General features: G+C 58.1%; 187 protein-coding genes and 6 pseudogenes (2 of these 193 cut by a window edge). 110 read left to right on the top strand and 83 right to left on the bottom strand.

Features of this window, described 5'->3' with window-relative positions; all coding sequences use genetic code 11:
• The 4 genes in view from J2Y56_RS01460 to J2Y56_RS01445 are tightly spaced (at most 11 nt apart) and all read left to right on the top strand, a layout consistent with a single transcriptional unit that may run on beyond the window.
• Nucleotides 1-158: the 3' portion of a chaperone NapD gene (locus tag J2Y56_RS01460; protein ID WP_310348146.1), read on the top strand. It extends 103 nt beyond the left edge of the window; the window shows 158 of its 261 coding nt (coding positions 104-261); its start codon lies off the left edge, out of view; the stop codon is at nt 156-158.
• Nucleotides 155-2,659: a nitrate reductase catalytic subunit NapA gene (napA, locus tag J2Y56_RS01455; protein ID WP_310348145.1), complete on the top strand. Its 2,505-nt coding sequence runs from the start codon at nt 155-157 to the stop codon at nt 2,657-2,659. Before J2Y56_RS01460 ends, napA begins: the two co-directional genes overlap by 4 nt.
• An 11-nt stretch (nt 2,660-2,670) precedes the next feature.
• Nucleotides 2,671-3,156, top strand: coding sequence for a nitrate reductase cytochrome c-type subunit (locus tag J2Y56_RS01450; protein WP_046027229.1), 486 nt, complete (start codon nt 2,671-2,673; stop codon nt 3,154-3,156).
• A 9-nt stretch (nt 3,157-3,165) separates the two neighbouring features.
• Complete coding sequence (locus J2Y56_RS01445) at nt 3,166-3,762, top strand: cytochrome c3 family protein (protein WP_310348138.1); 597 nt, start codon at nt 3,166-3,168, stop codon at nt 3,760-3,762.
• A 174-nt stretch (nt 3,763-3,936) separates the two neighbouring features.
• Here J2Y56_RS01445 and J2Y56_RS01440 read toward each other — a convergent pair.
• Both J2Y56_RS01440 and J2Y56_RS01435 read right to left on the bottom strand, forming a co-directional pair.
• A pseudogene (locus J2Y56_RS01440) lies at nt 3,937-4,424 on the bottom strand (iron-containing alcohol dehydrogenase); the annotation flags it as partial.
• A 221-nt stretch (nt 4,425-4,645) separates the two neighbouring features.
• Nucleotides 4,646-5,484, bottom strand: a pseudogene (locus tag J2Y56_RS01435) (DNA-binding protein).
• Between J2Y56_RS01435 and J2Y56_RS01430 the strand changes: the two are divergent.
• Both J2Y56_RS01430 and J2Y56_RS01425 read left to right on the top strand, forming a co-directional pair.
• Nucleotides 5,414-6,534, top strand: a pseudogene (locus J2Y56_RS01430) (site-specific integrase). The pseudogenes J2Y56_RS01435 and J2Y56_RS01430 sit on opposite strands and share 71 nt — an antisense overlap.
• A gap of 352 nt (nt 6,535-6,886) precedes the next feature.
• On the top strand, nt 6,887-7,924 hold the full coding sequence (locus J2Y56_RS01425) for a tyrosine-type recombinase/integrase (protein ID WP_310348135.1): 1,038 nt from the start codon (nt 6,887-6,889) through the stop codon (nt 7,922-7,924).
• On the opposite strand, the gene J2Y56_RS01420 is transcribed toward J2Y56_RS01425, so the two are convergent.
• Genes J2Y56_RS01420 through J2Y56_RS01410 form a run of 3 tightly spaced genes read right to left on the bottom strand, consistent with a single transcriptional unit; the run spans nt 7,916 to nt 11,776 of the window.
• A complete protein-coding gene (locus tag J2Y56_RS01420) occupies nt 7,916-9,046 on the bottom strand; it encodes a TniQ family protein (RefSeq protein ID WP_310348133.1) in 1,131 nt (376 codons plus the stop codon). The two genes, J2Y56_RS01425 and J2Y56_RS01420, sit on opposite strands and share 9 nt — an antisense overlap.
• Nucleotides 9,039-9,920 (bottom strand): TniB family NTP-binding protein, encoded by an 882-nt coding sequence (locus tag J2Y56_RS01415; protein ID WP_310348130.1) that lies wholly within the window; start codon nt 9,918-9,920, stop codon nt 9,039-9,041. The genes J2Y56_RS01420 and J2Y56_RS01415 overlap by 8 nt, the downstream gene beginning before the upstream one ends.
• A 14-nt stretch (nt 9,921-9,934) precedes the next feature.
• Entirely contained in the window at nt 9,935-11,776 is a 1,842-nt protein-coding gene (locus J2Y56_RS01410; protein ID WP_310348128.1) for a transposase family protein, read from the bottom strand.
• Nucleotides 11,777-13,315: 1,539 nt separating this feature from the next.
• Here J2Y56_RS01410 and J2Y56_RS01405 point away from each other — a divergent pair.
• The gene (locus tag J2Y56_RS01405) at nt 13,316-14,629 is read left to right on the top strand and encodes a tyrosine-type recombinase/integrase (protein WP_405046834.1); all 1,314 of its coding nucleotides are present in this window, start codon (nt 13,316-13,318) and stop codon (nt 14,627-14,629) included.
• 28 nt (nt 14,630-14,657) lie between these two features.
• Nucleotides 14,658-15,860 carry a hypothetical protein gene (locus J2Y56_RS01400; protein ID WP_310348121.1) on the top strand — a complete coding sequence of 401 codons (1,203 nt, stop codon included), beginning with the start codon at nt 14,658-14,660 and terminating at the stop codon, nt 15,858-15,860.
• A 157-nt stretch (nt 15,861-16,017) separates the two neighbouring features.
• Here J2Y56_RS01400 and J2Y56_RS01395 read toward each other — a convergent pair whose 3' ends face one another.
• The 19 genes from J2Y56_RS01395 to J2Y56_RS01305 form a co-directional block, all read right to left on the bottom strand.
• The gene (locus J2Y56_RS01395) at nt 16,018-26,376 is read right to left on the bottom strand and encodes a VCBS domain-containing protein (RefSeq protein ID WP_310348119.1); all 10,359 of its coding nucleotides are present in this window, start codon (nt 26,374-26,376) and stop codon (nt 16,018-16,020) included.
• Between the two features lie 24 nt (nt 26,377-26,400).
• Complete coding sequence (locus tag J2Y56_RS01390; RefSeq protein ID WP_007942971.1) at nt 26,401-27,747, bottom strand: HlyD family type I secretion periplasmic adaptor subunit; 1,347 nt, start codon at nt 27,745-27,747, stop codon at nt 26,401-26,403.
• Nucleotides 27,740-29,962, bottom strand: coding sequence for an ATP-binding cassette domain-containing protein (locus tag J2Y56_RS01385; protein ID WP_310348117.1), 2,223 nt, complete (start codon nt 29,960-29,962; stop codon nt 27,740-27,742). The genes J2Y56_RS01390 and J2Y56_RS01385 overlap by 8 nt, the downstream gene beginning before the upstream one ends.
• A complete protein-coding gene (locus J2Y56_RS01380; RefSeq protein ID WP_310348114.1) occupies nt 29,952-31,601 on the bottom strand; it encodes an ABC transporter transmembrane domain-containing protein in 1,650 nt (549 codons plus the stop codon). Before J2Y56_RS01380 ends, J2Y56_RS01385 begins: the two co-directional genes overlap by 11 nt.
• A gap of 234 nt (nt 31,602-31,835) precedes the next feature.
• Nucleotides 31,836-34,682, bottom strand: a complete 2,847-nt coding sequence (locus tag J2Y56_RS01375) for an ATP-binding protein (RefSeq protein ID WP_310348110.1) — start codon at nt 34,680-34,682, stop codon at nt 31,836-31,838.
• A 210-nt stretch (nt 34,683-34,892) separates the two neighbouring features.
• Nucleotides 34,893-36,458, bottom strand: coding sequence for a GGDEF domain-containing protein (locus tag J2Y56_RS01370; protein ID WP_310348108.1), 1,566 nt, complete (start codon nt 36,456-36,458; stop codon nt 34,893-34,895).
• A 310-nt stretch (nt 36,459-36,768) separates the two neighbouring features.
• A complete protein-coding gene (locus J2Y56_RS01365) occupies nt 36,769-38,424 on the bottom strand; it encodes an arylsulfatase (RefSeq protein ID WP_007949088.1) in 1,656 nt (551 codons plus the stop codon).
• 62 nt (nt 38,425-38,486) lie between these two features.
• Complete coding sequence (locus tag J2Y56_RS01360; protein ID WP_007949089.1) at nt 38,487-39,281, bottom strand: cyclase family protein; 795 nt, start codon at nt 39,279-39,281, stop codon at nt 38,487-38,489.
• On the bottom strand, nt 39,259-40,263 hold the full coding sequence (locus tag J2Y56_RS01355; RefSeq protein WP_007949090.1) for an NAD-dependent epimerase/dehydratase family protein: 1,005 nt from the start codon (nt 40,261-40,263) through the stop codon (nt 39,259-39,261). The genes J2Y56_RS01360 and J2Y56_RS01355 overlap by 23 nt, the downstream gene beginning before the upstream one ends.
• 10 nt (nt 40,264-40,273) lie before the next feature.
• A complete protein-coding gene (locus tag J2Y56_RS01350) occupies nt 40,274-41,257 on the bottom strand; it encodes a fumarylacetoacetate hydrolase family protein (protein ID WP_310348103.1) in 984 nt (327 codons plus the stop codon).
• On the bottom strand, nt 41,254-41,835 hold the full coding sequence (locus J2Y56_RS01345) for a cupin domain-containing protein (RefSeq protein ID WP_310348100.1): 582 nt from the start codon (nt 41,833-41,835) through the stop codon (nt 41,254-41,256). Before J2Y56_RS01345 ends, J2Y56_RS01350 begins: the two co-directional genes overlap by 4 nt.
• 13 nt (nt 41,836-41,848) lie before the next feature.
• Nucleotides 41,849-43,099, bottom strand: a complete 1,251-nt coding sequence (locus J2Y56_RS01340) for an MFS transporter (RefSeq protein ID WP_310348098.1) — start codon at nt 43,097-43,099, stop codon at nt 41,849-41,851.
• Entirely contained in the window at nt 43,089-45,563 is a 2,475-nt protein-coding gene (locus J2Y56_RS01335) for an MMPL family transporter (RefSeq protein WP_310348096.1), read from the bottom strand. The genes J2Y56_RS01340 and J2Y56_RS01335 overlap by 11 nt, the downstream gene beginning before the upstream one ends.
• A 4-nt stretch (nt 45,564-45,567) precedes the next feature.
• The gene (locus tag J2Y56_RS01330; protein WP_310348094.1) at nt 45,568-46,674 is read right to left on the bottom strand and encodes a YCF48-related protein; all 1,107 of its coding nucleotides are present in this window, start codon (nt 46,672-46,674) and stop codon (nt 45,568-45,570) included.
• A 63-nt stretch (nt 46,675-46,737) separates the two neighbouring features.
• Nucleotides 46,738-48,126 (bottom strand): DUF1329 domain-containing protein, encoded by a 1,389-nt coding sequence (locus tag J2Y56_RS01325; protein ID WP_007949096.1) that lies wholly within the window; start codon nt 48,124-48,126, stop codon nt 46,738-46,740.
• A 12-nt stretch (nt 48,127-48,138) separates the two neighbouring features.
• Nucleotides 48,139-49,836, bottom strand: a complete 1,698-nt coding sequence (locus J2Y56_RS01320; protein ID WP_310348092.1) for a DUF1302 domain-containing protein — start codon at nt 49,834-49,836, stop codon at nt 48,139-48,141.
• A gap of 49 nt (nt 49,837-49,885) precedes the next feature.
• Nucleotides 49,886-51,010: an FAD-dependent oxidoreductase gene (locus J2Y56_RS01315; protein WP_150779882.1), complete on the bottom strand. Its 1,125-nt coding sequence runs from the start codon at nt 51,008-51,010 to the stop codon at nt 49,886-49,888.
• 86 nt (nt 51,011-51,096) lie between these two features.
• Nucleotides 51,097-51,507: a Rieske (2Fe-2S) protein gene (locus tag J2Y56_RS01310; RefSeq protein ID WP_310348088.1), complete on the bottom strand. Its 411-nt coding sequence runs from the start codon at nt 51,505-51,507 to the stop codon at nt 51,097-51,099.
• A 15-nt stretch (nt 51,508-51,522) separates the two neighbouring features.
• The gene (locus tag J2Y56_RS01305; RefSeq protein ID WP_310348086.1) at nt 51,523-52,464 is read right to left on the bottom strand and encodes a VOC family protein; all 942 of its coding nucleotides are present in this window, start codon (nt 52,462-52,464) and stop codon (nt 51,523-51,525) included.
• A gap of 296 nt (nt 52,465-52,760) precedes the next feature.
• Here J2Y56_RS01305 and J2Y56_RS01300 point away from each other — a divergent pair, with 296 nt between their 5' ends.
• From J2Y56_RS01300 to J2Y56_RS01285, 4 genes are all read left to right on the top strand, one after another.
• Complete coding sequence (locus J2Y56_RS01300) at nt 52,761-53,723, top strand: LysR family transcriptional regulator (RefSeq protein WP_310348083.1); 963 nt, start codon at nt 52,761-52,763, stop codon at nt 53,721-53,723.
• 59 nt (nt 53,724-53,782) lie between these two features.
• Nucleotides 53,783-54,940 carry a prolyl oligopeptidase family serine peptidase gene (locus J2Y56_RS01295; protein WP_310348079.1) on the top strand — a complete coding sequence of 386 codons (1,158 nt, stop codon included), beginning with the start codon at nt 53,783-53,785 and terminating at the stop codon, nt 54,938-54,940.
• A gap of 298 nt (nt 54,941-55,238) precedes the next feature.
• Nucleotides 55,239-56,588: an amidohydrolase family protein gene (locus tag J2Y56_RS01290; protein WP_310348076.1), complete on the top strand. Its 1,350-nt coding sequence runs from the start codon at nt 55,239-55,241 to the stop codon at nt 56,586-56,588.
• An 11-nt stretch (nt 56,589-56,599) separates the two neighbouring features.
• Entirely contained in the window at nt 56,600-57,046 is a 447-nt protein-coding gene (locus J2Y56_RS01285) for a heme-binding protein (RefSeq protein WP_007949104.1), read from the top strand.
• On the opposite strand, the gene J2Y56_RS01280 is transcribed toward J2Y56_RS01285, so the two are convergent.
• The 4 genes and pseudogenes from J2Y56_RS01280 to J2Y56_RS01270 form a co-directional block, all read right to left on the bottom strand.
• Nucleotides 57,031-57,966 (bottom strand): LysR family transcriptional regulator, encoded by a 936-nt coding sequence (locus J2Y56_RS01280; RefSeq protein WP_310348073.1) that lies wholly within the window; start codon nt 57,964-57,966, stop codon nt 57,031-57,033. The genes J2Y56_RS01285 and J2Y56_RS01280 overlap by 16 nt on opposite strands.
• 50 nt (nt 57,967-58,016) lie before the next feature.
• Complete coding sequence (locus J2Y56_RS28385; RefSeq protein ID WP_405046833.1) at nt 58,017-58,808, bottom strand: methyl-accepting chemotaxis protein; 792 nt, start codon at nt 58,806-58,808, stop codon at nt 58,017-58,019.
• A gap of 78 nt (nt 58,809-58,886) precedes the next feature.
• Nucleotides 58,887-59,057, bottom strand: a pseudogene (locus J2Y56_RS28380) (HAMP domain-containing protein); the annotation flags it as partial.
• Between the two features lie 1,182 nt (nt 59,058-60,239).
• The gene (locus J2Y56_RS01270; RefSeq protein WP_150779877.1) at nt 60,240-60,710 is read right to left on the bottom strand and encodes a MarR family winged helix-turn-helix transcriptional regulator; all 471 of its coding nucleotides are present in this window, start codon (nt 60,708-60,710) and stop codon (nt 60,240-60,242) included.
• 293 nt (nt 60,711-61,003) lie between these two features.
• On the opposite strand from J2Y56_RS01270, the gene J2Y56_RS01265 reads away from it, so the two are divergent.
• The 11 genes from J2Y56_RS01265 to ppk2 all read left to right on the top strand — a co-directional run bounded on the left by J2Y56_RS01265 (nt 61,004) and on the right by ppk2 (nt 72,904).
• Nucleotides 61,004-61,957, top strand: a complete 954-nt coding sequence (locus J2Y56_RS01265; protein WP_310348068.1) for a PDR/VanB family oxidoreductase — start codon at nt 61,004-61,006, stop codon at nt 61,955-61,957.
• A 29-nt stretch (nt 61,958-61,986) separates the two neighbouring features.
• Complete coding sequence (locus J2Y56_RS01260) at nt 61,987-63,063, top strand: aromatic ring-hydroxylating dioxygenase subunit alpha (RefSeq protein WP_310348065.1); 1,077 nt, start codon at nt 61,987-61,989, stop codon at nt 63,061-63,063.
• A 70-nt stretch (nt 63,064-63,133) separates the two neighbouring features.
• Entirely contained in the window at nt 63,134-64,333 is a 1,200-nt protein-coding gene (fdhA, locus tag J2Y56_RS01255; RefSeq protein WP_310348063.1) for a formaldehyde dehydrogenase, glutathione-independent, read from the top strand.
• Between the two features lie 217 nt (nt 64,334-64,550).
• Nucleotides 64,551-65,885, top strand: coding sequence for an MFS transporter (locus J2Y56_RS01250; protein WP_310348061.1), 1,335 nt, complete (start codon nt 64,551-64,553; stop codon nt 65,883-65,885).
• Nucleotides 65,886-65,924: 39 nt separating this feature from the next.
• Nucleotides 65,925-67,202: an OprD family porin gene (locus tag J2Y56_RS01245; RefSeq protein ID WP_310348058.1), complete on the top strand. Its 1,278-nt coding sequence runs from the start codon at nt 65,925-65,927 to the stop codon at nt 67,200-67,202.
• Between the two features lie 245 nt (nt 67,203-67,447).
• Nucleotides 67,448-68,056 (top strand): trimeric intracellular cation channel family protein, encoded by a 609-nt coding sequence (locus tag J2Y56_RS01240; protein WP_007949113.1) that lies wholly within the window; start codon nt 67,448-67,450, stop codon nt 68,054-68,056.
• A gap of 94 nt (nt 68,057-68,150) precedes the next feature.
• Nucleotides 68,151-68,438, top strand: a complete 288-nt coding sequence (locus J2Y56_RS01235; RefSeq protein ID WP_007949114.1) for a hypothetical protein — start codon at nt 68,151-68,153, stop codon at nt 68,436-68,438.
• A 288-nt stretch (nt 68,439-68,726) separates the two neighbouring features.
• Nucleotides 68,727-69,098 carry a DUF3302 domain-containing protein gene (locus J2Y56_RS01230; protein ID WP_007949115.1) on the top strand — a complete coding sequence of 124 codons (372 nt, stop codon included), beginning with the start codon at nt 68,727-68,729 and terminating at the stop codon, nt 69,096-69,098.
• 3 nt (nt 69,099-69,101) lie between these two features.
• Nucleotides 69,102-70,061, top strand: coding sequence for a biotin/lipoyl-binding protein (locus J2Y56_RS01225; RefSeq protein WP_310348056.1), 960 nt, complete (start codon nt 69,102-69,104; stop codon nt 70,059-70,061).
• Between the two features lie 156 nt (nt 70,062-70,217).
• Entirely contained in the window at nt 70,218-71,972 is a 1,755-nt protein-coding gene (locus tag J2Y56_RS01220) for a SulP family inorganic anion transporter (protein WP_310348054.1), read from the top strand.
• 113 nt (nt 71,973-72,085) lie between these two features.
• A complete protein-coding gene (ppk2, locus tag J2Y56_RS01215) occupies nt 72,086-72,904 on the top strand; it encodes a polyphosphate kinase 2 (RefSeq protein WP_310348052.1) in 819 nt (272 codons plus the stop codon).
• 25 nt (nt 72,905-72,929) lie between these two features.
• Here ppk2 and J2Y56_RS01210 read toward each other — a convergent pair whose 3' ends face one another.
• A complete protein-coding gene (locus tag J2Y56_RS01210) occupies nt 72,930-73,271 on the bottom strand; it encodes a potassium channel family protein (protein WP_007949119.1) in 342 nt (113 codons plus the stop codon).
• A gap of 94 nt (nt 73,272-73,365) precedes the next feature.
• Between J2Y56_RS01210 and potE the strand changes: the two genes are divergently transcribed.
• Together potE and J2Y56_RS01200 are read left to right on the top strand one after the other, a co-directional pair.
• Complete coding sequence (gene potE, locus J2Y56_RS01205) at nt 73,366-74,706, top strand: putrescine-ornithine antiporter (protein ID WP_310334856.1); 1,341 nt, start codon at nt 73,366-73,368, stop codon at nt 74,704-74,706.
• A gap of 48 nt (nt 74,707-74,754) precedes the next feature.
• Entirely contained in the window at nt 74,755-75,660 is a 906-nt protein-coding gene (locus J2Y56_RS01200) for an amino acid ABC transporter substrate-binding protein (protein ID WP_310348047.1), read from the top strand.
• Nucleotides 75,661-75,710: 50 nt separating this feature from the next.
• Here the strand turns inward: J2Y56_RS01200 and J2Y56_RS01195 are convergent, their stop codons facing one another.
• From J2Y56_RS01195 to J2Y56_RS01180, 4 genes are all read right to left on the bottom strand, one after another.
• Nucleotides 75,711-75,986, bottom strand: coding sequence for a type II toxin-antitoxin system RelE/ParE family toxin (locus tag J2Y56_RS01195; RefSeq protein WP_310348043.1), 276 nt, complete (start codon nt 75,984-75,986; stop codon nt 75,711-75,713).
• Nucleotides 75,986-76,258: a CopG family ribbon-helix-helix protein gene (locus J2Y56_RS01190; RefSeq protein WP_150779863.1), complete on the bottom strand. Its 273-nt coding sequence runs from the start codon at nt 76,256-76,258 to the stop codon at nt 75,986-75,988. The genes J2Y56_RS01195 and J2Y56_RS01190 overlap by 1 nt, the downstream gene beginning before the upstream one ends.
• Before the next feature lie 284 nt (nt 76,259-76,542).
• The gene (locus J2Y56_RS01185; RefSeq protein ID WP_007949127.1) at nt 76,543-76,740 is read right to left on the bottom strand and encodes a YbdD/YjiX family protein; all 198 of its coding nucleotides are present in this window, start codon (nt 76,738-76,740) and stop codon (nt 76,543-76,545) included.
• Nucleotides 76,730-78,790: a carbon starvation CstA family protein gene (locus tag J2Y56_RS01180; RefSeq protein ID WP_310348040.1), complete on the bottom strand. Its 2,061-nt coding sequence runs from the start codon at nt 78,788-78,790 to the stop codon at nt 76,730-76,732. Before J2Y56_RS01180 ends, J2Y56_RS01185 begins: the two co-directional genes overlap by 11 nt.
• A 301-nt stretch (nt 78,791-79,091) precedes the next feature.
• On the opposite strand from J2Y56_RS01180, the gene J2Y56_RS01175 reads away from it, so the two are divergent.
• The 5 genes from J2Y56_RS01175 to J2Y56_RS01155 all read left to right on the top strand — a co-directional run bounded on the left by J2Y56_RS01175 (nt 79,092) and on the right by J2Y56_RS01155 (nt 84,898).
• A complete protein-coding gene (locus J2Y56_RS01175) occupies nt 79,092-80,459 on the top strand; it encodes a cache domain-containing protein (protein WP_310348037.1) in 1,368 nt (455 codons plus the stop codon).
• Between the two features lie 32 nt (nt 80,460-80,491).
• Nucleotides 80,492-81,124 carry a response regulator transcription factor gene (locus tag J2Y56_RS01170; RefSeq protein WP_007949130.1) on the top strand — a complete coding sequence of 211 codons (633 nt, stop codon included), beginning with the start codon at nt 80,492-80,494 and terminating at the stop codon, nt 81,122-81,124.
• Between the two features lie 78 nt (nt 81,125-81,202).
• On the top strand, nt 81,203-82,750 hold the full coding sequence (locus tag J2Y56_RS01165; RefSeq protein ID WP_310348034.1) for a TolC family protein: 1,548 nt from the start codon (nt 81,203-81,205) through the stop codon (nt 82,748-82,750).
• Nucleotides 82,751-82,752: 2 nt separating this feature from the next.
• Entirely contained in the window at nt 82,753-83,880 is a 1,128-nt protein-coding gene (locus J2Y56_RS01160) for an HlyD family secretion protein (RefSeq protein WP_310348031.1), read from the top strand.
• Nucleotides 83,870-84,898, top strand: a complete 1,029-nt coding sequence (locus J2Y56_RS01155; RefSeq protein ID WP_033049768.1) for a DUF2955 domain-containing protein — start codon at nt 83,870-83,872, stop codon at nt 84,896-84,898. Before J2Y56_RS01160 ends, J2Y56_RS01155 begins: the two co-directional genes overlap by 11 nt.
• Here the strand turns inward: J2Y56_RS01155 and J2Y56_RS01150 are convergent.
• A complete protein-coding gene (locus tag J2Y56_RS01150) occupies nt 84,883-85,338 on the bottom strand; it encodes a hypothetical protein (RefSeq protein WP_150779857.1) in 456 nt (151 codons plus the stop codon). The genes J2Y56_RS01155 and J2Y56_RS01150 overlap by 16 nt on opposite strands.
• Nucleotides 85,339-85,492: 154 nt before the next feature.
• Here J2Y56_RS01150 and J2Y56_RS01145 point away from each other — a divergent pair, with 154 nt between their 5' ends.
• Complete coding sequence (locus J2Y56_RS01145; RefSeq protein WP_310348028.1) at nt 85,493-87,877, top strand: DUF3772 domain-containing protein; 2,385 nt, start codon at nt 85,493-85,495, stop codon at nt 87,875-87,877.
• A gap of 16 nt (nt 87,878-87,893) precedes the next feature.
• Here the strand turns inward: J2Y56_RS01145 and J2Y56_RS01140 are convergent, their stop codons facing one another.
• Nucleotides 87,894-88,814: a helix-turn-helix domain-containing protein gene (locus J2Y56_RS01140; RefSeq protein WP_007949136.1), complete on the bottom strand. Its 921-nt coding sequence runs from the start codon at nt 88,812-88,814 to the stop codon at nt 87,894-87,896.
• A gap of 162 nt (nt 88,815-88,976) precedes the next feature.
• Between J2Y56_RS01140 and J2Y56_RS01135 the strand changes: the two genes are divergently transcribed.
• The 4 genes from J2Y56_RS01135 to J2Y56_RS01120 all read left to right on the top strand — a co-directional run bounded on the left by J2Y56_RS01135 (nt 88,977) and on the right by J2Y56_RS01120 (nt 94,773).
• Nucleotides 88,977-90,335, top strand: coding sequence for a glutamine synthetase family protein (locus J2Y56_RS01135; RefSeq protein ID WP_007949137.1), 1,359 nt, complete (start codon nt 88,977-88,979; stop codon nt 90,333-90,335).
• A 156-nt stretch (nt 90,336-90,491) separates the two neighbouring features.
• Nucleotides 90,492-91,580 (top strand): polyamine ABC transporter substrate-binding protein, encoded by a 1,089-nt coding sequence (locus tag J2Y56_RS01130; RefSeq protein ID WP_310348024.1) that lies wholly within the window; start codon nt 90,492-90,494, stop codon nt 91,578-91,580.
• The gene (locus J2Y56_RS01125) at nt 91,577-92,881 is read left to right on the top strand and encodes an FAD-binding oxidoreductase (protein WP_310348022.1); all 1,305 of its coding nucleotides are present in this window, start codon (nt 91,577-91,579) and stop codon (nt 92,879-92,881) included. The genes J2Y56_RS01130 and J2Y56_RS01125 overlap by 4 nt, the downstream gene beginning before the upstream one ends.
• Nucleotides 92,882-93,207: 326 nt before the next feature.
• Complete coding sequence (locus J2Y56_RS01120) at nt 93,208-94,773, top strand: PAS domain-containing methyl-accepting chemotaxis protein (RefSeq protein WP_310348019.1); 1,566 nt, start codon at nt 93,208-93,210, stop codon at nt 94,771-94,773.
• Nucleotides 94,774-94,787: 14 nt separating this feature from the next.
• Here J2Y56_RS01120 and J2Y56_RS01115 read toward each other — a convergent pair whose 3' ends face one another.
• The 3 genes from J2Y56_RS01115 to J2Y56_RS01105 all read right to left on the bottom strand — a co-directional run bounded on the left by J2Y56_RS01115 (nt 94,788) and on the right by J2Y56_RS01105 (nt 100,291).
• A complete protein-coding gene (locus J2Y56_RS01115; protein ID WP_310348016.1) occupies nt 94,788-97,718 on the bottom strand; it encodes an EAL domain-containing protein in 2,931 nt (976 codons plus the stop codon).
• Nucleotides 97,719-97,921: 203 nt separating this feature from the next.
• Complete coding sequence (locus tag J2Y56_RS01110; RefSeq protein ID WP_310348012.1) at nt 97,922-99,166, bottom strand: saccharopine dehydrogenase family protein; 1,245 nt, start codon at nt 99,164-99,166, stop codon at nt 97,922-97,924.
• Nucleotides 99,167-99,193: 27 nt separating this feature from the next.
• Entirely contained in the window at nt 99,194-100,291 is a 1,098-nt protein-coding gene (locus J2Y56_RS01105) for a carboxynorspermidine decarboxylase (protein WP_150779849.1), read from the bottom strand.
• A 308-nt stretch (nt 100,292-100,599) separates the two neighbouring features.
• Between J2Y56_RS01105 and J2Y56_RS01100 the strand changes: the two genes are divergently transcribed.
• The 3 genes from J2Y56_RS01100 to J2Y56_RS01090 all read left to right on the top strand — a co-directional run bounded on the left by J2Y56_RS01100 (nt 100,600) and on the right by J2Y56_RS01090 (nt 102,927).
• Nucleotides 100,600-100,869 carry a hypothetical protein gene (locus J2Y56_RS01100; RefSeq protein ID WP_310348009.1) on the top strand — a complete coding sequence of 90 codons (270 nt, stop codon included), beginning with the start codon at nt 100,600-100,602 and terminating at the stop codon, nt 100,867-100,869.
• Between the two features lie 185 nt (nt 100,870-101,054).
• A complete protein-coding gene (gene gltS / locus J2Y56_RS01095) occupies nt 101,055-102,269 on the top strand; it encodes a sodium/glutamate symporter (RefSeq protein ID WP_007949146.1) in 1,215 nt (404 codons plus the stop codon).
• 205 nt (nt 102,270-102,474) lie between these two features.
• Nucleotides 102,475-102,927: a response regulator gene (locus J2Y56_RS01090; protein WP_310348365.1), complete on the top strand. Its 453-nt coding sequence runs from the start codon at nt 102,475-102,477 to the stop codon at nt 102,925-102,927.
• Nucleotides 102,928-103,035: 108 nt separating this feature from the next.
• Here the strand turns inward: J2Y56_RS01090 and J2Y56_RS01085 are convergent, their stop codons facing one another.
• The 5 genes from J2Y56_RS01085 to J2Y56_RS01065 all read right to left on the bottom strand — a co-directional run bounded on the left by J2Y56_RS01085 (nt 103,036) and on the right by J2Y56_RS01065 (nt 111,155).
• Nucleotides 103,036-105,036 (bottom strand): U32 family peptidase, encoded by a 2,001-nt coding sequence (locus tag J2Y56_RS01085; protein WP_310348006.1) that lies wholly within the window; start codon nt 105,034-105,036, stop codon nt 103,036-103,038.
• Nucleotides 105,037-105,148: 112 nt separating this feature from the next.
• Nucleotides 105,149-105,772, bottom strand: a complete 624-nt coding sequence (locus J2Y56_RS01080) for an NIPSNAP family protein (RefSeq protein ID WP_310348003.1) — start codon at nt 105,770-105,772, stop codon at nt 105,149-105,151.
• A 172-nt stretch (nt 105,773-105,944) separates the two neighbouring features.
• Nucleotides 105,945-109,736, bottom strand: a complete 3,792-nt coding sequence (locus tag J2Y56_RS01075) for an autotransporter domain-containing protein (protein ID WP_310348000.1) — start codon at nt 109,734-109,736, stop codon at nt 105,945-105,947.
• Nucleotides 109,737-109,756: 20 nt separating this feature from the next.
• Nucleotides 109,757-109,990 (bottom strand): ESPR domain-containing protein, encoded by a 234-nt coding sequence (locus J2Y56_RS01070; protein WP_310347998.1) that lies wholly within the window; start codon nt 109,988-109,990, stop codon nt 109,757-109,759.
• A gap of 235 nt (nt 109,991-110,225) precedes the next feature.
• Entirely contained in the window at nt 110,226-111,155 is a 930-nt protein-coding gene (locus tag J2Y56_RS01065; RefSeq protein ID WP_310347996.1) for an alpha/beta hydrolase, read from the bottom strand.
• Between the two features lie 130 nt (nt 111,156-111,285).
• Here J2Y56_RS01065 and pcaQ point away from each other — a divergent pair, with 130 nt between their 5' ends.
• From pcaQ to pcaG, 3 genes are all read left to right on the top strand, one after another.
• Entirely contained in the window at nt 111,286-112,215 is a 930-nt protein-coding gene (gene pcaQ / locus J2Y56_RS01060; RefSeq protein ID WP_310347993.1) for a pca operon transcription factor PcaQ, read from the top strand.
• 125 nt (nt 112,216-112,340) lie between these two features.
• Complete coding sequence (gene pcaH / locus J2Y56_RS01055) at nt 112,341-113,060, top strand: protocatechuate 3,4-dioxygenase subunit beta (RefSeq protein WP_310347991.1); 720 nt, start codon at nt 112,341-112,343, stop codon at nt 113,058-113,060.
• Nucleotides 113,061-113,072: 12 nt separating this feature from the next.
• Nucleotides 113,073-113,675: a protocatechuate 3,4-dioxygenase subunit alpha gene (pcaG, locus tag J2Y56_RS01050; RefSeq protein ID WP_310347989.1), complete on the top strand. Its 603-nt coding sequence runs from the start codon at nt 113,073-113,075 to the stop codon at nt 113,673-113,675.
• A gap of 44 nt (nt 113,676-113,719) precedes the next feature.
• On the opposite strand, the gene J2Y56_RS01045 is transcribed toward pcaG, so the two are convergent.
• Nucleotides 113,720-115,111, bottom strand: a complete 1,392-nt coding sequence (locus J2Y56_RS01045) for an MFS transporter (RefSeq protein ID WP_310347987.1) — start codon at nt 115,109-115,111, stop codon at nt 113,720-113,722.
• A 221-nt stretch (nt 115,112-115,332) separates the two neighbouring features.
• A complete protein-coding gene (locus tag J2Y56_RS01040) occupies nt 115,333-116,217 on the bottom strand; it encodes a LysR family transcriptional regulator (RefSeq protein ID WP_007945978.1) in 885 nt (294 codons plus the stop codon).
• A 167-nt stretch (nt 116,218-116,384) separates the two neighbouring features.
• On the opposite strand from J2Y56_RS01040, the gene J2Y56_RS01035 reads away from it, so the two are divergent.
• The 3 genes from J2Y56_RS01035 to J2Y56_RS01025 all read left to right on the top strand — a co-directional run bounded on the left by J2Y56_RS01035 (nt 116,385) and on the right by J2Y56_RS01025 (nt 119,638).
• Nucleotides 116,385-117,740 (top strand): MFS transporter, encoded by a 1,356-nt coding sequence (locus tag J2Y56_RS01035; protein ID WP_007945977.1) that lies wholly within the window; start codon nt 116,385-116,387, stop codon nt 117,738-117,740.
• Nucleotides 117,741-117,755: 15 nt separating this feature from the next.
• Entirely contained in the window at nt 117,756-118,211 is a 456-nt protein-coding gene (locus J2Y56_RS01030; protein WP_310347984.1) for a type II 3-dehydroquinate dehydratase, read from the top strand.
• A 131-nt stretch (nt 118,212-118,342) separates the two neighbouring features.
• Nucleotides 118,343-119,638 carry an OprD family porin gene (locus J2Y56_RS01025; RefSeq protein WP_310347983.1) on the top strand — a complete coding sequence of 432 codons (1,296 nt, stop codon included), beginning with the start codon at nt 118,343-118,345 and terminating at the stop codon, nt 119,636-119,638.
• A 206-nt stretch (nt 119,639-119,844) separates the two neighbouring features.
• Here J2Y56_RS01025 and J2Y56_RS01020 read toward each other — a convergent pair whose 3' ends face one another.
• Nucleotides 119,845-120,108 (bottom strand): hypothetical protein, encoded by a 264-nt coding sequence (locus tag J2Y56_RS01020; protein ID WP_007945973.1) that lies wholly within the window; start codon nt 120,106-120,108, stop codon nt 119,845-119,847.
• 309 nt (nt 120,109-120,417) lie between these two features.
• A complete protein-coding gene (locus tag J2Y56_RS01015; protein WP_310347981.1) occupies nt 120,418-121,125 on the bottom strand; it encodes a hypothetical protein in 708 nt (235 codons plus the stop codon).
• Nucleotides 121,126-121,524: 399 nt separating this feature from the next.
• On the opposite strand from J2Y56_RS01015, the gene J2Y56_RS01010 reads away from it, so the two are divergent.
• Both J2Y56_RS01010 and J2Y56_RS01005 read left to right on the top strand, forming a co-directional pair.
• Nucleotides 121,525-122,940 carry a DUF2252 domain-containing protein gene (locus J2Y56_RS01010; protein ID WP_405046830.1) on the top strand — a complete coding sequence of 472 codons (1,416 nt, stop codon included), beginning with the start codon at nt 121,525-121,527 and terminating at the stop codon, nt 122,938-122,940.
• Nucleotides 122,940-123,645: pseudogene (locus tag J2Y56_RS01005) on the top strand (class I SAM-dependent methyltransferase). The gene J2Y56_RS01010 and the pseudogene J2Y56_RS01005 overlap by 1 nt, the downstream one beginning before the upstream one ends.
• 20 nt (nt 123,646-123,665) lie before the next feature.
• Here the strand turns inward: J2Y56_RS01005 and J2Y56_RS01000 are convergent.
• On the bottom strand, nt 123,666-125,213 hold the full coding sequence (locus tag J2Y56_RS01000) for a phospholipase D family protein (protein WP_310348360.1): 1,548 nt from the start codon (nt 125,211-125,213) through the stop codon (nt 123,666-123,668).
• A gap of 197 nt (nt 125,214-125,410) precedes the next feature.
• The gene (locus tag J2Y56_RS00995) at nt 125,411-126,028 is read right to left on the bottom strand and encodes a dihydrofolate reductase family protein (protein WP_310347979.1); all 618 of its coding nucleotides are present in this window, start codon (nt 126,026-126,028) and stop codon (nt 125,411-125,413) included.
• A gap of 216 nt (nt 126,029-126,244) precedes the next feature.
• Here J2Y56_RS00995 and J2Y56_RS00990 point away from each other — a divergent pair, with 216 nt between their 5' ends.
• The 7 genes from J2Y56_RS00990 to J2Y56_RS00960 all read left to right on the top strand — a co-directional run bounded on the left by J2Y56_RS00990 (nt 126,245) and on the right by J2Y56_RS00960 (nt 133,700).
• The gene (locus J2Y56_RS00990) at nt 126,245-126,841 is read left to right on the top strand and encodes a paraquat-inducible protein A (protein WP_007945965.1); all 597 of its coding nucleotides are present in this window, start codon (nt 126,245-126,247) and stop codon (nt 126,839-126,841) included.
• The gene (locus tag J2Y56_RS00985; RefSeq protein ID WP_310347976.1) at nt 126,838-127,494 is read left to right on the top strand and encodes a paraquat-inducible protein A; all 657 of its coding nucleotides are present in this window, start codon (nt 126,838-126,840) and stop codon (nt 127,492-127,494) included. Before J2Y56_RS00990 ends, J2Y56_RS00985 begins: the two co-directional genes overlap by 4 nt.
• Nucleotides 127,475-129,133: an MlaD family protein gene (locus J2Y56_RS00980; protein ID WP_310347974.1), complete on the top strand. Its 1,659-nt coding sequence runs from the start codon at nt 127,475-127,477 to the stop codon at nt 129,131-129,133. The genes J2Y56_RS00985 and J2Y56_RS00980 overlap by 20 nt, the downstream gene beginning before the upstream one ends.
• Before the next feature lie 32 nt (nt 129,134-129,165).
• Nucleotides 129,166-129,735, top strand: a complete 570-nt coding sequence (locus J2Y56_RS00975; RefSeq protein WP_310347972.1) for a PqiC family protein — start codon at nt 129,166-129,168, stop codon at nt 129,733-129,735.
• Nucleotides 129,736-130,011: 276 nt separating this feature from the next.
• Nucleotides 130,012-131,025 carry an iron ABC transporter substrate-binding protein gene (locus J2Y56_RS00970; RefSeq protein WP_310347971.1) on the top strand — a complete coding sequence of 338 codons (1,014 nt, stop codon included), beginning with the start codon at nt 130,012-130,014 and terminating at the stop codon, nt 131,023-131,025.
• A 3-nt stretch (nt 131,026-131,028) separates the two neighbouring features.
• Complete coding sequence (locus J2Y56_RS00965) at nt 131,029-132,627, top strand: iron ABC transporter permease (RefSeq protein ID WP_310348358.1); 1,599 nt, start codon at nt 131,029-131,031, stop codon at nt 132,625-132,627.
• Nucleotides 132,624-133,700, top strand: coding sequence for an ABC transporter ATP-binding protein (locus J2Y56_RS00960; RefSeq protein ID WP_007945959.1), 1,077 nt, complete (start codon nt 132,624-132,626; stop codon nt 133,698-133,700). Before J2Y56_RS00965 ends, J2Y56_RS00960 begins: the two co-directional genes overlap by 4 nt.
• Here J2Y56_RS00960 and xerC read toward each other — a convergent pair.
• Nucleotides 133,697-134,635 (bottom strand): tyrosine recombinase XerC, encoded by a 939-nt coding sequence (xerC, locus tag J2Y56_RS00955; RefSeq protein WP_405046829.1) that lies wholly within the window; start codon nt 134,633-134,635, stop codon nt 133,697-133,699. The two genes, J2Y56_RS00960 and xerC, sit on opposite strands and share 4 nt — an antisense overlap.
• A gap of 424 nt (nt 134,636-135,059) precedes the next feature.
• On the opposite strand from xerC, the pseudogene J2Y56_RS00950 reads away from it, so the two are divergent.
• The 11 genes and pseudogenes from J2Y56_RS00950 to J2Y56_RS00900 all read left to right on the top strand — a co-directional run.
• Nucleotides 135,060-135,301, top strand: a pseudogene (locus J2Y56_RS00950) (DegT/DnrJ/EryC1/StrS family aminotransferase); the annotation flags it as partial.
• Nucleotides 135,298-136,317: an undecaprenyl-phosphate 4-deoxy-4-formamido-L-arabinose transferase gene (arnC, locus tag J2Y56_RS00945; protein ID WP_310347969.1), complete on the top strand. Its 1,020-nt coding sequence runs from the start codon at nt 135,298-135,300 to the stop codon at nt 136,315-136,317. The pseudogene J2Y56_RS00950 and the gene arnC, both read left to right, overlap by 4 nt.
• Nucleotides 136,314-138,320, top strand: coding sequence for a bifunctional UDP-4-amino-4-deoxy-L-arabinose formyltransferase/UDP-glucuronic acid oxidase ArnA (gene arnA / locus J2Y56_RS00940; RefSeq protein WP_310347967.1), 2,007 nt, complete (start codon nt 136,314-136,316; stop codon nt 138,318-138,320). The genes arnC and arnA overlap by 4 nt, the downstream gene beginning before the upstream one ends.
• Nucleotides 138,320-139,204 carry a 4-deoxy-4-formamido-L-arabinose-phosphoundecaprenol deformylase gene (arnD, locus tag J2Y56_RS00935; protein ID WP_310348353.1) on the top strand — a complete coding sequence of 295 codons (885 nt, stop codon included), beginning with the start codon at nt 138,320-138,322 and terminating at the stop codon, nt 139,202-139,204. Before arnA ends, arnD begins: the two co-directional genes overlap by 1 nt.
• Complete coding sequence (gene arnT / locus J2Y56_RS00930; RefSeq protein ID WP_310347965.1) at nt 139,201-140,850, top strand: lipid IV(A) 4-amino-4-deoxy-L-arabinosyltransferase; 1,650 nt, start codon at nt 139,201-139,203, stop codon at nt 140,848-140,850. The genes arnD and arnT overlap by 4 nt, the downstream gene beginning before the upstream one ends.
• Entirely contained in the window at nt 140,847-141,191 is a 345-nt protein-coding gene (gene arnE, locus J2Y56_RS00925) for a 4-amino-4-deoxy-L-arabinose-phosphoundecaprenol flippase subunit ArnE (protein WP_310347964.1), read from the top strand. Before arnT ends, arnE begins: the two co-directional genes overlap by 4 nt.
• On the top strand, nt 141,188-141,589 hold the full coding sequence (gene arnF, locus J2Y56_RS00920) for a 4-amino-4-deoxy-L-arabinose-phosphoundecaprenol flippase subunit ArnF (RefSeq protein WP_310347963.1): 402 nt from the start codon (nt 141,188-141,190) through the stop codon (nt 141,587-141,589). The genes arnE and arnF overlap by 4 nt, the downstream gene beginning before the upstream one ends.
• A complete protein-coding gene (locus J2Y56_RS00915) occupies nt 141,586-142,965 on the top strand; it encodes a UDP-glucose/GDP-mannose dehydrogenase family protein (protein WP_310347961.1) in 1,380 nt (459 codons plus the stop codon). The genes arnF and J2Y56_RS00915 overlap by 4 nt, the downstream gene beginning before the upstream one ends.
• 233 nt (nt 142,966-143,198) lie before the next feature.
• Nucleotides 143,199-143,906: an HPP family protein gene (locus J2Y56_RS00910; protein WP_310347960.1), complete on the top strand. Its 708-nt coding sequence runs from the start codon at nt 143,199-143,201 to the stop codon at nt 143,904-143,906.
• 165 nt (nt 143,907-144,071) lie between these two features.
• Nucleotides 144,072-145,178, top strand: a complete 1,107-nt coding sequence (locus J2Y56_RS00905) for an enoyl-CoA hydratase/isomerase family protein (RefSeq protein ID WP_310347959.1) — start codon at nt 144,072-144,074, stop codon at nt 145,176-145,178.
• A gap of 3 nt (nt 145,179-145,181) precedes the next feature.
• Entirely contained in the window at nt 145,182-146,333 is a 1,152-nt protein-coding gene (locus J2Y56_RS00900) for an acyl-CoA dehydrogenase family protein (protein ID WP_310347957.1), read from the top strand.
• Nucleotides 146,334-146,442: 109 nt separating this feature from the next.
• Here J2Y56_RS00900 and J2Y56_RS00895 read toward each other — a convergent pair whose 3' ends face one another.
• From J2Y56_RS00895 to J2Y56_RS00865, 6 genes are all read right to left on the bottom strand, one after another.
• Nucleotides 146,443-147,216 (bottom strand): enoyl-CoA hydratase, encoded by a 774-nt coding sequence (locus J2Y56_RS00895; protein WP_007945944.1) that lies wholly within the window; start codon nt 147,214-147,216, stop codon nt 146,443-146,445.
• A 14-nt stretch (nt 147,217-147,230) separates the two neighbouring features.
• Nucleotides 147,231-148,358: an acyl-CoA dehydrogenase gene (locus J2Y56_RS00890; RefSeq protein ID WP_007945943.1), complete on the bottom strand. Its 1,128-nt coding sequence runs from the start codon at nt 148,356-148,358 to the stop codon at nt 147,231-147,233.
• 162 nt (nt 148,359-148,520) lie between these two features.
• Nucleotides 148,521-149,714 carry an acetyl-CoA C-acyltransferase gene (locus tag J2Y56_RS00880; RefSeq protein WP_310347955.1) on the bottom strand — a complete coding sequence of 398 codons (1,194 nt, stop codon included), beginning with the start codon at nt 149,712-149,714 and terminating at the stop codon, nt 148,521-148,523.
• Nucleotides 149,715-149,725: 11 nt separating this feature from the next.
• Nucleotides 149,726-150,487, bottom strand: a complete 762-nt coding sequence (locus tag J2Y56_RS00875; protein WP_310347954.1) for an SDR family NAD(P)-dependent oxidoreductase — start codon at nt 150,485-150,487, stop codon at nt 149,726-149,728.
• A gap of 16 nt (nt 150,488-150,503) precedes the next feature.
• Entirely contained in the window at nt 150,504-152,168 is a 1,665-nt protein-coding gene (locus tag J2Y56_RS00870; RefSeq protein WP_007945939.1) for an AMP-binding protein, read from the bottom strand.
• Nucleotides 152,169-152,444: 276 nt separating this feature from the next.
• Nucleotides 152,445-153,461, bottom strand: a complete 1,017-nt coding sequence (locus J2Y56_RS00865) for an AraC family transcriptional regulator (RefSeq protein ID WP_007945938.1) — start codon at nt 153,459-153,461, stop codon at nt 152,445-152,447.
• Between the two features lie 203 nt (nt 153,462-153,664).
• On the opposite strand from J2Y56_RS00865, the gene J2Y56_RS00860 reads away from it, so the two are divergent.
• Nucleotides 153,665-154,882 (top strand): MFS transporter, encoded by a 1,218-nt coding sequence (locus tag J2Y56_RS00860; protein ID WP_310347952.1) that lies wholly within the window; start codon nt 153,665-153,667, stop codon nt 154,880-154,882.
• Here J2Y56_RS00860 and pssA read toward each other — a convergent pair.
• Nucleotides 154,839-156,182 (bottom strand): CDP-diacylglycerol--serine O-phosphatidyltransferase, encoded by a 1,344-nt coding sequence (gene pssA / locus J2Y56_RS00855; RefSeq protein WP_310347950.1) that lies wholly within the window; start codon nt 156,180-156,182, stop codon nt 154,839-154,841. The genes J2Y56_RS00860 and pssA overlap by 44 nt on opposite strands.
• A 221-nt stretch (nt 156,183-156,403) precedes the next feature.
• Here pssA and J2Y56_RS00850 point away from each other — a divergent pair, with 221 nt between their 5' ends.
• Nucleotides 156,404-156,880, top strand: a complete 477-nt coding sequence (locus J2Y56_RS00850; RefSeq protein WP_007945935.1) for a nuclear transport factor 2 family protein — start codon at nt 156,404-156,406, stop codon at nt 156,878-156,880.
• Between the two features lie 250 nt (nt 156,881-157,130).
• Nucleotides 157,131-157,910 carry a TSUP family transporter gene (locus J2Y56_RS00845; RefSeq protein ID WP_150779812.1) on the top strand — a complete coding sequence of 260 codons (780 nt, stop codon included), beginning with the start codon at nt 157,131-157,133 and terminating at the stop codon, nt 157,908-157,910.
• On the opposite strand, the gene nudC is transcribed toward J2Y56_RS00845, so the two are convergent.
• Together nudC and J2Y56_RS00835 are read right to left on the bottom strand one after the other, a co-directional pair.
• Nucleotides 157,878-158,708, bottom strand: coding sequence for an NAD(+) diphosphatase (gene nudC / locus J2Y56_RS00840; protein ID WP_310347949.1), 831 nt, complete (start codon nt 158,706-158,708; stop codon nt 157,878-157,880). The two genes, J2Y56_RS00845 and nudC, sit on opposite strands and share 33 nt — an antisense overlap.
• 6 nt (nt 158,709-158,714) lie before the next feature.
• Complete coding sequence (locus J2Y56_RS00835) at nt 158,715-159,527, bottom strand: crotonase/enoyl-CoA hydratase family protein (RefSeq protein WP_310347948.1); 813 nt, start codon at nt 159,525-159,527, stop codon at nt 158,715-158,717.
• A 295-nt stretch (nt 159,528-159,822) separates the two neighbouring features.
• On the opposite strand from J2Y56_RS00835, the gene J2Y56_RS00830 reads away from it, so the two are divergent.
• From J2Y56_RS00830 to pncA, 4 genes are read left to right on the top strand one after another with little or no spacing between them, the layout of a single operon-like run.
• Nucleotides 159,823-160,365 (top strand): tetratricopeptide repeat protein, encoded by a 543-nt coding sequence (locus tag J2Y56_RS00830; RefSeq protein ID WP_310347947.1) that lies wholly within the window; start codon nt 159,823-159,825, stop codon nt 160,363-160,365.
• A gap of 54 nt (nt 160,366-160,419) precedes the next feature.
• The gene (locus J2Y56_RS00825; RefSeq protein ID WP_310348352.1) at nt 160,420-160,917 is read left to right on the top strand and encodes an RNA polymerase sigma factor; all 498 of its coding nucleotides are present in this window, start codon (nt 160,420-160,422) and stop codon (nt 160,915-160,917) included.
• Nucleotides 160,914-161,681 (top strand): transcriptional regulator, encoded by a 768-nt coding sequence (locus J2Y56_RS00820; RefSeq protein ID WP_310347946.1) that lies wholly within the window; start codon nt 160,914-160,916, stop codon nt 161,679-161,681. Before J2Y56_RS00825 ends, J2Y56_RS00820 begins: the two co-directional genes overlap by 4 nt.
• Nucleotides 161,682-161,731: 50 nt before the next feature.
• On the top strand, nt 161,732-162,361 hold the full coding sequence (gene pncA / locus J2Y56_RS00815) for a bifunctional nicotinamidase/pyrazinamidase (RefSeq protein WP_310347945.1): 630 nt from the start codon (nt 161,732-161,734) through the stop codon (nt 162,359-162,361).
• A gap of 126 nt (nt 162,362-162,487) precedes the next feature.
• On the opposite strand, the gene J2Y56_RS00810 is transcribed toward pncA, so the two are convergent.
• Both J2Y56_RS00810 and J2Y56_RS00805 read right to left on the bottom strand, forming a co-directional pair.
• A complete protein-coding gene (locus tag J2Y56_RS00810) occupies nt 162,488-163,789 on the bottom strand; it encodes an ATP-binding protein (protein WP_310347944.1) in 1,302 nt (433 codons plus the stop codon).
• Between the two features lie 4 nt (nt 163,790-163,793).
• A complete protein-coding gene (locus J2Y56_RS00805; protein ID WP_310347942.1) occupies nt 163,794-164,495 on the bottom strand; it encodes a response regulator transcription factor in 702 nt (233 codons plus the stop codon).
• A 292-nt stretch (nt 164,496-164,787) separates the two neighbouring features.
• Between J2Y56_RS00805 and J2Y56_RS00800 the strand changes: the two genes are divergently transcribed.
• The 4 genes from J2Y56_RS00800 to J2Y56_RS00785 all read left to right on the top strand — a co-directional run bounded on the left by J2Y56_RS00800 (nt 164,788) and on the right by J2Y56_RS00785 (nt 170,412).
• The gene (locus tag J2Y56_RS00800; RefSeq protein WP_310347941.1) at nt 164,788-165,945 is read left to right on the top strand and encodes an efflux RND transporter periplasmic adaptor subunit; all 1,158 of its coding nucleotides are present in this window, start codon (nt 164,788-164,790) and stop codon (nt 165,943-165,945) included.
• A 15-nt stretch (nt 165,946-165,960) separates the two neighbouring features.
• Nucleotides 165,961-169,059, top strand: coding sequence for an efflux RND transporter permease subunit (locus J2Y56_RS00795; RefSeq protein WP_310347939.1), 3,099 nt, complete (start codon nt 165,961-165,963; stop codon nt 169,057-169,059).
• Between the two features lie 94 nt (nt 169,060-169,153).
• Nucleotides 169,154-169,792, top strand: coding sequence for a DUF1345 domain-containing protein (locus J2Y56_RS00790; protein ID WP_310347938.1), 639 nt, complete (start codon nt 169,154-169,156; stop codon nt 169,790-169,792).
• A 152-nt stretch (nt 169,793-169,944) separates the two neighbouring features.
• Nucleotides 169,945-170,412: a hypothetical protein gene (locus J2Y56_RS00785; protein WP_310347936.1), complete on the top strand. Its 468-nt coding sequence runs from the start codon at nt 169,945-169,947 to the stop codon at nt 170,410-170,412.
• A gap of 64 nt (nt 170,413-170,476) precedes the next feature.
• On the opposite strand, the gene J2Y56_RS00780 is transcribed toward J2Y56_RS00785, so the two are convergent.
• The 3 genes from J2Y56_RS00780 to J2Y56_RS00770 all read right to left on the bottom strand — a co-directional run bounded on the left by J2Y56_RS00780 (nt 170,477) and on the right by J2Y56_RS00770 (nt 175,820).
• Nucleotides 170,477-172,684 (bottom strand): autotransporter outer membrane beta-barrel domain-containing protein, encoded by a 2,208-nt coding sequence (locus J2Y56_RS00780; protein WP_310347935.1) that lies wholly within the window; start codon nt 172,682-172,684, stop codon nt 170,477-170,479.
• Between the two features lie 197 nt (nt 172,685-172,881).
• On the bottom strand, nt 172,882-174,909 hold the full coding sequence (locus J2Y56_RS00775) for a hypothetical protein (protein WP_310347933.1): 2,028 nt from the start codon (nt 174,907-174,909) through the stop codon (nt 172,882-172,884).
• 77 nt (nt 174,910-174,986) lie between these two features.
• Complete coding sequence (locus J2Y56_RS00770; protein ID WP_310347931.1) at nt 174,987-175,820, bottom strand: hypothetical protein; 834 nt, start codon at nt 175,818-175,820, stop codon at nt 174,987-174,989.
• A gap of 241 nt (nt 175,821-176,061) precedes the next feature.
• On the opposite strand from J2Y56_RS00770, the gene J2Y56_RS00765 reads away from it, so the two are divergent.
• The 5 genes from J2Y56_RS00765 (at nt 176,062) to J2Y56_RS00745 (ending at nt 181,417) form a co-directional block, all read left to right on the top strand.
• Nucleotides 176,062-177,087 carry a LacI family DNA-binding transcriptional regulator gene (locus J2Y56_RS00765; RefSeq protein ID WP_310347927.1) on the top strand — a complete coding sequence of 342 codons (1,026 nt, stop codon included), beginning with the start codon at nt 176,062-176,064 and terminating at the stop codon, nt 177,085-177,087.
• A 166-nt stretch (nt 177,088-177,253) separates the two neighbouring features.
• Nucleotides 177,254-178,036, top strand: a complete 783-nt coding sequence (locus tag J2Y56_RS00760; protein WP_310347924.1) for an AP endonuclease — start codon at nt 177,254-177,256, stop codon at nt 178,034-178,036.
• Nucleotides 178,029-179,003 carry a sugar kinase gene (locus J2Y56_RS00755; protein ID WP_310347922.1) on the top strand — a complete coding sequence of 325 codons (975 nt, stop codon included), beginning with the start codon at nt 178,029-178,031 and terminating at the stop codon, nt 179,001-179,003. The genes J2Y56_RS00760 and J2Y56_RS00755 overlap by 8 nt, the downstream gene beginning before the upstream one ends.
• 116 nt (nt 179,004-179,119) lie before the next feature.
• On the top strand, nt 179,120-180,418 hold the full coding sequence (locus tag J2Y56_RS00750; protein WP_310347919.1) for an MFS transporter: 1,299 nt from the start codon (nt 179,120-179,122) through the stop codon (nt 180,416-180,418).
• 21 nt (nt 180,419-180,439) lie between these two features.
• Entirely contained in the window at nt 180,440-181,417 is a 978-nt protein-coding gene (locus tag J2Y56_RS00745; protein WP_310347916.1) for a D-glycerate dehydrogenase, read from the top strand.
• Nucleotides 181,418-181,544: 127 nt separating this feature from the next.
• Here the strand turns inward: J2Y56_RS00745 and J2Y56_RS00740 are convergent, their stop codons facing one another.
• From J2Y56_RS00740 to J2Y56_RS00725, 4 genes are all read right to left on the bottom strand, one after another.
• Complete coding sequence (locus J2Y56_RS00740) at nt 181,545-182,732, bottom strand: aminotransferase class I/II-fold pyridoxal phosphate-dependent enzyme (protein ID WP_310347912.1); 1,188 nt, start codon at nt 182,730-182,732, stop codon at nt 181,545-181,547.
• Nucleotides 182,733-182,775: 43 nt separating this feature from the next.
• A complete protein-coding gene (locus tag J2Y56_RS00735; RefSeq protein ID WP_310347910.1) occupies nt 182,776-184,401 on the bottom strand; it encodes a methyl-accepting chemotaxis protein in 1,626 nt (541 codons plus the stop codon).
• Nucleotides 184,402-184,716: 315 nt separating this feature from the next.
• The gene (locus tag J2Y56_RS00730) at nt 184,717-185,853 is read right to left on the bottom strand and encodes a glycerate kinase (protein WP_310347908.1); all 1,137 of its coding nucleotides are present in this window, start codon (nt 185,851-185,853) and stop codon (nt 184,717-184,719) included.
• A gap of 287 nt (nt 185,854-186,140) precedes the next feature.
• A complete protein-coding gene (locus J2Y56_RS00725; protein ID WP_310347906.1) occupies nt 186,141-187,253 on the bottom strand; it encodes a sugar diacid recognition domain-containing protein in 1,113 nt (370 codons plus the stop codon).
• Nucleotides 187,254-187,422: 169 nt separating this feature from the next.
• Here J2Y56_RS00725 and J2Y56_RS00720 point away from each other — a divergent pair, with 169 nt between their 5' ends.
• Nucleotides 187,423-188,733, top strand: a complete 1,311-nt coding sequence (locus tag J2Y56_RS00720; RefSeq protein WP_310347904.1) for an MFS transporter — start codon at nt 187,423-187,425, stop codon at nt 188,731-188,733.
• A 57-nt stretch (nt 188,734-188,790) separates the two neighbouring features.
• Here the strand turns inward: J2Y56_RS00720 and J2Y56_RS00715 are convergent, their stop codons facing one another.
• The gene (locus J2Y56_RS00715; RefSeq protein WP_310347902.1) at nt 188,791-189,150 is read right to left on the bottom strand and encodes a DUF6124 family protein; all 360 of its coding nucleotides are present in this window, start codon (nt 189,148-189,150) and stop codon (nt 188,791-188,793) included.
• Nucleotides 189,151-189,604: 454 nt separating this feature from the next.
• Here J2Y56_RS00715 and J2Y56_RS00710 point away from each other — a divergent pair, with 454 nt between their 5' ends.
• Both J2Y56_RS00710 and rarD read left to right on the top strand, forming a co-directional pair.
• Nucleotides 189,605-190,618, top strand: a complete 1,014-nt coding sequence (locus J2Y56_RS00710) for an aldo/keto reductase (protein ID WP_310347900.1) — start codon at nt 189,605-189,607, stop codon at nt 190,616-190,618.
• A 195-nt stretch (nt 190,619-190,813) separates the two neighbouring features.
• Nucleotides 190,814-191,695 carry an EamA family transporter RarD gene (rarD, locus tag J2Y56_RS00705; RefSeq protein ID WP_007946208.1) on the top strand — a complete coding sequence of 294 codons (882 nt, stop codon included), beginning with the start codon at nt 190,814-190,816 and terminating at the stop codon, nt 191,693-191,695.
• Between the two features lie 128 nt (nt 191,696-191,823).
• Here rarD and hppD read toward each other — a convergent pair whose 3' ends face one another.
• On the bottom strand, nt 191,824-192,900 hold the full coding sequence (hppD, locus tag J2Y56_RS00700; RefSeq protein ID WP_007946206.1) for a 4-hydroxyphenylpyruvate dioxygenase: 1,077 nt from the start codon (nt 192,898-192,900) through the stop codon (nt 191,824-191,826).
• 507 nt (nt 192,901-193,407) lie between these two features.
• Between hppD and J2Y56_RS00695 the strand changes: the two genes are divergently transcribed.
• Nucleotides 193,408-194,943 (top strand): EAL domain-containing protein, encoded by a 1,536-nt coding sequence (locus J2Y56_RS00695; RefSeq protein ID WP_310347898.1) that lies wholly within the window; start codon nt 193,408-193,410, stop codon nt 194,941-194,943.
• A gap of 233 nt (nt 194,944-195,176) precedes the next feature.
• A complete protein-coding gene (locus tag J2Y56_RS00690) occupies nt 195,177-195,542 on the top strand; it encodes a histone-like nucleoid-structuring protein, MvaT/MvaU family (protein ID WP_007946204.1) in 366 nt (121 codons plus the stop codon).
• Nucleotides 195,543-195,718: 176 nt separating this feature from the next.
• Here the strand turns inward: J2Y56_RS00690 and J2Y56_RS00685 are convergent, their stop codons facing one another.
• Nucleotides 195,719-196,252, bottom strand: coding sequence for a DUF4946 domain-containing protein (locus J2Y56_RS00685; RefSeq protein ID WP_310347896.1), 534 nt, complete (start codon nt 196,250-196,252; stop codon nt 195,719-195,721).
• Between the two features lie 145 nt (nt 196,253-196,397).
• On the opposite strand from J2Y56_RS00685, the gene gloA reads away from it, so the two are divergent.
• On the top strand, nt 196,398-196,919 hold the full coding sequence (gloA, locus tag J2Y56_RS00680) for a lactoylglutathione lyase (RefSeq protein ID WP_007946202.1): 522 nt from the start codon (nt 196,398-196,400) through the stop codon (nt 196,917-196,919).
• 100 nt (nt 196,920-197,019) lie between these two features.
• On the opposite strand, the gene ahpF is transcribed toward gloA, so the two are convergent.
• From ahpF to J2Y56_RS00665, 3 genes are all read right to left on the bottom strand, one after another.
• Nucleotides 197,020-198,585 carry an alkyl hydroperoxide reductase subunit F gene (gene ahpF, locus J2Y56_RS00675; protein ID WP_310347893.1) on the bottom strand — a complete coding sequence of 522 codons (1,566 nt, stop codon included), beginning with the start codon at nt 198,583-198,585 and terminating at the stop codon, nt 197,020-197,022.
• Nucleotides 198,586-198,722: 137 nt separating this feature from the next.
• Nucleotides 198,723-199,286, bottom strand: a complete 564-nt coding sequence (gene ahpC / locus J2Y56_RS00670) for an alkyl hydroperoxide reductase subunit C (protein WP_007946199.1) — start codon at nt 199,284-199,286, stop codon at nt 198,723-198,725.
• A 150-nt stretch (nt 199,287-199,436) separates the two neighbouring features.
• On the bottom strand, nt 199,437-200,375 hold the full coding sequence (locus J2Y56_RS00665) for a site-specific integrase (protein WP_310347890.1): 939 nt from the start codon (nt 200,373-200,375) through the stop codon (nt 199,437-199,439).
• A gap of 178 nt (nt 200,376-200,553) precedes the next feature.
• Here J2Y56_RS00665 and J2Y56_RS00660 point away from each other — a divergent pair, with 178 nt between their 5' ends.
• Nucleotides 200,554-201,564 carry a DNA-binding protein gene (locus J2Y56_RS00660; protein WP_007946196.1) on the top strand — a complete coding sequence of 337 codons (1,011 nt, stop codon included), beginning with the start codon at nt 200,554-200,556 and terminating at the stop codon, nt 201,562-201,564.
• On the opposite strand, the gene gorA is transcribed toward J2Y56_RS00660, so the two are convergent.
• Nucleotides 201,561-202,919 carry a glutathione-disulfide reductase gene (gorA, locus tag J2Y56_RS00655; protein WP_310347887.1) on the bottom strand — a complete coding sequence of 453 codons (1,359 nt, stop codon included), beginning with the start codon at nt 202,917-202,919 and terminating at the stop codon, nt 201,561-201,563. The two genes, J2Y56_RS00660 and gorA, sit on opposite strands and share 4 nt — an antisense overlap.
• 130 nt (nt 202,920-203,049) lie before the next feature.
• Entirely contained in the window at nt 203,050-203,889 is an 840-nt protein-coding gene (gene galU / locus J2Y56_RS00650) for a UTP--glucose-1-phosphate uridylyltransferase GalU (protein WP_007946194.1), read from the bottom strand.
• A 269-nt stretch (nt 203,890-204,158) separates the two neighbouring features.
• Here galU and J2Y56_RS00645 point away from each other — a divergent pair, with 269 nt between their 5' ends.
• Both J2Y56_RS00645 and J2Y56_RS00640 read left to right on the top strand, forming a co-directional pair.
• Nucleotides 204,159-204,350 (top strand): hypothetical protein, encoded by a 192-nt coding sequence (locus tag J2Y56_RS00645; protein WP_150779776.1) that lies wholly within the window; start codon nt 204,159-204,161, stop codon nt 204,348-204,350.
• Nucleotides 204,351-204,489: 139 nt separating this feature from the next.
• The gene (locus J2Y56_RS00640) at nt 204,490-204,771 is read left to right on the top strand and encodes a hypothetical protein (RefSeq protein WP_150781156.1); all 282 of its coding nucleotides are present in this window, start codon (nt 204,490-204,492) and stop codon (nt 204,769-204,771) included.
• Nucleotides 204,772-204,781: 10 nt separating this feature from the next.
• On the opposite strand, the gene J2Y56_RS00635 is transcribed toward J2Y56_RS00640, so the two are convergent.
• Nucleotides 204,782-205,012, bottom strand: coding sequence for a hypothetical protein (locus J2Y56_RS00635; RefSeq protein ID WP_007946191.1), 231 nt, complete (start codon nt 205,010-205,012; stop codon nt 204,782-204,784).
• A 72-nt stretch (nt 205,013-205,084) separates the two neighbouring features.
• Nucleotides 205,085-205,441, bottom strand: coding sequence for a hypothetical protein (locus tag J2Y56_RS00630; protein ID WP_310347882.1), 357 nt, complete (start codon nt 205,439-205,441; stop codon nt 205,085-205,087).
• A gap of 212 nt (nt 205,442-205,653) precedes the next feature.
• Here J2Y56_RS00630 and J2Y56_RS00625 point away from each other — a divergent pair, with 212 nt between their 5' ends.
• From J2Y56_RS00625 to ada, 5 genes are all read left to right on the top strand, one after another.
• On the top strand, nt 205,654-205,956 hold the full coding sequence (locus tag J2Y56_RS00625; protein ID WP_007946189.1) for a DUF1883 domain-containing protein: 303 nt from the start codon (nt 205,654-205,656) through the stop codon (nt 205,954-205,956).
• Nucleotides 205,957-205,991: 35 nt separating this feature from the next.
• Entirely contained in the window at nt 205,992-206,162 is a 171-nt protein-coding gene (locus J2Y56_RS00620) for a hypothetical protein (protein WP_310347880.1), read from the top strand.
• Between the two features lie 125 nt (nt 206,163-206,287).
• Complete coding sequence (locus J2Y56_RS00615) at nt 206,288-206,956, top strand: 2OG-Fe(II) oxygenase (RefSeq protein WP_310347878.1); 669 nt, start codon at nt 206,288-206,290, stop codon at nt 206,954-206,956.
• Nucleotides 206,957-206,959: 3 nt separating this feature from the next.
• Nucleotides 206,960-207,625, top strand: a complete 666-nt coding sequence (alkB, locus tag J2Y56_RS00610) for a DNA oxidative demethylase AlkB (protein ID WP_310347876.1) — start codon at nt 206,960-206,962, stop codon at nt 207,623-207,625.
• A gap of 87 nt (nt 207,626-207,712) precedes the next feature.
• The gene (gene ada / locus J2Y56_RS00605; RefSeq protein ID WP_310347873.1) at nt 207,713-208,777 is read left to right on the top strand and encodes a bifunctional DNA-binding transcriptional regulator/O6-methylguanine-DNA methyltransferase Ada; all 1,065 of its coding nucleotides are present in this window, start codon (nt 207,713-207,715) and stop codon (nt 208,775-208,777) included.
• Here the strand turns inward: ada and J2Y56_RS00600 are convergent, their stop codons facing one another.
• Complete coding sequence (locus tag J2Y56_RS00600; protein ID WP_310347870.1) at nt 208,778-209,761, bottom strand: MDR family oxidoreductase; 984 nt, start codon at nt 209,759-209,761, stop codon at nt 208,778-208,780.
• 186 nt (nt 209,762-209,947) lie between these two features.
• On the opposite strand from J2Y56_RS00600, the gene J2Y56_RS00595 reads away from it, so the two are divergent.
• The 8 genes from J2Y56_RS00595 to J2Y56_RS00560 all read left to right on the top strand — a co-directional run bounded on the left by J2Y56_RS00595 (nt 209,948) and on the right by J2Y56_RS00560 (nt 216,165).
• Complete coding sequence (locus J2Y56_RS00595) at nt 209,948-211,012, top strand: nitronate monooxygenase (protein ID WP_310347867.1); 1,065 nt, start codon at nt 209,948-209,950, stop codon at nt 211,010-211,012.
• 270 nt (nt 211,013-211,282) lie between these two features.
• Nucleotides 211,283-212,050 (top strand): molybdate ABC transporter substrate-binding protein, encoded by a 768-nt coding sequence (modA, locus tag J2Y56_RS00590; RefSeq protein ID WP_310347864.1) that lies wholly within the window; start codon nt 211,283-211,285, stop codon nt 212,048-212,050.
• Entirely contained in the window at nt 212,050-212,730 is a 681-nt protein-coding gene (modB, locus tag J2Y56_RS00585) for a molybdate ABC transporter permease subunit (protein WP_007946181.1), read from the top strand. Before modA ends, modB begins: the two co-directional genes overlap by 1 nt.
• 3 nt (nt 212,731-212,733) lie before the next feature.
• Nucleotides 212,734-213,813 carry a molybdenum ABC transporter ATP-binding protein gene (gene modC, locus J2Y56_RS00580; protein ID WP_310347859.1) on the top strand — a complete coding sequence of 360 codons (1,080 nt, stop codon included), beginning with the start codon at nt 212,734-212,736 and terminating at the stop codon, nt 213,811-213,813.
• A 75-nt stretch (nt 213,814-213,888) separates the two neighbouring features.
• Nucleotides 213,889-214,929 carry a DNA topoisomerase IB gene (locus tag J2Y56_RS00575; protein WP_007946179.1) on the top strand — a complete coding sequence of 347 codons (1,041 nt, stop codon included), beginning with the start codon at nt 213,889-213,891 and terminating at the stop codon, nt 214,927-214,929.
• A 72-nt stretch (nt 214,930-215,001) separates the two neighbouring features.
• A complete protein-coding gene (locus tag J2Y56_RS00570) occupies nt 215,002-215,223 on the top strand; it encodes a hypothetical protein (RefSeq protein WP_007946178.1) in 222 nt (73 codons plus the stop codon).
• 125 nt (nt 215,224-215,348) lie between these two features.
• Nucleotides 215,349-215,579 carry a hypothetical protein gene (locus J2Y56_RS00565; protein ID WP_007946177.1) on the top strand — a complete coding sequence of 77 codons (231 nt, stop codon included), beginning with the start codon at nt 215,349-215,351 and terminating at the stop codon, nt 215,577-215,579.
• Nucleotides 215,580-215,880: 301 nt separating this feature from the next.
• Nucleotides 215,881-216,165: a hypothetical protein gene (locus J2Y56_RS00560; RefSeq protein WP_310334727.1), complete on the top strand. Its 285-nt coding sequence runs from the start codon at nt 215,881-215,883 to the stop codon at nt 216,163-216,165.
• A 5-nt stretch (nt 216,166-216,170) separates the two neighbouring features.
• Here the strand turns inward: J2Y56_RS00560 and J2Y56_RS00555 are convergent, their stop codons facing one another.
• Nucleotides 216,171-216,902 (bottom strand): TetR/AcrR family transcriptional regulator, encoded by a 732-nt coding sequence (locus J2Y56_RS00555; RefSeq protein ID WP_310347855.1) that lies wholly within the window; start codon nt 216,900-216,902, stop codon nt 216,171-216,173.
• A gap of 154 nt (nt 216,903-217,056) precedes the next feature.
• Here J2Y56_RS00555 and J2Y56_RS00550 point away from each other — a divergent pair, with 154 nt between their 5' ends.
• The 7 genes from J2Y56_RS00550 to puuE all read left to right on the top strand — a co-directional run bounded on the left by J2Y56_RS00550 (nt 217,057) and on the right by puuE (nt 223,137).
• A complete protein-coding gene (locus J2Y56_RS00550) occupies nt 217,057-217,887 on the top strand; it encodes an NAD(P)H-binding protein (RefSeq protein ID WP_310348350.1) in 831 nt (276 codons plus the stop codon).
• Between the two features lie 230 nt (nt 217,888-218,117).
• Nucleotides 218,118-219,902: a DUF1538 domain-containing protein gene (locus J2Y56_RS00545; protein ID WP_007946173.1), complete on the top strand. Its 1,785-nt coding sequence runs from the start codon at nt 218,118-218,120 to the stop codon at nt 219,900-219,902.
• Nucleotides 219,899-220,261, top strand: a complete 363-nt coding sequence (locus J2Y56_RS00540) for a P-II family nitrogen regulator (RefSeq protein ID WP_007946171.1) — start codon at nt 219,899-219,901, stop codon at nt 220,259-220,261. The genes J2Y56_RS00545 and J2Y56_RS00540 overlap by 4 nt, the downstream gene beginning before the upstream one ends.
• Complete coding sequence (locus J2Y56_RS00535) at nt 220,258-220,650, top strand: hypothetical protein (RefSeq protein ID WP_310347853.1); 393 nt, start codon at nt 220,258-220,260, stop codon at nt 220,648-220,650. The genes J2Y56_RS00540 and J2Y56_RS00535 overlap by 4 nt, the downstream gene beginning before the upstream one ends.
• Before the next feature lie 203 nt (nt 220,651-220,853).
• A complete protein-coding gene (locus J2Y56_RS00530; protein ID WP_310347850.1) occupies nt 220,854-221,324 on the top strand; it encodes an SgcJ/EcaC family oxidoreductase in 471 nt (156 codons plus the stop codon).
• Between the two features lie 47 nt (nt 221,325-221,371).
• Entirely contained in the window at nt 221,372-222,244 is an 873-nt protein-coding gene (locus tag J2Y56_RS00525; RefSeq protein WP_310347847.1) for a GNAT family N-acetyltransferase, read from the top strand.
• Nucleotides 222,244-223,137, top strand: a complete 894-nt coding sequence (puuE, locus tag J2Y56_RS00520) for an allantoinase PuuE (RefSeq protein WP_310347845.1) — start codon at nt 222,244-222,246, stop codon at nt 223,135-223,137. Before J2Y56_RS00525 ends, puuE begins: the two co-directional genes overlap by 1 nt.
• A 145-nt stretch (nt 223,138-223,282) precedes the next feature.
• On the opposite strand, the gene J2Y56_RS00515 is transcribed toward puuE, so the two are convergent.
• From J2Y56_RS00515 to J2Y56_RS00505, 3 genes are all read right to left on the bottom strand, one after another.
• A complete protein-coding gene (locus tag J2Y56_RS00515) occupies nt 223,283-225,724 on the bottom strand; it encodes a calcium-binding protein (RefSeq protein ID WP_310347842.1) in 2,442 nt (813 codons plus the stop codon).
• Nucleotides 225,717-226,964, bottom strand: a complete 1,248-nt coding sequence (locus J2Y56_RS28375) for a peroxidase family protein (RefSeq protein ID WP_405046828.1) — start codon at nt 226,962-226,964, stop codon at nt 225,717-225,719. The genes J2Y56_RS00515 and J2Y56_RS28375 overlap by 8 nt, the downstream gene beginning before the upstream one ends.
• A 78-nt stretch (nt 226,965-227,042) precedes the next feature.
• A complete protein-coding gene (locus tag J2Y56_RS00505; RefSeq protein WP_405046827.1) occupies nt 227,043-229,229 on the bottom strand; it encodes a peroxidase family protein in 2,187 nt (728 codons plus the stop codon).
• Between the two features lie 73 nt (nt 229,230-229,302).
• Here J2Y56_RS00505 and J2Y56_RS00500 point away from each other — a divergent pair, with 73 nt between their 5' ends.
• Nucleotides 229,303-230,686: the 5' portion of an ATP-binding protein gene (locus J2Y56_RS00500; RefSeq protein ID WP_310347839.1), read on the top strand. The gene runs 116 nt beyond the window's last position; only the first 1,384 of its 1,500 coding nucleotides appear in the window; its start codon is at nt 229,303-229,305; its stop codon lies beyond the right edge, outside the window.

Raw genomic sequence — 230,686 nt, 5'->3', positions numbered from 1 at the left:
ATCAGGAAAGTGCTGCGGGAAAACTGGTGGTGGTACTTGAAGCCGTACACGAAAGCCAAATCCTTCAACGCATTGAACAGATCAACAACTTGCCGGGCGTACTCAACGCCGCGTTGATTTATCACGAACTCCTCGAGCCCGAAGGAGATATCGAATGAGCATGTCCCGCCGAGCATTCGTCAAGGCCCAGGCGGCCGCCATCGCTGCCGCTGCTGCCGGTCTGCCGATTGTGACCTCCTCCAGTAACCTGATTACCGAAGCAGACATGGTCACCTTGGACTGGAACAAGGCGCCCTGCCGTTTCTGTGGCACCGGTTGCAGCGTGATGGTCGCGACCCGGGATAACCGGGTGGTCGCCACCCATGGCGACGTCAAGGCCGAGGTCAACCGTGGCCTGAACTGCGTGAAGGGTTATTTTCTGTCAAAGATCATGTACGGCGTCGACCGCCTGACCCAACCGCTGCTGCGCATGAAGAACGGCCAATACGACAAGCAGGGCGAATTCCAGCCGATCAGTTGGGAGAAAGCCTTCGACATCATGGAATCAAAATTCAAGGAAGCCCTGAAGGCCAAAGGCCCCGAGTCGGTCGGCATGTTCGGTTCCGGGCAATGGACCGTGTGGGAAGGTTATGCCGCCAACAAGCTGATGAAGGGCGGCTTTCGCTGCAATAACATCGACCCCAACGCGCGGCATTGCATGGCCTCGGCGGTGATGGGTTTTATGCGCACCTTTGGCATGGATGAGCCGATGGGTTGCTACGACGACATCGAAGCCACCGACGCCTTCGTGCTTTGGGGCTCGAACATGGCCGAGATGCACCCGGTGCTCTGGAGCCGGGTCACCGATCGGCGCTTGAGCCAGCCTCACGTAAAAGTCGCCGTGCTGTCGACCTTCGAACACCGCAGTTTCGAACTGGCCGACATTCCCATGGTGTTCAAGCCGCAAACCGATCTGATGATCCTTAACTACATCGCCAACCACATCATTGAAAGCGGCGCGGTGAACCAGGACTTCATCAGTAAGCACACCCGGTTTGCCCTGGGCGCCGACGACATCGGCTACGGCCTGCGCCCGGATGACCCGCGGGAAATGAAGGCGAAAAATGTCGCAAAAGCCAACACCTGGACGGACATCTCGTTCGAACAATACGCAGCATTCGTCAAACCCTACACCTTGGAAAAAACCGCCAAAGAGACCGGTGTTCCGGCTCAGCGACTCAAGAACCTGGCCGAGTTGTATGCCGACCCCAAACGCAAAATCGTGTCGTTCTGGACCATGGGTTTCAACCAGCACACCCGTGGCGTCTGGGCCAACAACCTGATCTACAACATCCATCTGCTCACCGGCAAAATCAGCGAGCCGGGCAACAGCCCGTTCTCGTTGACCGGCCAGCCATCGGCCTGCGGAACGGCACGTGAGGTCGGGACGTTTTCCCACCGCTTGCCCGCCGACTTGGTCGTGACCAACCCCAAACACCGCGCCATCGCCGAAAAAATCTGGAATCTGCCCGCCGGCACCATTCAGGAGAAGCCTGGGTTTCACGCGGTTGAACAGAGCCGCATGCTCAAGGATGGCGTACTCAACGTCTACTGGACCCAGGCCAGCAATAATATGCACGCGGGGCCGAACATCATGCAGGAGGTTCTGCCGGGTTGGCGCAACCCGGAAAATTTCGTGATCGTTTCGGATGTCTACCCTACGGTTTCCGCTCAAGCCGCCGACCTGATCCTGCCCAGCGCCATGTGGGTGGAAAAGGAAGGTGCCTTCGGAAACGCCGAGCGGCGTACGCAATTCTGGCACCAGTTAGTGAGCGCGCCAGGGGATGCCAAGTCAGACCTGTGGCAGTTGTTGGAGTTTTCCAAGCGCTTCACCACCGATGAAACCTGGCCCGCGGAATTACTGGCCAAGTCTCCTGAGTACAGGGGCAAGACCCTGTTCGACGTGCTGTTCAAGAACGGCCAGGTTGATCAGTTCCCGATCGAACAACTGGAAGCCGGATACAAAAACGATGAAGCCAAAGCCTTTGGTTTCTATCTGCAAAAAGGTTTGTTTGAGGAATACGCCCAGTTCGGTCGCGGCCACGGTCACGATCTTGCCACGTTCGACCGCTACCACAGCGAACGGGGTCTGCGCTGGCCGGTGGTCGACGGCAAGGAAACCCGCTGGCGTTACCGCGAGGGGCTGGACCCGTACGTAGAGAAAGGCAGCGAAGTGCAGTTTTACGGCTACCCGGACAAGAAGGCGATCATCTTCGCCCTCCCCTACGAGCCGCCGGCCGAAGCACCGGACGCCGATTTCCCGTTCTGGCTGAGCACCGGACGCGTACTCGAACATTGGCACACCGGCACCATGACCCAGCGCGTCGAGGAACTGTACAAAGCGGTGCCGGACGCGCTGGTCTACATGCACCCCGAAGATGCCAAGGCTTTGAAGGCGCGGCGCGGCAGCGAGGTGAAGCTGATCAGTCGGCGCGGGGAAATCCGCGCGCGCATCGAAACCCGCGGGCGTAATAAACCGCCTCAAGGCTTGGTGTTCGTACCATTTTTCGATGCCAACAAGCTGATCAACAAAGTCACGCTGGATGCCACCGATCCGATCTCCAAGCAGACCGATTACAAAAAATGCGCGATACGAATCGAGTTGGTCAGCGTGGCCTGAGGAGAACTGTCATGCCTTTTCGAATCCTGCCGTTGCTCCTGCTCGCTGCGATGGGCGTGGTGATCGCTGCCGAAGTCGGTTACCCGCTCGATGCGCCAGGGCCGGACGGGCGCCGACCCGGCGGTACCTTGACCCAGAGCATGCCGGCCCCGCCCATCGCCGACGAAGAAAACAAGGACCTCAAGCGCGAACGCAACTACCCGGATCAGCCGCCGACCATCCCCCACACTATCCGCGGCTATCAGATCGACAAGAACGGCAACAAGTGCCTGTCCTGTCACAGCAGGGCCAATAGCGCGCGGACCCAGGCGACGATGATCAGCATCACCCACTACATGGACCGCGACGGCCAGGCACTGGCAGCGGTATCACCGCGTCGGTACTTCTGTAACCAATGCCATGTGCCGCAAGCAGACGTGCTGCCGTTGGTGGGAAACAGCTTCGAGACGATCGACAAAATACTGCAAGACGACGCCAACGCCGAACAGAAACCCTGAGGAGGCAACATGAAAGCACTGTTCGCCCTGCTCAAGGATTACTGGGGCATCCTGCGTCGTCCGAGCCTCTACTACAGCCTCGGTTTCCTGACGTTGGGGGGCTTTATTGCCGGGATCATTTTCTGGGGTGGCTTCAACACTGTGCTCGAGCTGAGCAATACCGAGAAGTTCTGCATTTCCTGCCATGAAATGCGTGACAACGTATTCGTCGAGTTGAAGGATACGATTCACTACACCAACCGCTCCGGTGTGCGCGCCAGTTGCCCGGACTGCCACGTCCCCCACGAATGGACACACAAGATCGCGCGCAAGATGCAAGCGTCGAAGGAAGTCTGGGGCAAGATCTTCGGCACCATCGATACCCGCGACAAGTTCCTCACCTTGCGCCGCGAACTGGCCGAACATGAGTGGGCCAGGCTCAAGGCCAACGACTCTCGCGAATGCCGCAACTGCCATAACTTTGAATTCATGGACTTCACTCGCCAAGGAAAGCGGGCCGCGACCATGCACTCGACGTCATTGGCCAGTGGTAAGGCCACCTGCATCGACTGCCATAAGGGCATCGCTCACAGGCTGCCGGATATGAGTGGAGTAAAAGGCTGGTAAATATTTTCTGGTGAGCAGCGTGGAACTTCCCTAAAGTCCTGCTCGCAACTGGATGGATAACGTTCGTATGCGAATCACCTCAATCGGTTGTGGGCTCAACCAGTCGATGCAATAGATTGACTAAATCGTTCAGCCACACAAATCTCAGCTTACCGAGAATGCAAAAAATCCCTACAGTTGGTGCGCCATGGCGTGGACATAGCCCAGCGAAGCAGTGTTGAAAGCCATGCCGGCAAGAAATTGCGCGCAGGCCATATTTTCCCGGGCTGGCATGTCGTCACCCAGGGCAACGGCAATGCGCGGGTTGGCCGAGCTCAATTCCACGACCTTGAGTGCACAGGCATCGGTGCTCGGCGTTGCCGCAGTCGACACATAGGCTTCGATAGCGAGGGTCAGCGCCTCCATGCCGGTGGCAGCGGTGAGTCCTTTGGACATGCCTGCCATCAGCGAAGGATCGTTGGCCGACAATAATGGGTGACGTTACGGTCGACGATGGCCATTTTCGCGTGCCGGACTTCGTCGGTAGTGATGCAGAAACGGGTCATTTCACTCGCTGTGCCAGCGGTGGTATTGATCGCGATCAACGGCATCTGTGGCTTGGCGGATTGATCCACGCCTTCGTAATCACTGATGTGCCCGCCGTTGGCGGCGCACAGGGCAATAATCGGTCGCACCCTTCACAAGAGCAACAAGGTCCGCTTTGGGTTGTCGATTAGAGTTCTTCGCGACTGGCAGTAATCAAAGCTGCCTATGACCAGGAGCGCTCTGCAAATTTGCGTCCGTGGACGTCTTGGAGCCTGGACGGGAGAAGCGCTGGACTGCCTTTGCTCTGTATAAGGTAGTTCTCATCACGCGATATTGATCGCAGTGGCACCATCATCTGTCAGGGATCGCTCTTCGGCTTGGTTTTTCTGGTGCTCGGCTTACGTTTGGCACCGGGAGCCTGACGCACCTGCGTCAGTTGCTGCTGCAGCGTTTAGGCACGGGCGTGCTGTGCTGCTGCCGATTGCCGAGATTAACTGAGTTCGGTCTGTATCGACTCCAGCCGCCGTTGTAACTGCTCCACGTGTCGCCCGACCTCCTTAAGGTGAGTCACCGAAGCCTTGCCCTCCTCCCGGGCGCGGTCTACCCCGCGGTGCGCGCGATCCTCACTCCACGCACGTAGCTCTCCTGCTCGGTCTTGAGCCGCAGCGCCTGCAGATCCTGCTGTAATGTCTGGTTGTGCTGCTGAACTTCACGGCGCTCTCGCAACAAGCTCTCGCGCAGCTGTTGCAGATCCTCGATCTGCAACTGGCGCGGGGACGGCAGCAGTTCCAAATCGTCCAGGCGCATCTCCACTGACTGGCGCCCAGCCAAGGCATCCGCCGCCTGCTGGAGAAATTGCGCCGAGTCCTGACGCGCCTAGTCCTCAACCGCCGCCACCCGTTCGTGTTCTGCGATCAGCACCTGACGTTGCTCCACTAGCGCCTGTTCGGCGACGCCCTGCGCCAGTTGAATCGCCTGTTGCCACACGGCGACAAAAGCCTGCGACACCTCGCTAGGAATTGCTGGCAGACGACTCTGCTAGCTCAGCCGTTCTGCGAGGCGCGCCCACCATTGATCGAGCAGCCCGCCGACCCGCGCCGGGCTGCCGCGGCCCAACTCCAGACGTATGCGCTCTACCGTCGGCCGTTCGCCACGCGCCAACACCGCGTCCCTCGACCCGCATGTCCTCGCGCTCAACGCCCAGGAAGCGGCGGCCGCATTTATCGCGGCCGGCACCGCGGCCAATACGGTGCCCAGCTACCGTAGCGCCCTGACCTATTGGTCGGCCTGGCTGCAACTGCGTTATGACCAGGCGCTCGGGGATGCCCGCTGCTGCCGGCGGTGGCGATTCAATTCGTCCTCGATCATCTGTCGCGGCCCCTGGAACAAGACGGCTGGGCTCACCTGTTGCCGCCCAGCATTGACGCGGCGCTGGTTGCCGCTCGGGTCAAGAGCAAACTGGGACCATTGGCCTACAACACGGTCAGTCACCGCCTGGCGGTGCTCGGCAAATGGCATCGACTCAATGAGTGGGACAGTCCATGCGAAGCGCCAGCGTTGAAGACCCTGCTGCGCGAGGCGCGCAAGGCTCAGTCGCGCCAGGGCGTGTCGGTGCGCAAGAAGACTGCGGTTGTGCTCGAGCCGTTGCAGGCGCTGCTCGCCACCTGTACGGATGGCGTGCGCGGAGTGCGCGATCGCGCCCTGCTCCTCCTGGCCTGGAGTGGCGGCGGTCGCCGACGTTCGGAGGTCGTGAGCCTGCAGGTTGGCGATGTACGCCAACTGGATACCGATACTTGGCTATACGCCCTAGGCGCCACCAAGACCGACACCGGCGGCGTACGTCGCGAGAAGCCATTGCGCGGCCCCGCAGCACAGGCGCTGACGGCCTGGCTCAAGGCTGCGCCGGCGCAGGACGGCCCGTTGTTTCGCCGGCTGTATAAAGGTGGCAAGGTCGGGACTGCAGGCTTGTCGGCAGATCAGGTGGCACGCATCGTTCAACGCCGTGCCAAGTTGGCGGGCCTCGAGGGCGATTGGGCCGCGCACAGTTTACGCTCTGGCTTTGTCACCGAGGCCGGGCGTCAAGGCGTGCCTCTGGGCGAGGTCATGGCCATGACCGAACACCGCAGCGTCGGTACGGTAATGGGGTACTTCCAGGCAGGTTCGTTGCTAAACAGTCATGCCACTAATTTGCTGAGCGATGAGCCGGCGAAAGATGTACAAACACCAACTGAGGAGGCAAAGAAGTGACTGGTATGACTATCCACTAAAATGCACCTCTTTCCCACCCACGCCAACCCATCACTGATGAGCTAAACATCGCTTATTCACCCGCATAATTATAAGCACCAGACGAATAATAACTAAAAACATTAAACAAGCTGAGCAACTATGCGCAATAGTTTAGTTGAAACCGTAATGCAGCATATAAACTGCCAAAGATAACCATTTACAAAGACGCAACGTAAATTTCTTGACATGGAATTGAATAGCACTAGAATTACTACATTATTTTGTGCATGCACACTGTAGAGCCCATACCAACAAAAAGCAAATAACATATCTAGCGCCATACAGAACCTTTTAAATAAAGGAGTTGTAAATGGACCACCCCCTAGATGATGACGAGAAATTTAGAATAGAAACCCAGGCCCGCCTTGAAAAAATCAAGGAGCTAAACTGGGAGTTTCAGGTCGGTAAAAAAATAAAAAATCTTCCGGTATTGCAGCATTCTAGGAATACCGAATTGGCATACCGTGCAGCCATCGATCACTATCGAAATATAGGATATTGTCATCTGCCCGCCATAATTGAACAGCTGGCGCACTATTTAACAATCTGTGCGGAAACGACATCCGCATCAACACTAAGAATAAGACTTAGTGCCATTTCTGCGTGGCATCGCAAGATGGGCTTAGACGACCCAACCCGTAACACGGAAATTAGAAACCTTATTAGAGACCTGGCAATAATTAGCGAAAAGAAAAAGAAAACTACATCGCCATTAAAATTTGAAGAATTGCAGATAATAATAGACCATCTTGAAAGCGTTATCTCCCAGCTAAAAAACGACACTGCTCGTTCGCCATCGCAAGACAGCAAGCTACTGCGTTGCTATCGTGATAAATCCCTGATACTTTTTGGGTTTTGGCGCGGATTTCTTAACCATCAACTATCTGGGCTTGTCGTTGAGCAACTAAATATCATACCTAATCAAGGCATGACCATCTTGGCCCATGACCCATCCTCGCAAAGTTTAAGAGATTTTTTTACGCCATTTTTGAAACATTACTGCCCAGTAAAAGCGCTGGAAGACTGGCTGAGCATTGGAGGGATTAGTCATGGTCCGATTTTTAGGGGAATCGATCGCTGGGGAACTATTGATTCTGCCAGCCTTAACTCACGTTCAATTACACCCATGGTGAGAAGTTGGATAGAGGAAGTGGGCTTAAACGTGGATTTTACGGGGCATAGTCTACGCCGTGGTTTCGCATCCTGGGCGGTGGAAATGGGTTGGGATATTAGATCAATATTGGAATATGTAGGTTGGGCTCAACTCAGTCAGCACCACGACGCCCTTGTCAAAAGCACACCAAACTTACAAGCTTTTTTAACATACGATATTGATGCATTAGAATAAATCTGAAACTCGCTTAGTAATTCGTTGAAAGCACAGTGGCGCCGTTGTAAATTTCAAGCATTGATCTCGACCTATAGTTGAATATGTGGCGACGCGGTCAATGTACCAGCTTTTCACGGGAATATCGGTCGGACCACAGATAACCGCATATAACCAACCCCTGGAGTCGGGAACAAGCGCACCCAATCTAGCGCCACTATCAGCAATTACTCCCCATAAAAAATCGGAATTAGGATAATCCAACAGATAAGAAGCGATGGCCATGGCGACTAAGCGAATAAGCGGATCCACTCCCTCGCTGACACGATCAATGAGAGAAGCCACGTCCTCACGTGACCCTTGATTATACTGGTATTCAGGGCGCCAAAAAAACACATTAAATAACTGATATGCATAAGCTGGAGGGTCAACGCCTTTGACGTGACGCCTCAATAACAGGCTTAGTAAATCTAAAATCATAGTGACTCGCTCCGGGGGATTTTCTAATCCATGGATAGAGTAATAGTTTGCTATCTCAGCCTGAACGGGCGACGCCATTTTACTCAATACAGTCAGTGCGAGTTGCATTTCAGCATACTTATTCGGACCACGACCGCTGAGCAACTCAAAATTGGAAAGCAGCTGCAGATTTCCAAAAAAATCATTGCCTGAATGCGATTTACTTTGACCATCAATTACCATTTTCATTGCTGCAATGGAGCGATCAACAACGTTAAGTACGCAGTATTGCCCGGTGAGCGGTCGCATGACGCAGTAATGTTTATCACAAAGGAGATACCACCAATGCAACCAATTGCGCCTCCAAACAGGGACTCGAGTAAAGGCTAGATCTTCAATCGCGCACTGTGTACAAAAATGAATACGGTTGCGATGAGTGGGTAACGTCCACCAACACTCTGCAGCGCTTTGCGAAATCAGGTCCGGCACTGGAATTGGCAAGTATCCCTGTAGGGTCACTATATCTTGCAACGAATAGAAATAATCCAGGTCGCTATAATGCTGTTTGCTTTGAATAAAATGCCGGAGGCCTACCGAGTTAGCATGACTGCTTGGTATTTTGGCGTAAAAAATCTGACGACAAATCCACGATGAAACGGATTCGTCAGCGTGAAATTCACTCACAATGCAGCCCATCTAGAATCGGAATGTTTTTTGCCAGTTTTAACATCTCTAGATCGACTTTTTCATGCCCCTCCTTTATCGCCCAAATTGCCGCGCGCCTCACACGCTTGACAATACTATCTAAAACCCCACCCGTTTCATTTATTAAATAGGTTGCAACAGGCAATGTATGCAATTCAGATTTAAACCTAAGTGGAAGCGTACCTTGAAATGAGTTAAGGAACGAGCGAAGCTCCGCTTTATCGACCCATTTTTTTAACTCGAAGTTATCGAACCTCCTTTGGATCTGTGGGTCTGACTGAACCACGTTTTTGCAATCGCCGGTACCGATACATATAAGAACCAATCCATATGGCCACGCGGAAAGCTGCTTTAACCATTTTAGGTTTTTTCTTATATCCGCAGGCCTGCAAAGTAACATGTCGTTTAACTCATCAATTACCAGCGCCCGAATTCTATTCATACGGATAGCCTGCAAGAGCACATCTTCGTTACTATCCAGTCGCAGATTGCCAATTGAAGTTAAAGCCGCAACTGTGGACTCCACAAACTTTCGATGATTGTCAGTTTCCTTGTCTTGAAGACTCAGTGAAACCACACATGACTTTGCCCCAGAAGCTATTCCATATGTTTTGTCTATTTTTTCAAATAACGCTGTTTTACCCATCCCGGGGCTTGAATGGACGAGAATACAAGGTGCTTGAATACCTATTGGTATCTGCAAAAACTGATCGATAACGGCCAATATGTATGCTGCCGCTGGGTAATTCACCCAAACATCTTCATAGATGGCTTGATATCGTTTAATAACGCTTTCTGAAACTAACGCTCGCCTGGCTTCAAGCACATGAGAAAATTCTTCTTGCATGTCCATCTAACCATCCTCACCTAAAAATCAACTTTGTACAACCCAGGTGGGTCATCGTCGTCTTCTAGATCATCTGAATCAAGCTTGAGATCCTCCGCTTGTAAATGGCGAGTCGTATCATCGAAAAAAATACTCTGGGACGAATTCTCCTTTATCTTCTTCAGTTTTTTTGTGGTTGAACGTGAGCGCTCTACTAGCTCTCTGTTTTTTTTGATTAATTCAAATATTTCATCAACACTTACTTTTCGGGCATAGCTACCTTCCCTAATATGACGCTCGCGTGCCAATTGCTGCTTCGCAAGCTTTAACTCTTCTAGTGATACATCTGGCCTTCGTATATCATAATACGGAACCTCTATATAACCTTCTCCGGTTGGATTTACCCATACCTGCTTTAGCGACAGTGGGTTATATTTAACTGTGCAGTGAACTTTCACGTGACCGTACAACGCCCCAGACCAATACTGAATTCTATTTAACTCTATTCCCTGCCGACTTATTACTCTGGAATGCTCCGGCAAAAAATCCAGAGTAAACTCGAAAGGATTGACTACCAATTCTGGATGGTTTAGTGATCCGCCCTGCATTGAGGCCTCCATCCACTTTTCATGGGGCGTCACCCCCAAAATCCTATGTACAGTATGATGGTAAATTTGTATCTCTCTTGCAAACCAAAGTCGAAACTCAGAAAATGTCAAGCAAGCATTTTTCTCACTGTCATAATCACCTTTTAATACTACATTGGAAAGTGTGGTACCCGGCAAATAATGAATGTGCCCCATTGCTAACGTTCCGTTTAAACGCTCAATGTGCCCCCCCCACCAAGGTTTGCCATAAGGTCGCCAATGGAGTTTTATCTGGTGCTTTTTCGCAGCAATGCGAAAGCCTCGTGCTTTGAACTCTTTTGCATTGTCCATAGATATGTTCTCTCCCTTACCATAATAGGGATAAGAAATGTCCGTATCACCAACTGCTTCCAGCCACCTGTTTTTTGGCAAGGTAGCGTGCGTTACTGCCATCGCAACGCTGTAAGAGCTGGGCGCGTGTATTGACAAATAAAACCCGATAACAACTCGACTGTAAACGTCTATAATTAGCGTCGCCCATGGTCGGCATAATGGTTTGCGATCTTTCTCATCAACTATAATGCAATCAATGACACAATGATCCATTTGCCATTTTTCAAGAATGGTTTTAGCCTCGTTATGATTAGGTCGGGCTTGATAGACATCATTCGCTTTTTTCTTGCCTTGTTGTAAACCCATCATTTCCGACCGATTCTTTTTTCCCACTCGGGCATTGACGGCTCGATATCCTGGAGGGCTGCAGTTTGCGGCACGACACATTTCATCAACTTTAGATTTTACCGCTGTCACTCTAGTTCCTGGGCCGATCCACGTTTCTTTTATTGCTACTTCTATTATTGAATCCACCTCAGGAGATAGGGCGCTTGACCCTGGTTTCCTTCCTCTTTTGGACCGTATTAAACTACTAGGGCCCTCGCTTTCATCATACTGCCCTAATAGCACATAACATCTGGGAGTGCTTATACCTAGCTTTTTACATAGCGCCGTAAAGTCGCTATTTTCTCTGTTGCTTGAAAAATAAGATTGAATTTCTTGGAATTTTCGCTCAGCTAACGCCCACTCCCTATCTGGAATGTCTTCCATTCCTCGCGAGTATCCACCTGGTTTTCGAGCCTCCTTTTCTTTTGGTAAAAGCGAAAGCTCTCCAATAGGAGCATCGATGTATTGTTGGGTTTCTTTATCGAGTAGATGGACACGTTCCAAAGAAAGTGAAGCTTCATAGGAATATGCGCGGCCCTGCCATAAAACAAGCTGACCTTTATGCATGCCTTTCATAGCGCAAGCCTCAAATCGTTGCTCTATAAAGCAATAATTGAAGCTTATTTTGCGTAAATTTCAATAAATCCGAAAAAAAACAATCACAGCGCAATCGGGTTGCACAAAAAACCCATAACAAACATTAGGTTAGGATTTATCGTTTTTTTTGAATTCCGACATTTGCAGCGTTCAATTCTTCAATTCCTTCCTGAGCCCTTATCCGCGTGTCAGCATTTCAACCAACACCGAATGCTCGGGAAAACGCGCACTGATGTGGCCCTCCCTTAAAGATGGCGCCTAAGATGGCGCCTAGCGTTTCCACCCCGAAAGCCTCGCAATCCGCGCCTTCGCGAGCAATCAACCCCCTCGGAGATCTCCATTTCAGTGTTTTTTAATTCTGGCGACATCGGCCATAACGCATAGTTTGGTCATTTTTTGTGGGATCAAGACGCCGCATGCCGAGCAAAAAGGCTTCCATGCGTCCTGGTAAGCGTCCATTTCGACCTGGTTCGTTCAGTGCAACAAAGAGCCAGGATGCGAGACCTCTTTTAAAAATGGCTGAACCCTTTAAAAGTGACCACGTCTGTAGCCCAATGAATGCGACGGTTTGCGATTTGCTGAGAGCTGAGACGCGCTCGAAACACGTGACATGCCGCATAGGCTCAATCGCTCGCCCTCAGATCGTTTCAGTCTCATCCGCCGGTGCACGATGATCTACAAAGGTCGAATATCAAGGAGAAAACTCCGGAGCCATGCCGAGGTGATGTGAACCTCGCCCTCGGTGTGAAGACTCAGCCTGGTTGCGGACTAACTCCGTCGGCGTGCGTAGCGTGGATAGATGTTGGAGCGCGTGACCAATATGTCAGCTCAGGAGAGATTCAAGTGTTCAGAACGGCGCTATATACGCGGAAGGAGACTATCTAAAGGTGGCTTAAATACTGAAGCTTCGAAGAAGCTTCAGTATAAATCACTAATGCTTTAGGATTTCAATAGTCTTTTTCATAGGCTGACAACTGGTCGCCCTCAAGCGCCATTACATATTCAAAACACTAACTTTTAAAAATGGCCGAAACTTTTAAAATGATCAAGTCCGCTAAATATGGCGAAGAACTGCGGAGCCTCTGTATTTTCGGAGTTGTACGGCTAAACACTTTTAAAAATGCCCGAATCTTTTAAAAGTGACCTCCTAGATTACGTCTTTCGTGAACACCAACCCAGCCATCTAAAGCAACAGTGGCGCCTCTCAAGATCTGGACGGTTAAAGTGCTGAGCCCACACGGCTTGGGGCGTGCAGCCGTGCGGTCGGAATTTCCTAATCCAGATTCGACCATAACTCTCAATATATAAATAAATGGGAGTGAGTTGCCTGGCCGTCAGTGAAACTTTCCAAGGGCGTACTTGCAAAGCCAGGCTTGCTATGTATAACCTACATGACATCGATCAAATGGTAAGGGCTAGGTGATGAGTGATTCATCCAAGCAGACGGACACACTCGCCTCGAACAAACGGAAGGATACGCCCCCTACTTCCGATAATTCCCAGAATCGGAAATCTGCAATGCAGGATCCCGTGGAGCATAACAAGATGTTGGGGCCGTATCCGCTGTTCAACACCTATAAGGAATTCGTCAATCACACTAGAGATGAACCCGACCCGTGCCTACCGCTGGTGATGAATTATCTGGCAAATTTTGATGCGCATCTGAAACCCGCGGACGGTTTCGATGCCGTCCGTGGTTTTCTGCGTTCATATTCCAATGTCGAGGCGACATTCATTTCATATCGCACCCATGCCGAGCGCCTGCTGCTTTGGGCATTGTTGATTAGAAAGAAGCCCCTGATGGAGCTGCGTCGCGCAGACGCCGAAGCCTTCTTGGAGTTCTGCATGACCCCACCCATAGGTTGGCTTGGCCCCGTGACACGTAGCAGATTTCTGATCGTGGCATCCGACAAATATTTAGAGCTGTGCCCAAATCCACGCTGGCACCCATTCACGGTCAAGTCAGCGAATCGCATAGGTAATGCAGCAGATCTTGACGGCCCCGTTGCTGGCGTTCCATACCAGCCATCACGAGGGAGCATTTCCCAAGTTTTCTCGGTTTGCAGCAGCTTGTACGAATACGGTCTCGATGAGGGCCTAACGTCAACGAATCCCTTCAGGGCGATCAAACAGAAATCGCGCTTCAAAACGTCGCGCTCAATGGAGCAAACCGGACGTGCGCTCACGCCTCTTCAATGGGACTTCGTACTCACCACCGCTGAAAAAATGGCAGCAATGGCTCCTGAACAACACGAACGCACCCTGTTCATTGCCGCCACGCTGTTTTCGATGTACCTACGCGTTTCAGATGTTTGTGGTCGGGTGAATTGGCAGCCCACAATGGGCTCATTCAAGACAGATCCCGAAGGCAACTGGTGGTTTCACCTCGTTGGTAAGGGTGACAAAGCCGCCAAGGTAGCTGTGAGACCCGAATACATTGATCGTTATCTAAAGCGCTACCGACGGTTCATGGGGCTTTCTGAACTGCCATTACCTAATGAGCAGACACCTCTTATTGCGACTCTGAATGGTCGTCCAGGTTTATCAACTCGAATGGTTCATTTGATCATCCAAAAGCTATTCGACCGGGCTGTTAATGAAATGGTTAACGAAGACCGCCAACCTGGCGAAATCGAATCTCTGCGGGTGGCCTCCACACACTGGCTAAGACATACAGCTGCGACACTTGATGCTCCTTGGCGAGACTCAAAGGACTTGCAGATGGATCTACGCCACAACAATTTGTCCACTACCCAGGACATCTACTACAGCAGTTATGAAAATAAGCGCTCGTACTCGCTTAAAAAACTTGGTTTGAAAAATCGCGAATAATTTTCAGAGACAACTGGTAGAAAAAATAATGGAATCAATGCCCCGCCCTTGCTTTGAAGCGCTGGAAGAGTTTTCACGGCTAGACCCAGACACCCTTGATGATGAGCTGCCTGTAATTCAGCGTTTTCTCAACAATTGTCCAGCCAGCAGTCTGCCGACGAAAAGCTACTTGCTGGTTAAGCAGTTTTTGATTAAGCATGCTGAATCCACGCGCTATTCAAACTACCGAAGGTATATCGAGCGACTTTTACTCTGGAGCATTTTGGAGGTAAAAAAACCCATAACCGATTTGAATGAAGGCGACATTCAGGAGTTTATGAGTTTCTGCACATCTCCTCCCGACTCCTGGGTGGCAGATAAGTCATGTCGGCGATTCACTCTCGGCGAAACGAAACAGGTAATAGGAATTAACCCCGCCTGGCGTCCGTTTAGCTTTGATCAGACGTCTGTTGGGGAAGACGGTACTCGCTTAACGTACATAGCTGGTAAAGGCGCGCTCGCTAAACAGTGGTCTGTGATTGCGACTTTTTTTCTGCATCTGCACTACAGTGAACTTATAGCAGTCAACCCTGCGCGAAGGCTACACGCTGCCGGCTTCTACGCTTCAAGTCTTCCTATTCACACAGGTGCGAATATTTTCACTGATGAAGAGTTTGCGGTCTTGATGTTGACGCTCAGCGACATGGCGGATGAGGAAATCAAAAATGAACGTACGCTACTCCTGATGGCGTCAATTTATTATCTTAGGATGCAGCCATCTGAGATCGACAGCTTAGGGGATAAACTAACGTTCAGTGCGCTGGGGCTCATGCGCGATGGAACTTACGATTTAGTAGAGGACAATTTCCCGGGCAATCGGGCATGGAAAATCCATCCTGAGTTTGTAGCTAAGTATGTGAATCGTTATCGTAAAAAACTTGGCCGAAAATCCCTTCCATTGGAGCGTGATCACACATTGTTGTTCGGGAAGATTCGTGGGAAAGGTTCGATAAGCTCAGCTCATGCGAGATTGTTATTCCGGACTGTATGTCAGGTTGTCATAGATAGGCTTACCGAAAGCGGATATGAAGTCTCACCTGACTCAGGGTTCCGTAAAGCGAGTTTGTTCTGGTTACGAGAAACAGGTATGCACCACAGCGCAAGGACGATGGGGATGGATGACGTAATCAGACTTGCGCGAAAATCAAACGCCGAAAATGCCTACCAACGTTTCTTTGCGTGGCGTGGTTAGAATTTAGCAGGCTGCCCTACTCTTTACCGGGGTTAATTCCAGTAAGTTTTTTTAGCTCAACTAAATGACTATTTAGTCGAGCTAAGTCCAGACGAACCTCAATCGTATTCGACTGATGTGTTCGAGGGAACGGCCACTCTCCCTCGAATTATCGCCCTCATCCGTAGTGTTGCGGATCGTGATCCGTTATCGGCATGCTCGGCGCATCCGCCAGCCCTGAATCGTGGTACCCGGAGTCAGCCGGCTCGGGCGTTGCGGCGCCCGGGTGTAACGGGCTATCCGGTGGCGGCTGGGAATCCGGTGATTGCATCGGATCTGGCTGGCTGAGGCGGGCTGGATCTACGCCGCCGAACTGCAGGTACCCCTCGACTGTTGGACTTTCGCTCTGCCCCTCGTACTCTGCTGCCAGATGATCAGTATTGGTCTGGGTAAATTGCAGGTACACATCCACGGGTGATGGCTGTGCTGTCACGGTGATGGTCACGTTGTGCGTGGTGCCATCGACACTACTGACCGTGAAGGAGTCAGCCAGTTGTTCTCCTTCGGTCAATTGCTGCACGGCGACCTGGTTATCGTCGGCGCTGTAATACCAGGCTCCATTGGCGTCGATGGCGAGCGAACCGTACGTGCCCACCAACGCGTCCGCACCGTTATGCGCTACGAACGACGCTTCGTTGTCATCAGGGTCGCTAATGGTGAGCTGACCGCTCGTTTCCAGCAGATGACTGCTCTCGGTGAAGCCTTCTTTCTGGACGTTGCCGGTATCGACGCCTGCAATCACTGCCTCCTGGTTGGTGCCGGTCAGGTTGATCAACAGGTCCTGCGTTGCTGTCGCACCCTGACTGTCAGTGACGGTGATCGGGATGGTCAGCACCTGGGTCGCGCCTTCTGCCAGATGCCTATAGGCTGCATCGGACGGATCGAAGCTGTAGCTGCCATCGGCGTTCAAGGTGAAACCTGCCACGCTCGAGGTACTGCTGTAGATCAGCGTGTCGCCCGTGTCGGCATCGGTGCCGAGCAACTGGCCAGTGACCTTGGCGCCCTCTTCCACCGAGTCCTGCGCGGTGATGGCGCAGAGTACCGGAACGTCATTGGTGCCGATCAGGGTGATGCTCAGTATCTGTGTGGCGCTGCCGCCGTGGTTGTCAGAAGCCGTCAGCCCGATACTCAGGGTCCGCGTCTCCCCCGCCATCAGGTTTTGGTAAGTCGCATGGCCCGGATCAAAACGGTAGGTGCCATCGGGGTCGATGCTGAATCCGTCGATCATGGTATCGCTGCTGTACGTCAGCAAATCGCCGGTGTCGACGTCAGTCGCCGTGGCATGGCCGGTGATGATTGCGCCGTCTTCAGTGGCAGTGATTGCAGTCAGCACGCTCATCACCGGCAGGTCGTTGCTGCCAGTAATCGTAATCACCAGATTCTGCGACGCTGTCGCCCCCTGGCTGTCGGTGACGGTCACCGGGATTGTCAGGACCTGCTGTGCCCCTTCGGCCAAGTGCTGATACGCAGCATCGGACGGATCGAAGCTGTAGCTGCCATCGGCGTTCAAGCTGAAGCCTGCCACGTTCGAAGTACTGCTGTAGATCAGCGTGTCGCCGGTGTCGGTATCAGTGCCGAACAACTGGCCAATGATTTTGGCGCCCTCTTCCACCGCATTCAGCACGGTGAGCGCACTCAATACCGGCACATCATTAGTGCCGTGCACCATAACGCTGATTTGATACGGCGTACCGTCGGCGCTGGTCAGACTGACATTGTCGGTCAGGGTCGCGCCTTGCCCCAAATGTTGAATGGCATCCTGGGCATTGTCCGCCGAGTAGCGCCAGGTGCCGTCACTGCGCAACTCCAGCGTGCCATAGGCGCCCTGCACGGTCTGCGCGGTGAGAATGCCTTCGCCGGTATCAACGTCGGCCAGGCGGATCTGCCCGGAAACCACCAGTTGGCCAGTGGTGACGCCCTGGTCCTCGGTGAGGTCGCCGGTGCGCTGTCCAGTGATGATGGCGGCATCGTTGGTACCGTGGACGTCGATGGTAATGACCTGTGTGACTTCGCCGCCATGTTGGTCTCTACCGTGGGCGATGAAGGTCTCGCTAACGACTTGACCATCCTTGAGCGCCTGCACTTGGGCCGAGTTGCCATTGAGCAGGTAGCTCCAGGTGCCATCGACGCTCATCTGAAAACGGCCATAGGCGCCAGCCGTGTTCATGCCTGTCCACTGCGTGGTGTCACCGGTATCGATGTCAGTGGTGGTCAATTGGCCTTGGGTGCCGGGCGTGGTGTCTTCCGTGGTGCTGCCGCGCACGTCGCCACCCACCACGGGCAAGTCGTTGCTGCCTCGGATGGTAATGACCACGTCCTTGCCCACCGACACGCCGCTGCCGTCGACAGCCGTGACATGGAAGGTTTCGGTGAGACTGTCACCCGCGTTGAGTGCCTTGACGACAGGGTCCACCCCATTGAGCGTGTAGACCCAGGCGCCATCGCTTGTGACCTCGAAATGACCATGGGCGCTGTCCACGCTCTGCGGGTTGACCGTCGCTACGTCGCCGGCATCCGGATCGCTCGCGAGCAGTTTGCCGCTGGTCTGGAGCGTGCTCTTGTCGGTAACGGAGCCTGTGGTCGCGCCGTTGATCACCGGCGCGTCGTTGATTCCGCCGACCACCAGGCGAATCTGTTCCAGGGCCATATGGCCATTGCTGTCTCTGACCTGCACGGTGAAGGTGTCAATGAGCTGCTGGCCCGCAGCCAGGCTTTTAAGAGCGGTGTTGGCAGCAGACTGGTCAAGCTGGTAGCGCCAGTTGCCATCCGGATCGATCGACAGCGTGCCCACTTGGCCGTGCGCGCTCGACACCAGACTGAAGCTGAAGGTCGCGCTAATGTCCGGATCTAGCACCGGGATCTTGCCAGTCAGCACTTCCTTGGCGCCGGGTTCGGCGATGCCTTCAGTGACACTGGGGACCATCGGGCCATCGGCCGTGCCATACACGGTCACGACAGCTTCACGTGAACTCGTCGCGTTGTGATTGTCGATGACATTGACCATGAAGCGCTCGACAACGGACTCGCCGACATTCAGGTACTGCGCCTTGGCATTGTCGAGGTGGTAGGTCCAGTCACCATTGTTGTCGATGCTGAAATCACCGACTTGGCCTTTGCCTTCCTGCACGCTCCAGGTCGCGCTGTCGCCGGTATTCAGGTTCTGCACGGCGAGGCTGCCACTGGCGGTGAGCTGCTTATCCTCGATCGTGGTGCCTTGGTCCACGCCGACGATGTGTGGCGTGTCATTGGTACCATAGATGGTCACGGTGAACTGAGTCTGTACAGTGTTGCCGCTGGTGTCGACGCCGCGGACGTTGAAATACTCCTGGACCGATTGTCCGAGATTGAGCGCCTGGACCTGCGCCGCATCGTTATGCAGGCTATAGATCCATTCGCCGTTGGCCCCCAGGGTAAGGACACCAAAGGTGCCGTTGACGGGCGTCACCTGCCAGGTGACCGGACTGCCGATGGGCGAAACCCCCGTCAGCAGGCCAGAGCGAATGAGCGAGACATCCTCGGTCACATTGACACTGACCGACGGCAGGGTCTGCGGCGGCGTTTCGCTGCCACCGCCGCCTGTGCCTTGTTCGGGCGGCGCGTTGGGGGCCTGTGTGCCGACCACGGTGACATTGACGAAGCACTCCACGCTTGCGCCATGGTTATCGGTCAGTTGCACACGAAAGCTATCCGTCGCCTGGTCTCCAGGCTGCAACGCCTTGGTGTCGGTGTCGTTGATGTCGAGCGTGTAGGTCCACTGGCCATGAGGGTCGAGCTGCAGCGTTCCGTACTTGCCTTGGCCGTCACTGAGGGTCCAGGTGTCGGTGTCGAGCTGGTCCGGATCTTGGCCGACCAGGCGTCCGGTCGCGGTTTTCGAGACGTACTCAAACACCACGCCGGTGGCGACACCGCTGATAAGCGGCGCATCGTTGGTGCCGTGCACCGTGATCGTGACCGGCCGGTAAGTGACGCCGCCGTTCTGGTCGATCGCCGTGATGGTGAAGGTTTCGGTGGCAGTCTGTCCTTCGGCGAGAGCCTGAACGTATGCCTGCGAGTCGAACAGCTGATAGGTCCACCGCCCATCGGTGTTCAAAGAGAACTGACCGTATGTACCAGCGTACTGACTCTGCTCGAAGCCCGGCTGGTCACCGCTGTCCACATCATCGACGCAGAGGCGCCCGGTGACGCTGCTCTTCTGGTCTTCAGAAACATCGCCACTGTCGACGCCACTGATAATCGGCGCATCGTTATGGCCGCGAACTGTGATGGTGACGTCCTTGAAGTCGGTCACCCCATGCGAGTCAGTGACTTGGACGCGGAACGTCTCGGTTGCGCTGGCGCCCTGCCCCAAGGCATCGACAGTGGCTGAGCCCGTGTCAAGCTGGTAGGTCCAGACGCCCTGCGCATCGAGGTTCAGCGTACCGAGCTGGCCATGGCGGTCGCCGACGACTGCCCAGCTCGCGGTGTCACCGCTGTCCACATCGCCGGGCAGTAACTGACCGCTGACACGGGTGGCGATGTCCTCTGTCACTTCGCCGCTGCTGGTACCGCCGATGTGCGGGCCGTCATTGGTGCCGTGCACCTGCACCTGGATCGTGGCGGAGCTGCGCTCGCCCGCCGCGTCAGTGATGTTGACGACGAAGCGATCGACGACCGTCGTCCCTTCGGCGAGTCGGTCCGCTTTAGCGTGATCGAGCGTGTATATCCAATGCCCGTTCTGATCGAGCGTCAGGGTGCCGTAGTTGCCCACGCTCTGTCCGCTGTAACCATCGATCGACCAGGCCAGGGTGTCATTAATGTCCGGATCGCCACTGGCAATGGTGCCTTGGGCAGTGGTCGCGCCGATCTGGTCTTCGGTCACGTCCCCGGTCAGCGCCGGTGAATTGGGGTCGATGGCCGGTCCGTCATTGGTGCCGGTGACCTGGAGGGTAACCTGCTGGTCGGCATACCCACCATGGTTGTCAGTGACACGCACGATGAAGCTGTCTTGTGGCGTGTCGCCGGCCTTGATCGACTGTGAACGCGCGGGGTCGAGGCGATACGTCCAATGGCCATTCTGGTCGATACTGAGCGCGCCATAGAGACCTTGCGGGGTGAGCACCTGCCACGTTCCGAGTTTGTCGCCGGTGTCGATGTCGCTGAACGACAGCGCACCGCTGGCAGTCAGGGTCCGGTCTTCGACCACGCTTCCCTGGTGTGCGCCGCCGATGACTGGATTGTCGTTGCTGCCGTTGACCTCGATCGAGATCACCTGATTGACCGGCGTGCCAGACCCATCGGTGCCCCGCACGGTAAAACTCTCGGTGTGATGCTCGCCCACTGCCAGGGCCTGGGTGGCGGCGCGTGAGTTGTCGAGGCTGTAGTTCCAGGTGCCGGTCGCAGTGTCGAACGACAAGGTGCCGTAAGTACCGGTACCGTTGACCAGCGACCAGTTGAAGCTGTCACCGGTGTCCAAGTCGGTATGGGTCAGGGTGCCGGAAACCACACTCTGCGGGTCATCCTCGGTGACCGCGCCGGTGCTGCTGCCACTAATCACCGGGAGGTCGTTGGTCCCGGTAATGACGATGTCCACGGTCTGCTGCGCGCTGGCACCGTGGTTATCGGTGACGATGGCGGTGAAACTCTCATGCACCTTCTGACCCGCCGCCAGGGCCTGGGTTACCGCGCGGCTAATGTCGAGCGTGTACGTCCAGGTACCGCTTGCCGCGTCGAGGGCCAGAGTGCCGTAGTTGCCTTCGGTCGACGTCAGGCTCCAGGACAGCCGCGCGTCGGTATCGACATCACTGGCCACCAGCTTGCCGGTGGCGGTGGGTACGGCGGCATCTTCAGTCACCGCTCCGATGATGACGGAGCTTGGGCCAATCTTCGGTGCGTCGTTGGTCCCCAGCAGGGTGACCGTAATCTGATGTGTCGTGCCATCAACGCTTTGCACCGTGAAGGTGTCCGTCACCGTCGCGCCTTCGCTCAGTTTCTGCACCGCCGTCTGGTTGTTGGCGGCGCTGTAGTGCCAGGCGCCACTGGCATCAATCGTCAGGCTGCCATATTTACCTGCGAGGGCGCTGGCGCCACTGCGCGGCGTGAACACCGCTTGGCCTTTATCTACATCGCTGATGGTCAGCTGGCCCCCGGTTTCCAGGTTGCCGGTGGCGGTCTGATCCTCGGTGACGCTGCCGTTATCCACCCCGGCAATCACCGCCCCCTGGTTGGTCCCGGTCAAGGTGATGGTCAGGATTTTTGTCGCCGTGCCGCCGTGGTTGTCCGTCACCGTCAACGGGATGTTCAGAATCTGCTTCGCACCGGCGTTCAGGCTTTGATACGCCGGGTTGCTCGGGTCGAAACGGTAGGTGCCGTCCGGGTCGATGCTGAAACCGTCGACCGTGGCGTTGCTGCTGTAAGTCAGCGTATCGCCGCTATCTATGTCAGTGGCAACGGCTTTGCCTGTGATCGCGACGCCGCCTTCGGTGGCCGTGCGTGGGGTCAGCACGCTCATTACCGGCAGATCATTGGTGCCGGTAATGGTAATGACCAGGTTCTGCGTGGCCGTGGCGCCCTTGCTATCGGTCACGATCACCGGGATCGTCAGGACCTGCTGTACCCCTTCGGCCAGGTGTTGGTAAGCCGCATCGCCGGGGTTAAAGCTGTAACTACCGTTGGCACTGAGGGTAAAACCGGCGGTGACCAAGGTTGTGCTGTAACTCAGCGTATCGCCCGTGTCGATATCGGTCGCCGTCAGTTGCCCGGTCAGAATGTCCCCATCTTCCACCGCGTTACGCGCGCTGATGGCGTTGAGCACCGGCACATCGTTGGTCCCGTTCAATGTGACCGTCACGGTATGCTGGGTGCCGTCGAGGCTGGTAATGGTGAATTGATCGGTCAGGGTGGCGCCCTGCCCCAGTTGCTGAACCGCCGCCTGATGGTTGTCGGCGCTGTAGTACCAGGCGCCGCTGGCGTCGATACTCAAGGTGCCATAGCTGCCGGTCAGTGCCTCGGTACCCGAGTGGTCGGTAAATACCGCCTGGTCGCTGTCCGGATCGCTGATCGTCAACTGGCCGGCCGTTTCCAACAGATGGGTGCTGGGGGACGTCGTGTCTTCCATGACACTGCCTGCATCCACCCCGGCGATCACGGCACCCTGGTTGGTGCCGGTCAGGGTGATGATCAGAATTTTCGTCGCCGTGCCGCCGTGGTTGTCGGTGACCGTCAGCGGGATATTCAGTGTCTGTGTTTGCCCGGCCAGCAGGCTTTGATACGCCGAGTTCGCCGGGTCGAACGACCAGGCACCCTCCTCGCTCAGGGTGAAGCCCGGTACCTGCGCCGAAGTGCTGAAGTTCAGGGTATCGCCGGTATCGACATCAGTGGCATTGAGCTGGCCGTGCTCCACGGCACCGCCTTCTATCACACTCAATTGCGGCACATTCAGCAGCAGCGGATTGTCGTTGGTACCCCGTATGCTGATGACGACATCCTGGCGAGCCGACGCGCCATGCTCGTCGGTGACCAGCACGCTGAAGCGTTCGCTGACCGGCTGTCCTTCCGCCAGACCTTGAGTGGCCGCACGGTTGTTGTCCAGGGTGTAGATCCACTGACCACTGGCTTCGTCGATGGACAATGTTCCGTAGACCCCAGACGCAGACACCAGACTCCAGCTGAGCTGGCTGGCGATGTCGACGTCACTGGCGATCAGTGCACCACCCACCGTGTTCGATGTGGCGTCCTCGGCGATCGCCCCGATGGTGATCGAATTCTGGCTGATCACCGGCACATCGTTGGTGCCACTCAGGGTGATGTCGATGCTGTGCTTTGTGCCGTCGACACTTGTGATGGTGAAGTGATCGGTCAGCGTGTCGCCCTGCCCCAACTGCTGCACCGCCGCCTGGTCGTTGTCCGCCGCGTAATGCCAGGCGCCCGAAGCATCAATCGTCAACAGGCCGTAGCTCCCGCTGATTACCCCGGCCCCACTATGCTCGACAAAAACGGACTGGTTCTGATCCGGATCGGTGATGCTCAGCTGCCCACCGGTTTCCAGCCAATGACCGTCACTGGTGACCTGGTCTTCTGTGACGGCACCGTTATCCACCCCGGCAATCACCGCCCCTTGGTTGGAGCCGGTCAGGGTGATGGTAAGGATTTGCGTCGCTGTGCCGCCGTGGTTGTCGGTCACCGTCAGCGGGATGCTCAAAGTCTGCGTCTCACCGGCGATCAGGCTTTGATAAGCCGGGTGGCTCGGGTCGAAATGGTAAGTGCCGTCCGGGTCGATGCTGAAACCGTCGACCGTGGCGGGAGTGCTATAGGTGAGCACGTCGCCATTGTCGATGTCGGTGGCAATCACCTGGCCGGTGATCGCAACCTCGCCTTCGAGGGCCGTGATTGCCGTCATGCTCATAACCGGCAAGTCGTTGGTACCGGTCAGAGTGATGTCAATCATCTGCTGGGTGCCGTCGACGCTGGTAATCGTGAAGTGTTCGGTCAGTGTCTCGCCTTGCCCCAGTCGCCGCACCGCAGCCTGTTTGCTGTCCGCCGCGTAATGCCAGGCACCGGTCGCGTTGATGGTCAGCACCCCGTATTGGCCGGTCAGTGCGTCGCTGTCGCTGTGCGGCGAGAATCGGCTTTCGCCGCGGTCCGGATCGCTGATGGTCAGTTGCCCGCTCGTTTCCAGAAGGTCCGTGCCGCTGCTAATGTTTTCATCGGTGACAGCACCACTGACCACGCCACTGATGACAGCGCCCTGGTTGGTCCCGGTCACGACAATGAGCAGATTTTGCGTGGCTGAACCACCGTGTTCGTCAGTGACTGTCAGCGGGATAACCAGCGTTTGCTGAACCCCGGCGGGTAACGATCGATAGGCGCTGTGGGCCGGGTCGAAGCGGTAGCTGCCATCCGGATTGAGGGTAAAACCGTCGACCTCGGCGGCGGTGCCGTATGTCAGCGTGTGGCCGTTATCCACGTCAGTAGCGTTAAGTTGGCCGGTCATCAGCGCGTCGCCTTCAGTGGCGGTGCGCGCAACGAGGGTGTTGAGCACTGGCAGATCATTGGTGCCGGTGAGATTGATCACCAGGTTCTGCGTGGCGGTGCCGCCATGGCCATCGCTGACCGTAACCGCGATGATCAGTTGCTGTGTCTCGCCTTCGGCCAGGTATTGGTAGGCGGTGTTGCCCGGATCGAACCGGTAGCTGCCGTCCGCTGCCAGGAGGAAGCCCGGCACATCGGCAGTGGTGCTGAAACTGAGCTGGTCGAGGGTGTCGACATCAGTCGCGGGGATTCTCCCCTGAATAATGCCGCCCTCTTGCGTCGCGTGAAGCGCGTCAACACGCCCGATGACCGGGTCATCATTGAGCCCGATGATGGTGATGGTCAGGCGCGCGGTGGATGCCGCACCGTACTCGTCGACCACACTGGCGAGGAAATACTCGGTGGCCACCTCACCCTCGGCGAGCGCCTGAGTCGTCCCGCGATCATTGTCGAGGTGATACTGCCACTGACCGGTGGCCGCATCGAGCGTCAACTCACCATATTGGCCGTGCACGGTGTCGACCTGCCAGTGCAGCTGGGCGTCCTGATCCGCGTCGCGGGCCTCAAGTCGGCCGCTGACGAGTGTCTGCCCGTCTTCCCGGTGGCTGCCGGTGAGTACCGAGGCCTCAGTGATTTCCGGGCGGTCGTTGGTGCCTTCCAGCTCGATGCGAATCAGCAGATCGACGGGCGCCTGATGGCCCGAACTGGCGCGCACCAGAAACTCCTCGATGACATGCTGACCTTCGTTCAGCCCCTGAAACGCAGGACTGGTGATGTTCGGGGTGTAACGCCAGGAGCCATCGGGTTCGACCTCTAACCTGCCATAGACACTTTCCGGCGCCAGCGCCTGCCATTGAACGGCCACGCCCCCTTCACCACCGCTTGCACTGAGATGGCCGCTGACTTGTTGTTCGGTGTCCTCGATCACGCTGCCGGCAAGATCGCCGGTCGCCAGCAATGGTGTCGAATCGTCGATTTCGATGTTGCTGTCGCTGTTGATGCTTTCGTCTTGAGCGTGCAACGCGTGCGGAGCGCTGGCGCCGCCACCAACAGGTGCCAGCTCGGCAGCCTGCAGCGCTTTTGCGTCCAGATCTCCAGCCACAAAAGCCGCTGCGCGGGCCGTATCGACGAAGTCCGGCCTCGATATATAGCCGGCCTCAGCAGCGAAGCCGCTCGGGCCAGATGCCGGCCCCGCAATGACGGGCACCAGGTCAGGTACGGGCAATGGCTGCTCGGCGATGGAATCCATCAGGGCACGAGCGGGCGATCGCTCGGAGGCGCCACCGGCATCAGGCTGTTCGCCAGGCAGTGTTTCCCCTTGCTTGTCCTCGGTCCAGCCCAGAGGGCTTTTTACGTCAGAGGTATCCTGCTTGCCCAGTGGCTGTTCATGCGCACGCAAGCGTCTGGCGGCTTCTTCCGGGCTCATTCCCGGGCGCACACCTGAAGTCGAACCGTCTTCATAATTGGCCATGATCTGTTCCCTGTGCTCCTGCGCCTAGCGTTCGTGGAATGCCATGTCGGCACCGAGAAAAACGGGCTTGGCAAGGTACTGGAACACCGTCTTGCGGCCAGTGACGATATCCGCCTCGCCGGTCATGCCGGGGATCAATTGGCGGTTCGCGTCGTTCCCGACATAGGCCTTGTCCAGCTGGATATCCACCTTGTAAAAGGTCGCGCCGGTCTGCTCCTGGCGAAACACCGATGGGGAGATGCGCTTGACCTTGCCCGACACTGAACCGAAGCGGCTGAAGTCGAAGGCATCGACCTTGACCAGCGTGGTTTGCCCGATACGCACGAACCCGATATCCCGTGGCGAGACCAGGACTTCCATCACCACGCCGCCTTCGCTGGGCACCAACTCCGCCACCGTGCCGCCGGGTGCAATCACCGCACCGGCGCGGGTATCAGGCAGTTGCTTGATAAAGCCGGCGACTGGCGCCACCACATCGGTACGCCCATGGCGGTCTTTCAGGGCAACCATCTCCGCATCCAGCTCATGAATCTTCTCGATCAGTTCGCTGCGCTTGGCCCCCGCTTTCTGGTCAATCTCGTCCAGCACCTGCTGTAGCGCCGCTTGGGCCACGGCGATGGACTTTTGCAGTTCGGTGATGCGCGAATGCAGCTGCGCAAGGTTGCGTTCGACCTCCGCCGCATGCTCTTGGGCCTCGGCCATGCGCACCGCAGAAATCGCTCCCCTGGCGAAGCCATCCTGGTAACGGGCCTGGACGCCAAGGGTCAGGTTCAATTGGTTGCGCATCGCCGGCAATTCGCCCTGGGCGCCGCTCAGTGCCGCCCTCTGCTGCTCTAAGACGGTACGCTTGGAATCGGCCAGTGAGGAGTTGAGCGCCAGCTCATTGAGGTAACGCTTGATCGCTTCCGCCACCAGAACCGGCTGATCGGCGAAGGGAGAAAAATTCGGCCGACGTCCCTCGATGACAGCCCCCCACAGTTCGAGATCGATCTGCAGGGCGGAGCGGCGCACGCTAACCTGATCGAGATCCTTCTGCACATCCGTCGTGGCAAACCGGGCGATGACTTGCCCCGCCTTGACAGGCTCGTTCGCCTCGACCAGCAGCTCAGTGAGGATGCCGCCCTCCTTCGACTGCACGAGCTGAATCCGCGACACCGGCTGAACCTCCCCACGCGCTTTGGCCAGCTCATCAACCTGTGCAAGCAGCGTCCAGAGCAGGAACAGCACCACCAGGGCAACAATCGCCAACAGCAGTCGGCGCAATTGCCGCGAACTTCGGCCATCGTTGAGCAGGTTGGCAATATTGGCACTGGCGCGATCGTCGGCCCCGGTGATGGTAATGATTTTTGGAAGTGGGTCGATCTTAAGCATGAACCGGTCCTTTTAAGCTGTCCTGCGCCGCAGGTATCTGGCTTTGAGGGGCGACTGGCCCGACATGAATCAATTTGCCCTGATCGAGAATCACGATCAGGTCCGCGGTTTCGATCAGGTCCGCACGGTGCGTAGCAATCACCACGGTGCTGATGCCGCGCAGGCTGTCGAGCAAGCGCTTGAACATGCCGTCCAGCACCGGATCGCCGTCGCGCAACGGGTCATCCAGCAACAGCAGGGGTGGATCGTCCAGCACGGCTTCGACCATGCCCACCACATGACGTATACGCAGGGCATCGGGGTCTTCGCGCCAGGGATCGAGCTGCAGGCTCAGCGCCGCCTCTTCGCTCGTGCAGCCGAGCAAACTCCACCAGGTTTCGCCCGCGACACGGGCAAAACAGGCATTGATTCGCTCGTCGCTGGCAGACGGATGGGACAACCGGAGGAAGTCACGCACCGGCAACGGCAGGTTCTGCAGGGTCTGCGCATGAAAACCGACCCAGACACGGTAATCCGCCGGGTCGAACTGACGGATATCCCGCCCGTCGAGCACCACGCGACCACTTTGTGGCATGCGCACGCCGGACAGACATTGCAATAGCGTGCTCTTACCAGCGCCATTGGGCCCGACCACCACCACACGCTGGCCCGGCTGCAGCTCGAAGCTGATGCCGTTGAGCGCAGGCTCCTGTTCGGCGGTATAGCGATAGTACAAATGGTACACGGCGATACGAGGCGACAGCGGTTCGACCGGTGAATACATCTGCGGGTGCTGTGCCTCGCCAGCGGACTGCATCAGTCGCTCCAGTTGCAGGCGTGATTCTTTGATCTGGCTGATGCGCAGGCTAAGGGAAAAGAATTGCTGGGCCGGGGTGGTGACGTGCCAGACCAGCATCATCGTGGCGATCAACCCGCCCGCCGTCATGCCCTGAGACAGGACCAGAGCGATGCCGGCGGCCATGGTGCCCAGCACCGTGAACATCCCCAAAGCCTGGCCGATGCTCTGCACCAGCGCCTGGGCCAGGGCCAGATCACGATTGGCCTTTGCGGCCTGGCTGGACATGTCGCGCATACGCCGCAACCAGTGGTGATTGCCACTAATGCCCTGTAGGGAGCGAAGCCGCTGGATACCGCTGGAATACTCCTCCAGCAGCCGGTTGCCAACGCGGCTTGCGTGAACGGACTTACGCTGTACATAAGGCTGTACCAACCAGGCCGCGAGCCAGAACAGCAGCAGTCCAATGATCGGCACGAAAACAATCCAGCCGCCAAGCAGCGCGATCACCACGATGAACACCAGCACGAACGGATAATCAACCAGCGCCACACCGCCCGCACCGCTGAGGTACTGACGCACGCCTTCCAGGGAGCGCATGCGGTTGAGGTTGTTGTTCAGGCCCAGCCGCGACGAATACTCCAAGGGCAGACCGAGGGTTTTGCGAAACGCCGCAGTGCCAATGCTTGTGCCGGCCCATGCCCCCATGCGCGCTAGCAGTGTCGCGCGCCCGAGGCGCAGCCCCCAACCGCAGATGATGGCGACGATCGCCCCCAACCCCAGCGTGGTCAGCGTGCCAGTGGCGCCACTGGGAATTACCGAGTTGTAGACCGTCATGGTGAACAGCGACACCGACAACGCCAGGAGATTGGTGACCAGACTGATCAGCCCGATCCCGAGCAATTCGCTTTGAGCCTTCGCCATCAGTCGCGCAAACCAGTCGGGCTGAGGGGCATCGATGGGCAAGAACCCCGCTTTGCGCTGGATCATCAGCAACTCGGTGTCATTCGACGGCTGCCAGCCCTCGACCGGGCTCACGCCGTCATGCCACCAGTCTTTATTGTCAAGACGACCGAGATAGAGCATGCACTGCTCACCGGTGATTGCCAGGGTGCCGACCGGCAGGTTTTCCATCAGGTTGTCACGTTTGCCACGGGGCAAGTAATCGGAACGGAACCCGATGTCCGCCAACAGCGTGCGCAGGTCTTCTACGGTAAAACCGGCGCCCTGGGCCGGAAGGCTGGGCACCAGATTGCGCGGCGCGCCGAACCAGTCCAGCGCCACCAAAAGTGCGGGCAGGCAGCGAGCAATCGCCGAGGCACCGAGACGCGCCTCGCCGAGCAGCGTGGCGATGCGCTGTATCCGTGCACGCTCACTCCAGAACACCTGCAGTTTGTTTGCCCTGTCTGACAGGATGGAGCTGATATTTTCAGCCTGCATGCGGGTGACTCCTGCCAATGTGGATGCTGCGGTCGCACGCACCAATCATGATCGGCTTGTTGCTGGCGACCAGCACCGTGGGGCGACCCGCCATGTTTTGCAGTAACGCGGCAAGGCGTTTTTGTCCGTCCAGATCCAGACCGCTGCCAGCATGATCCAGCAACAAAATCTTGGGCTCACGCACCAGCGCCCGAATCAGTGCGATGCGCTGGTAAACCCCTTCGTCGAACTGTTCGGCGCCCAAGGCTCCGATTTCCGTCAATGCGCCACTGCGCAGACGGCCGAGAAATGGCAACAGGCCTAGTGCCTCCGCATAATCGCGCGCCCGCTCGTTGTACCGCGGGTCGAACAGGGTCAGGTTGTTGAGAATCGAACCCGCCACCAACGCAGGATGACGTGGCACCAGGCTTACGCTGTGGCGCAGGCTGACGGCCGAATATTCGAGTACCGAATGACCATCCAGGCGCACCTCCAATCCCTGTTGGCGCCCGGTACCCGCCACCATGGCCAGCAGTTTTGACGCCAATGCCGCATCGGCGGCATCCAGGTGGACCAGCTCGCCGGAGGCGATGTTGATGGTTAAGTCGGGGTTGTTTTCCCTGAGCAGCTCAATACACCCTTGAGTGACGATGAGCGATGCCCCGGTCTCGTCGCGCTTCTGTGGATACAGCACCGCATCGCCGACCGGCAGTTCAAGCAGGTGCTGGACTTTCGCCTGCGCTTCCCGTGCCTGCGCCAGGCGCGCCAGATAGCCTAACCCGAGCATTGCCGGGCCGATGGAACGTCCAGCGAGCAACGTACAGGCGGTCAGTCCGCCAGTGCTCAGTTCGCCCTTCATCACGTCAATCGCGCCAAAAATCACGATCAGAACCGTGGACAACTGGCCCAACAGCGCAGCATTCTCACGTACCCAGGCGACGAGCATTTCCAGACGGGCCGACGCTTCCATGTAGCGTGCATTCATCACCGCGTAGTTGCGGCTGAGACCGGGCTCGGCGCCGCGGGATTTGACCTCGGACAGCCCGGCGAAGGACGCCCACAACAAGTTACGACGACGGCTATCGGCGGCTTCGACGTTGCCCAGGGTTCGCTCAGTGGCGGCCTTGACCAGCAGCGTCATGCCCAGGGCAACGGCAAACAATGTCAACGGAATGACTGCCAGCCAGCCACCGATGTAAGCGACCAGGCCGATATAAACGGCAATAAACGGCACCTCATACAGCGCCACCGCGGCATTGCCAGACCACTGATCCCGCACTTGCGCCACCGAACGTATACCGTCGATGACGTTGGCGGTGCCCATGCCTTCTACGACATTGATATCAGCCTTCAGCAGACGGTCGAAAATACGCGTGGTTGTTTCGCTTTCGTATTGCGCGGCGATGTGCGCAAACAGCGCAGTGCGGCCGTAACGCAGAATAACTTCAAGGATGATGGCGATACCGACACCGAGCACCAGGAACACCGCCGTGCCGTAGGACTGGCTTGGCAGGATGCGGTCGTAGATCTGCAGCAATGCCAACGGCAATGCCAGGGCCAGCAGATGAATAACCAAAGAGACGGCTGCAACGTCCAGTCGATGAAAGCGCGGGCGATCGTCGACTACCGGTACGGAGGGTTTCGCGGTTGAGCTGTTCAACGGGACTTACTCGAGACGGGGTCTTTCGGTAAAGCAGGCGGGAGCAATTTATTTTGCCGCGCGAGCACGACGGGGAAAGGCGCGCCCGTCGCTTCTGCCAAGTGGATGCAGTAACGCATGTCACCCACACAGCTGCTCTGAAATGAGCTGAACCGTATCAGTCGGACGCTGAAAAACGCTGAAAATTTCTGAACAATGCGCTTTTGACGTTACGAAGGGCGTGTTGGCGTGTATTTAACGGGTCATTGCGCCTGTTCCATTTGCCTGCAAGGCCTCGCTCAGACATTTCTGCGCCCGCTCAAAATCGTAACGTTTCACCGCGCTCTCCAATGGCTGGAAACTGTCTGCAAACGCACCGCGCAGGACGCCCGCCTGTGTCGCGAAATAAGGCACGGCCTGCGCATCGAAGTCACCCAGCAGGGCATCGAGATGTCGGCAAATCGTCTGCAACTCGACAACGTCGACCGCTATGGGCTCGGCCGCGACCACACAGGGCAACTTCTCGCGTAATTGCCCCAGCAGTGCTTCCAGGGGTTCGGTCAAGTCTTGCAGACAGACCTGCAGCTCAACGAGTGGCCTGTTTGCACGCAATGCCTGCTCCAATGCATCTGCCGCTTGCGCGATGGTGTCAGCACCGATGGTCGCTGACATCCCCTTGCAGCTATGGGCCAACAGCTCGGCCTTTTCCAGCTTTCCCATCGCCAGCGCTGCGCGCAACTGCGAGAGCAAAGGTCTCTGGCCGGCCAGGTAGCTGTGCAACAAATCCAGATACAGGGTGTGCTTGCCCAGCACCCGGCGTAGCCCGGCCGCCACGTCAACGTCCACGCCAGCGAAACTCAAGTCTCCACCGGGGGTGATATCGGCCGTTTGAATGCCTGCAGCTTCACGCGTTGCGCCGGTAGGCTTGATCCAACGCAGCAGCGTACGGAACAGTGTGTCCGGGTCGATAGGTTTGACGACAAAATCCACCATGCCTGCCTCCCTGCAGCGTTCGCGATCGGCCAGCATGGCGTTGGCGGTCATGGCAACGATGGGCAGATCACGCTTGCCTGGCAAGGCACGAATGGCTCGCGTCGCGCTCACGCCATCGAGTACCGGCATGTGCATGTCCATCAGCACCAAGTCGTAGTCGACCGTTTGCATCCGACTGATGGCAACGAGCCCATTTTCAGCAATATCAACCACTAATCCGGCATCACGCAGCAGTTCGCTCGCCAACTGCTGGTTCAGTGCGTTGTCTTCGACCAACAGTACACGCGCCCCGAAAATGGCCGCCATGATGCACGCCTCGGGAATCTCCGGCGCAAAGCTTTGATGGGCGCTGTTATCGTCATCCCTCGCCAGCATCCGGCTACTGTTCGGGGTGTGGCATTGCAGTTTTTGGGGCGCAACTGGCACGATCCCGACCCGAGCGGTAAACCAGAAGGTCGAGCCCTGGCCAACAACGCTTTCCACGCCGACCGCGCCGCCCATCAATTCGGCCAGCTTCTTGGCAATTGCCAGGCCAAGGCCGGTGCCGCCGTATTGGCGGGTCGTCGAAGTATCGGCTTGCTGAAAGCTTTGGAACAGGCGCCCCATTTGCTCTTCAGACAGACCGATGCCGGTGTCCTTGACCGCAAAATACAGCAGCGCATCGGACTCTCGGCACTCATGTAAACGAACAACGATTGAGATCTCGCCCTGTTCGGTGAACTTGATCGCGTTACCGGCAAAATTGACCAGGACTTGCCCCATGCGTAGCGGATCGCCCATCAGCGTGGTCGGGACGTCGCTGGCCACATCAAGGATCAATGCCAGGTTGCGCTGCGACGCCCGCGTACCGACCAGGTTCACCACGTTATCGAGCAGTTGCTCAAGGGTGAACTCGGTCTGTTCGATATTCAGCATGCCGGCTTCGATCTTGGAAAAGTCGAGCACGTCGTTGACGATGCCCAGCAAATGCTTGCCAGATTGCTGGATCTTGTCGATGTAGTCTCGTTGGCGCGGGTTCAAGTCGGTTTTCAACGCCAGATAGCTCATGCCGATGATCACGTTCATCGGTGTGCGAATCTCATGGCTCATGTTGGCCACGAAGTCGCTTTTGTGTTGGTCGGCGATCTGAAGTTGACGATTCTTTTCCTGGATTTGAATCAAAACACAACGTAATTGCTCACTGGTCTTGGTCGTTGTTTCGATCAGCGCCCTTAACTTGTCGGCCATCACCCGCACGCGGCCCAGGGCACTGTCCTGAGGCGCATCTGGAATCGATACCTCCAGATTACCGGTAGCAAGCTCGTTCAATACCCGATTGAGCTCGGCAGGAGCGCCTCCCAACAGTTCCAGGATCTGCCTGCGCCCACAGTAAATCAGCAAGCCGAACTCAGCGATCAGCATCAGCAAAATCGCCACGAACAAGTTCTGTGCGACATTGAGCTTGTGGTTCGCCAGGATCACTTCCTGCGCGGTGCGAACATCCACCAACTCAAAAAAATCGTCCACCGGCGCCATGACCCGTGCCTTGTAGACATGGTATTGCGGGCTATACAGCAGTGTCCGGGCCCGGACGAGATCGGGCTCGGCATTCACCGTGTAATTGCCTTGGTCATCAGCAAACCGGCCCTTGACCGCGTTCATTGCCTCGACTTCAAGCTTGGTCAGACCGTCGGAGTTGGCCTTCGCCTCTTTCAGCTTGTCAAACTCCGCCTCCGAAAACCCTACCTGCTTCATCAGCGTTTGCAACGCGACCGGTTCCCCATCGGGACGAGGTTGCGCATTGCCACCTGCAACAAAAGTCCAGTAAATACGGTGATAGTCTTGCGGGCGCGGCGCTTTGCCGTTGCGAATATCAATGATCTTCAGGTACTCGCGCTCATATTCCGGGTTCGCCGTCACCACGTAGGTACGAGCCAGGCGCGTCAAACTATCGGAACTGTGACGCAGTTCATCAGCGAGTAAATAAGATTGGTAGCGCTTCTCGCTGATTTCTTGCGCATCGTGCGCCGCTTGTTTGATGCCGATGTAGGAATACAGCAGACCCGCGAACGTTGCAGCTATCGCAATCAGCAAACAATGGATAATTTTCGGACGGTTGGCCGCTTTCATTTTTATGGTTTTCCGGACGCTACCACGCGGGCATGACCTTATAAGCAAGGCAGGGAATCGGCCTATGCTCATCGCCTCTGCCAAGAGACCGCAGTAATACACGCCAACGACAGGCCTGCTCTGAAATGCACCGAGCCACACCCCGCTGGGCGCTGAAAAACGCTGAAAACTTCTGAAGCGCGCCCTTGTAGAGCCATGAGACGACTTGCGTTACTCACCGAAGCTTCGAACTTCAGTCAACGCAACGCCCTTTCGCCCGAGTTGCTTGACGCCATACATGGCCTGATCCGCCGCTTTGAGCAACGTATCAAGGCTCTGGCCATGCAGGGGGCACAACGAAACGCCGATACTGCACGAGAGGGTGAGCTCTCCCGCAGTGGTTGCAACCGGTTGCGCAATGGCTTCCAGCATTCTCTCAGCCTTGATTTCAGCAGATTCTGTGTCGGTCAAATTCGCAATCAGAACCACGAACTCATCTCCGCCGTAGCGAGCGACGGTGTCACTCGAACGAGTGGCATGAAGCATGCGATTGGCGACTGCCCGAAGAACCTGGTCCCCGACCTCATGGCCGTGCTTGTCGTTGATCTCCTTGAAGTGATCCAGGTCGATCAACAGCACGGCAAACGACACCCCGTACGCTTCCCAATCCGAAAAGGCCTGTCCAAAGCGATCGGCAAAGAGGTAGCGGTTAGGTAATTGGGTGAGCACGTCATGGGTTGCCAGATAAGTCGAGCGTTGGTGTTCGACCTCTGCCCGTTCGATGGCCTTGAAATGACGAATCAATACCAATGGCATGAGCACGAGTGCAGCAGCCAGAACCGCGAGAATCACCAATGTCTCCGAAGTTAGAACGTCCCCTAAGCGCAACTGACGCTCAAACAATAATGTCATGGGTTGTGAAGCGCTGCTGATTTCGACCCGCTCAACCAGACGTGGAAAGAATAGGCGATCCAGGAAACCGGCTTCCTCGGTCTGCGTTGAAAACACATTGCTTTCAGATCCTGCGGTGGTTTTCAGGGCAGCGCTGATGTGAACCAGAGGATCCAGGTTCGCCTGCTGCACTGCATCCAGCAACGAGCCCGTCTTGAGCAATAGCAACGACACCATCGTGCTACCAAAAAAGTTCGGCCGGGCGTTTTCTTGCGCTTGTTCAGGGCGGCTGACTGACTGCATCAGAATGTAAGCGTTGCCACCTTCATACATTGAGAAAACAGGTGATACGACAGGCTTCAGATTATTTTGGGTTCGAGCCAGCGCATAGGAGAGATGGGGGACGGTTTCGAGCCTGACGCCATAGATCGAACTGGACTCCGCAAGTGCCGGATACATAAACAAGACAGGCCAGGTCTCGTTGAGATAGGCCTGATGTTGGGCAGGTTGCTGAGCGAGGCTGGGGAAATCCTTGAGTTCAAAGTCTGGCCGCCAGGTGCGGCGTAACAGGTCTTCAAAAGCCGCCTGCTCGGCGATGGGGACCGCCCTCGCCGCCTCCAGCATATAGATGTGGGGATAGGCGGATAAAACGGCTGCCGCGTAACGCGCCGCAGCTTGCGTATCACTCTGGTCGACGGCCTGAAGAAATGCCGAGAAACCCGCCAACACCGCTTCATTGGTATCCAGTTGATTGCGCACAATGCCGGAAATGTTCTGCACGTATTCCAAGAATCGCGTCTCTCTGCGCTGCGTCTCGGAATTGAGCAACAGCACAGCCGAAAAACCCACCAGGCCGACCGCCAAAACAACGAACCCCAATAAGGATCTGCGCCGCTTATTCATCATCCTGACTTCCAATGCGCGTAGCGCCATCCTTACCAGGAATGGCGCAACAGCCCTTAGGATCCTTGTTCCCCATTGCGTTTCGTCCCTGTCTGATACTTGTTTTACCAACGTGCGAGTTGATCACAGGCTTTTGCAGGCACAGAAGCCACACACAATGTCCTCTGTGCCGCGGCGATATCAACGCTTCCTGTGCACAACTGGATACAAAATGATTCTAGGGCATATTGCCACTATTCACGAAGAGATATTCTGCTTGCGGGCCCTTTCTACACAGAAGTACAGAACACTTCATCACCGACGAGCACCCAAGTTAATGCGCTGCAAACACCACACCGACCTGCTCGGCATACCGCAACCATGCGGCCTTCAGGCGCTGCACTGTCTCTGGTCGGGCGGCAGCCAGGTCTGTGCTTTCGCCGCGGTCCTGCGCCACATCAAACAACTGCCATTGTGGCGGCTGCGCGTCGCCGCCAAACCCTGTTTGCGGGCGGATGCCCAACAGTTTCAGGTTTCCCTCCCGGTAATAAGCATTGCCGAACAGTTCACCGGCGAGGTTGTCCTGACTGTGCGGGCTACCCTCACCGGCGAGCATCAGCCGCATTGATTTACCTGTAATGGGGTGTTTGCTTACGTCTGTTCGCGCCTCGCTCGGCAAAGCGATTCCCGCCAGATCAAGGAAGGTTGGCGCCAGGTCATCAACCCGCGCTATACCACGCTCTACACCCTGACGCCGCAGTGTCTTGGGCAGCTGGATGATCGCCGGAACGCTAATGCCACCTTCGGCCGTGGTGCCTTTGAACAAATGGAACGGTGCGGCGCTGACCTCTGCCCAGCGCAATCCGTAGTCGATTTGGGACCCTGGCTGACCGAGGTTGGCGTAGCTGTTATCGGTGCGCGCCCCGGCCGGATAGAACTGCGTGTGGTTCTCGCCTGCCGCGCCGTTGTCCGACATAAATACGATCAACGTGTTGTCGTATTGCCCGCTGCGGCGCAGGTAATCCACTACTCGGCCAATGTTATGGTCGAGGTTATCGACCATGGCCGCGTAGATTTCCATCTTCCGCGCCTCAATGCGTTGCTGTTCCGGACTCAGCTGCTGCCAGCCTGGCAGTTTTGGATTCACCGGGAGCGGGTTCGCCGGCTGGGCGTCGTTCGCCATAAGACCAAGACTTTTCATCCGTTCGATACGCGCCAAACGTACGCTGTCATACCCCTGATCAAACCGCCCTTTGTACTTATCCCGGTATTCCTTGGGTGCCTGCAAGGGCCAGTGCGGGGAGGTGTAAGCAGCGTAGGCAAAAAACGGCTTGCCGTCCTTTTGGCTGTTCTGCAGGTAGCTGATCAGCTTGTCGGTGTAGAAGTCGGTGGAGTAGAAATTCTCCGGCACTTCCACCGCTTTGCCATTTTCGCGATAGTGCACCTGCTCGATTTTTGTCGGGTCGATGTTCGAGGGTTTGAAGTGCGCAGCCCCGCCCTCCAGCAGTGTAAAAGACTGCTCAAACCCGCGTTGATCCGGCCCCTGGTCCGCCTCCAGCCCCAGGTGCCATTTACCGACCATAAGGGTGTTGTAACCGCCCTCCTTCAGCAACTCGGCAATGGAGTAAGAACGTTGATTCAGGTAACCCTCATACCCCGGCTTACCCCGTTGAAACGGTTGCAAGGCTTCAGCCATGGTGCCAAGCCCGGCGAGATGGTTGTCGGTGCCCGACATCAGCATGGAACGCGTGATCGAACAGGTGGGTGCCGCGTACATGCTGGTGAACTGCAAGCCTTGATGGGCGAGTTCATCCAGCGTCGGTGTGTTGATTTCACCGCCAAAACTTCCCAGGTCGGAATACCCCAGGTCGTCGGCCAGAATCAGCAAGATATTCGGTTGCTTCGCATCAGCACTGGCCGCCATGGCCAGGCTGCTACCGAGTGTCAGTGCGCCCAACAATAACGTCAGGGGCATGCGCAAAAGAGGCATGTTTTCTCTCTTATTGTGTTTGATCGAAGACCATGGATTTTGATACGCGCCCGGCGCGGTGCTTATTCTTCGAATATCGCCACCGCCCGAACAAACCCAGCCGACGCGTGCTTGATCTTGTAAGGGAAACACGACACCACGAACCCGCTGGCCGGCAGCGCTTCAAGGTTGGCGAGCTTTTCCATTTGCCCATAACCGATATCGCGCCCGGCTTTGTGCCCCTCCCAAATAATGGAAGCATCGCCGTCAGCGGCAAAACGCTCGCGGGTGTACTTGAACGGTGCGTCCCAACTCCAGGCGTCGGTGCCCACGACACGCACCCCGCGCTCCAGCAAATACAAGGTGGCTTCACGGCCAATTCCGACGCCGGCATCGAGGTAACCCGGTTGACCAAATATCGCGCCGGCACGAGTGTTGATCAGCACGATGTCCAGCGGCTGCAACTCATGGCCAATTCTCGCCAGCTCGGCTTCGATTTCATCGGCGGTGACCACGTGCCCGTCCGCCATGTGCCGAAAGTCCAGTTTCACGCCCGGTTGCAGACACCAATCCAGCGGCAACTCGTCGATGCCAAACGCCGGCTGACCGCCATCAGTGGTCGAGGCGTAGTGCCAGGGCGCATCCATGTGCGTTCCGCTGTGGGTGGTGATGTGCAGCCGCTCCGCAGCCCAGGATTCGTTGCCTGGCATCTGATCGAGTTGCAACCCCGGGAACATTGCCGCCATCTCCGGCCAGCCTTGCTGGTGATCCATGTAATCAATTTTCGGCAACAACGGAGGTGGGTCCGTGTAGGGGTTGTTGTCGAGGGTGACCGAGAGGTCCACAAGACGACGTTTAGACTTGATGGGCTGCGACATGAATCGTATCTCCGCTGAGCGACAAGTGACGTGGGGTGGCGGGGTTAAGGGCATTACGGATGAGCGTGGCAGCGTTGCCGTCATGGCTGAAACCGGCGGCACGCGCCTGCGGGGTTTTCAAGGGCGGCATGCGCCCGAACAACGCTTCCAGCTGGATGTCGGCGTCATAGCTGATCAGGCTGCGACGTTCCTGGCCATAACTCGCCGCCAATGCGTCCACCACTTGGGCAATGGACAGATGCAGCACCGGCAACTGCCATACACGTTGCGACTCCCCTTCGCTGCTATTGAGTTCGGCAGCGTGAATCAGGTTGTTCACACAGCAGCGCGCCGACATCCACCACGCTGTTGCTTGCGCAGAGACCGGACAACGATAGGTGTCGCCCTCGGCAAATGCCCACAACAAATCGCTCATGAATGCCGAGCGCAAGCCATTGGGTTCACGCGGGCGGGCAACGATGCCCGGCAGACGCAGCACGCGGCCGTCGACTTCCCCACGCCGGGCGAGGTCGATAATCGCACTCTCGACCATGGCTTTGTGCGTGCCATAAGACAGTTGCGGACGCAGCTCGGCTTGCTCGTTCATTTTTTCCGGTAAATGGCCGCCGTACACCGCCACGCTGCTGGCGTACACCAGCACCGGCGGCAACGCTTTATTGCGCAATTGGTTGAGCAGTTCGAGGCTGGCCAACAGGTTGACCTGATATCCCAGTTCGTACTGCTCTTCGGCGGCGCCACCGGGGATACTGACCAGATGGAACACCACATCAATGCCGTCGGCCAACACCCGGCGCATCAAGGCCACATCGGTAATGCTGCCGTAATGACGGCGCAAACGCGGGTCCTCCGGCATTCCTTGCAGGCCGGTATCCAGCACCAACAATGCGTCGATGACGCGACTGCGCAAGCTGCCCCGCGCCAGCAGGCAACGCACCAATTCACGCCCCACAAAACCATTGGCACCGGTAATCAATACTCGCATGTGCCGCTCCTCAGTCCCGAGCCTGAACCACACGTTGATCGATTGCACCGAACAGCGACTGGCCGTCGCCGCCCTGAACATCCATGTGCACGCGGTCACCAAAGCGCATGAAGCCGGTTTGCGCCGTACCCTGCTCGATCATTTCAATCGCTCGACGCTCGGCGATGCAGGCCGAACCCACACTGCGTTCGGCGTTGGAAACCGTGCCGGAGCCGATCAACGTGCCCGCGCCCAACTTGCGAGTCAGGGCGGCATGGGCGATCAACTGGCCAAAACTGAAGTTCATCTGCCCGCCGTGCGGATGACCAAACCATTGGCCATTCCAGTGCACCTCCAGGGATAAATGCACGCGTCCGTCACGCCAGGCATCACCCAGTTCGTCCGGCGTGATGGCCAGCGGGGCGAAGCTGGATGAGGGTTTGGCCTGCAAAAATCCAAAGCCTGTGTGCATTTCCCGTGGGGCCAGGGCGCGCAAACTGACGTCATTGATTTGCAGAATCAGCTTGATGTGTTGCAGCGCCTGTTCGGCGGCGCACCCCATGGGCACGTCATCCACCAGCACCACAAACTCGCCTTCAAAGTCGATGCCCTGGCTTTCGCTTGGCAGCGCGATATCGTCGCGGGCGCCAATGAAATCGTCACCGGCGCCCTGGTACATCAGCGGTGTGTGTTCGACGCCGTCGATAGGATCAAGGTTGAACGCTTTCTGCATCAGCGCACCGTGGCTGAGGAACGCCGAGCCGTCGCACCACTGATAAGCACGCGGCAATGGCGCCATGGCCTGAGCGGGGTCAAAGGCAAAGGCATCCACCGCTTCGCCCGCATTCAGTTTGCTGGCAAGGGCCTGCAAGCGCGGCTCCACGCCACTCCAGTTCTCAATCGCCTGTTGCAAGGTGGGCGCCACGGAACCGGCATCCACGGCCCACGCCAGATCTCGCGAAACGACTACGAGCCTGCCATCACGACTACCGTTCTTCAGGGTGGCGAGTTTCATACCGATGCTCCTTGTTCACGGTTCAACTCGTCAGCGAAGCGCCCGTCGAGAAGGATGAAGACCATGCGCGCCATCGCTTCGGTGCGGTTGCTCCAGGCGTGGTTGGTGCCGCGTTGCACCACCACGTCACCGCGTTTGAGGTGCACTTCTTCCTCATCCAGCACCAGCCACACTTCACCCTCGGTGACGATGCCGTAGTCGAGGGTTTCGGTGCGGTGCATCAATTTATGCCGGGCGCTGCCCTGCCCGGTACCGGCGTGGACCTGGCCTATTTCAGCGAACACCGCCGCGGCGTTTTCATCGCTGACCTGGTTCTGAACGCTGTCCGGAGGAATATCCACCACACGAATGACGCTGCCCTGTGGTCCGGGGCTGAGTTGTAGAGGTTTGCTGCTCGGATCACTGGCGTTGTCGAGTAACGCCGGGCTGGTGCTGCTGTTCCACAGTTCATGGAACACCGTGCCCGGCACGGCCAGCAGCGGGAACACGTTCGGCGTCGGTCCGTTGCTGGCGACGATGGCCTGACCCTGTTGATCGTGACCGGTGACCACTCGTTTGAATTCAGGAAGCGCTTGCATGGAGAATCCTCGTTCAGTTTCCGTCGCCGATGGACGTGCCACCGACAACAATGTTCGCGTCGTCCAACAGACCGCCGAGTCGGGGCACGGCCAGACACAACACCGCCACTAACAGTTGCACCCCACCCACAATGGCCAAGGCACCCGGCAGCGCGGTGGCGTCACCATGGGTCATGCCCAGAACCACCAGGGGGCTGATAAATTCGCCGGCGAAGATGGCGGCGGTAAAACACCCCGCCGCCCGCCCGCGTTGATGGAAATTGACTTGCGCCATGATCCAGGTGATCAGCGTCGGCAGCATCAAGCCGATGCCGAGGCCGTTGATCGTCACAGCGACCACGACTTGCACATGGCTGAAGGCGTCAGACATCAACAACCCGCCGATGCCCGCCAGCACATAGGCGATCAGCAGCATGTGCTGCCCGCGCATCCCGCTGAACAATCGAAAACTCAGTGCACCGACGAGCACGCCCAGTTGATTGGCGCCCATAGTCATACCGATTTGTTGCGGGGCATCCACCTGCAGCAGGTTGAGCAGGTAACCGACCTGCACCGGCACGATAAACAGGCTTAAACCTGCCAACAGCGCCAGTACGTACATGGGTGTAAGCGCGCGCCATGGAAATTTGCCGGTCGGCACCGCCTGGGTTGCTTGCTGCGGCTGTGGGCGTGCCTGCGGCTCCCACAATTGCCAGGCCATCAGCGGCAGGAAAATCAAACCCACCGCGTACAATGCGAACGGCGTACGCCAGTCGTTCTGCCCGAGGAAGCCACCGAGTGCGATAAACACCGCCGCCGACAACGAGGTGGCGACCATCTGCAAGGCGAACAAACGTTCACGTTTGGCGCCGCTGTAATAGTCGCCCATCAGCGTGGTGCAGCAGGTCATGATGCCAGCCTCGGCCAATCCGATACCCGCACGGCTGAGCACGATCGCCTGCAGCGAGTCGAGCCAAAGCGGCAGCACGCCGCAGAGGACGTACAGCAACATACTGGCCAGTAGCAACGGTTTGCGCCCCAGCCTGTCGGCGATCAGCCCGGCGAACGGCGCCAGCAGCGCAATCACCAATGCCGGCAGGGTCAGCACGATGGGGACCAGCACGGCGCTGCCGGCCACATCGGCAAAATGCGCCTGCATCCGAGGCAACACCGGGGCGAGCAATACGGCGCCCAGCACCGGCAAACAGCTTCCCAGCAGCAACAACAGCGATTGCGGCAACCCGGCTTGTCGAGTGGGGTTTTCTACGAAGGAATTAGCGACCATGGCAGCGATCCTTGATGCGCAGGTGGTGAACGTTCGCAACAACCGGCGTGTCACCCACCGCCACGTTGAGCACATTTGCCGCTACAACCGCATCGGCCGCAGCGCTGCGTGCGGGTAACAGGAAGTACGCCAATGCCGGCAGCAACACCAAGGCACCGACCATGTTCCAGATGAACATGAAGGCCAGCAGCACACCCATGTCGGCCTGGAACTTGATGGGTGAAAACGTCCAGGTCGCCACGCCGATAGCCAGGGTAATACCGGTCAGCATCACAACCTTGCCGGTGGATACCAGCGCGCGGTAATACGCTTCGGACAAACTCGCCCCTTGGCGCAAATGCCCCAGCAGAATACTCATCACGTACAACGCATAGTCGACACCGATACCGACACCCAAGGCGATGACCGGCAGCGTGGCGACTTTGACCCCCATGTTCAGCCAGACCATCAATGCTTCGCAGAGGATGGACGTCAGCATCAGAGGAATGACCGCACAGAGCGTCGCGCGCCAGGAGCGGAAAGTGATCAGGCACAGCACAATCACCGCGCCGTAGACCCAGATGAGCATCTCGCGGTTGGCTTGTTTGACCACGATATTGGTCGCCGCTTCGATACCGGCGTTACCGGCCGCCAGAAGGAACTGCACCTCATCGGTATTATTCTCGGCGGCAAATTTTTCCACGTGGTCGACCAGCCGGGTCAGGGTCTCGGCCTTGTGGTCGGTGAGGTAGGCATACAAGGTCAACAGGCTGCAGTCTTCGTTGTACAACCCGCGCGGCGCACTGGCGGTGATCATGTTGAGCATCGCCTGGTTGTTCTGTAGCTCGTACCACTTCGGGTTGCCTTCACTGAGGCCTACCAGCATGCGACGGTTCAGCAACGCCAGCGAGTTGGTCGAATCCACACCCGGCAAAGCGCGTAGTTGCCAGTCCAGGGCGTCGACCTTGGCGAGGATGTCGTAGCGCGCACAACTGCTGGCCGGCGTTTTCACCATGACCGCAAACAGGTCACTGCTGGCACCGTAGTGACGAGTCAGAAAAGCATCGTCCTGGTTGTAGCGCGAGTCCGCACGCAGTTCCGGCGCACCGGCATCGAGGTCGCCGATTTTCAGTTGCAGGCTCACCAGGAAACCGACAACCGCCAACGCGAGGCTGATGGCGATGCACAGGCTGGCCCAGCGACGATGGGTGAACAGGTCAAGAAAGCGCCAGAACCCATGACGCACCTGACCAGATTGCTCGGCCTGTTCGCTCTTCAGGCTTAGTTGAGCCGCACGCGGTGAAACACCGACATAGGAGAGCAACACCGGCAGCAGGATCAAGTTGGTGAAGATCAACACCGCGACGCCAATGCTGGCGATCACTGCGAGGTCCTGGATGACCTGGATCTTGATCAGCATCAGCACCGCAAAACCCACGGCATCACACAGCAGCGCCGTCAGCCCGGCGAGGAACAAACGCCGAAAGGTGAAGCGTGCAGCCACCACCCGGTGCATGCCACGACCGATGTCTTGCATGATGCCGTTCATCTTCTGTGCGCCGTGGCTCATGCCAATGGCAAATACCAGAAACGGCACGAGCACTGAATACGGGTCCAGTTGGTAGTCCAGCAAGGGCAGCAAACCGAGTTGCCACACCACCGCGACCAGCGAGCACAACACCACCAGCACGGTGCTGCGCAGGCAACGGGTGTACCAATAAAGGACGGCGGTGGTGATCAGGATCGCGACGGCAAAGAACAGCAGGATCTGTTTCAGGCCGGCTATCAGGTCGCCGACTTTTTTCGCGAAACCGGTGATGTGAATGTCGATTTTTGCGCTTTGATGGGTGCTGCGCAGCGTCTCCAGCTGTTCGGACAGGACCGCGTAATCAAGCGCCTTGCCATCAGAAGTGGTTGCCAGCAACGGTACGTAAATGATGCTGGAAGTCTGGTCGAACGCCACCAACTGACCGAGTTCATTGGAGCGTTGCACATTGCGGCGCAGCGCATCGAGGTTGGCGGCGGTGCCGCTGTAGTCATCGGGTATCACCGGACCGCCATCAAGGCCGTCTTCGGTCACTGCGACCCAGCGGGTGGCGGGTGTCCATAGTGACTTCATGTAAGCCCGGTCGACACCCGGCAGCAAGTAGAGTTGGTCACTCATGGCCTGTAGGGTTTTCAGGTACTCGGCGTCGTAGATGCTGCCTTGTCGGTTGGCCACCACAATACGCAGGGCATTGCCTAAACCGGTGAGCTGTTTCTGGTGCTCTAGGTAGTTGGCAATGTACGGCTGTTGTGTGGGGATCATTTTTTCAAAACTGGCATTGAGCTCAATGCGGGTGGCTTGATAACCCAGGACCAGGGTTGTCAGCACACACACCAGCAGCACCCACAGGCGGTGATTGAACAGCGTACGTTCCACCACCGAACCGGAGCGTGGATCGAAATTCGCCAGACTTTGCGTGGCGTTGTCGAAAGACTTCATAACCTCACTCCGGAGCGGTAGCGATTGACGGCGAAACGCGCGTCAACCCAGTGAAACCCGCCAGCGTCAGGCTGCCATCGGCGGCCTGAATAACACTGGAAACGGGCTTGCCGAGCGGTTTGCCATAGGGTTGGAGCAACGCATCGGGTTGGCTGTTGGTGCGAAACAAGGCGCCGGTTTGATTGACCAGCAGCAACTGGCCGTCATCCGTGCGGATCGCATCGCTGAACGACACCGGCATCGACACGGGCGCTGGCTGGAAGCTCTCGCCCAGGTCGCGGGAGGAAAACGCATTGCCTTTCAGACCGGCCACCAGCAAGGTGCCGTCATCGCGCAATTGCAGGGTGAAAAAACTGCCTGTGTAGGGGCTTTCCAGCTGAGTGAATGACTTGCCGGCATCGTCCGAGCGAGCGAGATAACCCTGCTCGCCGGCCAAAAACCAGTGTTCACCCTGTTGAGCGATAGCGGATAAGTGCGCGCCCATCGGGTTGTCGATTTGCCCCATGATCGATTGCCAGGTGGTGCCGCCATCGTCAGTGTGAAAGGCCAAACCGTACGCCCCGACAATCACGCCATGTTGGTCATCCACGAACTGCAGGGCAAGAAACGGCTTGTCAGCACCCTCGCTGACATAACGTTCAGCCGTTTGCACACGTGCAGCGGCTGCATCCTGATCGTTGGCAGAAGGCAGTTGCGCGCTGGAGGCCGCCAGCTCAAGTTGCGCCGCACGCAGGCCATCCAGTTGCACGACCCAGTGTTCCCCCCCGTCGCGGGAGGCCAGGACGACACCGCCATGTCCCACGGCCCAGCCCGTGTTGGCGTCGACGAACTGCACCGCCGTAAGGCTAACCGAAACCGGCACGGCGACTTGGCGCCAGCTTGCGCCGTTGTCATCGGAGAGCAGCACGATGCCCCGCTCCCCCACCGCCACCAGACGTGAACCCGCCCGGGCCAGATCCAGCAGCACCGCGGACGTCGCTTGTGGCACCAGCATCGCCGGGGTGTTCAGTACCTCGCCCACCGCTGCGGCCTGCACCAGGCTCAACGGCATCGCCAGAGGCAACGCCATAAGCCACATCAGCCGACCAACCACCTGACAGATTCTGTTCATTACCGACCTCGAATAACCGTTAAAAACCGGATCGCGCTTTGCAAACCGCGATCCCGGCCTGACTCAGCGAACCCCGGCACCCGCCATCGCTGCTGGCGAAAACTCGGAAGCCTTGTAGCGATCCACCATGCCGTACTGCTCTGGCAAACCGGTGTAGACGTTCTGGATAAACCAGGCGCCTGAGGTCAGGTCATAAAAGCCCGAGGACAATTGCGCTTGTGCTGGCAGGTCCGGCAGGACTGCCGGCAACGACCACAAGGTTTTGGCCAACAGACCGTTGGCGTCCCAGCGGTCGCCCAGCATGGCTTGCCAGGTGTCTTCATCGAGGTAGTAGCGGCCCTTCGGCAACTGGTGACGTTTACCGGGCGCCAAGTCCGCCTCTACGACCCAGACCCGGTGCAATTCCCAACGCACGTAATCCGGGTTCATGTGGTGTGCGAGGAACAGGTCTTCAGGTTTGCTGGCGGTTTGCACCTTGTTGGTGTTGTAGGGGATGTACATCTCCTGCTTGCCCACCAGTTTCCAGTTGAAGCGGTCCATGCGGCCCTGGAATACGCTCAGCTCGTCGAACGACATCACTCCGGCAGTGGCGGGTGTCGGTGTATCGCAACAGGCATTCGGCAGCTTGCGCACCCGGCGTTGACCGGTCAGATAGACGTGCGCCTGGGACAGGTCGCCGTTGATGTTGGTACGGCCGAGGATCTGCTCGCCCGCGCGCAATGGCGGCCCGACGTTGAGCAGACGGAACAGCCAGTAGTCACCGGCAAACGACTCCGGCGAACCGTCCTGGTAGTAATACGGCATCTCCTGGATGGCCTTGCCGTCGGTGGTCATCACCTGCTTGCCATCGGCGGTCATCAGGTAATGACGAAAATGCATCGCCAATGAAGTACCGCGCCAGTTCAGCACATGGTTCCACATGGCTTCAGCGCCATTGCTTGGCACCGGGAACGGGATGCCGCCAAACGCGCCTTGCGGTACGGGACCGGCACTGCTGTCGACCAGTTTGGCGCGGGTGGCGTTTTTCAGGGTGTTGTCATACACCCACTGCGGCGCGGCGGCAGTGCGCCGGGTCGGGTAGACATCGATGCGGTAGGTGTCGGGGAAACGCTTGAACATTTCCTTGGTGCCATCGCTGAGTTTGCCGGCGTATTGCGCGAGATTTTTCGAGGTGATGCTGAACACCGGTTTGTCCGCGGCGAACGGATCGGAACGTTTTCCGCCTTCTTTATAGGAGGGATCGACCTTGGTGTAACCACCGTCCCAAGCGGGAATTGAACCATCAGCGTTGCCAGCACGCTCGGCACCGAAAGGCGTCAGGCTTTTCGACAGTTTCGCCGCGTCTTCAGCCGTCGCCGCCAGTGTTACTTGGCTGCCAATGGCCAGGCTGCCGAGCAGCGCGAAGCAAAGGGCTTTGAGCTTGAAGGCTCCGGTCTTTTTATTGTGGGTCATGCGCAAGTCCTCTTAAAACGTGGTCTTGACGGAGAAAGACAAGTAGTCCCGGTCTTTCAGCGATTGCTTCATGTTGAATTGGGTGGTCCCGTTGAGGTTGGTGTCCTCGGCGCCGTAGTAATGCGTGTAGGTCAGGCCTGCGGTAACGCGGTCCAGGTAGGTGGCGGTAATGCCGATGTTCATATCGCCGCCGTTGTCCGGGCCGAACGCGCTGATCACAGCGGATTTGCCTAGCGGGAAGTAGCTGACGCCGACCGGAATGCTGATATCGATGCCGGAGAAAAACTGGCGGTAGGTCGGGGTGTAAACCACCTTGAAGCCGAGACCGTCATCGGTGGCATTGGGGTCCAGGGCGGCACGGTTTTGAGTGACGTTAAGCAACCGGTTCCAAGCCATCTCGCCGACGAGTCCCGACTCATTGGCAATGAAGTTCGGCCCGAACGAGGCCAGTACGTTGAGGTTGACGTGAGCAGTACGGCCGATGGCGTACAGCGGGTCGTTATCGTTATTGGCTGCAACGCCAGGCAGGACGGTCTGGCCGTTGGAAACCAGTGGCATGTTCCAGCGCATCGAGGCTTCACCGGCGAAGCTGTATTCCTCGACGGTGGTGGAAAAACTCGCGCCCAGGGCCTGGATGTCTTCCGGGTACACCCAGTAGTACTCCCCGATTTGGCCGGTACTGAAGTTCGGCGCCCCCGTAGAAGGTTTGAGATACAGCTTCGGGGTTTTGTCGTGGTACTGGATCGCGTAAAGGCCGTATTCGACCGTCTCAGCGCTGTATTTCAACTGCAGGCCGCCCTGCCCCGAACTTTTTGCTTCCTTGTCATTGCCATGGAAGAACGCCGCAGGGCTGCTGGGATTGCCACCGAGGAACGCTGGGAAAGGAGCCCCCACGATCAAGCGTTCGTTGCCTTCACCGATGGTGTCGCTGGTGGAGAAATAACTGCCGGCACCCGGCAGACGCGTCTGTTCCCATTCCAGTTGGTAGAAGGCGCCAAGCGAAACGGCATCGGTCAGTTGAAAGGTCCCCGACAGTTGATTGACCGGACGGGTGATTTCCTTGAACTGGGTGTTGGGGACGGACTGCGCCTTGACCACGTCCACCGGCCCCATGCCACCGGCAATGCCGTTGGCACCGAAAAACAGGCTCTCGCCCCAGATCAACCCGTGGCGGCCAACCCGCAATGACGTGGCGTGATCGCCCAACTCGCCGTTCCAGTACACGAACGCATCAAGCAATTCGCCGTCACCGCCGTGCAAGTGGCGGGTGTCATCGGTGAATTCGTCATAGGCCACTGAACGTGCGTTGGCGCGTGACGGATCTGTGTTGTCGTTGTCCTGCTGATAGGCGGTGTCGTACCAGGCAGCGCCACTGAGGCGGGCGCCGACGTTTTTGAAGGACATATCCAGTTCGGAAAGGATGTCCGTGCGGTTGGAGATCAGGCCCTTTTTGAAAGCCCGATCACCATCGTCCTGATTGAGTGATACCTGCCCTTCAGTCAATTTGCTGCTGGGATTCTGGGCGCGCCATGCGGCGCTGTACTTGACCGTGTTATCCCAACGCAGGCTGAAATCCGGATTGCCGGTATCCACTTGGAAGGCATGGGCAGCCTGGCTGCACAGCACCAACGCCGCGGCCAAACTGAAACCAAAGGGTGCAGACATGCTGACCGGGCGACGCGCAAGCGTCGCAGTCGTGGAACTAACCATCGCGTTAACCTCTTGTTTTTATAGTGGTAACTGCTGTGGATGCGTTGGGTCAGATAGGCTCGGCGGTGCGTGCGAGCATCTGCTTGACCAAACCAATGCGGTCGAAGTCCCGGTCGTGCTGCATCTCTTTGTCGCCAGCCAGCACCGAGCTTTCGCTGATGAATTTGCAGCGCTCGAAACGGCGTTCCATGAAGCACTTGAGCTGTTGCTCAATACTGCCTTCACGGGTCAGCTCTTCACTGAGCACGATGGCATCTTCAATCGCCATGCCGGCCCCCTGGCCAAGGTGCGGCGTGGTGGCATGGGCCGCATCACCGATCAACAGAACGCGACCGCGATACCAAGGCTCGTCGACGAAAACCACTTCCATCGGCTTGTAAACCACCTGACTGCTGTCGGTGATTTGTTCACGCAGTTCGCCGATCAGGCCGGTAAAGCCTTGCAAGCGCTGACGCATTTGCTCGGCCATGGACGCAGGGTCCATCCAGGGATTGGTGGGTTCATGGGAGGTGAGGAACATGTACATCAGGTCGCCGGCCAACGGCACCAGCCCGGCATTGCCCTCGGCGCTCTGGTAGTTGGCGAGGTGATCGATGTGCGGATCGCGCGGGAAGTTGTAGCGCCACACCGCCTGGCCAGTGAACCTTGGTGTGTAAGTGTCGCCAAACAACAGGTCGCGAACTTTGGAGAACAATCCATCGGCACCCACCACCAGGTCGTAACCACCGCTGCTGCCATCGGTGAACAACACCTCAACGCTGTCGCCCAGGTCTTTCAGGGATTCAACACTGAGTCCTAGGCGTACGTTGGCGCCCAGTTCGAGGGCGGTTTCGCTGAGCACTTTATGCAGTGCCAAACGGGAAATGCCAACGTTCGCCGGATACGCAGGCCCTGCCAGTCGCTGACCCGGGATGCGCGCCAGTTGCTGGCCGGCCGGGCCATAGATGGCGACGTCTTCAAAGGCATACGCCGCATCAAGATAACCATCGAGCACGCCCAGCTTGGCCATCTCACGGACCACGTTGCTCTGCTGGATGATGCCGACGCCGTAAACCGTCCACTCTGACTTGAGCTCGATCAAATCGACTTCAATGCCTTTGCGCCGCAGTGCGATGGCCGCACACAAGCCGCCAATACCACCGCCCACGATCAGAACTTTGTTCACTGCACTCATGGCTTACTCACTTTTATTCTTGTGAATCGATGCAGCGTCGGGCGCTACGTCGTTAGGTCCAGATTCCCGTCAAAGCAGGGATTTGACTAATCGCGAGTAGGGATGCGATGTATCGCCAAACGCGATACCTCAACCGACCCGGACAACGCGGTAGACCCAGGCATTTCGAGCACCAGCCAGCCCTCCTCCAAACGCCATGGCAACGCGTCCAGACGCTGGCCCAGACACGGGCCGTAGACACATTCACCGGTGCTCGGGAGAAACTGCGCACCGTGGGCGTAACAGACGATCAACTGGCCGTCAGCCGACAAAAACCGGTCCTTGCGGTACTCCAGGCGCACGTCCAGATGCGGGCAGCTGTTGCGATAAATCCGCACCTGCCCCTCGTGCACCAGGGCAAAAACACTGTCCTTGCCGCGCTGCAACGGATCGAAACCGCGCGCCTGCCCTTCTGCCAACTCGTCCATCCGGCACAGGAAAAAATCGCTGTGGGTCATGGTCAACGCCCGCACTCAGCCGTGCTTGGGTGGCGGGCCGCCCGGTGCCCATTTTTCTTTCGAATTGAACAGGAACAACTGCGAGTTATCCGCCGACAGTGGCGCACGGCGGGCCTCCCAGGCGTCATCGTGCTTGTCCATGTCGGCGTCGTATTCGATGTGGCAGCCCAGCGGACTGTTGAAGTACCAGAACCAGTTGGAACCAAAGAGATGGCGGCCAGGACCCCAGAAACTGGTCCAGCCTTTTTGCTCGAAGCGCGTGCCCGCCAACAGCACTTCGGTGCCGCTGCCCATGTGGAAGGTGAAGTGTTCGCAGCCCTTCATGTGCGGTGGGGTCTGGATCATGAACAGGCAATGATGATCATCGGAACCCGCCGGGCGCATGAACGGCCCGGCGCCGATAAAGGTGTCTGTTGTCCGGAAGCCCAGGCGTTCGGCATAGAACGCTTCAGCCTTGGCTGCATCGGGAACGAAATACACCACGTGCGACAAGGTTCGCGGCGTGGCATTCATTTCCAGGGTGATGCCCGGCTGGTTAAGCGGACGCTGTGGCGCATGGCCGGCGGCGTTGGTCAGGTCGTCCGGCGCGTTATAGGACTTGCGGACAGTGACCTGAAAGGCGATTGCAAACCCCATGTCGTCGACACTGTGCACCACGCCGTTGTCGTCACGGCTGACCTGGCGATCTCGCGCCAATTCATCCTCGATAGCATCGAGATCAGCCGCGTTGGCGACGCCATAAACGGTTTCGCGAATCGACGGTGCCGGACCAATGGCCGCCGGCAAATCTGGATCGTCCGCTCGGCGAATAATCACGGCGGTGCCGTCCAGTGCTTCAAAACGCCCGCCGTTGCTGTCGACATCGACAGGGGCAAGGCCGTAATCACGCAAGCAATCGGTACAGGCTTGGATGTCATCGACGCCAAAGATCAGGGCATCAAGGCCAAGGATGTTCATGGCTACCACTCCATTGAAATTAGTATCCGGACGCGCCTGCCTCAGGCTCGATAGCCCATCAGCGACGCGGGATGTCCGGTGGTGGTGTCGGCAAGGGCGCCGACTGCTGCGAAGAGTGCCGGGCGGTTTGGCAGCTGACTAATCGTGTGTCGGGATGTGACCTATTAGAAAACGCGATACCTGAAAATCTCGGGTAACGGGTTTTTGGGGAGAGGAAAAGAAACAGCGGGAGGCTTGACGCGGTGATGTATTCATCCGAATGTATCGCAAAAATAAATACAAAACGGACATGCCTGATGCGTTTTAACCACCTGGATCTGAACCTGTTGGTCGCACTCGATGTGCTGCTCGAAGAACAGAACATCACCCGCGCCGCCGAACGCCTGCACATGACGCAGTCCGCCACCAGCGGTGTGTTGGGACGCCTGCGGACCTACTTCGAAGACGAACTGCTGGTGCAGGTCGGCCGCAAAATGCAACCCACGCCCTATGCCACGGAGCTCGCCACGCCGATCCGCGAAGTGCTGCTGACGATCAAGTCGTCGATTACCGCCAAGCCCGTGTTCGACCCCGCCACCAGCAAACGTCACTTTCGCCTGGTGACCTCGGATTACCTGATCAGCGTGCTGTTTGCCCAGGTGATTCAGAAGATCCATCAGGAAGCGCCCAACATCACCTTCGAGATGCTCGGCCCTAGCGACAACTCCGGTGAGTTGCTGATTCGCGGTGAGGTTGACCTGATGATCGTGCCTGAGCGGTACATCATCGACGGCCACCCCCACAAGCTGCTGTTCGAAGAGGACCACGTCTGCGTGGTGTGGGACGGCAATACCCAGGTCGGCGACAGCCTGACCCTGGAGCAATACATGGATATGGGCCATGTTTCCGTCGGTTTTGGTCGCAGCCGGCACTTGAGCATCGAAGAGTGGTTCATGAACCAGTATGGGTTCAACCGCCGTCTCGAGGTCATCACCAACGATTTCAACACCCTGCCGCAACTGGTCGTCGGCACCCAGCGCATCGCCACCATGCACCAGCGTCTGGCGCGGTTATACGCCGAGCATCTGCCGTTGCGCATCCTCAATCCACCGGTGAAAATCCCTGTCATGCGCGAGGTCATGCTCTGGCACCGCAGCGTCGAGGGCGACCCGATGCACCGCTGGCTGCGCGAACGCATCAGCGAATTTATCCAGCACCTGGAGAATCCTCCTATCGCCCGTCGCGATACCTCCCATCCCGAGTCACGATTGGCGCATTAGTCGGCGCGTCCTTAACGTGCCTTGTGAACGTCAAGGCAATCACAAGGACAACAACAATTATGTTCCGTTACTTTCCAACCAATTATGTGTGGAATCTTTCTGTCGACCTGGCCATCGAGATGGGCGCCCGCATGGGCGAAATCGAAGAGATGTGCGCGCCGTTGCAGGAAGCCGCCCAGCAACCCGACGCGGCTGGCACCAAAGCGTTCCGAGAAACCTGGGCGAAGATGGCCGACAAACTCTGTGGCCTGGCTGAGGAAGACGAAGGTAATGGTCGGCTGCTGTCCGCAGGCGAAAAGTACAACCGCGCCGCCACTTATTACCTCACCTGCGAACGTTTGCAGGCCCACGGCGCACCGGGCCGGACTGAGCTGTACCAGCGCTTTTTACAGACCTTCAAACGCGGCATCGAGTTGTCGCGCGAGAACTGCGAGCGCGTTGAAATCCCCTACGAGGGCAAACATATTTCCGGCCTGCTGGTGCGTGCCGAGGGTGTGACCGGTCCGGCTCCGATCCTGGTGCAGGTCAATGGACTGGATTCGACCAAGGAAATGAAATACCGCGTCGGCCTGCCGGCCTGGTTGGCGAAACGCGGTATTTCATCCTTGATCATCGACCAGCCTGGCACAGGTGAAGCGCTGCGCCTGCATAACCTGATTGCGCGTTTCGACAGCGAGCATTGGGCCAGCCGCGTGGTCGACTGGCTGGAAACCCGAAGCGACGTGGATGCCAAGCGTATTGGCCTGGAAGGCGTCTCTCTCGGCGGCTATTACTGCCCGCGTGCGGTGGCGTTTGAACCACGGTTTGCCTGCGGCGTGGTGTGGGGCGCAAACCATGACTGGCGCGATGTACAAAAACGTCGCCTGGAAAAAGAAGGCAGCTTCCCTGTACCGCACTATTGGGCGCACGTGTGCTGGGTGTGGGGTGCGAAAGATATGGATGAATTCATGGCCATCGCCGAAAACGTGCATCTGGATGGCGTACTCGATCGCATCAAGGTGCCGTTCCTGGTGACCCATGGCGAGAAGGACTCGCAGATTCCGCTGAAATGGGCGCAGCGTACTTATGAGCAACTGATCAACAGCCCGAAACGCGAGCTGAAGATCTTCACCGAACGCGAAGGTGGCGTGCAGCATTCCAGCTTCGATAACAGCATCAACGCCGGTCACTACATCGCTGACTGGGTTGCCGAAACGCTGGGTGGCCACACCGCTTAACAGGTTTCGCGAAGCATAAAAAACGCCGGATAACCCTAGGGTTTCCGGCGTTTTTTTTGTTGACGGGCAAACGAATTCAGTTGGGTGCGCGTGTGCCATGGAACGAGCTGATCTGCCAGCCTTCGCAACTCGCGATACTCGCCCCTTGAGGTCACTCTTCGCCGCGAAAGCCCCGACGCCGCTGACGTAGCGCAGCTATTGATGCCATCAATACGCGCGCATTGATGCAAGTTGCTGGTGGTGACCATGGTCGCGCCCTAGCCTCGCTTTGCATAACAATCAGCAAAGTGAATACCCCATGAACGCCCTGCACCTGAGATGCCAAACCCTGTTTGACGGTACTGGCCTGGAAACCCGTCAACAACAAACCCTGGTCGTGGAAAACGGTCTGCTGTCGTATGTCGGCCCAACGGCCCTGGCGCCGCAACCACAACCGGGACACACCGTTGTGGACGCCGGCGATAACTTTGTCATGCCGGGCCTGGTGGATGTGCATACCCATCTGGCCTTCGGCAACGCGCAAAGCGAAGAAGACATCGATATCTGGACCAGTGACGAGTTCCGCGCGCTGCGGGGCATGTTCTTCGCCCAACATGTGCTGGCTGCCGGCGTGACCAGCATGGTTTGCCCGGGCGATAGCGGCCAGCTCAGCATCGCTGTGCGCAATGCAATCGCCGCCGGTTTGTTCGAGGGCCCGCGCATTGCCGCGAGCAGCCGGGTCATTACCAATCGGCAGAGCCTCAATGACTGGTTCCCAAGCCGCGTGGGTGCGCCGGAATATTTCACCGCGCGCCTGGTCACCAGCCGCAGCGAAGCATTGGCGGAAATCCGCAAACAGGCCAAGGATGGCGTCGACCTGATCAAGATCGCCATGGACGGCACCCACCGCCGCCCGAATGGCGAAATCATCGCCGCCTTCACCGCTGAAGAAACCTGGGAAATGGTTGAAGAGGCGCATCGCCTGGGCTGCAAAGTGGCGACTCACGCCTATGGCCGCGAAGCGGTGATGTACGCCGCCCGCGCAGGCGTGGATCTGGTGTTTCATGCCTTTTATATGGACGATGCGTGCATTGAAGCCTTGCTCGAAGCGGGCACCATCCTCGCGCCGACCATGACGTTCCCTCAAAACACCGTGGACTTCTGCCAACCCCACGATCCGGCCATCAGTACCGGCTACGCCGGCTACTGCGCACGCACCCTGGAAGTGGGTTCGGCCGTGCTCAAACGGGCCAAGGCTGCAGGCGTGCCTTTCGCGTGTGGCAGCGACAGCGGTTTTGCGGTGACGCCTTACGGCGAGTGGCACGCTCGTGAGTTGGAACTGTTGGTCACCCGTCTGGGCTTCACTCCGGCAGAAGCGTTGTATGCCGCCACGGCTGTCGGCGCACGCTGCATGCCGCGTGGCGAGACCCTCGGCTCCCTCGAAGTGGGCAAGCAAGCGGACTTCCTGTTGCTCGACGGTTCACCGTTGCACGACATCCGCATTCTGCAAGACCGCTCGCGCCTTAAAGCCGTGTACAAGGCCGGCCAGCCCGTGCGGATGGAGCGCAGCCCCTACAACCCAAAACAGGTGTCTGATTTCAACTCGCTGAAATGGACAGACCTTTACACCCGCGACCGTGTTGCCCAATTGGGCAAGTGGGCTCAATGAGGACCAGCACCATGCAGCAACTCGACCTATTGACCGCCACCCACATCGCCAGCAGCGCTATCCGCATCGCCCGAGAAACCGGGGTTAAACCCTTGGCCGTCGCCGTGCTGGATGCCGCCGGTCATCCGCTGGCCGTCTTGCGCGATGAACTCGCCAGTTTTCTTCGGCCACAAATCGCCACCGGCAAGGCCCGTGGCTGTCTGGGAATGGGTTTTGGTGGGCGCGAACTGGCGCGGCGCGCTCAAGCGATGCCGGCGTTTTTCGACGCCATAAACAGCCTGACTGGCGGCGAGGTTATTCCCGTCGCCGGCGGAGTGTTGATTCGCAATGTTGAGGGGCTGGTTCTCGGGGCCATTGGTATCAGCGGCGACACTTCGGACAATGACGAACGATGCGCTTTACAAGCTATCGACCAGGTTGGACTGGTGGCGGATAACGGCGATCAGCTGCCCTGCTGATCAAGCAACGCGGCCTGTTCCAGCAAGAGGCCGCGAAACCACAGCATGGCCGGGTCATGGTCTTGATACGGATGCCATTGCAACACCTGAACGGCCTCGGGAAAAGCCAGCGGTGTTGGGTGAATACGCAGTGGATAATGCTGAGCGAAACGCTGCGCCTGTCGACGAAATACGGTGGCGATTCGCGCGGTACCGACGATATATTCGGGCATCAACACGAAGCTTTCAAGGGCCACCGCCACTCGCCGTTGAACACCCAGCTCATGCAGGTGCACGGCATCCATCGCCAAATTCCGGCCATCGGCAAACTCGCGGACCACGTGCTCCGCGTCGCAATAGTTGGCCAGGCTCAAACCGTCGGCGAACGGCGATTGCCGAGCGCAGACAATGCAACAGAGCTGATCACTCATGAGCGGTAGGTGGGGATAAGCCGGATTCACCCTGCGCTGCGGCACAATCACGCAATCACTGCGACGATAATCGAGCGCTTCACTGACCACATCACCGTCACGCGGTACAGGCAAGTCCCGCAGGCTCAAGCGTACGCCGGGCGCGACACGGGCCAATTCAAGACTGACCGCTGGCATCAGCACGCTGGCCACGTAATCGGAAGCCACCAACTTGAAATGCCGAGTGCAATGGGCCGGTTCAAAATTGACCGGCGCATCAACAATCTCCCGCGTCAGTGCCAGCGCTTGACGTACTTTGGGCAACAACTCCAAACCCAATGCCGTGGGTTCCAGGCGTCGTCCTACCTGAACCAGCAACGGGTCATTGAAATGCTCACGCAAACGCCCGAGCGCCGAACTGGTTGCCGACTGGCCCAGGCACAAACGTTCGGCGGCCCTGCTGACGCTGCATTCGCTCAACAAGGCATCCAGGGCCACCAGCAGGTTCAGGTCAAGACGTCGATAACGCATGCAGTATCCATTTTAGTTTGGAAGAGTGAGCGATCATCACTGATGGATACTCAATCGACAGGGTCGCGTTGAAACGCTCCAACCGCTTCACCAAGGCTGACACTCAGGCGCTGCAAGTTGCCATTAGCCAATTCCAACCGAGCACACTCCTCGGCATTTTGCTCTACCACCGAGTCAACCTGACCAAGGGCTGCATCGACTCGGCAGACGATGTCGTGTTGAGTCGCTGCGGCGTGGGCAATGCTTTTCCCGGTGTGTTCAACACGCGAAATGGCCTCGGTAATTGCATCCAGAACCAGGCTCGCGCGCACTGTCAAATCAACGCCTTCGGCGGTCAGACGCTGACTGTCGCAAAGACTGGCGGCGGTCTCGCCAGTCACCTCTGCGAGACGTCGTATCATGCTGTCGATCTCGCCAGTCGACGCTCGCGTTCGACTGGCGAGCGCCCTCACTTCGTCCGCCACCACAGCAAATCCGCGTCCATGTTCTCCGGCGCGTGCGGCTTCGATGGCCGCATTCAAGGCCAGTAGATTCGTCTGTTCGGCGATGGCGCTGATCACGTCCAGCACACGGGTAATAGCCTGGCTCTCGGTTTGCAGCAATTGCATGGAACTCGCACTGCTGGTCATTTCCAGCGACAGCCGCTGCAGGCTTTGACTCGCCTGTCGTACCAGATCGTCCCCCTGATGGATCAGCTCGCAGGCTTCGCCCAAGGTTACCTGGCTGCCTCCGACTTGCTGGTTGACCTGCGCAGCGGCTTGGGTCATATGCTGCATTGCCTCAACCACCTCAGCGGTTTGTTCGCGCTGTGCACGCACACCCTGCCCTGTGCGCTGAACCATTGCACCCAACGTGGCGGCGGCAGAATCAAGCTGCTGCACATCGCTGCCGATCCGCCCCACAAGACTGCGCAGCGCCTGCAACATCAGATCGATAGCGCGGCTGAGCTGGCCCAATTCATCTTGCCGACCGAGCCGCGCGGGACGATCTTTCAGATCACCTGCGGCCACACGTTGCGCCAGATCCAGCATCAACTTCAGGGGGGAAACAATAGAGCGTCGGATCACAAAGCACGCACCGATACTAAGCATCACTGCCAGTAGCACCATTGCTGCAAGTTGCAGGTCCAGACGTTGGCGGAGTAATTCATAAGATTTCGCGGCCCTAAGGCGCTCGTCTTCCAACAGCGCCGTCACTTTCTCTGCCGAGATCGACATGCTCACCTGTTGCGCCATGGCCTGCTCACCGCTGACGGCATAAGCCAAAAATGCCTCACGATATTCGGTCAACGCTCCGCTGGCCTCATCCAGTGCACGACGACGATCCCCGTCGAGTTGCGAATTCAGGCTGCTTAACGCGGTACCCAGTTCATTTACTCGGTTGACCCAGTCGTCCCGGTAACGCTGCTGCGGATCCAGGGAAAAATACAGCTCGCTGTCGCGTAGATTGGCCAAGCGTTCGCGTAACGAAGCCGCCTCCTCCAACTGCTGCATTGACTGCGTGTCAGGCAGGTTATGCTGCTCAAGGTCCAGATTGATAGCGTCCAGTTGGTCGAGGAACACTTCGCTGAAACGCTGCCCCGTCGTTTCAGCCAGCACTTGCATACGCATCCTCGCCCGTAACGCCTGCTGGCGGGCCTCAGCATATGCTTGAAATGCCTTCAGGTAACGGTCGGATGAGTCCGCGAGTGTGCGCCCGAAGTCTTCGCCCAAACTTGCAAGCGGCGAACCGATTTGAAGCTGACGAAGAGAGTCCTCGACCTGCCTGGCCGTCTCCAGTGACGGCTGCAAACCGAAATCCTTCTCTGCAACTCGCGCTTGGGCGAGGTTAGCTTTCTGGCGATCCAGCACGCGTAACTGTGTGGCGCTCGATTGCGTTACCTGCACTGAATACCAAGCGGTGAATGCCATGCCCATCGTGCAGATCAGCACTAGACCGAAGCCGAGCGACAACTTTCCGCCAACGCTGAGGCGGCTGAGCACGGAACGAATAACCATCGAACGAGCCTTCTTTTATTGTTTTGTTGGCAATATCACCTGCAACCTCCGGCCGGGAATGTTGGCTCGAACCGTTGCTCGTCACCTGGCGGGATAGACCGAGCGACGGGCACAGGTTGCCGGGACGCAGCGATGCGGACTAATCGCTTGTTGGGATGTGACCTATCGGAAAACGCGATATCTGAAATGTATGCGAGTGGTCAGGGGTGATTCGGCATGAAGAGGCGTGGTGTCACGAAGCGACACCACTTAAAGGAAAGGCGTTCAAGCGTAGATTCAAGCGTCTACCGGATCGTAATCGTTCACGTTGGAGACCTGGGCATGCATGCGGCCCAACAACTCGATAAGGGTGTCCACTTCTTTGGCAGAGAGCCCGCTGAGCAGCCGCCGCTCGCGTTCCAGTGCAACCTTCAACACTCGACCATGCAGCGCTTTTCCGCTCTCAGTCAGGCTGACGGTGTAGCGCCGCGCATCCTTTGAATCAACCTGGCTGCAAATGTGCCCTGCAGCTTCCAGCGTCTGCAATGAACGGCTGACCGCGCTCTTGTCGAGACCGATCGTCTGACAAATTCGATTGGCGGTGATGTCATTTTCCACGGCGAGCATCGAGAGCATTCGCCACTCGACCACACCTATGCCGAAATGCTTGCGATAGCACTGCGATGCGCCCGCAGAGAGCTTATTGGACAGAAAATTCAACAGCGCAGGGACATAACGCGACAGGTTCAGCTGAGACTCTACGGACATTGAGCGAACACCTTGGATCGGCGGGTCTTAGAATATTGGTTGACACCGCAACTAAATAATCGGAGGATTTCTCTACCGAACGTCACGGGTGATTGCCTGCATGATAGGCCGTCGCCCTACCACATAAAAATAATTATCGGGTTTTGGTCATGAACTCATTCAATTTCATCCCCTTCGCCTTGCTCAAGCAAATGATCGTCCCCCACGTGCCAGCGACCGGCTGACCCGTCCCCGGCTAACGCTCTAACTCATGCTTTTTTTTCAGCAGCCACTTCAGTGTGGAGGGACAAGTCATGCTTCAAGTCAACGTCACCCGCAAAGCGGATGAAGCCGAAGGCATCTGCAGTTTCGAATTATGTGCTGTAGACGGCAGCGCTCTACCGCCGTTCGAGGCCGGTGCCCACATCGACATTCACATTGCCGAGGGTCTCACCCGGCAATACTCCTTGTGCAACGATCCCAACGAGCGCCATCGCTACCTTATCAGTGTGCTCAAGGACCCGAGTTCCCGTGGCGGCTCCAAGGCCATGCACGAGCAGGTACGGTCAGGACAAACACTCACCATCAGCACTCCGCGCAACCTGTTCCCGCTTGATCGCTCAGCCACCCGACACCTGCTGTTCGGCGGTGGGATCGGCATCACGCCCATGCTGGCCATGGCCTATGAGCTTTCACATCAAGGCGCTGACTTCGAGTTGCACTACTGCTTTCGATCCAGCGAACGCGCGGCGTTCGTTGCAATGCTTGCGCAAACCCCTTTCGCCGGTCGCATAAAGTTTCATGACGACAGTGGCGCTCAAATACAGAAGCTGGATGCGTCCGCCTTGCTGGCAGGACCGGACGCTGGCACCCATCTCTATGTGTGCGGGCCGGCCGGTTTCATGAACTACATCCTCGATTCAGCGCAGAACGCTGGCTGGCCGCAGGACCGCGTACATAAAGAGTTTTTCGCCGCAGTCCCGATCAATCAAAGCGCCAATGCGCCCTTCGAAGTCGAGCTGGCAAGCACTGGACAGATCTTTCAGATTCCTGCCGAACGCACCGTGTTCGAAGTACTCGATGAAGCCGGCATAGCGATCGAGTCATCCTGCGAGCAAGGCGTCTGCGGCACCTGCGTGACCCGTGTACTCAAGGGCATCCCGGAACACCGGGACAAGTTCCTGACAGTGGCTGAACAAGCCGCAAACGACTGCTTTACCCCCTGCTGCTCGCGCGCCAAATCATCACGTCTGGTGCTTGATCTCTGAACCCAAACAACAACTTCAAGGAGACCGCCATGAACACATCCACTCTGCAAACGCTTGCCGAAGAAATTCCGGCGCCGGCCTTACCTCACTTCCCCCTCAACCAGTGGTACGTCGCTGCCCTGGGATGGGAGTTGAAGGACAAACCCGTCGGCCGGACATTACTCAACAAGCCTGTCGTATTGTTTCGCAAAGCCAACGGCGAGGTCGCAGCCCTGGAAGACCGCTGCTGCCATAGAGCGCTGCCTCTGTCGAATGGCACGCTCGAAGAATCCGGTATTCGGTGTGGCTACCATGGCCTGCTTTTCGATGAGCGTGGGAAGTGCGTCGAAATCCCGGGCCAGGACAAGATCCCGAGCAAGGCTAAAGTGCCCGCGTATCACGTGCGTGAGCAGGACCAGATCGTCTGGATATGGTTTGGCAACGAGGCGCAACCGGAGCCGAACTGTGAGCCACCGACCTACCCGGTTCACAGCAGTGGCAAGTACCTGTTCGAAGGCAATGTGTATCACTACAACGCGCCTTATCAGTTAATCCACGACAACCTCATGGACTTGAGTCATCTGGGTTATGTCCACCTGCGCACCATCGGCGGCAATGCCAGCATCCATATGAATGCCCGGATGAATGTGGAAAGTGAAGGCAACGTGGTACTGGTCGTGCGCCATATGCCGGACTCGGTTCCACCACCCACCTACACGGCCGCCTACCCCTTCAAAGGCACCGTGGACCGTTGGCAGGAAATCGAATTTCACGTCAGTCACCTGCGTATCTGGACCGGTGCGGTGAATGCTGGCACCGATTCCCTCGATGACCCTGATCGTGGTGGTTTCCATATGCGCGGATTCCATGGTGTAACACCAGAAACCGCAACCACCAGTCACTATTTCTGGACCATTGCCACCAATCCCGAAAGCGACCCCGAAGCCATCAAGGCCAAGGTGGTTGAGCAAACGGTAATGACCTTCGATGAAGACAAGGTAATCATCGAAGCCCAGTACCAGAACATGTGCCGGTTCGGCACGCGTCCGATGATCGACATACACGTCGATGTCGGTGCCAATCGCGCTCGGCGAATCATCGAGCAACTTCGCCAATCCACCTTTTGAGCACCGGGCGCACGCGTACTCAACTCAGTGTGCACCTTCACATAACAACAACTTCTTTAAGGGAAAAAGCATGTCTGGCAATCGTGGTGTGGTGTATCTCGGCTCCGGAAAAGTAGAAGTACAAAAAATCGACTACCCGAAAATGCAGGACCCGCGCGGTCGCAAGATCGAGCATGGGGTCATTCTCAAGGTGATCTCCACCAACATCTGTGGTTCCGACCAGCATATGGTGCGCGGTCGTACCACCGCTCAGACCGGTCTGGTGCTGGGTCACGAAATCACCGGTGAAGTCATCGTGAAAGGCAGCGACGTCGAGAACCTGAAAATCGGCGACCTGGTCTCTGTACCGTTCAACGTCGCTTGCGGGCGCTGCCGTTCCTGCAAGGAAATGCACACCGGCGTCTGCCTCAGCGTTAACCCGGCCCGTCCGGGTGGTGCCTACGGTTATGTCGACATGGGCGACTGGACCGGCGGCCAGGCGGAATACGCGATGGTGCCGTACGCCGACTTCAACCTGCTGAAACTGCCAGACCGTGATCGCGCGATGGAAAAAATCCGCGACCTGACTTGCCTCTCCGACATCCTGCCCACTGGTTACCACGGCGCCGTAACGGCTGGCGTTGGACCGGGCAGCACCGTGTACATCGCCGGTGCAGGTCCGGTCGGCCTGGCTGCGGCTGCGTCCGCTCGCCTGTTGGGCGCTGCAGTGGTGATCATCGGTGACGTCAACACCGTGCGCCTGGCGCATGCCAAGGCGCAGGGTTTCGAAATCGCCGACCTGTCCCTGGACACTCCGCTGCACGAACAAATCGCTGCTCTATTGGGCGAGCCGGAAGTGGATTGCGCCGTCGACGCCGTAGGCTTCGAAGCACGCGGTCACGGGCATGCCGGCGTGCACCATGAAGCGCCAGCCACCGTGCTCAACTCACTGATGGGCGTGGTGCGGGTGGCGGGCAAAATCGGCATCCCGGGCCTGTATGTGACGGAAGACCCGGGTGCCGTGGACGCCGCTGCGAAAATGGGCAGCCTGAGCATCCGCTTCGGCCTGGGCTGGGCCAAGTCCCACAGTTTCCATACCGGCCAGACCCCGGTGATGAAGTACAACCGCCAATTGATGCAAGCCATCATGTGGGACCGCATCAACATCGCCGAAGTGGTGGGTGTACAGGTGATCAGTCTGGACCAGGCACCGCAGGGGTATGGCGAGTTCGATGCCGGCGTGCCGAAAAAATTCGTCATCGATCCACACAAAACTTTCAGCGCGCCTTGAACGCTTAATTTTCCGGCTGACTCAGGCGTTCCATCGACCTGAGCCCCCTGCCGCCCCGGAGTCAAGTCGCCGGCTCCCGGGCACCTTGCATGCTCCACAGACCAACAAAAACAAGAAGGTATCGACATGTACACCCTGTATCCCCTGCATAGCGAGGCGGCTTCGGCTGCCCGTCGTTCACACCCATTCCCTGCCTACAGCTTCGGAGCCTGATCCCATGAACCAATCGATTGGGCAACAGCTGGACGAAAAACCGATGGTCAGCTTCCAGTGGGGCGTGATTGCGCTCTGCTTTTTGATCAACATGCTGGATGGCTTCGATGTATTGGTGATGGCATTCACCGCCGCTTCCATTGCTACCGACTGGGGCCTGAGCGGCATTCACCTTGGCTACCTGCTCAGCGCAGGACTTGTCGGAATGGCGATCGGCTCGTTGTTTATCGCCCCGTGGGCCGACCGCTTCGGACGACGCCCACTCATCCTGCTCTGTGTCGGTATCGCCGGGCTCGGCATGTTGGCGTCATCCAGGGCGACGTCCCCCGAGATGCTGGGCGTGCTGCGTTTGATCACCGGACTCGGCATCGGTGGCATCCTGGCCAGCAGCTACGTTGTCGCTGGTGAGTATGCGAACAAGAAGTGGCGCGGTCTGGCCATCAGTTTGCAATCCACAGCCTACGCATTGGGGGCAACGATAGGGGGCATCATCGCGGCGCAGATCATCCCTTCCATGGGGTGGCGTTCGGTGTTCTTTTACGGTGGCGTAACAACGTTGCTGATCCTTCCGATCCTCGCTCTCTGGTTGCCCGAGTCCCTGGCATTCCTGCTGTCTCGCCAACCCCGGAACGCGCTGAAACGTATCAATGCTCTGCTGCAACGCGTCGCGGTCGCTTGCGTCGATCAGTTACCCGAGGCGCGGCAGGACGCCCGCAAACCTTTAAGAGAGACGTTCGCCGAGCTCTTCTCGCCAGCCTTGCTCCGTTCAACCTTGCTCATCTGGATGGCCTTCTTCCTGGTGATGTTCGGTTTCTACTTCGTCATGAGCTGGACGCCAAGGCTGCTGGTTTCAGCTGGCCTATCGAATCAACAAGGCATCACCGGTGGTGTAATGCTGAACATCGGCGGCATTCTCGGCACGTCGCTGATCGGCTTGCTGGCATCGCGCTTTCGTCTGTCCCGGGTGCTGATGGCTTACCTCCTGATCAACGCGGTGCTCCTGGCGGTTTTCGTGCAGTTCACTGCCGTCCCGAACCTGGCCTTCGCCTTGGTGCTGCTAATCGGAATCTTCGTCAACGGTTGCGTTGCCGGGCTCTATGCCCTGACCCCGACCATCTACAACGCGACCCAACGCGTCACCGGCCTGGGTTGGGGTATTGGCATCGGCCGCGCCGGGGCGATTCTGTCGCCATTGGTGGCTGGCCGGTTGATCGATGCCCAGTGGCAACCCGCTGACCTTTACCTGCTGTTTGCCTTGTCTTTCGTTTTCGCTGCCCTCGTCGTCTGGCTTTTGAAGCCGCAGCGACTGCTGCACCTGAGCACCACCTCCAACGCCTGATCCGGCGCCCCCTATAAGAACAAGATCTGGACACATCACATGCAAAACAGAATTGAATGCCCATGGCTCTATGGCCTGGGCATGGCGACAGCCTGCGCCTCTTCCACCGTCTACGCAGGGTTCGTTGACGACAGCAGCGTTACCCTGACTGCACGCAACTACTATCTGGATCGGGATTACAAAAATGACACGCCTTATTCGGCCGCTCGCGAATGGGCCCAGGGCTTTATCCTCAGGGCCAATTCCGGTTTCACCGAAGGAACCGTTGGCTTCGGCCTGGACCTCACGGGCATGCTGGGACTCAAGCTGGACTCAGCGCCTGATCGCACCGGTACCCAGCTCCTGCCCTTCAACCCACAGACCCGTGAAGCCGCCGACGAATATTCAGAGTTGGGGGTGGCGCTAAAAACGAAGATATCGAAGACCCGGCTATCCGTGGGCACACAGTTCCCTACTCTGCCGGTGATCACGGCGAGCCATGCACGTTTGCTTCCGCAATCCTTTCGCGGCGCCTATGCAATTTCCGATGACATCGACGACCTGACGCTGCACACGGGACGCATGGATCGAGTGAACCTGCGGGACTCCACTGACTATCAGGCAATATCGGTGGCGTCGCCCAATGGCCGGTTCAAAAAGGGAGCCAGCTCCGAGCGTTTTGACTTCATCGGTGGCGACTATCATTGGTCCGACGCATTGACGCTGCGCTATTTTCACGCCGAACTGATGGATATATACACTCAGGACTTTGCGGGAGGCATCCACCTGCTCCCCCTCGGCCCCGGCAGACTGAAAACAGATGTGCGGGTCTTCAACAGTCGGGAGAACGGCCGGGCAGAAGCCGGCAAAGTAGATAACCTGAACGCCGGCGCCATGTTCAGCTACCAGATTGCAGCCCACACCTTAGGCTTGGGTTACATGTACCAGACAGGCGACACGGCATTGCCTTACATTGCTGGCGGGGAGCCGGCAGTGCTCAGCGATGGCACTTTAAGTGCAGACTTCGTGAATCCGAAAGAGCGGACCTGGGTGGCGCGCTACGACTACAACTTCGCCGCTGTTGGCCTGCCGGGGCTAACCGGCATGGTCCGTTACTTGCGAGGAACCAACATCGACCTGCCGCAACTGGGGGGTAGTGACCTGACGGAGTCGTCAAAAGACCTGGAATTGGCCTACGTCATTCAGTCAGGCCCGGCAAAGGGACTCGGTCTGCGTTTGCGCAATGCGTTCTATCGCAATGAACAAAGCTCAGCCTCGACATTCCGAAGTGACAACGAAACCCGGATCAACATCGACTACACGCTCAAGGTCTGGTAACTGACAAGAGCAAACCCAACGCTGAGCGTAAGCCCATCAGCAAGCAAGCGAATGAGCTGCCGGGAGCCGCGACGGGAACGCCCGTCGCGTCGTCCGGCATGCAAAGAGGGCTTTTCAGCTGGCCTGTTTGCTCCAGCTACAATCACAACACGCTCCTCTATGCTGACACCTCGCGAAGCGGCGTTCGTCCGCACGCCTACACTGCCATGGTTAACCTGACGGGTTCCCTGAGAACGGAGTAAAGGATGCTTTATTTTCAGCAAATGTTGGGCACCGCCGTGTTTGCCATTACCGGCGTGCTGGCTATCCATAAGGCAGGGGTTGATGTGTTCGGAGCCGTAGTACTTGGCATCATCACCGCTATCGGTGGGGGGACCATTCGCGACCTGTTGCTCGATCAACCGATTTTCTGGATTGCCGACTTCAACTACATCTGGGTCGCCTTGATTGCTGGAGTACTGGCCTTTTTTCTCACCAAACGATTCCAGCAACGCTATCAGTTGCTGCTGTACCTCGATGGTTTTGCGGCCGCACTGTTTGGCATTGTCGCTACCGAGAAAGTGCTGGGGCTACAGCTTGCCGCACCGTTTGCCGTGATGATGGGGGTGCTGACCAGTATTGGCGGCGGTATCGCGCGCGATGTGCTGGCCGGGAGAGTTTCGTTGCTGATGTCACGTGAGATCTACGCCACGCCTATCCTGCTGGGGTGCACCCTCTATGTCCTGTTGCGCGATGTATTCCCGACAATACAGGTCGCCGGCTGGATTGCCTTGATATTCACTTCGGGTTTGAGGTTTCTCGCTATATACAAGGAACTGCAAATGCCAGCGATTCTCTCCACCCGGCAGGGATAAGGTTGGACACCCCCAAATCTGGGGGGCTGCTATAGTCAGACAGAGAACGAGGCAATCGTTGCTGATATAAAACTATCTACTCTGGAGCTTGGTTATGCGAATCATTGCGACCCTTGTGTGCACATTCCTGCTGTCCCTGGCTCTGCCATCGCTGTCCTTTGCCGCTTCAAACTGCGAAAACTCGGGGAGTAAAAATGCCGCGAAAAACTGTGTAAAAAACAACAACGATCAAAAAGGTAAAGGCAATTGCAATGGAAATGGCAATTGCGGCAACAACGCCAAGGACAAGGCCAAAGACTATGATGATGATCACGCGATCGATTGCAGGGATATCAATAGCATTACCCTGCGCCGTGAGTGTCTTGAAAGGCGCAGAGATTGAATGACCGACGCCGTGAGTACGGATCTTTCGGCGAACGATTCTGTTCGCCCTTTCCCTTCAGCCTCACCATAAAATCCGGGTTGGCGTAAAACGACCTAGAACACAGCGGCAATTCAGGCGATCCTCTCGCTCGCCCGCAGGCTCTGTCACAGGCTGGGCGACAGGGTAAGCCTGCGTTGGCGGACAATTGAATTGCCGGAGTTGTTATGCGTTGTATTGAACTGATTTTTCACAAAATCCGTGACTACACTGTGCCAAGTACATCGCTTGTGCCAGGAGGGGGCGGTCATGCTTGATTACTTCGCGTTAGGCCTATTGTTCTTTGTCGGTCTGGTCCTGTTCTACGGGATCATCGCGCTGCACGACATTCCTTATGAAATTGCCGTGCACCGCAATCACCCCCATCAGGATGCTATCCACGCAACCGGTTGGGTCAGTTTGTTCACCCTGCATGCGCTTTGGCCATTTCTGTGGATCTGGGCGATGGCGTACCGGGAAGACCGGGGTTGGGGATTTGGTGATGGTAAGTCTCCGCAGGTTCATGTCGCTCATCTGGAGCAGCAGGTTGCTGACCTGCAAATTCGAATAGAACGGCTGGAAGGGGCTACCGGCACTGCACGGGACAAACCAGCGTCAGACAATCGCAGTGAGGAAATCTAAGCCATGGATCTTCTGCTCATTTTGACCTATGCAGCCATCTGCGTTGCCATCTTCAAAATTTTCCGCATACCGCTGAACAAATGGACGGTTCCAACGGCGGTGCTCGGTGGGATCCTGATTGTCGGCGCATTGATCTTCACGATGAACTACAACCATCCATACTCTGAGGTTGCTCGTTCTTACTTCGTCTCCGTACCGGTGATTCCGGTGGTGACCGGTCTGGTGATCGAGGTGCCGGTCAAGGGTAACGAGCCGCTCGAAAAAGGTGATGTGCTGTTTCGTATCGACCCTGCCCCGTTCGAGTACCGGGTCAGGTCCATCAAGGCACAGTTAGTCTCGGCAAAAGCTGATCGTGCTCGAATCACTGAGCTGATCAAGCGCAACTTCGGCACCCAACGTGAACTGGACGTCGTCATTGCTCGATCCGACGACTTGCAGGCTCAACTGGATAATGCTCAGTATGAACTGGACAACTCCACTGTTCGGGCGCCTAGCAAAGGCTTCGTGACCCATGTTTCGTTGCGTCCGGGCATGATGGCCACTAAGTTCCCCTTGCGCCCTTCCATGGTGTTCATCCCGGAAGAGGGTCATTACTTTGCCGCATGGATGCGTCAAAACAGTCAGTTGCGCTTGACGGTCGGCGATGAAGCGGAAGTGGCTTTTGACGGCATTCCCGGCAGAGTGTTCGCGGGACGGGTCACAAGCGTGATCGGCGTTATCGCAGAGGGGCAAGTTCAGCCCTCCGGAACGTTGATTGGCTACACCGGCTCACCGCCGGCAGGCCGGGTACCGGTCATTATCGAAATCACCGACCCTGCCTATGCCGAATACAGCAAGCTGATGCCCGGTGGCGCCTATGGGCAGGCGGCGATTTACAGTCAACACTTTCACCATATCGCCATGATGCGCAAGATTCTGCTGCGCATGGCTGCCTGGATGAACTACATCTTTCCATTCCATTAAGAACTGGCTGACGCCCTCTTCCATAGGGGGCGTCACCCCTCCTCTGTCCGCCCCCGGACCGACTGGATTTTTTAGTTGCAGTGACTACACGCCACCGTTCAGGTGTCGCGTGGTCGGCTGAGTTGTGCATGAAAGGATTTGGAGTTGGAGCAGCACATGAGTCAACAACGTAGCGATCAGGATGATCGGCTTTCAGGATTACCTCCCCGGCGGGCTGCGAGAACCTTGCTACCGGAGTGGATGGGGCACTATCGACAGGCCTGGTTCAAAGGCGATGTCCTCGCGGGACTGACCGCCGCAGCCGTGGTGATTCCCAAGGCACTGGCGTATGCCACCATTGCAGGCCTGCCGGTGCAGGTCGGTCTCTATACCGTATTGGTACCGATGGCGATCTACGCCGTACTCGGCAGTTCGCGGCCGCTCAGCGTCAGCACCACCACAACCCTTGCCATCCTGGTCGCTTCCGCACTTGGGCAGATCAGCCCGTCCGGCGATACGGCGACCTTGATAGTGGCCTCCGCGACGCTGGCCTTTATGGTGGGCGCCATACTGGTCGCGGCAGGCGTGATGCGCCTGGGCTTTGTTGCCAATTTTATTTCAGAACCGGTACTGGTGGGTTTCAAAGCCGGCATCGGGATTGTCATCGTGCTCGACCAGCTCCCCAAGTTGCTGGGCATCCACATCGACAAAGGCGGCTTTTTGCACAACGTGCTCGCTACCTTCCAGGGGCTGGGGCACGCCTCATGGCCGACCGTGGCAGTCGGTGTGTTCATGGTGGTGATTCTGATCGGGATGAAGCACTTTGCTCCTCGATGGCCGGCGCCGCTGATTGCGGTCGCGCTCGGCATCGTCGGCATGAGTGTGCTCAATCCGGAGCAATGGGGTGTATCGGCCGTGGGGGTCGTTCCAATCGGGCTGCCATCGTTGACGCTGCCCAATTGGTCGATCGTGTCCGAACTCTGGCCGTCGGCCATGGGCATTGCACTCATGAGCTTTACCGAAACCATCGCGGCAGGACGTGCATTTGCCCGCAGTGATGAACCCGCGCTGCAGCCCAACCGTGAACTGGTGGCGACAGGCGTTGCCAACCTGGGCGGTGCGTTTCTTGGCGCCATGGCCGCCGGGGGTGGGACCACTCAAACGGCGGTCAACCGCCTGGCCGGTGCGCGATCACAATTGGCGGGGTTGATGACTGCCGGGTTGGCGCTGGGGACGTGCCTGCTGATCGCCCCGTTCATTGGTTTGATGCCCAATGCCACGCTCGCCGCCGTGGTGATGGTGTATTCGACAGGCCTGATCCAGCCCTCGGAGTTTCGAGACATTCTTTTGGTGCGCCGCACAGAGTTTATCTGGGCGCTTGTGGCCATGGTCGGGGTCATGTTTCTCGGCACGCTGCAGGGTATCGTCGTGGCGATCATTGTGTCGTTGCTGGCGCTGGCCTACCAGGTCTCGGACCCGCCCGTGCACAGACTGGGGCGCAAACCCGGCACCAACATCTATCGCCCGTCATCTACCGAGACTGACGACGATGAGCACTTTGAAGGGCTGTTACTGCTGCGGCCTGAAGGTCGCATCTTCTTCGCCAACGCCGAACATTTGGGGTCGAAAATACGGCCGATGATTGTGGAGGCAGCGCCCAGTGTCGTGATTCTCGATTTGCGCAGTGTTTTCGATCTGGAATACACCGCCTTGAAAATGCTCTCGGCGGCAGAACAGCGCTTGCGGGAAAAGGACATCTCGTTGTGGCTGGTGGGCATGAGCCCAAGCGTTGGCGCGATGGTTAGCCATGCGCCATTGGGCCCTGCACTGGGCAACACACGAATGTTCTTCAATCTGGAGCAAGCCGTTGCGCATTATCAGAAGCAGCACCCATCGACAGTGAATTTCGTACGCTGCCCGGCAGCCGGGTGAGGTTCGTCAGCGTGTCCTTGAGAAATTGAACTACCCTTTACTCGCAAGCCGTAGCGGTGATTACAAACCGGTACGCACCGCATTCAAAGCCACCCTGAGGTTGAAGTATTACGATGAAAAAACAAGATCGTGAAATAGCCGACTCCGCGGACAAGAAAGCCGAAGGGCTTAGCCGCAAAGAATACGAAGCCCAGTTGAAGACCCTGCATGTCGAGATGGTCAAATTGCAGCAGTGGGTTGTTGCCACAGGGGCCAAGGTCGTGGTTGTTTTCGAAGGCCGCGATGGCGCCGGCAAGGGTGGCACCATCAAGGCGCTGACCGAGCGTGTCAGCCCGCGGGTATTCCGTGTGGTGGCCTTGCCGGCACCGTCCGAGCGAGAAAAAAGCCAGATGTACCTGCAGCGCTACATGCCGCACTTTCCGGCAGCTGGCGAGGTCGTCATCTTCGACCGCAGCTGGTACAACCGCGCGGGCGTCGAGCGGGTCATGGGTTTTTGCGACGAGAAACAGGTGAACAGCTTTTTGACGCTGGCGCCGATGTTCGAACGTCTTATGGTCAACTCCGGCGTGCTGCTGTTCAAGTACTGGCTGGAAGTCAGCCCGGAAGAGCAGACCCGGCGTCTCAAGGAACGCATCACTGACGGACGCAAGATCTGGAAACTGTCGCCGATGGACATCAAATCCTACAACCGCTGGGACGACTACACGCGCGCCCGTGACGACATGTTCGAAGCCACCGACACTGAATGGGCACCGTGGAATGTCGCCCGTTCAGAAGACAAGAAATCCGTACGGCTGAATGTGCTGACTCACTTGCTGGAGAACATTCCCTACAAAAAAATCAAGCAGGACAAAGTCGTTCTGCCAAAACGCAAAATCGGCAGCTACAAGGCCGCCAACTATCCGTTCAAATACATCGCTGAACCCTACTGAGGGTTCAGCGCGATGCAAAAGCGGCCTATTCCTCGGTTTGGGCCGCTTTCGCGGTTTCTTCGATGGCCCGGATACTGATTGCCGCGAAGATGGCCGTCATCAGTACGCCGTTGAAACCGAGCGCCACTGAAAGGATACGCGCGAGGGTCGTTTTCGGTACCAGGTCACCGTAGCCGATGGTCAAGCCGGTGATGAACCCGAAGTAGATACCGTCAAACGGCCCCCACCCTTCCAGTTGGCCGATGATGATTCCGAACAACACAATCGTGAATAACAGGATGGAGAAAATCGGCCAGACAACAAGAAAGTAAAACCACACTGTTTTGTAAAACTCTCTACGGACGTGCTTTGCAAAGGAATGTTTCATGTCGTGAGTTTCCTGAGGTTTACGTTGGCTACAGTTGAATGCGTGGGTTTCGACCTCTGACAGCTTGGCACAAGTGTGGAAAAAGGAGATTTTGATGGCCGACTCAAGCAAAAAAATGAGCCTCATGGGGCTCACCACACTGGTGATGGTCAACATGATGGGGTCGGGCATCATCATGCTGCCGACGAGCATGGCTCAACTCGGGGCCATTTCATTGCTGTCATGGATCGTCACGGCTGTCGGTTCCATGGCGATTGCTTACTGCTTTTCCCAATGCGGCATTTACTGTCAGCGCTCGGGCGGGTTGTCCGCCTACACCGAAGAAGCGCATGGCAAATCAGGTTTCTTCCTCTGTTCGTATCTGTACTTTCTGTCGCTGGCCATCGCCAACGTCGCCGTTGCCATTTCCGCCGTAGGTTATATGACCTCGTTCCTGCCCTGGCTGGGCAGCGGCGCAATTCCCCTGTTCATCGGTACCGTAGGCCTGCTGTGGTTGACCACCGTGGCCAACTTCGGCGGTCCCGGCATCACCGGCAAGATCGGGGCGATTACTGTCTGGGGTGTGATTATCCCGGTGGCGGGACTGAGCATTATCGGCTGGTTCTGGTTCAAGTCGGATGTCCTGGTTGCCGCCTGGAACCCTAACAACCTCACCAATTCCGAAGCGATCAGCAAGGCAATTCCACTGACCCTGTGGGCTTTTCTGGGCATGGAGTCTGCAGCACAAGCTTCCGATGCGGTGGAGAACCCCAAGCGCACCGTACCGCTCGCCTGCCTGTTCGGCACCCTCGGCGCAGCCGTGGTCTACGTGCTGTCGACGACCGTCATTCAGGGCATTATCCCCAATGCCGAACTGGCCAACGCATCGGCTCCCTTCGCACTGGTCTACGCGCAAATGTTCAACCCCATGGTCGGCAATATCATCATGGCGCTGGCGGTGATGGCCTGTGTCGGCTCGCTGTTGGGCTGGCAATTCACGCTGGCGCAAACGGCGAAGATGACCGCTGACCAAGGAATGTTTCCGAAACTGTTCAGCAAGGTCAACACGCGCAATGCCCCGCTCATGGGCATGCTCGCCTGTGGTGTGTTGCAGACGCTGATGGCCTTGTCGACCATTTCACCCAATGCCAGCGAGCAGTTCGGCAAGCTGGTCAATCTTGCCGCCGTGACCAACCTGATTCCCTACGTGACGGCGCTGACCGGGCTGCTGGTCATGATGTACAAGGCCTCGGTTTCGCCAGCGGTCTACCTGCGCAATACCCCGGCGTTGCTGGTCGCGGTCGCCTATTCGTTGTACGCCCTGCATGCCTGCGGCAAGGACGCCGTGTTCGGCGGGGCCCTGGTCCTGGCCTTCGGGTACCCGCTCTATGGTCTGCTCGCCAAGCGCTTTGCCACGGTGTCTGCAACCGGTCAACCCAGGGGTGATATCCCTTAGGACTGGTTTTCAGGACAGCACTGACATCTGCACACGGGGAATCAGGACATGAACGGACAACGAACCAAAACCACCGCACGGCTGCTCGCCGGCCTGCTGCTGACCGTGCCGCTACTGGCCGGTGCCAGCACCCTTGAACGCGTGCGTTCGAGCAATACGTTGAACCTCGGCTACCTGCCGGAATTCGCCCCCTTCAGTTACAAGGAAGGTGACAAGGTTCAGGGGTATGCCATTGGGCTTTGCGAAAAAATCGCCGATAAGGTCAAGGCCGAACTGGGGTTGCCCGAGTTGCAGGTGCGCTACCAGCCTGTCACCACTGCTGATGAGATCAGTGCGGTCAGCTCGGGCAAGGTCGACATCCTTTGCACGCCGACACCACGGACACTTGAGCGACGCAAGTCAGTGAGCTACTCAGTGCCGATCTACACGGCCGGCCTCTCGGTGGTGGTGCACCAGGATGCCCCGGCACCGCTGCTGGAAGTACTAAACGGCAAAGTGGCCCATACCGGGCCGACCTGGCGTGCAACCATCAACCATGGGCTGACCAATCAGACGTATGTCACCACCAAGGGCGGCGTGACCGAGGCGTGGATTCGTCAGCAGATGCGCTTGCTCGGCGTGGTCGCTACCCTGATCACGGTCGACACCACCGCCGCCGGTCTGAAATTGGTCGCAGAAGGCAAAGCGGATGCCATGTTCAGCGAACGGATGATGCTCAGGAATCTCCTCGACAACCATTACCCCACCGGAAACCTGGTCCTGCTGGAGCGCATCTTTGAGTACGCCCCGACGGCCATGGCGGTGCCGCGTGACGATGAAGACTTCCGTCTGCTGGTTGATACCACGCTGAGTGAAATGTACCGATCCGGCGAGATTGAACAGGCGTACGACAAGTACCTGGAAGGCGCCAACGAAACGACCCGCAAGCTGTTCAAGGTCTATGCGCTACCTTAGCACCGGTGAATTTTGAGATGTCGTGGCACTGGAAAATGCGCGTAATCAAGTTACCTGTATTCGCGTGTATGCCAAAGGCGCAACAGGTAAATGGTTGAACTCTGAATTTCGTAACGCAGTTCGTAGTGGCCGATCAGGATTCGACGCACGTCGCGCGGTTCGAATTCTTCCAGGCGCTCACCAATGCGCGGATTAACCAACAAGGTGCTTGGGGCAGCGGTGAGTTGTTGAACAGTGTGTATGGCCGCAGCTTTGTTCACCGTGGCCAGAAATTCATACAAACGGGCAATGTCGAAAAGTGCCTTGCTAGTCCACTTCAATTCCATTAACGCGGTACCGGCAGCGGGAAATCTGTACTGAGACTTTCGGCCCAGGCCTGGACAGCCTGATGATCGATCACGTGGCCAGCGTCCACATCAGCCAAGGCTTCACGCGTCAGACGACTGCGCTCTTCTTCTTGATCGATCCAGGCAGACAGCGCTTGCTTGACGATCCAGTTCTTGGAACGTTCAAGGCGCTCGGCAATCTCGTCGACCCTTTCGGCTAGATCCACAGGGATATGAGCCGTCACAGATCGGGTTTTGACGGTAGTAGCCATGATCATCACTCCAATGCTGCGCAGAGCAGCAGTTTCTCATTTGAGTACATTCGGGCACCAAGTCCGAGGCGGTGTTCGCACACCTGACCTTTAGAATAGTCGAAGGCTAACCGCCCTTAAATCACAATACATCATTATGATCCAAATCAAATCATAACTAATCACTTTGGGCGGCAAGGCCATGATGTGCGGTCGGGCAATTCCTCATCTTGCGAAAAGGCCTGCCAAAAAAAACAGGAGCGCGGCAAGCCGGGCTCCTGTTTTTTTTGCCTGGGCCTAGTGCATCAACAGCACTTGGGCCCGGCCTTGCTGCCATATCGAGCTTCCTGGCGTTCCCGGAAGAACACCTCGTAACTCATCACCGGTTTGTCCGGGTGTTTATTCTGCATGTGCTCGACGTAGGTGTCGTAATCGGGCATTCCCACCATCAGGCGTGCGGCCTGACCGAGGTATTTACCGAGGCGACTCAGGTCATTGAACATGCGGAATGGCCTGGAATGGCGCTTCTTTATCCGTACGCTCTTTGGTGCCCCAGGCGGCGATACCGACCTTGAGGGCGAAGAACAGGATGCTGAAGACCACGAACAGGAACAGCGCCGTCAGTGTTGCGTTGGTGTAGGCGTTGTAGATCACGTGCTGCATCTGGTCGATGCTCTTGGCCGGGGCCAGCACCTGACCGTTGGCCAGCGCGTCGCTGTACTTCTTGGCCAGGGCCAGGAAACCAATGGCCGGGTTGGCGTCGAACAGCTTGATGTAGCCCGCAGTCACCGTGCAAATCAGCAACCAGACTGCTGGCAGCATGGTGACCCACACATAACGCTGACGCTTCATCTTGATCAGTACAACGGTCGCCAACATCAGCGCGATACCGGCCAGCATCTGGTTGGAGATACCGAACAGTGGCCACAAGGTGTTGATGCCACCCAATGGGTCGATCACGCCTTGGTACAGCAAGTAGCCCCACATCGCCACGCAACCGGCGGTGGCGATCAGGTTGGCGGTCCAGGAGTCAGTGCGCTTCAGCGCCGGCACGAAGGAGCCCAGCAAATCCTGGAGCATGAAGCGACCGGCACGGGTACCGGCGTCGACAGCGGTCAGGATGAACAGTGCTTCGAACAGGATCGCGAAGTGGTACCAGAACGCCATGGTGTTTTCACCCGGCAGCAGTTGGTGCAGGATCTGCGCGATACCGACCGCCAGGGTCGGCGCACCACCGGCACGGGCCAGGATGCTGGTTTCGCCAATGTCATGGGCCACCGCTTGAAGAGCTTCCGGTGTAATGGCAAAGCCCCAGCTGCTAACGGTTTGAGCGACGGAAACCGCATCCGCACCGACCAATGCCGCCGGACTGTTCATCGCAAAGTACACGCCCGGCTCGATCACCGACGCGGCAACCATCGCCATGATGGCCACGAACGACTCCATCAACATGCCGCCATAACCGATGTAACGGGCATGCCCTTCATTGGCCAACAGCTTCGGCGTGGTGCCGGAAGCGATCAGCGAGTGGAAACCCGAGACCGCGCCACAAGCGATGGTGATGAACAGGAACGGGAACAGTCCGCCCTTCCACACAGGGCCCGTGCCGTCGATGAATTGGGTCAGCGCCGGCATTTTCAGATCGGGCATGGTCACCAGAATACCGATGGCCAAGGCGACGATGGTGCCGATTTTCAGGAAGGTCGACAGGTAGTCACGCGGGGCCAGAATCAGCCATACCGGCAATACTGCAGCGACAAAACCGTAGCCAATCAACATCCAGGTGATCTGAATGCCGGTAAAGGTAAAGGCCTTGGCCCAGACCGGGTCAGCGGCAATCTGCCCACCCAGCCAGATCGAGCCCAGCAGCAACAGCACGCCGATCACGGAGATTTCACCGATACGGCCCGGGCGGATGTAGCGCATGTAAATGCCCATGAACATCGCAATCGGGATGGTCGCCATCACCGTGAAAATGCCCCATGGGCTTTCTGCCAGGGCTTTGACCACAATCAGCGCCAGCACCGCGAGGATGATGACCATGATCAGGAAGCAGCCAAACAGCGCGATGGTGCCGGGGATGCGGCCCATTTCTTCACGGACCATGTCGCCCAGGGAACGACCGTTACGGCGCGTGGACAGGAACAGGATCATGAAGTCCTGAACGGCACCCGCCAGCACGACGCCGGCGATCAGCCACAGCGTACCGGGCAGATAGCCCATCTGCGCTGCCAACACCGGCCCGACCAGAGGCCCGGCGCCGGCGATGGCCGCGAAGTGGTGACCGAACAGTACGTGTTTATTGGTCGGCACGAAGTCCAGGCCATCGTTGTTGATGACTGCGGGCGTGGCACGATTGGGGTCCAGCTGCATCACCTTGGTGGCGATGAACAGGCTGTAATAGCGGTAGGCAACGAGGTAGATGGCGACGGCTGCGACTACGATCCAGAGGGCGTTGATCGCTTCGCCGCGGCGCAGGGCCACGACACTTAGCGCAATCGCTCCCAGAACAGCCACGGCAAACCAGGCGAGGTGTTTAGCCAGACGGGGCATAGCGTGTCTCCTGCCGACAGCCAGTGACTGCGGCGGTAATTTTTATAATTGTGTCCGCAGAGCGGAGCTCGCCCAATATCCCCGCATGCCGTCTACAAATAAATCCGCGTTACTACGTACGTGGCATCTACGTAGTTCTACGTAGACGAAGTTGATTTCCTGTGGGAGCGAGCCTGCTCGCGAAGGCGGTGTGCCAGACGACATTGATATTGAATGACCGATGGCATTCGCGAGCAGGCTCGCTCCCACAGGTTTTGGCCTATGATGCCGGGCCTTTGCCTTCCCTCGGTCAGGAGCCAGGATGCAGCTCAAACACAAAATCGTCGCGCTCGGGATTCTGCCGCTGGTGTTGGCCATCGCGGTGATCTGCGCGCTGGTTATTTCGCTCAACCGACACCTGGGCGACCAACAGGCGCAGCTGATCGAAGACAGTATCCTGGCCAGCAAGCGTGCCGAACTTAAAAACTACGTTGAAATGGCGCAAAGCCTCATAGCGCCGCTGTACGACGACGGCCACGGCGACGCGCACGCCCAGCGGCAAGTCCTGGAAGAACTGCGCAAGCTCAGCTTCGGCATCAATGGCTACTTCTTCGTCTACGACCGTGAAGGCCGCAGCCTGATGCACGCGCGCCAGACCGAACTGGTGGGCAAGTACCTGTGGGACATGAAAGACGCGCACGGTTTACCGGTGATTCAGGCACTGCTCAAAAGTGCGCAATCAGGCGAAGGCTTTCAGCGCTACGCCTGGAATAAACCTTCTTCTGGCCAGGTGACCGACAAGCTCGCCTACGTGGTGATGCTGGACCATTGGGGCTGGATGCTCGGCACCGGTATTTACCTTGAGGACGTTGAACGCGCCACCCAACAGGCGCGTGACGAAGTGGCTCAGGGCATCCGCAAAACCATGCTGGCGATTGCCGTCGTGGCGCTCGTGGCGGTGCTGTTCGTGTTTGCCAGCGGCATGACCCTCAACGTCAGCGAGCATCGCCTGGCGGACAAAAAGTTGCAGCGTCTGACCCAGCGTATCGTCAGCCTGCAAGAGGAAGAACGTTCAAGGGTGTCCCGGGAGCTGCACGACGGCATCAGCCAGTTGCTGGTGTCGATCAAGTTTCGCTTCGAACTGGCCAGCCACCTGCTGGAGAATGAACAGGGGCATGACAAGGGGTTGAACACGTTAAAGGACGCCACCGAACGCCTGGGAGAAGCCATTGGTGAGGTCCGCAGCCTCTCGCACGACCTGCGTTCATCGTTGCTCGACACCTTGGGCCTGCCCGCAGCCATTGGCCAGCTCGCCGCCGAATTCGAGCAACGCAGCGGTCTCAAAGTGACCTACGACGACAATGAATTCGCCTGTCACCTGGTCGATGGCGCGGCCGTCGCGCTGTTCCGGATTGTGCAAGAAGGCCTGACCAATATCGAACGCCACGCTCAAGCGAAAAACGTTTCCATCACGCTGCACGGTGCTGAAGAATCGGTCCGCCTGAGCGTGGTCGATGACGGTATCGGTTTCAACGTCTCCCAGGTCGAACGTCGCCATGCGGGCATTGGCCTGCGTAATATCCGTGAACGTGTCGAGCATTTTGGCGGACGTTTCGAACTGATATCGGTGCCGGGCAGAAGTGAACTGGACGTGCAGCTGCCGATGAAAGCGCCCGCAACGAAACGCTGACCGCCCCCTTAAAACAAGAGTGGATACCCGCAATGAACCTGCCCTACCCGATCCGCGTCGCCTTGGTCGACGATCACTCTCTGGTCCGCGACGGGATCAAAGCGCTGCTGGCGGTCATGGCGCCCCTGGAAGTGGTGGGCGAAGCCGAAAGCGGTGCACAGGCGATCGAGATGGTCGGACGTTGCCAGCCGGACCTGTTGCTGGTCGACATCAGCTTGCGCGACATGAACGGCCTGGAGCTGACGCGCGTGCTTCGCAGCCAATACCCTTCGCTCAAGGTCCTGATGCTGAGCATGTACGACAATTACGAATACGTGAGCGAGTCCGTTCGTGCGGGCGCCAGTGGCTATGTGCTGAAAAATTCTCCATCGAGGGAAATCATTGCCGCCATCGAAGCCATTGCCAGCGGCGGTACCTTCTACAGTGCCGAAATTGCCCAGCGGCTCATCGCCGATAAAACCACCGACAACGAGCTGACACCGCGCGAGAGCCAGGTGTTGTACAAAATGGCGCAGGGCCTGAACAACAAGGAAATGGCCCGCGAGCTGGACATCAGTGTGCGGACGGTCGAAACCCATCGCTTGAGCATCCGTCGCAAACTCAATATCGACAAACCGGCCGCGCTGGTCAAATACGCGATCGATCACGGGATTATTTCGCGGTAAGAAAAAAAAACGTCGACCGCTCGACATTTCTCTCGGACGTCTATGCTCCAGTAATCTTTCTTGGCTGGACACAGCGCAATGCCCCAAGGTCTATCCCTTAAGTTGCAGCCAGGCCATCTCATTCTGCTAGGGGCGCTGGCCCTGAGCGGTTGTATTCGTCTGGGACCGGACTTCCAGCCGCCGGCTGAGGAGTGGATCAAAACATGGGACACCCCTTCCCTCGAACAAGCGAGCCAACGCGGGCCTAATCCGGATCTGCGACAGTGGTGGCAAATCTTCCGCGACCCGGTGCTCAACAAACTGATTGCCCAAGCGGATGCTTACAACTCCAGCCTTAAAATTGCCGGCTTGCGCGTCATGGAGTCCCGCGCCCAACTGGGTATTACGCAAGCCGGGCTGTACCCGCAATTGCAGCAAGTCAGCACGGACAATTTGTACATTGATCGTCACCAATATGGTGGCAACAATCCGCAGGACTCTAATTTGTGGCAACACAGTGCCGCGTTTGACATAGGCTGGGAGATTGATTTTTGGGGGCGCTTCAGTCGCGCCATCGAGTCGGCCGATGCGGCTTATTTTTCCGCCCAGGCCAACTATGAAGACGCTCTGGTATTGCTGCGTGCCCAGGTGGCGGACACCTATTATTTGTTGCGCACTACAGACTCCCGCTTGCGCGTCGCGCGTGAAAACGCCGCGCAGCAAAAGCGCAATTTCGAAATCACCGAAAAACTGTTCAACAGCGGCCAGGATGCCGAACTCGATCTGCAACAGGCCAAAACCCAATACCTGGGCACATTGGCCAGCATTCCCAATCTCCTGGACCAGTTGCAACGCACGCGTAACGCCTTGGCCGTGCTGATCGGGCAACCGCCGGGCAGCCTGCCACAGGTGATCGATAACAATAGTCTGGTCCCGCTGGTCGATCGCGCCGTGCTGCAAGATGTACCGGCCAACCTGCTGCTGCGTCGGCCCGACGTACGTGCCGCCGAACTCAACGTCGCCGCCCAAGGTGCGCTGGTCGGTGTGGCCGAAACCGATTTCTATCCATCGTTGACTCTGCTCGGCAGCATTGTCTGGTCGGCGGACTCTCTCAGTGGCACCTCCAACAGCCTGGACCTGATCGGTGGTCCCAGTCTGCGCTGGAATGTGTTCGATCACGGGCTGATCGCCAACAACGTGCGCGTCCAGGACGCGCGGTTGCAGCAATTGATCGAAGCCTATCGCGATAAAGTTCGTCAGGCTGCTCGCGAGGCCGATGACGCGGCCAACGGCCTGATCCAGTCGTTGGAAAGCGAACGCATCCTGCGCGACGCCGGAGGGGCTGCCGAACGTTCACTGGTGCTGGCCAGCGTGCAATTCCGGGAAGGTTACGCCGATTTCCAACGGGTGCTGGACGCCCAACGTGCGCTGCTCCAACAACAGGACAATTACCTGCTCGCACGCGGTAACGCGGTGAGCAATGTCATCGCCCTGTACAAGGCCTTGGGCGGTGGTTGGTATTCCTCGCTGCCATATGTGGACTCGGCCACCCGCCACGTAATGGAAGAACGCACAGACTGGGGCAACATGCTTGAAGATCCCGCCGCCGCAGTGCCCGCATACCCGCTGCCAGACCAAGGAAAATAACCATGAGTGAAGCCTCGCAGCCCTCCCCCGACGCCTCCGAACCGGTAGCGGCCGACCCGGTGAAAAAAGGCATCAAGTGGGTGTTGATATTGATCATCCTGAGCCTGGTCTGGTACTTGTTGGCCGACCGGTTCACCCCGTATACGCAACAAGCGCGAGTGGGCGCCTTTGTCATTCCGGTCGCGTCGGAAGTCGCGGGCAAGGTCATCCGGGTGAACGTACACAACAATCAGATCGTCAAGGCTGGCGAGGTGCTCTTCGCGGTGGATCCGGTGCCCTACCAGATTGCCGTCGACCGTGCCCGCGCCGACCTTGAGACTGCACGCCGGTCATTAGGAGCCAGCACCGCGGGGATTGCCTCGGCGCAAGCGGCATTGCGCGCCGCCCAGGCCAATGAAACCAAGGCGCGTCAGGAGAATTCGCGCCTCGAAGGGTTGTACCGTGAAGACCCCGGCACCATCTCCGTGCGCGTGCTCGAAATGTCACGCACCACCCGCGATGCGGCAGTCAGTCAAACCGCCGCCGCACGCGCCGAAGTAGAACGCGCCAAAGAAACGGAAGGCGGCGGCGAAGACGTCAACGCCAAGTTGCGCAGTGCCGCCACGACCCTGTCAAAAGCCGAACTGGACCTGGCCAACACGCAAACACGCGCGCGTTCGGCAGGGCTGGTCACCGACCTGCGCACCGATGTCGGGCAATTCGCCTCGGCGGGCGGCCCGGTCATGACCCTGATTACCATTCAGGACATCTGGATCACTGCTGACATGACCGAGAACAATCTCGGTCATGTCAAACCCGATACACCGGTGTCCATTGTGCTCGATTCGCTGCCCGGCGAAGTCTACTCCGGCCATGTACGCAGTGTCGGTTATGGCATCAGCGTCGGGCAGCCGGCCCCGCCCGGTACGTTGCCCGGCATTCAAAACAGTCGGGATTGGCTGCGACCTGCCCAACGGTTCCCGGTCATCATCGAGTTTTCCCAGGAGTCTTTGAGCGCACTGCTTGGCAGTGGTGCCATTCGTGCCGGTGGCCAGGCTGAAGTCATGGCCTTCCCCTCGGAAGGCAATCTGCTCAACCCGCTTGGCCGGTTATATTTAGGCCTGATGAGCTGGCTGTCCTATGCCTACTAAACGTTCCCCACGGGAGCAGCGTGCCTTACGCCTGGCCAGTGGCACGGCACTGTGCCTGGCCATCAGTTTCGGCCTGGCGTTGCCGATACCGTTTCTCGCGCCGGTGTTGTGCCTGATCCTTCTGGCCGCGGTCAATCGCCCGTTGCCTTTCAAGGCGGCGATTGTTCTCGCGCTGGTGGCGATGCTGACCACGGGTATCGGCCTGGTCTTGATCCCGATCCTGCGCTACTACCCGGTGACCGGCGTGCTGCTGGTCACCGTCAGCCTGTTCATGGTCTTCCGGTGGGGGCTCAGTGGCGGCAATAACCTGATCGTGACCTTGCTGGTGATGGGCCTGACCATGATTTCCTCGGCAGGCGTCGCCGAGTTCGAAGCGGCGGCAATGGTCATTGGGGCGCTAGTCAAGGGATTGTTGATGGCGGTGATGGTGGTTGGGATCAGCCATTGGCTTTTCCCCGAACCTGCCAATGCGCCGTCGCCGCCCGCTGCCAAACCGCCAGTGGGCGAAGAAGCCAGTCGGATTGCGTTGCGTGCGACCTTGATTGTCTTGCCGACGTTCCTGCTGGCAATGATCGACCCTGCGAGTTATCTGCCGATTATCCTGAAAGCGGTCGGCCTGGGGCAGCAATGCAATACGACTGACGCTCGCAATGCCGGTCGCGAACTGGTCGGTGCCACGTTGCTCGGCGGCTTGTTGGCCATCGTGTTCTGGTGCGTTCTGAGCCTGTTTGTGCACCTATGGATGTTCTACCTGTGGACGCTACTGTTCGGCCTGATCCTGGCGCGCAAGCTGTACGCCTTGAGCCCGAGCCGGTTTGGCCCGGGGTTGTGGCTCAACACCTTTATCACCTTGATCATCCTGCTGGGCCAGTCCGTGCAGGACAGCGCTTTGGGCAAAGACGTCTACACCGCCTTCGCCGTACGCATGGGGCTGTTCATCGCGGTCACACTGTACGCCTGCCTGATGGTCCGGCTACTTGACCGGCAACCCCGGGCACAGGCTCAGGGCGTCACCTGATACCCCTTCCCTTGCAGGCAACTGGTATAGGCCGTCGAGGTGGTGGCAGCACTGGTTTTCTCATCAGCCCGGCGCTCCTGACGCTGACGCGAACCACCGACGACGACACCGGCTGCCGCCGCGCCTTTAGCTTGATCCTGCCGATACTCCTGCTTCACGTCGTCGTTGGCGCCGTCGTAAAACTCGTCATGCTGGCGCCCGCGCGTTTCGGCTGCGACGGCGCCGGCCGCAGCACCGACCGCCGCTCCACGCATCCGTCCTCCCGAACTGGAAGTATCGGTCGAAGCCGCCTGACTGGCCGCCACGCTATGGCATTCGTTGATGTCCAACTGGGTTTGTTGTGAGGTCTGGCCTTTGGTGGGCACCACGGTTTCAGCCCAGCCTTGCGCAGATGACACCGACAACGCAACGCACAGGCTGATGGAAGACAACTTATGCATGAGGATCTCCTGCGCGACACCCCGTGAGCTGTTGCCCACCGATCCCGCGTGTGATTAAGCCTATTGCAGTGTAGATCATGAAACTTTTCGATCGTTTCATTCTGATGACCTAACCTCAAAGGCTGAGTGACCAAACACGGAGCCGCGCACGCCTATGCGTCATACATTGATGTCAGTGATTTTCGTCGCGCTCGCGTTATTGGTGCAAAGTGGCGCAGCCCTGTACGCTGCTGAACCGACGCCGTCTTCAATCATTGCCTCGGAAGCGCCGCCGGTGGTGGTGTCTTCGAGTGAACTGCAAGCCCTGCAAATGCGGCTGGACCTGATTAAACAACAGGTGTCAGTGGCCAATAACGTCACCCTGATGGTCGGCCTGCAGGATTCCGTTCAGGTGTTTATCAAGGACGTGGACACCCTGCAGTCATCGCTTCTGCCGGAACAAAAACAATTACAAGCTCAACTTGATGTATTGAGCGGCCCCGTTTCTCTCGGTGATGTCGCGGTAGAGAAATCGGACATTACCACCCAGAGGACGGATATTTCCGAGCAAAAGAAAACGATCGACGCCACCTTGAAGAACCTGGCGGCCCTGCGAGGCAGCGCCGTCGAACTGCTGACTCAAATTGCCGCCATTCGGCGCAGCCTGCTGGAAAGCGAAGTCACGCTTCGCAGTGGCAGCGTCCTGGCACGGGATTTTTGGGAGCCGTTGATCAATCCGCTGGCGGAAGATCGCCTGCGCCTCAACGATTTCATTGACCAGACCCAAAAAGCCCTCGCGGCCGCCTGGCAACCCGACAAACGTCTGGTTACGGGCCTGCTGATCGTGCTGGCCCTGGCCATCTGGATCTGGGGCCGTAGAGTCGCCGATCAGGGGCTCACCTGGATTTGCATACATCGCCTTCCTGTAGGGCGATTGCGTCGAAGCGCGCTGGCGCTGGCGTCGGTATTTGCAACCGTATTGACCACCGCCTTTGCGTTGCAATTGGTGTTTTATGCACTGACGCGACATCAGCCGTTATCGCCCATGATGCAGACCTTCGCCGAGGAATTCGAAAAACTCATTTATACCTGCGTCTTGATCACCGGGTTGAGTCGGGCAATGCTGGCGAACCAGCACCCCTCCTGGCGGCTACCGGATATCGACGACTCCGTCGCCGAGGCGATGAAGCCCTTCCCCAAAATACTGGCCGCCACCCTGCTGATATTGGTCACGGTGGCGCAAATCACCAATGTCACGGGCATGAGTGGCCCCGCCGTTCTGTTGGGACGAGGCTTGATCGCAATTGTGGTCACGGCGCTGCTCATCCTGTTGTTCCGCCGTGCCAGTCACGCTCAAAGAGAGGTCGTGGCCGCCGGCGATGCCTCTGAAGAGAGTAGTACCCTGGCCGGCCTGATTTACTCCGGCACGATTATCGCGCTGATTATCTCCATCTTTGCGCTGTTGATCGGCTACGTCTCCCTGGCAAGGTTCATCACTTACGAACTGGTCTGGGCGTTCATCATCCTGTCCGGCTTCTACATCCTGATTCAGTTGTTCAAAGACTGTTGCGAGTACCTGTTCTCACCCAGGAGCCCGAGCGGCAAGGCGATAAAACAATTGCTGGGGGTTGGCGATGTACGGCTTGAGCAAGCCGAGGTCATCTTGTCCGGGGCCGGTCGTGCGGCGTTATTACTGCTGGCCGTCATTTCACTGTTTGTCGGCGGCGTTGGCACCACGCTCGGGCAACTGGTCACCCAAGCGCTGTCCATTCTTGGTGGCGATGGCTTGCGAAAACTGAACATCATCCCGGGTCACTTGCTCAATGCAATCCTGGCCTTGGTGATTGGTGTCTACCTGATTCGGGCGCTGTGTCGCTGGCTCGATGACGAGTTCCTGCCGAAAACCAATATGGACCCTGGCATGTGTGCCTCGCTGAGCACACTGTTCGCCAACGTCGGTTACATCCTGGTGATTCTGCTCACGCTGTCATCGTTGGGCATCGAATGGACGAACCTGGCATGGATTGTCAGTGCCCTGTCGGTCGGTATCGGTTTTGGTTTGCAGGAAATCGTCAAGAACTTCGTCTCCGGCCTGATCCTGCTCACTGAGCGTCCGGTCAAGGTGGGCGACCTGATCAGCATCAGCGGCGTGGAAGGAGATATCCGGCGCATCAACGTCAGGGCCACGGAAATACAACTCAGCGACCGCTCGATTGTGATCGTGCCCAACTCCCAACTGATCTCGCAAAACCTGCGTAACGTGACCCTGGGCGGCAGTGCGCAAGGGGTCGCGACACTTGACCTCGTGTTCCCGCTGGACATCGACCCGGAGCAGGTAAAAGACTTGCTGTACGACTGCTACCAGCAGAACGAAAACATCCTCGATAAACCGGCGGCGTTTGTGCGATTCAGCAAACTCACCCCGGACGGCATCACCTTGAGCATCACCGGTTACGTCAGCAGCCCGAGAATTGTCGGCGTCACCAAAAGCGACCTGTTGTTCGAAATATTGAAACGTCTGGGTGCGGCTGGTATTGCACTGGCGAAACCGGGGAGCTAGGAATAAGTCCGTCGATTTATTCGTTGAGTAAGCGTTGGCTCGCGCGCTTGAGTGTTTCACTCGGCAACTCTTTGAACAACGCCCGATAGCTGCTGGAAAACCGCCCCAAATGCCAGAACGACCAGTTCATCGCTACTTCTGCAACGGTGGTCTCGCTGGGCGTACAGCGGAGCAATTCACGGCGGGCATTGTTCAGCCTTCGCAGACGCAGCCAATGGGTCGGCGTCATCCCGGTGAAGGCCTTGAAGGCATGCTGCAACTGGCGCAGCGACACCCCGGCGACCTGGGAAAGCTCCAGCAGGTTGAGGGTTTCATCCGGGGAATCGGCAGCCCACTCACCGATGCGCTTCATGATCGTGCGCGCTTCGGTGCGACGCTGTAAGCCGCCACGATCAAGGCAAACACTCGCGTTGTCGAGAATGTACAGACAGTCCTCCAGCAACTGCTGCGTCAAGGCTTCCTTGCTCGGTGGGTCGAGTGTTTCTCCCAGGCGGGTCAGCGTGCCGCTCAACCAGCGGCTGAACAATGCGTTCTGCCCCGAGTTCAGCGGCGACATGAACAACCCCTCCAGCTGCGCTACGTTCAAACCCTGACGCTGCACGAACTCCGGACCGAACACCACGGCGATTTCCTGGTAGTTCTCGGGGGTGATCCAGATGTTGCGGCTTTCGCCATTGAGCAGGTAAAGCGCGTTGTCGCTGCGATCAAAACAGAACGCCAGGGAACCTTGGGGCGCACTGAAATTCTGCTCGACCCGGGTGTTCATCTGCTCTTCGTAAATCTCCACGCCGTGCAAGTCCAGGTAGCGCACACGCCCGGCGAAATGCCCCGGAGACATCTGCTGATAGTGCTGTACCCAACCCGGCGTGGCGCGGATTTGCTCGGCGACATCTTCGGTGTTGAAAGCTTGAACCTGTATCGGACTGGACGCTGACATGGGGGACCTTACGCACTCGTTTGGTGCGTTTTGGTGCTGCTTAAAGTGGATAGATGGAACCGCAAGGCTCGCCCAAGATAGTCGTCAACGCGTCTCAGGGGAAGAGTGCGGTGGATGAAACCGCTCTCCCCCGACGTTAATAAAACCAATAACGAGGTCTTTATGAATGTCCCTTTCGATCAGCTGTTCACGTGGCTGAAAGATCACAAGATTACCGAAGTCGAGTGTGTGGTCAGCGACTTGACCGGCATTGCACGCGGCAAAATTGCACCCACCAACAAGTTCCTGCATGAGCGAGGCATGCGCCTGCCGGAAAGTGTGCTTTTGCAAACGGTAACCGGGGACTTTGTCGACGACGACATCTACTACGACCTGCTCGACCCGGCCGATATCGACATGGTCTGCAAGCCAGACGCCGACGCGGTTTACGTGATCCCATGGGCCATCGAGCCCACCGCTATCGTCATCCACGACACCTTCGACAAGTTCGGCAACCCGATTGAATTGTCGCCGCGTAACGTGCTGAAAAAAGTGCTGCAGTTGTACACCGACAAAGGCTGGAGGCCGATTGTCGCGCCGGAGATGGAGTTTTACCTGACCCAGCGTTGCGAAGACCCGGACTTGCCACTGAAAGCGCCGATGGGTCGTTCGGGCCGTGCGGAAAGCGGTCGTCAGTCGTTCTCCATCGACGCCGCCAACGAATTCGATCCCCTGTTCGAAGACGTCTATGACTGGTGCGAACTCCAGGGTCTGGACCTCGACACCTTGATCCATGAAGACGGCCCCGCGCAGATGGAAATCAACTTCCGTCACGGCAACGCGCTGGACCTGGCGGACCAGATCACCGTGTTTAAACGCACCCTGCGTGAGGCCGCGCTCAAGCACAACGTCGCGGCGACGTTCATGGCCAAACCGATTGGCGACGAGCCCGGCAGTGCCATGCACATCCACCAGAGCGTGGTCGACATCGCCACCGGCCAGCCGATTTTCGCCGACGCGGATGGCAACATGAGTGAGCTGTTCCTGCACCACATTGGCGGCCTGCAAAAATATATTCCCAAAGTACTGCCGATGTTCGCGCCCAACGTGAACTCGTTCCGCCGCTTCCTGCCGGACACCTCGGCACCGGTCAACGTCGAATGGGGTGAAGAAAACCGTACCGTCGGCCTGCGCGTGCCGACTTCATCGCCTGACGCCATGCGCGTGGAAAACCGTTTGCCGGGCGCCGACGCCAACCCGTACCTGGCGATTGCAGCCAGCTTGCTCTGCGGTTACCTGGGCATGGTCGAGCGCATCGAACCGAGTGCAGCGGTGCAAGGGCGCGCCTATGAACGTCGCAACCTGCGCTTGCCGATCACCATCGAAGACGCGCTGACGCAGATGGAAGAATGCGCCATCGTCGAGCGTTACCTGGGCAGCAAGTTTGTCCGCGGTTATGTCGCGGTCAAGCGTGCCGAGCACGAAAACTTCAAGCGGGTGATCAGCTCCTGGGAGCGGGAATTCCTGATGCTCAGCGTTTAAACACTTGCCACGGCAACGATCGTTCCCACGCTCCGCGTGGGAATGCAGCCCTGGACGCTCCGCGTCCCATTGGAACGCGGAGCGTCCCTTGAGGCATTCCCACGCAGAGCGTGGGAACGATCATGGGAAGAATCCAATAATTAGAAAGGTGTCGATATGCGTCTATTGAAATCCGTGGTCCCGCTCGCGCTGGCGATGATGTGCAGCGCCGGTGCTCAGGCTCAGCCACAGGTCAGCGTCTATAACTGGACCGATTACATCGGCGAAACCACCCTCGCCGACTTCCAGGCGAAAACCGGGATCAAGGTGATCTACGACGTCTTCGATTCCAACGAAACCCTGGAGGGCAAACTGCTTGCCGGGCGTACGGGCTACGACGTTGTGGTGCCCTCCAACCACTTCCTCGCACGTCAGGTGAAAGCCGGCGCGTTCCTGAAGCTGGACCGCGAGCAACTGCCAAACTTCAAGAACCTCGACCCGAAACTGCTGGCCTTGCTGGAAAAGAACGACCCTCAGAACGCGCATTCGGTGCCGTACCTGTGGGGCACCAACGGCATAGGCTATAACGTCGACAAGGTCAAGCAAGTGCTGGGCATCGATCGCATCGATTCCTGGGCCGTGCTGTTCGAACCGGAAAACATCAAGAAACTCAGCCAATGCGGCGTGTCGATGATGGACTCGGCGGATGAAGTGTTCCCGGCGATGCTCAATTACATGGGCATGGACCCGCGCAGCGAAAATCCCGAAGACTTCAAAAAGGCCGAAGCCAAGCTGTTGGCCATCCGCCCTTACATCACCTATTTCCACTCATCCAAGTACGTGTCGGACCTGGCCAACGGCGACATTTGCGTTGCGTTCGGCTACTCGGGCGACGTGTTCCAGGCCGCCAACCGCGCCAAGGAAGCCAAGAACGGCGTGAACATCGCCTACGCCATTCCCAAGGAAGGCAGCAACCTGTGGTTCGATTTGCTGGCCGTGCCTGCCGATGCCAGCAACCCCAAAGAAGCTCACGCGTTCATCAACTACCTGCTGGACCCGCAAGTGATCGCCAAGGTCAGCGCTACAGTCGGTTATGCCAACCCGAACCCGGCAGCGAAAGAATTCATGGACGCGGAGCTGGTGAACAATCCTGAGGTTTACCCACCCCAGGCCGTCCTCGACAAACTCTACATTTCGACCACCCCGCCCCAGGCGATCATGCGTTTGATGACCCGTTCCTGGAGCAAAGTGAAGTCCAACAAATGAATCAATACACCCACGAACACGCTCACTCCTACTATGCCGCGTCGGCTAACGGCCTGAAGTCGCGCCCCACGCTGACCTCGGACCTGGTGGCCGACGTCTGCGTGATCGGTGGCGGTTTCACCGGCATCAACACGGCCATCGAACTGGCGCAGCGCGGGCTCTCGGTGATCTTGCTGGAGGCCCGACGGATTGGCTGGGGCGCCAGCGGACGCAACGGCGGCCAGTTGATTCGCGGCATCGGTCATGACGTCAGCGGATTTGCAAAGCATGTCGGTGCCGAAGGTGTGCGCTATCTGGAACGTGCCGGTATCGAATCGGTGCACGTGGTGGGCAACCGGATCCGCGAACACGGCATCGACTGCGATCTGCGCTGGGGTTTCTGCGAGCTGGCGAATACTGCGGCGCAATTCGCCGGACTGAAGGCCGAACACGCGCAACTTGTGGAGTCGGGTTACGCCCACGAAACGCGTTTGTTCGAATCCGGGCAGATCCGCGAGCACGTGGTGAACTCCGGCGTGTATGCCGGTGGCTTGGTGGACATGGGCTCGGGGCATTTGCATCCTCTGAACCTGGTCCTCGGCGAAGCCAACGTTGCGCAATCACTGGGCGTACAGATTTTCGAGCAGAGCCCGGTGCTGGAGTTGATCCATGGCAGCACCGTGCAGGTACGCTGCGCCAGTGGCACGGTACGTGCCGGCAGCCTGGTGCTGGCCTGCAACGCGCATCTGGAGGAACTCGAACCCAAACTCAGCGGCAAGGTGCTCCCGGCGGGCAGTTACATCATCGCCACCGAGCCTTTGTCGGAGGACGCTGCCGCCCAACTGATCCCGCATGACGTCGCCCTGTGCGATCAGAAAGTCGGCCTGGATTACTACCGGCTCTCGGCGGACCGGCGCTTGCTGTTCGGTGGTGCCTGCCATTATTCCGGGCGCGATCCGGCCGATATCGCGGCGTACATGCGTCCGCAGATGCTCAAGGTATTCCCGCAATTGGCGAAGGTGCGTATCGACTACCAATGGGGCGGCATGATTGGCATCTCCGCCAATCGATTCCCCCAGGTCGGCCGTTTGAACCAGCACCCGAACGTGTTCTACGCCCAGGGCTACTCCGGCCATGGCCTGAACGTCACCCACTGGTGCGCCAAACTGTTGGGCGAGGCCATCCACGCCGGCCACAGTCAAGGCTTCGACGTCTTCAGCGCTGTGCCGCACATGACCTTCCCTGGTGGCCGCACCCTGCGTTCGCCACTGCTGGCGCTGGGTATGCTTTGGTATCGGATGCGGGAAATGCTGGGTAGATGACGCTTATCTGAATGCTTCTGCGAGGGGGCTCACCCCTCGCGCCTCCTGCCGGTTTCAGTTGGCGGGCCTCCCCCCTGTTAACGCCGCCCCTCACCGTTCAAGCCCAGTCAGTCCCCCCTCACCCTGAACTTTATTCATGCGCGGCAAGAACGTTGTCATTGAATGAAAAGAGTTTGTCGCCGAATGATTGGTTTCCCAGCGAAAAATGGGCGTAGAAGTCAGCAGCAGCTATTGCTGGATGATGCCGTTGCGCCATACCTGCGACTTAATAGCTCCGATTTACATGCCTCAAATCCTAATAATAATCCCAACAAGGATCGCGTTTTATGCGTGTGAACTTGCCCGTCACCGAGCATGAAAGAGTATTTCCCGCCGAACAACGATTGATATCCATCACCGATCTGGATAGCCGAATCACTTACTGCAATGACGCGTTTGTTGCCATCAGTGGTTTCACTGGCGACGAATTGGTCGGCCAGCCCCATAACTTGATTCGACACCCCGACATGCCACCTGGGGTATTCATTCATATGTGGCACACCATCAAGCAAGGCAAACCCTGGCTGGGTATTGTGAAAAACCGCGCGAAAAATGGTGATTTTTATTGGGTCAGTGCCTACGTCACACCTATCTATGAAAACGGACGCATGAGTGGTTACGAGTCGGTTCGCTCGGTGCCCACCCGTGATCAGATCCGTCGCGCAACCGCACTCTATGCAAGGATGCGGGCGGGCAAGCCGATCGTTGCCTTGAGCACGCGAATGTTCCGGCCACTGCAACACGCCTGGCCATTACTGATGGCGGGTGGGGTTTCACTGCTGGGTTATCAGTGGCTGCCAAAAACGGCGGCTGAGGGAGCGCTGGTGGCGAGCCTGTGTCTGGCCTGGTACTTGATCGAGTCCCGACATCGCGGGGCCATCGAGCGCACACTGGCCGAGCATCCGAAAGCATTTTCCGACCCGTTGGTAGCGCTCACCTTCAGCGACAACTACGGTCCCCAGGGGCGGCTGGACATGGCCATGCTCAGTGAGGAAGCTCGTTTGCAGACTGCCTTGAGCCGGCTTGTCGATGCCGGGGTCAATGTAAAGGCCAAGGCGGCACAGTCCTCCGAACTCTCTGGTTCACAAGCGCAGTCGCTTGATCGCCAGCGCAGTGAAACGGATCAATCTGCTGCGGCCATCTCCCAGATGGCGGCAACGAACCAGGAAGTGACTCAAAACGTCATCATTACTGCGCAGGCCGCCTATGAAGCGGACGAGTTGACCAAGGAAGGCAGTGAGCTGGCCCGGCAAAGTCTGCACGCCATGGAAGCCATGAATGGGGCCGTCAACGAAATCGGTCAGGCAGTCAACGCCCTGGCGAGCGAGACGCAATCGATCGGCAGTGTCGTGGATGTCATCACGTCGATTGCCGAACAGACCAACTTGCTGGCGCTCAACGCGGCCATCGAAGCGGCCCGGGCAGGTGAGCAAGGTCGGGGTTTTGCCGTCGTGGCCGACGAGGTGCGCTCCCTGGCACAACGCACCCGCACCTCCACCGAGCAGATCCACGGCATCATCGCTTCACTGAACAGCGGTGCCGATCGCGCAGTATCCACCGCCAATAAGGGGGAGCAGATTTCTCGCGACAGCATGCAGCGTGTCGAGGCGGTGCAGTCGGCTCTGGTCGGCATCAGTCAAGCAGTCAGCCGGATCACCGCCATGAGCCAGCAAATGGCATCGGCATCCGAGGAGCAAAGTCATGTGACTGAAGATATCAATCAACAGATCACGCGGATTGCTCAGTTGTGTGATCACAGTGCCGGACAGGCCAAGCAAGGCGCCGCGATCAGCCAGGATCTTGAAGAAATGGCTGAATACCTGCACAGCCTCGCCGAGCGTTTTAACCGGTAGCCATTAGCGCCCGTTCATGACCTGCACGGATGTGGGTCAGCAACCGGCGGGACGCCCATCAACGAACTCGCCAATAACGTCTCCAACCCCATCGGCTTGGCAAAGTAATAACCCTGGGCCTGCCCTGCGCCGATTTCGCGCAGCAAGTCCAGTGTTGCCTCATCCTCGACACCTTCTGCTACCACACTCAGGTCCAGCGATTCGGCCATCCGCACGATCGCCCGGACGATTGCGCGACTGCGAGCACTGGTGGTCAGTTCGAAAATGAACGACTTGTCGATCTTCAAGCCGCTGAAACGGTATTGATGCACATAACTGAGGGATGAAAACCCTGCACCGAAGTCATCGAGCACCACCGACATGCCGTTATCGGCCAATTGCTGCATGGTCCGTCGGGCAATGGCTGGCTCAGCCACCAGCGCACCTTCGGTCAACTCCAGGCAGATTCGCGATGGTGCAACCCCGTGCCGCTCCAACAGTGCAAGTACATCACTGGCGAAGTCCGGGCGCGTCATGCTGTAGCTTGAGCAATTGACGTGCACCGCAGGCCAATTGGCATGTTCGGGTCGTGCGAGGATCGCCGCAACGCTGGTAAGCATGTACAGGTCCAGTCGACCGATCAGGCGCAAGCCTTCGACATCCGGTAAAAACTCGCCCGGCGCGATCACCCGGCCGCCCGGTTGATGCCAACGGACCAGCGCTTCAAGGGCTAACAATTCGCCGCTGTCGACGCTGACAATCGGCTGGAAATACGGCAGCAGTTCGTCAGTCCGTTTGAGCGCATTGCGCAAAGCCCCTTCCCGCTCCATCTGGTCCGAGACTTCACGGCGCACTTCCTGGTTGAACACTGCGAAGCTGTCGCGCCCGGCACTCTTGACTCGGTACATCGCCGCATCGGCATCGCGCAACAAATCGGCTGGCTCGTGATGAAACTGACTGTCGGCGCTGACGATACCGATGCTGCAAGACGAAAAAACTTCGTGGCCACTGATGAAAAACGGCAAGTCAAATGCCACCAGGATCCGTTCAGCGATTTCGATCACCACGTCCAGCGGCGCCTCGGGAGCCAGCACCGAAAACTCATCGCCCCCCAGGCGCGCGAGCATGTCGGTTTCACGTAGACAGCCGCGTAAACGTTGAGCGGCCTGCATCAACAGCAAGTCACCAAAATGATGGCCGAGGCTGTCGTTGACCATCTTGAAACGGTCGAGGTCGATGAACATCACCGCCAGGTGCCCGCCTTCGCTGCCGAACCGCGACCAGGCCTGGCTGAGGCGCTGTTGCAGGTAGGTACGATTGGGGAGCCCGGTCAGCGCATCGTGGGAGTTTTCGTGTTGCAACTTGGCATTGGCGTGGTCGAGTTCACGGGTACGGTTCTGCACCCGCGCTTCCAGCTTGAGGTTGGCGACATGAATCGCTTCGGCGGCGGTGCGTCGCGACAACGCGGTGTCGATGTGACGCGACACGAACGTCAGCAGTTCCTGGTCACGCTGGGTATAGCTCACCTGCGAGGTATAGCTTTGCACCGCCAGCACGCCACGCACCACATCACCATCGAACAGTGGAATGCCCAGCCACGAGTAGGATCGGACAGACTGATTGGCCAGTTCGATTTCACCGTGCGCCGCCAATCGTTCCGCCTCCCCGACGTCAATCAGACAAGGCCGACGCTGACGGATAACGTATTCAGTCAGGCCCCGGCACCCACGCCGTGCCAGCGGGCAGATCGTCTGCCGCTCATCGACATAATACGGAAAGGTCACTTCACTGATTGCATCGTCAAACAGCGCAATGTAGAAATTCTTCGCGAACAGCAAATCATCGACGATGCCATGCAGGGTTCGAAACAACTCCGCCATGTCGCCAGGCTGGCTCGACAGTTCCGCAATCTGGAACAGCGCACTCTGCAGATGCTCCGCGCGTTCTCGTTCTGCCACTTCCTGGCGCAATGCGTCGTTGAGTGCCGAAAGCTCCAGGGTGCGGCGCATCACTGTCTGTTCCAGGTCTTCGCGATGCAGAATCCGGTCCAGCGCCATCGCCACGTGGCGCGCCACCACCAGAAAAAGTGCGCGGTCTTCCGCGCTGTAGGTACGGGAAACGTCGTAAACCTGCATGGCAAGCATGCCAAACACGTCATCCGAGGCGTTTTTCAACGGGGCGCCCATCCAGAATTCGGGACGATCTCCCACGCAGTAGAAACGGTGCTCGGCTTGAGCCGCGAGGATACCGGCGGAGTCGATGAGCAACGGTTGGCCAGAGGTCAACACCTGGCCGGTCAATGACAGGTGCGACGGGTCAAGGAACTCATAGTGCTGGGCCTCAACGGCATCAACGTCGATGATGTCAACGTAATACGGATAATCAATCTTGCCACTGTGCGGGTCATACAACGCGAGATAGAAGTTCTCGGCGTCGATCAGGCTGGCCAGCAGTTGGTGAACCCCCACCAGAAACACCGACCGGTCGCGGGTCGAACTGGCCAGGTAGGTAATTTCATACAGTACACGCTGAGTAATCTGCGCACGGGCAAGGGTATTGGTCTGTAGCTCATTGCCCAGGCGCCGGGCAAACTCGGCGAGCACCGGTTCCGCATCATCATTGACTGGCGCGAGTAGCCAACCCAGCTCACTTTCGCCTCTGCCGGTCGGCCAGCGGTGCAAGCCCCGGCTCAGGCAAAAGGCTTCAAACTCTTCATTGGCAACACTTGATGGCCACGACAGTGCCGGGTCACCCTGCCCGACCCAATGCATTTGTTCGCCGGCGCGGTAAACCACCCACGCAGTGGTATGGGCCCAGCTGCGCGCTGAGGCCAGCAAAGATTCGATGGTGTTTTCGTTGCCTGCGTAGGCCATGCCGAGAGTATCCGAGTTCCCTTTCAGTTGAGGTGCGACAACGTCGCAATCGTTCGATTGCCGCAGGGAGTCGGTCAATGGACGAACACCCATCAGCGCTCCCTTAGCCAAAGAAATGGCGATACTCACTGACTGATTGCTGGCAATATGCCGGAGAGCTTCCCGTTTATAGCGAATACGTTTTTTTATCAATAGTTTTATTCGTTTTACGAGACAGAACAAACAAAAACGCCGCTCAAAGAGCGGCGTTTTTGTGTTTAGAGCGGCAAACGGGATTCACCTGGATATTTGGCGTCTCAGGCGTTGCCGTTCCAGGGGCGGTCTCCGCTCTCGTCTTTGATGCGGGTTGGCAGGCCCATCACATCCAGCGCCTTGAGGAACGGCTCAGCCGGCAGCTCTTCGACGTTGGCCATGCGCTTAACGTCCCATACGCCGCGGGCAACCAGCAGAGCTGCCGCCACGGGAGGTACGCCAGCCGTATAGGAAATGCCCTGGCTGTCAGTTTCTGCGTAGGCGTCTTCATGATCGGCCACGTTGTAGATGAACACCTCGCGCGGCTGTCCATCCTTGGTGCCCTTGACCAGATCGCCGATGCAGGTCTTGCCAGTGTAGCCAGGTGCCAGTGAGCTCGGATCAGGGAGCACGGCCTTGACCACTTTGAGCGGCACGACTTCCAGGCCTTCGGCGGTCTTGACCGGTTGCTCGGAGAGCAGGCCGAGATTCCTGAGCACCGTGAACACATTGATGTAGTGCTCGCCGAAGCTCATCCAGAAACGCACGTTAGGCACGTCGAGGTTCTTCGACAGCGAGTGCACTTCATCGTGGCCGGTCAGGTACAGGTTCTGCGCCCCGACGACTGGCAGGTCATCAGTGCGTTTGACTTCGAACATGGTGTTGCTGGTCCACTGGCTGTTCTGCCAGCTCCACACCTGTCCGGTGAACTCGCGGAAATTGATCTCCGGGTCGAAATTGGTGGCGAAATATTTGCCATGGGAACCGGCGTTGACGTCGAGAATGTCGATCGAATCAATGCGGTCGAAATACTGTTGTTGCGCCAATGCTGCATAGGCGTTGACCACACCCGGGTCGAAACCCACGCCGAGGATGGCGGTGATGTTCTTCTCTTTGCACTCTTCGAGGTGGTTCCACTCGTAGTTGCCATACCAGGGCGGCGTCTCGCAGATTTTGCCCGGCTCTTCGTGGATGGCGGTGTCCAGATAGGCCACGCCGGTATCGATGCAGGCACGCAGCACCGACATGTTGAGGAAAGCGGAACCAACGTTGATGACGATCTGCGATTCGGTTTCGCGGATCAGCGCCTTGGTCGCTTCGACATCCAGAGCGTTCAGCGAGAACGCCTTTATTTCTGCGGGCTGTTTGAGGCTGCCCTTGGCCTTGACGCTGTCGATGATGGCCTGGCATTTGGAGATGTTGCGCGACGCGATAGCAATACGACCGAGTTCATCGTTGTGCTGCGCGCACTTGTGGGCCACCACCTTGGCGACACCTCCTGCGCCAATGATAAGTACGTTCTTCTTCAATTTATCTATCTCTCCTTCTCAGCCAGCTTACGAAAGGCTGGACATGTAGTCGTTGTAACCAAACTCACGAACCACCTCGACACTACCGTCGAGTTGTTTCACTACGATGGACGGCATTTTCAGGCCGTTGAACCAGTTCTTCTTGACCATGGTGTAACCCGCCGCGTCGATGAACGACAGGCGATCCCCGATGGCCAGCGGACGATCAAATTGGTATTCACCGAAAATATCACCGGCCAGGCAGGATTTACCGCACACCATGAAGGTGTGTTCGCCTTCGCTCGGCGCCAGCTTGGCATTCAGGCGATAGATCAGCAGATCGAGCATGTGGGCTTCGATGGAACTGTCCACGACCGCCAGGTGCTTGCCATTGTAAAGCGTGTCGAGCACGGTGACTTCCAGCGATGCGCTCTGAGTGATGGCCGCTTCGCCGGGTTCCAGATAGACCTGTACACCGTATTTTTGCGAGAAGGCCTTTAGACGAGCGCAGAATGCGTCCAGCGCGTAGTTGTCACCGGTGAAGTGGATGCCACCGCCGAGACTGACCCACTCGACCTTGTGCAGCAGATGACCGAATCGCTCTTCGATAGTGCACAGCATCTGGTCGAACAGGTCGAATTCACCGTTCTCGCAGTTGTTGTGGAACATGAAGCCAGAAATCTGCTCGATGACCTGTTCGATCTTCACCGGGTCCCACTCGCCCAGACGGCTGAATGGCCGTGCCGGGTCGGCCAGCAGGTAATCCGAGCTGCTCACCTGCGGGTTGACCCGCAGACCGCGCACCTTGCCTGCTGAAGCCTCGGTGTAGCGCTGCAGCTGGCTGATGGAGTTGAAGATGATCTTGTCGCAGTTCTCGAGCATCTCCTCGATCTCGTCGTCGGCCCAGGCCACGCTGTAGGCGTGAGTCTCGCCAGCGAATTTCTGCCGACCGAGCTTGAGCTCGTAAAGGGACGACGACGTAGTGCCGTCCATGTATTGCTGCATCAGGTCGAACACCGACCAGGTGGCGAAGCACTTGAGCGCCAGGAGGGCTTTGGCCCCGGACTGTTCGCGCACATAGGCAATCTTCTGCATGTTCGCCAGCAGCTTTTGTTTGTCGATCAGGTAATACGGCGTTTTGATCATTTCGAGGCGCCTCCGGCAAGGCCAGCCAAAAAAAGGATGCGCATTGTGCCTTCACTGGCGACAGATCGAAAGTACAGAAAGCGCTTGCCGCGCGAAGTCAGGCTGTCTGGTCTTCACGGTGACGGCGCATGAGAAGGTAACCCGAGAAAAACATCCCTCAATTATAAGAGTGAAATATTTCAGTCATATTTCTGCGCGACACTATTGTTTCACTTTTAAGACAGCCCATCCCACACCCTGACCGCTTGACTGAATCAGCAGTCAACGACGGGTGTACCTGGACTTACGGCAATACAAGGAGGTCAACGATGCGATGCTCGCCAGATGAGATACGCCACCAGATCCTGGACGCTGAATCTGTGTTGAAACGGCTCGATATCGAGATGGAGGGGATTGAGTTTGATCCGCTGCTGCCTTCAAGTGTCACTGCTGCCTGCGCCAGGGTAGATCGTGTAATTGAACATCTATTGGCCCCGTTCAAAGCAAACCCAATCCTTGGGCCGTTAACAAAAGAACTGAAGTCGCAATACATTGACGGTATTGAAGCGAAGGTTGCGCACGCCACGAATGGCAATTGACTGGAATTCTTCGTCGACAGGGCTCCGGTTTAAAACCCGCAAGCATCGCGTTTATCGGGTGATGGGGGGGTAACAGGAAGGTTTTAACCCTCCTGCTATGCTCCATCCACCGTTCATTGACTCAGGTTTAATCACTGAACGGCCAACTCCTGATAATGTTTTTTCAGATTCTAGGAAGGCTTTGAATGACGCCCCAGCTCTTCTCGGTGCACGGTCTCGTGAGTTTCACCCTTGCCATCCTCCTGCTTTTCCTCGGCAAAACCCTCGTTCAAAAAAACGCCCTGCTCCGTCAATACTGTATTCCCGAATCAGTCGTCGGCGGCTTCGTCTGTGCGGCGGTGACGTCCCTGCTTTATTTCGGCCTGAATATCCAGGTCGAATTCGATCTGCAAGTTCGCGACACCCTGTTGCTCTATTTCTTTGCCGGCATTGGCTTGAAATCGGACATGCGCCAACTGCTCAAGGGTGGACGCCCACTGCTGATCCTGCTGGTGCTCGCCGGGGTGTTCATCGTCCTGCAAAACGCACTGGGCATGGGTGTCGCCGAGGCATTTGGACTCGACCCCAAGGCGGGGTTGATGGTGGGTTCCATTTCCCTCACGGGTGGAGCTGGCACCACGCTGGCCTGGGCACCATTGTTCATCGAAAAGCTGGGCATCAATAACGCCCATGAACTGGGTATGGCCAGCAACACCGTCGGCCTGATTGCCGCTTGTGTAATCGGTGGTCCAATCGCCAACCGACTGATACGTCGTAATCGACTGAAGACTTCCGGGGATGCGGCGCTTGAAGTCGGCATTCTTGAGGATCAACCGAACAATTCACTGAATTACTACGACGTACTGTGGGCGTGGATGTGGCTCAACCTGACGCTGATGCTGGGCTATGGACTCAACCTGCTGTTGGTGGATGCCGGCATCACCCTGCCCAAATTCGTCAGTTGCCTGTTCGCGGGCATCGTCATTCACCACATCGTTTTTGCATTGGTGGGTGAAGAGCGTCTGAAATCCTGGAGCGGCGCGAGCCTGGGTCTGTCGCTGATTTCTGATATCTGTCTGGGCATGTTTTTGACCATGGCCCTGATGGGGCTTCAGTTATGGCAGCTCAGCGGTGTGTTGGGGTTCATTGTGTGCGCCTTGACCCTGCAAATTCTGCTGACGGTGCTCTACACGTATTTTGTGGTCTTCCGCTTTATGGGACGCGATTACGAAGCCAGCGTGATTGCTTCCGGATTCGGCGGGATTGCCCTCGGTTCCACGGCGACCGCCATCGTCAACATGACGACCGTGACTCAAAAGTACGGTGCGGCCCACCAGGCGTTCCTGATCGTGCCGCTGGTCTGTGGCTTTTTCATTGACCTGGTCAATGCCGTGATCATCGGCCTGTTCAGCGGCATCTAGGGGGCGCCTCCCGTGCTGATCACGGTTTTCAGCGTTTTTCAGCATCTTGCGGGGCACAAATCAGGCCATTTCAGAGCAGTTCTGTTGACGCCATGCGTTACTGGGGGCACGGGTTGGAGGAAACAACCTGCCCCCAAGCGTGTTCGGAAGTTTTCAGCAGAACACGGCAGACAGGGTTTTATTGGCTCTTGAATGGTTGGAAATGATGTTCGATCACGATCTTTTGACTGCCGCCGAGCGCGAGGCAATCAATGCCGCGATGCAGGAGCCGGGGCTGTTGCCCCAAAAAGTCTTGATCGTCGAAGATGACCCGTGCACACGCGAGATGCTGGCCGACATTCTTCACGTCAATGGCCTCTTGTGCCTTGAGACCAACAGTGCCGACGAAGCCATGCGGTCATTGGACATCGACAGTTCAATCGGATTGGTCATTACTGATTTGCGTATGCGCCCGCTCAATGGCCTGGAGTTGATTTCAAAAATCCGCGAGTCGGAGTGGGCCGACATGCCGATTGTGATCATTTCTGGAGATGCGGATGTTCGCGATGCCATCGAGGCCATGCGTTTGAGTGTTGTCGACTTCCTGCTCAAGCCGATCGATCCGGATGAACTGATCACCTTGGTTAACCTGCAACTGGGTCTCACGCCAGGCGAATAGCCTTAGCCATCAGATAAAACACAAATCCTGTGGGAGCGAGCCTGCTCGCGAAAGCGGCGTGTATCAGTTAAGCAATTTATGCGCCATCGCTGCGTACACGCCTATCACTCAATGCGGTGCGCGCGGGATCGTCTTGAGCAGGTCTTCGGGACTGATGTAACCCACGACCGGTTCCGCAACACTGCCCGGCAGCGGCAAGTCGAGGATGTGGCCCTTGATCTTGCCAATGACATGCATTTCGCAAGGTTTACAGTCGAACTTCAGCGTCAGGACTTCGTCACCGTGCACCAGTTGCATCGGCGCGACCTTGGTGCGTACACCGGTGACGCCTTTGGCTTGCTTGGGGCAAAGATTGAAGGAGAAACGCAGGCAGTGCTTGGTGATCATCACCGGCACTTCCCCGGTTTCTTCATGGGCCTCAAACGCTGCGTCGATCAGCTTGACGCCGTGGCGGTGATAGAAATCCCGAGCCTTCTGGTTGTAGACGTTGGCCAGGAAGGACAAGTGCGACTCCGGATACACCGGTGGCGGAGTGGTTTCGGCCTTGCGATGCCCTCTTGGGTGGGCGTGCAGACGGGCCACGGTCAACGCTTCAATCACTTCGCGGCGCAAGGCTTTGAGCTGCGAGTTTGGAATGAAGAACGCCTGGGGTGCATCCAGTTCAATGGCGGTGGCGTGATAGTCCGTGGTACCCAGCTGACCGAGCAGATCGCGCAGTTGCTCCAAGGCTTGCTCCGGCTTGTTGGCCAGCCCGAACGGACCGTCCAGAGATAAGCTGGCGCTGACGCCCTCCTCGCTCGTGGCGGTCAACTGCAGGCGCTGCTCGTCAAGACGTGCCACCCAACTCAAACCGATACGACGCTCGGCGGAGGTCTTCTGCAAGGCTTGCTGCCAGTTATGGTCGAGGTTGCGGCTCAGTGGATGGTTGGGCCGCAACTTGAACATCCCGTCCGGCATCTCGTTGGGTTCGACACGGTAGCGATAGCGCTTCTGGCCCTCTTCGAGAAATTCACCCTTGGGCTCGGCGATGTTGGCGCGAAAGCCCACCACCTCGCGCTTGATCTGCACGTTCAAGCCGTCGCCATTGGACAGCGGCTCAAAGGTGACCACCTGCAAATCACGCTTGCCCACTTTTTCCACCACGCCCACCGACAAGCCGGTGAAGGTCGGTGAGTCGAAAGCGCCGATGTCGATCTTGCGCTCACTGACGAAGTAGTCGGTGCTGCCACGGTGAAAGGTCTTGTCCGGGTCGGGCACGAAGAAATGTGCGGTGCGGCCGCTGGAGGCCCGCGCTAGATCCGGACGATCTTCAAGCACGTCGTCCAGACGCTGACGGTAATAGGCCGTGATGTTCTTCACGTACCCCATGTCCTTGTAGCGCCCTTCGATCTTGAAGGAGCGAACGCCGGCTTCGACCAACGCGCGGATGTTGGCGCTCTGATTGTTGTCTTTCATCGACAGCAGGTGTTTTTCGTAGGCGACTACACGGCCCTGGTCGTCCTTGAGGGTATAAGGCAAACGACAGGCCTGGGAGCAGTCGCCACGGTTGGCGCTACGACCGTTCTGTGCGTGGGAGATATTGCACTGCCCGGAGAACGCCACACACAACGCGCCGTGGATGAAGAATTCGATCGCCGCATCGGTCTCGTCGGCGATGGCGCGAATCTCTTGCAGGTTCAGCTCGCGGGCCAGTACCAGTTGGGAGAAGCCAGCCTGGTCAAGGAACTTTGCCCGCGCCAGGGTGCGGATGTCGGTCTGGGTGCTGGCGTGCAGCTCGATCGGCGGAATATCCAGTTCCATCACACCCAGATCCTGAACGATCAACGCGTCGACTCCGGCATCGTACAACTGGTGAATCAGCTTGCGGGCCGGCTCCAGTTCGTTGTCATGCAAAATCGTGTTGATCGTGGTGAACACTCGCGCGTGGTAGCGACGGGCGAACTCCACAAGTCGGGCAATATCGCTGACTTCGTTGCAGGCGTTATGGCGAGCACCGAAGCTCGGGCCCCCGATGTACACGGCGTCGGCACCATGCAGGATGGCCTCGCGAGCAATGTCCACGTCACGGGCGGGGCTGAGCAATTCCAGGTGATGTTTGGGAAGAGACATATTTTTTATCTGGTTATCACGGTAGGTGCGCATTGTAGCGGGCAAAAACGAGATGGGCACCTGGTGCGACGCAATGGAACCTGTCACTCAACAGCCAATAACCGGACACGCGTCATTGCAATGGCGAAAAAGCCGCTGGCAGGTAAATCGTCGAGCGCATGTCACGCAGTTGCGGACCGGAGTTTTCAGGTGGCCAGACACCGTCCGCCACGGCTTGAGTCCGCACTTGCAGGCGCTGCTCCAGGGTTGACCACGGCCAGATGTGCAGGTAGCGGGGCAAGGCACCGTCGGTGGCATAAAACGCCGCATACACCGGCGAGTACTGCTCGGCGGTACGCGGCTCCACGGCCTTGATCCAGCCATCGAGTGTCGGTTGCAACCCGGAACTGACCAGGTCGTACACGCGCATTTCGTAATAGGGCCCGTGTTTTCCGGCGTTCAAGGGCTTGAGGAACGGGAACAAGCTGTAGTTTTCGATTTTCAGGTCGGTAATAAAGGCGTTGATGCCGAACGCTTCGCCCTCCAACAGGAAGCGCTCGCGCTCTGCTTGCCGCAAACTTTCGTCGGCATAACCGCGCAGCACGGTAATTTGATTCAGCTGGCCGATTTCCGACGCCCAGCACCCCATCAGCGTTCCCCCCACCCCAGGCTTGGCCAGTGCGGCCTCGATTCGCACCAGTGCCTCTGCAACGGTGCGCACACGCACCGTGAAAGTAATCAATTCAAACAATCGCATAACGTGGCTCCACTCATTCGTTGCCTTGAGCCTAACCCGGAGCCTCAAAGGCGAGATATTGAGACGAACCCCTTGGGGTACGGCGTTCACCTTAGTGCGCTAAGTAGTTCCTTTAGGGCAACGGTCAGCAGGTAAGCCACCGCTCGTTACCGGGCGGACGGAATTTAGCGGGTCAGAAATTCCAACGCACTTGCAAGTCACCCGTATTGGCGGTGTAGCCACTCGCGGCTTCCAGCGTGAACTTCGCCGAGAGACTCAGAGCACTGCTGCGCAGCAACGTCACGCCCAACGCCAGCACCCCGGTGTCGTCCACTGGCTTGGCGCCTGGACTGCTGAAGCTGGTAGCGCCCGAGGTATCGGCGGCAAAATTGGACACCGACTGCAGGCGCGTGTCCTGGTACTCATGACGCCAGCTCAGCTGCGCCGACGGCACGACGTTGCCGTAGGTAGTGGCGAAGGATCGTTCCAGCCTGGTGCCCAGATCGCTTTTTAGCGAGTGGGTGCTGGTGGAATCAACGTGCAGTGCTGCGCCATTGCCGCCGCTTTCGGTGAAGCCGTCCTCGTCCAGGGTGCTGTAGGTCAAGCCGGCAATGGGTGTCAATACCGTGTGATTAGCAAGCTCGATCGGGTAACCGGCCAGAGCAGATGCGATGTACTGCATCCCGTCATGGCTGCCATTGGCCACGCCGTTGAAACCGGGGAAGTTGATTTCACGCCGGGTGTCGTATTGCTGCTGGACAGCACCTAACGACAGGTCCAGGTACCACGGTTGGCCCTGGTAGCTGGCATAGCCGAACAGACCATAGGACTTCACGTCGGCAGAACTGCCGGTGTTATCACCGTCGCTGTTCACCGTGGTCTGGGTGTAGCTGAACAGGCCGCCGGCCTGCCAGCTGTCGTTCACGGCGCCATCGGCACCGATCAGCATGCCACCGTAGTGGCTGTGATAACCGGCGATATTATTGCTCTCGCTCAGGCGCGAAGTGCCGCCGAACGCCTGGCCCCAGAGCCCGGAGTTGCTGGCGCCTTCACCCGTGGCGATACCACTGCTACCGCCCGTGTTGTTCTGGGCGGTGCGCAGCCCGTCCAGGTGCGCAGCCGTGACATTGAGCACCTGAACGGTGGAAGCAGTGGACGCCTGAGTGGCGGCTGACGCGGTCGACGCCGGGCTCAGCTGCGCGCCGGCCTTGTTGCCCGCAGCCGAAGAAGGCAGCGCGGCGGCGGCGTTGAACAGGTTCATCAGCCCGGCATCGTAGCCGTCGTAATTGAACAGCCCGGCCAGGGTTGTGGCACCGCCAAGGGTAGTCGATTGATTGATCGGACCAACGGATGGTGCGTCGGGAGTGCTGATGACAGGTGGTGTGACAACCACTACTGGCGGCGTGACTTCCGGTGGGGTGACAGCCACTACCGGTGGCGTGACTTCCGGTGGGGTGACAGCCACTACCGGTGGCGTGACGTCCGGTGGTGTGACAGCCACTACGGGTGGCGTGACGACCGGTGGTGTGACAGCCACTACCGGTGGCGTGACGTCCGGTGGGGTGACATCCACTACCGGTGGCGTGACGTCCGGTGGGGTGACATCCACAGGGGGTGTGATATCCGGTGGCGTGACAACCGGTGCAGTAGAGCTGCCCACCGTAACCAATAAATTGGAACTGCTACCGCTGACTACACTGGTGCCGGAGGCGTTGTAGCCCGCAACGGTGTAATAGAGGTTGTCGGCATTGTAGTGGGTGCCGATGGCATTGGCTTGAACCACGAGGTAGCGCTGGCCTTGGGCAAAGCCATAGCTGCTCAGTTTCTGCAACCCGATCGTGGAGCCAGCGGCGATGTTGGCAGTCCCTGCAACCACCAAGCGACCATAGCCGCTGTCGGTGATATCGCCGGTGGTCACGGCGTTGCTGGCCACACCGAGGATCAGGCTAGCCTCGGCGCCCTGCTCGTAATTGCCGGCAATATTGATCGCCTTGTTGAGCTGAAGGGTGCTGGCGTTGATCAGGCTAGTATTCACCGCACCAGAAAGCATCGTCCGCCCGCCGCCCGCCAGCGTCAGCGGACCGCTACCAGCGACCACGCCAGAGAAACTGTCGCTGTGACCACCGTTGTCGAGCGTGCCACCGCCGTTGAGGTTGATGCCGCGCTCGCTTGTGATATTGGCCGTGCCCAGCAACGTGCCATTGTTCAGCGTCAGGCCACCACTTGTGGCGCCCAGGTTGGCATCGCTGCCCACCGACAAGGTGCCGTCGGTGACGGTCGTGCCGCCGGTGTAGGTGTTGCTGCCGGACAAGGCCGTCGTGCCAGCCCCGGCCAGATTCAGGCCGCCGCTGCCACTGATCGTGCCGGATAGATTGTCGTTGTGGCCGCCGTTGTCCAGCGTGCCACCGCCGTTGAGGTTGATGCCGCGCTCGCTAGTGATATTGGCCGTGCTCAACAACGTGCCATTGTTCAGAGTCAGGTCGCTACTGGTGGCGCCCAGGTTGGCATCGCTACCTACTGACAAAGTGCCGTCGGTGACGGTCGTGCCACCAGAGTAGGTATTGCTGCCGGACAAGGCCGTCTTGCCAGCCCCGGTCAGATTCAGGCCGCCGCTGCCCGCGATCACGCCAGAGAAACTGTCGCTGTGTCCGCCATTGTTCAGCGTGCCCCCGTCGTCGAGGCCAATGTTGCGCGCACTGTCGACATCAGCAGAGGTCAACAAGGTGCCGTGATCCAGCGTCAGGCCACCACTTGTGGCGCCCAGGTTGGCACCGCTGCCCACCGACAAGGTACCGCCGGTGACGGTCGTGCCGCCGGTGTAGGTATTGCTGCCGGACAAGGCCGTCGTGCCAGCGCCGGTCAGATTCAGGCCGCCGCTGCCACTTATCGTGCCGGATAGATTGTCGTTGTGGCCGTCGTTGTCGAGCGTGCCAATGCCGCTGAGGCTAATACCGCGTGTGCTATTGAAATTGGCCGTGGTCAGCAAGGTGCCGTTATTGAGCGTCAGGTCGCCAGTGCCCAGATTGGTATCACTGCCCACCGACAAGGTGCCGCCGGTGACGGCAGTGCCGCCGGCGTAGGTGTTTACGCCAGTCAGCTTGAGCGTTCCATCTCCAGCCTTCGTGAGACTGCCAGCACCTGTTAAAACGCCAGACCAAATTGCCCCGAAACCATTCGTATCGATGGTCGAGGTGGTCCCATTCACCAGATTGGCATTTACGCTGGTGTTCAAGGTCGAGCCGATGACCTGGATCGAACCGCCACCGAGATTGAAGTTGTAGATACCACTGTTATTGTTGAGGACCCCAAACAGCGAAGTGCCGCCAATCTGAAGTGTGCCGCCGGACAGGTTATAGATACCGTTGCCGAAAGCAGCAAGGTAAAGCTTCGAGGTACCATCGATGGAGAGCGTGCCGCCTGTCTGATCGATCATGCCTGTGCCTGGCGTGTTCGACTGTACCCAATTGCCAATGATGATCGTGCTGCCGGCGCTGGCGTTCACCGCAGCATTACCGCTGATAGAGAGTAAGCCGTTACTGGCCGGATTCGCGTCGCTGTTACGTCCGATATCGACGAGCGTATGGTTGAGCGACAACCTGCCGCCGGAAATGTCGTAGCGTCCTGTGCCGCCTTGATTACCGATATTGAGCGCGGCTTCGAGGCCACCGAAATTAACCGTGCCTCCTGTCTGACTTACCGTACCGTTGCCGCCGTAATCACCCACCTGTAATTGAGTCATGTCGAGCGTGCCACCGCTGACAGTGAGTGCACCGACGGCCCCAGGAATAGCGGCGCCCTCCCCGACAGCCAGAAAATTAAACGCGGACTGACCTGCGCTCTGCACGAGCATGCCATTGGCGATGTAGGAGTGAGTCGCGCTATTCCCGAACATGGCGCCATTGATGGTCAATGGCGTATTGGCGGAAGGATAGAAATAGATATCACTGGATGGCGCCAAGGCGCTTTGCTGGTTCGCCGTATTCAACGAGCCGGGGTCATTGGTGACTAATAGGTAATCGGGGGGGGGACGGGTGCGGCGAATGCCAGGCCCGGCGCCATCAGGATCGCGCCGCCAAGCACCATTGACCCCAAGAGCCCCACCGGTATGCCCACGCTCAAATCGACGGCGCGATCATCGGTGCGGGCCTGTGCGTGGCCATGTGGACTGCGTGCACACTCGGAAACGACCTGCATGACACCCAGGGCACGGTTCCAGACCACATTAAAAATACGATTCATTACAACGTTCACCTAAGGATGGTCTGAGTCGCCATGTATGGCTGGCTGACTTCAGCCCCTCGATTTTGAAAGCGGAAAATCGATCAAAAATTATCCGTTCACGCGCTCTTGTTTTGTTTCAGGCACCACGAATCCCATGCGGCAGTAACGCATGCGAGCCAAACGCGTGCTCTTAATTGGGCTGAAACACGCCCCGCTGAACGCTGAATAACGTTGAAAACTTATGAACCGCGCACTAAGGCACGCTTTGGAGACCCATCGAGCACGATGGCGATAACCTGAGCAGGTCTGGCCAGCGACGTGCCCAATCGCTTTCATGGCTCATGCCCGCCACGAAAACGCTGCGCGCGCATCGACTGGCGGTCGCGCTAACAAATCGTTGCGCGATTAAAGGAGGCACGACGCTGTCATCGGTGCCGCTAAAGTGGATCTGCGGGATGGCAGCGACCTGACGCGCAACGTCAATGGCATTGAGCGATGCCGGCATTGCCGACACCTGATGCAGGCGATTGACTTCGGCATGATCCAGATTGCCGGCCACGGTGCGCAGTGAAGCGACATCGTGACGCCGGGCGGCAATCAACACCACCAGCGCACCGCCTCCCGAATACCCGATCAAATTGATCGGTTGACCCGGTACCTGCGCTGCATAATGCGTGACCGCCTGGTTCATCGTGGCGACCACTTCCTCGGAAAAGCGCTTGTCGGTCCAGTATGCCTTTTCACAACGACGATCGAGTGGCTGCGACGTGAATTGGCAGGGTCGCGCCAGGTACACGATGTTGGCCCCCGGGTCAGCCGCCGCCAGCGCCAGACCTGTCGCAACGTGTGGCGTGGGATCGTCGGAAGGAATAGTTCGGGATCGCCAGGCGAATCCATCGCCCTCGATATAAATAGTGAGCGGCCGGTCAGGATCGGCAATTCGGTAAAAGCTGGTCAGTACAAAGCGGTCGGTATTGACCTGGCCTCGCTGCAACTGGCCTGTGCGCGCCAACGTCTCAGCATGCCGGTTTGGATCGGCGCAACCTGCCAATACCGTCAACATCACACAAACAGCGGCGAACACCGTCAGCGGGCGCTGAGCGAGTCTTTTGTTGTCTACGAGAGAGCCCGTGCCTGAGTTCAGGCCAGTTGAACATCCGACTGTTTCAACGGAATCAGCCATAAGCAATCACTCACCCTGTGAAAAATCACGTTAAAAGCAGAAAATGAGCAGCGCAACACTGGACCACCGCCACCCAAACACGTCACATCCAACATTAATGGATTCCACACCACGAAGGCAGAGCGCCCGATTGAACATCGATACCCGAATCAAATTCCGTCATCTGGTATGTTTTCTCGAAGTGGCACGCCAAGGCAGCCTGGCCCGCGCTTGCGACAAGTTGGCCATCAGCCAGCCGGCGCTTTCCAAGACGCTGAAAGAGCTGGAGTCGCTGCTGGACGCCAGACTGTTTGAACGGGGTAAAAAAGGCTCGACGCTGACCGAGGCCGGCGTAGCCTTTATGCGGTATGCAGGGCCGAGCGTGCAATCGCTGCGCGAAGGCGTCAACAGTTTGCGCTCTGGTGTACATGAGCCCATTGCCGTGAAGCTCGGGGTGCTGTCCACCGTCGAAAGTCTGTTGGTGCCTGAAATGGTCCGCCGCTTACATGACCGCCACCCCGCCTTGGTGGTCAGTGTCGTGACCGGGCCCAGTGCTTATTTGCTGTCACAGTTGCGTGTCGGTGAACTGGATCTGGTGGTGGGCCGGATGACCGATAGCCCCTTGATTCTCGGGCTGGCGTTCGAACACCTCTACAGCGAGTCAATGACCCTGGTGGTCCGCACGGGCCACCCGGTTCTCAGCGATCCAGTGGGGCATAAAAACCTCGAAAGCTATCCGCTGGTCCTGCCATTGGCGGGGACGACGATCCGAAAATTCGCCGACAGCCTGTTTGTGCAGCACGGGATCACCCCATCACACCAACGCCTAGAAACGTTATCGATAGCGCTGAGTCGACGCTACGTACAATGCAGCCAGGCCATCTGGGTCGCGCCATTTGACGCGGTCCGGCAGGATTTGAGGCAAGGTGATTTGGTGGAGCTGGATCTGGGAATGCGTGAACCCGGCGGCTCCGTGGGGCTGTGCACCAATCCTGCGTTGCCGGTGACACCAGCGGCGCAGTGGTGCGTGGATGCACTGCGCGAAGTCGGGCAAGAATGTCGTGAGGGAAACTATCCATAACCGTTTGGATATGGATCAAGTCGTTTTTTTCAATTTTGGGTTGGGTCGTCCCGGAGGAAACTGGCTACACGTCGCTGCAAACGCAGTGACTGCCTCCGTCCAACCATAAGAACAGGAAAAACGACATGTCTGATGCGCACGACAGCCGCTTCGTCATTCGTGACCGTAATTGGCATCCCAAAGCCCTGACCCCTGACTACAAGACTTCGATCCTGCGCTCGCCCCGCCAGGCACTGGTGAGCATCCCCCAGTCCTTATCCGAATCCAGCGGCCCGGATTTTTCCCATCTGAAGATGGGTCAGCACGATAACGATCTGCTGTTGAACTTCAATCACGGCGGCCTGCCCATTGGCGAACGCATCATCGTCGCGGGTCGAGTGTGCGATCAGTACGGCAAGCCAATTCCCCATACCCTGGTAGAGATGTGGCAAGCCAATGCCGGTGGCCGTTACCGGCATAAAAAAGACAGTTACCGGGCCCCCCTTGACCCGAATTTCGGCGGTGTCGGCCGTGCGTTGACTGACCGCGATGGCAACTACAGCTTCCGCACCGTCAAACCTGGCCCCTACCCATGGCGCAACGGTCCCAACGATTGGCGACCGGCCCATATCCACGTCTCCATCAGCGGCCCGTCAATTGCCACGCGTTTGATTACCCAGTTGTATTTCGAAGGTGATCCGCTTATCCCCATGTGCCCGATCGTCAAGTCGATCTCGAATCAGGAGGCGGTGCAGAGTCTGATCGCCAAACTGGATATGAGCATGGCCAATCCTATGGATTGCCTGGCTTATCGTTTTGACATCGTCCTGCGCGGTCAGCGCAAGACCCACTTCGAAAACCGCTGAGGAGGCCTGCGTATGCCCGTTCAACTTCTGCCTGAAACCCCGTCGCAAACCGCCGGCCCCTATGTCCATATCGGCTTGGCGCTGGAGGCTGCCGGCAACCCACCGAGGGAACAGGAAATCTGGAGCGACATGGCCAAACCTGGCGCGCCAGGTGAGCACATTCTTGTGATGGGCCACGTTTATGACGGCAATGGCCACTTGATTCGTGACGCGTTTCTGGAGTTCTGGCAGGCGAATCATGAGGGTGTCTACGACACCGGTTACGACCTGGAAAAACCGTTCAACTGTTTTGGGCGTACCGCCACGACCGATGTCGGTGAATGGACGATCAAAACCGTAAAGCCCGGCGTGGTGAAAAATGCCTCGAGCGTTCCCATGGCCGCGCATATCAACGTGTCGCTGTTTGCCCGGGGCATCAACATCCACTTGCAGACCCGTCTGTATTTCGACGACGAACCAGAGGCGAATGCGGTGGATCCCGTATTGAATCTGATCGAACAACCCCATCGGCGCGAATCCCTGATCGCCACGCGTTGCATGGTTGACGGGAAGCTGGCTTACCGCTTCGATATCCATATTCAAGGCGAAGCGGAGACAGTGTTCTTCGACTTCTAACGACCCAGGCACGGTGTTGAGACGCAAGTGCTCAACACCCGAACTTATGCTCGCTGCAACACCGACTCACCCGCCTTCGGTGGCAGTCTCAGGTTATCCAGCAATGCGATTCCCGCCAGCACGGCAACCCACAGGAACGTCAGCTGAAAGTCCGCCGTCTCTGCGTGCGCAGTGTTGCCATGGATGCTCATGGAGAAACGGAGCAGCAACGCGCCCGTGGCAATCCCCATCGCCATGCTCAGTTGAAAAAACATACTGAACAAGGTGGACGCATCACTCATCTGCTCCTTGGGAACATCGGCAAAGCCCAGCGTGTTGAACGCGGTGAACTGCATGGATCGCGACAAGCCACCGACAAACAGAATCAACAAAACCAGGGCCCGACTCATGTGCTCATCCAGCAATGCACAAGCGGCTATCGCCAAGACGCCGAGGATGCCGTTGAACATCAGCACCGGACGAAATCCCCAACGTTGCATCACCTGCGTGGTGAACGGCTTCATCGCCAGGTTGCCGGCAAAGACGGCCAATACCAGTAGCCCGGCATCCAATGCAGAAAGACCGAAGGCCAGTTGAAACATCAACGGCAGGAGAAACGGCAAGGTGCTGATGGCGATCCGAAAAATCGAGCCGCCCCACAGGCAGACACTGAAGGTACGAATTTCCAAAACACCCAGCGCCAGTAAGGGTTGCGCATGCCGACGCAGATGCCGCCAGGCAAAAACACCGAGTATTACGCCTGCACCACTGAGTGAGAGTGCCGGCAACACATTGGCATGACTTTGCCCCAGCATTTCCACACCGAACAACAATGCAGCGCTGGCGCCGCCCGCGAGCAGAAAGCCAGTGAAATCGAATGGCCGAGCAATGACGTGGTCCTGCCTGGGAATCAACACCAGCGCAGCAATCAAAGCCAGTACGCCTAGAGGAAGATTGAGGTAGAAAATCCACGGCCAGGAAGCGTGGGTGACGATAAAACCACCCAGGGGAGGCCCGAGTATCGGCGCGACCAGACCGGGCCAGGTAATAAAAGAGATTGCCCGCACGAGGTCTTTCTTCTCGGTCGTGCGAAGCACCGCCAGGCGCCCGACCGGTACCATCATCGCGCCGCTAATACCCTGCAGCACGCGCGCGGCGACAAAGGTTTCCAGGCTCTCACTCAACCCACACATCAACGAAGACAGGCTGAACAGTACGATCGCCGCGCTGAATACAAGGCGTGAGCCAAAGCGATCCGCCAGCCAGCCACTGATGGGGATGAACACCGCAACGGCGAGCATGTAGACGCTCATGCCAATGCTCACATCCACCGCCGGCACACCAAACGTCCTGGCCATGTCCGGCAGCGCGGTGGCGATCACCGTGGCGTCGAGGTTCTCCATAAAGAACGTGACCGCTACCAACAGGGCGATCAATGTTGAGCGGCGTTGAGACATCGGTCATCCCTGATTAGCTGCGACGATGCTCGACACTTTACTATCGACACAGGGGTACTACACCAGACGCACATAGATTTATGGTGTTTAACGCCGAAATCCTTGTGGGAGCGAGCCTGCTCGCGATAGCGGAGTGTCAGGCACCATCGATGTCGACTGACACTCCGCTATCGCGAGCAGGCTCGCTCCCACAGGTTTTGCTCCTTACCCCATGAGTAGGGTTATCCCCACCCATGAGCCTCCTCGATAAAGTGCAGAACCGCACTGGAACGCTCATCTATCCGTGAAATCAGCGACAGTTCACTGACCATTTCCGGTTGAGCCAGCGGCACAATCCGTATGCCTGGCATGGTCAACCGAGTCATCGTTTCAGGCACGATACTCAGGCCGATGCCCGCGGCAACCAAACCGGGGATACTCATCAGCGAAGGCACGTACATGATGTTTTTGGGGTGCAACTGGTTTTGGCGGCATGCCTGAAGCGTGTGCGAGGTCAAGCCGATACCCGCAGTGTCGTGTAGAAAAACAAACTTCTCGTGCCGAAGCGTCGCCAACTCTCCGGTAAAGCTCTCTGCCAGCTCATGGTTGTCCGGCATGAGTAGAACGAGGTTGGACTCACTGAAATGATGGGTGCGCAAACGGTCTGGCAGGTGATCCTTGAACACCCGGGCAAAGGCAAGATCCAGCTTGTGGTCGAGCAACATGTCAAACTGCGCACGAATACCGGCATCTACCAGCGATACGTTCACCTCGGGAAACGTGCTGAAATAGTAACGCAGCAATTGCGGCAGATTGGCCTCGAACAAGGCTGAGTGATAGCCGATGTTGATCTCGCCGACCTCCCCGCGCCGGGCACGCTGGGCCGCGGCGGTTGCCAGTTCACTGGACTCGATGGATTGGCGCGCATGCGGCAGGAATGCCAGGCCGGCGGCGGTCAACGCCACCCCGCGATTTTCCCGCCGGAACAGAGCCAGCCCCAGTTCGGACTCAAGCGTTCGCATCAATTGGCTCAGTGCCGGTTGCGCAATACCCAACTGTTCGGCCGCCCGGCTGAAGTGTTGCAGGTCGGCGGCGACCACAAAGGCTTTTAGGTGACGCAGTTCCATTAACCCTCACTCATAAGGCTGGCTTATCTATTTGTCTGGATTTCGATAATTATTCTGCAAGCAAGATGCGTTAACGTCTACTCACTTCGACGTTTCCTGCCAGAGCCTGGGCCCTAGTGGAATCGTATGGGTATTCCGTAACCATAAAAACAACGACGAGCACATCAATGAGCACAACCAGTCACGAGACTCATGATTCGCGCATGCCTCGCAAAGCGGTGACCGCCGCGACCATTGGCACTGCCCTGGAGTGGTTTGACTTCACGCTGTATGGCGCGATTTCGGCAACCATTCTGCCTAAGCTGTTTTTCCCGGCGATGGAACCAACGGCCGGCCTGCTGGCCTCGCTGGCAACCTTCGGTGTGGGTCTGGCCGCTCGCCCATTGGGCGCGATTACCTGTGGTTACCTCGGTGACAAAGTGGGCCGCCGCAACCTGATGCTGGCCACCGTGACCCTGATGGGTCTGGCTTCGGTATTGATGGGCTTGTTGCCCACCTATGGTCAGGTAGGTATCTGGGCGCCGATCCTTCTGGTGCTGCTGCGGATCATTCAAGGCTTCGCGCTGGGCGGTGAGTCCACCGGCGCCCAATTGATGGCATTGGAACACGCCTCACCTGATCGCCGTGGGCGCTACTCGGGGATGTTGGGCTTGTGCTCACCGCTCAGCCAGATATTGGCCAACGGCGTATTGATGGGACTGGCCGCGACACTTTCCAGCGAACAATTTGAAAGCTTCGGCTGGCGGATCCCGTTCCTGATGAGTTTCGTACTGGTGGTAGTCGGGATCTTCATCCGACTGAAAGTCGATGAAACCCCAGCATTCGTCGCCTTGAAAAAGACCCCGGCCAAGCAGGAAAAAAGCCCGCTCAAAACCGCTGTCGGCAGCCACTACAAAACCATCCTGCGCTTGATGTTTTTCTTCTGCTCGCCCGCTGCACTGTTCTATCTGATCGTGATCTTCTCCCTCAGCTACCTGACCAAGCACCTGGGCTTTAGCCAATCGACCGGCTTCATGTCGCTGATGGTGGCTAACATGTGCGCGATTTTCGGTGCGCTGGCCGGTGGTTATCTGTCCGACCGTTGGGGCCGTAAAAAGGCACTGACCTTTGGTTCCTGCATGACCTTGCTGATCCTGTTCGTCTACTTCCCGATCCTCAACACGCTAAACGTCGCCGCCATCATGGCGATCATGGGCCTGTTCCTGGGCTTCGTTCAGTTTCAGAGCGGCATTCAGCCGGTGGCCTTCGCCGAAGCGTTCCCGACCGAGGTTCGTTATTCGGGTTCCGCACTGGCTTACACCGGCGCCAACCTGGTGATCGGCGGCCCAATGCCAATGATCGCGGTTTATCTGTTTGCCCAGTCGAACAACTCGCCATGGCCTCTGGTAACCCTGTGTGTCGTGATCAACCTGATTTCGCTGGCCATGATCCGCATGGGTCGTGAAACCCGTGGTATCGACCTTAACGCCGTCGCCAAAGACGATGCGGTCGACACTCGCGCTTCAGCCATTCTTTCCAAATAACGCAGCAGGACGATCATGAACCGCACCGTCTTCATCCTTAACGGCCCGAACTTGAACCTGCTGGGTCGTCGTGAGCCGCACATCTATGGCCACACCACGCTCGATCAGATTCGTCAACGCAGTGAAAGGCTCGCTGAGGAACTTGACCTGGTATGTGACTTTCGCCAGACCAACCACGAAGGCGTGATGGTCGACTGGATTCAAGAGGCTTTTGAGCAAGGCGCATCCTTGATCATCAACCCGGCCGGTTTTTCGTTTCACTCGATTCCGGTACTCGACGCCCTGAAGCTGCTCAGCACACCGCTGATTGAGCTGCATCTGTCGAACATCCATGCACGTGATGAGCTGCATCGCCATTCGATCATGTCTGGCGCAGTCAATGCGGTGATTTGCGGCATGGGTGCCGATGGTTATCCCCTCGCGATCCGGGCCATTGATGACCTGCTGCGTCGTCAGGTGTCCAACAGCTAACACCCCTCTTCGTTAAACGCTTACAAGGCGGTCTCTCGGCAGATTGTTGCCAGAGCCGCCTGCGTCTGAAATTCAGGCGCCGGCTGCAAAAAACTGCCAACAAAATAATAATTGAATGCGAGAAAACCAACATGCATCCCACTGTTTTTCGCCGTAACGTGCCCGCACATTACTCCTTGATTGGCCTGGCCCTGGCAATCAGTGCCGGCTCGGCGACTGTTGTTCATGCCGATGAAAACGCCGGTTTTATCGATGGCGCGACTTCCACGCTCAATCTGCGCAACGCCTACATCAATCGCAACTTCGTCAATCCCGCCTACCCGAATGCTGCCAATCCACAGAACAAAGCTGAGGAATGGACGCAAAACTTTATCCTCGATACCCGTTCCGGCTATACCCAAGGCCCGGTAGGTTTCGGCGTTGATGTGCTGGGTCTTTACTCGCAGAAACTTGACGGGGGCAAAGGCACTGCCGGCACGCAACTGTTGCCTGTCCATGGTGATGGAGAGCCTGCTGACAACTTTGGACGGCTGGGGGTTGCCGCCAAGGCCAAGGTTTCAAAGACGGTTGTAAAAGTGGGCGAATGGGTCAGTACCCTACCTATTCTGCGTTCGGATGACGGTCGCTCGTTGCCGCAGACCTTTCAAGGTGCTCAGATCACCTCGCAGGAGATCGGTGGGTTGTCGTTGTATGGCGGTCAAATCCGCCAGAACAGCCCGCGCAATGACGCCAGCATGGAAGACATGTCCATGAACGGCAAAGCGGCGTTCACCTCCGATCGATTCAACTTCGCCGGCGGTGAATACAACTTCAATGAGAAACGCACCACGGTTGGGCTGTGGTACGACGAACTTGAAGATATCTACCAGCAGCAATATTTCAGCCTGAACCACAGCCAACCTGTAGGTGACTGGGTTCTAGGCGCCAATATGGGCTATTTCACGGGCAAGGAAAACGGCGCCAGCCTGGCCGGTGATCTGGACAACAAGACAGCCTTTGGCCTGTTCTCCGCCAAACTGGGTGGCAACACCTTCTATGTTGGCCTGCAAAAGCTCACTGGTGAAAACGCGTGGATGCGGGTCAACGGTTCCAGTGGCGGCACATTGGCGAACGACAGCTACAACTCCAGCTACGACAACGCCCAGGAACGCTCCTGGCAGGTTCGCCATGACTATAACTTCGTCGGAATGGGTGTCCCGGGGCTGACGTTGATGAACCGCTACATCAGTGGCGACAACGTGCACACAGGCACTATCACCGATGGCAAAGAATGGGGCCGCGAATCGGAGTTGGCCTATACCATTCAGTCTGGCGCTTTGAAAAACCTGAGCGTCAAATGGCGAAATGCAAGTATTCGGAAAAACTTCAGCACCAACGAGTTTGACGAAAACCGCATCTTCATCAACTACCCGATATCGTTGCTGTAACACCGTCTAGCTGAGCACGCTGCGTTCATCTGAAAGGAAATGGATCGAACGCAGCCGGGTTGTACTGGTGCTTTTTACCCACACGGAGCCAGCAACCAGTCAAGTGAGGGCTTCTGTCGGACGGAAAAGTCCGTTGCGACGTCTTCCTGCCCCCTTGACCGACTCTCGGATAATTGACTCGTTGATGGACTGAAACGGGTTAATTATCAATATTTCACATCACGAGCGGTGTCGCGCGAGTCCTGTTTGGTGTCGCGCTTGTCCTGACGGCAATCGTTGCGACTCTTTTCATCACCCTCCTTGCATTCCTCCTTGGCTTCCCGGGAACCCTCGCGCCCTTCCTGCTTGACATCGCGGGACTCCTGTCGTTGGTCAGCCTGATCGGTCGCATGGGCCAGCGTCGACCCCCAGATGCCGCCAGTTGCGATGGCCAGTGTGGCCAGGACAGTCAAATAATGTTTGCGCATCATGATCTTCCTCCTACCAGAGTATTCAATGACTTCGTGCCCTGCCGATCACCATTTAGGGCGACTGGCGCGGTATGACAACGCACACCGAATTTAAAGCCTCGGAATGTGGTGTTTAACAATAGACGACATGGGCGGTCCTACAAGGGTGTTGATTTCCGCCTGTCGCGCCAGACTCCCCTGCCCGGCTCCGTCGCATCCCCATTTTGAAAGAAAGTCGCAACCCCGGTGTCTTTCCGGGGATTGCGACTTTTAACCGTCCTTTATGTTTGCGGAACGTCTTCTGCTGACAGGCCTGCGGATCTTGCAGGTCTAGTTTTGTACCTCAGCCACATCCCTGTCCGGCGCGTCTGGAGCGTCCGCCAAATCACCTCTGGCTGCGCGCGCCTCGGCTTTGGCTGCATCTCTGTTCGCATCTGCAGCCGCCTTTGCCGCATCTCTGGTGGCATCTGCGTCAGCCTTGGCGGCGTCCCGGGTCGCATCTGCCGCGGCCCTTGCCGCATCTCGGGTTGCGTCTGCGCCCGCTACACCGGCAGCTTTTGCAGCGTCCCTGGCCGCATCGGCCTCAGCTCGGGCAGCATTTCTGTTGGCATCTGCAGTGGCTCTCGCCGTATCTCGGGCGGCATCTGCATCATTTTTGGCAGCATCCCTGGCCGCGTCGGCGCCATTGTTGTCAGCGTCGTTGTCATGCGCATTACCGGGACCTCTGTTGCCGGCGACACCGTCATGACCGGCAGCGTGACCGCCGCCCTCTCCATGGCCGCTGTTACCGTGACCGCCGCTGGAGCCGCCACTGTTGGAGCCTCCACCGCCTCCACCGCCGCCGTCGCCACCGTGACCACTGCCTCCGGAACCTCCGCTGCCGGAGCCACCTCCGTGACCACCACTGCCTCCGCCGCTACCGCCGCCATCTTTGGCATACACGCTGGAGAAACTACTGATGTAATCGGGCACCAGAACAGTCGATGCCGAGAGGACGCCGCCAATGGCGAGCGCCAATACACATTGCTTGAGCAGCATGATGCACCTCCGCTTGGCGTTGCGTCGTTATCTCCGTATGGAACGCGATCACCAATGAGTTCCCGGCCGCCCATTGGAGCGGCCAGCCAACCGGCGCGGTCATTTATCTGCAGCAATATCAAGAACAAGCAACTGCGGTTTCCGCACGATCCTTCAGAGCCAGTCAGCAACGTTGAGCGGGAAGTATTCCCACATTTATTTTAGATAAAAATTGTCCGCCCAAAGTTCAACCATCAACACGCACCCTGCAGCATCCCGGATCAGAACTGCTACGCTGGAAACAGTAGCTGTGGCGCTTTGCAGCCTACTGGCGCACGTGTTCTCCGTGGCTGAAGGAACAGTCGAATTACCCGATCCTGTGCCCAAGCGAGTCATATTTCGTTGAGCAAAGGAGTGGACATGGCCCCCCGCAAAAACAGGCTTGCCAACCGCATGACAGGGCAATCGCAAGACCACGGGGACGAACGAGTCTTTCACTCGCGCAAGGAACGTCTGTACGAAGGTGAGCTATTACGCTCGCGTCTGCCCCATGCCGTTCACGCCGAATGGAAACCGGGGCGCAAACACCGTGACCCGATCAAACTCCTCGAAGAGTCCAACCGCTATCGACTGCCCAATCTGGTGCCTGTGCGGTACGGCCGCATGTTGCGCAGTCCATTCACCTTTTTACGCGGTTCTGCGGGTTTGATGGCCCATGACCTGGCCATGCTCCCTTCCACCGGCATTCAGGTGCAGGCCTGCGGGGATTGTCACCTGATGAACTTCGGGTTGTTCGCGACCCCTGAGCGCAATCTGATTTTTGACATAAACGATTTCGACGAAACGCTCCCCGCTCCCTGGGAGTGGGATGTCAAACGCCTGGCGATCAGTTTTGCCGTGGCCGCACGCGATAACCGCCTCAGCGATAAAAGTGCACGGGGCATAGCTGCCGAATGCGTTCGTGCTTACCGCGTGTACTTGCGCAAGTTTTCCAAGATGAGCCCGATGGATGTCTGGTATGACCGCCTGGATGCCCAGGCGATCATTGATATGGCGCCCAATGCCGAGATCAAGAAAATCCGCGAACAACTGGTCGCAAAAGCCAGGATGCGTCTCGGCGATTACCTGTTTCCCAAGATCAGCGGAGAAGTCGGAGGGCGGCGACGCCTGATCGATCAACCCCCCATACTGTTTCATGTGTATGAAAAGGGCTTCGCGCGGAGCGTCAATCTGGCGCTGCAGGACTATCGATTGTCGCTGCCCCATGAACGGCGCGTGCTCTTTGATCGCTACCGTCTCGAAGACATTGCCGTCAAAGCCGTCGGGATCGGCAGTGTCGGAACCTATTGTTTCGTCGGCCTGTTCTTCTCAGCAGAAAACCATCCATTGCTCCTGCAATTCAAGGAAGCCTGCCCCTCGGTGCTGGCGCCCTATGCAGGCAAGAGCGCCTACGAGAACCAGGGCCAGCGTGTCGTCACAGGACAGCGCCTGACCCAGTCGTCCAGCGACATTTTTTTGGGCTGGACACGCGGCCAAAACGGCCGGTACTTCTTTGTGCGTCAGTTGCGGGACATGAAAATGTCGGCACCCATTGAAGGCATATCCGCTGCACGGATGAAAATGTACGCCGAGTGGTGCGGTCTTACCCTGGCCCGTGCTCACGCCAAATCAGGGGATGCGGCACTCATTAGTGGCTACCTGGGCAAGACCGATTCCTTTGACCAGGCCATCGGAACATTTGCCATCGCCTATGCCGATCAAAATGAGAAAGACCATGCCGCGCTGGTGGCCGCGGAAAAATCAGGGCGGATCAACGTGCTGAGAGAAGAAGAGTGATGGAGCCGATCCAACAGACAACGCCGGACATCGATCTATCTGCCCCCGAACTCACACTGGTGCAAAGTTGGCACCACAACGCCCAATCCTGGATCGAAGCCATCCGCACCGGCGCCATTGAAAGCCGCCTGAGGGTCACCGACCAGGCCATCCTGTTGGCGGTGACGGGTCGCCAGCCCGAGCACGTACTTGACCTGGGTTGTGGCGAGGGTTGGTTATTGCGCGCTGGCTGAACGGGGCATCAAGGCGGTCGGTGTGGATGGAGACGCGACACTGGTCGAGGCGGCGCGGGCAGCGGGCGCTTCACCGGTGCATTTGGCGAGTTATGAAGCATTGGTGGAAGCGAAAGTGAACGTCGGCCACGACTACGACCTGATCTGCGCCAACTTTGCACTGTTGCACCAGGACATCATTCCTCTGCTTGCCGCCATGAATGCCCTGCTCGTCCCTGGCGGCACGCTGGTGATCCAGACGCTGCATCCGTGGACTACAGCGGCGGGCGATTATCAGGATGGTTGGCGGGAAGAGACCTTCGCCGGGTTTGAGGGGCAGTGGCGACCCATGCCCTGGTATTTTCGCACCTTGTCCAGTTGGTTCAATGCGCTGGACATGGCTGGCTTTCGGCTGGTGGGCTTGCAAGAGCCGCAGCACCCGCAAAGTCCGGTGCCGCAGTCGCTGCTGTTGGTGGCAGAGCAACGGGGGTGAGAGCCTGTTCGAACTTCTGACTAGAGCATTTTCTCCAGGCCAATCTTGTCACTGAGCCAGGCTTTGAAGCCGCGCCATTTGCCTCCGGGCTCCTCATGCAAGGTATGCCGAACGCCGTCGTCTTCGGCGATCCAGACAATTTCGCCGTTTTCCAGACGAGCCTGGTAACTCACGGCTGGTGCCATGCCATCAAGCGCCAGCTCGCGCATGTAGCCGGCCAATTCAGAGCTATCGACCAGCACCCCGACTTCAGTGTTCCAGAACACTGAGCGCGGGTCGAAATTGAAGGAGCCGATGAACACCTTCTGCTTGTCCAGAATCATGGCCTTGGTATGCAAACTGGAGTCCGAACCACCACTGAAGCCCCGGGATGAACCGCCACTGGGGTCATCCTGCTGGCGCCGCAGTTCATAGAGCTTCACGCCATGTTCAAGCAAGGTCTTGCGGTAAGGCGCATAGCCGCCATGCACGGCTGGTACATCGGTGGCTTCCAGTGAGTTGGTCAACAGGCGCACATCAACACCGGCATCGGCACGACCGGTGAGGTAGCTCATGCCCGGTTTTTGCGGGACGAAGTAAGCCGAAATCAAAATGAATTCCTTGCTGACGCTGTCGAGTGCAGGTCGCAGTTGTGTGGCCATCAATAGTGAACGGGCGGGTTCGTCGTCGGCCAGGACCTTGCTTGGGGCATCCCACATCGCCTGACCATGGGCCCAGATCAGCTGCTTGCGCCACGTATTGAGTTGCGGTTTAGACCGATAGGTCATGAGGTGGTCGTACAAGGCTTTGTTTTCGGTACGTGCACCTTGGAGCGATTGTTCGAGGTCCTGGCGACTCTTTAGCAAGTCTTCAGCGGTGGGTTTGTTAAGCACCAAGTCACTGATGGGCTGACTCAACGTGCTGTTCCAGTACTGATCGAAGCTGTGGCCCAGCTGCTCGGCGACCGGGCCGAAGCACATCAAGTCCATGTCGGTGAAGTTGAGATCGGGCTTGGCGTCGAAATATTCATCCCCCAGGTTGCGTCCGCCGACGATGGCCACGCTGTTGTCGGCCAGCCACAGTTTGTTGTGCATGCGCCGATGCTGTTGGGAAAGATCAAGCAGGCGGCCCATGGTTCGGGTGACCAGGGTACTGCGGCCCAGATGCAAAGGGTTGAAGACCCGAATATAGATGTTCGGGTGCACGGCCAAGGTCGCGATGACTTCTTCCTGGCCGTCGCTGGCCGTGTCATCGAGCAATATGCGTATCCGTACGCCGCGATCGGCAGCCCCCAACAATTCATGCACCAGTACCCGGGTGCTGAGACCGTTATGTACGATGTAGTACTGCAAATCGATGCTTTTCTGCGCATTGCGGATCAATTCGGCGCGCGCCCGGAACGCTTCACTGCTGTTAGGCAACAGGCGAAAACCCGAGCGCCCCACATGCGGGGCGACCTGGGCCTGAATGGAGCGCCCGAACGACGAATCACTGGCGGGTAGTGTCTCGCTGAATTCGTGGGGCAAGGGCGTAGTGGCGCAGCCGGCAACCAGCAATACGAACAACAGCGTGGGGAAGAACCAGGACATGGACAAGGGGCTCGTCCTCAACCTCAACGGGAGTAGTTTTGACGGTACTTGCCTGATGCCGAAAAAATGCAGCCCACGGCACGCTGCAGACCTTACTTCAGTAAAGCCCGGTTCGAGCGAAGCGTGTCGATATTTTCCGGGCGTGTCAGCCCGTGAATAAGCCGAACTTGAGGCGCTTATTCAAGCTTGACGCCAATCTATTCAAACGTTCCTGTGCGCACCTCGCCTAGGCTGACATAGCGGGCGATCAGCACACCGCCAGGCGTGCTGACCGAATGCGCCAACGTGAACGCCAACGCTTGCGCCGTGTCGTCGAACAAGCGCTTGCCACGGCCCAGTACCACGGGAAAAATCATAAGCCTGAGCTCGTCCACCAACCCGGCGGCAAGCAGTTGGCGCACCAGATCGCCGCTACCCTGGGTCAAGAGATCGGCGCCCTCCCCGCGCTTGAGTGTGCGTATCGCGTCGACCAGGTGTCCCTGCAAGGCATGGCTGTTGTGCCAATCCAGCGAATCGGGGTGATGCGTAGCCACATGCTTGGGCACGCTGTTGAACAGGTCAGCGATGGCGTGGCTGTTTGCATCGGCCTCCCGGTACGGCCAGTAAGCGGCAAAAATGTCGTAGGTACGCCGCCCCAGCAGCAATTCGAACGGTTTCGCGAACAGGTCCTGGATGGCCTGGCCGGAGACGTTGTCGGCGTAGGGCACGATCCAGCCGCCATAGAGGAATCCGCCGCTGGTGTCCTCTTCAGGCCCGCCGGGCGCTTGCATAACGCCATCCAGACTCATGAATGCGGCAACGGTGAGCTTGCGCATAGCCTACTCCCAGTGAGTACTCGTACAGGGAACGTCAAGGGTTAACCGTGAGTTCCCTGAAGGATAGTCGAACGGGCCGCTGTGAAATCGACAGGGAGATACCACCGACCGGCGATAGAGATCCGCACCGTTTCGACTTTCGATTTGCTCAATTGCAAGGCACTTCTATATTGAGGGGGTGCTCTGAATTTCCTGCCTCCTGTTGAGCCTTGGCCCATGGCAACTACTGATCAATTGATCATCTGCGAGCACTGCGACTGTGTGTTTGAAAAAGTCACGCTCGTTGAACACCAGAAAACCCTGTGTACGTGCTGCGGCGCCGTGCTGCAGCGCCATAACCGCATGACGGTGGAGCAACGACTGGCGTTGACCTGCGCGGCCTTGATGCTATGGATTTTCGCCAACCTTTATCCCGTCATGACCATCAGTCTGAAAGGCGTTAGAAACAGCGCAACATTGTGGGATTCGGTATTGGCCTTGAGCCAGGGGCCGATCACCTTTATCGCTTTGGTCGCGGCCATCGCAATGATCCTCGCGCCGATTTCCCAACTGTTGCTGCTGATCTGGGTCCTGAGTTTCGCGCTCACCCATCGTCGATCACCCGGTTTTAAATTCTGCATGCGCTGGCTCGAAGCCCTCCGGCCCTGGAGCATGCTGGAGGTCTGCTTTCTGGGAGCGATGGTCGCTGTGATCAAACTCGCCGGATTTCTCGACGTTTTGCCGGGCATCGGCCTGTTTGCCCTGGCCGTGCTCAGCCTGGTGGTGATCCGCATCGCCGGGCGCGATATCCGTGAATTATGGGACATCTTATGAACACGCCCCCGGCCGCCGCCGATCTCAACCTGTGCCTGTGCCATACCTGCGGCATGGCCTGCGACTTCACCGATCAACCGCACGAATGCGAACGCTGTGGCGCTCCGTTGCATCGGCGTAAAACCAATTCGCTGGCCCGTACGTGGGCCTTTATGTTCACGGCCCTGGCGTTTTACGTCCCGGCCAATCTATTGCCGGTCATGAACACCAAGATGCTCGGCAACGGCGCCGACAGCACGATCATGAGCGGTGTGCTGGAGTTTTGGGCGGCCGGCGCCTGGGACATCGCGTTGATCATTTTTATCGCCAGCATCGCGGTGCCGGGCGTCAAGTTCGTAGCCCTTACGTTTTTGCTGATGTCCGTGCATCGCAGCAGTCTCTGGGCGAGCAAGGAGCGGTCACAGTTGTACCGCTTCGTCGAGGTCATCGGTTACTGGTCAATGCTGGATGTGATCGTGGTGGCACTGGTGGCATCACTGGTGAAGTTCAAAGCCCTGGCCGACATCGAACCGCGTGCGGGCATTCTGTTTTTTGGTTTGGTGGTGGTGTTCACCATGCTGTCAGCGATGAGTTTCGACCCGCGCCTGATTTGGGATAACGAGCGGGAAAACCCACAAAACGAGGAGGTCATGGATGAAGTCGCAAGCCACTGACGGGCCACAAGCCCCCGGCCAGGCACCAATCAAGACCGGTCGCAGCGTCTCGCTGGTCTGGATCGTCCCCATTGTTGCGGTATTGGTGGGGTTATCACTGGTAGTCCACAGCATCTTGCAGGAAGGCCCGACCATCACTGTCACGTTCAAGACGGGGGATGGCCTGACAGCCAACAAGACCGAGGTCAAATACCGCAGTGTAGTCATCGGCCAAGTCTCGGACGTGGAGCTGAGCAGCGACCAGAAGAGTGTCAACGCCACGATCAAACTGACCAAACAAGCCGAAGGTTTCACCCGTTCAGACTCGCAGTTCTGGGTCGTGCGTCCGCGTATCGGTGCCGGTGGGGTGTCGGGGATCGATACGTTGCTGTCCGGGGATTACATCGGCGCTGATATCGGTCAGGCCAATGGCCGCGCGAAAAACTTCAAGGGCCTGGAAATCCCGCCGGCCATCACCTATGGCGAACCGGGCAAGCGTTTCACCTTGCACACGCAGGATTTGGGGTCGCTGGACGTCGGCTCGCCGGTGTATTACCGCAAGATTCCGGTCGGTCAGGTAGTGGCTTATGCACTGGACCCGGATGGCAAAGGGGTGAACATCGACCTGTTCATCCATGCGCCCAATGACCAGTACGTCACTGAAAACACCCGGTTCTGGAATGCCAGCGGTGTGGACGTGAGCCTCGATGCCAACGGCATTGATGTCAAAACCGAATCGTTGTCTTCCTTGTTGGTGGGCGGTATTGCCTTCCGTGCGCCGGAATACAACCCGGACGACAAACCTGCCCCCGAAGAGTATGCCTACGAGCTGTTCGAGGATCAGCAAACCGCCCTCGCCCCACCCAATGGCAAGGCACAGTTCCTGGCCTTGCGTTTCGATCAGGCCATGCGTGGGCTGAAGGTTGATGCGCCGGTCGAATTCCTGGGCATAGAAATCGGCAAGGTGGTGTCGGTCAATCTGGATTTCGACGAGAAAAAACGCAGTTTTCCGATCAGTGTCGGCATCGTGATCTACCCGCAACGACTGGGTCAGGCCCACACCAAAATGATCAAGTCGCTCAATCATGATCCCAATGACGAAGCGGCTGGTGTCCGGATGATTGGCACCTTCATCGAAAACGGCCTGCGCGCCCAGGCCCGCACCGGCAACTTGTTGACCGGCCAGTTGTACATCGCCCTGGACTTCTACCCTAAAGCAGACAAGGTGGTCTTCGATACAACCGCGCGCCCGGTCGTGATTCCAACGGTTCCGGGAAGCCTCGAACAATTGCAGGAAAAACTCGAATCCATGGTCGACAAGGTCAACAACCTGCCGATCGAACGCATTGCCGGCAACCTCGATAGCAACCTGGTGGAACTGCGCAAAGGGCTGGGGAAATTCAACAGCAAGACACTGCCCGGCGTCGATACCGCCCTGTCGGACGTCAGCAAGACGTTGCTGTCGGCGAACACGACCCTGCAATCGGCTAACGCCACCCTTTCCGATGGTTCGCCATCACGAGAAAAACTCGGACAGACCCTGACTGAACTGGAACGCACATCGCGAGCATTGCGTGAGCTGGCCGATTACCTGATCCGGCATCCGGAATCACTGCTTCGTGGTCGACCTGAAAATCCCGCGGCAAAGGACTACAAATAATGACCGCGCAGCAGAAGAAAGGAGCAACATCCATGGCTTTTTCGCTGAAGCTCACCTTGGTTGCGGCGCTCCTGCTGCTCGCGGCCTGCCGCAGTGAACCTGTTCACTATCACACCCTGATGCCGGCGCACACAGGTAGTGCAACGCGCAGTAACACGGTGGTCATCGAGATTGAGAGCCTCAGTTTACCGGCGCAGGTTGACCGGCCACAGGTGGTTATTCGCCAAGGCAACAGCGGCCTGGTGCTACTCGAATCCGAATGGTGGGGGGCGTCGTTGGGCGAGGAGTTCCGAAGTGCCCTGGTGGATCAACTGGCCAACCTCAACCCCCAGCGCAAGCTGTCGTTGCGCCTGGATGTACTGCGTTTTGACTCCTTTCCCGGGCAATACGGACTGATTGATGTGACTTGGCGCCTGCGCCCCACCAGTGAAGTCAATGAAGTCAATGGCGCGTCCCTCACCTGCCGCAGCATCCTGCAAACGCCTTCGGGGGAGAGCATCGAAGACCTGGCCCTGGCCCAGCAGAATAACGTCAAGCGCCTGGCTGCGCTGATCGGCCAGGCGGCCAAGGGGACACAACAGAGCTGCCCGGCCTCCGGCTGACACCATTTATTCCCCCGGTAGTGTCCAGCGGTGCCCTGCCTCCGCTGGACTCAACCCCGCCGATGGACACTCACCGAGTGTCTTCAAATCCGCAGGCAAGGTGCTGAAGGCCTGCTAACCTGAATGAAAATGACATGTATTAACGGTTTCTTTGACGTTTTTTTCTCATTTTGCGTTCTAAATTCCTTGCCCCTCAAAACATGCAAATGGTTCGCATTGTTTCTCCAGTGAATCGGCGTGCATGACTTCTAAAAAGAACAGGAGCTGCCCCCCAGAATGACGCCCTCTATCCCTTCGTTCCTCAAATCTGCACTGCTGACCACTGCACTGCTGAGCGCCGGCCACGTGTATGCCGCCGACACTGACGGCATAGTGGTCTACAACGCCCAACACGAAAGCCTGACCAAGGCCTGGGTAGAGGGGTTCACCAAGGAAACCGGGATAAAAGTCACCGTGCGCAACGGCGACGACACCGAGATGGGCAATCAGATCGTGCAGGAAGGTGCCGCCTCCCCGGCCGATGTATTCCTGACCGAGAACTCTCCGGCCATGGTGCTGGTGGACAAAGCGGGCCTGCTTGCACCAGTAGCGCCGTCAACGCTTGAGCAAGTGAACGCGGCATATCGTCCGGCGGATGGCAAATGGGTCGGGATCGCTGCGCGCTCCACCGTGTTCGTCTACAACCCGAGCAAACTGCCTGAAGCCGATCTGCCAAAATCCCTGATGGACCTGGCCGGGCCAAACTGGAAAGGCCGTTGGGGCGCGTCCCCCGCCGGTGCCGATTTCCAGGCCATCGTCGCCGCAGTGCTTGAGCTCAAGGGCGAAGCGGCCACCCTTGAGTGGCTCAAAGGAATGAAAGCCAACTACACGGCTTACCGTGGCAACAGCTCGGTGCTCAAGGCGGTCAATGCCGGCCAGGTCGACAGTGGCGTGATCTATCACTATTACAGCTACGGCGACCAGGCCAAGACTGGCGAAAACAGCAAGAACACCGCCCTGCACTACTTCAAACACAACGACCCGGGCGCCTTTGTCAGCGTCTCCGGGGGCGGCGTTCTGGCGTCCAGCAAACACAAGGACGACGCTCAAGCATTGCTGAAGTGGATCACCGGCAAAGAAGGCCAGAAAGTCCTCGAAACCGGTAAATCGTTCGAATACGCCGTGGGCAAGAACGCACCTTCCAACCCTAAACTGGTGCCTTTGCAGCAGCTCGACGCGCCGACAGTCGACGCCTCAAAACTCGACAGTAAAAAAGCCGTGGAGCTGATGACTCAGGCGGGACTGCTCTAATTGATGCCAGAAACCCTGCCAGGGGGTGTCGCCACGGCGTTACCCTCGAACTTGCGAAGACGTTCCCGGGGTCTCTTCGCCGGTCGCGGTGGCGCGTGGGTGATCGGTTTGTCCGTACTGGTCTCGCTTCTGTCGCTGCTACCGATTGCTTTCGTGATCGGCGTGTCGATTCAGACAGGCTGGGCGGCCATGGTGCCGCTGGTTTTTCGACCTCGTGTCGCTGAGTTACTGATCAACACCGTATTGCTGGTGGTGATCACCATTCCCCTGTGCATCATGCTGGGCCTGGCGTTGGCCTGGCTGACAGAGCGCACCAACCTGCCGGGCCGACGCGGATGGGCACTACTGGCGACAGCGCCGCTGGCCGTGCCGGCCTTCGTGCACAGCTATGCATGGGTGAGCCTGGTGCCCTCGATTCACGGGTTGCCTGCAGGCGTCCTGGTCTCGGTCATCGCCTACTTCCCGTTCCTGTACCTGCCGATTGCTGCCACGCTGCGCCGGCTCGACCCGGCCATCGAGGACGTTGGCGAATCACTGGGGCTCAAGCCGTGGGCGGTGTTTTTCCGTGTGGTGCTGCCGCAACTGCGCCTGGCCATTTGCGGCGGAGCCTTATTGGTGGGCCTGCATTTGCTGGCCGAATATGGCCTGTACGCAATGATTCGCTTCGACACCTTTACCACGGCGATTTTCGACCAGTTCAAATCCACCTTCAACGGCCCGGCCGCCAACATGCTGGCCAGTGTGTTGGCCCTGTGTTGCCTGGCGATGCTGACAGTCGAGTCCGCCGCTCGCGGCACGGCGCGTTACGCCCGAGTCGGGTCGGGCAGCGCTCGTACACAGCGGGTTGTGCGCCTGTACTGGGAGGCAAAAATGCTTGGCCTGGCGCTGCAAGTCTTCACCTGCGCATTGGCGCTGGGTGTGCCATTGATCACCGTGGGCAAATGGCTGATCGCGGGCGGCTCAGAGGTCTGGCAACTGGACGAACTGATGCCGGCGCTGCAACAGACACTGCAGCTCGGCGCAATGGGCGCGGTCCTCACTACTTGTGCCGCGATCCCGATTGCCTGGCTGTCGATTCGTTCTCCAGGCCGTTTGCAACGGCTACTGGAAAGCTGCAACTACATCACCAGCTCGTTGCCCGGGATTGTGGTCGCCCTGGCCTTGGTCACGTTCACCATCCATTTCGCCCGGCCGATCTACCAGACTACGCTCACCGTGCTGCTGGCGTATCTGCTGATGTTCTTGCCCCGAGCCCTGGTGAGTCTGCGGGCGGGAATCGCCCAGGCACCGGTGGAACTGGAAAACATCGCACGCAGTCTCGGCCGCTCGCCTGGCCGGGCATTGTGGCTGATCACCTTGCGCCTGGCCGCGCCGGGGGCAGCCGCCGGGGCAGCGCTGGTGTTTCTGGCAGTCACCAATGAACTGACCGCCACCCTGTTGCTCGCGCCCAATGGGACACGCACCCTGGCCACCGGATTCTGGGCCATGACCAGCGAAATCGATTATGCCGCCGCAGCCCCTTATGCACTGTTGATGATCCTGCTGTCGCTCCCGTTGACCGGACTTCTTTATCACCAATCCAAACGGACGGCTGGCCGATGAACGCCCTTGAACTGCATGCCATTTCCAAGTCTTACGGCGACCAAAAGGCGCTGGAGAGCATCAGCCTGTCGGTGCCCGCTGGCAGCCGGACGGTGATTGTCGGCCCTTCCGGCTCGGGTAAAACCACCTTGTTGCGGATGATCGCCGGCTTCGAGTTCCCGGACACCGGCCGTGTTTCACTCAATGGCCAGACGCTCGCCGACGCCACTCATGAGGTGCCGGCGCATCAGCGCCTGATTGGCTACGTTCCCCAGGACGGCGCCTTGTTCCCGCACATGACGGTGGCGGCCAATATAGGCTTCGGGCTTTCGGTCAAGGGCGGCGAAAAAAACCATCGTATCGCTGAGCTGATGGACAGCGTGGCCCTGGATGCAAGCATGGCCCAGCGTTGGCCCCATGAACTCTCCGGCGGCCAGCAACAGCGGGTGGCGCTGGCGCGGGCGTTGGCGCAACAACCACGCCTGATGCTGCTGGACGAGCCGTTTTCCGCCCTCGATACCGGCCTGCGAGGCGCCATGCGCAAGATGGTCGCCCGGCTGCTGTCCGATGCCGGTGTCACCACCATCCTCGTCACCCATGACCAGAGCGAAGCCCTGTCGTTTGCCGATCAACTGGCGGTCATGCGTGACGGTCGGCTCGTGCAATCTGGCCATCCACTGGATCTGTACCGCTACCCCGACGACGAACAAACCGCGCTGTTTCTCGGGGATGCCGTGGTCTTGCCCGCCAAAATCGAAGCCGGCTGGGCGCATTGCGAACTCGGCCGGATCCCGGTGAACAACCACCGCAACAACCATTCAGCGCAGATCATGCTGCGCCCCGAACAATTGCAGCTCGTCAGCATCCAGCCGAGCCCCACCGAAATGGCCGGATGCCGCGCCGTGGTGACTGATCGCGACTTCAGCGGCAACACCTGCACATTGACCGTGGAACTTCAGGCCCCCGCCTCGGGCAAACAGTCCGGCCGGTCATTAACCGTACGCGGGTCGGGCATGTATGCCCCCCCTGCCGGCAGCGCGGTCCACGTCTCGACCATCGGCCATGCGCACGTGTTCAGCGAGTCGCCACGTTAAAGATCGAAGCGATCCACTGCGCGACGCCGCTCATTGTCATCGCGCACATCGTAATTGGCGGTCGTCTGAATATTGCTGTGATGCGCCAGTTTCTGGGCAATCGACAAATCGTGTTCTTCGATGACGCGGGTGATGAACGAACGCCGAAAATCATGCGGCATGATCTTCACTCCGACTTCGGTCCCTCGCTGGCGGGCAATGTAATAGATCGCATGTTTGGTAATGCGCTCGCGGGTGATATGGCTGCCACGACGGATGCGGTTGAACAGAAACGGGTCGTCCACCTCGCCTTCCTTGAGCTGTGATCGACGAAACGCCAGCCATTCCTCCAGTTTGGCCAGGGCCCAGGCCGGCGCGTACTTGATCAATTGTTTGTTGCCCTTGGCCGTGACCCGCAGGCTGCGCTCGGCAAAATCGACCTGTGACAGGTCCAGATTCACCGACTCGGACTTGCGCATGCCCGAACCGTACAAAATCCCGATGATTGCCGCGTCCCGTAATCCTTGTGGCCTTGGGTCGGCGGCACACACCGCCATCAACTCCTGGATCAGCGTACGCCGCAAGTTGCGCCCCTGGGACAACCGGGTACCGGCGATCCCTTTGACCGAGCGCATTTTCAGCAGATGATCCTGACTGATGAGGCTCATGCGCCACGCCTCATTCATCACCCCGCGCACCGCATTGACATACAGCGAAGAGGTATTGGGCGCATAGCCGTCTTCGCGTAACGCCGCGACCAGCGAAATCACATTTTCTGGCTGAAGCTGATGCCAGGGAATGTCCTCGAGATTCATGTCGTCGAAACCCAAGCGGTCGGCGGCATCCTGCAAAACGTAACGCATGGTCAGCTGACTGGAAGGTGCGAGCCGGGCCAGATACAAGGTCAACGGGTTGGTTGTTGAAGCAACAGGTTGGGTAACAGGTAAGTCAATCAAACGAAACGGCCTTGAGTGAAAACAATTCAGTAATGCAACTTTGGATGGGAACAGCCCTCCTACAAAGCCAAGACTTCTGTAGGAGTTTTCTTGTCTGGTCGCGGTAAGTGGCAGGAGTCTGAACACCGGCTGTATGACGTTCGGATAAACAATTCGCCCACCGGGTTTTCATGTTTCTTTCACGAAATTGAGCTTACCCTCTATGAGACAAGCCTGTCCCTCACAAGCCAGCAACGTGCCCACCGGAGCAGAAAAAGTCAATTAATGCGATTTATCACGTATTTTGTGTAACCGATTGAACCTGCTGGTTTTTTATCGACTACGCTGTTTTTAGATCAAGCATGTCAGTATCGCTGAGTGTCAATTCCTGCCCGAGGCCCCGATGAGTCAGGCGTTTCTTCCCATCACCCCCCTTCACTACGCCGAGCGCTGCGGGCTGGAACGTGAAGCCTTCATGACGGGCTTGCAGGTGCAGGCACCGGCATCCACTTTGTCGCCACCCGTTTGCGGACGTATTATCGCCAATGTTTTCCGAACATTTACCAACCCGACACCGAATGGAATTCGACGCGGCGGTGTTCGATTCCCTTGTTCCCCGACATGACCACCGATGATGCCAATCGCGTAGTCGATGCCATTGAAAACGTTATGGACAGAGCTCAGTGAAACCTTACCCAATCCGTTGCGTATCGATTGTTATCCCGGTCTACAACGAACAAGACAGCCTGCCCGAGTTGCTTCGGCGTACCGAAGCTGCGTGCCAGCAGTTGCACCATGAATACGAAATCGTCCTGGTGGACGACGGCAGCCGCGACAATTCGGCGCAACTCCTCGAAGATGCTGCCAATCGCGAGGGCAGCCCGGTGGTCGCGGTCATCCTCAACCGCAACTATGGCCAGCACGCGGCGATCATGGCCGGTTTCGAACACTGCAAAGGTGATGTCGTCATTACCCTCGACGCCGACCTGCAAAACCCGCCCGAAGAAATTCCACGACTAGTTGCCCAGGCCGAACTCGGGTATGACGTGGTCGCCACCGTGCGCAACAACCGTCAGGATTCCGCCCTGCGCCGCTGGCCGTCGAAGCTGATCAATCTGGCCGTGCAGCGCTCGACCGGCGTTGCCATGAGCGATTACGGCTGCATGCTTCGCGCTTATCGCCGCACCATCGTCGATGCGATGCTGGCCTGCCGCGAACGCAGCACCTTCATCCCGATTCTGGCCAACAGTTTCGCCCGGCACACCACGGAAATACCGGTGTTACATGCCGAGCGTGAACACGGCGAATCCAAATACAGCCCCATGCGCCTGATCAACCTGATGTTCGATCTGATCACCTGCATGACCACCACACCTTTGCGGCTGCTGAGCATCGTCGGCTTTGCCATGGCCGCCCTGGGCGTGGTGTTCGCCATCACGTTGATTTTCTTGCGCCTGGTGTTCGGCGCCGAATGGGCCGGCGACGGTTCGTTTGTACTGTTCGCCGTGCTGTTCGTCTTCACCGGCGGGCAATTCATCGGCATGGGCCTGCTGGGTGAGTATCTGGGACGCATGTACAGCGACGTCCGCGCCCGCCCCCGTTTCTTTGTCGAAAAGGTCTTGCGTAGCCAACCCGCCACGCCCGCTCCCGTTGTCACCGTTGACGGCCTCACTTCCACTTCTTCCGATCAGGTTCTCTCATGAGCGTAAAAGCTGTTGTCTTCGCGTACCACGATATTGGCTGTGCGGGTATCGAATCCCTGCTCACGGCCGGCTTTGAAATTGCCGCCGTGTTTACGCATGCCGATGACCCGAAAGAAAACGCCTTTTACGGTTCCGTTGCGCAGTTGTGTGCCCAAAAGGGCATCCCGGTGCATGCCCCGGAAGATGCCAACCATCCGCTGTGGATCGAGCGCATCGCCAAACTCAACCCCGATTACCTGTTCTCGTTCTACTATCGCCACCTGTTGTCCGTGCCGCTGCTGGCCACCGCTCGCCAAGGCGCATTCAACCTCCACGGTTCGTTGCTGCCCCGCTACCGTGGCCGAGCGCCGGCCAACTGGGTACTGGTGAACGGTGAAACCGAAACCGGCGTGACCCTGCACCGCATGGTCAAACGAGCCGACGCCGGCGCGATCATCGCCCAGCAAACGGTTGCCATCGAGCGCAGCGACACCGCGCTGACCCTGCATGGCAAACTGCGCGTGGCCGCCACCGACCTGTTGCGCGACACCCTGCCCGCCCTGCTGCAAGGCAAAGTCACCGAAACGGTTCAGGACGAATCCAAAGCCACCGTGTTTGGTCGCCGCACGGCAGCCGACGGCAAGCTGCTCTGGAAAAAGCCGGCAGAAGAACTGTTCAACCTGGTCCGCGCCGTGACCCAGCCTTACCCGGGCGCTTTCTGTGACGTGGGCGAGCACAAGCTGATTGTCTGGACTGCCGAAGTTGCCAAGGGCAATGAAGGCCTGGCACCCGGCCGAGTAATCAGCGTCGATCCACTGCGCATCGCTTGCGGCGAAGACTCGCTGGTGATCACCGCCGGTCAACGCAATGACAACGGTCTGTACCTGAGCGGCCCGCAACTGGCCAACGAGTTGGGCCTGGTCGACGGCTCCGTCCTGCGCGGCGCCGAATCCGGGCGTAAGCCACGCCGCACCCGCGTGCTGATTCTCGGCGTCAACGGCTTCATCGGCAATCACTTGTCCGAGCGCCTGCTGCGTGACGACCAGTATGAGGTTTACGGCCTGGACATCGGTTCGGACGCCATCGACCGCCTGCGCAGCCACCCCAACTTCCACTTCGTCGAAGGCGATATCAGCATTCACTCCGAGTGGATCGAGTATCACATCAAGAAGTGCGACGTGATCCTGCCGCTGGTAGCGATTGCCACCCCGATCGAATACACCCGTAACCCGCTGCGCGTGTTCGAACTGGACTTCGAAGAGAACCTGAAACTGGTTCGCTACTGCGTCAAATACAACAAGCGCGTGATCTTCCCGTCGACCTCGGAAGTCTATGGCATGTGCCAGGACAAGAACTTCGACGAAGACACCTCCAACCTGATCGTCGGCCCGATCAACAAGCAACGCTGGATCTACTCGATCTCCAAGCAATTGCTCGACCGGGTCATCTGGGCCTACGGCCAGAAAGGCCTGAACTTCACCCTGTTCCGCCCTTTCAACTGGATGGGCCCACGTCTGGACCGTCTGGATTCGGCCCGTATCGGCAGCTCCCGGGCCATTACCCAGTTGATCCTGAACCTGGTGGAAGGCACACCGATTCGCCTGTTCGACGGCGGCGAGCAAAAGCGCTGTTTCACCGACATAGCAGATGGCGTAGAAGCCCTGGCGCGAATCATCGACAACGAAAACGACGCCTGCAACGGTCAGATCATCAACATCGGCAACCCCGACAACGAAGCCAGTATTCGCCAGTTGGGCGAAGAATTGCTGCGCCAGTTCGAAGCTCACCCACTGCGCGACAACTTCCCGCCGTTCGCCGGTTTCCGCGACGTAGAAAGCAAAGCGTTCTACGGCGCCGGCTACCAGGACGTGTCCCACCGCAAACCAAGCATCGCCAACGCCAAGCGCCTGCTGGACTGGGCGCCCACCGTGGAGATGAGCGAGACCATCGGCAACACGCTGGACTTTTTCCTGCGCGAGGCCATGCTCGAAATCGCGGATCACTCTACCGAAACAGCATGCTAATGCAGGCAGGCCTTCGAATCGATGTCGACACCTACCGAGGCACCCGTGAGGGTGTCCCTCGGCTGCTGGAAATCCTCGATGAAGCTCAAGTCACAGCGACGTTTTTCTTCAGCGTCGGGCCGGACAACATGGGGCGCCACCTGTGGCGCCTGATCCGTCCGCAATTCCTCTGGAAAATGCTTCGCTCCAATGCAGCCGGGCTGTACGGCTGGGACATTTTGCTGGCCGGCACCGCCTGGCCAGGCAAACCCATCGGCCGGGATCTGGGGCACTTGATGCGCCAGGCGCAGGCGGCCGGACATGAAGTCGGTCTGCACGCCTGGGATCACCATGGCTGGCAGGCCAACGCCGGACGCTGGAGCGACGCACAGCTGATCGAACAGATCCGCCGGGGCGTGGACACGCTCAGCGACATCCTCGGGCAAAAGGTCGACTGTTCGGCCGCAGCCGGTTGGCGCGCGGATGAGCGGGTGATCGAAGCCAAAGAAGCGTTCGGCTTTCGTTACAACAGCGATTGCCGGGGACGGAATATATTTCAGCCGACATTGGCCGGCGGTGGTTCAGGTGCACCTCAGATACCGGTGGACTTGCCAACCTTCGATGAGGTCGTCGGCCCAACCGTCGCAGCCCAAGACTTCAATGCGTTCATTCTTGAGCGCTTTTCCCCCGAAAAACTCAATGTCTACACCATTCATGCTGAAGTAGAAGGGATTCTGATGGCCAACGATTTCCGTCAACTGCTGGCCGATGCACGCCGGCGGGACATTCATTTCCAGCCCTTGGGCGATCTACTGCCCGACGCCCCCGACACCTTGCCCACAGGACGTGTCGTGCGCGGCGCCCTTGAAGGCCGCGAGGGCTGGTTGGGAGTGCAAGGCGCATGAGCAAACGCTGGGCATTTCCCCTCCTGCTGGTCCTGATAGTCCTGGCCTATCTGCTGCCACTGGGCACCCATGGTTTATGGATCCCGGACGAAACCCGCTACGCGCAGATCAGCCAGCACATGCTCCTGAGCGGCAACTGGGTGTCGCCGCACTTCATGAGCGTGCGCTATTTCGAGAAGCCGGCGGCGGGTTATTGGATGATCGCTGCCAGCCAGGCCGTGTTCGGTCAAAACCTGTTTGGCGTGCGGTTTGCCTCGGCCCTGAGCATGGGCCTGAGTGTATTGCTGTGCTTCCTGATCGCCCGGCGGATGTGGAACGACCCGCGCAAGAGTTTTGCCTGTGCATTGCTCTACGCAAGTTTCATCGTCATCACCGCACATGCCGGTTATGCCAACCTTGATCCGCAGTTCACTTTTTGGGTCAACCTGAGTCTGGTGGCTTTATGGTTCGCTCTGGACAGCACCAGTCGCGGCCAGAAGCTCATCAGTTGGGCGGTACTGGGACTGGCCTGCGGTATCGGTTTCATGACCAAGGGATTTCTCGCCTGGTTGCTGCCGGTACTGGTGGCGCTACCCTATATGATCTGGCAAAAACGCTGGAAAGAACTGCTGGTTTTCGGCCCTGTGGCGATTGTCGTGGCCATTGCGGTGTGTCTGCCTTGGGCGTGGGCGGTTCACTTGCAAGAGCCCGACTACTGGCACTACTTCTTCTGGCAAGAGCACATTGAGCGCTTTGCCGGTGACAAGGCTCAGCATGACGAGCCGTGGTGGTACTACCTGCCCCTGCTGGTGGCCTTCAGTCTGCCGTGGGCGGTGCTGTTGCCGTCGGCACTGAAACAGGCCTGGCAAACCCGACGCCAGGCCAATATCGGCTTCCTGCTGCTGTGGATGCTGATGCCACTGGCGTTCTTCAGCCTCAGCAAAGGCAAATTACCGAGTTACATCCTGCCGTGCCTGCTGCCCTTGGCCTTGATACTGGGGCATGCACTGGCCGATCGACTGAAGCTGGAACAGGGACGGGTGCTGGGGCTCAACGGTTGGCTCAACCTGGTGCTGGGTCTGATTGTCCTGATTGCCTTGGTTTACCTGCAACTGAAAAAGCCGCTGTACGACCATGAGCTGCACAACCTGGTACTGGTGTTCATTGCCTTGATCGGCTGGATCATGACCAACTTGATGCAAGCTTTCAGGCCGCTGCAATGCTGGGCCGCACCGGCGCTCGGCAGCCTAATGTTCGCCAGTTTGATACCGGCCGGCCTGCCCAATTCGGTGGTCGCCAACAAGACACCCGACCAATTCATCCTCCATCACATGAATGAGCTGTCACAAACCGGCAAACTGCTGAGCAACGATCTCGGCGCCGCGTCAGCGCTGGCCTGGCGCATGAAACACCCGGAGGTGTTTCTGTACAGCTCTGTAGGAGAACTGAAATACGGTCTTGCTTATCCCGATTCGGCACAGCAGTTAGTCACCGTCGGCCAGGTTGAGGGGTGGATGCTCAACGCCCGCCGCACCGGCTCTGTCGGTGTGGTCATGCGGGTCAAGGGTGAGCAGGAGTTGCGCGAGCTCGAACTGTTGCCCAAGGACGGTAAACGCTATGAACAGGGCAACCTGGTGATTCTGATCTTCCCTCAGGTACCGTCATGAGCCTGTTACTGGTTCTGCTCGCGTGCCTGTTGACGTGCCTGGGTCAGATCGCACAGAAATTCGCTGTGGAGAGCTGGCGCGGACAGGCTTCGACATGGATCGCAAAACTGCGCTCGCCATGGCTGTGGCTGGCGCTCGCGTCGCTGGGTTTGGGCTTGCTGGTCTGGCTGCTGGTATTGCAGCGCCTTGAAGTCGGCATTGCCTACCCGATGCTGAGTCTCAATTTTGTGCTGGTTACTCTGGTCGCCCGTTTTGTCTTCCATGAAACCATCGACCGCCAACATTGGTTGGGTGTGGCGCTGGTGATCAGCGGCGTGGTGCTGCTGGGGCAACACACATGAGCCTTCGTCGCGGAATCACCTTCGCCATGGGCAGCGTGCTGCTGGTCAGCACCGCGCAGTTGGGCATGCGCTGGAGCATGACGCGCCTGCCCTCACCCGACGCATTGTTAACCGCCAGCATCGACCCGACGGCGATGGTGGTCGTGTTGAGCGCCATTGTCGCCTACGCCCTTTCGATGCTCTGCTGGCTGGCCGCCCTTCGTGACCTGCCGCTGGGCCGGGCCTATTCGCTGCTGAGCATCAGCTATGCGCTGGTGTACCTGCTGGCCGCCAGCCTGCCGCTGTTCAACGAAACGTTCAGCCTTTCAAAAACCCTCGGGGTGGCGCTGGTCATGCTCGGGGTTATCATCATCAACTCTCGTTCAGTTCACGCGACGGAACTCAGGGATGCAGCATGAAAATCAGTGTATTTGGTAGCGGTTACGTAGGCCTGGTCCAGGCAGCCGTCCTGGCTGAAGTCGGTCACGATGTGATCTGCATGGACATTGACGAGAAGAAAGTCGCATTGCTGCAACAAGGCCACGTGAGCATTTTTGAACCGGGGCTCGCCAGCCTGGTTCGCGAAAGCCTGGAAGCCAAACGACTGCAATTCACCACCGACGAGAAACTCGCCGTGCAGCATGGCCAGGTGCTGTTTATTGCGGTCGGCACGCCGTCCGGGGACGATGGTTCGGCAGATTTGAGTTACGTGATGTCGGTCGGAGATGCCGTAGCGCGGTATCGCCAGCAGCCGGTGATTCTGGCTGAGAAGTCCACGGTGCCGGTGGGCACCGGAGATGCGTTGCGCGCGCATATCGACGATTGCCTGATCAAGACCGGCCGCGTGCTGCAGTTCGATATCGTTTCCAACCCTGAATTTCTCAAAGAAGGTTCAGCTGTCGCCGATTGCCGACGCCCGGACCGGATCATCATTGGCTGCGAGCGTGACGAAGTCCGCGACGTCATGCGCGACCTCTATGCACCGTTCAACCGCAACCACGATCGCATCATGTTCATGGACCTGCGCAGCGCCGAGCTGACCAAGTACGCTGCCAATTGCATGCTGGCCACCAAGATCAGTTTCATCAACCAGATCGCCGAACTGGCCGAGCATCTGGGCGCCGACATTGAATCCGTACGCCTGGGCATCGGTGCTGACTCGCGCATCGGCTACCACTTCATCTACCCCGGCTGTGGATATGGCGGCTCGTGTTTTCCCAAAGACATGCGCGCCCTGATTCACAGCGCCCAGCAAGCCCACTGCTCCAGCGACCTGCTGCAAGCGGTGGAAGCGATCAACGAGCGCCAGAAGCACAAGTTGTTCGAGCGCATCAACGCGTTCTACCGTGGCGACCTGCGCGGCAAGACCTTTGCCGTATGGGGCCTGGCGTTCAAGCCCAATACCGATGACATGCGCGATGCGCCAAGCCGGGTCCTGCTGGAGTCGCTGTGGGCAGCCGGGGCCAACGTGCGTGCATACGATCCGGAAGCCATGCAGGAAACCCAGCGGCTGTACCCTGACGAATCGAAACTGATGCTGATGGGCACACCCGAATCCGTCCTGTCGGGCGCCGATGCATTGATCGTCTGCACCGAGTGGCAGCAGTTCAAGGCGCCGGATTTCGACCTGATCCAGCAGCGTCTGAAAGCGCCGGTGATTTTCGACGGGCGTAACCTGTACGATGCGGACCGCCTGGATCGCAGCGGTTTCAAATACTTCCCGATGGGCCGTGGCGAGTCACGCAACCTGCCGATTCCGCATCTGCAATGGCCGGCTGATTCGGTTGTTGCTTGATGGATTTTTTACCGCTCGGCGGCTGGCTTTACTGGCATTGATCCTGGGCATCGTTGCAGTACTTCAAAATTAATGCATTCAACCTTCATTTATATGAATTTGTCAGGGCGTGGAATCATCGGCAGACTGTGCCACGTTCCTCCCCCAATAGTTGGAACATCTTCAAGGGCTTTCTGGGTATCCCAGCCAAGCCTTTTTTTTGCTCAAGTTTTTGCCTACGGATTGATTTGAACATGCTTGCTCGCTGGTTGCCCGCCGCCATTAACACCCGTCCTTCCGAATGGAGTCGCGCTGCCATCGGCATGGCCCTTGGCACGATGCTCAGCGTCTGGGTATGCGGGCAAGTGTTCAGTATTGAAGTGGCACTGCATCTGATCGGTCCACTGGGCGCTTCGGCGGTGTTGCTGTTCGCTGTGTCCTCCGGCGCGCTCGCCCAGCCGTGGTCGATTCTTGGCGGCTACTTGAGCGCCGGTGTGATTTCACTGCTGGTTGCCCACGTGCTCGGACGCACCCTCGGCAGTGCCTGCCTCGCGGCGGGCATGGCGCTGATTCTGATGTGCTGGCTGCGCTGCCTGCATCCACCGGCGGGGGCGTTGGCGCTGCTGTTGGTGCTGGCCGACCCCGCCACCATCGCCATGGACTGGAAAGCCCTCGGCCCGGTGATGCTAGGCGCATCGACGATGCTGCTCAGCGCTCTGGCCTTCAACAACCTGACGCGCATCCGCTACCCAAAAGGCACCAGCGAGCCGGTGGCCATGATCCCCGCCGACCACCCACCCATCGAGATTCAGGCGATCACTGCCCAGGACCTGAAAATGGCATTGGCCGACATGGAGGCGTTCTTCGACGTCACGCCTGAAGACCTCGAACAGTTGATCCATGCCAGTGAATTGCACGCCAAGCGGCGCAGCATCGGTGAGGTACTGTCCCGTAGCGCGTAGATCCATCCGGCCATTGCGTCGCCCCGCACGCCCGTGACCTCATGCATAAATGCAAAGACAGCCTGCACATATCCCGCTTGTACATCACAAATTTGCACTGGTACGATCCTGCATCGCTCGCGTGCGAGCACCTCTATAACGAACAATAAAAGCAGGGAGTTATCGATGACTGCTCAGGTTTCATCGAAGGGGACTTCGTCCATGGATGCCACGCAAAACGACGTGCTGGCCGAGGTTCGCAACCACATCGGTCACCTGACCCTCAATCGCCCCGCCGGCCTCAACGCCCTGACCCTGGACATGGTGCGCAATCTGCAGCGTCAGCTTGACGCCTGGGCCCAGGATTCTGACATTCACGCCGTGGTATTGCGCGGTGCCGGCGAGAAAGCCTTCTGTGCTGGTGGCGATATTCGCTCGTTGTATGACAGCTTCAAAAGCGGCGACACGCTGCACGAGGATTTCTTTGTCGAGGAGTACGCCCTCGACCTCGCCATTCACCACTACCGCAAACCTGTGTTCGCCTTGATGGACGGTTTCGTACTGGGCGGTGGCATGGGCCTGGTGCAAGGTGCGGATTTGCGGGTGGTCACCGAAAAAAGCCGACTGGCGATGCCGGAAGTCGGCATCGGTTACTTCCCGGACGTCGGCGGCAGCTATTTCCTGCCGCGCATCCCGGGCGAACTGGGGATATATCTCGGCGTCAGCGGTGTGCAGATTCGCGCGGCGGACGCGCTCTATTGCGGGCTTGCCGACTGGTACCTGGACAGTGAAAAACTGACCGCGCTCGATGAGAAGCTCGATCAACTCGAATGGCGCGACACGCCGCTCAAAGACCTCCAGGGTTTGCTGGCTAAACTCGCGGTGCAGCACCTGCCCGATGCACCGTTAGAGGTGTTGCGTCCGGCCATCGACCACTTCTTCGCCTTGCCCGATGTGCCGAGTATTGTTGAACAACTGCGTGAAGTGACGATTCCCGATGGCCGTGAGTGGGCGATTACGACCGCCGACCTGCTGGAGAGCCGTTCGCCGCTGGCCATGGGCGTGACCCTGGAAATGCTCCGTCGTGGTCGGCACTTGAGTCTGGAAGACTGCTTTGCCCTTGAGCTGCACCTGGACCGTCAATGGTTCGAGCGCGGCGACCTGATCGAAGGCGTGCGCGCCTTGCTGATCGACAAAGACAAGCGCCCGCGCTGGAACCCGCCGACCTTGCAGGCGCTGGACGCCGAGCACGTCGCGAGTTTTTTCACGGGCCTTGATGAGAGCGGGAACTGAGCCATGCACGATATCGAATTGAGCGAAGAACAAATCATGATCCGCGACATGGCCCGGGATTTTGCCCGTGGTGAAATCGCGCCTCACGCCCAGGCCTGGGAAAAGGCCGGCTGGATCGACGACGGTCTGGTGGCGAAAATGGGTGAACTGGGCCTGCTCGGTATGGTGGTGCCGGAAGAATGGGGCGGCACCTACGTCGACTACGTTGCCTACGCCTTGGCGGTGGAAGAGATTTCCGCTGGTGATGGCGCTACCGGTGCACTGATGAGCATCCACAACTCGGTGGGCTGCGGGCCGGTCCTCAACTACGGCACTGAAGAACAGAAACAGACCTGGTTGCCGGATCTGGCCAGCGGCCAGGCCATTGGCTGCTTCTGCCTGACCGAACCGCAAGCCGGTTCCGAAGCGCACAACCTGCGCACCCGTGCCGAACTGCGCGACGGTCAATGGGTGATCAACGGCGCCAAGCAATTTGTCAGCAACGGCAAACGAGCGAAACTGGCGATTGTGTTTGCCGTGACCGATCCGGATTTGGGCAAGCGCGGTATTTCGGCATTCCTGGTGCCGACCGACACCGCCGGTTTTATCGTGGACCGCACTGAACACAAGATGGGCATTCGCGCTTCGGACACCTGCGCGGTGACACTGAACAACTGCACCGTTCCCGAAGCCAATTTGCTGGGCGAACGCGGCAAGGGCCTGTCCATCGCCCTGTCCAACCTCGAAGGCGGCCGTATCGGCATCGCCGCGCAAGCCCTGGGCATTGCCCGTGCCGCGTTTGAAGCAGCGCTGGCGTATTCGCGGGACCGGGTGCAATTCGACAAGCCGATCATCGAACACCAAAGCATCGCCAATATGCTCGCCGACATGCACATGCAGTTGAACGCCGCGCGATTGCTCATCCTGCATGCGGCGCGCCTGCGCACAGCCGGCAAACCCTGCCTGTCCGAAGCATCTCAGGCCAAGCTATTCGCCTCGGAAATAGCCGAAAAGGTGTGCTCGTCCGCCATTCAGATTCATGGCGGGTATGGGTATCTGGAAGACTATCCGGTGGAGAAGTACTACCGGGATGCGCGGATCACGCAGATATATGAAGGGTCGAGCGAGATACAGCGGATGGTGATCGCCCGCGAACTCAAAAATTATCTGGTCTAAAGGCTAAAAAGCATCGCGAGCAGGCTCGCTCCCACAGGTGATCTCCTGAACACTGGAGATCAACTGTGGGAGCGAGCCTGCTCGCGATGGCGTCAGTCAAAGTAGCGCATTACTTCCCTTGGAACTGCGCCTCACGCTTGGCAATAAACGCCGCCATTCCTTCTTTTTGATCCTGCGTCGCAAACGCCGCATGGAACACCCGACGTTCAAAGCGCACGCCTTCGGACAGGCTCACTTCAAATGCGCGGTTAACGCTTTCCTTGACCATCATTGCAATCGGCAGCGATTTGTTCGCGATCAGCGCCGCGACTTTCAGCGCTTCTTCCAGCAGCTCATCCGCCGGGACGATCCGCGCGACGATACCGCAACGCTCCGCTTCCACCGCATCGATCAAACGCCCGCTCAGGCACATTTCCATGGCTTTGGCCTTGCCCACGGCACGAGTCAGGCGCTGAGTGCCGCCCATGCCCGGCAGCACACCGAGGTTGATTTCCGGCTGACCGAATCTGGCGTTGTCGCCGGCCAGGATGAAGTCGCACATCAACGCCAGTTCACAGCCACCGCCCAGGGCAAAACCGTTGACCGCGGCGATGATCGGTTTGCGGCGGTTGGCCACGCGGTCGCTGTCGCTGAACAGGTCGTCGATGTAGATTTGCGGGTAGGTCAGCTCGGCCATTTCCTTGATGTCGGCACCGGCAGCAAAGGCTTTTTTCGAGCCGGTCAGCACGATGCAGCCGATGTTCGAATCGGCCTCCAGGCCATCGAGGGCGTGGTTCAGTTCGCTGACGATCTGCGCGTTCAACGCGTTCAGCGCTTGCGGACGGTTCAAGGTAATCAGACCGACGCGGCCGTGGGTTTCCAACAAAATCGTTTCGTAGCTCACAAGTGGACTCCTTCTTATAAATTGCGCGAAATAACCATGCGCTGAATATCGCTGGTGCCTTCGTAGATCTGGCAGACCCGCACGTCGCGGTAGATCCGCTCCAGCGGGAAGTCGTTGAGGTAACCGTAACCGCCTAGGGTTTGCAACGCCGAAGAACAGACCTTTTCGGCCATTTCCGAAGCGAACAGCTTGGCCATGGACGCTTCGACCAGTGCCGGTTTGCCGCTGTCCCTCAAGGCCGCCGCGTAATGCACCATCTGCCGGGCCACGGCAATCTGCGTGGCCATGTCGGCCAGACGGAACGCAACCGCCTGATGTTCGATGATCGGCTTGCCGAAACTTTCGCGCTCGCGGGCGTAATCACGGGCGGCTTCAAACGCGGCGCGGGCCATGCCCACCGATTGCGAAGCGATGCCCACGCGGCCGCCTTCGAGGTTGGCCAGGGCGATTCGGTAACCTTCACCCTCCTCGCCCAAGCGGTTGGCCACCGGTACTTTGACGTCTTCGAAGAGGATCTGGCAGGTATCGGATGCATGCTGACCGAGCTTGTCTTCGACCCGGGCGACTTTATAGCCAGGCGAATCGGTCGGCACGATCAGGGCGGTGATACCACGCTTGCCGGCGCTTGGGTCCGTCACTGCAAACACGATCACCACCCCGGCGTTCTGCCCGGAGGTGATGAACTGCTTGCAGCCATTGAGCACGTAGTGATCGCCTTCCAGTCGCGCGCGGGTTTTCAGGCCGCTGGCGTCGGAACCGGCCTGCGGTTCGGTGAGGGCAAAGGCGCCGAGCATCGCGCCGCTGGCCAGTGGCTTGAGGAAGCGTTCTTTCTGATCGTCGTTGCCGTAGTGCAGGATCGGTACGCAACCCACCGAGTTGTGCACGCTCATGATGGTCGAGCACGCGCCATCACCGGCGGCGATTTCTTCCAGGGCCATGGCGTACGCCAGATAACCGGTGTCGCAACCGCCCCACTGCTCTGGAACGAGCATGCCGAAGAAGCCCAGCTCGGCCATTTCACCGATGGCTTCCTTGGGGAAGCGATGTTCGCGATCCCACTCGGCGGCGAACGGTTTCAACCGTTCCTGGGCAAACTGCCGGGCCGCTTCGCTGATCTGCAGTTGTTCGTCATTGGGAATCATGCCAAGTCCTTAAAATAAGCCTGTCGTACAAAATGACTGGTTGAAACACTGAACCTGTGGGAGCGAGCCTGCTCGCGAATGCGGTGTATCAGTCGATAAAAATGTCGAATGTGAATCCGCTTTCGCGAGCAGGCTCGCTCCCACATTGGAATAGCGCCAGCTTCAGTAGAGGCATTCAACCGCCATGGCCGTGGCTTCGCCGCCGCCGATGCAGATCGCTGCAACGCCGCGCTTCAGGCCTTTCTGGCGCAGGGCCGAAAGCAGGGTCACGAGGATACGCGCCCCCGATGCACCAATCGGATGACCCAAGGCACACGCACCGCCGTGAACGTTGACCTTCTCGTGGGGGATTTCCAGTTTGGTCATGGTTACCAGGCTGACCACGGCGAAAGCTTCGTTCACTTCGAACAGATCGACCTGGTCCAGCGACCAGCCAGTTTTCTTCATCAGTTTCTTGATAGCGCCCACCGGCGCTACCGGGAACAAGCCCGGGGTGTCAGCAAACGCCGCGTGGCCGTGAATGACTGCCAGCGGTTTCAGCCCTTGTTTCTCGGCGTCGGAGCGACGCATCAACACCAGTGCCGCCGCGCCGTCGGAAATGGAACTGGAGTTCGCTGCCGTCACCGTGCCGCCGTCGCGGAACGCCGGTTTCAACGACGTAATCTTGTCCAGCCTGGCTTTCGGTGGCTGTTCGTCGTTGCTGATCAGCACCTGTTCTTTACCGACCATCACCGACACCGGGACAATCTCGGCGTTGAAGCTGCCGTCCTTGATCGCCTGCTGTGCGCGGGTGGTCGAGGCAATGGCGAACGCGTCCTGCGCTTCACGGCTGAAACCGTTGGTTTCGGCGCAATCCTCAGCAAAGGTGCCCATCAGGCGACCCTTGTCGTAGGCATCTTCCAGCCCGTCGAGGAACATATGATCGAGCACACGCCCATGGCCCATGCGATAGCCGCTGCGCGCACGGTCCTGCAGGTATGGCGCATTGGACATGCTTTCCATGCCGCCCGCCACCACCACGTCAGCGCTGCCGGCCACCAACATGTCGTGGGCCAGAATCGCCGCTTCCATGCCCGAACCGCACATCTTGTTCAGCGTGGTGCAACGGGTCGACTTATCGAGCCCGGCTCCCAGCGCAGCCTGACGCGCCGGTGCCTGGCCGAGGCCAGCGGACAGAACACAGCCAAACAGCACTTCTTCGACCGATTCAGCGTTGATGCCGGCGCGCTCGACTGCCGAACGAATCGCGGCTGCGCCGAGTTGCGGTGCCGTCAGACTTTTCAGTTCGCCCTGAAAACCGCCCATCGGGGTGCGGGCGGCGCTGACGATTACGATGGGATCGTTGGCAATAGTCATGACAAAACTCCTTACTTGGCGGCCATGCGCAAGGCACCGTCGAGACGGATCACCTCGCCATTGAGCATGCTGTTTTCAATGATATGCCGCACCAGCGCGGCGTACTCGTCCGGTTTGCCCAGACGCGGCGGGAATGGCACGCCAGCGGCCAGCGAGTCGCGCACTTCCTGGGTCATGCCGGCCATCATCGGGGTTTCGAAAATGCCCGGGGCAATGGTCATCACGCGGATGCCAAAACGCGCCAATTCACGGGCGGCGGGCAAGGTCAGGCTGACAATGGCGCCTTTGGACGCGGCATAAGCGGCCTGGCCGATCTGGCCGTCGTAGGCTGCAGCCGAAGCGGTGTTGATGATCACGCCGCGCTCGCCGTCGGCATCCGGTTCGGTTTCAGCAATGGCAGCCGCCGCCAGACGCAGCATGTTGAAGCTGCCGATCAGGTTGACGTTGATCACCTGGCTGAAACTGGCCAGTGCATGCGGGCCGTTCTTGCCGAGGATTTTTTCGCCGCGCACGATGCCGGCGCAATTTACGAGGCCGTTGAGACCACCAAAGGCTTTGACCGTCGCCTGCACCGCCGCCTCGGCAGCCGCTTCGTTGCTGATATCCGCCACCACACTTTGCGCGCCCAGACGCTGGGCCTGCGCCGCAACCGCCTCGGCATTCATGTCAACCAGCATCACTTTGGCGCCGGCTGCAATCAGCGATTCAGCCGTGGCGGCACCCAGACCGGAAGCACCGCCGGTGACGAGAAAAACCTTGTTTTCGATCTGCATCATTGTTTCCTTGGATTCAAGCTGAAACGTTCTTCGCGGCGGCCTCTTGAGCCTTGGCGATTTCCTGATTGCGCAAGATAAAGCGCTGCAATTTGCCGCTTGGGGTTTTCGGCAACTCGCTGACAAATTCGATTTCACGTGGGTAAGAGTGCGCCGCCAGACGTTTGCGCACATGTTGGCGCAGCTCTTCAGCCAGCTCCGGCGTGGCGCGGTATTGTTCGCAAATCACCACGAAAGCCTTGACCAGTTCGGTACGCTCCGGATCGGGTTTACCCACCACGGCTGCCTCGATCACCGCCGGATGTTCGATCAGCGCACTTTCCACGTCGAACGGGCCGACGCGGTAGCCCGATGTGGTGATCACGTCATCGCTGCGACCGACGAAGCTGATGCTGCCGTCCGGGTTCCACTCCACGGTGTCGCCGCTCAGGTAATAGTTACCGACGAACGCTTTGGTTGGCGCGCCTTCGTAGCCATTGAACCAGCACATTGGCGACTGGGTGCGGTCGAGGGCCAGAATGCCTGGCTGCCCGACACCAAGTTCCTTGTATTCGTCGTCCAGCACCACGATACGATGCCCTGGTGAGGTGAAACCGGCGGCGCCGACGTGGACCGGGTGTTCCAGTGCGTGGTGGTTGCACAGAACCATACCCAGTTCGGTCTGTCCGTAATGGTCGTGGATGACCACGCCGAGGTTGTCGGCGAACCAACGGATCACTTCCGGATTGAGCGGCTCGCCGGCGCTGCTGACGATGCGCAGCCTGCCCTTGATCGATTTGGCGAACTCGTCGCCGCCCGCGATCAGCAGACGATAGGCGGTCGGCGACCCGGTGAGGTTGGTGATCCCGTACTTGTTGATCACCCGGCAGGTGCTTTCGAGGGTGAACGGACCATCGTAAAAGGTGATCGGATGCCCCATCGACATCGGCCCGGTAACGCCGTAATAGATGCCGTAGGCCCACCCCGGATCCGCAACGTTCCAGAACGCGTCTTCGGGCCGCAGATCCACGGCATCGCGGGTATAGCTCTGGAACGCGACGAGGGCTTTGAGCGGCACCGACAAGGCTTTCGACGGGCCAGTGGTGCCCGAGGTGAACATCAGCAGGAACGGGTCTTCGCCGGTCAGCAGCACCGGTTCGCACGCAGGAGAATAATTGGCCAGTTCGGCCCAGAAACTGTAATCGCCACGCACGATCCCCTGACCTTTGGCGCCACCGACGGTGACGATGGTCGGGCAGTCGGCCACTTCAGCGAGTTTCGAGCGATTGACCGCGTCGGTGACCACGACTTTGGCAGCCGAGGTGCCGAGGCGATGTTCAATGGCTTTGGGGCCGAACGCAGTGAATAGCGGCTGATACACCGCGCCAATGCGCCAGGTGGCAAAGACGGTGATCAATAATTCGAAGTTACGAGGCAGAAGCCCGGCGACCTTGTCGCCTTTTTTCACCCCTTGGGCCAGCAGGAAATTGGCAAACCGCGCAGCTTTATCCTGCAAGTCGCTGAAGGTGTACGTAGCGCTGGCGCCGTCGCGGCCTTCCCAGAACAGCGCGATGCGCCCTGGCAAAGCATGGCGGTCGCAACACTCGACGCAGGCGTTGAGCGCTTGCAGGGAACCGCTGAGAGCGGCGTCGACGGTGTGCTGATAGTTGAATTGTGATGTGGCAGACAGGTAATCGCGCATTGCCAGAATCCCTTTGTATTTTTATTGGGCTGGGGGAACCGTAAAGCCAGAGAAATAGTCGCTCTGTGGGCAGTACGGGGCAATGGTCAAAGTTATCAAGTTGGTTGACTGGTTTGGCCAAGGCTCAAGAGGTGTGGTACCCGTTCGGGCCTCATCGCGAGCAGGCTCGCTCCCACAGGGGTTCCGGGTATGGCATAGATTGCATTCACACCACAAAACCACTGTGGGAGCGAGCCTGCTCGCGATAGCGTCAGCGCAGTCACCAAGGGCCTCGGATCAATGCGCCTCGTTCAGAATCAAACTCCGGTAATGCCCCGGATTAGACCCCGCCCACTTGCGAAACGCCTTGTAGAACGAACTCGCATCGGCAAACCCCAACCGCGTGGCGATCTCGGCGAAGCTGATACTTGGCTCAGCCAGCCAAACGATGGCCAGCTCCTTGCGCACGCTGTCCTTGAGTCCCTGATAGGTCTGCCCTTCTTCCGCCAGACGCCGGCGCAAGGTCGAGGCCGACATGCACAATTGCTGCGCCAGCGGCTCGGTTTCCGGCCATTGCTGGGCAGGCAGTTGGCGCAAATTCTGTTTGATACGGTTCGCCAGGCTATCTGGATCACGGTACTTGACCAGGATATTGGCCGGCGCAATGGCCAGAAACCGTTTGAGTTCTTCAGCGCTGCGCTTGATCGGCAAATCCAGGCAGTCGGCGGAGAAAATCATTCGTGTGCGCGGCCGGTCGAAGCGCAGGTTCTCGGAGAACATCACCTGATAATCATCGCAAAAATCCGGTGCCGCGCAGCGCAATTCCACCGCCAGGATCGGTATCCGCCGTCCTGCCAGCCAACAGGCAACGCCATGAACGATCATCCAATAGGTGAAATAGGTGAAGGCTCGACGCGGGTCCTGATCGTCTTCCAATAGAACGATTTCGGCCAGGCTTTGCTGGCGGACCAGTTGCGCGGGCAGGTGCTCAAGCATCAACGACAGAAAGCTCAAACCTGACGTCAGCCCGGCGGCGAGGCTCGGCTGGACCATTGAGCAGCGACACAGAAACTCCAGACTGCCGGACTTGAGCTTGCGCGGGTCCATGCCAAAAAACTCATCATCCCGGCGCCGGGCCAACAAGCGCCAGAGCCGGGCATACGCGGTGGCCGGGACGCGGGCATCGTGGGTTTGCAGCAGCGCTGGATCGATTCCGACTTTGTTCAACACCTCATCGGTGGCCTGACCGGGGGCGCAACTCTGCAGCAGCGCTTCGCGCACCAGTTGGATGGAGATGGTGTCTTTTTCCGACATTGAGCGCGGCAAGCCTTGTTGTTTTTTGGAGTGTCGGCATCTTACCGCAGCCGCTTGCCGGGTGCAGATCCCTTGTGGGAGTGAGCCGGCTCCGGGCGGCGTTCCGACGATTGCATTATCACTGCCACCGATATTCCTGCTGCTTGCACATATCCCGAGCTACCATCTCCCGCAAACTATAAAAGCTCACGGAAGACTCACCCATGACCACTCCCGCCTTCGACTTGCGCCCGTTAATGGTTGCCAACATGGCCTGCTCCATGTCGATGATGGCGTTTGTCTCGTTGATCGGCCCGATTGCCCGGGTGTTGGGCCTTGCCACGTGGCAGGCCGGTGCGGCGGTGACGGTGTCCGGGGTCATCTGGATGCTGCTCGCCCGGCCTTGGGGCCAGGCCAGTGACCGTTATGGCCGGCGACGCATCCTGTTGATCGCCACCGCGGGTTTCACCCTCGCCTATTGGGCCTTGTGCCTGTTCATCGACGTGTCCTTGCGACTTCTGCCGTCGGCGCTGCTGGGGTTCATCGGCTTGATGATCGGGCGTGGATTGATCGGCGTGTTCTACGCCGCCATCCCGGTGGGTGGCAACGCACTGATCGCCGACAACATCGAACCGCAGCACCGTGCCAAAGCCATGGCGGCATTGGGTGCAGCCAATGCGTGTGGCCTGGTGATCGGGCCGGCCATCGCCGCGTTACTGTCGCGTTTCAGCTTAAGCCTGCCGTTTTACGCCATGGCCGTGCTGCCATTGCTGGCCTTTGTGGTGTTGCGCTTCAAGCTCAAGGGCCAGGAACTGCACCTGCGGCAAGCACCGCGCAAGGTGCGCCTGAACGACCCACGTCTGCGCCGGCCCATGGCGGTCGCGTTTGTGGCGATGCTGTGTGTATCAATTGCGCAAATCACCGTCGGTTTCTTTGCCCTCGACCGGCTCGGCATGAGCCCGGCCGACGCCGCGCAAACGGCGGGCATTGCCTTGACCATGGTCGGTTTCGCGTTGATCTGCTCGCAACTGGTGGTGCGCCGGCTCGAATGGCCGCCGCTGCGCTTGATCCGCGCCGGCGCGCTGGTGGCGTCCGTGGGATTTGCCGGCAGCATCCTCGCCAATACTGCGTGGGGCTTGTGGCTGTGCTTCTTCGTTTCAGCGGGCGGAATGGGGCTGATTTTCCCCTCTTTCGCCGCACTGGCCGCCAATGCCGTGGACGCCTCCGAGCAAGGCGCCACCGCCGGTTCCATCGGTGCCGCGCAAGGGTTTGGCGTCGTCATCGGGCCGTTGGCGGCCACGCTGATCTATGACCTGGAACCACGCTTGCCCTATCTGGTGGCCGCTGCGCTATTGCTGCTAGTGGCCCTGTGGCCAAAGCCCCCGGCAGCGTCAAGCGTTACAGAATCCGATAGAGCAGCCGCTCAATCCGCACCCGACTGACGCGCGTGAGGAACTTGGCCACCGCTGGCGGGTAATCCAGCAGCGTTTCCAGCTCCTGATAACGCTCGATGCGGCTGGTGTTCTGAAAAATCTCTACCAGCTCGGCGTTGCGTTGCTCAAGCAGTTCGCCTTTCGGGTCATCGATCAGTAGCGCGTTTTCCAGGTCAAGACGGAATGCCCGAGGGTTGAGGTTGTTGCCGGTCAGCAAGGTATAGCGCTGGTCGATCCACATGCCCTTGAGGTGATAGGTGTTGTCGCCATCACGCCACAAATGCAGGTTCAGTTTGCCGCTGTCGATGCTGTGCTGATGCTTTTTGGCAAAGCGTCGCAGGCTGATCTCGTAGAGGTAAGGCAGCGCTGCGATCACCTTGAACGGTTCGCTCGGCGGGATGTAGAAATCGTTGGCGGTCTTGTCGCCGACTACAATGTCGACCTTGACCCCTCGCCCTAGCGCCCGGTTGATTTCCCGGGTCACGGCCAGTGGCAGGTTGAAGTACGGTGTGCAGATCGTCAGTTGGTGCCGGGCGCTGGCGATCAACTCGCAAATCACCCTGTTCAATGGGTTGTTCTTGCCGACGCCGAGCAACGGGCTGACTGACAGATCGGCCTTCAGCGTGTTGCCCGCCGTGGTGTCATAGGCCGCGTGCTTGAGACGGCTGCGCAAATCGCCGATGTCATGGCGCAGGCTGCGGGTGGTCGGCAGGTTCGGCAAATCGAGGCGGTGCACGGCTTTGGACTCAAGGAAACCGTGCTGTATCAGGTGCTGCATCGAATTGGCCAGCGCCTGGTTCTGCAGTACGTGGTATCGGTCGAAGCGGTATTTGTCGAACTTGTGCAGGTAAACATTGTTCAGGCTCGCGCCGCTGTAAATCACGCAATCATCGATCACAAAGCCCTTCAGATGCAGCACGCCGAACAGTTCGCGCGTCTGAACCGGCACGCCATATACCGGCACTTGACTGGCGTGGGTGCGGGTCGCTTCCTGATACCACGCCGAGTTGCCCGGTTGCTTGCCGGCACCAATCAAGCCGCGCTGGGCGCGCAGCCAGTCGACCACCACGACCACGTCCAGCTGCGGACGCGCCAGTTTGGCGGCGTGCAAGGCATCGAGAATTTCCTGGCCGGCTTCATCCTGTTGCAGGTACAGCGCAACGATATAGATGCGCTGCGTGGCCTGGGCGATCTTCTCCAGCAGGCAACGACGAAACTCGGCGGCACCGGAAAGGATCGTGACGGCATCGGCGGTCAGCGGAAAACTGCGCAGTTTGGGCAGCAGAGAGCGTTTGAAAAGCGACGGCATAGGGCTCGCAGTGGGTCGAATCCGAAGAATTCATGAGCTTACACCATGGATGGGTTTGGGTCTTGTTACCGCATTGGTATACCTGTCTCCTGCTCGCGATGGCGGCATGACAGGCGAAGAAAGTTTCTGCTGACCAAGGACAACGAACGTTCTACTGTTTTGCAACACGAACAAAATGACCCGCTACGTGTTTGAACTGTACTTTTACTGGGAGACTTTACATGTCTAACGCTGAAGTTCGTCCGCCATTGCCCCCCTTCACCCGCGAATCTGCCATCGAAAAAGTTCGCCTGGCCGAAGACGGCTGGAACTCTCGCGACCCCGAGCGAGTGTCGCTGGCTTATACATTGGATACCCGATGGCGTAACCGCGCCGAATTCGCGAACAACCGCGAAGAAGCCAAAGCGTTCCTGACCCGCAAATGGGCCAAGGAACTGGATTACCGCTTGATCAAGGAACTCTGGGCCTTCACCGGCAACCGCATCGCCGTGCGTTATGCCTATGAATGGCACGACGACTCGGGCAACTGGTTCCGTTCCTACGGCAACGAAAACTGGGAGTTCGACGAGAACGGACTGATGGCCAATCGGTTTGCCAGCATCAACGACCTGCCGATCAAGGAAAGCGAGCGCAAGTACCACTGGCCGCTGGGGCGTCGCCCGGATGATCACCCGGGGCTGTCCGACCTCGGTCTCTAATATTCACCTAAATCCAAAATGTGGGAGCCAGCCTGCTGGCGATGGCGGTGTAACAGTCACTGGATGTATCGACTGATACTCAGCCATCGCGAGCAGGCTCGCTCCCACAGGGGGCTTATGTTCGACGCACATCCAATGTGGGAGCCTGCTGGCGATGAGGCCAGACGGGTCGCCGCAAAGTCTGGATCTAGGTAAGATACCGGCCCTTCCCCGCAGCCCTGTCCTGCACCCCGCCGAATAAGCCGATTCCATGCCTTTCGAACTCAGTGTTGACCTCACCACCCTGGCCATTCTGGCCGTTGTTGCCTTCATTGCCGGTTTCATCGACGCGATTGCCGGTGGCGGCGGTCTGCTGACCACCCCGGCCCTGCTCACCGCCGGCTTGCCGCCGCACCTGGTACTGGGCACCAACAAGTTGAGTTCGACGTTTGGCTCGGCCACCGCCAGTTTCACCTTCTACCGTCGCAAGCTATTTCATCCCCGCCAGTGGATGCACGCCATCGTTGGCACACTGGTCGGCGCATTGACCGGCGCGGTGGTCGCGCATTATTTGCCGGCCGAGTGGCTGAATAAAATGCTTCCGGTGATCGTCTTCGCCTGCGGCCTGTACCTGTTGTTCGGCGGCACGCCCAAGGCACCACTGGACAGCGATGCGCCGATCAAGAAAAAGTGGCAATCGACCCAGGGCTTCAGCCTCGGTTTCTACGACGGCGTGGCCGGCCCCGGCACGGGCGCGTTCTGGACCGTCAGCACGTTGCTGATGTACCCCATCGACCTGGTGAAGGCCAGCGGCGTGGCACGCAGCATGAACTTCGTCAGCAACATTGCGGCGCTGTCGGTGTTTGTATTTTCCGGGCAGGTGGACTGGGTCATCGGCCTGAGCATGGGCCTGTCGGTGATGGTCGGCGCTTTCTTTGGCGCACGCACCGCCATCAGTGGCGGTGCGAAGTTCATTCGACCGGTATTCATCACCGTGGTGCTGGGCTTGACCGTGCGGTTAGCCTGGCAGCACTGGTTCAGCGTGGCCTAAGCGCCGCGCCACATAGACGTCGATCAGGTAACGGGCAATCGAGCGTGACGCCGGCAACGGCGGCAGCGCATGAACGCTGAACCACTGGGCGTCTTCGATTTCGTCTTCCTGACAGACAATCACGCCACCGGCGTACTCGGCATGGAAGCCGAGCATCATTGAGTGCGGGAATGGCCAGCACTGGCTGCCCAGGTACTGGATGTTCTTGACCTCGATCTGCACCTCCTCGCGAACCTCGCGAATCAGGCAATCCTCGGCCGACTCTCCCGGTTCGGCAAACCCTGCCAATGTGCTGTAGACCCCACTGACGAAACGGGGCGAACGGGCCAGCAGGATCTCATCGCCACGGGTGACCAGCACGATCATGCTCGGCGAGATCCGTGGGTAATAGCGCAAATTACACGGCTCGCAGTACATCGCCCGCTCGCGTGGAATCTGAGTTGCCGCCTGACCACAGTTGCCACAAAAGCGATGCTCTCGGTACCAGGTGCCAATTTGCGCGGCATAGCCGAGCACCTTGTACACCGTGTGATCGCCCTCAAGCATGAACGCCCGCAGACCTTTCCAGTTGCAACCCGGCACTTCGCCGGGACTGCGCAGTTCCAGCAGGTAGACCGGCTCGCCATCAAGGTGACCGATGCCGTGCTCGGCGAGAATAGACAGGTCCTGACGCTTGAGCCACTCACGCGGGAACAGCGCGCCATTGTCATCAAACAGGAAGCCTTCCGGGCTGCGGGCCACGGCCCAGCCGCCAGGTTGATCGGTGTCCAGTACTGCGGTGGTCCAGCGTGAAGTCATGTTTAATCAGTCCAGAAATTCGGGTTTCTGTTTGCTCATATGGGCGGCCATGGCCACACGCAGGTCAGTGGATTGCAGCATGGCGGCGTTCCAGGTGGCGACGTATTCAAGGCCGTCGTCGATGCGATGGTCGCGCATGTAGCTGATCATCTCTTTGGTGCCCGTCACTGCAATCGGCGACTTGCGGGCGATCTCGCGGGCAATCCCCATGACGCCATCCAGCAGGCTCGCGCTGTCGCTGTAGACGCGATTGACCAGGCCGATGTTGCGCGCTTCGTCGGCGCCAAACGTGCGACCAGTGTAAGCCAGTTCACGCAGCATGCCGTCACCGACGATGCGCGGCAAGCGTTGCAACGTGCCGACATCGGCGGCCATGCCGATGTCGATTTCCTTGATCGAGAATTGCGCGTTTTCGGCGGCGTAACGCATGTCGCAGGCGGCAATCAGGTCGATGGCACCGCCGAGGCAATAACCCTGAATCGCCGCCAGCACCGGTTTGCGGCAATTGTCGACAGCATTGAAGGACGCTTGCAGGGCGAGGATCTTGCGGCGCAGCAGGCGCGCGTTGCGACCGACATCCTTGCCCAGTTCATTGGCCACACCGGCCAGCATCATCAGGTCGATGCCGGAGGAGAAATGCTTGCCGGCACCACTGAGGACCACGACGCGAGCTTCATCGGTGTCGTCGATCCACTGGAAAATCTCAATGATCTCGCTCCAGAACGCGGCGTTCATCGAGTTGATCTTTTCCGGACGGTTTATCTGCACATGGGCGATGTTGTCGGTGAGTTCGACGGTGAACGCGGTGTACTGAGACATGGCAGTGATCCTTTTACCGGGCAAAAAATGAGGCCCGGACTATAACAAGGCATGGGTGGGGGGAGTAAGGCAGTGGTTCGGCCAAAAACGGGACTGGTTTTTGAGTTTCCAGTGACTGGACGGGCCTCATCGCGAAGGCCACTCTGCCCTTGTCGAACAGAGCGACAAGGTTTGTACTTTCCTTGAATAGTTCCCCATAAATAAATGAATAATTGTTCACGCTGCGGTGTTCTTCTTACATGACCCAATACGATCGTGGTTTAAACCGAAACCCGCAACCCTTGGAGCCTGGCCCATGAACGTGCGTTTTGCTGTTTTCACCGCCCCGCTGCTGCTTGCCGGTTGTCTGGCGGCAGCACTGAGCAGCTCTCTGGCCCAGGCCAATGGCGACGATGATGCACCCGCCAAACCCAGCTGCCCCAAAGGCCAGGTCTTCGATTCCAGATCGCAGAAATGCCTCAAGCAAAGCAATAGCCTGGTGCCCGACGAAGACCGTACCAATTATGCCTATCGCCTGGCGAAGGACGGTCGCTACGAAGAAGCCCTGGCCCTGCTCGATACGCTAAAGCAACCGAACACGGCCAAAGCTTTAAACTATCGCGGTTACGCCACGCGTAAACTGGGGCATACCGACGAAGGCATCGGTTATTACCTGCAATCGGTCAAACTCGACCCGCAGTATGCGCAAGTGCGCGAATACCTCGGTGAAGCGTATGTGATCAAAGGCCGACTGGACCTGGCGCAAGAACAGTTGCAGCACATCAAATCGATCTGCGGCAGCACTTGCGAGGAATACCGGGATCTGGCCGAAGCCATTAACGACTCATCGAAAACCTGACACCTGGTACAGACGGAGGTCGCCATCGCCAGCGATCAAACAATCAGGGCCGAACTGGGCCAGCATTTAGCGCGTTTGTGGCGTTACGGCTTGTTGTTGTCCCGGCAACGGCATGTGGCCGAAGACCTGGTGCAGGCGACCTGCGTGCGGGCGCTTGAACGTGCAGGCCAGTTTGTCCCCGGCACACGCATGGACCGCTGGCTGCTGAGCATACTGCATTCGATCTGGCTCAATGAGGTGCGCGCGCGGCGGGTGCGTCAGGGTCAGGGGGTAGTGGATGGCGACAGTCAGTTGTCGTTTGACGGCGAACACGCGGCGCAAACCCACGTGCTGGCGGCTCAAGTGATCCGGCGTGTCGACGCGTTGCCCGAAGCCCAACGCGAAACGGTGTACCTGGCGTACGTCGAAGGTTTGTCGTACCGCGAAGTCGCCGAAGTACTGCAAGTGCCGATGGGCACGGTCATGAGCCGGCTGGCCGCTGCCCGGGTAAAACTGGCCGAATACCCACCACTGCATGCTGTACCGAACCCTTTCACGGGAGAACGTCGATGAACGATCGCGCCACACCCTCAGACGAGCAACTGGTGGCCTATCTCGACGACCAACTCGATGCCGAACAACGCACCCGCATCGACACGGCAATCGCCGAAGACTCGACGCTCAGCCTGCGCCTGCAATGGCTGGCCCGCAGCAGTCTGCCATTTAAAGAGGCTTATGCCGAAATGGCGCAGCAGGCGCCACTGGATCGATTGCAGTTCATGCTCGCCACCTTGCCTTCCCCCGAACGGCCATCAATGAATCGCCGCTGGTTTCTCGCGGCCGCGGCCACTTTGGTGGTCGGCAGCGTGGTGGCGGACCGTTTGTTCCTCGGTTGGCAATCGAGTCAGCAAAAACCCAACTGGCGTGGGTTAGTCGCGGATTACATGTCGCTCTACGTGCCAGAAACCCTGGAGCACCTGCCCAGCGATGAAGCCAGCCAACGGGCGCAACTTCAGGTTATTGATGCGCGCCTGGGCCTGAACCTTGCGTCTGCCCAGCTGACGTTGCCCCGTTCTGAATTCAAGCGTGCGCAAATCCTCGAATACGATGGCGTACCGATTGCCCAGATCACCTACCTCAACCCGGCGCATGGCCCGATGGCCCTGTGCGTCACGCGCTCCAACAGCGGCAGTCGACATTTCGCCCATGAGCGTCGGCACGGAATGAATGTTGTCTACTGGGCCGACATGGAGCATGCGTGGATGTTGATCGGGCACAGCCCCGTGGCGGAGCTCGAAGACATGGCCAAGTTATTGAGGGGGCGGCTTAGCGCTTGAGTGAAGTTGCACTATTCTTGGCGTGTGATTTTCCAAGGAGGAACCGACTCATGCCAATTGATTCACGCACAGCCCTGTTAATCATCGACGTGCAAAACGACTTCATTCCCGCCGGCCAGTTACCGGTGCCGGAGGGTGATTTGATCGTTCCGTTGATCAACCGCCTCGGCGGCCATTTCAAACAAGTGATTATTGCCCAGGACTGGCACCCACCCGGGCACGCCTCGTTCGCCTCCAGCCACCCCGGTTACAAGCCATATGATGTAATTCAGTTGCCGTACGGCGCGCAAACGCTATGGCCGGGTCATTGTGTGCGCGCCACTGCCGGGGCCGAGTTGCACAAGGATCTGGACCTGCCCCATGCACAAATGATCATCCGCAAGGGTTGCAACCCGGACATCGACAGTTATTCGGCGTTTCTGGAAGCGGATCGAACCACCACCACAGGCTTGGCCGGCTATCTGAAAGAACGTGGTATCGACACCGTTTACCTGGTCGGACTGGCGCTGGATTTCTGCGTGATGTTCTCGGCGCTGGATGCCCGGGCGGCCGGATTCAATGCGTTTGTGGTGATGGATGCGTGCCGCGCGATTGATCTTGAGGGTTCGTTGGCGGCAGCAATTGATCGGATGCAGGTAGCGGGGGTTGGGCTGATCTCAGCGAATGAAGTGCCAGTCTGAACCTGTGTAGCAGCCGTCGAGAAATCAGGTGACGCGGTCTTTCAGGAGGACCGCGTTTTCAGGTTTTACGACTGCTGCGCAGCCGAACGCAGCCTCGCAGGCTCGGCAGCTGCTACAAAGAACGTGTCAGGGTTGAGTGGGTAGCCAGAGACGGAACCGTGCACCGCCCAGCGGTGACGTTTCGACAGTCAGCGTGCCGCCTTGTGCTTCCAGCGCCCGACGACTGATCGCCAGTCCGAGGCCAAAACCACCCGTTGCCCGATCCCGACTGCGATCCAGCCGATAAAACGGCTCGAAAATCCGTTCCCGTTCGTCATCCGGAATACCGATCCCATCGTCATCCACCCAGATCTCACAGCCCTTCGCGGACACTTGCACGCTAATCTGAATGCACTTTTCGCAGTAGCGCATGGCATTACGCAACAAGTTCTGAATCGCGCGGGCGGTCAGACGCGGGTCAAGCGTGAAGCGTTCGAGTTGGCCGTGAAGCCGCACATCCATGACGATGTGCGGCGATTCCAGTTCTTCATCAACGCTCCCCAGAATGCTGTCGATAAACTCATCCAGCGCCACTTCAACCTGCTCCGGCGACTGAGCCGGGTTTTGCAAGCGGCTGTAGGACAGCAACTCCAGGACCAACTCATCGAGTTCGCGGATGTGTGCGACCAACGCTTGCAAGCGCTCGCGACTGCCTGCGGGCAAATCGTCGGAGAGTGCCAGGGCCAGGCCGAAGTCCAGGCGGGTCAGCGGTGTGCGCAGTTCGTGGGACACCGCATTGAGCAAGTCACGCTGCTGGTTAAGCAGGTTTTCGATGTCGCCGGCCATGGTGTCAAAGACATTCGCCAGGCTGCCGATGTTGGAGTGTCGGGAAATCTGCGTGCGCTCGCTCAGATAGCCTTTGCCGAAACGCTCGGCGGTACCTTTAAGGCGTTCCAGATCGCGCCAGTGCGGGCGCAGCCACAGCAGCAGACACGCGAGCATGGTCGCACCGATCAACACGTTGATGCTCCAGTACAGCAGGCTGACGTCCATCGGGTCCGGTGGCACGATCATTTTCACCACGGCTTGCTCATTGAGCGGTGCTACGGCCAAGGTGCGCCAACCCCAGTCGCCGATGCGCACCACGTTCTCGCCGCGCTGCAGACGTTCGCGCTCTGACAGGGTGAAGTCGGGATCGTCGTTGCGCGTCAACACGATGTGCAGCGGGGCGAACTCCTTGTCCATTTCAACCGCCATTGCCGGCCATTGTGCTTCGGGCACGGCGTGGAATTGCTTGACGATCAGGGTTTGCAAGCCGCGTGAATAATCAAGGTTGTAGGTGACAAAGCGCTCGTGGAAGACCCTGACCACCAGGTCTGGCACCAGGTAAATCGCCGCGCTGAACGAGACGATGGTCACCAGGTACAGGCGAAACAGAATTCTGAACATCGTCTCAGCATTCCCACTCGGAACGGCTGAACAGATAACCCTTGCCCCATACGGTCTTGATCTTGCGCGCCTCGCCCGCATTGTCGTCGAACTTACGCCGCAGCTTGGAAATCGCTACGTCCACCGAGCGGTCGGTGCCGTTGAATTCGATGCCGCGCAGGCGTTGCAGGATCTGGTCGCGGCTCAGCACTTCACCGGCATGTCGAGCCAACACCACGAGCAGGTTGTATTCACCGCTGGACAGTTCGACCAAGTGCTCGCGCCAGGTCACGGTGCGTTCGGACAAGTCGATGCACAGGTTGCCCATAACAATGCGGTCGTTGACGGTCTGCGGCTCGCCAAGACTGCTGCGGCGCAATAGCGTGCGAACGCGGGCCAGCAAAACCCGGGGTTCGCAGGGCTTGGTGACGTAATCATCGGCGCCCATTTCCAGGCCCAGGACTTGATCGTGGCTGTCGTCACGGGCGGTGAGCATCAGGATCGGCAGCGTGGCCGAATCGGCCCGCAGCAAGCGGCAGACTTGCAATCCGTCGAGGCCCGGCAGCATCAGGTCGAGGATCACCAGATCCGGCGGATTGACCCGGGCGCGTTCGCGCACGTGGTCGCCACGGCTGATCACGCTGACCGAATAGCCGTTGCGTTCCAGGTAGCTGGCGATCAGTTCGGAGAGCGCGGTGTCGTCTTCGACCAGGAGGATGTTGGGCATGGGTGCTTCCAGAAAGTGCAGTGGCGACCGATAGATCGCTTTCGCGAGCAGGCTTGCTCCCACAGTGGCCGGTGGTGTTCACAAAATCTGTGCTCACACCAAACTACTGTGGGAGCGAGCCTGCTCGCGAAAGCGGCCTGACCGTCGCAAAAAGTTTCAAGCTGCAAAGGATATACGCCCTCACCCCCGCCTGAGTAAAACCCTTACACAATTTCACACAGCACCAACAAAGCTTCACCGCTACCCTCGTCGGCTCCCCGTAGGATGCGGGGGTCAATATTGGGGTGTTTCCATGTCAAAGAATCTACTTGCCGCGCTCGGCCTGCTTGCACTGGCGCTGACGCTGAGCGCCTGTGACAAGTCCTCCCACGCCGAAGAACAGCCACCTCCGGCCACCGTGCGCATCGAAACCATCGAAGCACGGCCACTGTCGATCACCAGCGAACTGAGCGGGCGGATTGCCGCGCCCCGGATGGCTGAAGTTCGAGCCCGTGTCGCGGGTGTCGTGTTGCAACGCACCTTCAATGAAGGCAGCGATGTGAAAAAAGGCGACGTACTGTTCCGTATCGATCCGGCCCCGTTCAAGGCCGACCTGGACAGCGCCGAAGCCGCGTTGCGCAAGGCCGAGGCCAATGCGTTCCAGGCGCGGCTGCAAGAACAGCGTTATGCCCAGTTGATCGAAGGCAACGCCATCAGCGGCCAGGATTACGACAATGCCCGGGCCAACGTGCGGCAAACCGCAGCCGACGTCGCCGCCAGCAAAGCGGCCGTGGAGCGAGCGAAATTGAATCTCGGTTACGCCACGGTCACCGCGCCGATTTCCGGCCGCATCGGCCGCGCACTGGTCACCGAAGGTGCGCTGGTCGGCCAGAACGAAACCACGCCACTGGCGCTGATTCAACAGCTGGACCCCATCCATGCCGACCTCACCCAATCGACCCGCGAACTCAACGACCTGCGCCGGGCCTTCCGCTCCGGCCACTTGCAGCAAGTCGGTCAGGGTCAAGCCAGAGCAACGTTGATCCAGGATGACGGCAGCCTCTATCCACTACCGGGCAAGCTGCTGTTCAGCGACATCACCGTTGATCCGGGCACTGGCCAGATCGTCCTGCGCAGCGAGTTCCCCAACCCGGACCTCGACCTGCTACCCGGCGGTTTCGTCCGTGTACGCCTGGAACAAGCGGTCAACCAGCAAGGCATCAGCGTGCCGCAACGGGCGATCCAGCGTGACAGCGCTGGCATTGCGCAAGTGTTGCTACTCGACGCCGATGAGCGCGTTGGCCTGCAACCAGTGGAACTGGGCGCGGTGCAGGATGATCGCTGGATCGTCACCGGTGGCCTCAAGCCTGGCGACCGCATTGTCATCGAAGGCCTGCAACACGCGCGCCCCGGTGAGCAGGTCCAGATCGACAGTACCCCTCTTCCACTTGCCCAGGTTTCTGGTCAGTAAGCAGGACGCTTTTTTATGCCGCAGTTCTTTATTGATCGCCCGGTATTTGCCTGGGTGGTTGCCTTGTTCATCCTGCTGGCGGGTGCTTTGGCCATTCCGCAGTTGCCGGTGGCGCAGTACCCCGACGTCGCCCCGCCGCAAATCGAAATTTACGCCGTGTACCCGGGCGCTTCGGCGCAGACCGTGGACGAGAGCGTGGTCAGCCTGATCGAGGAAGAACTCAACGGCGCCGATCATTTGCTGTACTTCGAGTCGCAAAGCAGCCTTGGCAGCGCCACCATCAAGGCCACGTTTCAACCGGGCACTGACCCGGAATTGGCCCAGGTCGATGTGCAAAACCGCCTCAAGGTGGTCGAGTCACGGTTGCCGCAAGCAGTCATTCAGCAAGGCCTGCAAGTCGAAAAAGTCTCCGCGGGTTTCCTGCTGCTCGTCACCCTGACTTCCAGCGACGGCAAGCTCGACGACGTAGCGCTCAGCGATTACCTGGCACGCAACGTGATGAACGAGATCAAACGTCTGGACGGCGTCGGCAAGGCGCAGTTATATGGCGCCGAACGGGCTATGCGCATCTGGATCGACCCGCAGAAGCTGATCGGATTCAACCTGACCCCGGCCGACGTCAACGCCGCCATCGTCGCGCAAAACGCTCAGGTGTCCGCCGGCAGCATCGGCGATCTGCCGACCCGTACCACCCAGGAAATCACCGCGACCATTTTGGTGAAGGGCCAGTTGTCGACGCCGGGAGAATTTGCCGACATCGTCCTCAAGGCCAGCTCCGACGGTTCTACCGTACGCATCGGCGATGTCGCACGGGTCGAAATCGGCAGCCAGGAATACAACTTCTCCACCCGCCTGAACGGCAAACCGTCGACCGCTGTCAGCGTGCAACTGGCGCCGGGCGCCAATGCCCTGAGCACCGCCACGCGGGTGCGGGCGAAGATGGACGAACTGTCGCGCTACTTCCCGGCCGGCGTGGAATACAAAATCCCTTACGACACCTCGCCCTTCGTCAAGGTCTCGATCACCAAGGTTGTTTACACCCTTGGCGAGGCGATGCTGCTGGTATTTGCAGTGATGTTCCTGTTCCTGCAAAACATCCGCTACACGCTGATCCCTACACTGGTGGTTCCGGTGGCGCTGATGGGCACCTTTGCGACCATGTTGGCGCTGGGCTTTTCGATCAACGTGCTGACCATGTTCGGTATGGTGCTGGCCATCGGTATTCTGGTGGACGATGCCATTGTCGTGGTGGAGAACGTCGAGCGAATCATGGCCACCGAAGGGCTGTCGCCCAAGGAGGCGACGCGCAAGGCCATGAAGCAGATCACCGGAGCGATCATCGGCATCACGCTGGTGCTGGTGGCGGTGTTTATTCCGATGGCGTTCATGCAGGGTTCGGTCGGAGTGATTTATCGGCAGTTCTCGTTGTCCATGGCCACCTCGATCCTGTTCTCGGCGTTCCTTGCGCTGACGTTGACCCCGGCGTTGTGCGCCACGCTGCTCAAACCGATTGCCAAGGGTGAGCACCACGAGAAAAGCGGTTTCTTCGGCTGGTTCAATCGCGGTTTTGACCGTTTGACCGAGCGTTATCAAGACTGGGTCGCCTATGCGCTGAAACGCAGCGGACGTTACCTGCTGATCTATGGCGTGCTGCTGATCGGACTGGCGGTGTGTTTCAGCCGCCTGCCCTCCTCGTTCCTGCCGGTCGAGGACCAGGGTTACACCATCACCGACATTCAACTGCCACCGGGTGCAAGCAAGAACCGCACGGTGCAGGTGGTTGAGCAGATTGAAGCGCACAACGCCACGGAACCGGGCATTGGCGACAGCACGATCATTCTCGGTTTCAGCTTTTCCGGCAGCGGGCAGAACGCCGCGCTGTCGTTTGCCACCCTCAAGGATTGGTCTGATCGCAGCAGTGACGATTCAGCCAGTTCGATTGCCGACCGGGCCAACATCGCGTTGAGTCAGATCAAGGACGCGGTGGTTTTCTCCGTTCTGCCACCTCCGGTTGACGGCCTCGGCACATCCAGCGGTTTCGAGTTCCGCTTGCAGGACCGAGGCGGTCTCGGCCATGCCACGCTAATGCAGGCACGCAGTGAACTGCTCGCCGCTGCCGAGAAAAGCCCGATCCTGATGAACGTGCGCGAAAGCGCTTTGGCCGAAGCGCCGCAAGTGCAATTGGAAGTCGACCGCAAACAAGCCAATGCGCTGGGCGTGTCGTTTGCCGACATCGGTAATGTGCTGTCCACCGCCGTCGGCTCGGCTTACATCAACGACTTTCCCAATCAGGGGCGCATGCAGCGAGTGGTGGTGCAGGCCGAAGGCGATCAACGCAGCCAGGTGGCCGACCTGTTGAAGATGCACGTGCGCAACAACGCCGAAAAAATGGTGCCCCTGTCGGCCTTTGTCCAGTCCAAATGGACCCAGGGCCCGGCGCAACTGACCCGCTACAACGGTTACCCGGCCATCGCCATTTCAGGTGAACCCTCACCGGGGCACAGCACCGGCGAAGCCATGGCTGAAATCGAGCGACTGGTCGCACTGGGCCCGGCGGGATTGGGCCAGGAGTGGACGGGGTTGTCGTTGCAGGAACGCTTGTCCGGCAGTCAGGCGCCGATTCTGCTCGGCTTGTCGCTGCTGATCGTGTTTTTGTGCCTGGCGGCGCTGTATGAGAGTTGGTCGATTCCGACCTCGGTGCTGCTGGTGGTGCCACTGGGTGTGCTCGGTGCGGTATTGGCCGTGACCCTTCGCGGGATGCCCAATGATGTGTTTTTCAAAGTCGGGCTGATCACCATTATTGGCCTGTCCGCGAAGAATGCGATCCTGATTATTGAATTCGCCAAGAGCCTGTACGACGAAGGCCATGACCTGATCGACGCCACGTTGCAAGCCGCCCGCCTGAGGTTGCGACCGATTGTGATGACGTCGCTGGCGTTTATCCTCGGCGTGGTGCCGTTGGCCATTGCCACCGGGGCCAGCTCGGCGAGTCAACAGGCGATTGGTACGGGGGTGATTGGCGGAATGATCACGGCAACAATGGCGGTGGTGTTTGTGCCGGTGTTTTTTGTGGTGGTGATGAAGTTGGTGCGCAAACGGCACAAGGACCTGTAACCCACCACATGGGGTCGTGTTGCATTGACCTTTGTGGTCACAACCGACTGCACTGGGCTAAGGTATTTGCAAAGCCCTGACGCATCGAGCCTCCATGCCTTTCCTCACCCGCACCCACCCTCGCCTGTCTGCCGCCACCGTCCTGGGCGTGGCGACAGCCATTCTGGTTCCTGCCGATACGGTCGTTGGTAAAATTCTTGTCGGCTGGAATGCCGGGGTCTGGACGTATCTGATCCTGATGCTGTGGCTCGCCGCCCGCTCCGAGGCGCCAGACGTGAAGCGCATCGCCGAGATCGAAGACGAAAACGCCGGGCTGGTCCTGTTTGTGGTGTGCATCGCAGCGCTTGCCAGCCTGGCCACCATCACCTACGAACTGGCTGGCAACACAGACCTGGACACCACCCGCAAATGGCTGCATTACGGTTTTACCGCACTAAGCGTCATCGGTTCGTGGCTACTGATCGGGGTGATTTTCAGCGTGCACTACGCTCGTGTGTTTTACACGTGGGATGGCAAAGGCTTGGCGCTACGCTTTCCGGAGGGCCTGGAAAACCCTGATTACTGGGACTTCCTGTACTTCTCCTTCACCCTCGGCGTTGCAGTGCAGACCTCGGATGTCAGCGTGGCGACGCCGGAGATGCGCAAGATTGTGCTGGCGCAGTCGTTAATCGGCTTTGTGTTCAATACAGCGATTCTCGGGTTTTCGATCAACATCGCTGCGGGGCTTTTCTGATGATTGATTTTGAATCGCGATAGCAGACCATTCGTTTATACCTGTCAATCTTGACAGTATACAAAGTCATATATTGTGCGCTTCCATGATAAGGCCAGTACAAGGCATCTAGTGTTCAAGGATAACTTCTATCAAAATTGGAGATTCCCATCATGGCCTCAACAGCGCAACGTGTATTCGCACCCAGAGTCAGAAACAACCAGGAAAACCGATTCGAAGGAACAGTGGATGGAATAGCTTATAAAGCGACCTCTTTTAATCTGCTAAAGGAGTCTCACCCTGATCCAATTGGTGAACGTTTGGTGGTTCGCGTGCACGATAGAGCCAGCGATCTTACTTATAAGGAGATAAGGATTTACATCCCTGCTGATTTGGAAGGCGGAGAGCACCAATTGGCTAAAATCGACAACAATATTTTTGTCGATTACGTCGATTACTCCGACCCGGAAAAACCCACGGCTCACAAGAGCGTTGGCGGCACTATACAATTTACGGTCGACGAGCAGTCAAATTCAATTACAGGCGATTTGAATGCTGTGATGGACAATTCAGGTAGCGACGGCAGCGAAACATTTGCAATAGACATCACCGGTTTCCTGGTACTTGGGAAGCAAGACTAAACAATACCGGAGCATGCATCTGTATGCTGCTCCGGTATAGTCTATTTTTAGTCAATATCGAGCGTCACCACCGATACCGCAACCCCAAACTAAAGCCGTAAGGCTGCTCGAAATTTTTACCGTTGATATAATCAAACTCTGCATGACCTTGCAGCGCTTCACTCATCGATACCACAAGACCGCCCCCAAATGCAGCACGACTGCCAGAAAGATCATTATTGAATACAGTATTGTTGACTTTTACTTCATTATTGTCTTCAAACTCGCGATCCCAACTACCCTTCAAATAGGGCTGCACCGAAACACCCTTTTTAAAGTTGAATGAATGGCCAACCCGCATCCCGACACTTCCTAACAGAGAACGGGCGCTATCCCCTTTGGCCTCCATGCCATTATCCAGACTGAAGTCATCTCCTTGAATTACCACTGCCGAAAGCCTGGCGAACGGCTCGATGAAAGATGTGCCGTTAAACATGATGTGTCGTCCGAATTCGCTTTCCCAGCCTATGCCCGAGGTATTGTTGTGGCCTTTGGCCCGGTCTCCATCACTCAACGAAACGCTTGACTCGTTGCGATAGTGATTGAATTTCAGTAAGCCATCGAAGTAGTAACCGCTGGCCCTGTCAGCCCATGTAGCGTAGGTATCCAAATAGTAACTATTGATCGTGCCGGAAGTGCCGTAATCAAGATTCAGGTTCGACCGGCTCTGTCCTGCAAGCACACCTATCACCCATTGTTCATCACCAAAGGGCAACGAAGCATCAGCCCCTAACGAGAAACCTCGTTGTGTCTGCTGGTATCCCACCCCCGAGCCATCTGCCACGTTGTATTTTTTCCCGTAAAACCGTCCCCACGTACCGGCCTTACCTTCACTGTTGCGCAATTCACCCAGCCGGCTGTGAACAGGTGCCATGTCGCCGTACCAAGTAGGGATCGTCGTATTAAACAAAGCCAAAATTGAACGCGCGCCAGGGCTAACAACGCTGGTCGTAGGGTCAAGGAACCAGTCATTGCCACTGTTTGCCAGCTTGTAACTAAATGTACCAAGATCAACCGAGTTGCCATTCAAGCTGAATTGCGCGTCCCCGCCACCTGTATGAACTAATGTGATGGGCTGTCCGCTGGCTGGGTCCTGTCCACTACTGGAAACGACTAGTTGATGCTTGCCTGAGGCCTCACCACTGATGTTGAGGCTGTCGGTTTCACCTGTCGCAAAATCGGTTTTCAATTCAAAATTGCCACCGCTCCCACCCAATCTGTCGAGATTCAACTGATAGAATCCACCGGCTGAATGCATCGACACAGTGCCCCCGTTCATCTCCAGTGAACCGACGCTGCTGCTACCCGTCACATTCCATCGCCCTGTTTCATTAATCGTGACATTGGCTACATTTTCCATGCGTCCATTGAGCACCGCCTCATTACCCAGGACAACAGAGGTCCTGCTTGCAGAGTCGCTCACTATGTCACCTGACAAAGTGCTGCGATTGACGTTCATCGTCGCGACAGCGCCACCCCTCACATCAAAAATGACACCATTTCCACCCTCTATCGACGAACCATCGTTGACGTCGACCCGCACCGTCGAACCGGAAATGCTCGGCACGTCGACGAGTATCGCCGCGCCGCTTTTACTTTCGACATGCGAACGACTCAGAACGAGCTGCCTGGATTGTGTGTCGGTGGGGTCTGCTTTAAAGACAACGCCGTTTTGTTCACCCACAATGTGGCTATTGTTCCCAACGTTGGCACTTCCCCCTAACAACGCAAGGCCGTAACTGTTAACCCCTGTGCCTTCGACCTGTGTATTGGAAAGATTAAGTATGCTGTAGGAGGAAACGGCGGCTCCTCCGATTACGCCCGAAATAACGCTATCGCTCACGTTGACTAGCGAGCCGGTCGAACTGTTAGCGGTGCGTGCGGCCTGCAGCCCCACTCGATTGCCGACTATGGTGCTCCCGAATATATCTGCAGTACTGTTGATAATCTGAACTGCACTGACTCCACTAGTACCAGTAGTTGTAACGCCATTAAGAACAACAGAGGACGCGCCGCTAGCCGCAATGCTGAGTGTGCTCCCACCGTTTATCGTCAGAGAACTACCACGCCCGGCAGCCCATGTTTCAGCTGAAGAAGGATTTGAAATAACGGCCGTTTCGGCTGGAAGAAGCGTTCTGGCCAAGGCCTGATTAGTGACCAGTAACGGCATGACCACCAACATGATGTAACGCGAAGATAAGTCGACAAAAGTGCACTTCAACCTGATTGACATAGTAATTCCCTTAATGGCCAGTTCAAGAGCAAAAGCGAACGCTCTCCCTGTAAATGGGCGGCGAGAATATCGAGCTAAGCAAGCAAGGTATGTAGGAATAGTCTCTAAATGCATCGGATTTATGGACACCCCTGATAGAAAAACACAAGGACAAAAGGGGGAGGCTACTGCCCTCCCCAATCGCACCCTAGACTTAACTATGGCTTACCATCGTCATATTTGGTCCCGTCACAATATGTAAAATCCGTCCTGATCAGAATCACTTGATATTTAGACTTTAGTGAAGATGTGGGTGTGGGCGACCCACCTATATTAACGTCATACCACACTTCGGCTGCACCTGGGTAAGTGCCAGGCATACTTTCGTCAGGCTCGGCGGTCGAGTATTTTATAACAGGATTGAATGGAGCCACCCGAACCTTGAACCCTGTAACCACCTCTGTATCCAATACAGTATGCGTCACACTATAGGGGTTAGCATCAGGATTTGGAGTAACTCCTGGAAAATCCGAATAACCTTTGAAGAAAACTGTTACTTCCGCACCCTCTGGCAGGTAGGTAGTATTAGGCGGCACCATAATGCTGATTTCATAATTAGGCGCAACCAAGGTAGGACAACCAATCTTCCCGCCACGTGAAAACTCAACCGTAGGTTCTTTCAGTTCGATTTTAATGGCGTTAAATGCGACGTCTGTTCTTGGCGACTCCGGTATATTAGCACCGCCAATGGTAGCGACTGTCCAATATACCATGACACGGCCCGGCATGGAGCCCTTGACAATGTCCCACGGAAGTGCGTGCGACAACTCTTTTCCTTCGTCGCCATCATTTAAAAATATAACGGGCGGAACAAACTTTCCATCAAAGTAAGCTCTAACCTCTTGCCCATTTTTTGGCTGCCTGCCGGGTTCATCCCACAGCTTGATGGTCATCCTTGCTTCTTTCTCAAAATCCTCGGGTGTTAATTCATTCTTTAGATTCAATAAACCGTAAACCTCCACCGGATTCATTGCAGGGTTCACAATGCTGGGATGTTCCGGGTTTGTCGGCCCTGCATATTCAAGATTTTTCAGAACGACGAGAGCTTCCTTATTCCCAACTGGTATAGGTCCCCGCGATAAACTACAAGTAATCGTTATCGGCTGATCGCCACCTATTGAGTCATTGTACTTACTGGCTATAACATCTTTATCGACCGGTATCGAAAACGTCGCCGCCGCCCCAGCTTCTTCGTCATAGATAATTACGTCTCCATATTGGAGTACGTAATGATCAGTAGCCTGTACGTTATCCCCTCTTGCAAAATCGACCGTGACACCGTCGACGCAATCCTGAATATTGATAACAGGATCCGCCTTGGGAACGGTGATTGCTTTCAACACAGGCGGAGGCAACAACTGGACGGCTTTGCCGGCAGGTACTGAAGTGTTACTTACATTACCCGCGAAATCAGTGAGCTGGTACCAGACGTATACTGACTGACCCAGCAGCTTTGCTACTTCAGCAATTGGAACCGTGACTTTCCCGTCTGCGGGCAGCTCGCCCGAATTGATGGGTAAAAATGTCGGCGTGGCCGAATAAGTTATGCTCATCCACAGCTTGTAAGTATCACCATTAGGCGGTGGCAAAGGATTATCGTAATTCTTCGGGATTGTCATAACCAGCCCGAGGGGGTTGTTTGCGATAAATGTATCGTTAATCGGGTTGTTTAATAAGTCGAGTGGCCATGCTGCGACGGTAGCTTGAGCTTTCACGCCCGTCGTCTTGCTCTGATACGGTGCGGTGGGGTCAACGATGATTTTGGTGGGAAGGGTTTCTATGGGGTTGATATTAGCCAGCCAGATGACGGCCCAGATGTAATAAGTAGCGGGCCCAGGCACGCCTGGGTCCTCGATTAACCAACCTGGCGTTACCTCTACTTTAACTGGGCGCTCAACGATTGGCCCAGCCTCTCCTTCCTCCACAATCGTTCCATCGAGAAAAGGATCCGTAGGGGGGGCGTCCTTAATAATTCTAAATTCAACATAGTCATCTACATGTTCATTGCCCCACTTCGGAATTATTACTGGCAATGGACTTCCCACAGGAATGAGCGCTACTGGCAGTGTCCCATCGTTGAGAATCCCTGGAACTTCTGGTGCTTTTTTCTGCAATACTCCCGGTGTACGCCGCCGGCTACCGGCAGGACGAACAACTCGGGATCCAGCATTAGTCAGCCTACTCATTTTTTATCACTCCATTAATTAGTTATTTCCCGAGTAACCGCTCTTCTACACTAAACTTACCCAACACGCAATTTCCTTCAGGGTGGCCCACAAACATCCCACTCCCCCGGTATAATTCTATCAATACGCACCAGTCCAACTTTTGACCTTCTTTTTATCTGACCATTTCTTTCAAGGGAGTACCGAGCAAGCGCAGACGCATTATCTATCATTGGCTCGATGTGAGGTACAAAGGGTTCAATCAACACTTCGACACCCTTATCCAACTCTTCCTGCGTCACTATTGTCTTGCGTATCTTTTTGTAGGTGTTAGCGATGGGCGGCCCACTACCATTAAGGCTTTTATAACCATCCCAATGAACGATGAGCACATCTCCACGTGCAAAGTCTGGATCGGGTGGTACCTTTACTCGGACCCCCTCCCACAATGGAGGATTATCGGTAGAACAATTCAGATACCCTCCATCCGCACTCGGAAATTCTGGTTCTAGAAGATCAACTGGAGCGCTGTCTATTGTCAACTTCCGCTTTGCAGAATGAATAACATTAATATCCTCCAGCCACACTTCATAGCTTACATAGGCGACGCCGTCTTCCGTCAATAGACCAGGGTCAATTTTTATAAACATCCGTTCTGGCGGAACAGGGTAGATCAGCTCATCGAACACCCATGTTTTAGTACCAGCAAACTCCCAAGCCACCCTTAAACGGTCTTTTCTAGGCGGTTTGTCCGGAAAATTCTCCCAGCGCTTAACTATCACCTCTAGCCCCTTGGTGATTAGTTCTATAGGCACTTGCCCTTCCGGATCGTTAACATCGACACCAACAACTTCAGGTGCGTCATAGTCATGAACTCCCGCTGACAATGATGAATTGCCTGCCTTCTTGATTTTTTTATTAGAAGTAGCCATGAACACTCCATGTCGAGACACATTTAATATCTCGATAAGCTCTAATTTTTCGGTTTGACTTGAAATAATTAAGCGCGACTTTTTTCGCGGGGTCTACTGTCATATCTGACAGGCTTTACGACCGCCTGTCGGTTTTCATGCAACCTTTTCCATAATCAAACTTGACGAAGAATCTGCTTTTGGCGCTTACTGAAACCGGTTTCAGCCCCACAAGATCAAATACAAAAACAAGGCCCGACCCGTGAACGACTTCTCCGCCGCCCAGCGCAGCCGCGTCACCATGCTCGACGTCGCCGAACACGCCGGTGTCTCCAAGGCCAGCGTCTCGCGCTTCATTGGCGACGACCGCGCCCTGCTCTCCGATGCCACTGCCTCGCGCATCGAGCAGGCGATTGCCGCACTCGGCTATCGCCCCAACCAGATGGCTCGCGGCCTCAAACGCGGGCGCACTCGTCTGATCGGCATGCTGGTGGCCGACATCCGTAACCCTTATTCGATTGCCGTGATGCACGGGGTGGAAACCGCTTGCCGTCAACACGGCTACAGCCTGGTGGTGTGCAACACCGACCGCGATGACGAGCAGGAACGTCAGCACCTGGCGTTGCTGCGTTCGTACAACATCGAAGGTTTGATCGTGAACACCCTGGGTCATCACCGCGACGAACTGCGCGAGCTGCATCGCGAAATGCCGTTGGTGCTGGTGGATCGCAAGGTCGAACAACTTGAGAGCGATCTGGTCGGGCTGGACAACCCGGCGGCGGTAGAAATGGCCCTCGCCCATTTGCAGGAACGCGGCTATCGCGATGTGCTGATGGTCACCGAACCGCTGGACGGCACCAGCGCGCGCATCGAGCGGGTCAGCAGTTTCAAGGCACAGATCGCGCAACGCCCGGCCTTCGACGGTGCGGTGATCGAGACTGGCAGCGAGCTGACTACGCATTTGAATACATTCTTGAACACTCCCGGCCCGGGCCCGAAAGCGCTGTTCTGTGCCAATGGCATTGCAGCGTTGGCGAGCACTCATTCATTGCGTGAGCTGCACTGCAATCTGTTTGAGGACGTGGGGCTGATTGCATTGGATGATCTGGATTGGTATCCGTTGGTGGGCAGCGGGATTACCGCGCTGGCTCAGCCGACGGAAGAAATTGGCGCGAGTGCGTTTGAGTGTCTGCTCAAGCGGTTGCGTGGGGATGTCGGGGCTGTGCGGACCCTGGATTTTTCGGCGCGGTTGATTGTGCGGGGGTCTACCCTTGGGAATCTTCAGTGATTGTTATGGCCCCTTCGCGAGCAGGCTCGCTCCCACATTGGAACTATGGCAACCACAAATCCCCTGTGGGAGCGAGCCTGCTCGCGATGAGGCCCGCAAGAACACCTTCATTTGAATAGCCATTTTTTTGAAAAAAAATGAAACCGGTTTCAGAGGTATAAAAACAATGAATAAACCACCCGTCTCCATCAGCCTTTCCAGCTACGGCGCGGACCTTGTGCGCCAGCGAGGCCAAGGCAGCTTTATCGATATATTGGCCGCCGCCGGCGCCACGCACATTGAATGGCGCGAAGAGTTGCTGACGGATGAAAACCCGCTTCAACTGGCTGACGACAGCCACGCCCAGGGTCTTGAAAGTATCTACTCGGCGCCGATGGAGCTGTGGTTGGCCGGTCAATCAAAGCCCAATCCCGAACTGCTCACCACCCTTGAGCGTGCCAAAACATTCGGCGCCAATTGGCTGAAAGTATCCCTGGGTTACTTCACCGACAACAATGATCTTCAGGCATTGGGCCGTGTCCTCGCTCAGAGCGCGGTGCAGTTGCTGGTGGAAAACGACCAGACCTTGCACGGCGGCCGCATTGAACCGTTTCAACGCTTCTTCGGCGAGGTCGAGCAGCACCAGTTGCCGATCAAAATGACCTTCGACATTGGCAACTGGCAATGGCAAGACCAGTCGGCCGCCAGCGCCGCGCGGTTGCTCGGTCGGCATGTCGGCTACGTGCACTGCAAAGCCGTGACACGCCGCGCCGACGGCAAACTGGTCGCCATCCCGCCGATGGCCAGCGACGTGCAGTTATGGGAGCAACTGCTGCGGCATATGCCACAAGGCGTTATGCGCGCAGCGGAATACCCGTTGCAAGGCGATGACCTGGTGCAACTGACCCGCGAACACGTCGCCACCCTCGCCCGCCTGGGTCAACCCCGGTTGGAGAAGGCCCATGTCTGAGTTCGATATCCTGTCGTTCGGCGAAACCATGGCGATGTTTGTCGCCGAGCAAAGCGGTGATCTGGCCGACGTCGGCCAGTTCCACAAACGTATTGCCGGGGCGGACAACAACGTTGCGATTGGCCTTTCACGGCTCGGATTCAAGGTGGCGTGGTTGAGCCGGGTGGGCGACGATTCATTGGGGCGGTTTGTCGTCGACACGCTGCGCAAAGAAGGCCTGGACTGCAGTCATGTCGCCATCGACTCGGCGCACCCGACCGGGTTTCAACTCAAATCCCGCACCGACGACGGCAGCGATCCGGCGGTGGAGTATTTCCGTCGCGGTTCGGCGGCCAGTCATTTGTCGGTGCAATCCATCGCCCCGCCACTGCTCGGCGCGCGTCACTTGCACGCCACCGGCATTCCGCCGGCACTGTCTGCGTCGGCGCGGGAAATGTCCTTTGAATTGATGACCCGCATGCGCGCTGCCGGGCGCAGCGTGTCGTTCGACCCAAACCTGCGCCCGAGCCTGTGGGCCAGCGAACAACAGATGATTACCGAGATCAACCGCTTGGCCGCCCTCGCCCACTGGGTGCTGCCGGGTTTGAGTGAAGGTCGCCTGCTGACCGGGCTTGAAGACCCGGCGGATATCGCGGCGTTTTACCTGGATCTGGGCGCCGAAGCGGTGGCGATCAAGCTGGGTCCGCAGGGCGCGTATTTCCGCACGCCGGTTGATCAGGGATTTGTCGCCGGTGTGCCGGTGGCAACCGTGGTCGATACAGTTGGTGCGGGCGATGGTTTTGCCGTCGGCATGATCAGCGCGCTCCTGGAAAACCACAGCGTTGCCGACGCGGTGCGGCGTGCCAACTGGATTGGTAGCCGGGCGGTGCAGAGTCGGGGGGATATGGAAGGACTTCCGACCCGAGCCGAAATGTCCGCCGAGTTTGAGGGCGCCAATCGCCAGCAGGCTAGCTCCCACACTGGATAGATGACAACCGAAGATCACCTGTGGGAGTGAGCCTGCTCGCGATGAGGCCTACACAGTTACTGAAGATTTACCCCGTTACCTGCTGCGACAAAAACAACAAGCTCAGGAGCACCACTATGAAAACAGCTTCACTCCCCACCCGCCGCTGGTGGTACATCATGCCCATCGTCTTCATCACCTATAGCCTGGCGTATCTGGACCGCGCCAACTACGGGTTCGCTGCTGCCTCGGGCATGGCCGCCGACCTGATGATCACGCCCGGAATGTCGTCGTTGCTCGGCGCGCTGTTCTTTCTCGGCTACTTTTTCTTTCAGGTGCCGGGCGCGATTTACGCGCAGAAGAACAGCGTCAAGAAGTTGATTTTCGTCAGCCTGATCCTCTGGGGCAGCCTCGCGACACTGACCGGGATCGTCTCCAACGCCTATTGGCTGATCGTCATCCGCTTCATGCTCGGGGTAGTCGAAGCCGCCGTCATGCCGGCGATGCTGATCTATCTGTGCCATTGGTTTACCCGTGCCGAACGCTCGCGCGCCAACACTTTCCTGATCCTGGGCAACCCGGTGACCATGCTCTGGATGTCGGTGGTGTCGGGTTATCTGGTGCAGCATTACAGCTGGCGCTGGATGTTCATCATCGAAGGGTTGCCGGCGGTGCTGTGGGCGTTTATCTGGTGGCGTCTGGCCGATGACCGTCCGGCACAAGCGACGTGGCTCAGCGATCAGGAGAAGCAGGATCTGGAAAGCGCCCTTGCCGCTGAACAGGTCGGCATCAAAGCGGTGAAAAATTACGCCGAGGCCTTTCGCTCGACGAAAGTCATCATCCTCGCGTTGCAATTTTTCTGCTGGAGCATTGGCGTTTACGGCTTCGTGTTGTGGCTGCCGTCGATCCTCAAGGCCGGCGCGAAGATGGACATGATTCAGGCGGGTTGGCTGTCGGCGCTGCCGTATCTGGCCGCTGTTATTGGCATGTTGCTGGTGTCCTGGGGCTCGGACAAATTGCAGAAGCGCAAACGCTTCGTCTGGCCGCCGCTGCTGATTGCCTCCATCGCGTTCTACGGCTCTTACGCGTTGGGCGCCGAACATTTCTGGTGGTCCTACACCCTGTTGGTGATCGCCGGCGCCTGCATGTATGCGCCTTACGGGCCGTTTTTCGCGATCATCCCGGAGATCCTTCCCTCCAACGTCGCCGGAGGCGCGATGGCGCTGATCAACAGCATGGGCGCGCTGGGTTCGTTTGGCGGCTCGTATCTGGTCGGCTACTTGAACAGCAGCACCGGATCGCCAGGGGCTTCGTATTTGTTGATGAGCGGCGCGTTGATGCTCTCGGTGGTGCTGACGATTTTCCTCAAGCCCGGTGCCAGTGACCGGGTCGTGGAGAAGGCGGCTGCGCAACGTCCGGCGACTGCTCACCCTTGAATTGAAATTGAGAACATGACGATGAAAAAGCAGGTTGTTCTGTACAAGAAACTCTCGCCGCTGCTCATGGCTCGCCTGCATGAGCACACCGAGGTGAAGCTGATCGACAACCTCAACCCGGAGGGCCTGGCGCAATTGCGTGAGGCCCTGCCCCGGGCCCACGGATTGCTCGGCGCCAGCCTGAGACTGGATGCCGGGTTATTGGAACTGGCGCCGAATCTCGAAGCCATCGCCAGCGTCTCCGTCGGCGTCGACAACTACGACATCGATTACCTTACCGAGCGCCGCATCCTGCTCAGCAACACGCCGGACGTGCTGACTGAAACCACGGCGGACACCGGATTCGCGCTGATCCTGGCGACCGCCCGGCGTGTAGTGGAGCTGGCGAACATGGTTCGCAACGGCCAGTGGAAGCGCAACATCGGCCCGGTGCACTTCGGTACCGATGTGCATGGCAAGACGTTGGGCATCATCGGCATGGGGCGGATTGGTGAGGCCTTGGCGCAGCGGGGACATTTCGGGTTTGGCATGCCGGTGATCTATCACAGCCATGCGCCGAAACCGGCGGTGGAGCAGCGTTTTAATGCGCAGTACAAAAGCCTGACGGAGTTGTTGCAGCAGGCGGACTTCATCTGCCTGACCTTGCCGCTGACGGCTGAAACCGAAGGGTTGATTGGCGCTGAAGAGTTCGCCTTGATGCGCCCGCAGAGTATTTTCATCAACATTTCCCGGGGCAAGGTGGTGGACGAAGCGGCGTTGATTCAAGCGCTGCGTTCCGGGCAGATTCGGGGGGCGGGGCTGGATGTGTTTGAGCGTGAGCCGCTGGACCCGGATTCGCCTCTGTTGACGTTGAACAACGTGGTGGCGACGCCGCACATGGGGTCGGCGACGCATGAGACTCGGGAGGCGATGGCCAGCTGCGCAGTGGATAATTTGCTGATGGCGTTGGCTGGAGAGCGACCGAAGAATCTGGTAAATGCCGGGGCGTGGCGAGGCTGATTAATTCAGCGTTTGTCAGTCCGCTATCGCGAGCAGGCTCGCTCCCACATAGGATCTGTGGCGTTCACAAATCCCCTGTGGGAGCGAGCCTGCTCGCGATGAGGCCAGCACAAGCAACACAAAACCGTCAGGCTCGCCTCGCCTCCAGAAGATCCGCCGCACATAACGCGATTCTTCGACACGCCTCCGCCAGTTGCACCTGATCCACCACCAACCCGATCCGGATATGCCCCGCCGCGCTCGGCCCGAAGGCCTCCCCCGCCAGCACTGACACGCCATACCCCTCCAGCAACCGCTCGGCAAAGCTCTGGGCGCACAGCCCGGTCTGGCGTACATCCACCATCACAAACATCCCGCCATCCGGTCGCACAGGCCTGATACCGAGGCAACCGCTCAGCCTCGCGCACACCAGGTCACGGCGCTGGCGATATTCCTCGCGCATCAATGCTACTTCCGGCAGGTTCTGATCCAGCGCCAATTGCGCCGCGTTCTGGATGAAATCCGGAATTCCGAACAACATGCACAACGACAGATTCACCAAATGCTCGGCCATGGGTTTCGGGCCAATCGCCCAGCCGACCCGCCAGCCACTCATGGCGTGGGACTTGGACAGGCTATTGATGGTCACGGTGCGCTCGGCCATGTCCGGCAGACTCGCCGGACTGGTGTGCTCCCCCTCGAACAACAGGTCGCTGTAGACCTCATCGCTGATCAGCCACAGGTCATGGCGCACGCACAATGCTGCGATTGCTTGCCAAGTGGGCAGCGGCAAACTGGCGCCGGATGGATTGTTCGGACTGTTGAGCAGGATGACTCGGGTTTTCGGGGTAATCAGTGCCGCGACATCCGCCGGGTCAACGCGAAAGCCGTTCTCCGGGCGCACCGCCACCGGCACAACTTTAGCGGCGCAGGCGCCGAACACGCCTTCATAGGTCACGTACATCGGCTCGGCGACGATCACTTCATCGCCCGGATCGAGCAGGCATTGCGCGACCGAATACACCGCGCATTGCGCCCCTGGGAACACGATGACATTGTCCGCGTCCACGCCCTGACCACTGCGCTGGTGATGGCGCCGCGCAATGCTCCTGCGCAGCCCTCGACTGCCGCGCACTTCTGGATAATGGGTGTCGCCGGCCTGCAAACTGTCGATGGCGGCCTGGACAATGGGCTGTGGCGTGTCGAAGTCTGGATCACCAATCGACAGCAGCAGGACATCGACGCCCTGCTCGCGCATTTCCAGCGCTCGGTCATGAATCTGCCAGGCTGCTGCTCCGTCGCCGGCAATTCGTTTGGTCAAGGCTGAATAGCGCATGTGATTCTCCTGTCGCGCGCGGGCTCCTGAACTCAACCCTACCTCAAATCACGAAACGCGCCACCATGGCATTCAAATCCACCGCCAGACGCGACAGTTCATGGGTGGCGGCGCTGGTCTGATTGGCCCCAGCGGAGGACTGGGTGGCCAGGTCGCGGATGTTCACCAGGTTGCGGTCCACTTCGCGCGACACCTGCGCCTGTTCTTCCGAGGCGCTGGCGATCACCAGATTGCGTTCGTTGATCAAGTGAATCGACTGGGTGATTTTCTCCAGCGCCACACCGGCGGCGCGGGCCATTTCCAGTGTGCTTTGGGAGCGCTGGTTGCTTTGCTGCATCGATGAAACCGCCTGGCCGGTGCCGTTCTGAATGCCGGCGACCATTTTTTCGATTTCCTGCGTCGACTGCGCGGTGCGATGGGCCAGTGCCCGCACTTCGTCCGCCACCACGGCAAAACCCCGCCCGGCTTCACCGGCACGGGCGGCTTCGATGGCGGCGTTGAGCGCCAGCAGGTTGGTTTGTTCGGCGATGGCGCGGATCACATCCAGCACTTTGCCGATATCGCGCCCTTGTGCGGCCAGGCCTTCGATCATCAGCGAAGTGTTTTGCACGTCGTGGGTCATGGTCTGGATCGCGTCGACGGTTTCCACCACCCGGTCACGGCCTTCGCGCGCTGCCTGGGTCGACTGGCTTGAAGCTTCGGAGGTCGACACCGCGTTGCGCGCCACTTCTTCCACGGCGGCGGTCATTTCGTTGACGGCGGTGGCGGCTTGTTCGATTTCGTTGTTTTGCTGTTGCAGGCCGCGAGAAGCTTCTTCAGTCACGGTGCTGAGTTCTTCAGCGGCGGCGCCCAGTTGCGTGGCGGATCCGGCAATCTGTTCGATGGTTTTGCGCAGGCTGGCTTGCATGGTCGCCAAGGCACCGAGCAAACGGGCCGGCTCGTCCTTGCCATCGATGTCAATGACGTTGGAAAGATTACCGCCAGCGATGGTTTCGGCGACCTGCACTGCACGGTTCAGCGGTGTGACGATGCTGCGGGTCAGCAGCCAGGCGAGCAACACTGTCAGCAACGCCGCCATGACCGCGACCACAATAATGCCGGTGATGGCACTGCTGTAGTGTTCGCCCGCCTCAACGGAGGCGGCCTTGGCGTAAGCGTTGTTAAGGGCCACCAGCTTGTTCAACTGCTCGCCCATCTGGTCGGTGCCGTCCTTGATTCGGGTATTGATCAGGTCGCGCATCTCGTCGAGCCGGTTCTGCCGCGACAGGTCCATCATCTGGTTCTGCGCCTGCATGTAACTGTCCAGCGTTGCCATGAAGGTTTTGTACTGCGCGGCTTCTTCCGGCTGAGCGGGCAAGGCGGCATAACTGGCCTGAGCGCTGCGCAGCTTGTCGATGAGCACACCGATGCGGGTCTGCGCCTCCTGCAACGCGGCGGGCTCGCGGTTGATCAGTACACGGAAAGACAGGATCCGCAGGCGCAAGACGTTTTCAGTCATGTTGCCCAGAAAGCCGACGCTGGGCAGCTGCGTGCTTTCCATATCAACGGAGGCCTGACGGATGATCGACATGCGGTCCACGGCAAACACACCCAGCACGATCACAAGCAAGGCAATGAACGAAAAACCCAGGAACGCTCGAGGCGCGATATTCAGATTACGCAGTGACATAGGAGGCATCTCGGAAGAGTGAGGCGGCGAGCATCCGTGCGGTGATGACTGAACGGCACGCATTCAGTTTGGCGCCACTGTCGAATCGGGTGTGTGAGCGTCTATAGGCTGTATCGGCCGGGGATGAGGTTTGTTGCGGGGGGATGGAGAAATATATTTCGAGGGGGTACGAGTGTTTCAACTATGAAAAAAATCACCTGTAGCAGCTGCCGAAGGCTGCGTCCGACTGCGAAGCAGTCGCGCTTTTTAGATCCTGCGACTACTGCGCACTCGAACGCAGCCTCGCAGGCTCGACAGCTGCTACAAAGTCTCGCGTCAGGCTTTGGCAATCCGCCAGACCCGCGCGATATCGCTGGCGCGATCACGCAGCAACCGTGGCGCTTCAGCGCACGCCTGTTCCAGCGGCATTGGCCCGCTCGCCAACGAAAACGCGGCATCGATACCGTGTTCATACAACGCCTGATAGCCCTCACCCAAGGTGCCGGCGATCACGATCACCGGCACGCCGTGCTGCCGGGCAATGCGCGCGACACCGAACGGCGTTTTGCCGCGCAAGGTCTGGGCATCGAACCGCCCTTCCCCGGTCACCACCAGGTCAGCGCCCTGCACTGCTTCCACCAACCCGACCAGTTCGGCGACCACTTCCACACCGGCCAGAAACTGTGCACCGAGGAATGCCGTAGCGGCAAACCCCAGACCGCCCGCTGCACCGGTGCCCGGTTCGTCCTTGACGTCGCGACCTAATACATCAGCGCACCGTTCAGCAAAGTGTCCGAGCGCGTCATCCAGTTGCTGCACTTGTTCGGGCGATGCGCCTTTTTGTGGGCCGAAAATGACTGAAGCGCCGTGAGGACCGCACAGTGGATTGGTAACATCGGCTGCGATGTCGAAGCGCACTTCAGCCAGACGCGGGTCAATGTCACTCAGATCGATGCGACCCAGTTTTGCCAGCGCCAAACCGCCCGGTACCAGGGTTTGTCCCTGTGCATCCAGCAATCTCACGCCCAGCGCTTGCATCGCTCCGGCCCCGCCATCGTTGGTGGCGCTGCCGCCAATGGCCAGAATCACCCGCTCTGCCCCGGCATCAAGGGCCGCGCGAATCAGTTCGCCGGTGCCGAAGGTGCTACTGAAGCAGGCATTGCGCTTGCCCGGCGGTACCAACTGCAAGCCGCTGGCTTCGGCCATTTCGATGATCGCGGTGTGGTTGTGTGGCAACCAGCCCCAGGCGGCGTCGACCGTTGCACCGAGCGGACCACGGACCTTCGTGCGACGCAGTTCTCCCTCGCACGCGGCCAGAATCGACTCCACCGTGCCTTCGCCACCGTCGGCCATCGGGCATTTGATCAGTTGCGCTTCAGGCCAGACATCTGCCAGACCCAACGCAATGGCGTCGGCCACACTTTGGGCGCTGAGGCTGTCCTTGAACGAATCGGGGGCGATGACGATTTTCATGCGAATTCTCCAGTTCCAATGCGTTCCATGCTGCCAGTAGCCCCGGACAATAACGCCAGTCCGCTGCACAAGGGGGTGTGGTGATTATTGTTCATTTCCACAAAACCCAGCGGACCTACACACTTGTTGTAGCAGCTGCCGAGCCTGCGAGGCTGCGTTCGGCTGCAAAGCAGTCGTAAACCCGGCAAGCACAATTTACCTGACACACCTCAATGGATGATTTTACGACTGCTGCGCAGCCGAACGCAGCCTCGCAGGCTCGGCAGCTGCTACGGGGTTGTGTTCGGTCAGTCGGTTTGCGGCAGAAGTTGAACACCGAGATACAACGCAAGCATGCCGTCCAGTTTCAGCGGATCAACCCCACTCAACTCCGCAATCCGTTCCATTCGATACCGCAAACTATTGCGATGAATCCCCAGCGCATCGGCGCATGCCTGGCTCTGGCCATCGTGATCACACCAACTGCGCAACGTCGCCAACAGTTGGCCGTTGCCGTCCTTGGCGATGACTTTGCGCAACGGGTTGAGCAATTCGTCTAGCGCGTCGTCGTTGCGATGCCGCCAGAGCATCACCGGTAATCGATAACGGGTCAGCGTCAGCAAGCGCGATCGCGGCAACACATCGCGCCCGTACGCCAGCAAGTCCCCGACACGTCGGTAACAGCGCCGCAGCCCCGACAATCCCTCGGCCTGGCCGCCCACCGCAATGCGCAGAATGTTCCAGCCCAAGCCATCGAGTTTTTCCAGCAGCCGTTCATTTTCGATTGTTTGTGAAGCCGGCCGGCACCACAGCAGCGACGACTTCGCCGAACTCACGCACCAACTGTCCGGGTAACGCGAGGTCAACCAGGCACTCAGCGCTTCAACGGTTTGCGCCGGGCCGTGCTCCATGCCCAATTCAAACAGATAAGGCACCCGCATCATCTGCGGCTTGAGCCCCAACTGCTGCGCTTCATCGAGCAAGCGCGGCGAGTCCCCGGTTTCGCTCAGCAACAACGCCAGCAAATCATCGCAACGTTGACGCCGCCATTGCTGCTCGGCCTGCTGATTGCGCTGGCCGACCAGCATTTCCGCCGTCATTCGCACCAACTCGGCATAAGTGCGCAATGGCTCGGGCTCGCCGGTGATGCCCAGCACGCCAATCAAGCGCCCATCAAGCAGCAGCGGCAAATTGATGCCCGGTTGCACCCCCTTCAGATGGATCGCCGTCTGCGCGTCGATCTCCACCACCCGACCGTTGGCCAGCACCAGTTGCGCGCCCTCATGACGGGTATTGATGCGCTCTGGCTCGCCGCTGCCGAGAATCAACCCCTGGCTGTCCATGACGTTGACGTTGTAGGGCAGAATGGCCATCGCCCGGTCGACAATGTCCTGGGCCAGGTCGTGATCGAGTTCGAACATAACGGGGGGTCCTTGAAAACGGAGTGGGACGGGTTGTTCACCCGCACAGGCCTGGGTCTGAAACCCTGTGCTCAGGCACAAAGACAACGACCCTGAGCGTGACCGAGACTCTCTGGGCGATCACGTTACCCTCGCATCGCAAAAAATCATAATAAAGAGAGAGCCCGCCATGTCACAGAGCGCCGCCGCTACCCAGGCCATCGTTGACGAGAAAAACGCCGTCTACAAACGCATTACCCTGCGTTTGATCCCCTTCATCTTCATCTGCTACCTGTTCAACTACCTCGACCGGGTGAACGTTGGATTTGCCAAACTGCAGATGCTCGACGCCCTGAAATTCAGCGAAACCGTGTACGGCCTCGGCGCCGGGATCTTCTTTATTGGCTACGTGCTGTGCGGCGTTCCGAGCAACCTGGCCCTGACCAGATTCGGCCCACGGCGCTGGATCGCGCTGATGATGATCGTCTGGGGCACGCTCTCGACTTGCCTGTTGTTCGTCACGACACCGACCGAGTTTTACACGTTGCGCCTGTTCACCGGCGCCGCTGAAGCCGGGTTCTTCCCGGGCGTGGTGCTGTATCTCTCGCAATGGTTCCCGACCTTCCGCCGTGGCCGCATCATGGCGCTGTTCATGTCGGCAATCCCGGTATCCGGCCTGCTCGGCAGTCCGTTCTCTGGCTGGATCCTCAATCACTTTGGCGCAGGCCAGGGCGGCCTGGCCGGCTGGCAATGGATGTTTTTGCTGCAAGGCATTCCGACCGTCATCCTGGGTGCCCTTGCCTATTTCCTGCTGAGCGACAGCTATGCCAATGCCAAATGGCTGACCCCGTTTGAGCGCTCGGTGCTGGAAGCGGATCACGCCCAAGACCTGGCCAACAAACCGAAAACCACCACCGACTCGCTGTCGGCGGTGTTCAAGAACCCGGCGATCTGGGCGTTCGGTCTGATCTACTTCTGCATCCAGAGCGGTGTGTACGCGATCAACTTCTGGCTGCCGTCGATCATCAAGAACCTGGGCTTCAGCGATAACCTGGTGATTGGCTGGTTGAGTGCGATTCCGTACTTGCTGGCGGCGGTGTTCATGTTGATGGTCGGTCGCTCGGCGGACCTGCGCAAGGAACGCCGCTGGCATTTGGTGGTACCGATGTTGATGGGAGCGGTGGGTCTGCTGATCGCAGTGAACTTTGCAACGACGCCGGCTATTGCGATTCTCGGGCTGACCCTCGCCACCATGGGCGCCCTCACCGGTTTGCCGATGTTCTGGCCAGTGCCGACGGCACTGCTGAGCGCAGGTGCGGCAGCGGGTGGTTTGGCGCTGATCAACTCAATGGGGCAGATGGCGGGTTTCCTCAGCCCTTACCTGGTAGGTTGGGTCAAGGACAGCACCGGTTCGACCGATGCTGCGCTATATCTGCTGGCGGGTGTGATTGTGTGCGGCAGCTTGCTGGCGCTGCGGATGACGCGGACGTTGCGGGTGTAAACCTGATCCACGCCTACAAAAGCGGCCCTTGCGGGCCGTTTTTCATGTGCGGCCGAGTTAGCCGTGCGGGTCGACGTTATCCAGCATCCGGTTTACCGCCAGCTCACCCAGCATGACGGAGTGTTGAATGCCCAGCAGGGTATGGCGCTGCGTACCGTTCAGTTGCCCGGCGAAATCACTCAACATCACACTTGCTGACGCCAACGTCTCGCAGGCGTTGACCAGCAAGGTTTCGTTATCGGTCTCGGGGCCGACGAAGTAAATCGTGCTGGGTTTGCGTGGGGTGTCTTTGGGGATGACTGGTTTGAGGTAGTAATCGAGGGCGCGGTCGGCGGCGGTGTTGAGTTTTTTGGGATCGGTGGATTCGTAGGGGGAAACGTCGTCGGTTTCGGGTGGGTTGGGTGTGATCTTGAACATAGATGAAACTCCTTGCGCTATTAACAGGAGCCATCACCATCGCTACCAAACGGATGGGTGGCGGCCATACGCAGGTTGGTAGACCGGGCGCAAGGTAACCGGCGCGTCCGAAGACGCCCTGTGCATGACCACCATAAAGCAGAGACGAATAAACGCAGCAAATGGTGATGCATTGCACCTTACGCTAATCGGGCTACCAAACCCGATCGCTGTTTTTCAGCGATGAGCAAACGATAGAGCCCAGGCCCAAGGCGCACAAGCCGGCGGATTCTGGCGCAGTCGTAGGCAACGGCGCAAGGATATGTAGCCTCCAACCCCATCCAGCCAGACCGATTAAACATTGCCGTTTATTACCACCCACCCACAGGGGGACTGTGTCGATAATTCCGATTGATCCCGACGACGGTTCTGGTATTTGATTGAGCCTTTCTCCCACAGGTAAAAGGATTTCCTCATGAGCTATCGCACGCTGGGTCATTCGGGTTTACAGGTCTCTACCCTGACCCTGGGCACCATGATGTTCGGCGAACAGACCAGCACCGAAGATTCCCTGCGAATCATCGACAAGGCCTGGGACCAGGGCATCAATTTCATCGACACCGCCGACGTTTACACCGGCGGGCGCTCTGAAGAAATCGTCGGCGAAGCGATTGCCGGTAACCGCCACGAATGGGTGCTGGCGACCAAGGTCGGTTTCGGCCCGGTGGATGGTGTGCCGAACCGCAGTGGCCTGAGCCGCAAACACATCTTTAATGGCGTCGACGCCAGCCTCACCCGTTTGGGCACTGATTATCTCGACATCTATTACCTGCACCGCGAAGACAACAACACGCCGCTGGAGGTAACTGTGTCGGCGATAGGCGATTTGATTCGTCAGGGCAAGGTTCGTTATTGGGGCTTGTCGAACTACCGTGGCTGGCGCATCGCCGAGGTGATTCGGGTGGCCGATCAACTGGGGGTAGACCGGCCGGTGATCAGTCAGCCGCTGTACAACATCGTCAACCGTCAGGCTGAAACCGAGCAAATTACCGCCGCGCACAATTATGGCCTCGGTGTGGTGCCTTACAGTCCGTTGGCGCGCGGCGTACTCAGCGGAAAATACGCGCCGGACGTGAAACCGGATGCCAACAGCCGGGCCGGGCGTGCAGACAAACGCATTCTGGAAACCGAATGGCGGGTTGAGTCGTTGCGCATTGCCCAGCAGATTCAGCAGTACACCCAGGAACGTGGCGTGGGGATTGTCGAGTTTGCGATTGCCTGGGTGCTGAACAACGGTGCGGTGACTTCGGCGATTGTCGGACCGCGTACCGAGGAACAGTGGGACGCGTACACCAAGGCGCAGGCGGTGAAGATTACGGCGCTGGATGAGGCGTTTATTGATTCGCTTGTGGTGCCTGGGCATTCGTCAACGCCGGGGTTTAATGATGTGAGCCATTTTGTGTCTGGCCGTAAACCCCGCACCAACTGAACAAACACAAACTAATGTGGGAGCGGGCTTGCTCGCGAAGGCGTCGTGTCAGCCAACTGAAATGTTGAATGAACGATTGTATTCGCGAGCAAGCCCGCTCCCACATTCGATCTGTGTTGATCGATCGGACAATATTTGATACGAAAACCACGTATCCTCTGCGCCCCGTTTTACGTTCAACCTCGCGAGGGCAGTTTGTCTAAAGGTATCGCTTTATCGGTTTCAGCCTCGGTGCTGTTTGCCGTCATGTATTACTACACATCGTTGCTCACCCCCCTGAGCGGCGTGGAAATTTTCGGCTGGCGGATGTTGTTGACCGTGCCCTGCATGACCGTGTTCATGGTGGTGTCCGGGGAATGGACGCGTGTGATCGAGATTGTTCGGCGCGCCACCGCACATCCGAAATTGATCGCCGCGCTGGTCGCCTCCTCGGCCCTGCTCGGTGTACAGCTCTGGCTGTTCATGTGGGCACCGCTCAACGGCTACAGCCTGGACGTGTCGCTGGGGTATTTCCTGCTGCCGCTGACGATGGTGCTGACCGGACGAATCGCCTACGGCGAGCGTCTCTCCTATCTGCAAAAGATCGCGGTGTTTTTCGCCTGCCTCGGCGTGGCCAATGAGGTCTATCAGGTCGGAGGGTTTTCCTGGGCGACCTTGCTGGTGTGCATCGGTTATCCGACCTACTTCGTGCTGCGCAAGCGTCTGGCCACGGACAACCTTGGTGGCTTATGGATGGACATGGCTTTGACGCTGCCGTTGGCCTTCTGGTTTGTGCAGAGTGGTGAACAGGGCTTTGGCGTGTTCGATCAACACCCATGGCTGTCGCTGTTGATCCCGATTCTCGGGGTGATCAGCGCTTCGGCGTTGGTGGTCTACATCATCGCCAGCCGCTTGTTGCCGTTCAGTCTTTTCGGGCTGTTGAGTTATGTCGAGCCGGTGTTGTTGCTGGGTGTGGCATTGCTGCTCGGAGAAAGCATCAAGCCCGGGGAATGGTTGACTTATATTCCAATCTGGCTCGCGGTGGTGGTGCTGGTGTTCGAAGGCTTCAAACACCTGATGCGGCACCGCCGACCTTAAGCCACGCACAAAACCAAATGTGGGAGCGGGCTTGCCCGCGAAGGCGTCGTGTCAGTCAACTGATGTGTTGAATGAACGATTGCATTCGCGGGCAAGCCCGCTCCCACATTGTTTAGCGGTGTGGCGGATTAGTCGGTGGCGAGTACGCCACGACGAACCTGGTCACGCTCGATCGATTCGAACAATGCCTTGAAGTTGCCTTCGCCGAAACCATCGTCGCCTTTACGCTGGATGAATTCGAAGAACACCGGCCCCATCAGGGTTTCCGAGAAGATCTGCAGCAGCAGCCGCTTGTCGCCCGACTCGGACGAACCGTCCAGCAGAATCCCGCGCGCTTGCAGTTGATCAACCGGCTCGCCGTGGTTCGGCAAACGGCCTTCGAGCATTTCGTAGTAGGTTTCCGGTGGCGCGGTCATGAAGCGCATGCCGATGCTTTTCAGGTGATCCCAGGTCTTGAGCAGGTCATCGGACAGGAAAGCAACGTGCTGGATGCCTTCACCGTTGAACTGCATCAGGAACTCTTCGATCTGCCCGGCGCCCTTGGACGATTCTTCGTTCAGCGGGATGCGGATCATGCCGTCCGGCGCGGTCATGGCCTTGGAGGTCAGGCCGGTGTATTCGCCCTTGATGTCGAAGTAGCGAATTTCGCGGAAGTTGAACAGCTTCTCGTAGAAGTTGGCCCAGTAGGCCATGCGACCGCGATACACGTTATGGGTCAGGTGGTCGATGATCTTCAGACCGGCACCAACAGGGTTGCGGTCCACGCCTTCAATGAACACGAAGTCGATGTCATAGATCGAGCTGCCTTCACCAAAGCGGTCGATCAGGTACAGCGGCGCGCCGCCAATGCCTTTGATCGCCGGCAGGTTCAGTTCCATCGGGCCGGTTTCGATGTGGATCGGCTGGGCGCCGATTTCCAGTGCGCGCTTGTAGGCGAGCTGCGAATCCTTGACCCGGAAAGCCATGCCGCAAACCGACGGGCCGTGTTCGGCCGCGAAGTAAGAGGCCACACTGTTCGGTTCGTTGTTGAGGATCAGGTTGATCGCGCCCTGGCGATACAGGTGCACATCTTTGGAACGGTGGGTCGCCACCTTGGTGAAGCCCATGATCTCGAAGATCGGCTCCAGGGTGTTCGGGGTTGGCGATGCGAATTCGATGAATTCAAAGCCCATCAGGCCCATTGGGTTTTCGTATAAATCTGCCATTTTGGCGCCTCATCATGCTTTTGGAATTAACAAATGTTAGTTATTAGCAATGCTGAGACCGGCGGGCGGCGCACAGGAAATGCCCCGCACACTGCGGGCGAGGAAGTCACCGTAGATCAATTGAAACCCGAAACTCTTCATTGTCGACCCAAGGCTCTTGCGGGCGAGGCTTCTGCTGCCAGAAGGCGTTTATTATTGTATGCGTAACCCGATTCTACACAGCGTAAAACGGTTTGTCCGCCTTCTGTATCAAATCCCCTATTTCCCTAATCGTGCAAGGGGTTTGTTGCAGAGGAAAATCCACGCCAGCATCAGCATGCCACCAAGGCACGATAGCGCCCCCCGTCAAACCGGCCTATGTCAAGCTGGCCATCAGATCAAACACCCGTTTAACGGCACAAGCGCCGAGGGCCGACTATTATGGCCATCAATTGAGCTTTTTTTGGGAGGCGTGTGGTCGTCCTGCCTGCATTATAGAGCCCTGCTTCTTCGTGAGAGATTTCCCGGATGCCATTGACTGCCAAAAGCCGTCGCCCGTTGCGCACCCGTATTATGGTGACCCTGCTGTGTGGGCTGCCCCCGGTAATACTGGGTTGTGCCATTCTATATATGCAGGCTGAACGGGCCCTTGAGCACAGCAGCCGACAGACCGCAGAGGAAGCCCTGCGCCAGTTCGATCTGATGCTCGACAATACGGCCCAGTCCGCTCGCGAACTGGTACCGCTGGCTGGCAAAAATTGCAACGACGTCAAGTTGGCCCTGCGCGAACAGGTCACCCGCCGCCCGTTCGTGCGCTCCGCCAGTCTGGTATGGGACGACACCATTTATTGCAGCTCTTTATTCGGCGATTCCCAGGAGAAGATCACTGCCGGCGACTATGCGCAAGGCAGGCTGTTACTCATGAGTGGCAACCCGGTCACCCCTAATACCGCATTGTTGGTGTATCGCCTGAGCGAGGGAAAACAGGGCGCACTGACGACCCTGGACGGTTACCACTTAAGCAACGTGCTGCGCCTGATTGGTCGCAAGACGTCGCTGCTGCTGCAAGTGGGACCGAACTGGTTGTCCGCCGACGGCCAAGTCCACAAAGACCCCCTGCCCACCTTGCCCGTCGCCGAAAGCGAACTCACTTCCTCGCGCTATGGCTTTACCGTCGTCGCCGGTTACCCCGAGAGCGAAATCTGGCGCTACATGGCCGGCGAATACCCGCCGCTGTTCAGCCTGCTGATTTTTTTTGGTGTGGTCTCCGGCGCCTTCGGACACGTCCTGCAGAAGCGCTCATGGTCGCCTACTCGCGAGATGCAGCGCGCCCTGGCTGCGCAAGAGTTTGTCCCGTATTTTCAGCCGGTTGTGCATGGCGATACCAGAAAGTGGTCCGGCGCTGAAGTGCTGATGCGCTGGAAACACCCGAAGGAAGGCCTGGTACGCCCTGAAATGTTCATCCCGTTTGCCGAAGATTCCGGGCTGATTGTGCCCATGACCCGTTCACTGATGCGACAGACCGCCCAATGGCTGGGGCCTGTTTCCTCCTCCTTCAATGAACCCTTTCACATCGCCATCAACATCACCGCCAGTCACTGCAACGACCTGAAACTGGTCGAAGACTGTCGTGAGTTTCTCCGCGCCTTCGCACCCGGCTCCATCAACCTGGTGCTGGAACTGACCGAACGCGAACTGATCAAGCCGAGCGACGTTACGCTCCAGTTGTTCGAACAGCTTCATGCGCTGGGCGTTATGATCGCGATTGACGACTTTGGCACCGGGCACTCCAGCCTGGGTTATTTACGTCAGTTCAATGTGGATTTCCTGAAAATCGACAAGAGCTTCGTTGCCATGATCGGCATCGACGTGCTTTCGCGGCACATTCTGGATTCCATCATCGAACTCTCGGCCAAACTCGATCTGGGAATCGTCGCCGAAGGTGTGGAAACACAGGAGCAAAGTGACTATCTGAGCGCCCACGGCGTGAACTTCCTGCAAGGATATCTGTACGGTCGACCGATGCCCGGCGCAGAGTTCATTAACGCATTAACCCACCATTAACTAGTGACTTTAAGCGACGGGACATCGACAACCCGCACCAAATTGAATCAAAAGACTACGGTTGTTACATGAAAAAAACGTCAGGATTTACTCTTGGCCAATTAACTACTACAATTTTTCAAGCCTGTGCAAAACTGGCAGGTGAGCCACTATCACCGAGTCGCTTCAAGGCTCTTGGCTTATAGCTTTGTTTGCGGTTGGTATCAGCCAAACACACTATTGGAGTAAAGATATTGTCCAGACTCGCTGAATTTCGTGCAGCTGAAAAGGCCCTTCAGGAACAGCTCAAGCAGCTGGAGTCGCTGAAGAACGATGCCGGGCTCAAGAAAGAAATCGAATTCGAAGAAAAGCTCCAGGGGCTGATGAAAACCTACGGCAAGAGCCTGCGTGACATCGTCGCCATTCTCGATCCGAACCCGGCAAAATCCGGTCTGCAACAAGCAAAAACACCTAAAACCCGCCGTGCTCGCGTGGTCAAGGTCTATCAGAACCCGCACACTGGTGAACTGATTGAAACCAAGGGTGGCAACCACCGTGGCCTGAAGGCCTGGAAGGAACAATACGGTGCATCCACTGTTGACTCTTGGCTGCGCAGCTAACAGCTAGCGGTTATAAAAAAGCCCTGCCAGTGCAGGGCTTTTTTATGGATGCCTTCTAAATGCAACGATCGGCGTGGATCAACTCGCAACTTGCCGATTAACTTTATGCTTAATGCCTTTGGGTATCTAAAAATGTCGAAACCCGCCCAAATCCGTCGCCACGTTAAACGCCGACACTAAAGTTTCAGGCTGTTACGGACTGCTTCAATTTCTTCCCGGCTTTCCTTATAAGCCTCGGCTTGCCCCGCGTAGGAAAGAACATAGGCGTTATCGGCATCCACCGCCCCCACCAATGTTTGCGACAGCACATGTCGTCCGTTCTGAGTAATGGTGCAGGTAGTTTCCAGGGCCGACAGGTGGCTCAGTGTCGTGGGATGCACTTTGTTACAGACACTTTGGTAGCCGCTTTGAAAGAAGTCCTTTTGCACCGCTTTACGCATTTCAAGCAACACGCCTTGCACATTCACCTGGTGACCGCTTTCCACCTGAGTCATGGTCAATTCCATGACCATCACCGGCGTGCCGCTTTGATCGTTTTTGACCGCGCGCTGACGGGACACTTTAGCGCCGGCATCGTCCTGCGCAAGGGCTTCGACTTCCCAGCCACTGGGCCATGTCACCTGTGGCACCTGTGGCACCTGTGCATGAGCGCTGGCAATCGCAGACAAGATGCCGAGCATGATGAACATCGAGTGACAGAATCGAACCATTGCAATAAACACTCACGGACTGAGCGGTAAAGTCTGAGCCTCGCCCGCCTGTCAGGCAATAGCTGACGGTTTTGGTTTGGTGATGTCTGAGGCGTTGCGTATCATTGTCGCCATTCGTTAGCCCCACTTATTTTCCGGAGGGCCCATGAGCCTGCACGAATTGAACACTTTCCCAGGCGTCACCGCCCAGCCTGACACCGCGACCCAGAAGTTCGTCTTCAACCACACCATGCTTCGGGTCAAGGACATCACTAAGTCCCTGGATTTCTACACGCGCATCCTCGGTTTCTCGCTGGTGGAAAAACGCGATTTCCCGGAAGCGGAATTCAGTCTGTATTTCCTGGCCCTGGTCGACAAAAACCAGATCCCGGCCGACGCCGCTGCACGCACCGAGTGGATGAAGTCGATCCCTGGCATTCTCGAACTGACCCACAACCACGGGACCGAGAACGACCCTGACTTCGCCTACCACAACGGCAACACTGACCCGCGTGGTTTCGGTCATATCTGCATTTCCGTACCGGACATCCGCGCAGCGTGCGAGCGTTTTGAAGCGCTGGGCTGTGATTTCCAGAAGCGCTTGAATGACGGGCGCATGAAAAGCCTGGCCTTCATCAAGGACCCGGATGCGTACTGGGTTGAGATCATCCAGCCTGCGCCACTGTAAGCCCCACCACAAATCAAGCCCGCTCCCGCATTTGATCTGCGCAACGCACAAAAAAACCCCATGATCACTCATGGGGTTTTTTTGTTCTCAGCGTCGGCGTTTACGCCGGGGCCGAGGTCCGGATCAGGTGATCGAACGCGCTCAGGGAAGCCTTCGCACCCTCGCCCACGGCGATCACGATCTGTTTGTACGGCACGGTGGTCACGTCACCGGCGGCAAACACGCCCGGCATCGAGGTTTCACCGCGAGCATCGACGATGATCTCGCCACGAGGCGACAACTCGACAGTGCCCTTGAGCCAGTCGGTGTTAGGCAGCAAACCGATCTGCACAAAGATGCCTTCCAGCTCGATCGTACGCAACTCGTCTGACTGACGATCCTTGTAACGCAAGCCGTTGACCTTCTGTCCGTCGCCCAACACTTCGGTGGTCTGCGCACTGGTGATCACAGTGACGTTGGGCAGGCTGTGCAACTTGCGCTGCAAGACCGCGTCGGCGCGCAATTGCACGTCGAACTCCAGCAGCGTTACGTGAGACACGATGCCGGCCAGATCGATCGCCGCTTCAACGCCGGAGTTACCGCCGCCGATCACCGCCACACGCTTGCCCTTGAACAGCGGACCGTCACAGTGCGGGCAGAAACATACGCCTTTGGCTTTATATTGCTGCTCGCCCGGCACGCCCATTTCACGCCAGCGCGCGCCCGTGGCAAGAATCAGCGCCTTGGTTTTCAGCGTGGCACCGCTTTCGAACCGCACCTCATGCAACTCGCCAGGATTGTTCGCTGGAATCAACGCGGTAGCCCGCTGCAGGTTCATGATATCGACGTCGTATTGCTTAACGTGCTCTTCAAGGGCACTGGCCAGTTTCGGCCCTTCGGTTTCCTGCACGGAAATAAAGTTTTCGATGGCCATGGTGTCGAGCACCTGCCCACCAAAACGTTCCGCCGCCACACCAGTGCGAATGCCTTTACGCGCCGCGTAGATGGCAGCCGCCGCACCGGCCGGGCCACCGCCAACGACCAATACATCGAATGCGTCCTTGGCGCTGAGCTTCTCGGCTTGACGCTCGATACCGCTGGTGTCTAGCTTGGCGAGGATCTCTTCCAGGCCCATGCGGCCCTGGCCGAAATTCACACCGTTGAGGTAGACACTGGGCACCGCCATGACCTGGCGCTCATCGACTTCGGCCTGGAACAGTGCACCGTCGATGGCGACGTGACGGATGTTCGGGTTCAGCACGGCCATCAGATTCAACGCCTGAACGACGTCCGGGCAGTTCTGGCAGGACAGCGAGAAGTAAGTCTCGAAGCTGAACTCGCCTTTGAGTGAGCGAATCTGTTCGATCACTTCAGCACTGGCCTTCGAAGGGTGGCCGCCGACTTGCAGCAGCGCCAACACTAACGAAGTGAATTCGTGGCCCATCGGGATGCCGGCGAAACGCAGGCTGATATCGGCTCCCGGGCGATTGATCGAGAACGATGGCTTGCGTGCATCGTCACCGTTATCGAGCAAGGTAATTTGCGTGGAAAGACTGGCAACGTCTTTCAACAGTTCAAGCAATTCCTGGGATTTCGCACCGTCGTCGAGGGAAGCAACGATCTCGATCGGCTGGGTGACCCGTTCCAGGTACGACTTCAACTGGGCTTTAAGATTGGCGTCCAACATACGGGCGATTTCCTTTTGCTGTTTCATAAAAAGCAGGCATAAAAAAACGCCCGAGCGAATCTCGCCCGGGCGTTTTTGAGGGCGGTGCAGCTTACTGAGCAGGTGCGGCGTACCGCCCTGATGCAGCGCTCACAGACTTAGATCTTGCCGACCAGGTCCAGGGACGGAGCCAGAGTGGCCTCGCCTTCTTTCCACTTGGCTGGGCAAACCTGGCCCGGGTGAGCAGCGACGTACTGGGCAGCCTTGATTTTGCGCAGCAGCTCGGAAGCGTCACGGCCAACGCCGCCATCGTTCAGTTCAACGATTTTGATCTGGCCTTCAGGGTTGATCACGAAGGTGCCACGGTCAGCCAGGCCTGCTTCTTCAATCAACACGTCGAAGTTGCGGGAGATGGCGTGAGTCGGGTCGCCGATCATGGTGTACTGGATCTTGCCGATAGCTGGCGAAGTGTTGTGCCAGGCAGCGTGGGCAAAGTGGGTATCGGTGGAAACGCTGTAGATCTCGACGCCCAGTTTCTGGAACGCGTCGTAGTTGTCAGCCAGGTCTTCCAGCTCGGTCGGGCAAACGAAGGTGAAGTCAGCCGGGTAGAAGAAAACGACAGACCACTTGCCTTTCAGGTCAGCGTCCGACACGTGTACGAAGTCGCCATTTTTGAAGGCGTCAGCTTTGAATGGTTTAACTTGGCTGTTGATGATAGGCATCGATGACTCTCCGTCAGGGTTGAAAAGTTTGGTTAACAAGTTGATGGGGTGAATCCTACCCACTCGATCACCGGATGGCTCATTGGCAAACCTCATGCTGCTGATTTGTTTTCGCTATTAGCCGACGGTATTAATAGAAGAAAATGTGATCTACAGCGCCAACGGCTTTTCGGTGAGTCGGGCCATGCCGAGAAACGGGCTGGCTTCAACATAGCGCATGGCGGACTTCATATCCTTCCAGCCCACGTAGCTCATCAACGACTTCAAGTCCCAACCGCTTTGATGCGCCCAACTGGCAAACCCGCGTCGCAAGGAGTGACTGGTGTAGTGCTCGGCGGGAATGCCGGCACGCTCCAGGGCCTGCCGCAGTAGCGGGATGACGCTGTTGGCGTGCAGCCCCTCTTCGCTCAAGTGGCCCCAGCGGTCGATGCCTCGAAAGACCGGCCCGCGAACCAGGGCCGCTTCGGTGATCCACTGAATGTAGGCGCTCACCGGGCAAAGACGCTGTAAGGCTGGGGTCTGGTAGGTCTTGCCGAGGTTCTCGCGGTCGCTCTTGGTTCGCGGCAAATAAAGCGTGATGCCTGAGTTTGCGATCGCTTGAACGTGTTCGATCTGTACACGGCACAACTCATCACTTCGAAACCCGCGCCAGAATCCGAGGAGAATCAGCGCCATGTCGCGCCTTGCTCTCAGGAGAGTCGGTTGATCATCTTGAGATTTGGCGGTTTGTGCTTCCAGTTCCAGCCAGGCAACCACCTGCTCCAGATGCTGAAGCTGCAAGGGTGCGGCCTGTTTCTCCTGGGCCGGGTGCAACGCGCGAATGCCCTTGAAGACTTTACGTACCACCGGCGTTTTGGTCGGGTCGGGAAAACCCTGGCTGTTGTGCCACTGCGCCAGCGCCGACAAACGCAACTTCAGCGTGTTGATCGATAACTCCCCCGCATACGCCACCAGGTAGCGCGCGACGCTGTCGGCAGTCGCAGGCAGAAACCCGCCCCAACTAACTTCGAAATGCTCGATGGCCGCCCGGTAGCTGCGGCGGGTGTTGTCGCGCGTGGCGGCCTGTAGGTATCGATCCAGCTCGGTCATCGGTTCAACTCTCTAAAACGTACCGCTTTGGCGGGTGCAATCACATTGTACGGCTCATCACACGGGGTAATACCAGTATATCCCGCATGACAAACTGACATCATTTAACTTTATTTTTCAGATGGTACACTGCGTACATTGGTGGCATGTACCACAGTACGAAATCGTAGGAGAACTCATGGCTCGTGGCGGCGTAAATAAAGCAGTGGTGCAAGCGGCACGGTTGGCGATTCTCGCCCGAGGTGAAAACCCAAGCATTGATGCAGTACGGATCGAAATGGGAAACACGGGCTCGAAAACCACGATCCACCGCTATCTGAAAGAACTGGATGACGGCCGCGAGCGCGCCGAACCCGCGCCAGAACCTATCGATGACGAGCTGGCAGGCCTGGTGTCACGCTTGGCGCAACGTCTGAAGGAGAAGGCCCAGGAACCCATCGACCAGGCTCGCGAGGCATTCGAACAGCAGCGCAAAACACTGGAAAGCCAGTTGGCAGAAGCGCAGGAGAGCAACACCGAATTGCATCAGCAGTACGAAATGCAAAGCCTGGCGCTGACACAGGAATCGGATTCGCTTCAAGAAACCCGCTCAATGTTGCAGACGGAACAAACCCGCAACGCCGGGCTGAATCAGGCGCTGGCCGGTTTCGAATTACGCTTGCAGGACAAGGACGAGCAGATCCGCTCGCTGGAAGAAAAACATCTGCACGCGCGCGAGGCATTGGAGCACTACCGTAACGCCGTCAAAGAACAGCGTGAGCAGGAACAAAGCCGCCACGAAAGCCAGGTGCAGCAGATTCAAATGGAGTTGCGCCAGGCGCAGCAAAGCGCAATGGTGCGCCAGGACGAGATCACTCAACTGCACCGCGACAATGAGCGCTTGTTCACCGAGAACCGTGGTGCCCAAAGAGAGTTGAGCCTGTTGCAGGACCAACTCAAGCAAACCAACAGTCGACAGGACCAATTGCTGGAACAGGTCCATCGCATCGACAGCGAACGCACCCTCCTCCAGGAACGTTTGCGCGTCGCACTGCTGGAAGGTCAGTCGTTGAAACAGAGTGTCGACGAACAGTCGCAGATAATCAAAGCGCTGGAAATCCAGTTGCTCAAGACTCAGGCAAGCCTGGATGAAAGCGTGCGCCTGGCGGCGGTCAGTGCGACAGCGCCAGACGCAGCGAAGGACGATTAACCTGCGACAGGTGTGCGCATGGTGACGAACTCTTCGGCGGCCGTCGGGTGCACGCCGATGGTTTCGTCGAAGTCGCGCTTGGTCGCCCCCGCCTTCAAGGCAATGGCCAGCCCCTGCACGATCTCGCCGGCATCCGGCCCGACCATGTGACAGCCGAGAACCTTATCGGTCTTGGCGTCCACCACCAGCTTCATCAGCGTGCGCTCCTGGCATTCAGTCAAGGTCAGCTTCATCGGGCGGAAGCGGCTTTCGAAGATCACCACCTCATGGCCGGCTTCGCGGGCGTCTTCCTCACTCAAACCGACAGTGCCGATGTTCGGCAGGCTGAACACGGCCGTCGGGATCATTTTATAATCCACCGGGCGGTATTGCTCAGGCTTGAACAAGCGTCGCGCCACGGCCATGCCTTCGGCCAAGGCGACCGGTGTCAGCTGAACCCGACCGATCACATCGCCGAGCGCCAGGATCGAGGGCTCGGCCGTCTGATACTGCTCGTCGACCTCGATAAAGCCTTTCTTGTCGAGCTTGACCCCGGTGTTTTCCAACCCGAGATTATCGAGCATCGGACGTCGACCGGTCGCATAGAACACACAATCGGCCTCCAGCTCGCGACCATCCTTGAGCGTCACCTTCAGGCTGCCATCAGGCTGCTTGTCGATGCGTTCGATATCGCTATTGAATTGCAGGTCCATGCCACGCTTGGTCAGCTCTTCCTGCAGATGCTTGCGTACCGCCCCGTCAAAACCGCGCAGGAACAGCTCGCCGCGATACAGCAACGTAGTCTGGGCGCCCAGCCCGTGGAAGATGCCCGCGAACTCAACGGCAATGTAACCACCCCCGACTACCAGGACACGCTTTGGCAATTCCTTGAGGAAGAAAGCCTGATTGGAACTGATGGCATGCTCATGCCCCGGTATATCCGGGATTTGCGGCCAGCCGCCGGTCGCAATCAGGATGTTTTTAGCCGTATGGCGTTCGCCATTGATCTCGACCGTATTCGGGTCGACGATTTTGGCGTGACCTTCATGCAAGATCACGCCGCTGTTGACCAGCAAATTGCGGTAAATGCCATTGAGGCGATTGATCTCGCGATCCTTGTTGGCGATCAGCGTGGCCCAGTCAAACTGCGCCTCGCCCAGCGTCCAGCCAAACCCGGACGACTGCTCGAAGTCTTCGGCGAAGTGGGCGCCGTAGACCAGCAATTTTTTCGGCACACAGCCGACATTCACACAGGTGCCGCCCAGATAGCGGCTCTCGGCCACGGCCACTTTCGCGCCAAATCCGGCGGCAAATCGCGCAGCGCGTACACCACCGGAACCTGCGCCAATCACATACAAATCAAAATCAAAGGCCATTTTCAATCTCCTCGGCAGTCCACAAGCATACCCGCAGACGTCCGCCGGGCAAGTACTGCAAACGATTTGGGGCCAGAAAATGAAAAAGCCACCCGAAGGTGGCTTTTCAATACAAGCAGGTCAACAGCTATCAGTAAGCCTTGCCAGTCTTGTAGAAGTTCTCGAAGCAGAAATTGGTTGCTTCGATGTAGCCTTCGGCGCCACCGCAGTCAAAACGCTTGCCCTTGAATTTGTAGGCAATCACGCAACCGTTTTTCGCCTGTTTCATCAGCGCATCGGTGATCTGGATCTCGCCACCTTTACCAGGTTCGGTTTGCTTGATCAGCTCGAAGATGTCCGGAGTCAGGATGTAACGACCGATAATCGCCAGGTTCGATGGAGCGTCTTCCGGAGCCGGTTTCTCGACCATGTTGCGAACGCGGTACAGGTCGTCAGCGATCAACTCGCCAGCGATTACACCGTACTTGTTGGTTTCCTGCGGATCCACTTCCTGAATCGCGACGATGGTGCAACGGTACTGTTCGTACAGCTTGACCATCTGGGTCAGCACGCCGTCGCCTTCGAGGTTGACGCACAAGTCGTCCGCCAGCACCACAGCGAACGGCTCGTCACCGATCAACGGGCGGCCCGTCAGGATCGCGTGGCCAAGGCCTTTCATTTCGGTCTGACGGGTGTAGGAGAACGAGCACTCGTCCAGCAGCTTGCGGATGCCAACCAGGTATTTTTCCTTGTCGGTGCCCTTGATCTGGTTTTCCAGCTCATAGCTGATGTCGAAGTGGTCTTCGAGGGCGCGCTTGCCACGACCGGTGACGATCGAGATTTCGTTCAGGCCAGCGTCCAGTGCTTCTTCGACGCCGTACTGGATCAGTGGCTTGTTCACCACCGGCAGCATTTCTTTGGGCATGGCTTTAGTCGCTGGCAGGAAGCGAGTACCGTAACCGGCTGCTGGGAACAAGCATTTCTTGATCATAAAAGTCCTTGAAAGGGCTGTGTGTACGAGTTCGGCGCAGTCTAATCAGGCGGCGCGCACCTTACAATGCCCCGCACTGGCTAACCGATGCCATCATAGAGAAATATTCCCGCAGATAGTTCCGCAGCGTCTAATAGATAGCAGATAACTTCGAACCGGCACTAGTGGTTCCACCAGACATGCAATCGCACCACCATACGCTCATCGGCACTTTCCGAGTGCATTTGGCGCTATCATTGCGTAATTGAACCAGCCAACGAGGCAGATAGATGTCGGAAGCAAAAAGCGTCAACGGGTTCCTGATCAAACAGGCGGAAGACGGCCAGTGGTGGATACACAACTTCGGCGGCGGCGAGATTATCACCGGGCCATTCCCTACCGAAGCGTCTGCGATTGAAGTGGCATCCGTATTGCAGCTTGAACACCCAACCGTCAAACGCCGCGGTAAAGACAAGACTTGATCTGAACCCGTCTTGACCAAGCCCTGCCCCTTCGCAGGGCTTTTTTGTGATTGCCTGCAACGAAGTGGCCCTTCGCTATAACCTTTTGATGCCAGCGCTGTCACAGCGCTTAGCCCTATCATCCGACGACGACCACGACATGACTAAATTTTTGCCACTGATCGCAGTATTGACCCTGAGCGGCTGCGCCTCCTCGGAAACGACTTACCTGAATAATGGTGAACAGGGGCTGACCATCGATTGCTCCGGCGAAGCCAACTCCTGGGCCACGTGCTACGAAAAAGCCGATGCCTCCTGCGCTGGCACCGGCTACCGAATTGTCGGGACCGACGGCACGCCGGCACCCAAGGAAAGCGACAAGACCCTGGGTGTCGACGTTGGCAATTTCAAGAACCGCAGCGTTGTTGTGGTCTGCAAGTAAGGCATCGACCTTACATGTGAATTTCAGCGAATTTGATCCCGAGGCCACGCACGGCCTCGATCAAGTCGTCGAGACGACTGAAAGATTCGACCTCATCGTTATCGTCCACCAGAAAATAACTGCGCCCGGCGCTTTTTTTGAAAAATACGATCCATTCGCCTGGATCCGCCGGATTCTGAATCACATGGGTGGCAGAGATGTGGCCCTCTGCATGGCGCTCCCGAACCTGCTCTCGCTTCATGCCTGACTCCAGAAATGACAATGCCGTCAAAGCACAGCTTTGACGGCATCAATGTTGTTCTTCGCTAGTCTATCAGCCGGAAATACAGGTATTGGCGGCTTTCTGTACGTCCATGGGCCGCACTGGCACATTGGACATCCGCTCATGCAGCTTGATGCTGCTGCCACTGGAGCGCTCTTCAATGTCAAAGACCGCGGCCGGGTCCGACGAGAACTTCGCCGGAACGATCACACGCATTCCGTCTTTTTGCGATTCCAACTGCAAGGCGCCACGACTCTCGGCCAATTGTACAACCAGGCACTGGGCGTATTCCTGGGGCTTCTTGCCTGAGATCACGCTCATGGTTGGTAGCGTCTTGTCGATCTCCGAAACATTCGCGCAGCCACTCACGACCAATGCTAACGGCAGCACTAACACACCCCACTTCATACTAAACCTCCGATAAAGACCCTCCGACAGCACAATGGCTGATTTTCTCCGAGGCTTATCACTTTTATCACTCATGGGAAGGCGAATAACCGGTTTTAATTGTCAAAGCGGAGCGCGACGACCGGATAATAACCTGTACGGGCTGATAAACTGCGCCCATCGCCCATGCTATCGTTTTGATTTTGTAGAAAAAGCCCTTCTGGAGGCGCCTCATGAAATTTATCCACCAGCGCGAGCACCTCAATGAAGACGACATCGTCGTCATCCAGTGCTCCCAAACGTGCAACATCCGCTTGATGAACGACGCCAACTTCCGCAGCTTCAAAAATGGCGGTCGTCACACCTACCACGGCGGCGCATTCGACACCTTCCCGGCTCGGATTACCGCACCGAGCACCGGTTTCTGGAACATCACCATCGACACGGTCAACCGCCGGCCGATCAGCGTGACCCGTAAACCGACCCTGACACACTCGATCAAGATCATCCGTCGCTCCAGCACGAAACTGAGCTGAGTAACGTCCGCACATGAAACAAGGCAGGTAAGACCGTGGCTCAAACGACCAAGTACGTCATCAAATACAAACTCAACGGCGAACGCCGCTTCGAGTTTGCCCAGCTTGAAAACGGCACCGCCGAAGAAGCCAAGGCGGCGCTTGACGCCATTCATGGCCAGAGTGATGACGTCATCAGTGACATCAGCGTCAGCAAAGCGCTGTAACAGCCCCGGAGCGACAGCATGGATGTCTGCTCCTGCTGCTGAAATTTGACCGCAAGCACCGGAGTGTTCGCGCCTCCCCCGTCGCCTAGACTGACCCATCAAACATCTGGTCAAGGCGTCAGAACATGTTGGAGCAACAACTCGATCAGGATGGCTGCGCCATAATCCGATCACTCCTGAGTGCCAAGGCCTGCGACGAAATCAGCGCCCTGTACGGGCAGCCTGAGCTCTTTCGCTCACAGGTGAACATGGCTCGTCACGGTTTTGGCCGCGGCGAGTACAAGTACTTCAAATACCCCCTGCCGGATCCTGTCGCCCGTTTGCGCAGCGAGCTCTACCCCGCACTGGTGCCGATTGCCAATCGCTGGTACGAATGCATGGACCTGCCGACGCGCTTTGCGGCCACGCACGAAGCATTTCTGCAACGCTGCCATGCCGCCGGTCAGGAACGCCCAACCCCCTTATTGCTGCAATATGGCCCTCAGGACTACAACTGCCTGCATCAGGATTTGTACGGCGAGCACGTTTTCCCCTTGCAAGTGGCGATTCTCCTGGCAGAACCGGGCGAGGATTTTACTGGCGGCGAATTCGTCCTGACCGAACAGCGCCCGCGCATGCAGTCACGTCCTCAGGTCATTGACCTGAAGAAAGGCGATGCCCTGATCTTTGCCGTCAGCCAGCGGCCGGTCAAAGGTGTTCGCGGCTATTACCGAGTGAACATGCGCCACGGTGTGAGTCGCGTGCACAGCGGAAAACGGCATACTCTTGGAATCATCTTTCACGATGCGTTATGAGCCATGAGCCCCATCACCCTGGATTTGTTTGCCTACACAGAGCCCGAGCAGCCACCCAGACGCGAGCAGATCGGTGAACAAGCCTGCGTCTTGCGTGGTTTTGCCCTGCCCTGGCTGGATCCGTTACTGACCGCACTGGACGCGGTTTTAGCGGCCGCACCGTTTCGGCAGATGGTCACACCCGGCGGCTTTACCATGTCGGTGGCGTTAAGCAGTTGCGGAGACTTGGGCTGGACTACTGACCGAAGTGGCTACAAATACACGCGCAATGACCCACAGACCGGGCAACCCTGGCCCGCGATGCCTGAGGTGTTTTTCGAACTGGCCCAAGCAGCGGCGCGTGAAGCGGGATTCGCGGACTTCGTCCCCGACTCCTGCCTGATCAACCGTTATGTCCCAGGGGCCAGGATGTCATTGCACCAGGACAGAGACGAAGGTTCCTACGCAGCCCCGATTGTGTCGGTGTCGCTAGGATTGCCGGCGACGTTCCTGTTTGGTGGCTTTGAACGAAGCGATAAAAGCCGTCGCGTGCCGTTGCTGCATGGTGACATCGTGGTCTGGGGTGGCGTGGACCGTTTGCGCTATCACGGCGTACTGCCGATCAAGGACGGTCATCATCCGAGACTGGGCGAACAAAGGATCAATTTTACGTTTCGCACGGCCGGATGAAGCGCTCGAATTTGACCGCAAGACCCGGAGTGCGATGCCCCTGCCGCCTGATTAATCTGAATGAAACGGGTCAATGGACATACAGACATGACAACTCATTCGACTAAAACAGCAACCGAGATCGATCCTCGCTGGGCCGCAGTCGTCGCCCGCGATCCGGCCGCGGACGGGCAGTTTGTCTATGGGGTAAAAACCACCGGCATCTACTGCCGCCCCAGCAGCCTGGCGCGCTTGCCGAAACCGCAAAATGTCGAATTTTTCGAAACGCCGGAGCTGGCTCAAGCGGCGGGCTATCGTCCAAGCAAACGCGCCGCAAAAGATCAAAGTGACGTCACTGCCCAGCACGCGGCTACCGTTGCCGCCGCCTGCCGGCACATCGAATCCGCCGAAAACCTGCCGACGCTCAATGAGCTGGCAGAATCCGCGGGCCTCAGCAGTTTCCACTTCCACCGCGTGTTCAAAGCCGTCACCGGGCTGACTCCCAAGGGTTATGCCACGGCCCATCGCTCGCGCAAGGTGCGTGAACGCCTGATGGAGGGTGGCTCAGTCACCGACGCCTTGTATGACGCCGGCTTCAATTCCAACAGTCGTTTCTATGAAGCAGCAGATCATTTGTTGGGCATGAAGCCGGGGGACTACCGCGCTGAGGGGCACAATACCGACATCCGTTTTGCCGTCGGCCAATGTTCCCTGGGGGCCATTCTGGTGGCGCAAAGCGCACGCGGGGTTTGCGCGATTCTGCTGGGGGATGATCCGCATCAACTGGTCTGCGACCTACAGGACAAATTTCGCCGCGCCAACCTGATCGGTGCAGATCATGAGTTCGAGCAACTGATCGCCCAGGTGGTGGGATTTATCGAAGCCCCAGCCGTCGGCCTGGACTTGCCGCTGGACGTGCGCGGCACGGCGTTTCAGGAACGCGTCTGGCAAGCCTTGCGCGAGATTCCCGCCGGCAGCACCGCCAGTTATGCCGAGATTGCCCAACGCATCGGCTCGCCAAAAGCCGTGCGCGCCGTGGCCCAGGCGTGCGGCGCTAACAGTCTGGCGGTGGCGATTCCTTGCCACCGCGTGGTGCGTAGCGACGGCAACCTGTCAGGCTATCGCTGGGGGGTTGAGCGCAAGCGCCAATTGCTGGAACGCGAGACGCGCTGATCAGCGATTCACGTCGACCACCACCCGCCCGCGCAATTGCCCGGCAAGCAGACGCGGTGCCGCTTCGATCGCCTCGCTCAACCCGATTTCATGACTGATCAACGGCAACAACGCGAAGTCCAGATCCTTGGCCAGTCGATTCCAGGCCAGTACGCGTCTGGCCTTGGGCTGGGTCACGCTGTTGATCCCGGCCAATGTCACGCCACGCAAAATAAACGGTGCGACCGAAGCCGGGAAGTCCATGCCTTGCGCCAGACCACAGGCAGCGACCGTGCCGTTAGCCTTTGTACTGGCGCAGGCATTGGCCAGCGTGTGACTGCCGACCGAGTCTATGACCGCCGCCCAACGTTCCTTGGCCAACGGTTTGCCGGGTTCGGACAACGTGGCGCGGTCGATGATTTCACTGGCGCCTAGCTGTTTGAGGTACTCGTGCTCGGACGTACGACCGGTGGAGGCGACGACGCGATAGCCCAGCTTGCTCAGTAGCGCGATGGCGAAACTGCCTACACCACCGTTGGCACCGGTCACCAGTACGTCGCCTTGCTCCGGCGTCACACCGTTATGTTCCAGCGCCAGGATGCTCAGCATTGCCGTGTAGCCTGCGGTGCCGATGGCCATTGCTTGAGCCGTAGTAAATTCCTTCGGCAGCGGGATCAGCCAGTCACCGTTCAGGCGCGCCTTCTGCGCCAATCCACCCCAATGCCCTTCGCCCACGCCCCAGCCATTGAGTACGACCTGATCACCAAACTTGTAGTCCGGGTGATCACTGACTTCGACAGTGCCGGCCAGATCAATCCCCGGCACCATGGGGAATTTTCGCACCACCGGACTGCTGCCGGTGATTGCCAGACCATCCTTGAAGTTCAAGGTGCTGTACGCCACGCGCACCGTCACATCGCCCTCGGGCAGTTGATCGTCATTGATCTGTTGCAGTGTGGCCCGGTAACCGCTGTCGTCTTTGTCGATCAAAATACCGTTGAACATCGTTGCCTTTCAATGGAATCAATCAGGATGTGGACCCTTGAAATACCACAAACCAACATTTCGCCGTACAAGACTTTCAGCCAAACCGCAGGCCGGCCAAAAGTCGACTGGCCCTGCACCCGCGATAGCTGGTAAAAAACCGGTTCTACCGTTCCTGCCCTGTTTTGACGTCGGAGCATCAATGACATGAGCCAATGGCCAGACACCCGCATTCTCGACCTGCTCGGTATCGAACTGCCGATCATTCAGGCCCCCATGGCCGGCGCCAATGGATCGGCCATGGTCATCGCGACGAGCAACGCCGGCGGTCTGGGCTCGATGCCGGCTGCGATGCTCAGCGTCGAGCAACTGCGCGAAGAGTTGCAGACGATTCGCCAACATACCCAGCGCCCGTTCAACATCAACTATTTCTGCCATCAACCTCCGCCTCCGGATGAGCAACGTGCCCGGGACTGGAAGGACTTGCTGGAACCTTACTACCGGGAACTGGGCGCCGATTTCGACGCGCCGACACCGGTTTCAAATCGAGCACCGTTCGATGCCGCTGCCTGCGAGGTCGTCGAAGCGTTTCGCCCTGAAGTGGTCAGTTTTCACTTCGGCCTGCCGGAAAAATCCCTGCTGGATCGGGTAAAAGCCACCGGCGCGAAAATTCTCTCCTCGGCCACCACGGTCGAAGAAGCCGTCTGGCTGGAACAGCAAGGCTGCGACGCAATCATCGCCATGGGTTACGAGGCCGGTGGTCATCGCGGGATGTTTCTCAGTGACCATCTGAGCAGCCAGGTCGGGACCTTTGCCTTGGTGCCGCAGATTGTCGATGCCGTGAACGTGCCGGTGATTGCAGCCGGCGGAATCAGTGATGCGCGGGGGGTGGCTGCCGCCTTTGTGTTGGGCGCCTCGGCGGTGCAGGTCGGTACGGCTTACTTGTTCACACCGGAAGCCAAGGTCAGCGGCTCACATTACAAAGCATTGCGCACCGCCAAAGAGAGTGAGACCGCCGTCACTAACATTTTCACCGGTCGCCCGGCGCGCGGCATCCTCAATCGGGTGATGCGCGAGCTTGGGCCGATCTGCGATAAAGCGCCGACCTTCCCACTCGCCGGTGGTGCGCTGATGCCGTTGCGAGCCAAGGACGAAGCGGATTTCAGCAACCTGTGGGCCGGGCAGGCATTCAGGTTAGGCGTTGAAATGACGGCGGCAGAATTGACCCGACACCTGGCGGACGCCGGACTGGCCAAGCTGCTCCATCGATAACGCGATCCATGTAGCAACTGCCGAGCCCGCGAGGCTGCGTCCGGCGGCGCATCCGTCGTAAATCCCGCCGCCATGGTGTATCTGTTACACCGAGTGGCCTGATTTTACGGCTGCTTCGCAACCGGACGCAGGCTTCTCCAGCGACTACAGGGTTATGCGCGGCCAATACCGATTCCCCACTCAGAAACCAACTCGTTCCGTTTGCAGGCCTTCCGCTATATATTCATCTATATAGCGTTTCACAAATCTCGCCTATCACGGAGCCGTTTCATGACCATTCGTGCCTCACGTTTTGCCCCTGCGTGCCTCGCCAGCCTGATCGCAACCTTCGCTCTCGGCACCGCCCAGGCGGACGAAGTCCAGGTTGCCGTCGCGGCCAACTTCACTGCGCCCATCCAGGCCATCGCTGCTGATTTCGAAAAAGACACCGGGCACAAACTGGTCGCGGCTTACGGAGCAACCGGCCAGTTCTACACCCAGATCAAAAATGGCGCACCGTTCGAAGTGTTCCTCGCGGCAGACGACACCACGCCGCAAAAACTTGAAGCTGAAGGCGACACGGTCAAGGGGTCGCGCTTCACTTACGCCATTGGCACCCTGGCCTTGTGGTCGGCCAAAGACGACTACGTCGATGCCAAGGGCAAAGTGCTCAGCGACAATCAATTTCAGCATCTGGCCATCGCCAACCCCAAAACCGCACCTTACGGCCTGGCCGCGACTCAGGTGCTGGCCAAGCTGGGCCTGACTGACAAGGTCAAGGCCAAAATCGTTGAAGGCCAAAACATCACCCAGGCCTATCAGTTCGTCTCCACCGGCAACGCCGAACTTGGCTTTGTAGCCTTGTCGCAAATCCTCAAAGACGGCAAAGTCATCGGCGGTTCGGCATGGATCGTTCCAGCCGACATGCACGACCTGATCAAACAAGACGCAGTGGTCCTCAACAAAGGCAAGGACAACCCGGCCGCCCAAGCCCTGGTTGACTACCTTAAAGGTCCGAAAGCCGCCGCTGTCATCAAATCCTACGGTTACCAACTCTAATGACGCTGACGAGTGCCGACTTTTCCGCCATCTGGCTGACTCTCAAACTGGCGTCCCTGACGACGGCCATCCTGCTGGTCATCGGCACTCCGATTGCGTTATGGCTGTCGCGCACCCGCTCCTGGTTGCGCGGCCCGGTCGGGGCGATTGTCGCCCTGCCTCTGGTCCTGCCGCCCACCGTGATTGGTTTTTATTTGTTGCTGGCATTGGGTCCTCATGGCTTTGTCGGTCAGTTCACTCAATCACTGGGGTTGGGCACCCTGACCTTCAGTTTTGCGGGGTTGGTCGTTGGCTCAGTCCTGTATTCAATGCCGTTCGTGGTTCAACCGCTGCAAAACGCCTTTTCCGCCATTGGCACTCGCCCATTGGAGGTCGCCGCGACCTTGCGCGCGAATCCATGGGACACCTTCTTCAGCGTGATCCTGCCGTTGGCACGCCCCGGTTTTATCACTGCTGCGATCCTCGGCTTCGCCCACACCGTTGGCGAGTTCGGCGTGGTGTTGATGATCGGCGGCAACATCCCGGACAAGACTCGCGTGGTGTCGGTGCAGATCTATGATCATGTCGAAGCCATGGAATATGCCCAGGCCCATTGGCTGGCCGGGGCGATGCTGGTGTTCTCTTTTGCGGTGTTGCTGGTGCTCTACTCCGGCCGTAAAACCAAAGCGGGCTGGAGCTGATCGATGATCGATGTGCGTCTGAAACTGAGTTATTCGGGCTTCGCCCTGGACGTGGACCTGCATTTGCCGGGCCGGGGCGTGACGGCGCTTTACGGACACTCGGGTTCGGGAAAAACCACCTGCCTGCGCTGCATCGCCGGTCTGGAACGCGCTGAACAGGGTTTTATCCGGGTCAACGATGAAGTCTGGCAGGACAGCGACAACAAGATTTTCGTGCCCCCGCATAAACGCGCGCTGGGTTACGTCTTCCAGGAAGCCAGCCTGTTTCCCCATCTGTCGGTGCTGGCGAATCTGGAGTTTGGCCTCAAACGCATTCCGAAACAGCAGCGTCGGGTGGACATGGGCCATGCCACGGAACTGCTGGGAATCGGGCACCTGCTGGAGCGTCACCCGCAGCACCTTTCCGGCGGAGAACGGCAGCGGGTCGGCATCGCCCGCGCGCTGCTCACCAGCCCGAGACTTTTATTGATGGACGAACCGCTGGCGGCGCTGGACAGTCAGCGCAAAAACGAAATCCTGCCTTACCTGCAACGTTTGCACGATGAGCTGGACATCCCGGTGCTGTATGTCAGCCACTCACAGGATGAGGTCGCACGCCTGGCTGACCATATCGTCTTGCTGAGCGAAGGCAAGGCACTGGCCAGCGGCCCCATCGGCGAAACCCTCGCCCGTCTCGACCTGCCGTTGGCGCTGGGCGACGATGCAGGCGTGGTGATCGAAGGGCATGTCAGCGCGTATGACGCGCACTATCAGTTGCTGACCTTGCAGCTACCCGATACCGATATGGGCATTCGCGTCGCCCACGCGCCCATGCCACTGGGCCAGGCACTGCGCTGCAAGGTTCACGCGCGCGATGTCAGCCTGAGCCTGCGAAGCATTGAGCAAAGCAGCATCCTCAATCGCTTGCCGGTGACGGTGATCAGTGAAATCGGTGCCGACAACGCCGCCCACGTGCTGATCCGCCTGAACGCCGCCGGCACGCCATTGCTGTCACGAATCACCCGCTACTCCCGAGACCAGCTGGGCCTGCATCCGGGCCAGCAACTCTGGGCACAGATCAAAGCAGTGGCAGTCCTGGCTTAAATCCGCTGGCACCACGGCAAATGCGTGCGGTCAATGGCTGTACTGGCCCTGATTTGTCGCCGAGGATGACTCGCCATGTCCGATACCGCGCTGCCCGATGTATTGCCACCCGACCTGCACTATGTCGATGACACGCAACCCGGAATCACCCGCAAACTGCTGCGTGGAAAGTTCTGCTACTTCGATCCTGCGGGCCAGCGCATTACCGAACCGGAGGAAATCAAACGTCTGAACGCCCTCGCCGTGCCACCGGCCTATACCAATGTATGGATTTGCGCTGACCCGTGCGGCCATCTGCAAGCCACCGGCCGCGACGCTCGCGGTCGCAAGCAGTACCGCTACCACCCGCGCTGGCGCGAAGTGCGTGATACCGACAAATACTCGCGTCTGCGGGACTTCGGCCTGGCGCTGCCGAAACTGCGCAAACAGCTGGAAACGCTATTGGCCGCGCCTGGCTTCAGTCGAGATAAAGTCTTGGCCACCGTCATCACCTTGCTCGACGCGACGCTGATCCGCGTCGGAAACACTCAATACGCCCGGGACAATCGCTCTTACGGCCTGACCACCCTGCGCAGCCGTCACGTTGAAGTCAACGGCAGTGCCATCCGGTTCCAGTTCCGTGGCAAAAGTGGTGTCGAGCACCAGATCACTGTGAAAGACCGACGCCTGGCCCGGATCATCAAGCGCTGCCAGGAAATCCCCGGACAGAACCTGTTTCAGTATCTGGATGAAAACGGCGAGCGACATACCGTCAGTTCCGCCGACGTCAACGCTTACCTGCAAACCCTCACCGGCGCCGATTTCACGGCAAAGGATTACCGCACCTGGGCGGGCAGTGTTCTGGCGTTGTCCGTGTTGCGCGAATTGCAGTGGGAACCCGAGTCTGATGCGAAGCGCCACGTGGTAGAGATGGTGAAGAACGTGGCCAGGCAATTGGGCAACACGCCTGCGGTGTGCCGAAAATGCTACATCCATCCGGCGGTGCTCGACGCTTTTATGCTCGGAGCCTTGGCTGAGTTGCCTCGGCCAAGGTTGCGCAAAGGCCTCAAGTCAGAGGAAGTCGGACTGGCAATGTTCCTTGAGCGTATGCTCGCCAGTGCTGAAGCGACGAACTGACCTGCCTATTTTTTGCACGATCACAAAGAACTTCTATAGTTGATCTGAACACGTATCAGCTGCGGTGAAGCCATGGAAGACATTTTCGTTGTGAAGCGTTGCAACAAGATCATCATTCATGGCCGCCGAGCCGGAGAAACCGGTCACCCACCCCCTGACGCCACTGTCTGGTATCGCATTGCCGATACGCGCACGCAGGACTTCATCGGGGATGGTTTTGATGTTGAAGCAGATGCCAGACACGAATGCCAACGGCTGAACTCAACGTCGCAAGTGCTGGCCCGCCAAGGTTGATATTCACCTGTCGGCTACGGGTCTATACTGAAAAACAACTGAAGGAACAGCAACCCCAACGGCAAGCTCGCCTCACGCGGGCTTTTTGCTGCCTATGCCAGGTTTCTTCAACGGAGGTGTTTGCCATGTCCGAAAAAGAGTCCATCACCACCCTCCTCACCCTGCTCGACTCCCGGCAGGCTCGACTTGCCGCCGCGTGCAAGGAAATTGCCGACTGGGTCGATCATCAAGGGGGACACCCGACTGCCCTCAGAATCCGTGATCGGCTGAACGACATCGAAAAAGACACACCGCTGATTCGAAACACGCTGTCGTCATTAAAACCTGTCGACCCGCCGCTCCCACGGTTCAGATGAGTCGATCCGGATACGCGAGGCAAGAACAGGGCCTGTTTCAGGCCATATGAACGGTGGTTCATCGTTACCGGGTTTGCGCATGACTGTCGATTGCTGTTACCCACCCAATCCGGCCTGATGCCGGGCTTTTTTGATACTTCTTTCACGTCGCGTTGACAACCCACGCCCTATAGTCAGTTACTCCTTTGAAGAATTACCTTGGTCTGCCCGCATGCAGGCCTTTTTTTTGCTCGCCAGGTAGCCAGCGAACGCTAGAGTTTACAGGGGGTCAAACGATTACACGTCGCGAAGGAGACGTACCATGGTCACCCATTTCAAAGTCAGCGGGCATCTGGCCTGCGGTCACAAAGGCAGCAACCTCACGTCCACCCAAGAACTGAACCGTGTGAAATGCAGAAGTTGCCGAAACACCGATGCGTACAAGGAAGCGCGCAAGGCCCAGCGCAATGCGGCGCGCCGTGCCGCACGCAAAGCCAAAGCCTCGCACACCGCCAATGACTGGCGCTCAGCCTGGACCGAGCGGCTTACCGCCATGGCCGGGTTGCAAAGACTACCTCGTGGATTTGCTGGCCAACCGTTTGTTTAAAAGGCTCAATCGACAGCTGGGTCGACTTCGCTCGACCCACTGCCGATCAATGACTCAAGTGAATGCAGGCGCTCGGGCCGCATGATTTCTGCGAGCGATATGCGCTTGAACGCTTCGAACAATCGCCGCCCCTCTTCAGGTTCGCAGGTAATGGCCAATCGCATGGTCGCCTCACCCATTTGCCAGATCAGAAAAGCGGTATCTGCGACTTGCTGAACATCACTACCTGGAAAGACCCGAAGCATCGCATCGGCCAGCAACCTGCCTGCCACACGACTCTCCTCCAACTCCAACGCCAGCAGTTGCTTGTCGGCCTGCATCCCCGACCAGATATCACGCATCACCGGCTCTGCCTGAACGATGTCGTAATACTGCTCGAGCAAGTCCGAATAGGCCGCACGCAATCCATGCGCGTCCTGGACCGCCACCAGTGCCGCTTCTATACACCGGCGGCTCTCGGCGTTATAGCGCTCGGCAAGCGTGCGAATCACTGAGCTCTTGTCTGGAAAGTATTGATAAAGCGACCCAATCGAGATTTCCGAGCGCTCGGCAATTTCACTCATCTTTAGCGAGTCGCTGCCTTTGCTCGCGATTAGCTGCGTCGCCACCGCCAGTATTCGCTCTTGCCGCTCGCGACTGCGTTGTTGCGTGGGGGTGCGTCGGGCAGGCTCTGAAAAGGACTGTTCGCGCCCGGTGGTGGTTTTCTTCGGCACTGCATTTTCCCCGAAAAATAACATGACATGTACTCACCTTAGCACCGCCCTTTCTCGCACCCAAGGGGGCAATGCCTTACGTCGGTTTCCCCTTTGAGCTGGTTGACGGTAGAACATGAGCGTTTATCATCTTTTTAACGTGAGTATCACTCACATTGGCCCGATGGAGATGAACGCGATGAACACTCAAGGCACGGTCCTCATTCTCGGCGCGACCGGTAAAACAGGGCGCAGGATTACTCAACGTCTTAAAGCCGCGGGACTGCCCGTGCGCCTCGGATCCCGGCAGGCGAATCCACTCTTCGACTGGGAGGATCGGACCACTTGGGAGGCAGCGCTTGATGGCGTTCACGCGGTTTATATTTCCTACCAGCCGGACATCGCCGTACCGGGCGCAGTCGAAACGGTTCAGGCGTTCACCGATCTGGCCGTCAAAAGCGGCGTCGGCAAACTGGTGCTGCTGTCCGGGCGCGGCGAAGTCGAAGCGGAACACGCCGAACGCGTTATACAGAACAGCGGCATCGACTGGACCATCCTTCGTTGCAGCTGGTTCTCCCAGAACTTCAGTGAGGCGCATTTCCTGGAGCCCATTCTTCAGGGCGAACTGGCGCTTCCCGTCGGCAACATCGCGGAGCCCTTTGTCGATGTGGAAGACATTGCCGAGATTGCAGTCCAGGCGCTGACCCAACCCGAACATTCAAGCCAGCTTTATGAGCTGACCGGGCCGCGGGCGCTGACGTTTGCCGATGCTGTCGATGAGATCGCAAAAGCGGCCGGTCGCGATATCCGTTTCATCGCAGTCCCACCGAACGCATATCGTGCGGCGCTGGAGCAGGAACAATGGCCTGCCGAGTTGATTGAGCTGGTGCACTACCTCTTTACCACTGTGCTGGATGGCCGAAACACACCCGTTACCGATGGCGTACAACAAGCACTGGGCCGGCCGGCTCGGGACTTCACTGACTATGCTCGACGGACCGCAAAAACGGGTATTTGGACGCCCGCCTAGAAACGCGCAGTGGGTTGGGCACGTTCGCACTTCGGCTCTCCAGCCTAGGGAGCCGTTCTTTACCAAAACCCCTGAATGAATCAACATGATGACTGAAGTCAAAATATTGACTATCAAAGGCAGGCAAACTTGTACGCGGTAGACAAAGAAATGGCTTTTAGCCAGACTCGCGACAATACGAGACCGCCTGTTGGTCGTTCACCGGTAGATCACCCTCAACTGAAGCCCCTATGAAAGACCCCATTCGTTACGCCGACTACTTGCATAAGATCGGAGCCGGTCGCCGCGAAATACCTATGCGTGATCTGGTATCCGCACCGGTTCGCAATGCCGAGGGCCGCTGGCAGGCCGCGCCGCACAAAGCTGCGAAACTGCGAGCAGGCGAGATCGCCGCCATCCTCAAGCCCTATCTCAATGTCCGGCTGATGGAGCAGCTTCGCGCCGTGGTACCGCTGGCCCTGTACCTGGTGCTGTTTCAGATCATCATCCTGCGCCAGTTGGTGGAGGACTCGCTGCTGGTCACGGGCGGCCTGTTCGCCGTGATCGTCGGACTGATGCTGTTCATGGAAGGGCTGAAACTCGGCCTGATGCCATTTGGCGAAATAATCGGCAGCAACCTTCCGCGCAAGTTATCCCTGCCGGTGGTGTTGTTGGTCACCCTGCTGCTGGGCATCGGGGTGACTTTCGCTGAACCCGCAATTGGCGCGCTGCGTGCCGCTGGACAGAACGTTTCTGCACAGAATGCGCCCTACCTCTGGGCGATACTCAACCAGTGGACGAGCGAACTGGTCCTGGTGGTGGGAGCCAGCGTCGGTCTGGCCGCTGTAACCGGCACGCTCCGTTTCATCTACGGCTGGAGCCTGAAGCCGCTGATCTATTTATCGCTGGCGCCCGTTCTGCTGCTGACGGTGTATATGAGCAGTGATCCCGAGCTTGCAAAGATAATCGGCCTTGCCTGGGATGCTGGCGCGGTCACCACCGGGCCAGTCACTGTACCGCTGGTGTTGGCGCTGGGCATCGGCATCGCGGCCGCCGCAGGCAAAGGCGGTTCCGGGCTGTCCGGGTTCGGTATTGTCACCCTGGCCTCGCTGTTTCCCGTCATCGGAGTCATGCTGCTGGGACTGTACGTGGCGGCTATCTCCTCGCCGGCGGAAATCATCGCCGCGGCGCAGGCCGCTTCCAGCGCCGCAGAGCTGGCTGCAGACTGGCACAGGGTCAGCCCCGGACTGGAGATTGTTTCGGGAATACGGGCCATCGTGCCTTTGGTGATCTTCCTGCTGATCGTACTGAAACTGCTGCTGCGCCAAAGCCTGCCCCGGCGCGGCGAAATCTTCCTGGGTATCGCCCTGACCGTGGTGGGCATGTGCGTGTTCAATCTCGGGCTGACTTATGGTCTGTCGAAGCTGGGTGGGAGCGCGGGCTCACTGATTCCGGCGGCCTTCATGCAGACTCCCGGCGTGGACGACTCCCCGCTCTACCTGTATCAGGTGGGGTTGGTACTGGCCTTGGCTTTCGCCTGGGTGCTCGGGTACGGGGCGACCGTTGCCGAACCCGCTTTGAATGCACTCGGTGTTACCGCAGAGACGCTTACCAACGGCTTCATCCGCAAGCGCAGCCTTATACGTGCAGTATCGATAGGTGTCGCCTGCGGTATTGCCGTGGGTGTGGCCAAGTTAGTGTTCGGCCTGCCACTGGTGTGGCTGGTGGTGCCGCCCTACCTGTTCGCGGTGGTATTGACGATTTTTTCGACCGAAGAGTTTGTCAATGTGGCTTGGGATAGCGCGGGTGTCACCACGGGGCCAATAACCGTTCCGCTCGTTCTGGCCATGGGGCTGGGACTGGGCAATGCCACCAACGCAGTCGAGGGATTCGGAATTCTTTGTATGGCATCCGTCGGCCCGGTCATCAGCGTCATGCTCCTCGGACAGTGGGCGCGTTTCCAGTTGTGGAGACAGACAAAGGCCGCCACGAAACAGCCAGCGAATCAATTATTGGGCACGGGAGAAGCGGGATGAAAGCTGAAGGAATTACCTACCTTACTGACGTTGCACTGATCACCTGCATTGTCCCCGTCGGGCGCGCGGATCTGGTGATCCGGGCGGCCCAGGGCATGGGCGCGCCAGGCGCCATTGTCTATCACGCCAGCGGGCTTGGCCCCCGTGAGCGGCTTGGCCTGCTCAGCATCGCCATCGATGCGGAGAAAGAAGTGGTCAGCCTGCTGGTAGCTGCCGACTACCAGGATGCGGTACTCGAGGCCATCTATCATGCGGCCAGCCTGGATGTTCCCGGTGCCGGCATGATCTACGCGACACCGGTGGAAAAAGTGGCCACCTACATCCCCCGCGAAATGCTGGAACAAGGGAGATCCTCGTGAGAATGGTTGCACCGGGTATACCGGGCGGCGCTGCAAAACTCATTACCTGTGTGTTGCCCGACGATGGCACGGAGCGCAGGTTGCTGATGCTGTTGCGGGAGGCCCATGGCATTACGCGCGCCGACAGCGTCAACTGCCGCAGCGTGGCCATACTGCAGGCCGCCAAAGCCCCCCGCAACGAAGTGCCAGAGGCGGTTCTCTCCCGGGTGGTCAACGTGGTGGTGGATGAAACCCAGGCCGATGCGGTATTCGACTTCATCTGTGCACACGCCGGGCTGACCGAGCCGGGCCGAGGTATGGCGTACATGGTTGCCTTGAATTTCGCGACGCCACTGGCGATGCCCGCGGGCTTGACGCAAGAGCCCGGCGCGAAAAAAGTAGAGGGATAGGTGACAGCTCTGCCCTCCGAGCCCGGCAGCGTAGTTTGATTTCCCACCTATACTTATTGAGTCGCTCGGGTTTGCCATTCTTGGCGTGCCTCCCCTCGCACAATGTCACACCCGCAGTGACCATTCTCAAGAAAATCAATGATTTGCAACGATAAGGATCGTCATTCCATCACCGTTTTCGACCGCTACCGGGAGAATCGTCGATGCGAACCGTAACTGTCCTGTCAACTGCCCTTGCTGTCGTTATTTCCAGTTGTGCCTCAGCCCAATCGGGTACGCACACGGAAACTTGCAAGGCAACCAATGAGCAAGAAATCTCGGCCTTGTTTGACCGATGGAATCGCTCGCTGCAAACCGGTGACCCACACCAGGTTGTCGCCAACTATGCCGACCATTCGGTCCTTCTTCCCACCGTGTCGAACAAACCGAGACTAACCCCGGCCGAGAAGGAGGACTACTTCCAACACTTCCTGGAAAACAAGCCCCAAGGCGTGATCAACTCAAGGACAATAGAGATTGGTTGTAACTCTGCGGTTGACGCAGGACTCTATACGTTCACCTTTGGAACTACGGGTGCTCAAGTCAAAGCTCGCTACACATACACCTATAAGTGGGACGGAAAGCAGTGGTTGATTACTAGTCATCACTCTTCTGCCATGCCAGAGAAGAATTGAGGCGGCGATCACTACGGCACTCACATCTACGTACGGAGCGGAGCGCGGTGTCGAATCAGCTTGTGATACGCAACATGACCCGCTCCGAACTTGACCAGCTTGTCGGCTGGGCTACACGCGAGGGTTGGAATCCCGGCCTTCACGATGCCGAGCTGTTCTGGGCTACGGACCCTGACGCTTTCATCGCGGCGGACCTTGATGGCGAGTTGATTGGCGGCGGTGCCATCACCTCCTACAACGGCGAATTCGGCTTCATGGGTTTCTTCATCGTTCGGCCCGAATATCGCAGACACGGTCTGGGCAATACCCTCTGGCACGCCCGTCGCGAGCGCCTCCTCGCTCGTTTGCGCCCCGCTGCGAGCATCGGCATGGACGGTGTCTTCGCGATGCAGGACTACTACGCCAAAGGAGGCTTCGTCTTCTCCCATCGCAACATACGTTTTCGTGCCGAGATCCCCGAACGTCCGGCAACCGCGCTTGTTGACGGCGAAGACATCGTCCCGCTCTCAAGCTTTGCGTTCGATCAGGTTCTCGATTATGACCGCACCTGCTTCCCAGCCTCGCGCCCGACCTTCCTGAGTGGGTGGATATCCCAACCCGATGCGCTCGCCCTGGGTTGCCGGCGCCAAGGAAGGCTGAGCGGATTCGGCGTGGTGCGGCGTTGCAGGGAAGGCTGCAAGATCGGCCCCCTGTTCAGCGATGAAGCTCAGGCGGCCAATGCCCTCTACTCGCACTTGGCAAGCTTCGCCGCAGGTGGCCCGCTGTTTCTCGACATTCCGGAGAACAACCGCGCCGCGATGGCCCTCGTGCACCAACACGGGATGAACGAGGTCTTCGGCTGCGCGCGCATGTACCTCGGCCCTCCTCCGACTCTCGCGCACGAACGTGTCTTCGGCGTCACGACCTTCGAGCTGGGCTGATGTCCGCGCGCGATCTCGTCGGTTACGGCGGTTGTCCTCCCCACCCGCGATGGCCGGGTGAGGCTCGCGTCGCGGTTCAGTTTGTGCTCAACATCGAGGAAGGCGCGGAGTTGTGCATCCTCAATGGCGATGCCCAGTCAGAAGCCTGGCTCCACGAACTGCCTGGTCGCCCACCTCGCACGGGACAACGGGACTTGAGTGTGGAGGGAATGTATGAATACGGATCGCGCGCAGGCGTGTGGCGCATCCTGGAGCTGTTCAGCGCCCGCGACCTGCCCTTGACCGCCTTCGCCGTCGGCCGGGCACTGGAACTTAACCCGCAGATCGGCCATGCGCTCTGCGCTGCCGGGCATGAAATTGCCGGACATGGCTACCGTTGGCTGGACTATCGCGACATACCTGAAGTCCAAGAGCGGCTCCATATCCGCCTCACCCTCGACGTGATCGAGCAGATCTGCGGTAAACGTCCCACAGGTTGGTACACAGGAAGGGTCAGCCAGAACACCCGCCGCCTTTTGCGTGAGGAAGGTGGGTTTATTTATAGCTCAGACGCCTACAACGATGACCTGCCCTATTGGCTTCCAGGCTCGCCCCCACACCTGGTGATCCCGTACACACTGGTCAACAACGACACCCGCTATCTGCTGCCGAACGGTTTCTCCTCCGGGGAGGACTTCTTCCAGTCGCTCAAGGATGCTTTCGACCTGCTGTGGCAAGAGGGCGCGCAACATCCGAAAATGATGAGCGTCGGCCTGCACGGCCGGATCAGCGGCCACCCAGCGCGCGCGATGGCGTTGGCACGCTTTCTCGATTACGTACAAGGCCACGACTCGGCGTGGATCTGCCGGCGAGAAGAAATTGCCAGGCACTGGATAGCTGAATTCCCTGCTTAGGGACGCCTTGATGACGCACCGCTGTACCCTTGCTCTCATGATTGGGCCGGCATGCAATTTCGAGTTGCTAAGCAACCTTCTAGCTCGAACCTCCATAGTAAAAACGACGCCCTGATTCAAAGGGCGCCGTTTTTGGTTTAAAGCCCTATACCACGCCGACAAAATCGCTCGCTGTCAGGGCGACATGCCCGACCAGATCAATTTGGAAGTCGGCGCCGTTACCGTTGTTGACATTGCCCTCCACATACGTGTGATCAACCCCGCCGACATTGGCGAAGTGAAACTTCAATTGCGCCTGGTTACTGAACTCAGTGCCGACACCATTCCACTCGCCGAGGAAGGCAAAGTCCTGATTACCGGCGGAACCTGCGCCGGAGGTCCGAGCATCGATCAGCGATAGATCGATGTGGTCAGCTCCCTGCGCAAAGTCGGTGATTACATCGCGGCTTGCGGTCGAAGTACCGGAGTCGTTCAATGCGCTGAACATAAAGATGTCCGCCCCCGCCCCACCGGTCAAAATGTCGCGATTGCCATTGCCAGTCAGCGTATCCGCGCCGCCTCCACCGCTGAGGGTGTCGATGCCGCCTTGCCCGGTCAGGGCATTGTTGGCGTTATCGCCGGTCAAGCTGTTGGTGCCGCTGCTGCCGAGGACATTCTCGATGCCGCTCAAGGTGTCATTACCGGTTTGCGAACTGCTCGCCAAGCCAGTAGACAGGTTGACCGTGGCGTTGGCCGTGGTCCCCGACAGGTCGTAGGTATCGGTATCGCCACCACCGTCGTAGCTGTCATTGCCATCATTGACCGACGCCCGGAAGGTGTCGTTGCCAAGACCACCAAACAGGCTGTCCAGGCCTTGCCCACCTACCAGGATGTCGTCACCGCTGCCACCGTCCATCCAGTCGTTGCCGCCCTGGCCTTGTAACAGGTTGCTGACGCCGTCGCCCTGAATGTGATCGTCGCCAGAACTGCCGGTGACGTTCTCGATGCCGGTCAGGGCGTCATTGCCGGTCTGGGTGCTGGTTGACGTGCCGACAAGCAAATCGACCGTGGCCGACGCCGATGTGGCCGATAAGTCATAGGTGTCAGTACCGGTGCCGCCGTCATAGTGGTCGTTGCCGTCGTTCAGCGATGCCAGCAGCGTATCGTTGCCTGCCTCACCAAAGACGGTGTCGTTGCCGGCCACGCCGCTAAGTTGGTTGTTACCGCTATTGCCATGGATGACGTTGTCCAGCCCGTTACCCGCGCCGTTACTGTTGTTCGTCCCCAGCAATGTCAGGTTCTCGACGTTGGCACCCAAGGTGTAGCTGACCGAGGACATCACCGTGTCGGTGCCTTCGTTTAGATTTTCCTGAACCGCATCGCCATTGGCATCCACCCTGTAAGTGTCGTTGCCGGCGTTACCCCGCATCGTGTCGTTACCACTGCCGCCGTCCAGTAAGTCGGAGCCCAGTCCGCCGTTGAGGACGTCATTGCCCGAGTAGCCCATCAGGATGTCCTGATAGCTGGTGCCATTGAGCGTGTTGCCGAAGAAATTGGTGCCTTCGATGAAGCGCCCTACCGCTTCCGAAGGGGCGGACGTCAGTTGTTCCACTGTGCCGTTGTTGTCGGTGTAAGTGGTGATGACCCGTAGCTGCTGGCCGAATTGCGTCGAGGTGGGCGCAAAGGTCGAAGCATTCGCCCCGCCAATACTGATCCAGGCCGCGCCCACCAGTGCTTGCCACTGGAAGGTGAACCCGCTTGGCCCAGGCAAGCCGTCGGCATCCTGTATGGTCGAGATATTGGCGGTCAACCGGTATTGAGCCGGCACCGGACGGCCAGGTGTGGTCGGCGCAGTGGCAAAACCCGACAGTACCGCATTGCCGGTTGGCAGACTGTTGTTGATGTTCAGGTTGACTGTGCGGTCGGCGAAGCGCAGTTTTTCAATGCCAGTCACGATATCGGTGCCATCGACATTCGCCACCCCGACCCGCAAATCCACCACTTTGAACGCTGTGATCAACTCGCCTCCGGGGCGGGTATCGGTGAACTTGGTGATGCTGTAGTTGGCAAAATTGCCACTGTACAGCGCTTCATCGGCTGCGCCGTCGGCCGTGCCTGGGGCTGCGTGGTTGTCACCCATAATGAAGTCCGGACGGGTTGCTTGCAGGCCAACAAAGTGCTGAGCGAACCCCTGACTGGCGAGCAAGTGATTCAGATCGGCGAGTTTGATCGAGTCACCGACGATTACGTCATTTCCGCCATTACCTTGGGAAACATCATCGCCACTGCCGCCTATCAACCAGTTTTCCGTGGCATTACCGATCAGACCCGCCAGAGGGCTGGCCGGAGTCGTCGTGTTCGGACGGCTATCGCTGAAGCGTGAACCGATCAAACCCTCAATGTCTGCCAGCAAGGCGTTGAACGGCTGGAACAGCACAGCGGTGCCCGGCGCCGCCACGATATTCTGATTGTTCAGGTCTGCCGCCGCATCCAGGGCAATGTTCACATCGCTGAAGGCCGCGATGTCGAACCCCACGTCACCGAGGGCTTCATCACCGTCACCTTGACCCGGAGCGCCACCCAGGCCAGGCAACAGAATGTCAGTCACCGACACCTCCAAACTCCTGGTCACCCGTGGAACCGCCGGAAATGATGTCATCGCCGTCCTCACCAAACAGAGTGTCCGGGCCGTCGCCACCGTAGATCTCGTCGTTACCGTCACCGGCATGCACTAGATCAGTGTCGCCGCCTGCATCGATGTAGTCATTGCCAGCGCCACCGTACAACTCGTCGATCCCGGCTTCACCGTAGAGGTGATCGTTACCGTTACCGCCAATCACCACATCGAGGGCACCTGCGCTGGTCCCGGCATAGATGGTGTCGTCCCCTTCCCCGCCATCGAGGAAGTCTTCGATATCACCGCCGTAGATTACATCGTTGCCGTCACCGCCATAGATATGGTCGGCACCGGCCTTGCCATCGAGGATGTCATCGCCACCTTCGCCATAGATCGTATCGTCGCCATCGCCGGCGTCTAGCCAGTCGTTGTAGTCGGTGCCAGACAATACTTCGTGAGAGTTGTAGCCCACTGCCGCGGTTCCATCAGGGTTCTCGCCCTGGTCCGGACGGTAGTCACGGATATAGGTTTGAGCGGTATGCGTTTCCGCATTGGTCAGGCTGACCAGCAAGCCGTTACCGCCAATCCCGCCCGCGCCACCGGTTGAGTAAACGCCGACATGGTTCGCCGCAATCAGAGTGCCGTATTTGTGCTCGCTCTTGTACACCGTCGCACTGGCGCCGGAGTCGGTGTTGCTCAGTTCGATGTAGCTGTCGGCGTAACCGAATACATCACCGGCCAGGTGCCGGGCATCGGTGGTGCGTTCAATGATGTCCTTGAATTGCTCGGTCACTACCTGTTCATTGAGGTTGGTCATCGCCGGCAAGCCGAGGTCGAGGCGGAACAGGTAATAGAAACGGTCGCCATCCATCAACCGTTCCATCTGATCCTCGAAGATAGCGTTGAAGGTGGTGCCCAGTTGCCCGGTGTAGACGTGTTTTTCCGCGAGGCCTCCGATCCACAGATCAATCGCGTTGTAGCCGTCGAAACCGGCCACATGATTGCCGTTGGCATCTGCCGCACCGGAAAGGAAATAGGCCGCCTCTTCAGCCGTGACGCTGCCACCGGCATAGTTGGTGGTAACACCTGAGGTATCGGCATCGATGATGGCCTGGGCATGGGCCACGTCACCATCAAATGAATAGGCAGCGATGAAGTTCACCAGTGACTCGGGGTGAATCATGTTGTTGGCGAAGTCACTCCAACTGGTATAGGGCGTCAAGCCATCCACGATCAGGTTCGTGTGATGCTGCGCGCCTGCCGGTGATGCCCTCTCCTCGATGAGCGCATCGTGAATCTGCTGACGCGCCTAGTTCAGTGTAGGCAGGCCCAAGTCGCGACCACGAGCCAGGTTGATGGTCGCCAGGTCCAGCGGTTGACCGAGCAAGCCTTGTTGCAGGGCCGGGGTCACGAATTCGTCGATTTCGTTGCTGATCTGCCGGGTCATGCCCAGGGCAATGGCTGTCGGCCCCACCTCGGCAAAACCGCCGGGGTTGAGAAAAGCCTGCTCCAGCGCGTAGTGAGTGATTGCACCGGTCAGGTCGTAGCCACCACTGGCATTTTTTTCCAGGGCATCGATGGTTTCGCGCAGTTGCGAGTGGCCGAAACGAAACGCGGCCTGGCCATACTCCAGCGAAATATTGGTGTTAATGCCCGAGTCATAGGTAACAAACTCTGGCAAATCCGGGGTGATCAAACGCGCGTACTGGTCGATCGCAACGTGCTGGTATTCCATTTCCACGGTCAACTTGGCGGCGTAGAACAGTTTGTCCTGATCCCAGGACACGGTGACGCCATCGGCCAGTGTGAAATTGCCGTTGGCATCGTTGTAAAAACCGCTGCTGCCGTTGCTCACCTGGACTTGCCAGTTGTGTCGCACGTTGACGTCTGTCTGCCCCAGCACCTCGTTCTGCAGGTTGATCAGCTGCACGTTGTGGTCTTCATGGAAGACATGGTGGATGGCAGTGAGGCCGAAGTTTTCGTTAACCCGGCCATCACCGGCAATGTAGTGATCGCCCACCGATTGCAGCAGCAACTCGTTGGCCACCGCAAAATCGGCACTGCCAGGAGCCGCGCTGATGGAGAAGTCGGAAAAGTTGACGAAGCTGAACAGGTTTTTCGGCCCCGAATTGTCATAGTTGATGACCATTCCATAAGGGTTGTTCGAGTCGAAGGTGATGCTGGTGATGTGCGCATCCAGCGACATCAGCTTCGCTTGATCGATATGCACATCATCAAAGTGCGGGTTCATGTCCAGCAGGATCGCTTCGCGGGTGTACACCGCTTGAATGCCGGCGGTCCCGGGGTCGGCATCCAGTACATGGCCGTGGGCATCCCGCACGCGGAAGTTCGCAATGTCGTCCCAAGTCAGATCGTCGCGACCGGTGGCCAGCACATGCGCGCGCAATTCGCTCAGGGTCGGCAACGTCTGGTGGGTCAGAACACCGTTGAGGGTCCAGGCGGCTTCGTCGCTCAAGGTGGTGCCGTCAAATAGCGCAGCACCCGCGATGAACTGGCCGGGGTGATTCGGGTCCGCCACCCACTGGCGCAGCAATTGAGTCACAGTCTCATTGGAGCCGTAAGTCTGATTCTGATCGATGTAGGGCGAGTCAAGGTTGACGTATTGCGCCTGGCCTTGACCGTCCATTTCACTGACCGAAGCCCGATGCACTTTGATCGAGTAAACCGGCTGCCCGTCCGGGCCGATGGAGCCATACAGCGGATCATCCGGCGCCAGAGGAATGGTGATCGTCGCGTTCTGATTGGGTTTGTTGATGAAGTCCAGCCCATGGTCAAAGAACTGCCCGAACAAGGTGAACCAGCCGGTCGTCGACGGGTCACCGCTGACGGTGTTCTGGTTGCGAATGTAGTACTGGCCGGAATCCGGTGAGGTGGTATCCACCTCGCCAATGGTGCCAAGAATCCCCGGATCAGTAACGATCGCTACGCCCGTGGCGGTATGCTGGATGTGCCCATTGGCATCGGTAGCAAAAGTTACCCCGCCACTGACAATGGTCTGGCTGATCATCCGGGGGGTGTAGTCCACTAGCGAAGCTGTCGGATCGCTATACAGTGAACTACTGTCAGCCATGGGCGTGACACCAGCGGGAACGCCCGGTCCGGCCAATGCGCCGTTAGCCAGATTCTGATGAACGTAGTGCGTGTAGTCCGAGTGGGTCAGGCGAATGAAATTCTGACCAAAACTGCCCCAGCTCTGTCCGTCCTGGGTCAGGTTATTGAAGTGGCCGGAAACGTCGCGCAAGCCGATCGGGTCCCGTGCGCCGTTGTACCAGCGGGTTTCGCCGACCGGAATATCCAGGGGGTTGAAACTGCCGAGAATACCGAGCACATGGACATTGCCGTCCGAACCGCTGTAGCCGTAAAGAGGATCACCGGCGGCGCTATAACCCACGACATGAATGGTGGGAAACGTAACCTGCTGATCAAGAAACGAAATGTCTTTTTGATTGAGTGTGAAGCGTTTTAGCTCATACATGTCAGTCTCCAGATATCCGCTGAGTTGCTGGGTTTTCCAAGCGACTTATCACGATGATCAGGGAACCAAGCCAATGGCAAAAGATGCAAAAGATGCAAAAGTCGAATCAAAAAATGAGACTTCTATCGCGGATAAGGCTGAGACTTTGGTCGAACCAGCCTCTCCTGTTTGCGAGGAGGTTCGCAATGGAATCTGGCGCACCCGGATCAAGGGTCGGGCGCGCAAGCTGAGTCACACGACCCAGTTTGTCATTGCCGCTACGGTGATCCTGGGACTGACCATGTTCTCTGTTGGCAAGCTGGTGAGCGAACGAATAGAAAGTGCCGCAGTACAGAGCGCTGCAGAAGCAGGCGCCCACTACATGGAAGCGTTTCTGGAGCCCTATGTGCAGGAGATGAGCCGGGACAACAGCCTCTCGACAGCAAGTGTCCAGTCCCTGGACCGCCTCATGGAAAGTCGTGCGCTGAATCAGCACATTGTCTCGATCAAGATCTGGCGAGCGGATGGCACGGTGGTCTACAGCACGAATAAAGCCATCACCAACCGCAAATTCCCAATCAACGAGATCACCGAGGCGCTTAAGGGCAAAGTGGTCACCGACCTTGAAGAGTTGAGCGAAGATGAGAACGAGTTCGAGCGCAATCTAAACGTTCCGCTCTATGAGATCTACGCGCCCCTGCGGGATTTCAGCACCAGGAAAGTCATTGCGGTGGGCGAATTTTATGAAAAGGCCGATCGTCTGGAGCGCGAGATCAATCGTGTCCGACAGCAGGTTTGGGAGGTTGTCGGCGCCGCGACGCTGGCAATGCTGACGCTGCTATTCTTCATCGTGCGACGCGGTGAAAAAATTATCCAGCGCCAACAAGTGGCACTGCACTTACGGCTGCAGGAGCAAACCCGTTTGCACATCAGCAATGCCGAACTACAGCGCAAGATGGCGACGGCGACCCAGGAGTTTTCCCGGGTCAACGAACTCAACTTGCGGCGCATTGGTGCAGACCTGCACGATGGACCGGCGCAGTTATTGACCTTGATTCTGATCTGGCTCGACGAGTTGACCGAAAACGGCTCGGCTGTCGATCAGGAGGCACTGGAAATCATTCGTGGTGCCGCCACCGACGCATTGCGTGAGGTCCGCGAATTATCCCGAGGCCTGGCACTTCCGGAAATTAACGACTTGAGCCTGGAGGAAGATTTGCATCTGGTGGCGCAACGGCACGAGCAACGCACCGGCACCAGGGTCACCTTAAATCTGGGGCCGCTACCAGAGGCCACGCCGCTGCCGCTCAAACTTTGTTTGTACCGCTTCGTGCAAGAAACCCTCAACAACGCTTTCCGTCATGCTAACGGCGAAGGTCAGGTCATCCAGGCGCAATACATTGATCACGTATTAAATATTAGCGTCAGGGATAGTGGTCCGGGTATGGCGGCGGACGCCATGCAACTCGATACATCCG

Source organism: Pseudomonas sp. BE134 (assembly GCF_031456105.1).
Taxonomy (GTDB): Bacteria; Pseudomonadota; Gammaproteobacteria; order Pseudomonadales; family Pseudomonadaceae; genus Aquipseudomonas.
This window is presented reverse-complemented; position numbering and strand designations above follow the sequence as displayed.

Bases quoted from the DNA above. Each gene is read 5' to 3' on its own strand.
- napA (WP_310348145.1), top strand. From the start codon at position 155: ATGAGCATGTCCCGCCGAGCATTCGTCAAGGCCCAGGCGGCCGCCATC.
- J2Y56_RS01450 (WP_046027229.1), top strand. From the start codon at position 2,671: ATGCCTTTTCGAATCCTGCCGTTGCTCCTGCTCGCTGCGATGGGCGTG.
- J2Y56_RS01445 (WP_310348138.1), top strand. From the start codon at position 3,166: ATGAAAGCACTGTTCGCCCTGCTCAAGGATTACTGGGGCATCCTGCGT.
- J2Y56_RS01425 (WP_310348135.1), top strand. From the start codon at position 6,887: ATGGACCACCCCCTAGATGATGACGAGAAATTTAGAATAGAAACCCAG.
- J2Y56_RS01415 (WP_310348130.1), bottom strand. From the start codon at position 9,920: ATGGACATGCAAGAAGAATTTTCTCATGTGCTTGAAGCCAGGCGAGCG.
- J2Y56_RS01410 (WP_310348128.1), bottom strand. From the start codon at position 11,776: ATGAAAGGCATGCATAAAGGTCAGCTTGTTTTATGGCAGGGCCGCGCA.
- J2Y56_RS01405 (WP_405046834.1), top strand. From the start codon at position 13,316: ATGCAGGATCCCGTGGAGCATAACAAGATGTTGGGGCCGTATCCGCTG.
- J2Y56_RS01400 (WP_310348121.1), top strand. From the start codon at position 14,658: ATGGAATCAATGCCCCGCCCTTGCTTTGAAGCGCTGGAAGAGTTTTCA.
- J2Y56_RS01395 (WP_310348119.1), bottom strand. From the start codon at position 26,376: ATGGCCAATTATGAAGACGGTTCGACTTCAGGTGTGCGCCCGGGAATG.
- J2Y56_RS01390 (WP_007942971.1), bottom strand. From the start codon at position 27,747: ATGCTTAAGATCGACCCACTTCCAAAAATCATTACCATCACCGGGGCC.
- J2Y56_RS01385 (WP_310348117.1), bottom strand. From the start codon at position 29,962: ATGCAGGCTGAAAATATCAGCTCCATCCTGTCAGACAGGGCAAACAAA.
- J2Y56_RS01375 (WP_310348110.1), bottom strand. From the start codon at position 34,682: ATGAAAGCGGCCAACCGTCCGAAAATTATCCATTGTTTGCTGATTGCG.
- J2Y56_RS01370 (WP_310348108.1), bottom strand. From the start codon at position 36,458: ATGATGAATAAGCGGCGCAGATCCTTATTGGGGTTCGTTGTTTTGGCG.
- J2Y56_RS01365 (WP_007949088.1), bottom strand. From the start codon at position 38,424: ATGCCTCTTTTGCGCATGCCCCTGACGTTATTGTTGGGCGCACTGACA.
- J2Y56_RS01360 (WP_007949089.1), bottom strand. From the start codon at position 39,281: ATGTCGCAGCCCATCAAGTCTAAACGTCGTCTTGTGGACCTCTCGGTC.
- J2Y56_RS01355 (WP_007949090.1), bottom strand. From the start codon at position 40,263: ATGCGAGTATTGATTACCGGTGCCAATGGTTTTGTGGGGCGTGAATTG.
- J2Y56_RS01350 (WP_310348103.1), bottom strand. From the start codon at position 41,257: ATGAAACTCGCCACCCTGAAGAACGGTAGTCGTGATGGCAGGCTCGTA.
- J2Y56_RS01345 (WP_310348100.1), bottom strand. From the start codon at position 41,835: ATGCAAGCGCTTCCTGAATTCAAACGAGTGGTCACCGGTCACGATCAA.
- J2Y56_RS01340 (WP_310348098.1), bottom strand. From the start codon at position 43,099: ATGGTCGCTAATTCCTTCGTAGAAAACCCCACTCGACAAGCCGGGTTG.
- J2Y56_RS01335 (WP_310348096.1), bottom strand. From the start codon at position 45,563: ATGAAGTCTTTCGACAACGCCACGCAAAGTCTGGCGAATTTCGATCCA.
- J2Y56_RS01330 (WP_310348094.1), bottom strand. From the start codon at position 46,674: ATGAACAGAATCTGTCAGGTGGTTGGTCGGCTGATGTGGCTTATGGCG.
- J2Y56_RS01325 (WP_007949096.1), bottom strand. From the start codon at position 48,126: ATGACCCACAATAAAAAGACCGGAGCCTTCAAGCTCAAAGCCCTTTGC.
- J2Y56_RS01320 (WP_310348092.1), bottom strand. From the start codon at position 49,836: ATGGTTAGTTCCACGACTGCGACGCTTGCGCGTCGCCCGGTCAGCATG.
- J2Y56_RS01315 (WP_150779882.1), bottom strand. From the start codon at position 51,010: ATGAGTGCAGTGAACAAAGTTCTGATCGTGGGCGGTGGTATTGGCGGC.
- J2Y56_RS01310 (WP_310348088.1), bottom strand. From the start codon at position 51,507: ATGACCCACAGCGATTTTTTCCTGTGCCGGATGGACGAGTTGGCAGAA.
- J2Y56_RS01305 (WP_310348086.1), bottom strand. From the start codon at position 52,464: ATGAACATCCTTGGCCTTGATGCCCTGATCTTTGGCGTCGATGACATC.
- J2Y56_RS01300 (WP_310348083.1), top strand. From the start codon at position 52,761: ATGCGTTTTAACCACCTGGATCTGAACCTGTTGGTCGCACTCGATGTG.
- J2Y56_RS01295 (WP_310348079.1), top strand. From the start codon at position 53,783: ATGTTCCGTTACTTTCCAACCAATTATGTGTGGAATCTTTCTGTCGAC.
- J2Y56_RS01290 (WP_310348076.1), top strand. From the start codon at position 55,239: ATGAACGCCCTGCACCTGAGATGCCAAACCCTGTTTGACGGTACTGGC.
- J2Y56_RS01285 (WP_007949104.1), top strand. From the start codon at position 56,600: ATGCAGCAACTCGACCTATTGACCGCCACCCACATCGCCAGCAGCGCT.
- J2Y56_RS01280 (WP_310348073.1), bottom strand. From the start codon at position 57,966: ATGCGTTATCGACGTCTTGACCTGAACCTGCTGGTGGCCCTGGATGCC.
- J2Y56_RS28385 (WP_405046833.1), bottom strand. From the start codon at position 58,808: ATGGTTCAGCGCACAGGGCAGGGTGTGCGTGCACAGCGCGAACAAACC.
- J2Y56_RS01270 (WP_150779877.1), bottom strand. From the start codon at position 60,710: ATGTCCGTAGAGTCTCAGCTGAACCTGTCGCGTTATGTCCCTGCGCTG.
- J2Y56_RS01265 (WP_310348068.1), top strand. From the start codon at position 61,004: ATGCTTCAAGTCAACGTCACCCGCAAAGCGGATGAAGCCGAAGGCATC.
- J2Y56_RS01260 (WP_310348065.1), top strand. From the start codon at position 61,987: ATGAACACATCCACTCTGCAAACGCTTGCCGAAGAAATTCCGGCGCCG.
- fdhA (WP_310348063.1), top strand. From the start codon at position 63,134: ATGTCTGGCAATCGTGGTGTGGTGTATCTCGGCTCCGGAAAAGTAGAA.
- J2Y56_RS01250 (WP_310348061.1), top strand. From the start codon at position 64,551: ATGAACCAATCGATTGGGCAACAGCTGGACGAAAAACCGATGGTCAGC.
- J2Y56_RS01245 (WP_310348058.1), top strand. From the start codon at position 65,925: ATGCAAAACAGAATTGAATGCCCATGGCTCTATGGCCTGGGCATGGCG.
- J2Y56_RS01240 (WP_007949113.1), top strand. From the start codon at position 67,448: ATGCTTTATTTTCAGCAAATGTTGGGCACCGCCGTGTTTGCCATTACC.
- J2Y56_RS01235 (WP_007949114.1), top strand. From the start codon at position 68,151: ATGCGAATCATTGCGACCCTTGTGTGCACATTCCTGCTGTCCCTGGCT.
- J2Y56_RS01230 (WP_007949115.1), top strand. From the start codon at position 68,727: ATGCTTGATTACTTCGCGTTAGGCCTATTGTTCTTTGTCGGTCTGGTC.
- J2Y56_RS01225 (WP_310348056.1), top strand. From the start codon at position 69,102: ATGGATCTTCTGCTCATTTTGACCTATGCAGCCATCTGCGTTGCCATC.
- J2Y56_RS01220 (WP_310348054.1), top strand. From the start codon at position 70,218: ATGAGTCAACAACGTAGCGATCAGGATGATCGGCTTTCAGGATTACCT.
- ppk2 (WP_310348052.1), top strand. From the start codon at position 72,086: ATGAAAAAACAAGATCGTGAAATAGCCGACTCCGCGGACAAGAAAGCC.
- J2Y56_RS01210 (WP_007949119.1), bottom strand. From the start codon at position 73,271: ATGAAACATTCCTTTGCAAAGCACGTCCGTAGAGAGTTTTACAAAACA.
- potE (WP_310334856.1), top strand. From the start codon at position 73,366: ATGGCCGACTCAAGCAAAAAAATGAGCCTCATGGGGCTCACCACACTG.
- J2Y56_RS01200 (WP_310348047.1), top strand. From the start codon at position 74,755: ATGAACGGACAACGAACCAAAACCACCGCACGGCTGCTCGCCGGCCTG.
- J2Y56_RS01195 (WP_310348043.1), bottom strand. From the start codon at position 75,986: ATGGAATTGAAGTGGACTAGCAAGGCACTTTTCGACATTGCCCGTTTG.
- J2Y56_RS01190 (WP_150779863.1), bottom strand. From the start codon at position 76,258: ATGGCTACTACCGTCAAAACCCGATCTGTGACGGCTCATATCCCTGTG.
- J2Y56_RS01185 (WP_007949127.1), bottom strand. From the start codon at position 76,740: ATGTTCAATGACCTGAGTCGCCTCGGTAAATACCTCGGTCAGGCCGCA.
- J2Y56_RS01180 (WP_310348040.1), bottom strand. From the start codon at position 78,790: ATGCCCCGTCTGGCTAAACACCTCGCCTGGTTTGCCGTGGCTGTTCTG.
- J2Y56_RS01175 (WP_310348037.1), top strand. From the start codon at position 79,092: ATGCAGCTCAAACACAAAATCGTCGCGCTCGGGATTCTGCCGCTGGTG.
- J2Y56_RS01170 (WP_007949130.1), top strand. From the start codon at position 80,492: ATGAACCTGCCCTACCCGATCCGCGTCGCCTTGGTCGACGATCACTCT.
- J2Y56_RS01165 (WP_310348034.1), top strand. From the start codon at position 81,203: ATGCCCCAAGGTCTATCCCTTAAGTTGCAGCCAGGCCATCTCATTCTG.
- J2Y56_RS01160 (WP_310348031.1), top strand. From the start codon at position 82,753: ATGAGTGAAGCCTCGCAGCCCTCCCCCGACGCCTCCGAACCGGTAGCG.
- J2Y56_RS01155 (WP_033049768.1), top strand. From the start codon at position 83,870: ATGCCTACTAAACGTTCCCCACGGGAGCAGCGTGCCTTACGCCTGGCC.
- J2Y56_RS01150 (WP_150779857.1), bottom strand. From the start codon at position 85,338: ATGCATAAGTTGTCTTCCATCAGCCTGTGCGTTGCGTTGTCGGTGTCA.
- J2Y56_RS01145 (WP_310348028.1), top strand. From the start codon at position 85,493: ATGCGTCATACATTGATGTCAGTGATTTTCGTCGCGCTCGCGTTATTG.
- J2Y56_RS01140 (WP_007949136.1), bottom strand. From the start codon at position 88,814: ATGTCAGCGTCCAGTCCGATACAGGTTCAAGCTTTCAACACCGAAGAT.
- J2Y56_RS01135 (WP_007949137.1), top strand. From the start codon at position 88,977: ATGAATGTCCCTTTCGATCAGCTGTTCACGTGGCTGAAAGATCACAAG.
- J2Y56_RS01130 (WP_310348024.1), top strand. From the start codon at position 90,492: ATGCGTCTATTGAAATCCGTGGTCCCGCTCGCGCTGGCGATGATGTGC.
- J2Y56_RS01125 (WP_310348022.1), top strand. From the start codon at position 91,577: ATGAATCAATACACCCACGAACACGCTCACTCCTACTATGCCGCGTCG.
- J2Y56_RS01120 (WP_310348019.1), top strand. From the start codon at position 93,208: ATGCGTGTGAACTTGCCCGTCACCGAGCATGAAAGAGTATTTCCCGCC.
- J2Y56_RS01115 (WP_310348016.1), bottom strand. From the start codon at position 97,718: ATGGGTGTTCGTCCATTGACCGACTCCCTGCGGCAATCGAACGATTGC.
- J2Y56_RS01105 (WP_150779849.1), bottom strand. From the start codon at position 100,291: ATGATCAAAACGCCGTATTACCTGATCGACAAACAAAAGCTGCTGGCG.
- J2Y56_RS01100 (WP_310348009.1), top strand. From the start codon at position 100,600: ATGCGATGCTCGCCAGATGAGATACGCCACCAGATCCTGGACGCTGAA.
- gltS (WP_007949146.1), top strand. From the start codon at position 101,055: ATGACGCCCCAGCTCTTCTCGGTGCACGGTCTCGTGAGTTTCACCCTT.
- J2Y56_RS01090 (WP_310348365.1), top strand. From the start codon at position 102,475: ATGTTCGATCACGATCTTTTGACTGCCGCCGAGCGCGAGGCAATCAAT.
- J2Y56_RS01085 (WP_310348006.1), bottom strand. From the start codon at position 105,036: ATGTCTCTTCCCAAACATCACCTGGAATTGCTCAGCCCCGCCCGTGAC.
- J2Y56_RS01080 (WP_310348003.1), bottom strand. From the start codon at position 105,772: ATGCGATTGTTTGAATTGATTACTTTCACGGTGCGTGTGCGCACCGTT.
- J2Y56_RS01070 (WP_310347998.1), bottom strand. From the start codon at position 109,990: ATGAATCGTATTTTTAATGTGGTCTGGAACCGTGCCCTGGGTGTCATG.
- J2Y56_RS01065 (WP_310347996.1), bottom strand. From the start codon at position 111,155: ATGGCTGATTCCGTTGAAACAGTCGGATGTTCAACTGGCCTGAACTCA.
- pcaH (WP_310347991.1), top strand. From the start codon at position 112,341: ATGTCTGATGCGCACGACAGCCGCTTCGTCATTCGTGACCGTAATTGG.
- pcaG (WP_310347989.1), top strand. From the start codon at position 113,073: ATGCCCGTTCAACTTCTGCCTGAAACCCCGTCGCAAACCGCCGGCCCC.
- J2Y56_RS01045 (WP_310347987.1), bottom strand. From the start codon at position 115,111: ATGTCTCAACGCCGCTCAACATTGATCGCCCTGTTGGTAGCGGTCACG.
- J2Y56_RS01040 (WP_007945978.1), bottom strand. From the start codon at position 116,217: ATGGAACTGCGTCACCTAAAAGCCTTTGTGGTCGCCGCCGACCTGCAA.
- J2Y56_RS01035 (WP_007945977.1), top strand. From the start codon at position 116,385: ATGAGCACAACCAGTCACGAGACTCATGATTCGCGCATGCCTCGCAAA.
- J2Y56_RS01030 (WP_310347984.1), top strand. From the start codon at position 117,756: ATGAACCGCACCGTCTTCATCCTTAACGGCCCGAACTTGAACCTGCTG.
- J2Y56_RS01025 (WP_310347983.1), top strand. From the start codon at position 118,343: ATGCATCCCACTGTTTTTCGCCGTAACGTGCCCGCACATTACTCCTTG.
- J2Y56_RS01020 (WP_007945973.1), bottom strand. From the start codon at position 120,108: ATGATGCGCAAACATTATTTGACTGTCCTGGCCACACTGGCCATCGCA.
- J2Y56_RS01015 (WP_310347981.1), bottom strand. From the start codon at position 121,125: ATGCTGCTCAAGCAATGTGTATTGGCGCTCGCCATTGGCGGCGTCCTC.
- J2Y56_RS01010 (WP_405046830.1), top strand. From the start codon at position 121,525: ATGGCCCCCCGCAAAAACAGGCTTGCCAACCGCATGACAGGGCAATCG.
- J2Y56_RS01000 (WP_310348360.1), bottom strand. From the start codon at position 125,213: ATGTCCTGGTTCTTCCCCACGCTGTTGTTCGTATTGCTGGTTGCCGGC.
- J2Y56_RS00995 (WP_310347979.1), bottom strand. From the start codon at position 126,028: ATGCGCAAGCTCACCGTTGCCGCATTCATGAGTCTGGATGGCGTTATG.
- J2Y56_RS00990 (WP_007945965.1), top strand. From the start codon at position 126,245: ATGGCAACTACTGATCAATTGATCATCTGCGAGCACTGCGACTGTGTG.
- J2Y56_RS00985 (WP_310347976.1), top strand. From the start codon at position 126,838: ATGAACACGCCCCCGGCCGCCGCCGATCTCAACCTGTGCCTGTGCCAT.
- J2Y56_RS00980 (WP_310347974.1), top strand. From the start codon at position 127,475: ATGAAGTCGCAAGCCACTGACGGGCCACAAGCCCCCGGCCAGGCACCA.
- J2Y56_RS00975 (WP_310347972.1), top strand. From the start codon at position 129,166: ATGGCTTTTTCGCTGAAGCTCACCTTGGTTGCGGCGCTCCTGCTGCTC.
- J2Y56_RS00970 (WP_310347971.1), top strand. From the start codon at position 130,012: ATGACGCCCTCTATCCCTTCGTTCCTCAAATCTGCACTGCTGACCACT.
- J2Y56_RS00965 (WP_310348358.1), top strand. From the start codon at position 131,029: ATGCCAGAAACCCTGCCAGGGGGTGTCGCCACGGCGTTACCCTCGAAC.
- J2Y56_RS00960 (WP_007945959.1), top strand. From the start codon at position 132,624: ATGAACGCCCTTGAACTGCATGCCATTTCCAAGTCTTACGGCGACCAA.
- arnA (WP_310347967.1), top strand. From the start codon at position 136,314: ATGAGCGTAAAAGCTGTTGTCTTCGCGTACCACGATATTGGCTGTGCG.
- arnD (WP_310348353.1), top strand. From the start codon at position 138,320: ATGCAGGCAGGCCTTCGAATCGATGTCGACACCTACCGAGGCACCCGT.
- arnT (WP_310347965.1), top strand. From the start codon at position 139,201: ATGAGCAAACGCTGGGCATTTCCCCTCCTGCTGGTCCTGATAGTCCTG.
- arnE (WP_310347964.1), top strand. From the start codon at position 140,847: ATGAGCCTGTTACTGGTTCTGCTCGCGTGCCTGTTGACGTGCCTGGGT.
- arnF (WP_310347963.1), top strand. From the start codon at position 141,188: ATGAGCCTTCGTCGCGGAATCACCTTCGCCATGGGCAGCGTGCTGCTG.
- J2Y56_RS00915 (WP_310347961.1), top strand. From the start codon at position 141,586: ATGAAAATCAGTGTATTTGGTAGCGGTTACGTAGGCCTGGTCCAGGCA.
- J2Y56_RS00910 (WP_310347960.1), top strand. From the start codon at position 143,199: ATGCTTGCTCGCTGGTTGCCCGCCGCCATTAACACCCGTCCTTCCGAA.
- J2Y56_RS00905 (WP_310347959.1), top strand. From the start codon at position 144,072: ATGACTGCTCAGGTTTCATCGAAGGGGACTTCGTCCATGGATGCCACG.
- J2Y56_RS00900 (WP_310347957.1), top strand. From the start codon at position 145,182: ATGCACGATATCGAATTGAGCGAAGAACAAATCATGATCCGCGACATG.
- J2Y56_RS00890 (WP_007945943.1), bottom strand. From the start codon at position 148,358: ATGATTCCCAATGACGAACAACTGCAGATCAGCGAAGCGGCCCGGCAG.
- J2Y56_RS00880 (WP_310347955.1), bottom strand. From the start codon at position 149,714: ATGACTATTGCCAACGATCCCATCGTAATCGTCAGCGCCGCCCGCACC.
- J2Y56_RS00875 (WP_310347954.1), bottom strand. From the start codon at position 150,487: ATGCAGATCGAAAACAAGGTTTTTCTCGTCACCGGCGGTGCTTCCGGT.
- J2Y56_RS00870 (WP_007945939.1), bottom strand. From the start codon at position 152,168: ATGCGCGATTACCTGTCTGCCACATCACAATTCAACTATCAGCACACC.
- J2Y56_RS00865 (WP_007945938.1), bottom strand. From the start codon at position 153,461: ATGTCGGAAAAAGACACCATCTCCATCCAACTGGTGCGCGAAGCGCTG.
- J2Y56_RS00860 (WP_310347952.1), top strand. From the start codon at position 153,665: ATGACCACTCCCGCCTTCGACTTGCGCCCGTTAATGGTTGCCAACATG.
- pssA (WP_310347950.1), bottom strand. From the start codon at position 156,182: ATGCCGTCGCTTTTCAAACGCTCTCTGCTGCCCAAACTGCGCAGTTTT.
- J2Y56_RS00850 (WP_007945935.1), top strand. From the start codon at position 156,404: ATGTCTAACGCTGAAGTTCGTCCGCCATTGCCCCCCTTCACCCGCGAA.
- J2Y56_RS00845 (WP_150779812.1), top strand. From the start codon at position 157,131: ATGCCTTTCGAACTCAGTGTTGACCTCACCACCCTGGCCATTCTGGCC.
- nudC (WP_310347949.1), bottom strand. From the start codon at position 158,708: ATGACTTCACGCTGGACCACCGCAGTACTGGACACCGATCAACCTGGC.
- J2Y56_RS00835 (WP_310347948.1), bottom strand. From the start codon at position 159,527: ATGTCTCAGTACACCGCGTTCACCGTCGAACTCACCGACAACATCGCC.
- J2Y56_RS00830 (WP_310347947.1), top strand. From the start codon at position 159,823: ATGAACGTGCGTTTTGCTGTTTTCACCGCCCCGCTGCTGCTTGCCGGT.
- J2Y56_RS00820 (WP_310347946.1), top strand. From the start codon at position 160,914: ATGAACGATCGCGCCACACCCTCAGACGAGCAACTGGTGGCCTATCTC.
- pncA (WP_310347945.1), top strand. From the start codon at position 161,732: ATGCCAATTGATTCACGCACAGCCCTGTTAATCATCGACGTGCAAAAC.
- J2Y56_RS00810 (WP_310347944.1), bottom strand. From the start codon at position 163,789: ATGTTCAGAATTCTGTTTCGCCTGTACCTGGTGACCATCGTCTCGTTC.
- J2Y56_RS00805 (WP_310347942.1), bottom strand. From the start codon at position 164,495: ATGCCCAACATCCTCCTGGTCGAAGACGACACCGCGCTCTCCGAACTG.
- J2Y56_RS00800 (WP_310347941.1), top strand. From the start codon at position 164,788: ATGTCAAAGAATCTACTTGCCGCGCTCGGCCTGCTTGCACTGGCGCTG.
- J2Y56_RS00795 (WP_310347939.1), top strand. From the start codon at position 165,961: ATGCCGCAGTTCTTTATTGATCGCCCGGTATTTGCCTGGGTGGTTGCC.
- J2Y56_RS00790 (WP_310347938.1), top strand. From the start codon at position 169,154: ATGCCTTTCCTCACCCGCACCCACCCTCGCCTGTCTGCCGCCACCGTC.
- J2Y56_RS00785 (WP_310347936.1), top strand. From the start codon at position 169,945: ATGGCCTCAACAGCGCAACGTGTATTCGCACCCAGAGTCAGAAACAAC.
- J2Y56_RS00780 (WP_310347935.1), bottom strand. From the start codon at position 172,684: ATGTCAATCAGGTTGAAGTGCACTTTTGTCGACTTATCTTCGCGTTAC.
- J2Y56_RS00775 (WP_310347933.1), bottom strand. From the start codon at position 174,909: ATGAGTAGGCTGACTAATGCTGGATCCCGAGTTGTTCGTCCTGCCGGT.
- J2Y56_RS00770 (WP_310347931.1), bottom strand. From the start codon at position 175,820: ATGGCTACTTCTAATAAAAAAATCAAGAAGGCAGGCAATTCATCATTG.
- J2Y56_RS00760 (WP_310347924.1), top strand. From the start codon at position 177,254: ATGAATAAACCACCCGTCTCCATCAGCCTTTCCAGCTACGGCGCGGAC.
- J2Y56_RS00755 (WP_310347922.1), top strand. From the start codon at position 178,029: ATGTCTGAGTTCGATATCCTGTCGTTCGGCGAAACCATGGCGATGTTT.
- J2Y56_RS00750 (WP_310347919.1), top strand. From the start codon at position 179,120: ATGAAAACAGCTTCACTCCCCACCCGCCGCTGGTGGTACATCATGCCC.
- J2Y56_RS00745 (WP_310347916.1), top strand. From the start codon at position 180,440: ATGAAAAAGCAGGTTGTTCTGTACAAGAAACTCTCGCCGCTGCTCATG.
- J2Y56_RS00740 (WP_310347912.1), bottom strand. From the start codon at position 182,732: ATGCGCTATTCAGCCTTGACCAAACGAATTGCCGGCGACGGAGCAGCA.
- J2Y56_RS00735 (WP_310347910.1), bottom strand. From the start codon at position 184,401: ATGTCACTGCGTAATCTGAATATCGCGCCTCGAGCGTTCCTGGGTTTT.
- J2Y56_RS00730 (WP_310347908.1), bottom strand. From the start codon at position 185,853: ATGAAAATCGTCATCGCCCCCGATTCGTTCAAGGACAGCCTCAGCGCC.
- J2Y56_RS00725 (WP_310347906.1), bottom strand. From the start codon at position 187,253: ATGTTCGAACTCGATCACGACCTGGCCCAGGACATTGTCGACCGGGCG.
- J2Y56_RS00720 (WP_310347904.1), top strand. From the start codon at position 187,423: ATGTCACAGAGCGCCGCCGCTACCCAGGCCATCGTTGACGAGAAAAAC.
- J2Y56_RS00715 (WP_310347902.1), bottom strand. From the start codon at position 189,150: ATGTTCAAGATCACACCCAACCCACCCGAAACCGACGACGTTTCCCCC.
- J2Y56_RS00710 (WP_310347900.1), top strand. From the start codon at position 189,605: ATGAGCTATCGCACGCTGGGTCATTCGGGTTTACAGGTCTCTACCCTG.
- hppD (WP_007946206.1), bottom strand. From the start codon at position 192,900: ATGGCAGATTTATACGAAAACCCAATGGGCCTGATGGGCTTTGAATTC.
- J2Y56_RS00695 (WP_310347898.1), top strand. From the start codon at position 193,408: ATGCCATTGACTGCCAAAAGCCGTCGCCCGTTGCGCACCCGTATTATG.
- J2Y56_RS00685 (WP_310347896.1), bottom strand. From the start codon at position 196,252: ATGGTTCGATTCTGTCACTCGATGTTCATCATGCTCGGCATCTTGTCT.
- gloA (WP_007946202.1), top strand. From the start codon at position 196,398: ATGAGCCTGCACGAATTGAACACTTTCCCAGGCGTCACCGCCCAGCCT.
- ahpF (WP_310347893.1), bottom strand. From the start codon at position 198,585: ATGTTGGACGCCAATCTTAAAGCCCAGTTGAAGTCGTACCTGGAACGG.
- ahpC (WP_007946199.1), bottom strand. From the start codon at position 199,286: ATGCCTATCATCAACAGCCAAGTTAAACCATTCAAAGCTGACGCCTTC.
- J2Y56_RS00665 (WP_310347890.1), bottom strand. From the start codon at position 200,375: ATGACCGAGCTGGATCGATACCTACAGGCCGCCACGCGCGACAACACC.
- J2Y56_RS00660 (WP_007946196.1), top strand. From the start codon at position 200,554: ATGGCTCGTGGCGGCGTAAATAAAGCAGTGGTGCAAGCGGCACGGTTG.
- gorA (WP_310347887.1), bottom strand. From the start codon at position 202,919: ATGGCCTTTGATTTTGATTTGTATGTGATTGGCGCAGGTTCCGGTGGT.
- galU (WP_007946194.1), bottom strand. From the start codon at position 203,889: ATGATCAAGAAATGCTTGTTCCCAGCAGCCGGTTACGGTACTCGCTTC.
- J2Y56_RS00645 (WP_150779776.1), top strand. From the start codon at position 204,159: ATGTCGGAAGCAAAAAGCGTCAACGGGTTCCTGATCAAACAGGCGGAA.
- J2Y56_RS00640 (WP_150781156.1), top strand. From the start codon at position 204,490: ATGACTAAATTTTTGCCACTGATCGCAGTATTGACCCTGAGCGGCTGC.
- J2Y56_RS00635 (WP_007946191.1), bottom strand. From the start codon at position 205,012: ATGAAGCGAGAGCAGGTTCGGGAGCGCCATGCAGAGGGCCACATCTCT.
- J2Y56_RS00630 (WP_310347882.1), bottom strand. From the start codon at position 205,441: ATGAAGTGGGGTGTGTTAGTGCTGCCGTTAGCATTGGTCGTGAGTGGC.
- J2Y56_RS00625 (WP_007946189.1), top strand. From the start codon at position 205,654: ATGAAATTTATCCACCAGCGCGAGCACCTCAATGAAGACGACATCGTC.
- J2Y56_RS00615 (WP_310347878.1), top strand. From the start codon at position 206,288: ATGTTGGAGCAACAACTCGATCAGGATGGCTGCGCCATAATCCGATCA.
- alkB (WP_310347876.1), top strand. From the start codon at position 206,960: ATGAGCCCCATCACCCTGGATTTGTTTGCCTACACAGAGCCCGAGCAG.
- ada (WP_310347873.1), top strand. From the start codon at position 207,713: ATGACAACTCATTCGACTAAAACAGCAACCGAGATCGATCCTCGCTGG.
- J2Y56_RS00600 (WP_310347870.1), bottom strand. From the start codon at position 209,761: ATGTTCAACGGTATTTTGATCGACAAAGACGACAGCGGTTACCGGGCC.
- J2Y56_RS00595 (WP_310347867.1), top strand. From the start codon at position 209,948: ATGAGCCAATGGCCAGACACCCGCATTCTCGACCTGCTCGGTATCGAA.
- modA (WP_310347864.1), top strand. From the start codon at position 211,283: ATGACCATTCGTGCCTCACGTTTTGCCCCTGCGTGCCTCGCCAGCCTG.
- modB (WP_007946181.1), top strand. From the start codon at position 212,050: ATGACGCTGACGAGTGCCGACTTTTCCGCCATCTGGCTGACTCTCAAA.
- modC (WP_310347859.1), top strand. From the start codon at position 212,734: ATGATCGATGTGCGTCTGAAACTGAGTTATTCGGGCTTCGCCCTGGAC.
- J2Y56_RS00575 (WP_007946179.1), top strand. From the start codon at position 213,889: ATGTCCGATACCGCGCTGCCCGATGTATTGCCACCCGACCTGCACTAT.
- J2Y56_RS00570 (WP_007946178.1), top strand. From the start codon at position 215,002: ATGGAAGACATTTTCGTTGTGAAGCGTTGCAACAAGATCATCATTCAT.
- J2Y56_RS00565 (WP_007946177.1), top strand. From the start codon at position 215,349: ATGTCCGAAAAAGAGTCCATCACCACCCTCCTCACCCTGCTCGACTCC.
- J2Y56_RS00560 (WP_310334727.1), top strand. From the start codon at position 215,881: ATGGTCACCCATTTCAAAGTCAGCGGGCATCTGGCCTGCGGTCACAAA.
- J2Y56_RS00555 (WP_310347855.1), bottom strand. From the start codon at position 216,902: ATGTTATTTTTCGGGGAAAATGCAGTGCCGAAGAAAACCACCACCGGG.
- J2Y56_RS00550 (WP_310348350.1), top strand. From the start codon at position 217,057: ATGAACACTCAAGGCACGGTCCTCATTCTCGGCGCGACCGGTAAAACA.
- J2Y56_RS00545 (WP_007946173.1), top strand. From the start codon at position 218,118: ATGAAAGACCCCATTCGTTACGCCGACTACTTGCATAAGATCGGAGCC.
- J2Y56_RS00540 (WP_007946171.1), top strand. From the start codon at position 219,899: ATGAAAGCTGAAGGAATTACCTACCTTACTGACGTTGCACTGATCACC.
- J2Y56_RS00530 (WP_310347850.1), top strand. From the start codon at position 220,854: ATGCGAACCGTAACTGTCCTGTCAACTGCCCTTGCTGTCGTTATTTCC.
- puuE (WP_310347845.1), top strand. From the start codon at position 222,244: ATGTCCGCGCGCGATCTCGTCGGTTACGGCGGTTGTCCTCCCCACCCG.
- J2Y56_RS00505 (WP_405046827.1), bottom strand. From the start codon at position 229,229: ATGTATGAGCTAAAACGCTTCACACTCAATCAAAAAGACATTTCGTTT.